Source organism: Phycicoccus sp. 3266, from assembly GCF_031456495.1.
Classification (GTDB): Bacteria; Actinomycetota; Actinomycetes; order Actinomycetales; family Dermatophilaceae; genus Pedococcus.
In genome coordinates this window covers 506,097-732,232 of record NZ_JAVDUW010000002.1, presented here as the reverse complement: position 1 = coordinate 732,232, position 226,136 = coordinate 506,097, and the positions used below count along the sequence as shown (strand labels likewise).

The window sequence follows — 226,136 nt, the reverse complement described above, 5'->3', positions numbered from 1 at the left end:
TCGAAGTTGCGGTTGGAGGTGGAGGCGCTGCGCTCCCCCGGCGCCAGCTGGTCGGGGTTCATGCCCAGGCACATCGAGCAGCCGGGCAGGCGCCACTCGGCGCCGGCCTCGGTGAAGACCTTGTCCAGGCCTTCCGCCTCGGCCTGCAGCCGGACGCGGGCCGAGCCCGGCACCACGAGCATGCGCACGCCGTCGGCGACCCTGCGGCCCTTGACCACCTCGGCGGCGGCGCGCAGGTCCTCGATGCGGCCGTTGGTGCACGACCCGACGAAGACGGTGTCGACCTTGATCTCGCGCAGCGGGGTGCCGGGGGTCAGGCCCATGTACTCCAGCGCGTGCCGGGCCGCGGCCTTGGCGGTGTCGTCACCGAGCGTCTCGGGGTCGGGGACGGCCTCACCGAGCGGGAGGCCCTGGCCGGGGTTGGTGCCCCACGTGACGAACGGCGTCAGGGTCGAGGCGTCGAGGAAGACCTCGGCGTCGAAGACCGCGTCGTCGTCGGTGCGCAGCTGGTCCCAGTCGGCGACCGCGGCGTCCCAGTCGGCCCCGGTGGGCGCGTGCTCGCGGCCCTTGAGGTAGTCGTAGGTCGTCTCGTCGGGGGCGATCATGCCCGCGCGGGCGCCGGCCTCGATCGACATGTTGCAGACCGTCATCCGCGCCTCCATGGAGAGCGAGCGGATGGCGCTGCCGCGGTACTCCAGGACGTAGCCCTGGCCACCGCCGGTGCCGATCTTCGCGATGACGGCGAGCACGATGTCCTTGGCGGTGACGCCGGGCTGCAGCTCGCCCTCGACGGTGACGGCCATGGTGCGGAACGGCTTGAGCGGCAGCGTCTGCGTGGCGAGGACGTGCTCGACCTCGGAGGTGCCGATGCCGAAGGCCAGGGCGCCGAACGCGCCGTGGGTCGAGGTGTGCGAGTCGCCACAGACGATCGTCATGCCCGGCTGGGTCAGGCCCAGCTGGGGGCCGACGACGTGGACGATGCCCTGCTCAGCGTCACCCATGGGGTAGAGCCGTACGCCGAACTCCTCGCAGTTGCGGCGCAGGGTCTCGACCTGCGTGCGGCTCACGGGGTCGGTGATCGGGCCCGGCGTGGTGGGGACGTTGTGGTCCTCGGTGGCCAGGGTGAGCTCGGGTCGACGGACACCGCGGCCGGCGAGGCGGAGCCCGTCGAAGGCCTGCGGCGAGGTCACCTCGTGGACGAGGTGGAGGTCGATGTAGAGGAGGTCCGGCTCGCCCTCGGCTCGACGGACGACGTGGGCGTCCCACACCTTCTCGGCCAGCGTTCCCGACACGTTCCCCACTCCTTCGAACCATGGTCCCGGCGCGCGCCACGCTGCGCCGTCCACCGAGCGTCGCACCTCGGACACGCGGGTGGATTTGCGTCTCAGGCACTGAGACGTCAATATCAGTGCATGGACAACACCAGTGGAGTCGGCGTTCTCGACAAGGCGGCCATCGTCCTGGGCGCCCTCGAGGCCGGGCCGTCGACCCTCGCGCAGCTGGTCACCGCGACCGGACTGGCCCGCCCCACGGCCCACCGGCTGGCCGTCGCCCTCGAGCACCACCGCCTCGTCACGCGCGACATCCAGGGCCGCTTCGTGCTCGGGCCGCGCCTGGCCGAGCTCGCCGCAGCCGCGGGCGAGGACCGGCTGCTCGCCGCCGCCGGCCCCGTCCTCGGGGCGCTGCGCGACCACACCAACGAGAGCGCGCAGCTGTTCCGCCGCCAGGGCGACCACCGCATCTGCGTCTCCGCGGCCGAGCGCCCCGTGGGCCTGCGCGACTCGATCCCCGTCGGCGCGACCCTGTCGATGCTCGCCGGGTCTGCGGCCCAGGTGCTGCTCGCCTGGGAGGAGCCGGACCGCCTGCACCGCGGCCTGCACGGCGCCAAGTTCACCGCGACGACCCTCTCGGGTGTCCGCCGCCGGGGCTGGGCGCAGAGCGTCGGCGAGCGCGAGGCCGGGGTCGCGTCGGTGTCCGCACCGGTCCGCGGCCCGAGCGGCCGGGTGGTCGCTGCGGTCTCGATCTCCGGTCCGATCGAGCGTCTCTCGCGCCAGCCCGGCCGGCTCCACGCGGCGACCGTGATGGCCGGCGCCAACAAGCTGACCGAGGTCCTCGCCCGTCACCACGCCCAGCAGCAGCAGCAGAACAACGCCTGACCGGCCGGACGGCAGGCGGCCAGCCTGCGGGTGACGGGACGTTCGACTCCGCCCACGCCGACGGCGCAGGCCGACGCTGGAGGCATGGGCCAGACACGAACCTCACGCCGACCAGACCCCTCCAGCCGGGCAGCCGTCTCCAGCCGAGCAGGAACCGCGCACCGGGCACAGGCCCCCAGCCGCGCAGGAGCGCGACGCGGCCGAGGCGTGCAGGACGGCCGGCCGCCGACACGCGAGGGGACGCAGACGACGCGGTACCTCGACGCGTGGCCGACGCGCAGGCTGATGGGGCTGCCGCTGTACCTCTGGCGGCTCGGCCTCGGACCCGTTGCCGGTCGCGTCTGGATGGTCGTGACCACCACCGGACGTTCCTCCGGCCTGCCGCGGCACGTCCTCGTCTACCCGCACCGTGTCGGGGACCACACCTACCTGTGGTGCCCGTACGGCGGCCGGTCACAGTGGTTCCGCAACCTCACGGCCGACCCCGTCGCGACGGTGCAGCACCGCGGTGACACCCGGGTCGTGCGCGCCGAGCCGCTCGCAGACGCCGACGAGGCCATGAAGGTGGTCGGCGCGCTGAGGAAGTTCGCCCGCTCCTGGTTCGCCAGCTACCTCGCCTCCCAGGGCCTTCGTGACGACGACGAGGACCTGCGCACCCACTGGCGCCGGCTGCACCTGCGCCGGCTCGACCCGGCCACCGGACCCGGACCGGAGCCGCTCAGGGCCGACCGGGCCTGGCTGTGGGCCCTACCGGCGGCCGCCGCCCTGTCGGGACGCCCCCTGCTGCGCCGGCGGCGCATCGCCGGCCGACCCGCCGCGTAGCTGCGTGACCGCCTGGCCGACTGGCTGCCTAGCCGTGGACGATGCGCTCGCGCGCGGTGTCGCCCCGCCGGCCGACCGGCACGGTCCCGGCGATCGAGGCGAGCCCGAACGGCGCCGGCCCGGCATACACGCTCTCCGCCGCCGACACGGCATACGTCTCGTGCCAGATGGTGACGGCGGTGGGGTCGGTGCGCACGGCGCGGTAGAAGTCCAGCCAGGCCGGCCGGTGCTCGAGCGGCTCGGCGTTCGCGTAGGCGTAGATGTCCTCGACGCTGCGCCACCACTGGATCATCGTCGTGCCGAGGCCGTTCACGGTCGACCGGCTGCCGAGGTAGCCCAGCGACTCCGCCTCGCCGCGCGCGGCCGCCGCCTTGTTGCGCTCGAGCTCGACGACCATGCGGGGCATCGCACGGACAGCGGTGCCGACAACGCCGACGCGCCACGGCTTGTGCACGCGCAGGCCGATGAGGAAGACCGCGAGCGGTCCTTCGTAGGCGTGGGTGACGCGATCGACCATGCCGCACTCCTTGGATAGTGGCGCTGTCCATCAGCGCTCTGCCATATTGGACAGCAGCACTATCCGATGTCAAGACCCGAGGTGCCCATGCGGATCTCCGAGCTCGCCGAGACGACCGGCGTGCCCGTCCACACCCTGAAGTACTACCTGCGCGAAGGGCTCCTCATGCCCGGCGAGGCCACCAGCCGCACCCGCGCCGAGTACGGGCCCGAGCACGTGGAGCGGGTCCGGCTCGTCCGCGCCCTCGTCGAGCACGGCGGCGTGGGGATCGCCGGCATCTCCGCGATCCTGTCGGCCCTGGGCAATCCCCCGGCCTCGCGCCACGACCTGCTCGGCATCGCCCACTACGCGCTGCCCACCCCCGGGGACGACGGCCCCGTCAGCGAGGACGTCTCCGACCTCGTCGCCGAGCTCGGCTGGAGCGTGTCGGCGCAGGCGCCGGCGGCGCGCGCCCTGAGCGTCGCCCTCGCGGCCGCGCGCGACGCCGGGGTGGGCGTGACGGCGGACGCGCTGCGCCGCTACGCGAGGGCCATGGAGCAGGTGGCCGCCGTCGACCTCGACGTCGCACTGGCCGCGGACGACCCGGCGACCGCGATGCACACGGTGGTCGTAGGGACGGTCATGGTCGACCCGGTGCTGGTCGCCCTGCGGCGGATGGCGCAGGAGTCGGTGAGCACCCGCAGGTCGTAGTCCCCCGCGATCCCCACGCCCGCGATCCGCACGTACGACCGGCCGCACCCGCGGACGGTCGTACGCACGAACAGCGGTACCGGCAAACGCGAAGAGCCCCCGTCCTAGTCGGACGGGGGCTCCTGCTCGCGTAGCCCCGACGGGATTCGAACCCGCGCTACCGCCTTGAGAGGGCGGCGTGCTAGGCCGCTACACAACGGGGCCCTAGCTGGTCTGCCGGTGACACCTCGCGGTGTCGGGCAGCGGAGAGAACCATACCGGCAGGTCGTGGATTTCTCCGAATCGGCGGGGTCTCGCGCGGAGCTCCGCCGGAGCTGGGGTACCAGGACTCGAACCTAGACTAACTGAACCAGAATCAGTCGTGCTGCCAATTACACCATACCCCAAGGGGTATCACTCCCAGCGCGCCCGAAGGCCTTCATGGGGTGAACCGAGGAGCGATACTACCGGGCCGTTCCTCGGCTTCCCAAATCGGCCCCACCGGCAGCCGGACCGGGCGCGGATTCCGGCACGCCTCAGGCGCGTTCGACCTCGCTCTGCGACTTCAGGACGCGGCTGCCGTCGTCCTGCTCGATGTCGTATGCCGGCTCGTCCCTGCTGGCGTCGCGGGTCACCGTGGAGCCCTTGATCGTCCGCGTGACGCGCTCGTGGTGGACCTCGGTGACGGTGCCCTCGGCCGTGGAGCTGCCCCACGTCCACCTGACCCTCGAGCCCTTGCGGATGGACATCAGGACCCCTCCCCCGTCGCGGCGTCGACGGACGTCCCGGTGGCCGCGTCGGCCTCGGCCGCGTCGCGCAGCCGCACCAGCGTGGCCCTGATCCCGTCGCGGTTGCGGGCGGGGAAGCGCAGCAGCTCGATGACCAGGCGCGGCCCGGTCCCGTACATCGAGTAGTCGAAGGACTCGGTGACGCGGGTGCGGTCGGCGCCGAGCGGCTCCAGCTCGTAGCGCCACCGGTGGCCACCGAAGTGGCGCCAGGCGATCCGGTGCCCCTCCTCGAACTCCACGACCCGGTTCGAGATGCGGTACGGCAGGCCGAAGAGCCGCATCTGCGCGCCGAACTGCGAGCCGCGCTCGAGCCGCTCAGGCCCCTCCACGATCGCCTGCACCGACCCGGAGCCGTCGATGCGCGCGTGCTGTCGCGGGTCGGCGAGGATCGCGAAGACGGTCTCGGCCGGGGCGGCCACGTCGATGCTCTCGGTCACGATGCGGGTCATGCCCCGACGCTAACCGCAGTGCGGGCCACCCGCACCGCGCCGGGCGCGTGAGCCCCGCCACGCCATCGCGGCGGACGTCGGCGCCGCCCGCGACACGACGGCATCACGTCGTCCGCGTGACGCCCTCGGCGTCACGTCGTCCGCGTCACGTCGTCCGTGTGACGCCGTTCGCGTGACGCCCTCGGCGTCACGCCGTCGGCACCGCGGTCAGGCGAGGTCGTCGCGCAGGCGCTGCAGGCGGGCCAGGGTCGACGTGCGACCGAGGATCTCCATGGACTCGAACAGGGGCGGGCTCACGCGCTGGCCGGACACCGCGGTCCGCAGCGGGCCGAACGCGAACTTCGGCTTGATGCCCAGGCCGTCGACCACGGCCGCGCGCAGGGCCGCCTCGATCGCCGCGGCGTTCCACGTCGACTCCGACCCGAGCACCCCGGACCGCTCGTCGCCGAGGTCCGTCAGGGCGGCGACCGCGGCGTCGAGCACCTGCGGCGCGTCCTCCTTGAGCTGCGCCCGCGCGTCGTCGGCGACCTCGAGCTCCTCGTCGGCGACGAAGAACGGCCGGACCAGGGGCGCGGCCTCGGTGAGCAGCACCATCCGGGTCTGGATGAGCTCGGTGACCGACCGCAGCCGGGCGAGCTCGCCGAGGGTCGGCTCCGCGCCCAGCACGCCCGCCTCGACGAGGTAGGGCAGCAGCCGCGAGGCCAGCTCGCCGACCTCGAGGCCGCGGACGTACACGCCGTTGAGCCAGTCGAGCTTCTTGAGGTCGAAGATCGGGCCGACGGGGTTCACCTTGCGCCAGTCGAAGTCCTTGCTGAACTCCTCGAAGGTGAACACCTCGACGTCCTCGCCCTCGGCGCCCTGTGCCGGCGGGTAGGCGAGCAGCGCGAGGAAGTTGACGAGCGCCTCGGGCAGGTAGCCCTGCTCCCGGAACCAGGTCAGCCGCGCGGCCGGGTTCTTGCGCTTGGAGATCTTGGACTTGTCGGTGTTGCGCAGCAGGGGCATGTGCGCCCACTTCGGCGGCTCGAGCCCGAGCCAGCGGTAGAGCAGGACGTGCTTGGGGGTGCTGGAGATCCACTCCTCACCGCGCACGACGTGGGTGATGCCCATCTCGTGGTCGTCGACGACGACGGCGAGGTGGTAGGTCGGGAACCCGTCGGCCTTGAGGATGACCTGGTCGTCCGGGCGCGGGGCGGAGACGCGACCGCGGATGAGGTCCTCGAAGTGCAGCTCGACGTCCTCCGGGATGAGCATCCGCACCACGGGTGTCTCGGTGAAGCCGGGCAGCGCCGCCCGCTCCTCGCGGGTCTTGCCGTGGCAGAGGCGGTCGTACCCCGTGGGCTGCTTGGTCTTCTGCTGCACCTCGCGCATCTGCGCCAGCCGCTCGGTGGAGCACCAGCAGTGGTACGCCCTGCCCTCGGCCAGGAGCCGCTCGACGTACGGCCGGTACGTGTCGAGCCGCTCGGACTGGCGGTACGGCGCGTACGGGCCGCCCACGTCCGGCCCCTCGTCCCAGTGCAGCCCGAGCCAGTGCAGCATGTCGAACACCTGCTGCTCGCTGTCCTCGCGGAACCGCGCGCGGTCGGTGTCCTCGATCCGCAGGACGAACTTCCCGCCCTGCTGGCGCGCGAACGCGAGGTTGAACAGGGACATGTACGCGGTGCCCACGTGCGGGTCGCCGGTCGGCGACGGGGCGACGCGCAGGCGCGGGGTCTGGGAGGCGGTGTCAGTCATGGTGCCCCGATTCTAGGGACCCCCGAGTGGGGGCCCGTGTGCCGTGGGGGCGGCCCCACGGCACACCTCACGTCAGCGGCGGACGAACGTGTTGGTGAGCGTGCCGATGCCCTCGACCTCGACGTCGACCCGCTGGCCGGGCTCGACCAGGCCGACGCCGGCCGGGGTGCCGGTGAGGATGACGTCGCCGGGCAGCAGGGTGAAGGCCGAGCTCGCGTGCGAGACGAGGGTCTCCACGTCGAAGATCATGTCCGCGGTGGTGCCGTCCTGACGGGTCTCGCCGTCGACCCGGCTGACCACGCGAAGGTCGGACACGTCGAGTTCGGTGTTGATCCACGGCCCGAGCGGCTTGGAGGTGTCGAAGCCCTTGGCACGGCCCCACTGGCCGTCGCCGCGCTGCCAGTCCCGGGCAGTCACGTCGTTGGCGCAGGTGTAGCCGAAGACGACCTCCTTGACGCGCTCGCGCGGCACGTCCTTGGCGATCCGCCCGATGACGACGGCGAGCTCGGCCTCGTAGGAGATCTCCTGCGCACCGGCCGGCATCACGACCGGGTCGCCGGGCCCGACGACCGCGGTGTTCGGGACGAGGAACATGAGCGGCTCCTCAGGGACCTCGCCACCCATCTCCCTCGCGTGGTCGGCGTAGTTCTTGCCGATGCCGATGATCTTGCTGCGCGGAATCACCGGCGAGAGCAGCCGCACCTCCCCCACCGGGTACCGCTCGCCCGTGGGGACGATCGGCGTGTAGAGGGGGTCGCCCTGGACCTGCACGACGAACTCGCGTCCGGGGTCGCCCTCGACCACGCCGAATGCCGGGTCGTCACCTGTCGTGTACCTCGCGATGCGCACGAGCCGACCCTACCCACGCTGCCGCCGGGACGCCTCGGGTGCCCGAGCGGGCGGCGGGGACGCCCGTCAGCGGGCGCAGAACTCGCGCCGGTAGCGCTGCGGGCTGGTGCCGACGACGGACTGGAAGTGGGTCCGCAGCAGGGACGCCGACCCGAACCCGCTGTGCGAGGCCACCGCCTCCACCGGCAGGTCGGTCTCCTCGAGCAGCTCACGGGCCCGCAGCACCCGCTGCTGCACGATCCACTTGTGCGGGGTGGTCCCCGTCTCGGCCACGAACCGGCGCGCGAACGTGCGCTCGGACATCATCGCCAGCCGGGCGAGGTCCGGGACCGTGTGCGGCTCGTCGAGGTGGTCGCTGATGTGGTCGAGCACGGGCTGGATGCTCGCGGCGTCCACCTGCGGCAGCGGGGACTCGACGTACTGCCGCTGTCCGCCGTCGCGCTGCGGCGGCACCACCATGCGGCGCGCGATGCGGGTGGCGACGGCGGACCCGAGCTCGCGGCGCACGAGGTGCAGCACCGCGTCGATCCCGGCGGCGGTTCCGGCGCCGGTGACGATCTGCCCGTGGTCGACGTAGAGGACGTCCATGGACACCTGGGTCCGGGGGAAACGGCGGGCGAACTCCTCGGCATACCGCCAGTGCGTCACGGCGGTGAGCCCGTCGAGCAGACCGGTCTCGCCGAGGATGAAGGCACCGGTGCAGATCGACAGGATCGTGGCGCCGCGCGCGTGGGCGGCGCGGATGACGTCGAGCAGCTCCTGCGGGTAGGAGTCGCGGACGCCGCCGGCCGGCATGACGACGAGGTCGGCGTCGACGGCGTCCTGCCACTGGTGGGTGGGGACGAGCGCTCCCCCACTGGTCGTCGGGACCGGCACGCCCACGGCCTCGCCGCAGGTCATGAACGTGAAGGGAGGCACGCCGTCGTCGGTGCGGTCGAGGCCGAACACCTCGCAGGCGATGGCCGTCTCGAACATGGCGACGGGGTCTGTGACGAGTGCGGCGATCGTGGACAGGGCCATGCAGGCAGTATGGCAGCAATCAGGCCTTGAGCGTCAGTTCTGCCACTCGTGGCAGTATCTGGCCGAGCGCATCATTTCTGTCATGACACTTCTCCTGCTCCTGGCCCTGACCACCGCGCTCGTCGCCGGCATCGAGCGGCACCACCGCCGCACCTGGGGACTGCCCCGGGCGCCCCACGGCGCGGACTCCTCGATCGCGTTCAGCGACCTCGACCACGACCTGGACCGCGTCCTGCACGACGCGCAGGCCGCCGCCTGAGCACCGCCCTCCGGTTCAGAGCTCGGCGATCACCGCACCGGCCATCACGGCATACCCCGTGTCGTTGGCGTGGAAGTCCAGCCGCGGCGGCGCCATCCAGGTCCACATGAGGATGCGCGCCAGGTTGAGCGGCACCGAGCCGATGCCGGGGACCGGCACGAGCGGCGTCCAGCTCGTCGTCGAGAACGCGCCGGCCACGTCGGCGACGTCGGCCCCCTGAGCCGCGGCGTTCGCCGCGATCAGCCCGTCGAAGGTCCCGAGGACGACGAGCGACTTCTGCGCCAGCGGCAGGCCCGACGGCCCCTGCAGCGCGTACACGAGGAACGGGTCGTAGTAGTTGAGGACGACGATGTGCGCCTGCGGGGCCGCGGCGTGCAGCCGCTCCATGATGGTCGGCAGGTTCTGCCGCAGGGTCGCCAGCGCCGGGTCGATGCAGCTGTCCTGCAGGCCCGAGAAGCCGCACTTGGCGATGTCGTTGCCGCCGATGTCGAGCGTCACCAACCGCGTCGTGAGGCGGTGGGCGTGGAGGAACTCGACCGCCTGGTCGAGCTGGCTGCCCTCCTCGTAGGTGCACTTCCCGCCCTCGATCATCGACGTCGTCGTCTCGCCTGAGCAGGCGAGGTTGACGAGCTTGGTCCTGGGTGCCGTCTGCTGCAGGGCCGCGAGCGTCGGGCCGGCGTAGCCCTCGGTCGGGTGGTCGACGCCGAGCTGGTAGCCGGCCGCGAGCGAGTCGCCGAGCGACAGGTACCAGCCAGTGGCCTGCTGCTGCCCGCGGTCCGACGGGGCCGCGGAGGCGGCGGTCGGCGCGACGAGCAGCGCGACGGCTGCGAGGAACGTGACGAGGATGCGACGCTGCATGGAACCCTCCCGGGACGTGGTGGCCCCACGCTGCCACCGCGGGGCCGGCGGCGCCATACGTCTCGTTACGCTTGACAACCGATGACCGGGACCGTGCTGGACGAGCAGGCGTGGCGCGCCCTCGAGGCGGCGCACGCCGACCGGGCCGACGCCGCGACCGCCGCGCACCGCGCCCGGCGCTCGGACGGCCGCCGGCACCCCGTCGAGGACTTCCTCTTCACCTACTACCCGTTCTCCGCCGGGCGGCTGCGGCGCTGGCACCCCGGGACAGGGGTCCGGCTCGAGGGGGCGGCCGGTACCGAGCGGGCCGGGTGGCGGCACCACCGCACCGTCGGCGACGCGGTGGAGCTGGACACCCCGGCATACCTCGCCGACCGAGGGCGCACGGTCGACTTCGTCCGCCGCCTGGTGTCGGCGACGGCCGCACGCCCCGCGCAGCTCGGCTGCTTCGGGTTGCACGAGTGGGCCATGGTGTATCGGCAGCGCGAGGAGGAGGTCAGGCACTCCGGCTGGCCGCTGCGGCTGGGCTCGTCGGGCACCGACGACCTCGTGGAGTCGCTGCGGATCCGCTGCACGCACTTCGACGCGTTCCGCTTCTACACCCCGCCCGCCCGACCGCTGAACGTGCTGCAGCCGACCCGCGAGACGCAGGTGGCGCTGGAGCAGCCCGGCTGCCTGCACGCCGGGATGGACCTCTACAAGTGGTGCATGAAGCTCGGCCCGGCCGTGCCCGGCTACCTCACCCTCGACGCGTTCGACCTCGCGCGCGAGATCCGCGAGCTCGACATGCGGGCCTCGCCGTACGACCTGCGCGAGCTGGGCTACGACCCGGTGCCGATCGAGACGCCCGCCGGGCGCGCGGAGTATGCCGCGGCGCAGCGGGCCTTCGCCGACCGCGGCCAGGCCATCCGGCAGCGACTCCTGCAGGCGCTGGACGGGTTGGTGGCGCCCACCGCGTAGTGCGGGCGGCGGCCGCCGCGCTCGACCGGGCCCCGTCCCCACCCGACCTACGCGGGGCCCTCCGCGAGGACCGCGCGCGAGGGGGCCAGCACGTCCTGGAGCCGGCGCAGGAGCGCCCCGTCGACCGGGCCGGAGGCGCCCGCCTCCCGGAGGGCGTCGACGACCTCCAGGACCTGGGCGTCGACCCAGGGCAGCGGCGGCGCCAGCCCGGCGTCGTCGGCGAAGTACAGCGTGCTCTCCACGCGCGAGAACAGGCCCGTGAAGGAGCGCTCGTTCCCCTGCCCGGCCTCGAGGGCGTAGGCGAGCGCGGCGAGGAAGTCCAGCCGGAAGGCCGCCGGCCCGTCCGGCTCCTCCTCGAGCTGGAGCTCCTCGCTGGAGACCACCTCGTGCAACAGGGAGCCGGACGGGCCGCCCTCGACGTCGGCCTCGACCTCGCGCAGGGCCCGGTCCAGCCACTGCCGGCAGACCTCCGCCCGCGCCCGGCCCTCCTGCGTGTCGTCGTACGCCAGGACCGGGGCGAGGAGCCAGGTGAGCAGGAGGCCCAGGACCGTCCGCTCGCGGGGTCGCAGGTCCGCCGCCTGTCCCTGCAGTCCCGTTCCGTCCACGACCTCCCCCTTCGCACCGGCGCCCGGAACGGCTCAGGATCACCGCGCTGCGCCACCGTGTCAACGGCGTGGGGAGGCCGGCGCCCGCGAGCGGAGGGGACGGGCCGGGCGCTCGCTGGACACCACGACGGCCTCGCTGGACACCACGACGGCCACGACGAGCGGGGCCGTAGGCTGACCTGCTGTGTCCAAGGTTCTGACGTCCCTCCCTGTCGGTGAACGTGTCGGCATCGCCTTCTCCGGTGGTCTCGACACCTCGGTCGCGGTCGCGTGGATGCGTGAGAAGGGGGCGGTCCCCTGCACGTACACCGCGAACCTCGGCCAGTACGACGAGCCCGAGATCGACACCGTCCCGGGCCGCGCCGGCCAGTACGGCGCCGAGCTCGCGCGCCTCGTCGACTGCCGCTCGGCCCTCGTCGAGGAGGGACTGTCGGCCATCGCGTGCGGCGCGTTCCACATCCGCAGCGGCGGTCGCACCTACTTCAACACCACTCCCCTGGGCCGCGCCGTCACCGGCACGCTGCTGGTGCGCGCCATGAAGGAGGACGGCGTCGACATCTGGGGCGACGGCTCGACCTTCAAGGGCAACGACATCGAGCGGTTCTACCGCTACGGCCTGCTGGCCAACCCGTCGCTGCGCATCTACAAGCCGTGGCTCGACGCCGACTTCGTGCACGAGCTCGGCGGGCGGCACGAGATGTCGCAGTGGCTCACCGCCCGCGACCTCCCCTACCGCGCGAGCGCCGAGAAGGCGTACTCCACGGACGCGAACATCTGGGGCGCGACGCACGAGGCCAAGACGCTGGAGTACCTCGACGAGTCCATGGAGGTCGTCGACCCGATCATGGGCGTCGCCTTCTGGGACGAGTCGGTGCACATCGCGGCCGAGGACGTCACCGTCCGGTTCGAGCAGGGCCGCCCCGTCGCGATCAACGGCGAGGACTTCGGTGGCGACGCCGTCGCGCTGGTCGACGAGGCCAACAAGGTCGGTGGCCGCCACGGCCTGGGCATGTCCGACCAGATCGAGAACCGCATCATCGAGGCGAAGTCGCGCGGAATCTACGAGGCCCCGGGCCTCGCGCTGCTGCACATCACCTACGAGCGGCTGCTCAACGCGATCCACAACGAGGACACCATCGCGAGCTACCACGCCGAGGGTCGCCGGCTCGGCCGCCTGCTCTACGAGGGCCGCTGGCTGGACCCGCAGTCGCTGATGCTGCGCGAGTCGCTGCAGCGCTGGGTCGCCTCGGCCGTCACCGGCGAGGTCACCCTGCGGCTGCGGCGCGGCGACGACTACTCGATCATCCGCACCGAGGGCCCGGCGTTCTCGTACCACCCCGAGAAGCTCTCGATGGAGCGCACCGAGGACGCGGCCTTCGGCCCCGTGGACCGGATCGGCCAGCTCACCATGCGCAACCTCGACATCGCGGACAGCCGGGCCAAGCTCGAGCTGTATGCCGCGCAGGGCCAGCTCGTGCGCCGCCACCAGGACCTCGTGGGCGACCTCGAGCCCGGTGGCGCCCGGGCGATCTCGGCGAACCCGAGCGCGGTCGACGTCGACGAGCAGGACGACGCCCTCGACCGCGCGGCGATCGAGTCCGGCACCGACTGACGCACTCCACACGCACAACGGCGGTTGCGCGGCATACCGCGGGTTGTCGTCCCGCGGTATGCCGCGCAACCGCCGTCCTGCCGGGGCCGGCTCAGCCGGGGGGTGAGAGCAGCCCGCGCTGGATCGCGATCGACATCGCCTCGAGCTTGCTGTGCGCGCCGAGCTTCGCCGACAGGTTCGAGACGTGGTTGCGCACGGTGTTGACGCTGACCACGAGCTCGGCCGCGATGGCGGCGTTCGACAGCCCGCGCGCGAGCATGGCCAGCACCTCCTCCTCGCGCCGGGTGAGGGTGGGGCCCGGCGCCGGGCTGCGGGTCAGCTTCGGCAGCAGCCGGGCCAGCATCTCCGGGGAGATCGTCGCCTCCCCCTGCGCCGCTGCCCGGACGGCGCTGGTCACCTCGCCCAGGCTGCGGGTCTTGGACAGGAAGCCGGCCGCGCCCGCCTCGAGCGCGCGCACGAGCACGTCGTCCGAGCTCGAGCCGGTCAGGACGAGCACGTTCATGCTGGGCCGCAGCGCCTTCAGGCCGGCGATCGCCTCGACCCCGTCGCCGTCCGGCAGCCGCCGGTCGAGGATGAGGACGTCGGGCGCGGCCGACTGAACCCTCGCACGGGCCTGGGCGATGCTGCTCGCCAACCCGACGGTCATCACGTCCGGCTCGTCGTCGAGGACACGCGCCAGGCTGGCAGCCACCACCTCGTGGTCGTCCACGATCACGACACGGATCGGCTGTGCCACCCCGGCGTCCTGCGTCACCTCGGCCCCTTCGCTCACGACACCACCTCCGCGCCTAGTATCCATGCACTACCGGCCGGGAAGCGCGCGCACCGGCCTCGGGCCACCTCTCGGCGGCAGAATGAATTGCCACCGAAACCACTCGCTGCGTCAGGAATGTCCGTGCCACCGCTCCGCGTGCTCGTCGCCGACGACCACCCGCAGATGCTCGCCGCGCTCGTGCACGTCATCGAGTCCGACGGCCGGTTCACCGTGGTCGCCCAGGCGTCCAGCGGCGACGACGCCCTGCGGCTCGCGTCCGAGCTGGCCGTCGACCTGGCCCTCCTCGACATCCGTATGCCGGGAGGCGGGGCGGGAGCCGTCGCCGCCGTCGCCGGCCTCCCCGCCGCGCCCGTCGTGGTGGCGGTCTCGGCGGACGTCACCGCCAGCACCGTGCTCGCCGTCGTCCGCGCGGGAGCGGTCGGGTACCTGACCAAGGGCCAGATCGGCGAGGCGCTACCCGACCTGCTGGCCCGGTGCGCGGCCGGCGAGGTGGTCCTGGCGACCGAGACCGCGGCCGGCGCGCTGCGCACCCTGACCCGCCACTGAACTGCGCCCCTGAGGCGCCACCGAGCTGCGCCCCTGAGGCGCCACCGAGCTGGGCCCCTGGGGCGCCACCGACCGGCCACCGGCCCACCTCGCACCGGGTCGGCGCGGACGGCTCGGCCATCCCGTCGCCTGCTCGTCCGTGGCACACGGTTGCCTCCGGGTGCCTACGATGAGGCGGCGAGCACCGCTGGTCGGGACCTGGAGGGGACGGGGATGGCAGAAGCCGCATGGCTGGAGACGCACGAGGGGGCCGATGTCGGCCCCCAGATCATCTTCGGCATGGACGCGACCGGACGGTGCACGCTGTCGGTGGGGCCCGGCCTGGCGGCGCTGGGTTTCGGGCCGAACGAGCTCGTGGGCACGAACCTGCTCGACGTCTACCGGGACGACCCGCTCGGGACGGAGGCCATCACCCGGGCCCTGGCAGGTGAGCGCTTCCACGGCGAACGGGAGTACCTCGGCAGACGCCTCGCCCTGCACTTCGAGCCGCTCCTCGACGACGCCGGCCACGTGACCGGAGCGGCCGGCGTGGCCACGGACGTCACCGACCAGCGGGCGAGTGAGTCTGCCGGAGCCGCGGCCCAGCGGCGCGCGCACGAGCTCGCGTCGGACCTCAGCCGGTTCAAGGCCCTCGTGGAGGCCTCGCCCGACTTCATCGCGATCGCCTCCCTCGACGGCAGGGTCGAGTACCTCAACCCCGGCGGGCGGGCGCTCATCGGCATGCCGGCCGACACCGACGTGCGGCGGACGACGATCACCGACTACCTCACCCCGGAGGGAGTGGCGGCCTCCCTCGAGATCGAGCAGCCGGCGGTGATCCGCGACGGGCACTGGGAGGGTCAGACGACGCTGAAGCGCTGGGCCAGTGACGACTCGATCCCCGTCGTGGTGGCCAGCTTCCTCATGCGTGACATCAGCACGGGCGAGCCGTTCGCGCTCGCCACGGTGCAGCGCGACATCAGCGAGCGCGTCGCTGCCGAGGCATCCCTGCGCGACCTCGTCGAGCAGCGCTCGGCCCTGCTCACCCGCCTCGTGGACGCGCAGGACGCCGAGCGGGCGAGGATCGCCGCCGACGTGCACGACGACCCGGTCCAGGCCTGCGCCGCCGTGGACCTGCGGCTGGGCCTGCTGCGCCGCAGGCTACGCGAGCACGCGCCCGACCTGCTGCCCGAGCTCGACGGCCTGCAGGAGAGCGTGCGTGGCGCGACCGACCGCCTCCGCGCGCTGCTCTTCGACCTCGAGCCCCCGGACCTGCACGAGGGCGTCACCCCCGCACTCGCACGGGCCGTCGAGGAGGTCTTCGAGGGCACCGACGTCATTCGCTCCGTCGACGGCACCGCAGAGCCGCAGATGCCCGAGTCCACGCGTGCCGTCGCCTACCGGATCGCCAAGGAGGCACTCGTCAACGCCTTCAAGCACGCCGGCGCCCGGCACGTCCGGGTGCTCGTGTCAGGCGTTGACGACGGGCTGCAGGTCCTCGTCGAGGACGACGGCGTGGGCCCAGGGGACGGTCTCGAGTCGTCACTGCCCGGGCACCGGGGCGTGTCCGGCATGCGTGACCGGGCCACCCTGGCGGGCGGCCGGTGCTCGGTGGAGGCACGGCCCGAGGGCGGCACCTGCGTCCTGCTGTGGCTGCCCGGTGCGCACTGATCCCCATGCACTAGGCGAATTGCGACGGCGGCACCGGGCGACGGCGCACCCGCGTGAGCGAGGCTTGGGAGTACGCCGACCGGTCCACGTCCCCTGAGGGCCGGTCGGCGCTCCAACCGCCGGGCCTCCCCGCAGACGCCCTGGCGTTCTGAGCACCGGCCGGTCCCGGCATACCCCCCCTGCGCCAGGACCGGCCGGTGCTCGACTTCTCCCCCCGGCTCGTGGGGACCCGACCGTCCCGGCCGGCGGGCTGCAGGCCCCGGCCGCTACCGGACCGGCACCCCGGCGCGGACCAGTCCGTACGTGACGCCGTCCACCAGCGCCTGCCACGACGCCTCGATGATGTTGCCGGCCACGCCGATGGTCTCCCAGGAGGTCGAGCCGTCGGAGGTCTCGATGAGCACGCGCGTGACGGCGTCGGTGCCGTGGGCGGCGTCGAGGATGCGGACGCGGAAGTCGATGAGCTCGAGCTTGTCGAGCTCGGGGTAGGCCGGGACGAGCGCCTGCCGCAGCGCGTGGTCGAGCGCGTTGACGGGGCCGTTCCCCTCGCCGGTCGCGACGACCCGCTGGCCGCCGGCCACCACCTTCACCGTGCCCTCGGAGAGGGCGTCCTCGTCACCGCGGGCGTCGGTGATGACCCGCCACGACTCGACCTCGAAGAAGTCGTGCGTGGCGCCCTCCACCTCGCGGCGCAGCAGCAGCTCGAACGACGCGTCGGCCGCGTCGAAGGTGTATCCGCGCAGCTCGAGCTCCTTGACGGTCGCGAGGACGCGGGCCAGCAGGTCCGGGTCGCCCGACAGGTCGTAGCCGAGCTCGCGCCCCTTGAGCTCGATGGAGGCGCGACCGGCCATGTCCGACACCAGCATCCGCATGTCGTTGCCGACGTGCTGGGGGTCCGTGTGCTGGTACAGGTCGGGGTCCACCTTGATGGCGCTGGCGTGCAGTCCGGCCTTGTGCGCGAACGCGCTGGCGCCGACGTAGGGCTGGCGCGAGTAGGGCGGGACGTTGGTGATCTCGCTGACCGCGTGGGCGATCCGGGTCGCCTCGCGCAGCCGCTCGGGCTGCAGCAGCGGCAGGCCCCGCTTGATCTGCAGGTTGCTCACGACCGTGAGCAGGTCGGCGTTGCCGGTGCGCTCGCCGTACCCGTTGATCGTGCCCTGCACGTGGCTGGCCCCGGCCTCGACGGCGGCCATCGAGTTGGCCACCGCGCACCCGGTGTCGTTGTGGCAGTGGATGCCGACCCGCCCGGCCGTCGCCGCGACGGTGTCCCCCACGACGTCGGTCACCTGCCCGGGCAGCATGCCGCCGTTGGTGTCGCACAGCGCCACGACCTCCGCCCCCGCCTCGAGCGCGGTCCGCACCACCTCGAGGGCGTACGCGCGGTCCGCGGCATACCCGTCGAAGAAGTGCTCGGCGTCGAGGAAGACGCGCCGGCCCTCGCCGGTGAGGAAGGAGACCGTGTCGCGCACCATGGCGAGGTTCTCCTCGAGCGTGGTGCGCAGCGCGGACTCGACGTGGCGCACGTGCGACTTGGCCACGAGGGTGACCACCGGCGCCTCGGAGTCGAGCAGGGCGCGGACCAGCGGGTCGTCGGCAGCGACGCCGCCGGCCCGCCGGGTCGCGCCGAACGCCGCGAGGACGGCGTTGCGCAGCTGCAGCTCGGTGCGGGCCCGGGCGAAGAACTCCGTGTCCTTGGGGTTCGCGCCCGGCCAGCCGCCCTCGATGAAGCCGACGCCCAGCTCGTCGAGGTGCACCGCGATGGCGAGCTTGTCGGCGACCGAGAGGTTGAGCCCCTCCTGCTGCGCGCCGTCGCGCAGGGTCGTGTCGTAGACGTGCAGGTCGCTCATCATCGTTTCCTCGGGGCCGTGTCCGCGGGTGGACCGCCGCGCAGGCGGTCCGGGTCGTCGTCCTGGTGGTCATTCTCCTCGTCGCGCCCGACGCCCGGCATGGGGTGGGTCTGGGCGTCGCCACCGTTCGTGCTGCACGAACAGGCCGTGCTGCACAAACAGAAAGACCCCCCGGGTACGGGAGGTCTGCGCGACGAGAGGGTTCTCGTCGCGCTAGTCGATAATCACCGTGGCGGTGGCCACGTGCCAGGACGTCATGTCCCCATGGTGACAGCCCCGTCCGGACACTGGATGCCGCGTCCGGATGGTGGGCGGCGGCGCTCCACCCAGGGCCCCGCCCGCCGCGCTTCCTAGAAGTGCCCAGACTTCGCGGATGCATGGGACGTTCCCGCTATGGGCGGAGAAGTGCCCTTTCTTCGTATGCCGCGAGGGCGCCCTGGGGAGGCGTGATTGCGAGCGCCCCTATGCGACAGTCCGGGCGCGGGCGCGGTCCTGCGCTGTACGGATGGCTGCGCCCAGTCGCTCGGGCTGTCGCAGGTCCGCCCAGGTCAGCCGGACGACCTCGTACCCAGCCGCTCTCAGCCTGTCCTCCCGACGCTTCTCGCGAGCCAGCGCGTCTCGCCCCCCAGCCCCGGCGTACTTGACCAGCCCGTCGAACTCGACGACGACGCGTTCGTCGACGACGAAGTCGACTCGCCCGATGACGCCGTCGAGGTCCCGCAGGACGACCTGGGACCGCACCGGCAGGCCGAGGCCCTTCAGCACCAGCCGGGCGAGGCTCTCCCCGGGCGACTCGGCACCGGGGTCCACCGCCCCCAGGACCGCAGCAAGGGTGCGACGCTGTCGAGGACCGAACGGCAACTGGTCGGCCCGCATCGCCAACTGCTCCATGGTGGTCTGGCCGGTGTGGACCGAGGCATCCGCCGCGACCAGTCCGGCCTTCAGCGAACGAGCGGCCACCTGGACGACTGCTGTCGTCACGGAGACCGACGGTGTCCCGTTGACGGACGTGCAGGGCTCGTCGTCCGGGAGGGAGCTGACGCGTACGTGCTGGCTGCGGAACGGCGCCACCACGCGCGCGGCGACATCGACGCAACCCATGTCCGCGTCGACCAGCGGGATCCCGAACAGTGCAAGGGCTGCATGGTGCGACGCCCAGGACGGCACCGACCGCGCCAGCACCACGGCACGTACGGTCATGACGTACCTGGCGGTGGCATCCAGGCCGTCAAGGGCTCTGGGCTCGGCATACGCGCCTTGACCGAGGCGCACGACGCGCCCCTTCCTCGCCAGTCGCGACAGGTCCTGGTCCGAGATGCCGTACCCATGCGCCTGTCGCGAGCAGAACACACCGAGCTGCGCCGCAGCGAGGTCGCAGAGGGCGGATGGGAGCGCGCGGTCCATGGCATGAGGGTTTCCTGCGCGGTCGCGGCGCGGACACGTCTCGGCACAGGACTGTGGACAGCCGCAGCAGCACGCGTGCTCCTGTGGACGGAGAAGTGCCCACTCTTCGCGATCAGCCGTGAGGTTCCAGCGTCAGGCGAAGAGTGGGCACTCCTGGCGTCAGAGGCGAGCGGGTGCGGGTCAGACCAGCCGGGTCATCCAGCCGTGGGTGTCCTCGGTGCGGCCGTACTGGATGTCGAGCAGGCGGGTGCGGATGGTCGAGGTGACCTCGCCGATGTCCTCGCCGGCGCGGCGGTGGTCGCACGAGCCGCCGTCCCAGCGCATCTCGCCGACGGGCGTGATGACCGCCGCCGTCCCGCAGGCGAAGATCTCGGCGATCTCGCCCGACGCCGCGCCGTCCTTCCACTCCTGGATGGGCACGCGACGCTCCTCGACCGTCAGCCCGAGCTCCTTGCCGAGCTCGAGCACGGACGAGCGGGTGACGCCCTCGAGGATCGACCCGGTCAGCTCGGGCGTCACCAGCCGGTTGTCCCGGGTGACGAAGAACAGGTTCATCCCGCCGAGCTCCTCGACGTAGGTGTGCGTCGAGGAGTCGAGGAACACCGCCTGGTCGCACCCGTGCTCGATGCCCTCGAGCTGGCCCGCGAGCGAGGAGGCGTAGTTGCCGCCGCACTTGGCCGCTCCGGTGCCGCCCTCCCCCGCCCGGGCGTAGTGCTCCGAGAGCCACAGGGTGACCGGCTTGATGCCGCCGCTGAAGTAGGCGCCGGCAGGCGAGGCGATGACCGAGTAGGTCACCTCCGCGGCGGGCCGGACCCCGAGGAACGCCTCCGAGGCGTACATGAAGGGGCGCAGGTACAGGCTCTTCTCGCCGCCGTCGTACGCCGGCACCCAGGCCTGGTCCACCTCGACGAGGGCGCGCAGCGAGGCGAGGAAGTCGTCCTCGGGCAGCTGCGGCAGCGCCATCCGCGTGGAGCTGCGCAGCATCCGCTGGGCGTTGGCCTCGGGGCGGAACGTCCAGATGGACCCGTCCTCGTGCCGGTAGGCCTTCATGCCCTCGAAGATCTCCTGCGCGTAGTGCAGGACCGCCGCCGACGGCATGAGGGTGATGGGCCCGTATGCCGTGACCTTGCCGTCGTGCCAACCCTCGTCGCGCGTCCACGTGGCCGTGACCATGTGGTCGCTGAAGGTCGTCCCGAACCCCGGGTTCGCCAGTACGGCCTCGCGCTCCGCGTCCGGCCGCGGGTCGGTGCGGCGGGTGACCTCGAAGGTCAGCGGGGCGGCGTTCTGGCTCATGGAGTCCTCCTGCGACGGTGCGGGTTCTCCTGCCGAGGTTACCTGCCTGGCCGGGCGCGTCGGGCAGGAGAGGCGGGCGCCGCCGGGGACCTAGAGCCGGGCGGCGACCGCGTCGCCGACCTCGGTGGTGCTGCGTACCGAGCTGCCCCGCTCGGCGAGGTCCGCCGCCACGGCGGCCTCGACGCGGGCGGCCTCCTCGGGCCGGCCGAGGTGCTCGAGCAGCATCGCGACGGAGAGGATCGTCGCGGTGGGGTCGGCCTTGCCCTGGCCGGCGATGTCCGGGGCCGAGCCGTGGACCGGCTCGAACATGCTCGGCGCCGTCCGGTCGGGGTTGATGTTGCCGCTGGCGGCCAGGCCGATGCCCCCGGCGATGGCGGCGGCGATGTCGGTGATGATGTCGCCGAACAGGTTGTCGGTGACGATCACGTCGAAGCGCCCGGGGTCGGTGGCCAGGAAGATCGTGGCGGCGTCGACGTGCTGGTAGGCCGTCTCGACGTCCGGGAACTCCGCCCCGACCTCCTCGACCGTGCGGCGCCACAGGTGGCCCGCGTGGGTGAGCACGTTGTGCTTGTGGACGAGCGTCAGGTGCTTGCGCGGGCGCGCCTGGGCGCGGGCGAAGGCGTCACGGACGACCCGCTCGACGCCGAAGCGCGTGTTGACGCTGACCTCGGTGGCGATCTCGTTCGGGGTGCCGGTGCGCAGCGAGCCGCCGTTGCCGGTGTACGGGCCCTCGGTGCCCTCGCGCACGACGACGAAGTCGATGCCGTCGGGGGCGACCCGCTCCACGGCCAGCGGGCTCTGGACGCCCGGGTAGAGCTTGGCCGGCCGCAGGTTCACGTAGTGCTCGAGCGCGAACCGCAGCGGCAGCAGGACGCCCCGCTCGAGGACGCCACTGGGGACCGTCGGGTCGCCGATCGCGCCGAGCAGGATGGCGTCGTGGCCGCGGAGCTCCTCGAGGACCGAGTCGGGCAGCGTCTCGCCGGTGGCGTGCCAGCGGCGGGCGCCCAGGTCGTACTCGGTCGTGTGGAACTTGGTGCCGCTGCCGGCGGTGACCGCCTCGAGGACCTTCAGGCCCTCGGCGACGACCTCCGGGCCGATCCCGTCGCCGCCGATGACGGCGAGGGCGACGGTGTCGGTCGAGGGCGTCGTGGCGGAGTCGGACGTCATGGGAGCCAGCCTAGGGATCGTCTTGCCATGCGATATCTCTGTCTCAGATGACGAACGGCCCCGGATCGCGCGGATCGGGGCCGTTCGTCGGGGTTGGCCGGCAGGCCACCCCGGGGAGGGGTGTCAGTCGTCCGAGTGACCCTGCTCGCGCAGGTCCATCGACTCCTGCAGTGCCTGACGTGCCTTCTGGGCTTCTTCGCTCATCACGATCGCTTCCTTCGCGGATCTCCCTGTGCGGACAGGGATTCGGGGTCTTCGGGTTTCGGGGGCCAGCCCTGGGTTCCAGGGGGCCGCTGTCAGCCACGCACGGCGGGATCTCCGCGGCGAGCTGGCTGACTACCGGAACTCGCCGCGGCTGCTAAGAATCACCAGCTGCCGCGCCATGATTCGAGATTACGTGGACGTCCAACTATTCGGAACCGCTTTCCCACTGCGTGAGACGCCGATCGACTCCCGAGATGGCCGGTGCCGACCCCCTGGGACACGTATGCCGTGCGGCCCCGGTGAGGGGCCGCACGGCATACGGGCGTGCTGGGGGCTCGGGCGTCAGTCGAGGTCGACGACGGTGACCTCGGCGCCCACCTCGGAGGCGATGGCGCCCAGGACGTCCGCGGGGACCTTGGTGTCGACGGTGAGGGTGACCAGGGCGGAGCCGCCCTGCTCCTTGCGCGCCACCTGCATGCCCGCGATGTTCACCTGCGCGTCGCCGAGCAGGCGGCCGACCGTGCCGATGACTCCCGGGCGGTCGACGTAGGTGAAGAACGCGAGGTGGTCGGCGAGCGCGACCTCGAGGTCGAAGCCGTTGACGCCCACGATCTTCTCGATGAGGCGCGGGCCCGTGAGGGTGCCGGAGACCGAGACCGTCGAGCCGTCGGCGAGGGTGCCGCGCAGCGTCGTGACGTTGCGGAAGTCGGTGCTCGACGGGTCGGTGAGCAGGCGCACCTCGCAGCCGCGCTGCTCGGCGAGCAGCGGGGCGTTGACATAGGTCACCGGGTCCTCGGTCACGTCGGCGAACAGGCCCTTGAGCGCGGCCAGCTTCCAGATCGACACGTCGTGCTCGGTGATCTCACCCTGCACGTCGACGTCGAGCTGCACCGGGACGGACCCGGCGAGCGCGGTGAAGATGCGGCCGAGCTTCTCGACGAGCGCGATGCCGGGGCGGACCTCCTCGGGGACCGCGCCGCCGTCGACGTTGACCGCGTCGGGCACGAGGTCGCCGCCGAGGGCGAGGCGCACCGACTTGGCCACGGCGACGCCGGCCTTCTCCTGCGCCTCGTCGGTCGAGGCACCGAGGTGCGGGGTCACGACGACCGACTCGAACTCGAACAGCGGGCTCTCGGTGGTCGGCTCGGTCGCGAACACGTCGATGCCGGCGCCGGCGACACGACCCTCGCGCAGGGCCTCGGCGAGGGCCTCCTCGTCGACGATCCCGCCGCGGGCGGCGTTGATGACCCGGACGCTGGGCTTGACCTTGGTGAGCGCCTCCTTGCCGATGAGGCCGAGGGTCTCGGGGCTCTTGGGCAGGTGGACGGTGATGAAGTCGGACTGCTCGAGCAGCTCGTCGAGGCTGACCAGCCGGGCCCCGAGCTGCCCGGCGCGCTGGGCCGAGACGTAGGGGTCGTAGGCGAGGATCTCCATGCCGAAGCCGCGCAGGCGCTCGGCCACGAGCTGGCCGATGCGGCCGAAGCCGACCACGCCGACCTTCTTGTCGAGCAGCTCGACGCCGGAGTACTTGCTGCGCTTCCACGCGCCGCCCTTGAGCGCCTCGTTGGCGGGGGCGATGTTGCGCGCGGTGGCCAGCAGCAGGCCCACGGCTAGCTCGGCGGCGGACGTGATGTTGGAGGTCGGGGCGTTGACCACCATGACGCCGGCCCGGGTGGCGGCGGGGACGTCGACGTTGTCGAGACCCACGCCGGCCCGCGCGATCACCTTGAGGTTCTTGGCCGCGGCGACCGCCTCGGCGTCCATCTTGGTGGCGGAGCGGATGAGGACCGCGTCGGCGTCGGCGAGCGCGGGCAGCAGGGCCTCGCGGGAGGCGCCGTCGACGTGGCGGATCTCGAAGTCGGGCCCGAGGGCGTCGATGGTGGCCGGGGACAGCTCCTCGGCGATGAGGACGATCGGCTTGCTCACGTGGGTTCCTTGGAGGGTTCCGGGGGTGGCTGACGGGGGTCTCGGCACCACGCTGTGCCCGCGGCCAGCATAGGCGCCCTCTCACCATGTGGATGCGGTCGCTCGACATCTGGAACGCACGTCACACCCGGACGCGCCCGGACCCGTGCCTGCGTCCCGGTCACACCGGGGGCGCCAGCCTGCGACGCAACCGGGCGCCGACCATGAGCGACGCGGCGACGAGCAGGGCGGCCGCGACGAGCCCGGCGGCTGCCCACGGCCAGGCGATCCCGCCCAGCCACGCGCGGGCCACGGCGAACCCGACGGTCGTGTAGAGCGCAGCCCAGGCCAGGGAGCCCAGGACGGTCGCCGGCAGGTAGCGCGACAGCGGCATGCGCAGCGACCCGGCGGCCGCGTTGACGGCGGTCTGCAGCCCGACGGTCAGGAACGACAGGGCGACGACGGGCGCACCGAGCCGGCGCACGACGTCCTCGGCACGCTTCACGACCGGACGGTCGAGGTGCCCCGCGAGCCGGCTGCGTCCCCCGCCGTGGCGCAGGCCGCGCCCGGCCCAGTAGGTCAGGTGGGACCGCGCCATGCCGCTGGCGAAGAACAGCGCGAACACCGCGGCATACGGCCATCCGTCGACGAGCTCCCTCACGCGGCCCACCCTAGGGCCGCCCGTCACCGCCCTCGCTCCCCCGCCCCCCGGCACGCGAGACGGCGGGGCCCCCGACCCCGCCAGCCCTACTTGAGGACGACGAGCCCGTCGACGTAGGCGGCCCTGGAGGAGGCAGGACGGACCACCACGGTGCCGGAGCGGGTCCGCGTGAAGGACGGCAACCAGACCTGCTGGCGGTACCTCGTGCTGGAGGCGTAGGTGCTCAGCCTTCCCACCTTCACCCCGCCGACCCACACGTCCAACGGCGCACAGGTGGAGCACCGAGTGACCACGAGTCCGATGCGACGACCCGCGACACCGGTACGGCTGAGGTACTGGCTCGTCCCGGTCACCTTGGTGAAGGTTCCGTCGAAGGCGGCCCGCGTCGTGCCCCGCACCCCGCCCCTGACCGCAAGGGCCCGGTCGTCCAGGGCGACCGACACGCACCGCTCGGCACTGAACGCCCCCACGTTGCCGACGCTGTCGCGGGCCCGTACCGAGAAGCAGTAGCTGACACCGGGGGTGAGGACGACCGGCAGGCCCGCGGTCCTGCGGCCCTGCCAGCCGGCCGGGTACGAGTACGCGGACCAGCCGCCTCCGAGCAGGGCGTACCGACGACGGACGTCGTACGACGCCACCACACCACCGCCGGAGTCCTTGCCCGTCCAGCCAACGGTGAGCCCGGTCCCCAGCAGGACCCCGGGCAGTGACCCCATGGTGACGGCGGGGGCAGCCCGGTCCACCGTCCAGGTCAGGTTCGCGGGCTGGCTGCCCCGGCCGGCCGGGTCCACGCTGACGACGGCCGCAGAGTGCGGCCCGGCTGCGAGCCCCGAAGGGCGCCACGACGTCGAGCAGGCCTGCCAGGCTCCCGAGTCGAGGCTGCACGAGTAGGACAACCCCCCGACTGCGTCGTCGGTGTCACCACCCGTGACCGTGATGGTCGCCGCGCTGCCCGTCACCGGTGGCACGGTGGCGGTCGACGTCGGGGCGGCGTCGGCCGTGGCGACCCACGCCGGCCCCTTGGGGGCTACTGCCGACATGGGCGTCCACGAGGTCGCCGTGCCCGATACCGGCACGTCGAGTGCCACCGTGCCCGACGGCCCAGCGATGCACGCGGCCCCGCTGACCTGGACAGCGAGCTTGCCGGCGGACGGAGACCATGCGGGCTCGCCCAGCCGGCACCCTGTCGGTGCCCAGAGGGTGGTCACGGTGCCTCCTGCCGCTCGTCGCAGGGTGCCGCCCGCACTGTCGGCGTCGACCCACACGACATCTCCGGTGCGGGAGACCGCGACCGAGGTGGACAGCCGCGAGTTCTCGTCCTGCACGGCGCTGCTGCCTGCGACCGGCGTCGACGCCTCCCCGGCGACCTTGGTCCACCGCAGGCCAGTGGCCAACCCACCCGAGGCGGTCATGCCGCCACCGAGCAGGAGTGACGTCCCATCGGGTGACCACCCGTAGGGCACCCCTTGGCTGGCGAGGTGCGTCACGGCGCCTGATGCGATGTCGACCAGGGCCACCGTGAGGCCGAGCGCGCTGCCGTCCGTGTAGGCGATCCGCCCACCGTCCGGCGAGAACCGCGGCCGCCCGTACATTCTCTGGTCGACGGACCTGGCCAGCAGGGTCGGCGAGCCACCCTGTCGATCGGTGAGGAAGAGCCACGCGGTGCCGGTGGCGTCGTCGTAGGTGGCGATGGCGAGGTGGCGACGGTCCGGCGAGACAGCGACACCGGACGTGATGGCGCCGGACGGCCTGGGGAGGGCGACCCATTCGGGATCCTCGTGGTTCCCCGAGCCGATGGCGTCCACGGCCCCGAGTCCGAGCACAGCGTCGGTCGGCATGACCCCGGAGACGCTCCCCGATGGCAGCGAGGACGTGCCGGCAGCATCGACCGTGCGCGCCCGGTAGGCCACCTTCGATCCCACACTCACCGACGTGTCGGTCCAGTCGAACCCGGAGGCGGCCTGGCGGTGGACCTCTGTCCACGGACCCGAGTCGGTCTCCCGCTCGATGACCATCTGCGCCCCGGGGGCCATGTCGGCGGCCCCCGGCACATCGAGCCGCAGGGCGACGGCATCGGTCGTTCGCGCCAACCACTGGATCGACGGGGCGGCGACCTCGCCGTACACGGCGACGCTGCCCGTCGCGACCGCGCCGGGCTGCCCAGCGACCGTGCCTCGGACCTCGAAGCCGTAGCCCGAGGGCCACGGCACGAGATCGGCAGTGGTCGCGATCCGCACGGTGAGGTCACAGCTGCCCCCGGGCGCGAGCGTCACACCGTCACAGACGGGGTCGACCCCGACAGAGAGCCCGGCGTAGCCGCTCAGGGCGTCGAGGGCCCCGACGGTCGCCGCGCTCGACCCGTCGTTGCGCAGGCGCCAACTGTCCGTCGCCGAGTGGCCTCGCACCACTGCTGGCGCCTCCCCCACGTGCTCCAGGACGACGTGCGGCATCGGCGCCGGCGAGAAGTAGCGGATGTGGCGGCGGTGCAGGAGCCCGTCCCCGCAGGCCCAGGCGAAGTCGGCGCCGAACTCGACCGGGACGCCGTCCGCCGCGTAGACGACGTCGTGGACGGTGACCTGACCGGTCGCCGTTCCCTGCGCGCAGTAGTCACGAAAGGCGACCGTCGACGCGTCGGCCGTCGGACCCAGCCGGTAGCTGCCAGGGCCGGGGATGCGCCCGAATGCCCAGTCGTAGGGGTAGGCGAGGCCGGTGAAACCGTCGAACGCACGGCCGAGCGTGACGGAGTCGCTGCGCATCGGCGAGGGCGTCGACCAGGACTCCTGGTCGCCGTCGACCATCCACGTGCTCGCCCCGGCGGGAGCCACCCAGGCCGAGGCCCCTCGTGCAGCGCTGACGGGGAGGGAGGCCGGTCCCGGCGTGCCGCCGTCGAGAGCCGCCACCGTGTAGGTGGCCGCCTGCCCGGGTAGCAGCGCCGTGTCGCTGTACGAGGACGCGGTGCTCACGTCGAGCGTGGTCGAGGCGCCGCCGGTGGACCGCGTGATGCGCCACTGCCTGACGTAGTAGTCCTGCGACGGCCACTCGAGCAGGACACCGTCGGGGGCTCCGTAGGCGACCACCGTCGGCGCGGGCTCGACCGCCGAAGCGGGCAGTCCGCTCAGGGACGACGCGAGGATCGCCAATCCGACCACGGGGACCACCGCATACCAACGCCGAACCACCGCGCACCCCTCCAGGTCTGCTCACCCGCCCGGGGCAGGCTAGTCGACGCGAAGCGGGCGCACCGGGCCTTTGAGGAGAAACGGCCGACACGACCGAGAGACGCGAGACGGCGGTGGAGCGCTGGTGTGGTCGGCCGCCTGTCAGCGGGCCGCGGAACCCTCGACGTAGTCGCTGTCGGTGTCCTTGACCCAGGCCATGAGCTTGCGCAGGTCGCGGCCGGTGGCCTCGATCGGGTGCTGGGCACCCTTCTCGCGCAGGGCCTTGAACTCCGGGGCGCCGGCGTCCTGGTCGTCGATGAACCGCTGGGCGAACGCGCCGCTCTTGATGTCGGCGAGCACCGCCTTCATGTTCTCCTTGACGTGCTCGTCGATGACGCGCGGGCCCGACACGTAGTCGCCGTACTCGGCCGTGTCCGACACCGACCAGCGCTGCTTGGCGATGCCGCCCTCGACCATGAGGTCGACGATGAGCTTGAGCTCGTGCAGGCACTCGAAGTACGCGACCTCGGGCTGGTAGCCCGCCTCGACCAGGGTCTCGAAGCCGTACATGATCAGCTGGCTCGCGCCACCGCAGAGCACGGACTGCTCACCGAACAGGTCGGTCTCGGTCTCCTCGGTGAACGTCGTCCGGATCCCGCCGGCACGCAGGCCGCCGATCGCCTTGGCGTAGGACTTCGCGAGGTCCCAGGCCGTGCCGCTGGCGTCCTGCTCGACCGCGAGCAGCACCGGGACACCGCGGCCGTCGACGTACTCGCGGCGCACGAGGTGGCCCGGGCCCTTGGGGGCGACCATGACGACGTCCGAGCCGGCCTCGGGCTTGATGTAGCCGAACCGGATGTTGAAGCCGTGGCCGAACAGCAGCGCCGCACCCTCCTTGAGGTTGGGCTTGATGTCGTTGGCATACACCGTCCGCTGGACCTGGTCGGGCGTGAGGATGACGACGAGGTCGGCCTCCTTCACGGCGTCGGCGACGGACGTGACGGTGAGGCCCTCGTTCTCGGCCTTCGCCCGGCTCTTGCTGCCCTCGGCGAGGCCGACACGGACGTCGACGCCCGAGTCGCGCAGGTTGAGCGCGTGAGCGTGGCCCTGGCTGCCGTAGCCGATGACGGCCACCTTCTTGCCCTGGACCACACTCAGGTCAGCGTCGTCGTCGTAGAACATCTCGGCCACGGTGGCCAACTCCTTAGGTTGCGGGTTTCGTCCTGCTTGCTGGGACTTCGGTTGGTCTTCGGTATGCCGTGTGCTCACCACGGCGCGGGGGTCAGGCGGAGCGCAGCGCCCGGTCGGTGATCGAGCGCGAGCCGCGCCCGATGGCCACCATCCCGGACTGCACGAGCTCCTTGACCCCGAACGGCTCGAGCACCTCGAGGAAGGCGGCCAGCTTGTCCCGGTTGCCGGTCACCTCGATCGTGAGCGTGTCGCTCGCGACGTCGACGACCTTGGCACGGAACAGCTGCACGGTCTCCAGGACGTGGCTGCGGCTGTTCAGGTCGGTGCGGACCTTGACGAGAAGGATCTCGCGCTGGACCGACGCGTTCGGCTCGAGCTCGACGACCTTGAGCACCTCGACGAGCTTGTTGAGCTGCTTGGTCACCTGCTCCAGCGGCAGGTCCTCCACGTCGACGACCACGGTCATCCGCGAGATCTCGGCGTGCTCGGTCGGGCCCACGGCGAGGGAGTCGATGTTGAAGCCCCGCCGCGAGAACAGCGCCGCGATGCGCGCCAGCACACCGGGCTTGTTCTCGACCAGGACGGACAGCGTGTGCTTGCTCATGCGCGGTTCGCCTCCTGCTGGGCCTGCGACTGCTCCGCCGCGACCTGGTCGGCCACGGCCTCCTCCGCCGTCGTGTCGTCCTCGCGGTCCCACTGCGGCGCGGTGTCCTTGGCGACCTGGATGGCGTCGTTGCTCACGCCCGCCGGGACCATCGGCCAGACCATCGCGTCACGGTGCACGACGAAGTCGACCACGACCGGGACGTCGTTGATCTCCATGGCCTTGGCGATCGTCGCGTCGATGTCCTCGGGCCGCTCGCACCGCAGGCCGACACAGCCGTAGGCCTCGGCGAGCTTGACGAAGTCGGGCACGCGGCGGCCGACCGACGTGTGCAGGTCGGTGTTGGAGTAGCGCTGGTTGTAGAACAGCGACTGCCACTGCCGCACCATGCCCAGGCTGCTGTTGTTGATGACCGCGACCTTGATCGGGATGTTGTTGATGACGCAGGTCGCGAGCTCCTGGTTGGTCATCTGGAAGCAGCCGTCGCCGTCGATCGCCCAGACGGTGCGCTCGGGCTCGGCGACCTTGGCACCCATGGCGGCCGGCACGGCATACCCCATCGTCCCGAGGCCACCACTGTTGAGCCACGCGTTCGGGCGCTCGTACTGCACGAACTGGGCGGCCCACATCTGGTGCTGGCCGACGCCGGCGACGTAGGTCGCCTCGGGCCCGGCGATGGCGCCGATGCGCTCGATGACCTGCTGCGGCGCGACGGTGTCGCCGCCCTCGGGCGTCGTGTAGCCGAGCGGGAAGGTGGCCTTCCAGCCGGCGGTCTGCTCGCGCCAGGCGGTGTAGTCCCCCGCGCGGCCGGCCTCGTGGTCGGCCGTCACGGCGGCAGTGAGCTCGGTGAGGACCTCGCGCACGTCACCGACGATCGGGACGTCGGCGACGCGGTTCTTGGAGATCTCGGCCGGGTCGATGTCGGCGTGGATCACCTTGGCCTCGGGGGCGAACGTCGACAGCAGGCCGGTGACCCGGTCGTCGAACCGTGCGCCCAGGGTGATGAGCAGGTCCGACTTCTGCAGCGCGGTGACGGCCGCGACCGAGCCGTGCATCCCCGGCATGCCGAGGTGCAGGGGGTGGCTGTCGGGCACCGCGCCCCGAGCCATGAGCGTGGTGACGACGGGGATCTGCGTCAGCTCGACGAACGCCCGCAGCTCCTCGGAGGCCTGGCCGCGCACGACCCCGCCGCCGACGTAGAGGACCGGCCGCTTGGCCTCGGCGACGAGCCGGGCCGCCTCGCGGATCTGCTTGTTGTGCGGGCGGGCGACCGGCCGGTACCCCGGCAGGTCGAACTTCGGCGGCCACGAGAAGACCGTCCGGGCCTGGAGGGCGTCCTTGGAGATGTCGACGAGCACCGGCCCGGGGCGGCCGGTCGAGGCGATGTGGAAGGCCTCGGCGACCACGCGCGGGATGTCGGCCGCGTCGGTGACGAGGTAGTTGTGCTTGGTGATCGGCATCGTGATGCCGCGGATGTCAGCCTCCTGGAAGGCGTCCGTGCCGATCGCGCTCGAGCTCACCTGGCCGGTGATCGCCACGATGGGCACCGAGTCCATGTAGGCGTCGGCGATCGCGGTGACCAGGTTCGTCGCGCCGGGGCCGGACGTCGCCATGCAGACACCGACCCTGCCGGTCGCGCTGGCATAGCCCTCGGCCGCGTGGCCGGCGCCCTGCTCGTGGCGCACGAGGACGTGGCGCACCTTCGTGGAGTCCAGCAACGGGTCGTATGCCGGGAGGATCGCGCCGCCCGGGATGCCGAAGACGGTGTCGACGCCCACGGACTCGAGCGAGAGCACGAGGCTCTGGGCACCCGTGACCTGGGTGGGGGTCTTGGCGCGGGCCTGCTGCGCCACCTGGCTCGGGCTGGGTGCCGGCGTCGGGGCCGGTCTCGCGTCGCTCACGTCGGTCTCACTGCTTTCGCTTCTCGCTGGGTCTGGCCACACCGTGTCGATTCACAAAAAATGCCCCCCAGTCCCGTGGCGGGACGACGGAGGGCAGCGCGCGGGCTCTTCGGGGGAAGGGCCTGCGCGCTAGGGAAGTACGAGAATCCGTGCCACACGAGCACTCTCCCGCCGTGCCGGCGGGGTGTCAACGTGCGAGACGACGCGTACCACCATGCGGACGTGTCGTCTCAGTCACAGGACGACACGCCCGCGCCCGGCGGCTCAGCCGCAGACGGCTCCCCCGCTGGCCGAGCCCACGAGCTTGCGGTACTTGGCCAGCACGCCACGGGTGTACTTCGGCTCCGGGTGGGTGACGCCCTCGGCGCGACGGCGGGCGAGCTCGTCCTCGTCGACGAGGAGGTCGAGCGTGGCGTTCGCGACGTCCAGCCGGATCCCGTCACCGTCGCGGACGAACGCGATGGGTCCCTCGTCGACCGCCTCGGGCGCGACGTGGCCGACGCACAGGCCGGTCGTCCCGCCGGAGAACCGCCCGTCGGTGAGGAGCAGCACGTCCTTGCCGAGCCCGGCGCCCTTGATCGCGCCGGTCACGGCGAGCATCTCCCGCATGCCGGGGCCGCCCTTGGGGCCCTCGTAGCGGATCACCACGACGTCCTTGGGCTTCAGCGAGCCCGACTCGACCGCGTCCATCGCGGCGCGCTCGCCGTCGAAGACGCGCGCGGTGCCCTCGAAGACCTCGTCGTCGAAGCCGGCCGTCTTGACGACCGCGCCCTCGGGCGCGAGCGACCCCGTGAGGATCGTGAGGCCACCGGTCTTGTGGATCGGCTGCGCCATGTCGCGGATGACGCGTCCGTCGATGTGCGGCGGGGCGAGGTCCTCGAGGTTCTCCGCCATGGTCCTGCCGGTGACCGTGAGGCAGTCGCCGTGGAGCAGGTCGGCGTCGAGCAGCGTCTTGAGCACCACCGGGATGCCGCCGATGTGGTCGATGTCCTTCATGACGAAGGAGCCGAACGGCTTCACGTCGGCCAGGTGCGGCACCTTGCGCCCGATGCGCTGGAAGTCGCCGATCGTCAGGTCGACCTCGGCCTCGTTCGCGATCGCGAGCAGGTGCAGGACCGCGTTGGTCGAGCCGCCGAAGGCCATGACGACCGCGATGGCGTTCTCGAACGCCTCCTTGGTCATGATGTCGCGCGCGGTGATGCCGCGGCGCAGCAGGTTGACGACGGCCTCGCCGGACTTGCGGGCGTACGCGTCGCGGCGCCGGTCCGTGGCGGGCGGCGCGGCCGAGCCGGGGAGGGACATGCCCATCGCCTCGCCGACCGTGGCCATGGTGTTGGCGGTGTACATGCCGCCGCAGGCGCCCTCGCCGGGACAGATCGCGCGCTCGATGGCGTCGACGTCCTCGCGCGACATCTTGCCGGCGGCGCATGCCCCGACCGCCTCGAACGCGTCGATGATCGTGACCTCCTTCTCGGTGCCGTCCGAGAGCTTGGCCACGCCGGGGAGGATCGACCCGGCATACAGGAACACCGATGCCAGGTCGAGCCGCGCGGCGGCCATGAGCATGCCGGGCAGCGACTTGTCGCAGCCGGCGAGCATGACCGAGCCGTCGAGCCGCTCGGCGTTCATGACGGTCTCGACCGAGTCGGCGATGATCTCGCGGCTGACGAGGGAGAAGTGCATGCCCTCGTGGCCCATCGAGATGCCGTCGGAGACGGAGATGGTGCCGAACTCCAGGGGGTACCCGCCGCCGGCGTGCACGCCGTCCTTGACCGCCTTGGCGAGCCGGTCGAGCGAGAGGTTGCAGGGGGTGATCTCGTTCCACGACGAGGCGACACCGATCTGCGGCTTGGCGAAGTCGTCGTCGCCCATGCCCACCGCCCTGAGCATCCCGCGCGCGGCCGTCTTCTCGAGGCCGTCGGTGACGTCGCGGCTGCGCGGCTTGATGTCGACGCCGTCGGGGATGCTGTGCTCGGGGGTCGTCATAGTCCGCAGTCTAGGACCGCAGTCCAGCACGTGGGACGCGAGTCTCACGCTGCAGACGACGGCGTCCGCTCACCCGCGTGCCGTGTGGCAGCGCTCGAGCCGCGCCGAGCCCGTATCCAGGCGCTCCCACGCCCCGGCGTAACGAAGCACCGCGACCGACGAGGTCGGGAAGCCCGCGGCCAGGCACTCGTGCGCCAGCACCGACCCGTCCCCCTCCGCGAGCGAGCTCGCCAACACCGCCATGCTCGGGTTGTGGCCGACGACGAGCACGACCTGCGCCTCGCCGCCGAGCTCGCGGACGGTCTGGAGCACCCCCTGCGTGCCACCCCCGTAGAGCGTCGAGTCGTACTGGACCGACTCGCCGCACGCGCCGCCGCTGACCGCCCACTCCCAGGTCTGCCGCGTGCGGGTCGCGGTGGAGCACAGCACCAGCTCGGCGCCGAGGCCCTGCTCGTGCAGCCACCGTCCGGCCGCTGCCGCGTCGCGCCGGCCGCGACCGGTCAGCTCGCGCTCGTGGTCGGGCTTGCCGAGGACCTGCTCGGCCTTGGCGTGCCGCAGGAGCAGGAGCACCTTGTCGTCGCCGGCACTGGTCATACCTCGAGGATGGCCCTCTTCCCCGCTCCCTGCCACCGCGCACCGGCCTCCCCGGCAACGCCCCACGGGGGTACCGGCAGCCGGCTCAGATGGCCAGCTCGGGCTTGACCCGCAGGGCCGTCCAGGAGCCCGCGCGGCGTGCGGCGACCGTGGACACGAGGAACCCGCCGACGAGGTATGCCGCGAAGACGCCGAGGTCGACCGCGAGGTGGTCGAGCGACCCGCCGTACATGAGCCGCCGGATGCCGTCGACCGCGTAGGACATGGGCAGCACGTGGTGCAGCGGGTGCAGCGGCCCCGGCAGCGTCTGCCACGGGAACGTGCCGCCGGCGCTCACGAGCTGGAGCACCATGAAGACCAGGCCGAGGAACTTGCCCGGCGCGCCCAACCGCGCGGCGAGCGCGTGGAGCACCATGACGAAGGTCAGCGACACCGCGGCCATGAAGGCGATCAGCAGCAGCGGGTGCTCGGCCCCGATGCCCACGCCCCGCACCACCACGGCATACACGAGCACCGACTGGACCGCGCCGAGGACCGCCGGCGCGAGCCACCCGCCGAGGGCCGTGCGCCAGCTCGGCTGGCCGGCCGCGAGGGCTCGGGCTGACAGCGGCTTGACGAGCAGGAAGAGCACGTAGCCGCCGATCCACAGCGCCAGGCTCAGGAAGAACGGGGCCAAGCCTGCTCCGTAGCTCGACGCGGACGCCAGCGAGCTGCCCTGCACCCCCACGGGGTTGCCCAGGGTCTGGGCGACGGCCTTGCGGGCCTCCGGGCTCGGGTCGGGGATCGACCGCAGGCCCTGCTTCAGCCCGTCGCGGAGCTTGGTGGCGCCCTGCTGGAGCCGGTCGAGTCCGCCCGCGAGGTCGCCGGCGCCGGAGTCGAGCTTCGTCGCGCCGTCGAGCGCGGCCCGTTGGCCGGTGGCCAGGTCCGACGCACCTGAGGCCAGCGCGCGGTTGCCGGCGGCGAGGTCGTCGGCCCCGGAGGCCAGGCGGGCGCTCCCGCTGTCGGCCTGGGCGATGCCCGCGTGGAGCGGTCCTGCCGCAGCGGCGAGCCGGTCGGCGCCCGCGGCCACCTGCGCCGCCCCGGCGGAGAGCTGGTCCAGCTGCGTCGAGGCGGTCTGCACCTGGCCGTTGGCGCTGGTGACCGGGCCGCTCAGCTGCTGCGCCGCGTCGAGGACCTGCTGCACCTGGGTGTCGGTGAACCCCGCGGCACGCAGCCGGTCGGCGAGGTCCCCCTGGTTCGTGGTCACGTCGGCGACGAAGGCGTTGGAGGCAGCGGCGACCTGTGCGCCCGCGGCCGCGACCCTGGCGTTGCCGTCGGCCACCTGGTGCGCGCCGTCCGCGAGGCGCCGCGTGTCGGCGGGGAGGGTCGCCGTGCGCTGGTCGAGCGTCTGCAGGCCCGAGTGCAGGTCGCCCGCGCCGGAGGCGAGCTGGTCGGCGCCCGACGCGGCCTTCGAGGCACCCTGCGCCAGCTGGTCGCTGCCGCTCACGAGCTTCTTCTCCCCCGCGACGAGCGAGTCGGCGCCGTCGGCCAGCCCGTGCGCCCCGGTGTCGGCCTGGGCGAGGCCGTCGGCGAGCGTGCCGGCGCCGTCGGCAGCGTCCTTGACCTTGCCGTGGATCGTCGTGAAGCCGGTGAGGAGCTGGTTGGCGGCCGTGGAGCTGACCTCGGAGGCCACCGACTTCGTCACCTGCGCGACCACCTGGCCCGCGATGGTGCGGGCGAGGTAGCCGTTGGCGTCGTTGGTCTCCAGGCGCAGCTCGGCCTGACGGGGCGTGAACTCCGCGCTCGAGGCCAGCGCGGCCGAGAAGTCGGCGGGGACCACCAGCGCGAAGTCGTAGCGGCCGTCGGACACGCCGTCGTGGGCCTGCTGCCGTCCGACGCGGTGCCAGTCGAAGCTGTGCGACCGCACGAGCTCGTCGGCGACCCGGTCGCCGACCGCGAGGCGCTCACCGTTGGCGAGGGTGGTGCCCGAGTCCTCGACAACCACGGCCGCGGGGACCTGGGCCAAGCCGCCGTAGGGGTCCTTGTTGGCGTAGAGGTAGAGGCCGCCGTAGAGGGTCGGGACCAGGAGCATGGCGACGAGGGCGGCGCGCGGCAGGCGGCCCGCGGTGAGCCGGCGCAGCTCGGTCAGGGCGAGGCGGACGGCGGTCATGCGACCACCTCCGCGACCCCGAGCTCGTGCCGGACCGGCTGGCCCAGGGCCCGGACAGTCGCGTGGTTGCACTGGACGACCACGGTGAGGCCCTCACCGGCATACCGGTGCGCGGCCCCCCACCACTCCTCGGGCCTGCCACCGAGGCGGTCGGGTGCGGTGACGACGAGCACCCGCGTGAGCGCGCGGCGTGCCGCGATGTCCATGAGCAGCCGGGTGCGCGCACCGGGCTCGAGCGCCTCGAACCGCTCCTTGGCCAGGTCCTGCACGCCGTGCGCAGCGAGCAGGGCCCGCGTGGCGGCACGGCTCGACGGCAGCCCGGCGAGGGCCAGCTGCTCGGCGACGGCGGCGCGCACCGTGACGGCGTCCTCGGGGGCGCTCACGTCGGGCACGTCGACGAGTGCGACGTGCCGGCGCAGGGCGGCGGGGTCGGGGTCGCCGTCGAGCGTGACCGCGCCGCCGGCAAGGCGGATGCGGCCCGCGAGGGCGAGCGCGAGGGCCACGTGGCCGGGGCCCGGGTCACCGGCCACCAGCTCGACGCGGCGGGGTGAGGCGTGCAGCGTCGTCGGCAGCAGCAGCGGGCCGTGCAGCCCGGCGACCTCGACGCGGTCGGCGAGGAGCTCCATGTGTGTCCTTCTCCGGCCGCCGGGGGCCCGGCACCCCTGGGGGAAGGGCCCGCACCGGCGGTCTCGAGTGCGATGGTGCTTTGGATACATATCCGTATCCGATACAGGAGTGTATCCTTATAGCATGGCCCCCGCCAACGCAGACCCGGGCAAGCCGCGCTCCCACCGCCGGCAGGCCACCCGCGACCGGCTCCTCGCCGCGGCCGCCGAGGTCTTCGCCGAGCGCGGATTCCACGGCGCGAGCGTCGAGGACATCTGCGAGCGCGCCGGCTTCACGCGGGGGGCGTTCTACTCGAACTTCACCGACAAGGACGAGCTCGTCACCGAGCTGTACGCCCAGCACTCGCGACGGCTGCGCACGGCCGTCACCGAGGTCGCGTCGCGCCCCGGGCTGACCCTGCCCGACCTGCTCGACGCCGTCGTCGACGTGTGGGCGGGCGACCCGGAGGAGCGCCGCCGCTGGCACCTGCTCACGACCGAGTTCGGCCTGCACGCACTGCGCGACGAGCAGGCCCGGCGCGCCTGGGCGGCGATCCAGGCCGACGTGCGGGCCGGCCTCGGCGAGGTCGTCGACGGCATCGTGCGCGACCACGGCCTGCACCCGACGGTGTCGACCGAGCGCTTCGTGCGGCTGGTGACGATGGTGCTGCAGGGCGGGCTGGCGCAGCACCTGCTCGAGCCGGAGCAGGTCGGGCCGGGCGAGCTCGAGCGCGAGTTCCTGCCCCTGGTGACCGCCGCGGCGACCGGTGGCCCGGTGGCCGCGGGAGGCGGGCGCACGGGCCGCTAGCCTTCGGCCATGGCGAAGGCACCCGCACTGCTCGACGTCGTCCCCCGACAGCCGGCCGACCGCGCCTGGCTCGACGAGGCCGTCCGCCGGATCCAGGCGGACGCCAACCGCAGCGCCGACACCCACCTCATCTCGGTGCCGGTCCCGGGCCTGCCCGGCATCGACCTCTACCTCAAGGACGAGTCGACCCACCCCACCGGCAGCCTCAAGCACCGCCTGGCCCGGTCGCTGTTCCTCTACGCCCTGTGCAACGGCGAGCTCCACCGCGGGACCACCGTCATCGAGGCGTCGAGCGGGTCGACCGCGGTGTCGGAGGCGTACTTCGCCCGCATGCTCGACCTGCCGTTCGTGGCGGTCATGGCCCGCACGACCAGCCCGGAGAAGATCGCCCTCATCGAGCGCGAGGGCGGCCGCTGCCACCTCGTCGACGACGCCGGCGAGGTGTACGACGTCGCCCGCCGGCTCGCGGACGAGCTCGGCGGCCACTACCTCGACCAGTTCACCTTCGCGGAGCGGGCCACCGACTGGCGCGGCAACAACAACATCGCCGAGTCGGTGTTCGAGCAGATGACCCGCGAGCGCCACCCGGTTCCGACGTGGGTCGTCGTGGGCGCGGGCACCGGCGGCACGAGCGCGACCATCGGCCGGTTCGTGCGCTACCGCAGCCTGGCCACGCGGGTGTGCGTCGTCGACCCGGAGAACTCCGCCTTCCTCCCGGCCTTCGCCGGCGACCACGAGGGGGTGGGGCGGGCGTGCGGGTCGCGCATCGAGGGCATCGGCCGGCCGCGGGTCGAGCCCAGCTTCGTGCCCGCCGTCGTCGACCGGATGATGCTCGTGCCCGACGTCGCCTCGGTGGCGGCGATGCGCTTCCTGGCCGAGCGCACCGGCCTGCGCGCGGGCTGCTCGACGGGCACCAACCTCTACGGCGCGCTGCGCCTCGCCTGCGAGATGGCCGAGCGGGGCGAGGAGGGCAGCATCGTGTCGCTGCTGTGCGACGGCGCCGACCGGTATGCCGGCACGTACCTGTGCGACGACTGGGTCGCCGAGCGCGGGTGGGACCTCGCCGGACCGACGGCCACCCTGCGTCGCGCCTGGGACGACGGCGTCTGGGACGAGGCCTGACGCTCGCCCGGTCAGCCGCCGGAGACGGCGTTGACGACGTGGACCGTCGCCGAGCCGCCCACGGGCGTGGCGACGCCCTCGAGCCGCTTGGCGTCCTCGCCGTCGACGAACACGTTGACGTGGCGGCGGATCTCGCCCCGCTCGTCGCGGACGCGCCGGCCGAGCACCGGCCACGGCTCGAACGCGCGGTCGAGCACCTCCGACAGTGCCGCGCCGTCCCCCACCTCGACGGGCAGCTCCGCCGCCCCGTCGGCCAGGTCCCGCAGCAGGCCCGGCAGCACCACGCGGACCGTCACGGCAGCGTGACCGCCCGGACCACGAGCACGTCCGGCAGCTGCGTCGCGATCCGCTCGAACGTCTCTCCCTCGTCCGTCGAGGCGTAGACCTCGCCATTGCGGGTACCGACGTACAGGCCCGGCTGGTCTGAGGTGTCGGTGCCGGCGGCGTCGCGCAGGACGTTGGTCCAGCTGTGCGGAAGCCCGGTCGTCAGCTCGCGCCAGGTGGCGCCGGCGTCGTCGGACCGCGCGACCTGCAGCTGCGCACCGGGCGGGATCCGCTCGCCGTCGGACGCGATCGGCACGAGCCAGACCGAGTCGCCGCGCGCCGGGTTGGCCACCGCCGTCATCCCGAAGTTGGTGGGCAGGCCCTCCTCGATCGAGGTCCAGGTGACGCCGTTGTCGTCGGAGCGGTAGACGCCCTTGTGGTTCTGCGCGTAGAGCCGGGTGGGGGTGGCGGAGTCGCGGGCGACCTTGTGCACGCACTGGCCGAACTCGGGCCACTCGTCGTGCGGCATGAAGTACGCGTGGATGCCGGTGTTGCCCGGGCTCCAGGACGCTCCGCCGTCGGTCGTGTTGTAGACGCCGCCGGTGCTCATGGCCACGAGCATCGAGTCGGGGTCGGCCGGGCTGGGCAGGACGGTGTGGATCGCCCCGCCGCCGAAGCCCTCCCCCCACTGCGGCCGGTGCGGGTGGTCCCACAGGCCGCGGTTGAGCTCGAACGTCTCACCCCGGTCCGCGCTGCGCCACAGGCCCTGCGGCTCGGTCCCGGCCCAGACCACGGCCGGGTCGTGCGGGTCGGCGACGAGCTGCCACGTCGCCTTGAGCGCGGTGTCGGTGTCGGCGGGGAACTGGATCGAGCCGTCGGGGTGCTCGACCCACGTCTGCCCCAGGTCGTCGGAGTGCTGCAGCGACGGCCCCCAGTGCGAGGAGCGGAAGCCCACGAGCAGCCGGGTCGGCTCCTGCCGGGTGTCGAAGAGGAGCGAGAGCACCTCGCTCATGAGGAAGTGCGGCCCCTCGAGCCGCCACTCCCGCCTGTCCTCGCTGTGTGCCAGCCACAGCCCCTTGCGCGTCCCGATCCCGACGATGGTCTCGCTCATGGAACCTCAGGATGCCACCGCCCACCGACGGCGTCATCGCCTTTTGGACGCAGGCCTGCGCAGGCGCTAGGGGTGCACGAGGTTGCGCAGCGGCCGCCCCGCGGCATACGCCCCCAGCTGCTCCTGGAGCAGCCGGGTGGCCCGCGGCGTGAACGCGCTCGAGGCGCCCCCGACGTGCGGGGTGACCAGCACCCCGGGCAGGTCCCACAGGGGGTGGTCCTCCGGCAGCGGTTCGGGGTCGGTGACGTCGAGGGCCGCGCGGATCCGACCGGCGCGGGCGTGCCGTACCAGGGCGTCGGTGTCGACCACCCCGCCCCTCGCGACGTTGACGAGCAGCGACCCGTCCGGCATCGCCGAGAGGAACGCGTCGTCGACGAGCCCGGCCGTGACCTCGCTCAGCGGGACGATGAGGATGACAACGTCGTGGTGCGGCAGCAGGTCGGGCAGCTCGTCGACGCCGTGCACCGAGGGCACGAGGTCGTCGCCCGCGCGCGCCCTCGACGCCACGGCCGTGACGGTGACCTCGAACGGCGTGAGGCGCGCGGCGATGGCGCGGCCGATCGAGCCGTACCCGACGACGAGCACGCGCTTGTCGGCCAGGGCCGGGTGCATGGTCGTGGGCAGCCAGCGGTGCTCGCGCTGCGCCACGACGAAGTCCGGGACGTCGCGCAGCGACGCCAGCGCCAAGGCCACCGCCAGCTCGGCCGTCGAGGCGTCGTGGACCCCGGCGGCGTTGGCGAGCCGGGCACCCGGGGGCAGCACGTCGGGCACGCCGTCGTACCCCGCCGTGAGCAGCTGCACGAGGTCGAGGTTGGGCAGGGTCGACAGCACGGGCAGGCGGGGGCCCGCCCCGAGGTACGGCGGCACCACGACGCGCACCTCCTCCGCGCGCGGGTGCGGCTCGGACATGTCCCACACGTCCAGCTCGAGCCCGGGCACGGGCCCCACCGCGTCGACCCACTCCTGCCCCGGCAGCGTCACGAGCACCATGGCCGCCACGCTAGCCCGGGGCCCGCGCGCCCGGTCGAGCGCGTCCACGTCACGCACAATGGGGTATGCCGCCGCACCCCACCGCCCGCGCCCCGAGGGCCCTCGCAGCGGGGTCCGCCGCCGTGGTGGCCCTGCTGGTCGCGACCGGCTGCAGCGGGTCCCCCACCTCCGAGGGGACGGTCACCGCACCCTCGCTCGCGACGACCCCTGCCCGGGACGGCTCGTCCGGCACCACCCCGTCGTCGAGCGGTACCCCGTCGTCGAGGGGCACCGGGGCGTCGGGCGCCGGCCCGTCGACGGGGACGTCGTCCTCGACCGGCGCCACCGCGCCGCGGCCGGCCGTCGTCACCGTGGCACAGGACCTCGACGTCCCCTGGTCGGTCGCGTTCCTGCCGGACGGCTCGGCGCTCGTCACCCTGCGTGACCGGGCGGAGCTGCTGCACGTCCGCGAGGAGTCGGCGCCGGTGGTCCTGGGCACCGTCCCCGGGGTCGCGCCCGCCGGCGAGGGCGGCCTGCTGGGCGTGGCGGTGTCGCCGACCTTCGCCCGCGACCACCGCGTCTTCGTCTACTACACCGGGGAGCGGGACAACCGGGTCGTGCGGCTGACGTTCGCCGACGGGAGGGCGACGTCCTTCACGCCCGTGCTCACCGGCATACCCAAGGCGGGGTTCCACAACGGCGGGCGCCTGGCGTTCGGGCCGGACGGGTACCTCTACGTCACGACCGGCGACGCGGGCAACCGGCCGGCGGCGCAGGACAAGGGCGCGCTCGGCGGCAAGATCCTGCGCGTCACCCAGGACGGTGCCGCCGCACCCGGCAACCCCTTCGGCACGCGGGTGTGGAGCTACGGGCACCGCAACGTCCAGGGCATCGCGTGGGCACCCGACGGCCGGATGTATGCCAGCGAGTTCGGCCAGGACACGTGGGACGAGCTCAACCTCGTCCAGCCCGGGCGCAACTACGGCTGGCCGGTCGTCGAGGGCAAGGCGGGTCGGGCCGGGTACACCGACCCGCTCGTGCAGTGGCCGACCTCCCAGGCCTCGCCGAGCGGCATCGCGGTCGCGGACGGTGCCGTCTGGATGGCGGCGCTGCGCGGTCGTTCGCTGTGGCGGGTCCCGTTGCAGGGCAACGGCGTCGGCCAGCCGCAGCGGCTGCTCGACGGCCGCTACGGGCGGCTGCGCGACGTGGTGTCGGCGGGGGACGGCCGGCTGTGGGTGGTCACGAGCAACACGTTCCGCGGCACCCCGGGCCCGCAGGACGACCGCATCCTCGACCTCGCCGTCTCCTCCCTGCGCTGAGCTCCCCTCCCCACGCAAAACGGCAGTTGCTGACGTGAAACGGGGGTTCAGAACCGCCGTTTCGTGCCAGCAACTGCCGTTTTGCGGGAGGCGCCGTGGAGCCGACCTGCGGGGACCGCGGAGGCCCGGTGGGCGTCAGGTGAGCTTGGCCAGGATGAGCTCGCGGGCCTTGCCGGCGTCGGCCTGGCCCTTCATCTCCTTCATGACCTGGCCGATGAGCGCGCCTGCGGCCTGCACCTTGCCGTCGCGGATCTTCTGCGCGACCTCGGGGTTGCCCTCGATGACCTTGTCGACCGCGGCCTCGAGCGCGCCGTCGTCCTGCACGAGCTCGAGCCCGCGCGCGTCGGCGACCTGGGTCGGCGTGCCCTCGCCGGCGACGACGCCGTCGAGGACCTGCCGGGCCATCGAGTCGTTGAGCCGGCCGTCGCGGACCAGCCCGTCGAGCTCGGCGATGTGCTCGGCCGTGACGCCGAGGTCGGCGACCGCGACACCGTCGGCGTTCGCGCGACGGGCGAGGTCACCGAGCCACCACTTCCGGGCCGCCGCCGGGCTCGCGCCGGCCGCGACGGTCTCCTCGATGAGCTCAACCGCGCCGGCGTTGACGACGTCGCGCATCTCGAGGTCGCTGTAGCCCCAGTCGGACTGCAGCCGCTTGCGGCGCTGTGCCGGCGGCTCGGGCAGCGTGGCACGCAGCTCCTCGACCGTCTCGCGGGTCGGCGCGACGGGCACGAGGTCGGGCTCCGGGAAGTACCGGTAGTCGTCGGCGTCGGACTTGGGGCGCCCCGACGTCGTGACGCCGGTGTCCTCGTGCCAGTGCCGGGTCTCCTGGAAGATCGAGCCGCCGCTGTCGAGGACCGCCGCGTGCCGCGAGATCTCGTACCGGACCGCGCGCTCCACCGAGCGCAGCGAGTTGACGTTCTTGGTCTCGGTGCGGGTGCCGAGCGGCACCGCGGCCTGCTCCTCGCTGGTCGGCTCACCGACCCGCGTGCGCAGCGAGACGTTGGCGTCGCAGCGCAGCGAGCCCTGCTCCATCTTCACGTCGGAGACGCCGAGCGCGCGCAGCAGGTCGCGCAGGGCGCCGACGTACGCGCGGGCCACCTCGGGCGCGCGCGAACCGGCACCGGTGATCGGCTTGGTGACGATCTCGATGAGCGGGATGCCGGCCCGGTTGTAGTCGACGAGGGAGTAGTCGGCGCCGTGGATGCGGCCGGTCGAGCCGCCGATGTGCAGCGACTTGCCGGTGTCCTCCTCCATGTGCGCACGCTCGATCTCGACCCGGAACACCTCGGTGCCGGAGCCGTGCTCGGCCGGGACCTCGACGTCGAGGTAGCCGTTGAACGCGATCGGCTCGTCGTACTGGCTCGTCTGGAAGTTCTTCGGCATGTCCGGGTAGAAGTAGTTCTTCCGGGCGAACCGGCACCACTGCGCGATCTCGCAGTTGAGCGCCAGGCCGATCCGGATCGCCGACTCGACGGCCTTCTCGTTCACGACCGGCAGCGCGCCGGGCAGGCCGAGGCAGACCGGGCAGACCTGGCTGTTCGGCTCCGCGCCGAAGCCGGTCGCGCAACCGCAGAACATCTTGGTCGCGGTGTTGAGCTCGACGTGGACCTCGAGGCCCATGACCGGGTCGTACCGGTCGATCGCCTCGTCGTAGTCGACGACCTCGTCGGTGACGGTGGTGGTCATCGCGGTCACGCTCCCTTCAGGGCGGTCAGGTCAGGGGCCTGGGCCAGCAGCGGCCTCCCCCAGCTCTGGACGAGCATCCGCTCCAGCGCCGCGCCGACGCCGTAGAGCCGCTCGTCCTGGGTGGCGGGCGCGAGGATCTGGATGCCGGTGGGCAGCCCGTCCTCGTCGGCCAGGCCGCTGGGCAGCGACATCCCGGGCACACCGGCGAGGTTCGCCGGGATCGTCGCGACGTCCTGCAGGTACATCGACATCGGGTCGTCGAGCTTGTCGCCGAGCTTGAACGCCGTCGTCGGCGACGTCGGGCTGACGAGCACGTCGACCTTGTCGAAGGCGGCGGCGAAGTCGTTGGAGATGAGCCGCCGGACCTTCTGCGCCTGGCCGTAGTACGCGTCGTAGTAGCCGCTGGACAGTGCGTACGTGCCCAGGATGATGCGTCGCTTGACCTCGTCGCCGAAGCCCGCGTCGCGCGTCGCGGCCATGACCTGCTCGGCGCTCGGTGCGTCGACGCCCTCGGGCAGGACCCGCAGGCCGTACCGCATGGCGTCGAACTTGGCGAGGTTCGAGGACGCCTCGCTGGGGAGGATCAGGTAGTACGCCGCGAGCGCGTAGTCGAAGCTCGGGCACGACACCTCGACGACCTCGGCGCCGGCACCCTCGAGCAGCGCCACCGCCTCGTCGAACCGGGCGCGCACGCCGGCCTGGTACCCCTCGCCGCCGAGCTCCTTGATGACGCCGACCCGCAGCCCGGCGACGTCGGCGCGACGGGCCGACTCGACCACGGGCGGGGCGGGCGCGGCGATCGACGTGGAGTCCATCGGGTCGTGGCCGCCGATGACCGAGTGCAGCAGCGCCGCGTCGAGCACGGTGCGGGTGCACGGACCGGCCTGGTCCAGGCTCGACGCGAGCGCGACGAGGCCGTAGCGGGAGACGCCGCCGTAGGTCGGCTTGACGCCGACGGTGCCCGTGACCGCGGCGGGCTGGCGGATCGAGCCGCCCGTGTCGGTGCCGATGGCCAGCGGTGCCTCGTATGCCGCGACGACGGCGGAGGAGCCGCCGCCCGACCCGCCGGGGATCCGGTCGAGGTCCCACGGGTTGTGGGTGGGCCCGTAGGCCGAGTGCTCCGTGGAGGAGCCCATGGCGAACTCGTCCATGTTGGTCTTGCCGAGGATCGGCAGCCCGGCGGCGCGCAGCCTGGCGACGACGGTGGCGTCGTACGGCGGCACCCAGCCCTCGAGGATGCGCGAGCCGCACGTGGTCGGCATACCGCGCGTGGCCATCACGTCCTTGACGGCGATGGGCACGCCCGCGAGGACGTGGAGGTCCTCGTCGCCGGCGGCGCGGCGGTCGTCGACCTCGCGCGCGCTGGCGAGCGCACCCTCGGCGTCGACGTGGAGGAAGGCGTGCACGGCGCCGTCGACGGCGGCGATGCGGTCGAGCTGGGCCTGGACGAGCTCGACGGAGCTGATCTCCTTGCGGGCGAGGCCGTCGGCGAGCTCCGCGGCGGAGGCGCGGGTGAGGTCGGTGGTCACAGGTGTCCTTGGGTCCGTCGGGTCAGTCTTCGTCGAGGATGCGCGGCACCGCGAAGCGCTGCTGCTCCTGCGCGGGCGCGCCCGAGAGGGCCGCCTCGGCGCCGAGGGAGGGGCGCACCTCGTCCGGGCGGGTCACGTTGGTGATGGGCATGGGGTGCGACATCGGCTCGATGTCCTGCGCCGCCACCTCCTGGACCTTCGCCACGGACTCGAGGATGACGCCGAGCTCCCCGACCATGCGGTCGAGCTCGGCATCGGACAGGTCGATGCGGGCGAGGCCGGCGAGGTGCGCGACGTCGTCCCGGGACAGTGCGGACATGCCCGCCAGTCTAGGGGCGGTGCCGTGCGGCACGGCACCGCGCCCGGCACCGCCTCCGGGGCCGTCCGGCGGGTCACCGGGCGCCCACCCCGGGACCTCCGGGAGTGACGCATCGCTCATGTCGCCGCGCTCGCGCCCGGCCTAGGGTTGGGCCCCATGAGCGACCTGCCCACCGAGCTGTTCACCGCCATCGACCACGTCGGCGTCGCGGTCCGCGACCTGGACGAGGCCATCGCCTTCTACCGCGACACCTTCGGCATGGAGCTGGCGCACGAGGAGGAGAACGAGGAGCAGGGGGTGCGCGAGGCCATGATGGCCGTCGGCGGCAGCGGGTCGCACGTGCAGCTGCTCGCCCCGCTGACCCCTGAGTCGACCATCGCGAAGTTCCTCGACAAGTCCGGGCCCGGGGTGCAGCAGGTGGCGTACCGCGTCGAGGACGTCGATGCGGTCAGCCGGGTCCTGCGCGACCGCGGGCTGCGGCTGCTCTACGACGAGCCCCGCCGGGGCACGTCCAACTCCCGGGTCAACTTCATCCACCCCAAGGACGCCGGCGGCGTGCTGGTCGAGCTGGTCCAGCCCGCGCACGAGACGCACTGACGCAGCCCAGCCCCGGCAGCTGCCCGTCGCCCCGAGGCATCCGACCGTCGGTCGCTGCCTCATCGTCCGAACGGCCCGAATCCGCCCGAACCGGACTCGTCCGGGCGCAAACGCAGTGACACTTGCGGGGACCGTGCGCACCCCGGCGCACCGACCCCGTGGACTGCCCCATGCTCCGACGCCTGCTCGTCCCCGCTCTCGCCGCCCTGGTCGGCGCGGTCGCGGTCGCACCCGCCGCGCTCGCCGCTCCCCCGACGCCCGGTCCCATCAGCGCCGTCAGCGCGGCGCCCGGCCCCGGCGCCGGGCAGGTCACCTTCCGGTGGACCGCGACGGGCAGCAACACGACGAGCTTCACCATCGAGACGGGGCTGACGACCTTCAGCACGACCGACCCGTCGCTTCCCGACCACGGCCGCTCCGCCAAGACCTTCACCGTCTCCGGCACCCGCCGTTCGGTGACGCTGACGGCCTCCCAGCTCGCCTCCGCCGGCGCCTCGCTCGGCTCGGCGAACCACCTCTTCTACCGGTTCCGCGCGGTCAACCACACCTCGGCGGGCACGACGACCCGCGCCTGGCCCTACCTGCAGAGCGTCGGCGTCCGCCCCGTCTCCAGCGGCACCGGCGGCACCGTGCTGCGCGTCGCCAGCTTCAACGTCCACACCGCGACCCCGGTCGCCGGCTTCCCCTCGTGGCAGAGCCGGGTCGGCAAGGTCGCCGACACCATCCTGTCGCGCAACCCCGGCGTCGTCGGCCTGCAGGAGCTCGGCATCACACCGGCCAACGGCTCGACCACCCCGAGCCTGACCGCGCAGACGCAGGCCCAGAGCCTCGTCGCCACGCTGGCCGCCAAGGGGGCAGGCCGCTACAAGCTCGTGCGCACCAACCGCTACGTCGCGCCCGGCACCGCCTCGGCCATCCAGGGCGCCCGCATCCTCTACGACTCCAGCCGCTACCGCCTGGTGAGCTCGTGCCCCGACACCACGAACGGCGCCATCTGGTCCTCCTCGTGCATCGTCCCGCTGCGGCTGCGCTCCGGGGACAGCGAGTGGGTCCGCCGCCACGCGGCATACGCCACGCTCCAGGAGGTCGCGACGGGCCGCCGCTTCCTCGTCGTCTCCGCCCACCTCGACCAGCGGCACTCGAGCACCGCGACCACGGACACGGCGTACGAGACGCTGCGCGCCGGCCAGGTGGCCGACGTCCTCGCCCGGGTGGCCGCGGTCAACACCGCCGGCCTGCCCGTCGTCCTCGCCGGGGACCTCAACACCTACCAGCAGAACGTCGGCGGCTACCTGGCCCACGACGCGCTGGTGCGGGCCGGCTACTACGACACGGCGGCGGCGGTGACGCAGGTGAACCTGCGCTACTCGACGATGAACCACATGGCGTGCACGGTCACGATCCCCCGGGTCGGGTCGTTCGCCGGCTGGGGCTCGCGCCTCGACGTCGTGATGGTCAAGGGTGCGCGGGGCGTCGTCCGCTGGGAGGACGTCGTCGTGCCCAGCCAGTGCGCGCGGGCGTCCGACCACAACATGGTCGTCGCAGACATCCGGCTCCCGTAGGGCCGTCCGGCTCCCTTGGCGGCCTGCCGGGACCTCCGACCCTGACGGCGCCGCGCCGGCGCCCGACAGGCTGGTCGTCCCTGCACGAGCGTCCCGGGAGGCCCCATGTCCAGCCCACAGGTCGCACCCTCCGTGGGAGCGGGCGAGGTCCTCACCGCCGTGACGGCCAGCGCGGCCCGGACCGCCCACCTCCTGGCGACCCGCCGGCTCCGCCAGCCGGACGACCTCGTCGGCACGCGGCTGCCGTTCCGGGACGGCACGCGGTCGATGATCTTCCGCACGACCGAGCGCGACCCGCGGGTCGGGACGGAGCCGTCAGTGCTGCAGGTGCAGTTCCGGCTGCGCTGGATCGGCGAGCGTCCGTCGCTGCACCGGGTCTTCGTGACGACCTGCATCGTGAACACGCCGCTGTTCGCCGGGTTCCCCGGCTTCGTGCGCAAGCTGTGGATGGTCGACCCCCGGACCTTCGTGTACCGCGGCCTCTACGACTGGGACGGCGCGGACCGGGCGCGGTGGTATGCCGACCGGCTCTGGCGCGTGCTCGCCCTCGTCGCCGTGCCCGGCTCGATCGACTACGTGGTGCTGCCCGGGCTGGGCGTCGACGACGTCCTGCGTGACGGCAGCCGGCTGCAGCGGCAGGCACCCGGTGCGCAGGACGACGCCGAGGCCCTGTGGTGGGAGCTGGCCGGGTAGGGCGGTGGCAGTGACACGGCCCGGGTCGGGCGAACCGGATGTCCTCGTGGTGGGCGCGGGACCCACCGGGCTGGCGCTCGCGCTGCAGGCGGCGGCGCACGGCGCCCGGGTCGAGGTGGTCGACCGTCGCGACGGCACGCCGCGGCCGTCGCGCGCCCTGGTCGTGCAGCCGAGGACCCTCGAGGTGCTGGCCCCGCTCGGCGCCACCGGGCGCCTGCTCGAGGTCGGCAGCTCGCACGTGGGCGCGGTGCTGCACGCGCGGGGGCGGGAGGTCCGGGTGGACCTCGGCGACCTGCCGCTGCCCGACACCGCCCACCCGTCGCTGCTCCTCGTGTCGCAGGCCGTCGTGGAGGCGACGCTGCTCGGCCTGCTCGACGAGCGCGGCGTCGCCGTCCGGTGGGGTGCGGAGGTGGACGACGTCCGGGTCGGCGACGGCGACCTGCGGGGCCGGACCGTCGTGCGCGGCCGCGACGGCGCCCTCCTCGGCGCGGCACGGTTCGTGGTCGGCTGCGACGGTGCGGCGAGCCGGGTCCGTGCCGCTGCGGGGATCGCCTTCCCCGGCCGCGCCTACCGCCACCCCGTCGTCATCGCCGACGTCGACGTCGCGCAGCCCGCGGGTCTGTCGGGCGCCCACGTGTTCGCCGCCCGCGACGGCATCCTCTTCCTCTTCCCATTGGGCGAGCGGGCGCCCTGGCGGCTGGTCGTCGCCGGCACCGCCGCCGGGCTGCGTGCCGAGCTCGCCGGCCTCGTGCGCTCCATGACCGACGGAGCCGTCACGCTGGGCGACGTCGCGTGGGCCGAGCAGGTGCCGCTGCGCCACCACCTGGCGCGGGCCTACCGCCGCGGGTCGGTGCTGCTCGCCGGCGACGCCGCGCACGTGCACAGCCCGGCAGGCGCGCAGGGGATGAACACCGGGCTGCAGGACGCGTGCAGCCTCGGCTGGCGGCTGGCGCTGGCCGCGACCTCCCCGCCCGGGGTGAGCACCCTGCTCGACGGCTACGAGCGGGAACGCCGTCCGGTCGCGCGGCTCGGCATCGCCTGGACCTCGCTCGCCTGGTGGGGTGAGTCGTCCGCCGATCCGGCGGCCCGGGCCCTGCGGCGGCTGGTGGTGCCCGCGGTCGCGCCCACCGTCGCCCGCCACCTCGGCGCCGTCGCACCGGGCGTGCGGCTCGTGACCGGGCTGGCGCTGAGCCACCACCGTCCCGTCCTGCCCCTCACGCTCCGGGGATCGCGGCGGCAGGGCGGACGGGTGCTCGTCGGGGACCGCCTCCCCGACCTCCGGCTCCCGCCCGGCTCGCAGGACCGGCGGCACCCGCCCGACCGGCCCGGTCCACAGCACCGGCTCCACGAGCTGCTCGACGGGCCCGGCCACCACCTGCTGCTGCTCGGCGAGGGTGCGGCCGCACCACCGCCAGCGGGCCTGCCCGAGCAGTGGGTCCACGAGGTCCGGCTGGCCGCGGCGCGAGGGGGTGAGGACCTTGCCCGCCGGCTCGGAACCGCCTGTCCCGCTTGGTGCCTCGTCCGGCCCGACCGGTACGTCGCAGCGGTCGGTGACGGGTGAGCCACGTCACCGCGTGACCGGAGTCTCACTCCCTGCCGGATCGGCATACGCACCAGTAGTTTCGCTGCAACCGTGCAGCCTGACGCCGAGGAGAAGTTCCATGCAGGAGATCCGCGACGCCATCCTCTCCGGGGACCGCGCCGAGTCCACGTACGCCGGCCTGGCCATCCCTGAGTCCTACCGCGCCGTGACGGTGCACAAGGACGAGGTGGGCCTGTTCGAGGGCATGGCCACCAAGGAGAAGGACCCCCGCAAGTCGTTGCACCTCGACGAGGTGCCCGTGCCCGAGCTCGCCCCCGGCGAGGCCCTCGTCGCCGTCATGGCCAGTGCCATCAACTACAACACCGTCTGGACCTCGATCTTCGAGCCGGTGTCGACCTTCGGGTTCCTCGAGCGCTACGGCCGCACGTCGGAGTACGCCAAGCGCCACGACCTGCCGTACCACGTCGTCGGCTCCGACCTCGCCGGCGTCGTGCTGCGCACGGCCCCCGGCGTCACCAAGTGGAAGCCGGGCCAGGAGGTCGTTGCCCACTGCCTGTCGGTCGAGCTCGAGGACGCCGACGGCCACAACGACACGATGCTCGACCCGCAGCAGCGGATCTGGGGCTTCGAGACCAACTTCGGCGGCCTCGCCGAGCTCGCGATCGTGAAGTCCAACCAGCTCATGCCCAAGCCCGCCCACCTGTCGTGGGAGGAGGCGGCGTCCCCCGGCCTGGTGAACTCCACGGCATACCGCCAGCTGGTCTCCAAGAACGGCGCCCAGATGAAGCTCGGCGACCGCGTCCTCATCTGGGGCGCCTCCGGCGGCCTCGGCTCCTACGCGACCCAGATGGCGCTGGCCGGCGGCGCGACGCCGGTCTGCGTCGTGTCCTCGCCGGAGAAGGCGCAGATCTGCCGCGACATGGGCGCCGAGCTCATCATCGACCGCAGCGCCGAGGGCTACCGGTTCTGGAACGACGACAACACCGCCCAGAACCCCAAGGAGTGGCAGCGGCTCGGCAAGAAGATCCGCGAGCTCACCGGGGGCTACGACGTCGACATCGTCTTCGAGCACCCGGGCCGCGAGACCTTCGGCGCGAGCGTCTACGTGGCGCGCAAGGGCGGCACGATCGTGACCTGTGCGTCGACGTCGGGCTACCTGCACGAGTACGACAACCGCTACCTGTGGATGAACCTCAAGCGGATCGTAAGCAGCCACTTCGCCAACTACCGCGAGGCGTGGGAGGCCAACGAGCTCATCAGCCGCGGCCTCATCCAGCCCACCCTGTCCAAGACGTACGCCATGGACGAGGTCGGCCAGGCGGCGCTCGACGTCCACCGCAACGCCCACCAGGGCAAGGTCGGCGTCCTCACCCTCTCCCCCGAGGAGGGGCTCGGCGTCACCGACACCGAGAAGCGCGAGGCCCTGTTGCCGCAGATCAACCGCTTCCGGAACACCTGACCGGCGGCTCCGTGGCGGACCCGGCCGACCGCCTCACCGTGCCCTAGGCTCGGCGCCATGTCAGTGCTGGACCGGTGGAGGGAGTTCCGGCGCAGCCAGCGTGCGGCGCTGGAGGCGAGCTACCACTCGCACGTCGAGGAGAGCACCCCGGTCCCGGCCGACCTGCTGACCGACGTGCTCCCCGGCCTCCGGCAGCAGCTGGAGGCCGAGGAGGGCGGCGGCCGGGACTCCGACGTGCCGGGCAACGGCGCGGTCCTCGAGGGGGCCGGCCCGTCCGGCGACGACCTCCCCTCGCCGAACCAGCGCTACGGGCGCGCCGGCCGGCCGCTCAACCGCCAGTCGCCGTTCTACATGGGGTTCGTCGGCGCCATCGGCGTGCTGACCGCGCTGCTGCTCTGGCACACGCTGGGCCGGCTCACCACGGTCCTGACGATCCTGGTCATCTCGTTCTTCCTCACGCTCACCCTCAACCCCGTCGTCGAGACGCTCACGCGGCGCGGGGTGAAGCGGGGCGGGGCCGTCGCCCTGGTGTTCGCCGGCCTCGTGCTCGTGTTCGCCCTTCTGGGCGTCGTCGTCGTGCCGCCGGTCATCACCCAGGGCGGCCAGCTCGTCCAGCAGGCGCCGGACTGGCTCGACCAGATCCTCAAGAGCCGCTGGGTGCAGGACCTCGACAAGCACTACGACCTCGTCGACAAGATCCGCAGCGAGTTCAACAAGAAGATCACCGACAGCGGCTTCCTCAGCTCGGTCTTCGGTGGGGTGCTCGGGGTGGGGGCCGCCGTCGTCACCGGCATCTTCCAGGCCTTCACGGTCCTGGTGCTGACGCTGTTCCTGCTCGCCTCGCTCCCCCGGGTCAAGCACGCGGCCTACGCCGTCGTGCCGGCCTCGCGCCGCGCCCGGGTGATGTCGCTGTCCGAGGAGATCATGCGGCGCACCGGCTCCTACGCCATCGGGCAGATCGCCGTGGCGACCGTGAACGCCGCGTGCTCCTGGATCATGATGACCATCGTCGGGATCCCGTATGCCGCGGTGCTGGCCGTGTCGGTCGGCTTCCTCGGCCTGGTCCCCATGGTGGGGGCGACCCTCGGCGCCTCCGTGGTCTGCCTGGTCGCCGTCTTCGACGAGCCGCGCAAGATGTTCATCGCGCTCGCGTACTACGTCATCTACCAGCAGATCGAGAACTACGTGGTGGCGCCGCGGATCATGCAGCGCACCGTGTCGGTGCCCGGTGCCGTGACGGTGGTCGCGGCCCTCGCGGGCGGCACGCTGCTCGGCGTGCTCGGCGCCCTGCTCGCGATCCCCGTCGCCGCCGGGCTGCTGCTGCTCTACGAAGAGGTCCTCCTCCCCCGCCAGCGCCGCCACTGAACCTCACGGGCCCGGACGCTCGTCTGCGCACAGATGTCCGCACCAGTGGGCAGGGAGCCGATCAGCGCGCAGTGGTACGCGGGGTCTGTGAGCAGACGTCCGGGATCAGGCCGGGCGGGCAGGACGTCGGTGGGCCCGGTGGCCGGTCAGCTCGTGCCAGCGGACGCGGTGGCCCGTGATGACCAGCGCGCGGCGGTAGACGGCCGCTCCGACAGCGACGAGCAGCACCGCCGTCGCCGCGGTCAGCGCCATGGCCGTGACCAGCTCCCAGACGGGCACCTCGCCGCTGGACCAGCGCACCGGCAACGCCAGCGGCGCGCTCAGCGGGAAGAGCGAGATCGCCGTGCTCCAGCCGCTCGTCGGCTGGCCGGTGACCACGATGATGCTGAGCAGGTAGACGAGGACCAGCACCGTCGTCACCGGAGCGACGGCCGCGCTCGCCTCGGTCACCTTGTCGACGAGCGCAGCCGCGGCGGCGAACAGGAAGGCGTAGACGGCGAACCCGAGGGCGAACCACACCAGCGCCAGGGCGAGGTCGCCACTGGCGACGGCTGGCAGCCCCACGTACCCAAGGCGGACCGCGACCGCGAGCGGGACGGCGAGCACGAGCACCTGGGCCAGCGTCGCCGCGCCGACCGCCGACACCGTGCCGACCAGCACCTGGCTGGGGCGCAGGACCGCCAGCAGCACCTCGGAGACGCGCGTCGACTTCTCGACCGCCACGGCGGAGGCGATCGCACCGCCCGCGAAGGTGATCGCGAGGTACAGCGCGATGCCGACGCCGTACCCGACGGCCGCGCGCTCGCCGCTGTCGGTGCGACCCACCGTCACCTGCAGGGGCGGGCGCACCGCGGCGACCGAGGCGATCTGCGCCGGGGTCAGCCCTGCGGCCCGCAGCCGGGCCGTGGTCTCGACCGACACCACGGCCTGGCCCACGAGCGCCGAGAAGGTCTGGTCCACGCCAGTCCCGGTGAACAGGGTGCCGTCCGCGAGCCCCGCCGTCGCGGCGCCGTCGCGCACCGCGGTGCGGACGTCGGCGGCGCTGCCGCGCGCGGCATACTCCACCGAGAAGCCCTGCCGGGCTGCGGACGCGGCGAGGGCGTCGCGCAACGGCGCCGGGGCCGCACCGACCGTCGCGAGGGTGTAGCTCGTGGGGCGGTCGAGGACGAGGTGCGGGACGAGCACAGCGGCGGCCGAGGCCAGCAGGAGCACGGCCGTGATGAGCCGGTAGGCCCGCGAGCGCACCGTCTCCAGCAGGCTGCGCTCGGCCACGAGGGCCGTGCCGCGCCACCAGGTCACCGGCCCACCCCCTCCAGCGCCCGCTCGCCACCCACTGCTGCCAGAAAGAGCTCGGACAGGGTGGGCAGCTCCAGCCCGAAGTCGAGGACCGCCCCGCGCGACCGCGCCGCGTCGAGCAGCCGCAGGGGGTCGACGCCCGTCGGCACCGTGAGGCGCAGGTCGTCGGCCTCGTCGCTGACCACCCGCACGCCGTCGAACGCGCGCAGCCACTCCCGGTCCGCCGACTCGAGCCGCAGCCGCAGCCGGCTCTGTCCCGAGGCTGCGCGCAGGTGCGACACCGACCCGGCCAGGACGGTGCGCCCGTGGTCCACCATGACGATGTCCTCGCAGAGGTCCTGCACGAGGTCGAGCTGGTGGCTGGAGAACAGCACCAGGCACCCGTCCGCCGCACGCCGCCGCAGGAGCGCGGACAGCTGGTCGACCGCCACCGGGTCCAGGCCCGCGAACGGCTCGTCGAGCACGATGACCTCGGGCAGGTGCGCGAGCGCGGTCGCGAGCTGCAGCCGCTGCTGCATGCCGCCGGACAGCCGGTCGGTGCGCTCGTCCCAGCGGTCCCCCAGCTCCAGCTCCCCCAGCAGGTCGCGGGCGCGCTGCGTCGCCTCGGCCCGCGAGAGCCCGTGCAGCCGGGCGAAGTGAACCACCTGCGGGCCGGCCGGCATCGCCGGGTAGAGCCCGCGCTCCTGAGGCATGTAGCCCCAGCCGCCCCGGTCGTGGACGTCCTCGAGGCGTCGCCCGTCCAGCCACACCTGGCCGCCGTCCGGGACGAGCACGCCCAGCAGGATCCGCATGAGGGTCGTCTTGCCCGCGCCGTTCGGGCCGAGCAGCCCGGTCAGGCGTCCCGCGGGCACCTCGCAGCTGACGCCGTCGAGCGCCACCCGCTCACCGAAGGCGTGCACCACCCGGTCGACCTGCAACCCGTCCGACACCCGTCCACCGTCACGCGGACAAGTCACCTGCCACAGGGGCGAACGTCCCACCCGGTGTGAGTCCCGGACGTCTGCGCGCAGACCTGGGTCCCACAGCGCAGGGAGCGGATCCGAGCGCAGTGACACGCCGGTCTGTGCGCAGACCAGCGATCAGGCTCGGGGCCGGGCGTCAGCGGTAGGAGCCGGTGGCGTGCCGCCGGCCACGGGCCTCCCAGCACGTGGTGTGCCAGTGCCGCCGGTCGTCCAGGCCGCCGAGGCCGTCGGCCGGCCAGGCGACGACGTGCGGCGTGCCGGTCGGGATCGTCTGCTGGCACCCCGGACAGAGGTACGCACGCGTCGACCCCTCGCCCGAGACACGGCGCACGAACCACTCGCCCCCGGCATACGACTCGCGGCGCGGGGCACCCCCGACGGCCCGCTGCAGGTTCAGCGGGACGTCGTCGCGGCGACGGCGGTTGGCTCGGGGCACGGTGGCAATTGTCCCAGAGCCGGCCGCGGGAGACGTCGTAGGCGTCGCTCGTGTACCCCGGGCGACAGGGTGTGCCGGGATCAGGCGTAGGTGCGGAAGCCGCGGCCGGTCTTGCGGCCGAGGTAGCCGGCGGTGACGAGGTGCTCCAGCAGCGGGGCCGGCGCGAAGCCGGGCTCGCGGAACTCGAGGTAGAGCTCGCGCTGGATCGCCAGGGACACGTCGAGCCCGACGACGTCGAGCAGCTCGAACGGGCCCATCGGCAGGCCACAGCCGGTCTTCATCGCGGTGTCGATGTCGTCGGCGCTGGCGTAGTTGGCCGACAGCATCTTCACGGCGTCGTTGAGGTACGGGAAGAGCAGCGCGTTGACGATGAAGCCCGAGCGGTCGCCGCAGGAGACGGCGTGCTTCCCGATCTTGGCGCAGAGGTCCTGCACCGTGGCGACGACGTCGGCGTCGGTCGAGACGGTGTGCACGACCTCGACGAGCTTCATCACCTGGGCGGGGTTGAAGAAGTGCATGCCGATGACGTCCTGCGGCCGCTTGGTGGCCGCGGCGAGCTCGACGACCGGGAGGCTCGAGGTGGTCGTCGCGAGGATGGCGCCCGGCCGGGCGATCTCGTCGAGGTTCTCGAACAGCGCCTGCTTGACGGCGAGGTCCTCCACGACCGCCTCGACCACGAGGTCGACTCCGGCGAGCGCGTCGAGCGAGGTCGACCCGGTGAGGCGGCCGAGCGCCTCGTCACGGGCGGACTCCTCGAGCTTGCCGCGCTGGACGGCCTTCTCCAGCGAGCGCGTGACGCCGGCGGTGACGGCGTCGACCTTGGCCTGGCTGCGGGTCACGTAGGTGACGTCGTAGCCCGCCTTCGCGAACACCTCGACGATGCCCGTGGCCATCGTCCCGGACCCGACGACGCCGACCTTGGTGACGGGGCGCAGGGTGGCCCCCGACTCGCCGGCGGGGCGGGGCGTCAGGGCGTCGTCCACGACCGCGGACGAGCCGGGCTCGGCATACGTGTAGAAGCCACGGCCGCTCTTGCGGCCCTTGAGGCCGGCGCTGACCATCTGCTTGATGATCGGGCTCGGGGCGTGCAGGCGGTCGCGGCCCTGCTTGTACATCGTGTCGAGGATCTCGTAGGCCGTGTCGAGGCCGATGAGGTCCATGAGGGCGAGCGGGCCCATCGGGTAGCCGCAGCCGAGGCGCATGGCCGCATCGATGTCCTCGCGGCTGGCGTAGCGCGACTCGTACATCGAGACGGCGTGGTTGAGGTAGCCGAACAGCAGCGCGTTGGCGATGAACCCGGCCTTGTCGCCCACGACGACCGGCTGCTTGCCGAGCCGCTGGGCGAGCGCCTTGACGTCCTCGAAGACCTCGTCCTCGGTGACGACCGTGCGGATGACCTCGACGAACTGCAGCACCGGCGCCGGGTTGAAGAAGTGCATGCCGACGACGCGCTTGGGGTTGCTCGTGGCGACGGCGATCTCGGTGACCGACAGGCTGGAGGTGTTGGTCGCGAGGACGGCGTCCGGGCCGACGATGGCGTCGAGCTTGCCGAACACCTCCTTCTTGAGGTCGAGGTGCTCCGGCACGGCCTCGACGACGAGCTCGCAGTCGGCGAGGTCGTCCATGCTCGAGGTGAAGTGCACGCGCGAGTGGAGCGCGGCCTGGTCCTCGGTCGAGAGCTTGCCGCGGCTGACGGCCCGGCCGGTCGAGTGCTCGAGGACGCCGCGACCCTTCTCGACGGCCGCGTCGTCGACCTCCACCGCGACGACGTCGATGCCGTTGCGCGCGAACACCTCGACGATGCCGGCACCCATGGTGCCGAGACCGATCACTCCGACCTTCGTGAACTTCCGAGCCATGCCGGGGAGTCTCCCAGACGCCGGACGTGCCCGGGACCCCCGGGCGGCGTGACGGTCGACACCCGCCTCGTCACCACTCGTGGCCGGCGCCGATCAGGGCTGACTCCATGTGGAACCGCTGCTCCCGGGACAGGCCGCGGATGGCCGGTGGGACGGGGATGTCGACTGCACGGCAGTAGTCGCGCAGGGCGTGGTCGTAGGCGAGCCGGGCGGCCATGAGACGCTCGGCCTTGTTGGGCAGGTCGGACGACTCGACGTACCGGATGTGGGTGGCGAGGCGGCCCAGCTCGAGGGCCAGCAGGACCGGCGGGATGGGTTCCGGGCGGGGTCGGCGCGCGGCGACGAACGCCTCGGCCCGGTCCACCACCGGGCGGAGGACGCGGGGCGGCCGCCCGGTCGTCACCCACCGCATACCGGCCGCGAGCGAGGCGAAGACCAGGGCGAGCCCGGCGACGTTGCCGACGACACTGCGCATCCTGCTCACCTCTGTGGTTCGAGTGTGCGATACCTGTGGCCGGCACGCAACGGCCTTCCTGCACCTGTGACCAGGACGACGAGCGGCACCCGTAGAGTGCCTCCTCGTGCGGCTCGTCATTGCGAAGTGCTCGGTGGACTACGAGGGCCGGCTCTCGGCCCACCTGCCCCTGGCCACCCGGCTCCTGCTCGTCAAGGTCGACGGGTCGGTGCTCGTCCACAGCGACGGCGGGTCCTACAAGCCGCTCAACTGGATGTCGCCGCCCTGCGCGATGGCCGAGGTCACCCCCGAGGAGCACGAGGCCGCCGACGGCGTCAGCGCGGTGTGGGTCGTGCAGCACGCCAAGTCCGAGGACCGCCTCCGCGTGCTCATCCACGAGGTGCTGCACGACTCCTCGCACGACCTCGGCGTCGACCCCGGCCTCATCAAGGACGGCGTCGAGGCGCACCTGCAGAAGCTCCTCGCCGAGCACATCCACACCCTCGGCGACGGCTGGACGCTGGTCCGGCGCGAGTACATGACCGCGATCGGGCCGGTCGACATCCTGTGCAAGGACGCCGCCGGCGCCTCGGTGGCCGTCGAGATCAAGCGACGCGGCGACATCGACGGCGTCGAGCAGCTGACCCGCTACCTCGAGCTGATGAACCGCGACCCGCACCTCGCGCCGGTCACCGGGGTCTTCGCCGCGCAGGAGATCAAGCCGCAGGCGCGGACCCTGGCCACCGACCGCGGCATCCGCTGCGTGACCCTCGACTACGACGCCCTCAAGGGCATCGACACCAGCGAGCACCGCCTCTTCTAGGCAGCTGGTCCGGGCAGCTCGTCCGGGCAGCTCCTCCAGGCCACGTCTCCAGGCCCCGTCTCCAGGCCGTCGGCTCAGACGACCGAGCGGTCCACCGAGCCGGGCCAGCACCGCACGGCGAAGCCGTCCCCGTCGACGGCCACCTCGGCCACCCCGCAGTTGGGCAGGAAGGCCGCCGCCGCCAGGTCGGCCCGCACCCGCCCGTCGATCCGCGGCAGCACGAACGACATCACTCCCCCGTGGCTGAACACGAGCACCGTCTCGCCGCGGTGCTGGTCGGCGATCGACAGCAGCGCCTCGCGGTACCGCGCCACGACCTCGGCCCCGGTCTCGCCGCCCGGGATGAAGCGCCCGAGGTCGCCGTGCATCCAGGCCGTGAAGACGGACATCAGCTCGGGGTCGTCGTGGGCGCGCCCGGCGAGTGCGCCCACGGAGAACTCCTCGAGACCGGGGACGACGACGGAGTCGACGCCGAGCAGCTCCGCGGCCAGCACCCCGGACTCGACGGCGCGTTGCAGCGGGCTGGTGTGCACGCGTGCCACGTTGCGGCCGCGCAGCGACTCGGCCAGCGTGCGGACCTGCTGCCGCCCGCGCTCGCTGAGCCAGCCACCCTCGTCCGACAGCACCGACGGGTGGCCGTACTCCGCGTCCCCGTGGCGCGCCACGAGCAGCGTCGCCGGGCAGTGGAGGTCGCTCATGCCCCGAGCGTATGCCGCGTGCCCGTCGAGCGGGTTCAGCGCAGGGCGAGGAGGGCGAGCAGCCGGGCGGCCTCCGCCCGGACGGCGTCGCGGGCGGGGGCGAGGTAGCGGCGGGTGTCGACCACGCGCGGGTCGGCGCCGAGCACCTCCCGGACCGCGCCGGTGAAGACACCCTGCAGGTGGGTGGCGATGTTGACCTTCGTCATCCCGGCACGCACCGCTGCGGCGAGGCCATCGTCCGGGACCCCGGACGAGCCGTGCAGGACCAGCGGAACGGGGACCTGCTCGCGGATCGCGGCGATGAGCTCGAGGTCGAGGGCGGCCGTGCGCTCGGTCATCGCGTGCGACGTGCCGACCGCGACGGCGAGCGCGTCCACCCCGGTGTCCTCGACGAACCGCGCGGCGTCGTGCGGGTCGGTGCGGGCGCCCGGCGCGTGCACGCCGTCCTTGCCGCCGATCTCGCCGAGCTCGGCCTCGACCGCGACACCGGCACCGTGGCACTCGCGCACGACCTCCCGGGTCTCGGCTCGGTTGCGGTCGTCCGGCAGCGTCGAGCCGTCGAACATCACGGACGTGAACCCGAGGCCCAGCGCCTCGGTGACCAGCTCGCGGGAGGTGGCGTGGTCGAGGTGCAGGACCACCCGGGCCGGCGACTGCTCGGCCAGCGCCCGGGTCGCGGCGGCGAGCGGCGCGAGCGACCCGTGCCAACGCACGGTGTTCTCGCTGACCTGCAGCACCACCGGCAGCCCCGCGTCCTCCGCGGCACCGACCAGGGCCTCCGCGTGCTCGAGGTGGATGACGTTGAACGCCCCCACGCCGTGCCCGGCCTGCCGGGCCTCCTGCAGCACCTCGTCCAGTCCGACCAGCACCTCAGCGCACCTCCGTGCCCTCGAGCGTGACGAGCCCGCGCAGCCGCGAGACGTCCTCGACCGCCACCTCGCCCGCGACCGGGCGCAGGACGGCCGCCGCCGACCACGCGACCGCGTCGCCCAGGACGTCCGGCCAGGCCGAGCCGCGGGCCAGGCCCGTCGCGACCGCGGCGACGCAGGCGTCGCCGGCGCCGGTGGGGTTGCCCCTCAGTGGCTCGCGCAGCCCGGCCCGCAGCACCGTGCCGTCGGGTTCGACCAGGACCATGCCGTCGGCGCCGAGGGAGACCAGCACATGCCGGGCGCCCTTGCGCTGCAGGGCCTTGGCGCCCTCCACCGGCTCGGCGGTGCCGGTCACGGCATACAGCTCGTCGCGGTTGGGCTTGATGACGTCGGGGCCGCTGGGCAGGGCGTCGACCAGCGCGTCGCGCGAGGTGTCGAGGACGACGCGGGCGCCTGCCGCGTGGCCCGCCGCGACCAGCGCCGCGCACCCCTCGCCGCCGAACCCGGGCGGCACGCTGCCGGAGACCACGAGCACGGCGGGGCGGTGGACCCGCAGCAGTCGCTCCACGTGGACGACGAGCGCGTCGCGCAGCTCGCCCGGCCAGGACGCGCCCGGCTCGTTGAAGGCCGTGGCGTCGCCGTCCTGCGCGGAGACGACGGTGACGGTCCGGCGCGTCGTCAGGTCGCCCGGGAGCAGGTCGTGACGGATCCTCCGGCGGTCGAGGTCCGCGCGCAGCACGTCACCCGAGGGGCCGCCGACGACCCCCGTGGCCAAGACGGGCTCGCCCATCAGGGCGAGGACGGAGGCGACGTTGACCCCCTTGCCGCCCGCGCGCTCGCGGACCTGCCGCACGCGGTGGCTCGTGTGCGGCACGAGCCGGTCGACGTCGTACGTCACGTCGAGGGCGGGGTTGGGCGTGACCGTGAGGATCATGCGACGTCCCACGCCAGGCAGGCAGCGCCCAGGCACCCGGCCCGCTCCCCGAGCCGGGCCCGCTCGATCCGCGGCTCGCGCTGGAAGGTGAGCGAGGCGTGGACGGCCTCGCGCAGGGGCGCGAGCAGGGTCTCCCCGCTCTGCGCCAGCCCTCCCCCGACGAGGATGTGGTCCACCCCGGTGGCGGTCGTCATCATGACCAGGCTGCGGGCCAGGGCGGTCACCGCGTGGTCCCAGACCGCAGCGGCGTCGGCGTCGCCGGCCCGGACGAGCCCCGCGACGGCCTCGGCGTCGAGCGGCGCACCGCCGCGCCCGGCCGTCCGCGCGGCATACGCCCGTGCGACGGCGGCCGCAGAGGCCACGGTCTCGAGGCAGCCGCGCTGGCCGCACGGGCAGGGCAGTCCCTCGGGCTCGACGACGACGTGGCCGATCTCGCCGGCCCAGCCGTCGGCAGCCACGACGTGGCCGTCGAGCATGAGCGCACCGGCGATCCCCGTGCCGAGGGGGATGAAGAGGACGTTGCGCGAGCCGGCCGCGGCGCCCCACGCGACCTCCGCCCGCAGGCCGGCGCGCACGTCGTGGCCCAGTGCCACGGGCATGCCGAGCAGCTCGGACAGGGGTGCGGTGACCGGAAGGTCGCGCCAGCCGAGGTTCGACGCCCAGACCGCGACACCCCGCACGTCGTCGACGATGCCCGGGACGACGACACCGGCCGCGACGACCTCGGGGGTGTCCCCGACGGCGTCCTCGGGCGCGGTGGGGTCCGCGCGCCCGACGGCGTCCTCGGGTCCGACGTGGCCGCTGAGGTCGGCGGCGGCCTCCCGGAGGGCTGCCACGGTCTCGGCCACGGCCCGGACGAGCGCGCCGGGCACGTCGAGAGCGGCAGGCGTCGGCCGCGTGAGGGTCACCACCTCGCGACCCTCCCGGTCCACGAGGGCGGCCTTCATCCGGGTGCCGCCGACGTCGACGGCGGCCACGACGGCGGTCACCGCTCAGACCACCTCCACCGTCACGCCGGCCGCCCGCAGGTCAGCGACGGCGGCAGGGTCGGCGGTGTCGTCGGTGACGACCGTCTCGATGCGCGAGGGCAGGCAGATGCGGGCGAACGCCCGGGCGCCGATCTTGGCCCCCGTCGCAACGACGACGACGCGGTCGGCTCGCTCGACCATGAGCGCGTTGATCCCCGCCTCGCCCTCGTGGTGGCACATCGCCCCCGCCCCGCCGGAGACCGCGTCGACGCCGAGGACGACGGTGTCGAGCCACAGCTCGTTGAGCACCATGGTGGCGAGCGGCCCCGACAGCTCGTAGGACTCGGGCCGGGCGACCCCGCCGAGGGACACGCAGCGCACGAAGGGCCGCAGGACCATCTCGGTGGCGATGTTGAGGGCGTTGGTGACGACGGTGATCGCGGGCCGGTTGGAGGACATCGCGAGGTCGGACCGGGCGGCGAGGCGACGGGCGACGGCACTGGTCGTGGTGCCGCCGTTGAAGCCGACCACGGTGCCGTCCCGCACCAGGTCGGCCGCGTGGGCGGCGATCCGCTCCTTGGCGTCGTCGGCGCCGGCCTGCTTGTAGCGCGCGGGCAGGTCGTAGGCGACGGCCGTGGCGACGATGCCGCCGTGCGTCCGGGTCACGAGCTGCTGGGCGGCGAGGTCGCCGAAGTCGCGCCGGACGGTCGCCTCGGAGACGCCCAGGACGTCGACGACCTCACCGACGCTGAGCCGGCCGCGCTCGGCGAGCAGGCCGAGCAGGGCGCTCCACCGGGCACCCCGGTCGAGGGACTTCGCTGCGCCGTTGGCCACGCCTGCTCCCTTCAGCAGCCCCTGATCGTTTTGTTTCGTTTGTCGGGTACTTCACTCACGAACAGGCGACCCTGTCGCACACCTTGGCGCGCAGGCCTGCTCGGCGTCAAGCGGATCCGCACGCATCCGCGCGCAGCAGGACTGAACGGACCGATCAGGACGACCTGCGCTTGACTGATCGAATCTGATTGCCCGAGACTCTGAGCAGTCTAAATCACTCAGGCCAGGCGAAGGAGCCCCGACCCATGACCGAGCACGCCAGCCACCTCGCCGCCGAGATCGCCAGCCAGCCCGACGACTGGGTGGCCGTCCTGGGCCGGCTCGACGAGGCCCGCGCGGCCCTCCCCGCCCCCGGCGAGCGCGTCGCCGTCGTCGGCTGCGGCACGAGCTACTACATGGCGCAGGCGTATGCCGTCCTGCGTGAGGCCGCGGGGCACGGCCACACCGAGGCCCATGCCGCCAGCGAGTACCCCCACACCCGCACCTTCGACCGGGTCGTCGCGATCTCCCGCTCGGGCACCACGACCGAGGTGGTCGAGCTGGTCGGGCGACTCGCCGAGCAGGGCCGGCGCACCACCGCCATCGTGGCCACCGAGGGCACGCCCATCCCCGACCTCGCGGAGCGCACGCTGCTGCTGCCCGAGGTCGACGAGCAGTCCGTCGTGCAGACCCGCTTCGCCACGACGACGCTCGCCCTGCTGCGCGCGACCCTCGGAGAGGACGTCGCGGCGGTCGCCGAGCAGGCCCGCGCGGTGCTCGCCGAGGACGAGGAGTCGGCGCTGGCCGGCGTGGCCGACGCCGAGCAGCTCACCTTCCTCGGCCGTGGCTGGACCGTCGGCCTGGCCCAGGAGGCGGCGCTCAAGCTGCGCGAGTCGGCGCAGTTCTGGACCGAGGCCTACCCCGCGATGGAGTACCGCCACGGCCCGATCAGCATCGCCACGACCGGCCGCGCGACGTGGGCGTTCGGCGAGGTGCCGAGCGGGCTGGCCGAGGACGTCCGGGCGACCGGGGCGTGGTTCGAGCACCGCGACATCGACCCACTCGCGGACCTCGTGCGGCTGCACCGGCTCTGCCTGGTCAAGGCGCGACGCGCCGGGGTCGACCCGGATCGACCGCGCCACCTGACCCGGTCCATCATCCTGTCGTGACCTCGACGCCTGCCGACACCACAGTCCTGCTGCCCGGACGCACCGTCCTGCCCGACCGCGTGGTGGCGGACGGCGCCGTCGTCGTCGACGGCAGCACCATCGCGTATGCCGGCGAGCGCGACGCGCTGCCGGCGCAGTGGGCGAAGGCATCCACTCCCCCCGGCTGGGAGCCGGGCGCGACGATCCTGCCCGGCCTCGTCGACCTGCACTGCCACGGCGGCGACGGCGGGGAGTTCGGCACCGACGCGGACTCTGCGAACCGGGCCGTGGCACGCCACCACCGGGCCGGCAGCACCTCGGTCGTCGGCTCGCTCGTCTCCGCGCCGCAGGACGTCCTGCTCGCCGGTATCGCGACCCTGGTCCCCCTCGCCGAGTCCGGTGACCTCGCGGGCATCCACCTCGAGGGACCGTTCCTGTCGGTCGACCGCTGCGGTGCGCAGAACCCCGACGCCCTGACCGACCCCGACGCCGCCTTCGTCGAGCGGGTCGCAGCGGCGGCCGGGCCGTGGTTCGCGCACATGACGTACGCCCCGGAGCGCGCCGGCGCCGACGAGCTGCCGGTGCGCCTCGCTGCCGCCGGGGCCCTCGCGGCCGTCGGGCACACCGACGCCCCCTGGGAGGTGGCCGCCGCCGCCCTCGAGCGGGTCCGGTCCGCCGGTGCCCGCGGCGGCCGGCCGCTGGTGACCCACCTGTTCAACGGCATGCCCCCGCTGCACCACCGCACCCCGGGACCGGTCGCGGCGGCTCTCGCCGCCGCCGCCCGGGGCGAGGCCGTCGTCGAGGTCATCGCCGACGGCGTGCACCTCGCGGCCGGCACGGTCCGGATGGTGTTCGACACGGTGGGCGCGGCGAACATCGCCCTCGTCAGCGACTCGATGTCGGCCGGTGGGCTGTCCGACGGCGAGTACACGCTCGGTGGGCAGGCCGTCCGGGTCGTGGGCCGCGAGGCCCGGCTGGTCAAGGACGGCTCGCTGGCCGGTGGCGTCTCCACCCTGCTCGAGCAGGTGCGCTGGTGCGTGCAGGACCTGGGCATCGACCTCCTCGACGCCGTGACGGCGGCGAGCCCCACGCCCGCCGCGGCCCTGTCGCTCGACGGCGTCGGGGGGCTCGCGGCCGGGCAGCACGCCGACCTGCTCGTCGTCGACGATGACCTGTCGCTGCGCCGCGTGCTCCGCCGCGGCTCCTGGCTCGACTGAGACCCGGCCGGACGGCATACGCGCCCACGGGACCGGGGCCCTCGCCAAGCGGCGGGGACCCCGGTCTGGTGTGTCACTGCGCTCAGCGCACGGTGATGGTGACCACCCCGGTGGACGGCGCGTACTTGTACGAGCCGTTGTAGACGGCGGTGACCCGGTGCGACCCCCGCGCCAGCCTCGGCAGCCGGTAGACCGTCTTTCCGCTGCGGACGGCGCCGGTCCAGAGCACCCGGCTGCCGTCCCGGAAGGTCACGGTCCCGGTCGCCCAGGAGGGCGCCACCGTGGCCGTCATGAGCGGCGGCCGGTAACCGTACGCGTACTGGGTGTAGCCCGCCCTGAGCGTCGTGCGGGTCGTGAGGCCCTTGACCGTGACCCTGACCGCGCCGGAGGAGCTGCCCACGGTGATGGCGTCCCCGCCGTACGTCGCCGTCATCGAGTGGGTCCCGCGGGTCTGGCCGGACGCCGTCCACACCGCCTTGCCACTCCTGACCGCGACCGTCCTGACCGCGCGGCCGTTGTCCTTGAACGTCACCGAGCCGGTGGACGTCGCCGGGAAGACCGTCGCGGTGTAGGTCGGCTTGCCGCCGTACGTGTACGAGGTCGTGGAGGCGTACAGCCGCGTGGCCGAGGCGACCTTGACCCCGACGACCTGCGCCCGGTTGCCGTCGGTGTTGGTGTGGTGCACCAGCAGCAGGCCGGCGGGCTTGTCCGAGGCGACGGTGGCCTGGTCACGCCGGACGCGCAGGGACTGGGTGGGCAGGTCGGTGCTCGCCAGGGTGCCCCAGTCGCCATAGGCCGCCAGGGCCGGCGACCCGATGGACAGGGTCATCGGCGCCGAGCTGGTTCCCACCGAGTCGACGGCCCCCGACTCCGCGGAGTACGACTCGACCCAGTAACGCAGCTTGGCCGACGGACCCGTGACGAGGCCGGCACTCTTGAGCGCCGCCACCGACACCGGCAGGGCGAGCGAGTCGCTGTTGAACACGTTGGTGTCGAACGACCCGTCGACGCCGTTGACCAGCTCGTCGTCGAGGACGGTGATCTTCCTGGGGTCGCGCAGGTCGACCAGCTCGGACAGGAAGTAGTCGTAGTCGTCCGTCGTCACGGCCCGGGTGTTGTAGACCACCGCGTCCGGGGTCCCGTCGGCGTTGGTGTCCAGGTACACGTCGAACTCGGTGTACGAGGCGGGCGTGCGCCACGGTCCCCAGCTGCTGATCCCGAACGTGATGAGCCCGGCCTCCATCGCCGTGGTCGCGTCGGGGTAGGTCGGCAGGTCCGAGGCGCTGCCGACGTACCGCAGGTCGGCGGAGCGGTCGTCGGCCAGGGCGACGCACCCGGTGAACAGGCTGCTCGAGCAGGCCGGCAGCTTCGCGCTGCGCCCCTGGAGCTGGAAGGTCGACACGCTCGACAGGTAGCCGGTGCCGTCGCCCGGCCCCTGCTCCACGCCCGTGCCGGTGAGCCGCAGCGACCCGTACTTCAGGCCCGCGGGCCCGGAGACCACGGCCGTGGCGGCCGAGGACATCGCCGAGGCGGGACGGGGGGCAGACCACACCGGCACGCGCAGGACGCCCGGGGTGGTGTCGCCCACCGGCGTCAGGACCATGCGGCCGCTGGCGTCCGCGCGGTAGCTGCGCTCCAGCCCGAGGTCCAGCGGGTCGCTGCTGGTCGTCGGGTCCTCCACGGCCCGCAGCTGCGAGCGCGTGATGGTCGCGGTGACCGTGACGTCGACCGAGCCGCCGGCGGGGACGCTGACCTGGGCCGGGCTGAACGTGTACGTCACGCCCGGCGTCGGGTGCGCCGGCTGGTAGGAGACGGCGTATGCCGCGGTGCCGGCCGATCCCTTGTTCTCGACCCGGACCGTCTTGCGCAGCGTGGTGGTCGGCGCGGTCACCGCGACCGGGCCGAACGAGACACCCACCGCACCGGGGGTGTCCTTGACGTACGCGAGGGTGGTCGTGTCAACCCCTCCCGCGACCTGGACGCGACCCGAGCCGACCCGCTCCGGGCCGTACGAGGCGCCCGTGTGGTTGGGCCCGACGTAGACGTCCTGGGTCGCGCTGTTCATGATCGCGGCCTTGACCTCTTCCACCGACCACGTCGGGTGCGAGGCCCGCACGAGGGCAGCCTCACCGGCGACGTGCGGCGAGGCCATCGAGGTGCCGCTCTCGGCGATGCCCTCGTTGCCCGTGCCGACCGCGACCGAGAAGGTCGTGACGCCGGGCGCCGCGACGTCGGGCTTGACGGTGCCGGCGACGCCGATGCCACGCGAGGAGAAGCCAGCGAGCTGGTCGACCGCGCCCTTGTTCACGACGGTCACGGCGTTGCGCAGCGCGTCGGTCATGGTGACGTCGACCGGCGTCGACGCGTCGAGGGCGGCCTTGATCGCCTTGGTCGCCTGGTTCACCGTGAGCATCGCGGGGATGCGTGCGTCGCCGAGGACCCCGGCAGAGAACGAGTTGACGTCGCTGCCGAAGATGACGCCGGCAGCCCCCGCGGCGACGAGGTTCGCCGAACGCCCGGCCGAGCCGCAGCGACGGCCGGTGCCGTCGTACCACTTGGTGAGGACGACCTTGCCCGCGACCTTCGCGGCATCCGTGGAGGACAGGGCGGTGCAGGCGTCCGAGTTGTTGGCGTCCGACTCCGGCTTGCTCCAGTCCCCGAGGGTGACGACGCCGGTGTCGGTGACGCCGGGGCCCTTCACCCAGTCGTAGCTGGTGGACTTGAGCGCGGCGAAGACGTCGTCCTGCTTCCCGTCGACGGTGTCGGCGGGCTCGATGCCGGCAGGGCTGTCGACCTTGAGGCCGTCGACGACGTCGTTGCCGTCGTCGCTGGCGGCCACGGCGAGCACGCGGGTCGCGTTGCCCGGCGCCCCGCCGACCTCGTAGACGTCGCCGCTGTTGCCCATCGAGGCCACGACGACCGTGCCGAGGGCAGCCAGGGCGTTGGACGCGACGGCGTCCGGGTCATCCGGTGAGCCGTAGCTCGAGCCGAGCGACATGTTGACGACGTCGAGGTGGTCGGAGACGTCGCCGTCCCCGTTGGGGTCGGCCGCCCACTGCAGGGCCTGGCCGACGAGGTTGGTGTCACCGTCGCAGCCGAAGACCTTGAGGGCGTAGAGCTTCGCGCCGGGTGCCACACCGGGCCCGATGCTGACGTCCGCGGGCGCGATGTCCTTGTCGTAGCCACCGGCCCAGGTGTGGCCGTCCTTGGCGACGCCGAGGCCCGCCGTCGTGCCGGCGACGTGGGAGCCGTGACCCTCGCAGTCGAGCGGGTTGGCGTCAGGCACCGGTGAGTCGACGCCCTCGCTGGGGTTGTACGCGTCGCCGGCGAAGTCGTACCCGCCGACGACCTTGGCGGTCGGCGTGAACGTGTTCGTGGCCTTGGCCGCGTCGAAGGCCTCGGTGGTGCCCGGGCCGCCGAAGTCGGCGTGGGTGTAGTCGATGCCGGTGTCGATGATGCCGATCCGGACGCCCTGACCCGTCTGGCCGTTGGCGTGCCAGACCTGCGGTGCCCCGATGAGCGGCACCGACGAGGAGTTGGAGGCCTGCTTGGGCACGAGCCGGTGCACCGCCTTCACGCCGGGCAGGTCCGCGAGGGCGCGCAGCCGGCTCGCGTCCGTACGCACCGCCACGCCGGAGTACAGCGCGTGGCTGCGGTAGAGGACGCTGGCCCGGGTCGCCGAGCGGCCGAAGGCCGACTCCACACCGCGCTGCGCGCGGCGGACGGCGACGGTCTGGGCGCGCGCCGCACCCTTGGCGGCCGTGAGGCCGCGCGGGCGGGCGGACAGGAAGGCCGACGTGGCCGAGCGCGCGTCGAGCTCGATCATGACGTCGACGGCGCCCTTGGCCCCGGCCAGGGACCGGTCGACCTTCTCGCCGGCGCTGCGCTGGGTCCCGAGGCGGAACGACCCCGCGGAGGTCGTCCCGGCCGGCACGGAGGCACGCGTCCTGTGCCCGGGCTGCGAGGCAACCGAAGCGGCCGGCGCCGGGGAGGCGACCGCGGTGGTCGCCCCACCGAGGGCGGCGGCAGCGACCAGGGCGAGGGCGCTGGTTCCGACGGCGGCCACGTGGCCTCGTCGGTGGCGTGCCCGGGACGGCATCGACACGGAGGTCTCCTTGCGCGCGGCAGCCGACCATCCTCCGGCCTGCCCGGGGTCGTGGAGGGCACACGCCTCCACTGGTTCACCACGCCGCGGGCAACCTAGTCCAGCGGCACGCCCCGGGAGGGCGATTTGACCAACTGCTGACCGGATCGTGTCGAGACCTCCACCCGGCCGTCCGGGACGGCGCCGCCTCGGACCGGGACGTCCCGGCCCGTGGGGCTCAGGCCGGCTGGGCGGCCAGGGCCGGCAGCCCCCGCGAGGCGCGGATGACCTGAACGAACCGGCCCATGATCTCGGTCAGCCCGAAGTCCTTCGGGGTGAACACCTCGGCCACCCCGAGCGCCTTGAGGGCCCGGGCGTCAGCCTCGGGGATGATGCCGCCGACGATGACCGGCACGTCACCGGCGCCGGCCCGCTCGAGCCCGTCGAGGATCTCCGGCACGAGCGCCATGTGCGACCCGGACAGGATCGAGATGCCGACGAGGTGGACGTCCTCGGCGACGGCCGCCGCCACGATCTGCTCCGGCGTGAGCCGGATCCCCTGGTACACGACCTCGAACCCGGCATCGCGTGCCCGGACCGCCACCTGCTCGGCCCCGTTGCTGTGACCGTCCAGGCCCGGCTTGGCCACGAGCACCCGCAGCCGCTCGCCCAGCTCCTCGCCGGTCCGGCGCACCTGGTCGCGCACCTCGCGCAGCTCGGCGCTCCCCGCCTCGCCGGTGACGCCGACGGAGCCGGAGACGCCCGTGGGGGCACGGAACTCCCCGAACACGTCGCGGAGCGCCTGGGCCCACTCCCCCGTGGTGACGTCGGCGCGCGCCGCCTCGAGCGAGGCTCCCATGAGGTTGGTGCCCGTACGCGCGTCCTCACGCAGGCGCGCCAGCGCGGCCTCCGCACGTTCCCGGCGCCCCGGGTCGGCGTCGCGCTCCTCGCGCCAGCGGCGGACCGCCTCCGCGGCCTTGACCTCGACGTCGTGGTCGACCGTCTGGATCGCGGCGTCGAGGTCCGCGGTGAGCGGGTTGGGCTCGGTGGTCTCGAACTTGTTGACGCCGACGACGACGTCCTCGCCGGACTCGATCCGGGCCCGGCGCAGCGAGTGCGACGCCACGAGCGCGGACTTCATGTACCCGCTCTCGACCGCGGCGACCGCCCCGCCCATCTCCTGCACTCGGGCGATCTCCGCGCGCGCACCCTGGAGCAGCTCGGCCACCTTGGCCTCGACCACGGCGGACCCGGTGAAGAGGTCGTCGTACTCGAGCAGGTCCGACTCGTACGCGAGGACCTGCTGCATCCGCAGCGACCACTGCTGGTCCCACGGCCGCGGCAGCCCGAGGGCCTCGTTCCACGCCGGCAGCTGCACCGCGCGGGCCCGGGCGTCCTTGCTCAGCGTCACCGCGAGCATCTCCAGCACGATGCGCTGGACGTTGTTCTCCGGCTGGGCCTCCGTGAGCCCGAGGCTGTTGACCTGCACGCCGTACCGGAAGCGCCGCTGCTTGGGGTCCTGCACGCCGTACCGCTCACGGGTGAGCTCGTCCCAGAGCGCGACGAACGCGCGCATCTTGCACATCTCCTCGACGAACCGGACCCCGGCGTTGACGAAGAACGAGATCCGCGCGACCACCTCGCCGAACCGGTCCGGCGGCACCTGGCCCGAGTCGCGCACGGCGTCCAGGACCGCGATGGCGGTGCACATGGAGTAGGCGATCTCCTGCACGGGGGTCGCCCCGGCCTCCTGCAAGTGGTAGCTGCAGATGTTCGTCGGGTTCCACTTGGGGATCTCGGCCACCGTGTAGGCGACCATGTCGGTGATCAGCCGCAGCGAGGGGCCCGGCGCGAAGACGTACGTCCCGCGCGACAGGTACTCCTTGATGATGTCGTTCTGGGTGGTGCCGGCGAGCGCCCGCACGGCCTCGGCGGGGTCCCGGCCCTCGGCGACGGCCTGCTCCTCGGCCACCACCTGGTACATCGCGAGCAGCCACATGGCGGTCGCGTTGATGGTCATCGAGGTGTTCATCCGGTCCAGCGGGATCGAGTCGAACAGCGCCCGCATGTCCCCGACGTGGGAGATCGGCACCCCCACCTTGCCGACCTCGCCGCGGGCGAGCGGGTGGTCCGGGTCGTACCCGGTCTGCGTCGGCAGGTCGAAGGCGACCGAGAGCCCGGTCTGGCCCTTGTCGAGGTTGCGGCGGTAGAGCGCGTTGCTGGCCGCGGCGCTGGAGTGGCCGGCATACGTGCGCATGACCCAGGGTCGGTCGCGCTGCGGACGGGCGGGCGCGGCGGCGTCGGGCACGGGGACGTCGGTGGGCTCGGCCATGGGGCCGAAAGTACCTGCGGGTAGCGCCCGCAGGGAGGGGCTCAGGCGGTGACGGCCACCACAGGCACGGCATCCTCGCCGTCACGGAGCACGAGCGCGCGGTCGAGCCGTGACGCACGCAACAGGCGCCCGGTGCGCTCGGTCATGTCGACGACGGCCAGGCGGCGACCGGCACGGCGGGCCCGGTTGTACGCCTCGACGAGGACCCCCAGACCGGTGGCGTCACCGATCTCGGCACCGGCGAGGCGCATGTGCACGTCCCCGTTCCCCGTGTCGATGATCTCGTGGAGCAGCAGCCGGACGTCGGGCACGGAGTGGACGTCGATGCGCCCCGTGATGGCGACCTCCTGGCCCCCGCCCACCGCGCGGACCGCGACCGGCAGGGCCCCCTCGCTGCTGACCGACATGCGAACCCCCTCGTCCGTTGCAGACATTCACCCACACCGACGGTCGAAGAGGGGTCGACGGTTGTCGCGGGCATGGTCAAGATCCGGTAACGGCCTCCCCGGTCGCCCGGCGAGCGGGTGCCGGTCAGAGGTAGGGGGCGTCGTCCGGCTCGCGGGTCACGTCGGCCCCGAGCCCCTGCATGGCCTCGGCGAAGCCGGCGTACCCGCGGTCGACGTGCTGGGCCCCGCTCACGGTGGTGACGCCGTCGGCCACGAGGCCGGCGATGACGAGCGCGGCCCCGGCCCGGATGTCGCTGGCCTCGACCGGTGCCCCGGAGAGCCGCTCGACGCCGTGGACCATGACGTGGTGCCCGTCGATCCGGGTCTCGGCGCCGAGCCGGTTGAGCTCCTGCACGGTGCGGAACCGCGCCTCGAAGAGGTTCTCGGTGATCATGGCGGACCCGTCGGCGACGGCGTTCGCGGCGAGCGCGAAGGGCTGCAGGTCGGTCGGGAACCCCGGGTACGGGAGCGTCGCCACGTCGAAGGCGGTCGCGCGCCGGCCGCCGGTGTCGACCCGGAACCCGCGCGCCGTCGGCTCGACCGTGGCGCCGCTGGCCCGGACCAGCTCGAGCGCGGCGGTCAGGTGCTCCGGCACGCCGCCCACCACCTCGACCGTGCCGCGGGTCGCGACCGCCGCGAACGCCCACGTGCCGGCGGCGATGCGGTCGGCCACCACGGCGTGCTCGGTCGGGTGCAGGGCGTCGACGCCCTCGATCTCGACGACGGACGTCCCCGCGCCGGTGACCCTGGCCCCCATCGAGTTGAGCATCTCGGCGAGGTCGACGATCTCCGGCTCGCGGGCGGCGTTCTCCAGCCGGGTCGTGCCCTGCGCGAGCACCGAGGCCGTGAGGACGTTCTCGGTGGCCCCGACGCTCGGGAACTCGAGGTGGATCTCGGCGCCGGAGAGGCCGCGCGGCGCCTCGGCGACGAGGAAGCCGTGGGTGACGTGGACGCTCGCACCGAGCGCCTCGAGGCCGGCGGCGTGCAGGTCCAGGCCGCGGGAGCCGATGGCGTCCCCGCCCGGGACGGCGACGTCGGCCGCACCCGTGCGCGCGACCAGCGGCCCGAGGACCGCCGTCGACGCGCGCAGGGCGCGGACGAGGTCGTAGTCGGCGCGGTGGCCGACCTGCTCCGGCACGTCGATCTCGACGACCCCGGTCGGGGCGTCGTAGTCGACCGTGCAGCCCAGGCGTCGCAGCAGCTCGGCCATGATGGTCACGTCGAGGATGGCCGGGACGTTGGTCAGGCGCGTCCGGCCCACCGCCAGCAGGGCGGCCGCCATCAGCTTCAGGGCGCTGTTCTTGGCGCCCCACACGGGCACCTCGCCCTGCAGGCTGGCACCACCCACGACACGGAATCTCTCGGCCACCGGCACACCCTACCGACGGCGCAGCCCCCGGCCCGTGGCGGACGCCCCGCTCCCCCGGCATACGCTCCTCCCATGGTGAACCTGACGCGCATCTACACCCGCACGGGCGACGACGGCCACACCCACCTCGGGGACATGAGCCGCACGAGCAAGACCGACGTGCGGCTGCTCGCGTACGCGGACACCAACGAGGCGAACGCGCAGATCGGCGTCGCCCTGGCTGCCGGGGACCTGCCCGAGGACGTCCGGGCCACGCTGCTGCGGGTGCAGAACGACCTCTTCGACGTGGGGGCCGACCTGTGCACGCCGCTGCAGCCCGAGTACGAGTTCCCGCCGCTGCGCGTGCAGCAGCAGTGGGTCGACGAGCTCGAGGCCGACTGCGACCGATACCTCGAGCGGGTCGAGAAGCTGCGCTCGTTCATCCTGCCGGGCGGGACGCCGGGGTCGGCGCACCTGCACGTCGCGACCACGGTCGTGCGCCGGGCGGAGCGGGCGGCCTGGGCGGCCATCGACGCCTACGGCGACCAGCCGGGTGACGGCACCAAGGGCCACGGCGGCGTCAACGTGCTCACCGCGAAGTACCTCAACCGGCTGTCGGACCTGCTGTTCGTCCTCGCCCGCGTCGCCAACCTCCCGATCGGCGGCGACGTGCTGTGGCAGCCCGGTGGTGGCCGCGCCGAGGACCCCTCCAAGCGCTGATCGCGGCGCCGGCGGGGCTCAGGCGACGTTGACGTTGAAGCCCGGCGGCGAGCTCTCGAGCCAGCTGCGCATGGCGGTGTATGCCGCGGGGGCGAGGGCGACCTCGAAGGTGTCCGCCCGGTAGCGGCACTCGACGGTCACCGCCTCGGGCAGCCCCGCGATGGGGCTGGCCGGCGGCCGGGGCGGGCCGAGCTCGAGCAGCGGCCGCTCCCAGGTGCGCGCGGGCCGCGGCGAGGGGCCCACGAGCGTGAACCACTCGAGCGCGTTGCCCGAGAACCGCAACAGCCCCAGGCGGTACTGGGTACCGCCGTGGGGCCGGAGGGCGCAGAGCATGAGCGGCGCGCCCGAGGAGAGCAGCCGCCGTCGTACGAAGATGTACAGCAGGGCAGCCAGGACGAGCACGATGAGCACGCCGGCAAGGATCTCCCCGGAGACCACGAGCGACATGCGACCCGCCCTTCCTCGGCGCCCCGGGTCAGCCGACCTGCGAGGCGTCGACCGCCTCGGCGACGATGATGACCTTGTCCCGGTCGACCGACAGGAAGCCGCTGTCGATGGTGGCCGTGCTCGTGCCGCCGGCGGACTTGATCCGCACCTCGCCCTCGACGAGGACGCCCAGCAGCGGGGTGTGACCGGGCAGGATGCCCAGCTCGCCGTCGACGGTGCGGGCCTGCACCATGTCCGCCTCGCCCTCCCAGACCTTGCGGTCCGCAGCGACGAGTTCAACCTGCAGGGTGCTCACGGGATCCTCCGTTGGTACGGCACGTGTCGTGCGACGTTCTCACTCTATCGACCCGGCTCCGGGGACCGGCGGCCGGTATGCCGTGGGGCCGGCCGAGCGGCCGGCCCCACGGTGACCCGCTGTGGAGCTGGTCAGAGGTTCTTCTGGATGTCGGCCCACTGGCGCTCGACGTCGTCGAGTCCACCGCACATGAAGAAAGCCTGCTCGGCGACGTGGTCGTACTCGCCATCCGCGATCTTCGTGAAGGCCTCGACGGTGTCGGCCAGCGGAACGGTCGAGCCCTCGATGCCGGTGAACTGCTTGGCGACGTAGGTGTTCTGCGACAGGAACCGCTGGATGCGACGAGCGCGGTTGACGAGGATCTTGTCCTCCTCGGAGAGCTCGTCGATGCCGAGGATCGCGATGATGTCCTGGAGCTCCTTGTTGCGCTGGAGGATCTGCTTGACCCGGACCGCCGTGTTGTAGTGGTCCTCGGCGATGTAGCGCCGGTCGAGGATGCGCGACGTCGAGGTCAGCGGGTCCACGGCCGGGTAGATGCCGAGCGAGGCGATCTCGCGCGAGAGCTCGGTGGTGGCGTCGAGGTGCGCGAACGTCGTCGCCGGCGCCGGGTCGGTGTAGTCGTCGGCCGGCACGTAGATCGCCTGCATCGAGGTGATCGAGTGGCCACGCGTGGAGGTGATGCGCTCCTGGAGCACACCCATCTCGTCGGCGAGGGTGGGCTGGTAGCCCACCGCGGACGGCATGCGGCCGAGGAGGGTGGACACCTCGGAACCGGCCTGGGTGAAACGGAAGATGTTGTCGATGAAGAGCAGCACGTCCTGGTTCTGCACGTCGCGGAAGTACTCCGCCATCGTCAGCGCGGACAGGGCCACGCGCAGGCGGGTGCCCGGCGGCTCGTCCATCTGGCCGAAGACCAGGGCGGTCTGGCCGAGGACGCCGGCCTCCTCCATCTCGACCATGAGGTCGTTGCCCTCACGGGTGCGCTCGCCGACACCGGCGAACACCGACACACCACCGTGGTCGCGGGCCACACGGGCGATCATCTCCTGGATGAGCACCGTCTTGCCCACGCCGGCGCCGCCGAACAGGCCGATCTTGCCACCCTGCACGTAGGGGGTCAGCAGGTCGATGACCTTGATGCCGGTCTCGAACATCTGGGTCTTGGACTCGAGCTGGTCGAACGCCGGGGCGTTGCGGTGGATCCCCCAGCGCTCCTTGACCTCGAAGGTCTCGCCCTCCTCGAGGTTGAGGACGTCGCCGGTCGCGTTGAAGACCTTGCCGAGGGTGGCGTCACCGACGGGCACGGAGATGGGGCCGCCGGTGTCCTTCACCTGCGTGCCGCGGACCAGGCCGTCGGTCGGCTGCAGGGAGATGGCGCGGACCATGTTGTCGCCGATGTGCTGGGCGACCTCGAGGTTGAGGTTGCGCTCCTCGCCCTCGAGCTCGACCGTCGTGGTGAGCAGGTTGTACTGGTCCGGCATCGCGTCGGCGGGGAACTCCACGTCGACGACCGGGCCGATGATGCGGGAGATGCGACCCACGCCGCCGGCCACGGCCGTGTCCGCTGCGTTCTCAGAAACAGTGGCAGTCATTGGTTTCTCTCTACCTTCTCAACTCGCGTCGGCGAGGGCGCTGGCGCCGCCCACGATCTCGCTGATCTCTTGGGTGATCTCGGCCTGGCGGGCCTGGTTGGCCAGCCGGGTGTACTTCTTGATGAGCTCTTCGGCGTTGTCGGTGGCGGACTTCATCGCCTTCTGGCGCGAGGCCAGCTCGGACGCGGCCGCCTGGAGCAGGCAGTTGTAGATGCGCGCGCCGACGTACTTGGGCAGCAGCGCGTCGAGGACCTGCTCGGCACTCGGCTCGAACTCGTAGAGCGGCAGCACGTCGTCGGGGTCCGGGGCCTCCTCGCCCTCGACGACCTCCAGCGGCAGCATGCGGATGACGTCCGGCTCCTGGGTGACCATGTTGACGAAGCGGGTGAACACCACGTGCACCTCGTCGACGCCGCCCTCGTCGTAGGGCTGGTTGAAGGCCGTCACGAGGGCGTCGCCGATCTCCTTGGCCACGTCGAACGTCGGCTGGTCGGTGAAGCCGGTCCACTCCTGGGCGTACTCACGCTTGCGGAACTTGTAGAAGCCGACCGCCTTGCGACCCACGAGGTACGGCACGACCTCCTTGCCGGCCTCGCGGAGCTCGCCCATGAGGCGCTCGCTCTCCTTGATCACCGAGGAGCTGTACGCACCGGCGAGACCACGGTCGGACGTGACGACGAGGACGGCCGCGCGGCGGACGTCGTCGTGCTCGGTCGTCAGCGGGTGGTCGACGTTGGAGTACGTCGCCACCGCGGACACCGCACGGGTCAGCGCCCGGGCGTACGGTGAGGACTCCTTGACCCGCTGCTGGGCCTTCACGACGCGGGAGGCTGCGATGAGCTCCATGGCGCGGGTGATCTTCTTGGTCGCCTGGACGGACCGGATGCGCTGGCGGTAGACCCGCATCTGCGCTCCCATATCTGTGCCGCCTCTCCTTGGTTCTCGTTCGGTGGTGGTGTGCCGGTGGCCGGCGGGGCCGGGTGCGCACGAGGTGCGCACCCGGCATACCGCATCAGCGCTTCTGCTTGACGATCTGCTCCTGCTCGACCTCGTGCTCGAGCTCGCCCGGGTCGGCCTCGTGGCCCACCGGGGTGTTCTCGGAGCCGGAGGCGGCGAACTGCTCCTTGAACGCCTTGACGGCGTCCTCGAGCCCGGAGCGGGTCTCGTCCGCGAACTTCTTGGACTCGCGGATCGCGTCCAGCAGGCCCTTCTTCTCCCGGCGCAGGTAGTCGAGGAACTCGGCCTCGAACCGGCGCACGTCCTCGACGGCCACCGAGTCGAGCTGGCCGGAGGTGCCGGCCCAGATCGAGACGACCTGCTCCTCCACGGGGAACGGCGCGGCCTGGCGCTGCTTGAGCAGCTCCACGAGGCGGGCACCCTTGGCCAGCTGGGCGCGCGACGCCGGGTCGAGGTCGGACGCGAACATCGCGAACGCCTCCATCGCGCGGAACTGCGCGAGGTCGAGCTTGAGGCGGCCCGAGACGTCCTTCATGGCCTTGATCTGCGCGGCACCACCGACGCGGGAGACCGAGACACCCACGTCGATCGCCGGACGGACGTTGGCGTTGAACAGGTCGGCCTGCAGGTAGATCTGGCCGTCGGTGATGGAGATGACGTTGGTCGGGATGTAGGCCGACACGTCACCCGCCTTGGTCTCGATGATCGGCAGGCCGGTCATCGAGCCCGCGCCCAGGTCGTCGGAGAGCTTGGCGCAGCGCTCGAGCAGCCGGCTGTGCAGGTAGAAGACGTCACCGGGGTACGCCTCGCGGCCCGGCGGGCGGCGCAGCAGCAGCGACACGGCGCGGTAGGCCTCGGCCTGCTTGGACAGGTCGTCGAAGACGATGAGGACGTGCTTGCCCTGGTACATCCAGTGCTGGCCGATGGCCGAGCCGGTGTAGGGGGCGAGGTACTTGAAGCCCGCGGAGTCGGAGGCGGGAGCGGCGACGATGGTGGTGTACTCGAGCGCGCCGGCCTCCTCCAGGGTGCCGCGCACGGCCGCGATGGTGGAGCCCTTCTGGCCCATCGCGACGTAGATGCAGCGGACCTGCTGCTGCGGGTCGCCGGAGTCCCAGTTCTGCTTCTGGTTGATGATCGTGTCGACGGCCACCGTGGTCTTGCCGGTCTGGCGGTCGCCGATGATGAGCTGGCGCTGGCCGCGGCCGATCGGCGTCATGGCGTCGACGGCCTTGAGGCCGGTCTGCAGCGGCTCGTGCACCGACTTGCGCTGCACCACGGTCGGGGCCTGGAGCTCGAGCGCGCGGCGCTCGGTGGTCTCGATGGCACCGAGGCCGTCGATCGGCTGGCCGAGCGGGTTGACGACGCGGCCGAGGTAGGCGTCGCCGACGGGGACCGAGAGGACCTCGCCGGTGCGCTTGACCTCCTGGCCCTCCTCGATCTTGGAGAAGTCACCGAGGATGACGACGCCGATCTCGTGGACGTCGAGGTTGAGCGCCAGGCCCAGCGTGCCGTCCTCGAACTCGAGCAGCTCGTTGGTCATGGCCGAGGGCAGGCCCTCGACGTGGGCGATGCCGTCACCGGCGTCGACGACGCGGCCGACCTCTTCGCGGGAGGCCGCGCCGGGCTCGTAGGACTGAACGAAGTTGTCCAGTGCGTCCCGGATCTCCTCCGGACGGATCGAAAGCTCCGTCATCTGACTCTCTTCTCCCTTGGTGGTGCAGCTGCCGGCTCGGGCTGAGCCGACCTCTGTCGTGTGTCCTGCGTTGTCGGTTGGGGGTGCGGGCGGCGCGCGGCCGTCAGCTCCCGGTGATGTGCCGTCGCGCCTCGTCGAGCCGCCGCAGCACGGTGCCGTCGACGACCTCGTCGCCGACCTGCACCCGGATGCCGCCCATGACGTGCGGGTCGAGGACCTGCTGGAGCTGCACCGGCTTGCCGTAGATGTTCTGCAGCGCGGCCGCGAGGCGCTCACGCTGCTGGTCGGTGAGGTCCCGCGCCACCGTCACGACGGCGGTCACCTGCTCGCGCCGCTGGGCGGCGAGGGCGAGGTATCCCTCGAGGGTCCGGTCGAGCTTGCGGCCCCGGGGTGCGAGCACTGCCTGGCGGGCCAGCCGCACGGTCTCGGGGGCGGCCTTGCCCTCGAGCAGCCGCTGCACGAGGCCGGCCCTGGCCTGCGGGTCCCTCTGACGGTTCGTCAGCGCGTCGCGCAGCTCGGGGTTGCCGGCCACGGTCCGCTCGAACCGGAACAGCTCGTCCTCCACACGGTCGATCCGGCCCGACTGCTCGGCGCCCGCGAGGACGGCGGAGATGCCGAGCTCCTCCACGGTGTCGGGCAGGTCGCGCTCGGCGGCCCAGCGCTGGCCGGCGAGGTTCTTCACCACGACGACCGTCTCGGGCGTCACCTTGCCGGTGAGCAGACGCTCGGCCAGGGCCGCCTTGTCAGCGGCCTCGCGCGAGGGGTCGGCGAGCGCACGGCGCAGCGTGGCGGAGCCGTCGATGGTGTCCGCGACCGCGAGCAGCTCGTCACCGAGCTTGCTGCGGTCGACGCCCCCGGCCAGCGCGGCGTCGAGCGCCTTGCTGCCGGCGAGCGCGGCGACACGCGACGAACCACGCATCAGGCGCCCTCCCCGACCTTCTCGGGCTTGACGTCGCCGGCCTCGAGCTCGGCGAGGAAGCGGTCGACGACGCCGCGCTGGCGCGCCTCGTCCTCGAGCGACTCCCCGACGATGCGGCCGGCCAGGTCGGTGGACAGGCGGCCCACCTCGCTGCGCAGCTGGACGATCGCCTGCTGGCGCTCGGCCTCGATCTGCTTGTGCGCAGCCTCGGTGATGCGGGCCGCCTCGGACTGCGCGTGACCGCGCATCTCGGCGACGATCGCCGCACCCTGCTCGCGAGCCTCCTCACGGATGCGCGCGGCCTCCGCCCGGGCCTCGGCGAGCTGGGCCTGGTACTGCTCGAGGGCAGCCTGGGCCTGCTGCTGGGCCTCTTCGGCCTGCTGCATGCCGCCCTCGATCGCGGCGGTGCGCTCGGCGTACATCTCCTCCATGCGCGGCACCACCTTGGTCTTGTACAGCCAGTACAAGATCGCGAAGGCGATGACCCCGACGATCATCTCGGCCGGGTGCGGGAGCAGAGGGAAGCCCGAGGGGAACCCGTTGGATTCCCCGGCGGCGACCACGGATGCGGTACTCACATCGCGTCCTATCTGTTGGAGCTCGGGAGGTGGGGCGTCAGGAGGGGGTCAGCCCTTGAAGACGAACGCGAACACCAGACCGAGGATCGCGAGCGCCTCGGTGATGGCCATGCCGGTGAAGGCGATGGTCTGGAGCATTCCGCGAGCCTCGGGCTGGCGGGCGACACCGTTGATGTAGGCGGCGAAGATCAGGCCGACACCGATGCCGGGGCCGATCGCGGCGAGGCCGTAGCCGAGGAAGGCGATGTTGCCGGTCATTTTCGATCCTTTCGGTGGCACCGGGACGGTTCCCGGTGTCGTGGGTGTGTGTTCAGTTGGTGCTGCGGACGGGACCGGGGCCCCGGGACTGTGGGGTCAGTGGTGCTCGGAGACCGCGTCGGCGATGTACAGCGCGGCCAGCAGGGTGAAGATGAACGCCTGCAGGAACTCGATGAGCAGCTCGAAGAACGTCATGCCGATCGAGAAGCCGAAGGACAGCACGCCGGAGAACTTGAGGAACAGGTTGCCGCCGTGGAGCAGGAGGTACTCACCGCCGAGGATGAACACCAGGAGCATGAGGTGGCCGGCGAGCATGTTGCCCATGAGTCGCAGCGCCAGGGTGAGCGGCCGGATCACGAAGTAGGTGAGGAACTCGAGCACGAACAGGATCGGCTTGAGCCAGCCCGGCAGCCCCGGCGGGACGAGGGACTTGAAGTACGGCAGCACGCCGTGCTTCCGGCGGATCGCGACCGTGTGGTACGTGATGTAGACGATCAGCGTCAGCACCAGCGGGACACCGAGGCGGCTCATCGTCGGGAACTGCACGAAGGGCACGATCCCGAAGACGTTGTTGAGCAGGATCAGCGTGAAGAGCGTGAACAGCAGCGGCAGGAACTGCAGGAAGTCCTTGCTGCCGATGATGTCGCGGCCGATGGTGTTGCGCACGAAGTTGTACGTGCCCTCCACCATGAACTGGCGTCGGCTCGGGACGACGGAGAGCTTGCTGCTCGTGCCGACGAAGAACCACGCGAGGATGCCGACGGAGATGAGCAGCACCAGCGCGGGCCGGGTGAAGGTCCAGGGGCTGTCACCACCGATCAGCGGCCACCAGAAGTTGGCGACGCCCGGCGTCTCGAACTTGCCCTCGCTTCCGCCCGCGGCGGGGACGACGCCGGCAATGTGCAGGGGCACCACGTTCAGGCTCACAGCCTCTCCTCCAGTGAGTTGTCGAGCAGCCGCACCGCCGCTCCGGGTCGGGGGCCAGTGCAGCAGGAACTGCGCGGACGGACGCTGGCCGGAGTCGTGGCGGACGACAGCCCGTACGCTACCCGACCCCAGCGACCACCCGCGACGCGGGCTGCGGCGCTCACGGCCGCACCGTCCCGGCATCCGGCTCGTCGTAGACCGGCACGCGGGCGTGCCGCCACGCGAGCACCTGCGCCGCCTGCCAGACGAGCACGGTGACGAGCATCGCGACCCCGGCCGCGACGCTGTCGAACGAGTCGATCCGACGGACGACGACGAGCACGCCCAGGAGCACCAGCACCTGGGCGAAGTAGACCGCCATGCCGACGGCCATGAAGAGCATCGGCTCGCTGCGGTCACGCACGAACCGGCCGAGCATCACCAGACCGGACGCGAAGAACGCGAGGGCGATGACCACGCCCACGAGGCCGGCCACACCCCCGCCGAGACCGCGGACGACCCCCAGCACGACCGACGTGACGAGGCCGGCGACAGCCGCCGGGACCAGGGCCCGTCGGAGCACCACGTGGAAGAGGTTGTCACCCCTGGGCGTGGTCTGCTGCGACATGGTGTGGCCTGCCTGGTTCGTCGGGGCTGGATGCCTGGCGAAAGAGGGTCGGGACGCCGTCTCCGGCGCTTGTGAAAGCTATCACAAGCTCTCCTCCGGGCCCAAACGCCGCCCATGACCTCCGGTGTCATGCCCCCCGGCTGCCACGCCCAAACCCACCCGAGGCCACGCCCGACCGCGGCCGTTCCACCGGACCGGGACGCCATGGAGCCCCGCCCCCAGGACGTGGGGGCGGGGCTCCATGGTCGGGCGGGCGCCGTCCGGCGCGGGCGTCAGCCGCGCGACCGCACGAGCCGGCGGAGCGTGCCGAAGATCCCCAGCGCGGCGAAGACGACGAACATGACGAGGTCGGACCCGTACGAGCCGAGCACCTTGAGGTCGAAGAGGTTGGCCGCGACCATGTCGAGGGCCGACGGGTAGCCGAGGGCCTGCCCCTCCGGGGTGCCGTGGTAGTCCACGATGTCGGCCGCCACGATGGCCAGGAAGGACAGGACCACGCCGGCGACGATGACGCCGACGAGCGGGAGCAGCCCCCGGCGCGGGACCGCCCGCGCGCCCTTGGAATACAGCCAGGTGGCCAGGCCGGCGATGAGGAAGCTGGAGATCGAGGCGATGTAGCCCAGCTTCCAGATCAGCACCGACGCGAGCATGCCCAGCGGGATCGCGGCGAGCGACCACAGGATGCCCCGCGGGACGATCTCGACCGGCTGCGCCGCGGGCACTGCTGCTCCGGCGGGCAGGGACGTCGCCGTCCCGGACGTCGCCGTCGCGGGTGCGGTCACGAAGGGTGCCGCCGGGGCTGCGGGTGCAGTGGACGCCGGCGCCGGGGCGGCCGGCCCTGCGCTGCGGTCGGGCTGCGGCTGGCCGGGCAGCGTGGGGTCGGTGGCGGCGTGGTCGAACGAGCTCATGGTGTGGGTCCCCCCTCTGGTCCTGATACGGAGCGGGGGCACCGTACGGCCGTCCGGGGTCGCGCGGGGAGCGAATCGGGCGAACTCGCCCCGATCGGCCGATCCCGGCCGCGGGTCAGGCGATGCGGCGGGGGCGGTGGCCGGGCGCGGACCAGCGCGGCAGCCAGACCGTGAGCACCCCGGCGACGACCACCGCCACGAGGACGCCGATCCCGGCGACGAGCGGGTCGGGCACCAGGACGAAGCTGACCGAGCCCAGGGACGTCACCGCCGCCCACAGCCACAGCAGCAGGACGGCCCGGCGGTGGCCGTGCCCGATCTGCAGCATCCGGTGGTGCAGGTGCTGCTTGTCGGGCTGCCAGGGCCGCTCCCCCCGGCGCGTGCGGCGCACGACAGCGAGCAGGATGTCCACGAGCGGCAGCAGGATGATCGCCAGCGGGACCACGAGAGGCAGCAGGGTGGCGGCCACGGGGTTGGTGCTGACCTGGGACGGGGTGACGTTCCCCGTCGTCGAGATGGTCGCCGCGGCCAGCAGGAGCCCGAGGAGCAGCGCCCCCGAGTCCCCCATGAACAGCCGGGCAGGGTGGTAGTTGTGCGGCAGGAAGCCCAGGCAGCAGCCGATGAGCGCGGCCGAGATAAGGGTGGCCGAGGAGAACACGTTCGGTGGGTCGAACGTGCGCGAGATGCCGTAGCTGTAGATGAAGAACGACGTCGCCGCGATGACCACCACACCGGCCGCGAGCCCGTCGAGCCCGTCGATGAAGTTGACGGCGTTGGTGAAGACGACGACGGCGAACACGGTGAGCCCCACCATGATCGGCGTCGGCAGCACCGTCACCCCGCCGATCGGCAGCTGGAAGAGCTGGATCCCGCTGAACGCCATGATCCCGGCGGCGATCATCTGGCCGCCCATCTTGGTCAGCCAGTCCATCTCGCGGATGTCGTCGATCGCGCCGATGAGGCACACGATCGCCGCGCCGTAGAGCACGCCCTTGAGCTCGGGCCCGAGGACGAACACCTGCCCGAGGAACGGCAGGTGGCTCGCCGCGAGCATCGACGCCGCGAACCCCAGGAAGATCGCCACTCCCCCGAGCCGCGGGATCGGGGCGGAGTGCACGTCCCGGTCACGGACCGGCGTGAACGCCCCCAGGCGCACGGCGATGGCACGCAGCAGTGGCGTCGCGGCATACGTCACCACCGCGGCGACCATCAGGACCAGGAGGTACTCGCGCACCCACGTGCCTCTCGGGTGGGATCGGGGACCGGGCGTCCGGGCTCTGCGCCGGCGGTCAGCCCCGAGGGTATGCCGGGAAGCTGGTGACGAGCTCCGTCACGCCCGCGCGGACCTCCTTGGAGACCGCGTGGTCGGGGTCGGCGTCACCCTCGACGACCGCCTTGGCGATGAGGTCGGCGATGGTGCGCATCTGCTCGGTGCCCATGCCCTGGGTCGTCACGCAGGGGGTGCCGACGCGGATGCCGCTGGCGATGTTCGGCTTCTGCGGGTCGAACGGGATGGCGTTCTTGTTGAGCACGATGCCGGCCGCGTCGGCACGGGCCTCGGCGTCGGCACCGGTGACGCCCACGCCCTGGAGGTCGTGCAGCGACAGGTGGGTGTCGGTGCCACCGGTCGTGGGCCGGATCCCCTTCTCCCCCAGCGCGGTTGCGAGGACCGAGGCGTTCTCGATGACCTGCTTGGCGTACGCCTGGTACTCGGGCGTAGCGCACTCCTTGAAGTTGACCGCCTTGGCCGCGATGGTGTGCATCTGCGGGCCGCCCTGCATCATCGGGAACACGGCCTTGTCGAGCTTGGCGGCGTGCTCCTCCTTGCAGACCAGGGCGCCCGAGCGCGGGCCACGCAGCACCTTGTGGGTCGTGAAGGTGACGACGTCGGCGTACGGCACGGGGCTGGGGATCGCCTTGCCGGCGACGAGGCCGATGAAGTGGGCGGCGTCCACCCAGAAGATCGCGCCGACCTCGTCGGCCAGCTTGCGGAAGAACTCGAAGTCGATGAGGCGCGGGATCGCCGAGCCGCCGGCGAGGATCACCTTGGGCCGGTGCTCCTTGGCCAGGCGCTCGACCTCGGCGTAGTCGATGTTCTCCGTCTGGCGGTCGACGCCGTAGTGGACGGCGTTGAACCACTTGCCCGAGAACGAGACCTTGGTGCCGTGGGTGAGGTGGCCGCCCATGGGCAGCGCCATCGCGAGGATGGTGTCGCCGGGCTGCATGAACGCGCCGTAGACGGCCTGGTTCGCGCTCGCGCCGGAGTGCGGCTGGACGTTGGCGTGGTCGGCGTCGAAGAGGGCCTTGCACCGCTCGATGGCGAGGGTCTCGGCCTTGTCGACCTCGGAGCAGCCGCCGTAGTAGCGGCGGCCGGGGTAGCCCTCGGCGTACTTGTTGCTCAGGGTCGAGCCGAGCGCGGTGAGCACCTCGGGGCTGGACATGTTCTCGCTGGCGATGAGCTGCAGGCCGCTGCGGATGCGGTCGAGCTCGGAGACGAGCACACCGGCCACCTCCGGGTCGAAGGCCTCCAGCGCGCCGAAGTCGGAGCCGTAGAAGGTGTCAGCGCTCATGGGTCTCTCCCGGGGTGTCGGCGGCGGGCTCGGAGGTCGGGGGCAACTCTAGGGCGTGCTCGCCGGCGGCCTCCGTGGCGTCCGCGGGCGCCACGGACGCGGCGGGCTCCGTGGCATCCGCAGGCTCCGTGGCATCCGCAGGCTCCGTGGCATCCGCGGGCTCCGCGGACCCGGCGGGCTCAGCGGACCCAGCGGGCTCAGCGGACCCGGCCGCAGCCTCGTCGGCCGGGCGCTCGAGCACGGCGTCGATCTGGTCCTGGGTGATCGCGCCGGCGCGCAGGACCGTCGGGGTCGGACCTGTGCAGTCGACGATCGTGGACACCTCCATGCTCGTCGTGGGGCCACCGTCGAGGTAGACCGAGACGGCGGCGCCGAGCTGGGCGGCCGCGTCGGTGACCGTGGTCGCCGGCGGCTGGCCCGTGAGGTTGGCGCTCGTCACTGCCAGCGGCCCCACCTCGGTGAGCAGCGCGAGCGCGACGTCGTCCTGCGGCATGCGCAGCGCGACCGTGCCGTTGGTGTCGCCGAGGTCCCACATGAGCGAGGCCTGCGCCGTGAGGACCAGCGTCAGCGGCCCGGGCCAGAACTCGGCGATGAGGTCGCGGGCGTACGCCGGGACGTCGGTGGCCAGGCCGTCGACGGTCCGGACGCTGGGGACGAGGACCGGCGGCGGCATCTCGCGCCCGCGGCCCTTGGCCGCCAGCACGGAGGCGACCGCCTCGGCGGAGAACGCGTCGGCGCCGACGCCGTAGACGGTGTCGGTCGGGAGGACCACCACCTCCCCGGCGCGCACGGCCTCGGCGGCCTTGGCGACCCCCTCGGCGCGACCCTCGTCAGTGGTGCAGTCGTAGACCGGGCTCATGCGGCACAGCCTATTCCGGCCGTGTCGTCGCACGACCGGAGCCCCGGGGTCACGCCGAGGGGCCGCCCGCGCTCAGCGCACGACCCGGAAGTTGAACGACGCCGTGCCCAGGGTCTGCATCAGCCGCAGCCAGACCGGCAGCAGCATCTCGGTGCCCCGGGCGCCGGTGATGTCGCCGAGGTCGATGACGTCGGTGTGACCGAAGCTGTGGAGCAGCTCGGTGACCGCGTCCTTGGCCGCCTGGTCGTTGCCGGCGACGAACACCGTCGACTCCTCCCCCAGTGCCTTCGGGTCGACCATCAGGCCGGCGTTGAGGGTGTTGAGCGACTTGACGATGCGTGCCTGCGGGAACGCGCGCTGGAGCTGCTCGCCGAGGGAGTCGGTGTCCTTGACGAACAGGCTGGGCGGGAAGCCCTGGGAGAAGTCGAGCGGGTTGGAGATGTCGAGGACGACCTTGCCGGCGAGGTTGTCGGCCCCGGCCTGCTCGAGGGCGGGCAGCGCGCCGGCACCACTGGTCGCGTTGACGACGAGCTCGGCCCCGGTCACGGCATCGGCCAGGCTCGCGAGGCGGGCCGCCGGGTGGGCCTCGAGCCACGCGCTGAACGGCGGGTTGCCCATCCCGTCGGGCTCGGTCCGGGACAGCGTCACCTCGGGGTCACGCGTGCCGACGACGACGTCGTGGCCGAGCTCGAGGAGGCGGGAGGCGAGGGCCTGTCCGACCACGCCGGTGCCGAGGACTGCGGTCTTCATGGGAACTCCTGGGGGAAGAGGGGGAGAGGGAAAGCGAGGCAGAGGGTAGACAGGTCTGTCTACGCCAACGGTCAGACCGTAACAGACAGACCTGTCTACCTACAAGGTATGCTGGGTCCGTGACGACGACGGCCCCCTCCGGCTCCGCCCGCGAGCGCATCCTCCAGACGGCCACGCGCCTCTTCTACGCCAAGGGGATCCGGGCCGTGGGTGTTGACCTGATCATCGCCGAGTCCGGCGTCGCCAAGGCGACCTTCTACAAGCACTTCCCGTCCAAGGACGACCTCGTCGTGGCCTACCTCGACGGTGTCGACGAGGCGTGGACGGCCCAGCTGCGGGCAGCCGCGGCTGCGGCGGGTGATGACCCCGGCGACCAGATCGTCGGCCTCTTCGGCGCCCTGTCCAGCGCCTGCCTGTCCGACGGCTACCGCGGCTGCGGCTTCCTCAACGCCGCCGCCGAGTCGCTGCCGGGCACCCCGGTCCACGACCGCACGGTCGCCCACAAGACCGCCGTGCTGGAGTGGGTTCGGGACCTCGCCACGGCGGCCGGTGCCACCGACCCCGACGGCCTGGCCCGGTCGATCACCCTGCTGCTCGACGGCGGCCTGGCGAGCGGGTCGCTCGACGCGAACCCGGAGGCACCGACGGCGGCAGCGGCGGCGGCCCGCGCCCTCGTCACGGCGGCGACGACGCAGGCCGCCTGACCCGGGCGCCGGGCCGGCCGACTTCTGGCGCGCCCGGCACCGTGGGAGCCCTCCCAGGGGCCGCGGACGGTGGCCGGCGGGCAAGAAGTCGGGGAAAGGGTCAGGCCCGGGTGGCGACGGACGCCCGCGGGCGACCGGTCAGGTCGGCGTGGTCGACGACGTCGGTCCACTCCCCCGTACGGCGCAGGGCAGAGGGCAGGGTCTCGCCCTGGCTGTCGGCGTGCTCCATCACCAGCGTCCCGCCCGGTCGCAGCAACCCGGCCGCCCGGCGCGCCACCGCGAGCGGGATGGCGAGGCCGTCCTCGCTGCCTCCGTACAGCGCGACCTCGGGGTCGTGGTCGCGGACCTCGGGGTCGAGCGGGACCATCCCGACCGGGATGTAGGGCGGGTTGGAGACGACGACGTCGACCGTGCCGTCGAGGTCGGGGTATGCCGTGGTGGCGTCACCCAGGCGCAGCTCCACCGGCAGCCCGGTCGCCTCGACGTTGCGTGCCGCCCAGGCGTGCGCCTCGACCGACAGCTCGACGGCGTGCACGGTGGCGCCGGGCACCTCGTCGGCCACCGCGAGCGCGATCGCACCCGAGCCCGTGCACAGGTCCACGACCACCGGGGCCACGCCGCTGGCGCGCGCCGCCTCGATGGCGAACCCGGCCACGACCTCGGTCTCCGGGCGGGGGGTGAACACGCCGGGGCCGACGCTCAGGGTGAGGTGCCGGAAGGGCGCGCGTCCGGTCAGGTGCTGCAGCGGCAGCCGGGCCCCGCGCTCGGCGACCAGCCCGGCATACCGGCCCGCGAAGCCCGCGTCGCACTCCTCCAGCAGCACCATCCGGCGCCGGACGTCGGAGACCTCGCAGCCGAGGACGTGCGCCGCCAGTGCGAGCGCGTCGGCCTCGGGAGAGGGCACCCCGGCGTCGGCGAGGGCGCGGGTGGCGGCGACGACCTCCGCCCGGAGGGTGCTCACCGATCCGCGACGGCGGCGAGGCGGGCGGCCTCGTCGGCGTCGACGGCCGACTGCACGACCGGGTCGAGCTCGCCGTCAAGGACGGTGTCGAGGTTGTACGCCTTGAACCCGGTCCGGTGGTCGGAGATGCGGTTCTCGGGGAAGTTGTAGGTGCGGATCCGCTCGCTGCGGTCGACCGTGCGCACCTGGCTCTTGCGGGCCTCGGCGGAGGCGGCCGCGGCCTCGTCCATCGCCATCTGGTGCAGCCGGGCACGCAGCACCCGCATCGCCGACTCCTTGTTCTGGAGCTGGCTCTTCTCGTTCTGGCACGACACGACGAGGCCCGTCGGCAGGTGCGTGATGCGGACCGCGGAGTCGGTCGTGTTGACCGACTGGCCGCCGGGGCCGGACGAGCGGTAGACGTCGATCTTCAGGTCGTTCGGGTCGAGGGCAACCTCGACCTCCTCGGCCTCGGGCATGACCCAGACGCCGGCCGCCGAGGTGTGGATCCGGCCCTGGCTCTCGGTGACGGGCACCCGCTGGACGCGGTGCACCCCGCCCTCGTACTTGAGCCGCGCCCAGGGGGCGTCGCCGGGCTCGGGCGTGCCCTTGGCCTTCACGGCCACCTGGACGTCCTTGTACCCGCCGAGGTCGGACTCGGTCGCGTCGATGACCTCGGTCCTCCAGCCGCGGCGCTCGGCGTAGCGCAGGTACATCCGCAGCAGGTCGCCCGCGAACAGCGCGGACTCCTCGCCGCCCTCCCCCGCCTTGACCTCGAGGATGACGTCGCGGTCGTCGTCGGGGTCGCGCGGGACGAGCAGCCGGCGCAGCCGGTCCTCCGCCGCCACCAGCTGCTCCTGCAGCGCCGGCACCTCCTCGGCGAACGACGCGTCCTCGGTGGCCAGCTCGCGCGCGGCCGCCAGGTCGTCCTGGGCGGCGTGCCACGCGTGGTATGCCGCGACGGTCGGGCCGAGCGCGGCATACCGCTTGTTCACCCTGCGGACCAGGTCGAGGTCGGCGAGCACGGCGGGGTCGGCCAGCTGCGCCTCCAGGGCGGCGTGCTCCTCGACGAGGGCTGCGGCGGACTCCAGCATCGGTGTACTCCGGTCTCGGTGGTCGCCACGCGGTGGCTGCGCGGCGGCGGGTGGGAAACGAAATGCGCCGGCCCCGACCGTGGAGGTCGGGACCGGCGCATCGCGGAAGCTACTTGGCGGCCTTCTTGCCGTAGCGGGCCTCGAAGCGGGCCACGCGGCCACCGGTGTCGAGGATCTTCTGCTTGCCGGTGTAGAACGGGTGGCAGTTCGAGCAGACCTCGGCGTGGATGGCGCCGTTCGCAGCCGTGCTGCGGGTCTCGAACGTGTTGCCACAGGTACAGGTCACCGTGGTGGCGACGTACTCCGGGTGGATGTCCTTCTTCAAAGCGTGCTCCTCGAGTCGGTGTGGCCGGGTCCGCGGGATCTGCCCGTGCTGCGGTGAACCGGTCAGCGGTCAAGTGTGCCAGACGTGGCGCACCTTCTCCTAAACGGCGTCGAGGGGGGCGGCATTCCCCGCCGGGACCCGGCCGACGAGCGGCAGCCGCACCCGGATCGTCGTGCCCAGGCCCTCGACCGACTCGAGCTCGAGGTCCCCGCCGTGCCCGGCGACGATCGACCGCGCGATGGCCAGCCCGAGGCCCGTGCCGGGGATGGCCTGGTGCGTGGCGTTGCTGGCCCGGAAGAACCGCTGGAACAGGTTGGCCTGCTCCGAGGCCGGGATGCCGATGCCCGTGTCCGAGACCGTCACGACGACGCGGTCGCCGTCCGCGCCGGCCGACAGGTCGACCCGCCCACCGGACGGCGTGAACTTCACGGCGTTGGAGCCCAGGTTGATGAAGGTCCGCTCCATGTGCTGCTGGTCCACGCGCACCACCAGGCCCGGGTCGACGGGCGCGAGGCGCAGGTCGACACCGGCCGTTGCGGCGCTGGGGCGCAGCACCTCGACCACGCCTCCGAGCAGGCGGGCGACCGGCACGTCCTGCAGGCTCGGCTGGACGCCCGAGGCCTCGATCCGGTTGAGGACCAGGAGGTCCTCGATCATCCCCCGGAGCCGGACTGCGTTGCGCCGGATCGTCCCGAGGGCGTCGAGCTGGGGGCGGGTGAGGTCGCCGTAGTCGCCGTCCTCGAGCATCTCGAGGTAGCCGGCGATCGAGGTGAGCGGGGTCCGCAGCTCGTGCGACACGGTCGCGAGGAAGTCCGTCTTCTGGTTGTCGAGCTCGGTCAGGCGGGTCACCTGGTCGTCCTGCAGCTCCCGCATCCGCAGCGAGACGATGGACTGCGCGACGTACCCGGCGCACTGCTGGGCCGCCTGGATCTCGTGCCGGCGCCACCGGCGCGGGCCGTCGACCATCATCACGGACAGGATGCCGAGGCCCTGCTGGGCCACCCCGAGGGGAACCATGAGCAGGCTGCGGGCACCCGTGGCCCGGTAGAACCGCCGGGCCCTCTCCTGCTCCTGCACGACGGGCTCGAGGAAGTCCGGCACGGCGAAGAACGTGCCGGCCCTGCGCAGCTCCTCGTTGACGAGGGCGACCTCCTGCCCCAGCGACGGAGGGAGGGGCGGCAGGTCGGGCAGGTCGTACCGCCGCCACTGGGTGCGCTGGTCGATCTGGCCCGCCTCGTCGTGCGTGTAGAGCAGGACGCGGTCGGCCGCGAGGCCCTCCCCGAGCATGGCGCACACGGCATACACGGCCGAGTCGATGTCGGGGGCACCGTGCACCTCGCGCGCGACGTCGAGGGCCAGCTGGTGCAGCAGCAGGACGGAGGCCTGCTGCTCCTGCAGGACGAGGTTGGCACGGGTGAGGCCGTTGAAGTCGGCCGCCAGGCCGCGCACCTCGGCGGCGCCGGTGGTGTCGTCGGCCGCGGCGTCGCGGTCGCCGTCGCGATGGCGCGCGACGACCGCGCGCAGGCGCTCGAGGGGACGCGACACCGAGCGACGCAGGAGCATCCCCCACAGCGCCAGCAGCACGGTCGTGAGCACCACGGCCACGGCGAGCAGGACGGTGGCCGTGCCGGAGGACGACCGGACGTCCCGGCGGGCGTGGTCGCGCTCGGTCTTGAGCTCGGTGGCCAGCGCCCGGTTGCTGTCCCTCACCTCGCGGAAGGCACGGATGGCGTCGGCCTGCGTCGTGCTCGTCACCGACAGGGGCTGGTCGAGGCTGGTCTCGGCCCGTTCCGCCGCCGCGAACCATGCCTGGACCGCCGCCCGCTGCGTCGCGAGCAGGGGTGCGTAGCGGCCGCGGCGGGAGTCGTCGAGGGAGTCCGAGGCGATGGCACCGGCCACGTGGTCGAGGTCCGCGGTGACGATGCCCTCCTTGAGCCGGTAGCGGATCACCGGCACGGCGCCGTTGACCTCCTGGCTCCACCCCGCCTCCGCCTCGGTCATGTCGAGCAGCGCGGTGTTGTTGAACTCGAAGGCCGGGCCGAGCGAGAGCGTGAGGACCGAGGCGGCCTGGTTCTGGTGCACCAGCTGGGCGAAGACCAGTCCGAAGAGCACCGGCAGGACCACGAGCAGGCTCCCCGCGAGGAGGCGGACCTGCACGCCGACCGACCGGCTGGCCAGGCCCGCCCCTGCCCGGCGCCGGCCCGGACCGCCCGTCACGGGGTGTCGCCGCCCTCGAACCCCGTGCGCGTCATGACACCCCACACCTGCTTGCGTCCGCGCAGGCTGGCCCACCAGCCCTCGAGCCGCCACCACACGGTGAGCTGGCGGTACCCGACGTTCTCGAGCACCGAGGAGAGCAGGATCAGGCCCAGGTCGCCCCAGCGCTGGTGCCGGTGGAAGGCCCACTCCTCCACGGCCAGCGCGGCCAGCGTGACGAAGACGGCATACCCGTAGGCGAGCAGGAGGAAGAGGAGGGCGAAGGGCACGTCCACGACGTGCAGCCACAGCGCGAGCGGCAGGATGACGATGCCGTACGCCTCGAGCAGCGGGGCGAGCAGCTCGAACAGCCAGTAGTACGGCAGGGCGACCCAGCCGACGCGGCCGTAGCGCTTGCGCAGGAGCATCCCGCGGTAGGCCCAGAGGGTCTCCCAGAGGCCGCGGTGCCAGCGGCGACGCTGGTTGCGCATGACCCGGAAGGTCGAGGGCGCCTCGGTCCACGACACCGGCTCGGGCACGAACTGCACACGGTAGTCACGGTCCTCGTCGCGCAGGTGCCGGTGGATCCGCATGACGAGCTCGAAGTCCTCGCCGATGCTGGTGTGGTCGAGGCCGCCGACCTCGACGAGGATGTCGCGCCGGAACAGGCCGAACGCGCCGCTGATGAGGATGAGGCCACCGAGCCGCGACCAGCCCGTGCGGCCGAGCAGGAACGCCCGGAAGTACTCGACGACCTGGATCCGCGGCAGCCACGTGCGCGGCAGGGCCACCTTGACCACGCGACCGGACACGACGCGGCAGCCGTTGACGGCGCGGATGGTCCCGCCGGTCGCGACCATCCGCGTGGGGTCGTCGGAGAACGGCTGGGCGACGCGGAGCAGGGCGTCGGGCTCGAGCACCGAGTCGGCGTCGATGACGGCGACGAGCGGCTCGGTGGCCGCGTTGATGCCGGTGTTGACGGCCTCGGTCTTGCCGGAGTTCTCCTTGGTGACGACGAGCAGCCTCGTGCGCCCGTCGCGCGGCACGTAGACGCCGCGCAGGGCCGCCTCGACGTGCACGTCCTGGGGCAGCACGCGCGGGATCTGCACGAGGTCGAACGCCTCGACGAGCCGGGCCAGCGTCTGGTCGGTGCTGCCGTCGTCGACGACGACGACCTCGTGCCGCGGGTGCCGCAGCGACAGCAGCGCCTTGACCGACGTGACGATCCCGGCCTCCTCGTTGTGCGCCGGCACGAGGACGGAGACCCCGGGCGTGAGGGACCGGCCCATCGTCTGGACGCCGGCCTCGTCGCGGCGTCGCTGGGCGCGGATCTCCAGCGCGGCCAGGACGATCGTGACGAGGTAGGAGGAGTTGATGAGGACGAAGTACACGAGCACCGGGATCGTGGTGACCTCCAGCAGCCACACGACACCCGCGCGCAGCGACTCCAGGAAACCGGTCACCGGGCGCTCCCGGGCCCGTCCGTCGAGCCCTCCCCGAGGACCTCGGGCACGCCGTCGCGCAGCGCGGCGACCGTGACGGCGGAGGCGACCGGCAGGCCGCGCCGGGAGTCCCAGAGACCCTGCTGCGCGGTGTGCGCCTCCTCCTCCTCGACGGGGGCGACGGCCGCCCGGCCGCGCGGCCCGAGCTCCAGGAGGCTGCTGGCGGCGATCTCGGCCAGGCGCGGGTCCGGGTCGGAGAGCAGGGCGCTCAGGTGCGGGACCGCGGCGGGGTCTCCCAGGGCACCGAGCGCCTCGGCGCAGATGCGCCGCAGCGGCAGCGGGTGCGCCGCGCCGGTGTGCTCGGCGAGCACCTCGACGTCGTCGGCCGCGCCGATGTTGCCCAGCGCCGTCGCGCTGGTCTCGCGCACGGTGAGGTCGGGGTCGGACCGGACGAGCTCGCGCAGGGCCGGGACGCTGCGGCGGAAGCTGCCCACGCCGCTGACGTATGCCGCGACCGTGCGGGTCGTCGGGCTGTTCGACCCGAGGGCGTCCACGAGGGCCGGCGCGACGCCGACGCCGAGGCTGCTCACCGAGTCGGCACCGATGCCGGCCGGTATGCCGTGCTCGGCGCCCACCGCCGCCAGCAGCGGCGCGGCCGCGGTCGGCTCGCCGAGCTGGCCGAGTGCCTGGGCGGCGGCCACCCGGACCTCGAGCGAGGAGTCCTGCAGCGCGGTGATGAGCAGCGGCAGGGCGCTGCCGACGCGGCACAGGCCGAGCATCTGGGCGGCCCGAGCCCGCTCGCGCTCGCTGCGGCTGCGCAGGTGGTGCGGCGCCCGCTCGAGGGCACCGTGGGTCAGCAGGACCATGGACAGCTCGTCGGTCGGCGCGCCGCGCACCTTCTGCAGGAACTCGACGACCGCGTCGTCGACGACGCCGTGGACGGCGGCCGGCGCCTCCATGAGGGCCTGCAGGTGGCTGCCGTCTTCGTCCTCCCCCGCGGCCAGCGCCACGAGGTGGAGGCGGTACGGGGCGAGGGCGGCCCGGGCCGCCTGCTCACGCCTGGTGCGCAGCACCTTGGTGAGGACCACGACCACCGCCAGTGCCACGACGCCCACGAGGACGACGAGCGTCGCGACGACCAGCGTGTGCCAGCTCATCGGGCCCGGGCGAGGATCCCGTTCACGCGGTGCAGGAGCTCGCGAGGGCTGAACGGCTTGATGACGTAGTCGTCCGCCCCGACCGCGAACCCGGTGTCGACGTCGGTGTCACGCGACTTCGCCGAGAGCAGCAGGACGGGGGTGCTGGGAGTCTCGCTGTCGCGGATCTTGCGCAGGACGTCGATGCCGGACAGGCCGGGCATCATGACGTCGAGGATGACCAGGGCCGGGGCCTCCTGCTGGTAGGCCTCCCACGCGGCGAGGCCGTCGGGGACGGCCTGCACGGCGTAACCGGCCTGGCTCAGCTTGAAGTCGACGAGGTCTCGGATGTCCGGGTCGTCGTCAGCGACGAGCACCCGGGTCCCCTGTGGCGTGGTCAACGTCGGTCCTCTCTGGCTACCCGCGCATGTACGGGCTCAAATGTACGGTGCCGCACGTCACCGCGTCGGTCGGGACATGCAGGGTGGACGCATGCGCGGCGAACGGATGGCCTGCTCTGTCCGTCCGGCCACCGGGCCCCCACCGTTCGCCCGAGGGCCCGGCACCTGTTCGGTACCGGGCCCTCGGGCGGATTGCGCGCGGCCGACTCGCGTCGGCCCGCCGTGGCGCCTCAGTCGTCCTTGTCGTCGTCGATCCTGATCGAGGACGTCTGCTGGACCTGCATGAGGAACTCGATGTTGCTCTTGGTCTTCTTGATCCGGTCGATGAGCAGCTCGATGCCCTGCTGCTGGTCGAGCGCGGCGAGCACCCGGCGCAGCTTCCACATGATCTTCAGCTCCTCGGAGGAGAGCAGGATCTCCTCCTTGCGGGTGCCGGAGTTGTTCACGTCGACCGCCGGGAAGATGCGGCGGTTGGCCAGGCCGCGGTCGAGCTTGAGCTCCATGTTCCCGGTGCCCTTGAACTCCTCGAAGATCACCTCGTCCATCCGCGACCCGGTCTCGACCAGGGCGGTGGCGAGGATGGTGAGCGAGCCACCGTTCTCGATGTTGCGCGCGGCGCCGAAGAACTTCTTCGGCGGGTAGAGCGCCGCCGAGTCGACACCACCGGAGAGGATGCGCCCGCTCGCCGGGGCTGCGAGGTTGTAGGCGCGACCCAGCTTGGTGATCGAGTCGAGGAGCACGACCACGTCGTGGCCCATCTCGACGAGGCGCTTGGCCCGCTCGATCGCCAGCTCGGCGACCGTCGTGTGGTCCTCGGCCGGGCGGTCGAAGGTCGAGGAGATGACCTCGCCCTTCACCGCGCGCTGCATGTCCGTGACCTCCTCGGGACGCTCGTCGACGAGGACGACCATGAGGTGGCACTCGGGGTTGTTCGTCGTGATGGCGTTGGCGATCGCCTGCATGACCATCGTCTTGCCGGCCTTGGCCGGGGCGACGATGAGGCCGCGCTGGCCCTTGCCGATCGGGGCGACGAGGTCGATGACCCGCGTGGTCAGGATGTGCGGCTCGGTCTCGAGGCGCAGGCGCTGCTGCGGGTACAGCGGCGTCAGCTTGCCGAACTCGACCCGCTTGCGGGCGTCGTCGGGGCTCATGCCGTTGACCGTGTCGAGTCGCACGAGCGCGTTGAACTTCTGGCGCTGGCCCTGCTGGTCGTCGTGCTGCGCCTTCACCGCGCCGGTGACGGCGTCGCCCTTGCGCATGCCGTTCTTCTTGACCATGCCGAGCGGCACGTAGACGTCGTTCGCGCCGGGCAGGTAGCCGGAGGTGCGCACGAAGGCGTAGTTGTCGAGCACGTCGAGGATGCCGGCCACGGGCACGAGGACGTCGTCCTCGGTCACCTGCGGCTCGCCCTCGTAGTCACCGAAGTCCCCGCGGCCACCGCGACGCTTGTCCCGGTTGCGGTTCCGGTTGCGGTTGCGGCGACGCCCACGGCCCTCGCCGTCGTCGTCGAAGCCGCCCTGGCCCGCGTTCTGGCCACGGCCCTGCTGCCGGTTGTCGCCGTCGCGGCCGTCCGCGTCGCGGTCGTGGTCCCGACGGTTGTCGCCCTGGCGGTTGTCGGACTGGCGGTTGTCGGACTGGCGGTTGTCGGCCTGGCGGTTGTCGGCCTGGCGGTTGCCACGGGCGTCCGCGTCGCGGTCGTGGTCCCGACGGTTGTCACCCTGGCGGCTGTCGCGCGCGTCCGCGTCGCGGTCGTGGTCGCGCCGGGTGTCACCCTGGCGGCTGTCGCCCTGGCGGCCGTCACGGTTCTCGGTGCCCTCGCGGTTCCCCTGGCGGTCGCCACGCTGGTCCCCGCGCGCCGGGCCCTGGTCGCCGCGACGCTCCTCGCGGCGGTCACCACGGGCGGACTCGTCGCGGGCGGTGCGGCCCGCGCGGGTCTCCTCGCCGCGGTCGCCACGCTCGGCGCGGCGGTCGGCGCGAACTGCCTCGTCGCGGGCGGGCCGCTCGTCGCGGGTCTCGCCACCGCGGTCGGGGCGGACGGCAGCCTCGGTGCGCGCGGCGCCCTCGGCGTGGGCGGCGCCCTCGGTGCCGGGAGCACCCTCGCCGCGGCCGGCACGGCGCGGTGCACGGTCGGCGGCCGGCGTGCTGGCCGGCTCGGGCCGGGTCTCCTGACGGGCCGCGGCGCCGCCCCCGGACTGGCGGTCCTTGATCGCCGTCACGAGGTCGTTCTTGCGCATCTTCGCGGTGCCGGTGATGCCCATGCTCGCCGCGAGCCCCTGGAGCTCGGCCACCTTCATGGTGCTGAGCGCGCCGGAACGTCGCGGCTTCTCGTCCTGCGTGCTCGCAGTGTCGAGAGTGGTGGTGTCTGTCACGAAGGATCCTTCCCCCTCGTATGCGGACCAGTCAGATTCGGTCCGGTGCTTGGGTCAGAGACTGACCAGTGGGTCACATGCGGCACGACAGGGCCACGGCAGCATCGGGGCGGCCGACATGTGGTGGGTGCAGCTCACCGGGGGATGCTTCGCAAAGGGGGCATCTCGGGGAGGTGCGCACTCAATGTAACACCGTTGCCGGGGCCGTCAGTCCCGTGTCTGGGAAATCGGCCCACCGCGTGTCCGGCCCACCACCTGCGCCCCCACGGAAGGGACTCCAGGGCGGCTGACCAGCCAGTCCTCGGGCGCCTGACCCGCGGCCTCGTCGAGGTCCGCCGACCGGCCCAGGACGAGCACCGAGGGCCCGGCCCCGGAGATGACCGCGGCGTGGCCGTTGGCGCGCAGCAGGTCCACGAGCTGCATCGACGCGGCGAAGGACTCGCGGCGCGCCTCTTGGTGCAGCCACTCCCGGGTGGCCGGCAGCAGCAGTCCGGGGTCGGAGGTGAGGGCGTGCACCAGCAGGGCCGCGCGGGCCGAGTTCCGGGCCGCGTCGGCGTGCCGGACGTGCGTCGGCAGGACCGACCTGGCCGTGGCCGTGGAGAGCTGCACGCCGGGGACCAGGACGAGCACGTCGAGGTCGGGGTGCGGGCTCAGCCGCACGGTGCCCGTGTGCCCCTCCCCCTCGGACCACGACAGCGTCAGGCCTCCGAACACCGAGGCCGAGGAGTTGTCGGGATGGCCCTCGAGCCGGGCGGCGAGGTCGTTGGTGAAGGCGAGGTCCGGGTCGGGGCCGGCACCACGGCATACGTCGTGGATCGCTTGTGCGGCAACGATTCCGGTGACGATCGCGGTCGCGGAGGACCCCAGGCCGCGGCCGTGCGGGACGGAGTTGCGGCAGCGCAGGTGCAGCCCGTCCGGCGCGGCGACCCCGAGCTCGCTCCACGCCCGCAGCATGGTGCGGACCACGAGGTGCGAGGCGTCGCGCGGGACCTCGCCGGCACCCTGGCCCTCGACGTCGACCACGACGCCGGGCTCCTCTGTGACGGTCGCCGTGCACGAGTCCCAGATGCCCAGCGCCAGGCCGACGGAGTCGAAGCCCGGGCCGAGGTTGGCGCTGCTCGCCGGGACCCGCACCTCGACCGAGGCCCCCGGGGTCAGGCGGTCTGCCATCAGCCCTCGAAGCCGAGGGCGACCGCGGCCGAGTAGGCGTCGACGGGGATGCGGGTCGGCTGCACCTCCGAGCCGTCCGCCTGGCGCAGGGCCCACTGCGGGTCCTTGAGCCCGTGCCCGGTCACCGTGCACACGATGCGCGCGCCGGACGGGACCTGCCCCGCCGCGTGCACCTGCAGCAGCCCCGCGACCGAGGCGGCCGACGCCGGCTCGACGAAGATGCCCTCCTCCGCCGAGAGGATGCGGTGGGCGGCGAGGATCTGCTCGTCGGTGACCGACTCGATCCGGCCGCCTGACTCGTCACGCGCGGCCTCGGCCTGCCGCCAGGAGGCGGGGTTGCCGATGCGGATCGCGGTGGCGATGGTGTCGGGCTCGTCGACGGGGTGACCGAGGACGATGGGCGCGGCACCGGCCGCCTGGAAGCCCCACATCTGCGGCAGGTGCGTCGCCGGTCCGGGGGTCGGCGAGCCCTGGTGGTACTCGCGGTAGCCCTTCCAGTACGCGGTGATGTTGCCGGCGTTGCCGACGGGCAGGCAGTGGATGTCGGGCGCGTCGCCGAGGGCGTCGACCACCTCGAAGGACGCGGTCTTCTGCCCCTCGATGCGCGCCGGGTTGACCGAGTTGACGAGCTCGACGGGGTAGGACTCCGCGAGCTTGCGCGACACCGTGAGGCAGTCGTCGAAGTTGCCCTCGACCTGCAGCAGCGTGGCGCCGTGCGCGATGGCCTGGCTCAGCTTGCCCATGGCGATCTTGCCGTCGGGCACGAGGACCGCGCACGCCATGCCGGCCTTGACGGCGTAGGCCGCGGCGCTGGCGCTCGTGTTGCCGGTCGAGGCGCAGATGACGGCCTTGGCGCCGTGCTTGGCGGCCATCGAGATCGCCGCGGTCATGCCGCGGTCCTTGAACGAGCCCGTGGGGTTGAGCCCCTCGTACTTGACGAAGACCTCGGCCCCCACGCGCTCGCTGAGGCGCTCGGCCGGGATGAGCGGGGTGCCGCCCTCCTGGAGGGTGACCACCGGCGCGCCCTCGAGCATGGGGAGCCGGTCGGCATACTCGCGCAGGACCCCGCGCCACAGGTGTGCCATCAGGCTCCCTCCACCCGCATGACCGAGGTGACCTCGCGCACCGTCTCGAGCTCGGACAGCGCCTCCACGGTCGCCGCCAGCGCGGCATCGGGGGCGGTGTGGGTGACGACGACGAGCTGCGCCCGGGTGCTCGGCGCACCGTCGTCGCCCTGGTGCTCGACGATCCGCTGGCGGACCGTCTCGATCGACACGTCGTGCGCGGCGAAGGCGGTCGCCACCTGCGCCAGGACACCCGGCCGGTCGGCCACGTCGAGGCTGATGTGGTACCTCGTGAGGGCGCGTCCCATGGGCAGCACGGGCAGGTCCGCGTATGCCGACTCGCCCGGTCCCCGGCCGCCGCCCACGCGGTGGCGGGCCACCGCGACGACGTCGCCGAGGACGGCGCTGGCGGTCGGGTCGCCGCCCGCGCCCTTGCCGTAGAACATGAGCTGGCCGGCCGCGTCGGCCTCGACGAAGACGGCGTTGAAGGCGTCGCGCACCCCGCCGAGCGGGTGGCTGCGCGGGATCATCGCCGGGTGCACCCGGACGCTGACACCGGGGGTCGAGCGACCCTCGTCGTCGACCGTCTCGGTGCGCTCGCAGATCGCGAGCAGCTTGACGACGCAGTCCATCTCGCGAGCCGCCTGGACGTCGGCGGCTGAGACCTCGGTGATCCCCTCACGGTGCACCTGGTCGCTCGACACGCGGGTGTGGAACGCCAGGGACGCGAGGATGGCGGCCTTGGCCGCGGCGTCGAAGCCCTCGACGTCGGCGGTCGGGTCGGCCTCGGCGTAGCCGAGCGCCTGGGCCTGCTCGACGGCCTCGGCGAAGCCCTGGCCGGTCGTGTCCATCTTGTCGAGGACGTAGTTGGTGGTGCCGTTGACGATGCCGAGGACGCGGCGCACGTCGTCACCCGCGAGCGACTCGCGGATGGGGCGCAGGATCGGGATGGCGCCGGCGACGGCGGCCTCGTAGTAGAGGTCGACACCGTGCTCGGCGGCCGCGGCGTAGAGCGCCGGGCCGGCCTCGGCCAGCAGCGCCTTGTTGGCGGAGACGACAGAGGCGCCGTGCTTCATGGCCGACTCGATCAGCGACCGCGCCGGCTCGATGCCACCGATGACCTCGACGACGATGTCGGCGCGGGTGACGAGCCCCTCGGCGTCCGCCGTGAACAGGCTCGGGTCGACGGGCACGTCGGGGCGCTCCCGGCCGGGACGGCGCACGGCGATGCCGACCAGCTCGAGGGGGCGGCCCACCCGGGCCGCGAGGTCGTCGGCGTGCTCGGTGAGCATGCGCGCGACGGACGACCCGACGACACCGCAGCCCAGCAGGGCGACACGCAGCGGCGTCTGCGACTGCTGTGGCTCCTGCCCGTCGCGTCCCGCCTCGCTCACCGACCGCTCCTCGTTCAGCACCGGCTCATCCTCCCGCGGTGTCCATCCTGTGGACCGCACCGGTCCGCGATCCGGACGCCGGTGAGCCCTGTCCCGGACCCTACCGGCCGCGTGGGCCGGTCCGCCCCGGCGTCAGCCGACGTCGAGCGCGAGCAGGTCCTCGACCGTCTCGCGGCGCACCAGCACCCGGGCCACCCCGTCCCGGACGGCGAGGACCGGCGGGCGCGGGGTGTGGTTGTACTGGCTCGCCATGCTGCGGCAGTACGCCCCGGTGCCGGGCACCGCGACGAGGTCACCCGGCGCGATGTCGTCGGGCAGGTACTCGTCCATCACGACGATGTCGCCGGACTCGCAGTGCCTGCCGACGACTCGCGCCAGCCGGGGCGCGGCGTCCGAGCGGCGGCTCGCCAGGGTGCACGAGTAGTCGGCGTCGTAGAGGGCCGTGCGGATGTTGTCGCTCATCCCGCCGTCGACGCTGACGTAGGTGCGCTTCGCTCCCCCACCGAGGTCGACGTCCTTGACCGTGCCGACCTCGTAGAGGGTGAACGTGCTGGGCCCGACGATCGCGCGCCCGGGCTCGATCGAGATCCGCGGAGCGGGGGTGTCGGGGCCGCCGTCGCCGACGGACTTGAGCTCCCGGCGCACGAGGTCGGCCATCTGCTCGCCGAGGGCCGCCGGGGACATCGGGGTGTGCTCGGAGGTGTACGCGATGCCGTAGCCGCCGCCGAGGTCCATCTCGGGCAGGTGCACCCCGTGGACGTGCGCGACCTCGGCGTGCAGCCCGACGAGGCGCCGGGCGGACACCTCGAACCCGGAGGTGTCGAAGATCTGGCTGCCGATGTGGGAGTGCAGCCCCCGCAGGTCCAGGACGTCGGGCCGGGCGAGGATGCGCGCGACGGCCTCCGCCGCCTGGCCGCCCGCGAGCGAGAACCCGAACTTCTGGTCCTCGTGGGCGGTCGCGATGAACTCGTGCGTGTGCGCCTCGACGCCGACGGTCACGCGCACCATGACGGGGGCGCGCACGCCGAGGTCCGTCGCCACCTCGGCGACCCGGTCGATCTCCTCGAAGGAGTCGACGACGATGCGGCCGACGCCGTACTCGAGCGCCTGGCGGATCTCGGCGAGGCTCTTGTTGTTGCCGTGCATGCCGATCCGCTCGGCCGGGAACCCGGCCCGCTGCGCCACCGCGAGCTCACCACCGCTGCAGACGTCGAGCGACAGCCCCTCCTGCGCCACCCAGCGGGCGACCTCCGTGCACAGGAACGCCTTGCCCGCGTAGTAGACGTCGACCCCGCCGAGGTCGTCGAACGGCGCCGCGAACTCGTCGCGGAAGGCCCGCGCCCGGGCGCGGAAGTCCTCCTCGTCGACGACGTACGCCGCGGTGCCGAACTCCCGCGCGATGCTCACGACGTCGAGGCCCCCGACGGTCAGCCGGCCCTGCTCGTCACGGCCGATGGTCTGCGGCCAGAGCTGCGGCAGCAGCTCCATGACGTCGGTCGGCCAGGGCAGCCAGTGGGGCGGCCCGCCGTAGCCCTCGGCGTGGAGTGCCCCTGCCTCGTGTGCACGCATGGGCTACATCCTGTCGGGTGCGGAGACCCCCAGCAGGTCCAGTCCGTTGGCCAAGACCTGCCGGGTGGCGTCGTTGAGCCACAGGCGCGTGCGGTGCACGTCCGTGATCTCCTCGTCGGCGTTCATCGGCCGGACGCGGCAGGTGTCGTACCACTTGTGGAAGCGGCCGGCGAGGTCCTCGAGGTAGCGCGCGACCCGGTGCGGCTCGCGCAGGTGGGCGGCCTGGGCGACGACCCGCGGGAAGTCGCCGAGGATCGCGAGCAGCGCTGCCTCGGTCGGGTCCGACAGCAGGCTCGGGTCGAACCCGTCCTCACGCCGGACGCCGTCCTCGTTCGCGAGCCGCGCCACGTTCGAGGTCCGGGCGTGGGCGTACTGCACGTAGAAGACGGGGTTGTCGTTGGTCTGCTTGCGCAGCTCCTCGCCGTCGAGCGACAGCGGGCTGTCGGAGGGGTACCGCGCCAGCGAGTAGCGGATCGCGTCCGTGCCGATCCAGTCGATGAGGTCGCGCAGCTCGATGATGTTGCCGGCGCGCTTGGAGAGGCGGGCGCCGCCCAGGTTGACCAGCTGGCCGATCTTGACCTCGATGTTGTGCTCCGGGTCGTCGCCCGCGCAGGCCGCGATCGCCTTGAGCCGGTTGATGTAGCCGTGGTGGTCGGCGCCGAGCAGGTAGATCTTCTCGTCGAACCCGCGGTCCTTCTTGGACAGGTAGTACGCGGCGTCGGCGGCGAAGTACGTCGGCTCGCCGTTGGCCCGGATCAGCACCCGGTCCTTGTCGTCGCCGAAGTCGGTGGTCCGCAGCCAGATCGCGTCGTCCTGGTCGAAGACGTGGCCCTGCTCGCGCAGCCGGGCGACCGCCTGCTCGACCGCGCCTTCGTCGTGCAGCGTCTTCTCCGAGAACCAGACGTCGAAGTGCACGCCGAACGCCTCGAGGGTCTCGCGGATGTCCGCCAGCTGCAGCGGGTACGCGAGCTCGCGGGCGACGGCCATGGCCTCGTCCTCGGGCAGCTCGGGCAGGTCCGGGCGCTGCTCGAGCACGGCCGCGGCGAGGGTGTCGATGTACTCGCCGGGGTACCCGCCCTCGGGCGTCGGCTCGCCCTTGGCGCGGGCGACGACACTGCGCGCGAACTTGTCCATCTGCGCGCCCGCGTCGTTGAGGTAGTACTCGGTCGTCAGCGTCGCACCGGACGTCTTGAGCAGGCGGGCCATGGCGTCGCCGAGCGCGGCCCACCGGGTGTGGCCGAGGTGCAGCGGGCCGGTCGGGTTGGCCGAGATGTACTCCAGGTTGATGACGTGGCCGACCTCGGACTCGTTGCGGCCGTAGGCGACACCCGCCTCGACGATGCTGCGCGCGAGCTCGCCGGCGGAGGCGGCGTCGAGCGTGATGTTGAGGAAGCCGGGGCCGGCGACGTCGACGGCCTTGACCCCGTCGACGGCACCCAGACGGGCGGCGAGCTGCGTCGCGAGCTCGCGCGGCGGCACACCGGCACCCTTGGCCAGCTGCATCGCGACGTTGGTGGACCAGTCCCCGTGGTCGCGGTTGCGCGGTCGCTCCACGCGCACCTGCTCCGGCACGTCCACGCGGAGCTCACCGGCGGCAACGGCGTCGGCGAGGGCGGTGCGGATGGCGGTCGAGAGCTCTTCGGGGGTCACCCGCACGATTCTAGGGCGCGGGCGGGGCGTCCCTGCCGCCGGCCACGAAGCCCCTGACCAGCGCGATCAGGTCGTCGGGGTCGAACGGCTTGGCGACGAACGCGTCGAGCCCGGAGCCCGTGGCCTGGGCGCGGTCGTGCTGGTGCACCGAGGCCGTCACCATGATCACCGGGATCGCGGCCAGCCGGGTGTCCTCGCGGATCCGCGCGATGGCCCACCAGCCGTCCCGCGGCAGCATCTGCGCGTCGAGGGTGATGACGTCCGGCAGCTGCTCCACCTCGCGGAGCCGGCCGAGGAGCGCCGCGCCGTCGCCGAGCTCCTCGACCTCGTAGCCCTCGAGCTCGAGGTTGAGCCGGATGAGGCGGCGGATCTGCTCGGTGTCGTCGCAGACCCACACCAGTCCCCCGGTTTCCATGGGAGCCACCCTAGGCTGCTAACCTCTGCGGGCGCCCTGTTGCGGGCGCACGTGTCGCCCCCGTAGCTCAGGGGATAGAGCACCGCCCTCCGGAGGCGGGAGCGCAGGTTCGAATCCTGCCGGGGGCACCACACCGCCGAAGGGCCGGCCGCACCAGCGGCCGGCCCTTCGTCGTCGGTGGCCCGGGGCGGCAGCGCCGCCCCGGCGCGGGTGGGTGCCGGTCCCCCGGCGTCAGTGCCCCATCCCCGACATCGTCATCGTCGTCGAGGACGTCGTCGGCGTGGGCTGCTGGAGGTTGCGGCCGTCCCACGGCGAGGTGGTGGGGTACTTCGTCATGTCGATCGTGATCGGCTCCGGGTCGTAGTCCGGACGGAACAGCGTCGTGCCACTGCGGTTCATGTCGCCGCACTCGTGCGGGTTGTTGAGGCAGGCGGACACGAGCGCGTTCTGCACCTGGTTGTCCCAGTCGGCGAAGAAGTCACCGTGCAGGGAGTAGATGCCGCCGCTGGCCAGGGACCAGTCCGGCCCCCCGTAGACACCCGGGAAGTCGACCTCGAAGGTGACCTCGGGCAGCGACACGGGGTGGTCCGCAGGGCACGCGCCGTTGGCGCCGGCATACGCCATGTGCGACTTGTGGTCCGCGCTGTCGAGGTGCACGCCGTCCCAGCAGCTCGGGAAGACCAGCGACGCGTGGATCTCGTGCGACGGGTCGGCCGGGCACTGGTACATGTGCGGGCTCTCGACGCCGCCGCCACCGCAGTCCCACTGGACGACCGACAGCGACTGGTCCGAGGTGGCCTTGGCGTTGCCGGCGATCATCCGCAGCCCTTTGGGGAAGGGCAGGACCCCCGGCCCGCGACCGCCACCGGCACGGCGGTAGTAGACGACGTTGGTCTGCTCGCCCTGGTACACCGAGGTCGTGCCGTCGGCGTTCTTCTTCATGAGCGAGGGCACCCAGTAGGCCGACAGGTCGCTGGTGCCCATCCCGCGGCCGCAGCTCGACGGCGAGCTGGCGGAGAGGCTGGCGAGGGTGGTGTACGCGTTCGTCGACCGGTTCGCGTAGAAGGTGTGCATGTGCGAGGCGCCCGGCGACCCCGGGAAGACGATCGGGTCGTCCTTGGCGTAGTGGTCCGCCGTGCACAGCACGTTCCACTGGGCGACGTGGTCGGCGTAGACGACGCCCGTCGGCGTGGGCATCGTGCCGCTCGGCGTGGTGGTGGACGACGTCGTCGACGAGGTCGTCGAGGTCTTGCTCGTCGTCGAGGACGTGGACGTCGCCGACGTGGTGCTCGACGACGTGGAGCTGGAGGTCGTCGACGTGGTCGTGCTCGACGTCGACGACGAGGTGGTCGTGGTGTGGTGCCCGCGCGGCGGGGTCCAGGTGCGGCGGGCGTGGGTCGGGGAGGGGTCGATGGGGCGGGCGATTGCCGCCGCGACACCGAGGGTGGGTACGGTCAGCGCCGCTATGACGCCGAGCACGAGGCCGTACCTGGGGACAGAAACAGTTCTCATCGAAGAGCCTCACGATCTCCCTGCGCGTCGGAGGCTAGCCCCTCGACGGGGCCGGCGGGCCGAAGAGCGCGGAGATTCTCCGCCGTTGGGACCGGTTCGTCCCGAGTTGTCCTCCGTCAGGTGACGGTGCCGGCCACGATGCGGACCTGCTAGCAACGGGTGCGGTCAGCGCTGGGAGGCGTCGGCGACCTCGCCGACGAGCTCCTCGATGACGTCCTCGAGGAACACGACGCCCACGTCGGAGCCCTCCGGGTCGACGACCCTGGCGAGGTGCGCCCCGGTGCGCTGCATCGTGCGCAGCACCTCCTCGACCTCGTCGGCCTCCTGCACCGTCGCGAGCTTGCGCACGCGCTTGACCGGCACGGCGATGTCGCGCTCGGACTCGTCGGCGTACAGGACGTCCTTGAGGTGCAGGTAGCCCGCGAGCGCACCGGCCCGGTTGACGAGCGGGTACCGCGAGAAGCCGCGCTTGGCCACGAGCCGCTCGACGTCGTCAGGGGTCGCGGTCAGCGGCAGGGTGACGAGCTCGGAGAGCGGCACCGCCACGTCGACGGCGTCCTTGTCGCTGAACTCCAGCGCCGCGCCGACGAGGAACTGCTGCCCCTCCTCGATCAGCCCCTCGTGGTGGCTCTCGGCAAGGATGCTCTCGACCTCCTCGACCGTGAACGTGGAGGCGATCTCGTCCTTCGGCTCGACCCGGAAGAGCCGCACCAGCGACTTGGCGATCCGCTCCATGACGGTGATGACCGGCCGCAGGACCCGCGTGACCGTCATGAGCACGGGCACGAGCAGGATCGCGGCGCGCTCGGGGCCGGCGATGGCGAGGTTCTTGGGGATCATCTCCCCCACGACGACGTGCAGGTAGACGACGACGAGCAGGGCGAGGGCCAGGGCGAGGCCGTCGGCGACACCGGTGGGCAGGCCGACGAGCTCCACGACCGGCTCCAGGGCGTGGTGCAGCGCCGCCTCGGAGATGGCACCGAGCAGCACCGAGCACACGGTGATGCCCAGCTGGGCGCAGGCGAGCAGCGAGCCCATCTGCTCCAGCGCGTCGAGGCAGGTCTGGGCGCGCCTCGAGCCGGCGGCCGCGAGCGGCTCGAGCTGCGAGCGCCGCGCCGCCATCGCCGCGAACTCGGCGCCCACGAAGAACGCGTTGAGCAGCAGCAGGAGCACCGTGACGACCACGGCCCAGGCGCTCATCGCCCCTCCTCCGCGGTGTCGCGCGCCGCGGCGCGGTGCGGGCCACCGGCCACGCCGTCGCCGGCCGCGCCGTCGGCGGCCGCACCGTCCCCGGTCTGCTCGTCCCCGCCCACGGGCACGAAGCGCAGCCGGTCGGCGCGCATCCCGTCCATCGCCACGACCGAGATGTGCCAGCCGGGGATGGACACGGTGTCGCCCACGACCGGGATGCGTCCGAGCTCCGCCATGACGAAGCCTCCCGTGGTCTCGTATGCCGGCCCGTCCGGCACGTCCGCGCCGAGCCGCTCGCGGACCTCGTCCGGGCGCCACAGGCCGGGGACCGTCCACGAGCCGTCCGTGAGCTCGCGGCCGGTGGTACGGAACACGTCGTGCTCGTCCGACACCTCGCCGACGATCTCCTCCACGACGTCCTCGAGGGTCACGATGCCCGCGGTCCCGCCGTACTCGTCGACGACGATGGCCAGCTGCAGCCCCTGTCCGCGCAGCATGAGCAGCAGCGGGTCCAGGCGGATCGTCTCGGGGACGAGCAGCGGCGGCACCATGAGCGCCGACACGGGCACGTCGGTCCGCCGGTCGTGCGGGACGGCGATGGCCTTCTTCACATGGACCACGCCGTCGATGTCGTCCCAGTCCTCGCCGGTGACGGGGAAGCGCGAGTGACCGGTGCGCCGCGCCAGTCGCACGACGTCCTCGGCGGTGGCGGTGCGCTCGATCGAGGTGGCGCGGGCGCGGGGGCTCATCACGTCGGCAGCGGTCTGCTCGCCGAAGCCGAGCGACTTGGTGACCAGGCGCGCGGTGCCGGCGTCGAGGGTGCCAGCCTCGGCGGAGTGGCGGACGAGGGAGGCGAGCTCCTGCGGGGTGCGCGCGCCGGACAGCTCCTCCTGCGGGGTCACCCCGAGGGAGCGGAGGAACAGGTTCGCCGAGCCGTTGAGCACCGCGATGAGGGGCCGGGCCACGACGGCGAAGACCCGCACCGGACCGGCGACGACCTTGGCGGTGGGCAGCGGCGCCGAGATGCCGAGGAACTGCGGCAGCAGCTCTCCGAACACCATGGAGAACAGGGTGGCGATGGTCAGGGCCAGGACGGCAGCCACCGAGTCGAGGGTGCTGCCCCGCAGTCCCAGCGCCTGCAGCGGCGTCTCGAGGAGCACGCCGATCGACGGGGTGGCGATGAAGCCGAGCACCAGGGTCGTCAGCGTGATCCCCACCTGCGCCGCGGAGAGCTGCGTCGACAGCCGTCGCAGCGACCCCAGGACCATGGTCGCCCGGGCGTCACCCGCGTCCGAGGCCTTCTGCACCGCGGGCCGGTCGAGGGCGACGAGGCTGAACTCGGTGGCCACGAAGATCGCGGTGCCCACGGTCAGCCCGACGCCGGCGAGGACCCCCAACCACTCGGTCATAGTGCGGCCATCCTAGGGTCGCCGGCCGCCGAGGGTCGCGCCGCGCCCCGTGCCACGAGCCGCGCCACGCCGGGCCACAACCCGTTTGACCCTCCCCCTGCGTCAGTTGGGAGGATGCCGGCATGGCATCTGGACCGGGGGACACATGACGACCGCCACGAGCACGACGACCGGGGCACGCATCGACGTGCGCGACCTGACCAAGCGGTTCGGCGACTTCACCGCCGTCGACCACCTCTCCTTCTCCGTGGAGCCCGGGCGGATCACCGGCTTCCTCGGACCGAACGGCGCGGGCAAGACCACGACCCTGCGCATGCTGCTCGGACTGATCCGCCCGTCCGGCGGCTCCGCGACCATCGACGGGCACCGCTACCAGGACATCGAGACGCCGATGTCCGTCGTCGGGTCGGCCCTGGAGGCGACGAACTTCCACCCCGGCCGCACCGGCCGCGACCACCTGCGGGTCCTGGCCGACACCGCCGGTGTCAGCACCGCGCGCGTCGACGAGATGCTGGAGCTGGTCGGCATACCGGCCGCCGCCCGCAAGCGCGCCGGTGGCTACTCGATGGGCATGCGCCAGCGCCTCGGCCTGGCCGCCGCGCTGCTCGGCGACCCGCGGGTGCTCATCCTCGACGAGCCCGCCAACGGCCTCGACCCGGAGGGCATCCGCTGGCTGCGCGGCTTCCTGCGGCACCTCGCCGGGCAGGGCAAGACGATCCTGATCTCCAGCCACATGCTGCAGGAGGTCGAGCAGACGGTCGACGACGTCGTGATCATCAGCAACGGCCGCCTGGTCAAGCAGGGCGCGATGGCCGACCTGCACGGCGACAGCCAGGTCGTCGTGCGCACGTCCGACAACGACGCCCTCGCCGGCGCCCTGCGCGTCGCCGACGTCACGACCCACGTCGAGGACGGCGCGCTCCTGGCGGCCACGGACGACATGCGGCTCATCGGCGACGTCGCCCTGCGCGCGGGCCTGCCGCTGTACGAGCTGCGCCAGGCCCACACCGACCTCGAGGCGCTGTTCTTCCAGCTGACCGAGGGCACGAACCGCAACCTCGGATCGGCGGCCGCTCCCGAGCGGGACGCCGTCGCCGGGCAGGAAGGAGGCAACGAGTGAGCGCCGCCATCCGCTCGGAGTTCCGCAAGTTCTTCACGACCCGCATGTGGTGGGGCATGGCCATCGCCATGTTCGTCGCCGGCGCGGGCCTGGCCGTCGCGTTCGGCTTCCTGCTGACCACCAAGGGCGCGACCGCTGGCGGCCCCGGAGGGGGTGCGCCCACGGGCAACGCGGTGCAGGTCGCCAACAGCGTCTACACCGGCTACCTCAGCATCGGCTACCTGCTCACGCTGGTCATCGGCGTCATGCAGATCGGCTCGGAGTACCGGCACAAGACCATCACGAGCACCTTCCTCGGCACGCCCCGGCGTGGTCGGGTCATGGGCGCCAAGGTCGTCGCGCTCCTGGGCATCGGCGCCCTCTACGGGCTGCTCTCGCTCGTGGGGTCGGTCGTCGCCGGCGCGATCGTGCTCAACGCCCGCGGGGCCGACGCGTTCCCGGGCACCGAGGTCATCCGGTCGCTGGCCCTGAGCCTGCTCGTCCTCGGGCTGTGGGCCCTCATCGGCCTCGGCGCCGGGATCCTCATCCCCAACCAGGTGGCCGCCCTGCTCATCTCGGTGGGCGTGGCGTGGATCCTCGAGCCGATCGCCGGCGTGCTGCTCAGCCTGTGGAGCGTCGGGCGCGAGCACATCGTCCCGTACCTGCCGACCCAGGCGACCAACGCGATCGTCAGCGGAGTCACCCAGACGGGCGGCAACGCGGTCAAGCCCCTGTCGTGGTGGGTGGCCGCGCTCGTCCTCGCCGCGTATGCCGTGGTGCTGGCAGGGTTCGGCTCGTGGCGGACCGCGCGCAGCGACATCAGCTGACCCCAGCGGCACTCCTCCCCCTCCGCACGTCGGGCCACCCGGCCCCGGTCCCAGGCCCCGGGACCGGGTGCCGGGTGGCCCGATGTCGTGGTGGAGCCGGCCCCCGGCATACCCGGACGAACGTGTCCGACGCCGCACGAAACGGGTCCATCCCACCGCAGCGGTGAGCAGGCGGCAGGGCTAGGCTGGGACGTATCCATGTGAGCGTCCGTGCCTACCCGTGAAAGAGGCGTATCCGCCGTGCCCGACCAGTCCCCGACCAACGACCCCCTGGCGGCCTTCGGGCCGAACGAGTGGCTCGTGGACGAGCTGTATGAGCAGTACAAGCAGGACCGCAACCAGGTCGACAAGGCGTGGTGGTCCTTCTTCGAGGGCTACGAGCCGGGTTCGGGCACCAGCGGGAACGGCGCGGGCTCCAACGGGTCCGCCAACGGGCGGTCTGCCGGCACGTCGGCCCCCGCGGCCGCCGCCTCCGCTCCCGCGGCCTCTGCTCCCGCGGCCTCCGCTCCGGCCAGGCCGGCGCCGGCAGCGCAGGCCGCCCCTGCATCCCAGCCGTCCGCTGCCCCCCAGGCCGCACCGGCGACGCAGTCCGCCCCCGCCGCGCAGGCCTCCCAGCCGGCCGCCGCTGGCAGCACCGGTCTGCGCCCGGCCGGCCTCACCCAGCCGTCCGACAAGGCGGCCGGTGACAAGGGGGCCGACGACAAGGGCGCCGACAAGGCTCCGGCCGCCCGCACCGAGGACAAGGGCGAGGCCCCGGTCAAGGAGACCCCGAAGCCGCGCGACCCCGAGCGCCCCAAGGAGACCGGCACCGTCCACCAGGACGAGGTCAAGCCGCTGCGCGGCGCCAGCGCCCGGGTCGTCACCAACATGGAGACCTCGCTGACCGTCCCGACGGCCACGAGCGTGCGCGCCGTCCCGGCCAAGCTGCTCATCGACAACCGGGTCGTCATCAACAACCACCTGGCCCGCTCGCGCGGCGGCAAGGTGTCGTTCACCCACATCATCGGCTACGCCCTGGTCAAGGCGCTGGGCCACATGCCCGAGATGAACAACGGGTTCACCGAGGAGAACGGCAAGCCGGCCCTCGTCGTCCCGGGCCACGTCAACCTCGGCCTCGCGATCGACCTCGCCAAGCCCGACGGCACCCGCCAGTTGCTCGTGCCGAGCATCAAGGCCGCCGAGACGATGGACTTCGCCCACTTCTGGTCGGCCTACGAGGACGTCGTCCGCAAGGCCCGCGGCGGCAAGCTCACGGTCGAGGACTTCCAGGGCACGACCATCTCGCTGACCAACCCCGGCACCATCGGCACCGTCCACTCGGTGCCGCGGCTCATGTCCGGCCAGGGCGCGATCATCGGCGTGGGCGCGCTGGAGTACCCCGCCGAGTGGCAGGGCGCGAGCCAGGAGACGATCAACCGCAACGCCGTCAGCAAGATCCTCACGCTGACGAGCACCTACGACCACCGCATCATCCAGGGCGCGCAGTCCGGTGACTTCCTGCGGATCGTGCACCAGCTGCTGCTCGGCGAGAACGGCTTCTACGACGAGATCTTCGAGTCGCTGCGCCTGCCGTACGAGCCGGTCCGCTGGGTCCAGGACATCTCGGCCCACCACGACGACGACGTCAACAAGACGGCGCGCGTGCAGGAGCTCATCCACGCCTACCGCGTGCGCGGCCACCTCATGGCCGACACCGACCCGCTGGAGTACCGCCAGCGCCGTCACCCCGACCTCGACGTCACCAGCCACGGGCTGACCCTGTGGGACCTCGAGCGCGACTTCGCGACCGGCGGCTTCGGCGGTGCGCCGATGCTGCGGCTGCGCAAGATCCTCGGCATCCTGCGCGACTCGTACTGCCGCACCATCGGCACCGAGTACATGCACATCCAGGACCCGGAGCAGCGCCGCTGGCTCCAGTCGAAGATCGAGGTCGGCTACGCCAAGCCCGGCCCGGACGAGCAGCTGCGCATCCTGCGCCGCCTCAACGCCGCCGAGGCGTTCGAGACCTTCCTGCAGACCAAGTTCGTGGGCCAGAAGCGGTTCAGCCTCGAGGGCGGCGAGTCCGTCATCGCACTGCTCGACCGCATCCTGTGCCGCGCCGCCGCCGACCGCATGGACGAGGTCTGCATCGGCATGCCGCACCGCGGCCGCCTCAACGTGCTGGCCAACATCGCGGGCAAGTCCTACGGCCAGATCTTCCGTGAGTTCGAGGGCCGCCAGGACCCCAAGTCGGTCCAGGGCTCCGGCGACGTGAAGTACCACCTCGGCACCGAGGGCGAGTTCGTCGCGGAGGACGGCAGCAAGACCAAGGTCTACCTCGCCGCGAACCCCTCCCACCTCGAGGCCGTCAACCCGGTGCTCGAGGGCATCGCCCGGGCCAAGCAGGACCGCCTCGACCTCGCGGGCGAGGACTTCACCGTGCTGCCCCTGCTGCTGCACGGTGACGCGGCCTTCGCGGGACAGGGTGTCGTGGCCGAGACCCTGAACCTCAGCCAGCTGCGCGGCTACCGCACCGGCGGGACGATCCACATCGTCATCAACAACCAGGTCGGGTTCACGACCTCGCCGTCGGCCTCGCGGTCCTCGACCTACTCCACCGACGTCGCCCGGATGATCCAGGCGCCGATCTTCCACGTGAACGGCGACGACCCCGAGGCCTGCGTCCGGGTCGCCGAGCTCGCGTACGAGTTCCGGCAGGAGTTCAACAAGGACGTCGTCATCGACATGGTGTGCTACCGCCGCCGTGGCCACAACGAGGGCGACGACCCGTCGATGACCCAGCCGCTCATGTACAACCTCATCGAGGCCAAGCGCTCGGTCCGCAAGCTGTACACCGAGGCCCTCATCGGCCGCGGCGACATCAGCCAGGAGGACGCCGAGGCGGCGCTGCGCGACTACCAGCAGCAGCTGGAGCGCGTGTTCGTCGAGACCAAGGAGGCGCTCAAGGCCCCGGCCGAGCCCGCCCAGGACGCGACGAAGGCCGGCACCGACGCCGAGGGCCACACGGGCCTCGAGCCACCGAGCGCGCAGTCGGCCGACACGACCACCCGGTCCGCCACCGACACCGCCATCCCGGTCGACCAGCTGCAGCACATCGGTGACGCGTTCGTGAACCCGCCGGCCGGCTTCACGATCCACCCGAAGCTGGCCCAGGCCATGGAGAAGCGCGCCGAGTCGGTCCGCAAGGGGGGCATCGACTGGGCGACGGGTGAGCTGCTGGCCTTCGGCTCGCTGCTCATGGAGGGCACCCCGGTCCGCCTCGCCGGCCAGGACAGCCGCCGTGGCACGTTCGTCCAGCGCCACGCCGTGCTCATCGACAAGAACACGGCCGAGGAGTGGACCCCGCTGCTCTACCTCGGCGAGGGCCAGGCCCGGTTCTGGGTCTACGACTCGCTGCTGTCCGAGTTCGCGGCCATGGGCTTCGAGTACGGCTACTCGGTCGAGCGGCCCGACGCGCTCGTGCTGTGGGAGGCGCAGTTCGGTGACTTCTTCAACGGCGCCCAGACGATCGTCGACGAGTTCGTGTCCTCCTCCGAGCAGAAGTGGGGCCAGCGCTCGTCCGTCGTGCTGCTGCTCCCCCACGGCTACGAGGGCCAGGGCCCGGACCACTCCTCCGCGCGCATCGAGCGGTTCCTGCAGATGTTCGCCGAGGACAACATGACGATCGCCTACCCGTCGACCCCGGCGAGCTACTTCCACCTGCTGCGTCGCCAGGCGTACGCCCGTCCGCGCCGCCCGCTCATCGTCTTCACCCCGAAGTCGATGCTGCGGCTCAAGGCCGCCGGCAGCATGCCGGAGGACTTCACGACGGGGACGTTCCGCCCGGTCCTGCCGGACCGCGCGCAGCTCGACGCGTCGGCCGTGACCCGGGTCCTGCTCGCGAGCGGCAAGGTCGTCTACGACCTCGAGGCCGCCCGCGACAAGGCCGGCGACACCACGACCGCGATCGTCCGGGTCGAGCAGCTCGCACCGATCCCGGCCGCCGAGATCGCCGCGGAGCTCGCGAAGTACCCGAACGCCGACGTGGTCTGGGTGCAGGACGAGCCGCGCAACCAGGGTGCGTGGCCGTTCATGGCGCTCAACCTGCCGCAGGCCCTCGCCGAGGTCGGCGAGACCCGCCAGCTCACCGTGGTCTCGCGCAAGGCCTCGGCCTCGCCCGCGACCGGGTCGAGCAAGCGGCACGCCGAGCAGCAGGCCGAGCTCGTGGCGCAGGCCTTCGCCCGCTGACCTGACGGTCCTCACGAGGGAGGCGACCCGGCCGGCCGGAGTCGCCTCTCTCTGCAAAACGGCAGTTGCGTGCGTGAAACGGCAGTTCATCTCCCCCGTTTCACGTCAGCAACTGCCGTTTTGCGTGTCGGGTGGGTGGGCGCGTTGCCTCAGGGACCGTGTCGCGGGCCAGAGCGTGGGCGGTATGCCGCGTGCCTGCCGCAGGTGCGCAGGTCACCTCCCGTAGCCTTGCAGCCGTGTACTTCACCGACCGTGGCATCGAGGAGCTGGCTGCTCGCCGTGGCGAGGAGGAGGTCACCTTCGAGTGGCTCGCCGACCAGCTGCGCACGTTCGTGGACCTCAACCCCGAATTCGAGACCCCCGTCGAGCGGCTGGCCACCTGGCTGGCCCGGCTCGACGACGACGAGGACTGACGCGTGAGCGAACCGACCTTCACCCCGAGCGCCGAGTTCCAGGTGTCCACCGAGGGCCAGCGGGACGTCGCCCTGGTGTTCCTCGGCGCGTCCATGGTGGCGGGGGTCGGCGACCCCAAGGGCCAGGGCTGGGTGACCAGGGTCGTCGGGCGCACGCAGCACCCGGACCTGGCGCTCACGGCATACAACCTCGGGGTCCGGGGCGACACCACGGCGGACCTGCTCGGGCGCTGGAAGTCCGAGTGCGCACCGCGCTGGGCCGGCCGGTCCGAGAAGCGGCTGGTCGTCTCGATCGGCGGCAACGACGCGGCAGCCGGCGTCTCACTCGCCCGGCACCGCCTCAACCTGGCGAACATCCTCGACGACGCGGCGAGCGCGGGCATCGGGACCTTCGTGGTCAGCCCTGCACCAACCGACGACTCGGAGGTCAACGAGAAGCTCGACGTGCTCGTCGAGGCGCAGGGCGACGTGTGCTCGCGGCGTGGGGTGCCGTTCGTCGACTGCTTCAGCCCGCTGCTGGGGCACGAGCAGTGGCAGAGCGACCTCGCGGCCAGCTCCGTGCCGCACCACCCGGGGCAGGCCGGCTACGGCCTCATCGCGTGGCTCGTGCTGCACAACGGCTGGTACGACTGGCTGCAGATCAGCCCGCGCTGAGCCCAGCGCCCTCCCGGGCGCACCGAGGTCCCGGGGTGCGCCCCGGGGGACGTGCTGGTGCGCCTGACGTCAGAGGGCGTCGTCGGCGAGGTCCTTGAGCGCCTTGAGCGTCTCGCGGGTCGTGCGCTGCCCGTCCTCCCACGGCTCGATGATGGCGCGCATCTCGTCGCCGAGGTGGGGGTGCTGGCCGGCGCCGGCCTCGGAGGCCGGCGCCTCCGGCTTGGTCCGCATCAAGCGAGTCCACCGGGGGTCGATCACCTCGTCGGGGGAGTGCGGCTGGTGCGGTTGTTCCGTCATGGTTCCTTGATACGCCTGATTCCTGAAAGGCGCCTGAGCGATTCACGGGCTGACCCCGCGCAGACCGACCCAAACCGTTCCAGCAGCACGAAACCCGCCGGTCACGAGACGGTGAAGACCACCTTCCCGAAGACGTCGCCGCCCGCCATCCGCTCGAACCCGGTGCGCGCGTCGGCGAGCGGCAGGACGCTGTCGACCACCGGCTCGATCCCCCGCTGCACCACGAACCGCGCCAGCCGCTCCAGCTCGAGCCTGGTGCCCATGGTCGAGCCGACGACCCGCAGCTGCTTGAAGAAGATCTTGGTGAGCTCGGCCTTGGCCGGGGCGTCGCCCGAGGTCGCCCCGGAGATGACGATCGTGCCGCCCGGGTTCAGGGAGTTGACCGAGTGCGACCACGTCGCCGCGCCGACGGTCTCCATCACGGCATCCACCCGCTCGGGCAGCCGCTCGCCGTTCGCGAACGCCCGGTCCGCTCCGATCTCGAGTGCGCGCTGCCCCTTGGACTCGTCCCGCGAGGTGACCCACATGCGGTAGCCGGCGGCCGCGCCCAGCTGCACCAGGGCGGTGGAGACGCCGCCGCCTGCACCCTGCACGAGGACGGTGGCGCCCGGCGTGAGCCCCGCGTTGGTGAAGAGCATCCGGTATGCCGTGAGCCACGCCGTGGAGAGGCAGGCCGCGTGCTCCCACGACAGCCCCTCGGGCTTGGGCACCAGGTTGTGCCGCGGCACGGCGACCTTCTCGGCCAGCGTCCCGTCGTGCAGCTCGGACAGCAGCGTGCGCCGCGGGTCGAGGGTCTCGTCGCCCTGCCAGCCGTCGCTGGGCACGACGGCGTGGACGATGACCTCGTTGCCGTCCTCGTCGACCCCCGCACCGTCGCAGCCGAGGACCATCGGCAGCCGGTCGGCGGGCAGCCCGACGCCCTTGAGCGACCAGACGTCGTGGTGGTTCAGGCCCGCGGTCCGCAGCGTGACGGTGGTCCATCCCTCACGCGGCGTCGGGTCGGGGCGCTCCCCCACCTCCAGACCGGACAGCGGGTCGTCGGCGGACTGGGACTTCGCGTAGACGGCGAGCATGGGTCGACCCTAGTGCGACCTGCCGCCGGCGCACCGTGGCCGGTGTCATACTCCGCGGGTGACGCAGGGCGCGCCGCAGCAGACGGAGCTGCAGCAGGACGAGGCGGTGCTGCTCGCGCACGCGCTGGTCGCCCGGGTCACCGAGCGCACCGGCGCACGGGCGCTGTTCGTCAAGGGGCCCACCGCCGTCGCGCTGGGGGTGCGGCCGGCCAGGCCGTCGAGCGACGTGGACGTGCTGGTCGACCCAGCGTCGTTCGACGCCACGTGCGCAGCCATGGAGGCAGCCGGCTGGCAACTGCGCACGCCTCTGGGGTCGCTGCGGTATGCCGGTGAGTTCGCCTTCGACCACTCCGCCCACTACATCCACCCGCACTGGCCGGTCGACGTCGACGTCCACTACAGCTTCCCCGGCTTCCTCGCGGACCCGTCGGCCGCCTTCGACGCCCTGTGGGAGCGCCGCACCGACGTGGAGGTCGCAGGTCGCCCGGCCCCGACGCCGGACCGCCTCGGTCAGGCGCTCGTCGTGGGCCTGCACGCCCTTCGAGACCCGGAGAAGGCACAGTCCCGGCAGGACCTGGCGCACCTGGGCGCGGTACTCGCGAACCTCACCCCCGCCGACCGGGACGCGTTGCGCGGCCTCGCCCGGGACACCGGCGCGTCCGGGACCGGTGCGGAGCTGCTCCGGCTGGCCGGCACCTCTCCCCTGCCCTTGTCGCCGGAGGAGGAGGACCGCCTCGTCGACTGGGAGCTGCGCCGGCAGGGCCACGGGGTGGGGACCGTGTGGCTCGTCGAGCTGACCGAGGCACCGTGGCGCGCGCGGGCCGCGGTCCTGGGGCGGGCGCTGGTGCCGCCGCGCGAGCACTTCGTCGCGTCCACGTCGGCCGCCGACCTCAGCCGGGCGCAGCTCGCCGGGCTCCACCTGCGCCGCTGGGGGCGGGGGCTCACGGGTGCACCGCACGCCCTCACCGTGCTGCTCCGCCGCCGCAGCGCGCGCACTTCGACGGAAACCCGGACGCGCGAGCGCTGACCTGTCACGCTCGACCCCGCGCCGGGCGCCAACCGACTGACCCGCCCGCACGTCGAACAGGGTGAGGCAGTTCCTGCGTGAGGCAGCCACTGCGGGCGGAGGGAGCCGGTCATGAGCCGCACACAGTTCTCGGCAGCGGCAGCGGTGCTCGTGACGGCGGCCGTTGCCCTCCCCACCGGACCGGCCGCGGGCAGCGCGCAGGCAGCCACGACCACGCCGACCGCTGCGCAGCTCGCGCTGGCGCGCATGACACGGGCCCAGCGCATCGGCGAGGTCCTGATGGTGGGGACCCCCGCGACCGGCGTCAGCAGCGCGACCGCCCGCGCGATATCGACGTACCACGTCGGCTCGGTGATCCTCACCGGTCGGAGCACCGCGGGTGTCGTGGCGACGAGCGCCGTGACATCGCGCCTGCAGGCCCGCGCCACCTACGCCGCCACCTCGCGCGTGCGGCTCATGGTCTCGACCGACCAGGAGGGCGGGTACGTCCAGGTCCTCAAGGGCCCGGGCTTCACGAACCTGCCCACAGCACTGCACCAGGGGACGTGGGCCCCCAGCTCGCTGCAGTACTCGGCCCGCCGCTGGGGCGGGCAGCTCAAGGCGGCCGGCGTGAACCTCGACCTCGCGCCGGTCGCCGACACCGTCCCCAGCGCCGCCTTCGCACCCCACAACCCGCCGATCGGTGCCGTGTACCGCGAGTTCGGCTACACGCCGGCCACCGTGTCGTCGCACTCCGTGGCGTTCACCAAGGGCATGCGTGCCGCCGGCGTCATGGTGACCGCCAAGCACTTCCCGGGGTTGGGTCGCGTGACCGCCAACACGGACACCACACGCGGGGTCACGGACCGGACGACGACCCGGACCGACCCGTACCTCGCGCCGTTCCGCGCCTCCACGCAGGCCGGTGCCCGTGTGCTCATGGTCTCCAACGCCATCTACACCCGCATCGACCCGGCCAACCCGGCCGTGTTCTCGCGCACCGTCATCTCCGGCATGGTCCGCCACGACCTGGGCTTCACCGGAGTCGTGGTGTCGGACGACCTCGGCAACGCCAGGGCCGTCACCGCCTGGACGCCAGGTGCCCGGGCGGTCAAGTTCATCTCCGCGGGCGGTGACCTCGTCCTCACCGTCGACCCCACCCAGACGGAGGCCATGTTCAAGGCCCTGGCCGCCAAGTGCTCGGCCGACCCGGCCTTCGCCGCGCAGCTCGACGCGGCCGCGCTCAGGGTGCTCACCGTCAAGCAGGAGATGGGCCTGCTCTAGACCCGTCGGCTCCAGCGGCAGGCCCGGCACGCGCCGCCGGACCGGTTCCCGTCGGCGGACCAGGGCGCCGCCTCCCGGGATGGGCTCAGGCCTCGGGGGCCCCGGGGGCGACCACGTCGGGAAGCGCCGCGGCCAGGCTCTCGCGCCAGTCCGGCAGCAGCGGCAGCCGAGCCATCCGCCACGCGTCGTGGCCGAGGACGCCGTAGATCCGCCGGGGCGCACCTTCCGGAGAACCGTCCGCGCGCACGGCCTCCACCAGGTCGGGGTCGTGGCCCAGCCCTTCGAGCACCGCCCGCGCGAAGCCCACCAGGCTCGTCTCGCCGCGGCTGGTGGCGTGCCACACCCCGAACGGTGCGCCCTCCCCGACCAGCCGCAGGACCGCCTCGGCGACGTCCATGGTCCACGTCGGCTGCCCGTGCTGGTCCTCGGCGACCGGCACCCGCTCCCCCGACGCGGCGAGCCGGGCCCACTCCTTGACGACGTTGGGGGCTCCCCCGCCGTAGAGCCACCCCGTCCGCACGATCCACGCCTGGTGGCAGTGCGCCTCGACCGCCCACTCGCCCGCAGCCTTGGTCCGCCCGTATGCCGAGCGGGGAGCTAGCGGCGCGTCCTCGGCATACGGCTCGTCGGAGTCGCCGGAGAACACGGAGTGGCAGGACACGTGGACCAGGCGCGTGCCGGTCTCGCGGCAGGCTGCGGCGACGTTCGCCGCGCCGACCGCGTTGACGGCGAAGGCTGCCGGCTCGTCGCGCTCGCCTCCCTCTGCCGGGGAGACAGCCGCACAGTTGACGACGACGTCGTGGCCGCGCACCGCCTCCCGGACGGCGTCGCGGTCGGTCACGTCGAGGTCGGCGTGGGTGAGCGCGGTCACCGACTTCTCGTCGACGCCCGAGAGCGCGAGCGCCACCTGCAGGTCGAGCCCCAGCAGGCCCCCGGCGCCGGTGACTGCCCAGCGGGTCATGCCGGCGCCCGGCGACGACGGATCTGGGACCGGGGACTCGTGGGTGCGCCTGCCACGACGCCGAGCGTAGCCCTCGCCGCGGGGTGGGTAGCGTTCGTGCGCATGACGGCAGCATCCCCGGCAGGCGCGTGATGGACGTCCGCCCCCTCGCCATCGCGGACGCCCTGGTGGTCACGCCACCGCAGTTCGCCGACGACCGCGGGCTGTTCACCGCCCCCTTCCAGTCCGAGCCGCTGGCCGCGGCGATCGGCCACCCCCTGCGCGTGCTGCAGACGAACGTCTCGGTCTCGCGCAGGGGCGCCCTCCGGGGGATCCACTACGCCGACGTGGCGCCGTCGCAGGCGAAGTACGTCACCGCCGTGGGGGGCTCGTTCCTCGACTTCGTCGTCGACGTGCGCGTCGGCAGCCCGACGTTCGGGCAGTGGGACTCGGTCGTCCTCGACACCCGCGACCGGCGAGTGGTCTACGTCCCCGAGGGCGTCGGGCACGCCCTGTTCGCTCTCGAGGACACCTCTACCGCGCTCTTCCACTGCTCCACTCCCTTCGTGCCGGGGCGCGAGCGGGCGCTCGACGCCCGGGACCCCGAGCTCGGCCTGGACCTGCCCGGGGGCATCGAGCCGATCGTGTCGGCGGCAGACGCCGCGGCCCCCTCGCTGGCCGAGGCCCGGGAGCGTGGCCTCCTGCCTTCGTATGCCGCGTGCACGGCGTGGTACCGCGAGCTGGCTCAGCAGGTGGACACGCCGGACTGACCGCCGGTTCCCAGCGTTTTCGCAGGTCAGAAGTCGTGCAGGAGGTGAAATCCGGCTGAACGGACCACCCCAGATGCACGGGTTGGGTCCGTTTCACCTGTAAACTTCCGACGGTTTTGCCGGGGAGACAGTGGAAATGGAAGGACGAGCGATGCCGCCGAGCAGACGTCAGCATCGTGAACGCCTGACCCGCTGGAGCTGGGCGGTCATCGACTCCGGCGCCTGGCTGGTCGCGGTCTTTCTTGCGGCGTGGCTGCGCTACGACCTCAACATGACGCTCACGCTCACGTCCACGATGGCGTGGTTCGCCTTGGCCGCCGTCGTGGCCCAGGTCTTCTTCGGCACCGTGTTCGGCCCGTATGCCGTGGGCCACGAGCGCGGCTCGTTCGAGGAGACCTACGACGTCGGCCGCACGGTCGCCCTGACGACGCTGGTGCTCCTTGCCCTCGTCTTCGTCCTGCACCTCGGTCCGATCCCGCGCAGCGTCCCCTTCACCGCACCCGCCTTCGCGATGATCGGCATGTTCGCCGCGCGGTTCATCATCCGCTCGTGGCGCGCGCGTCAGGCTCTGCTCGGCAAGGAGGAGCAGCGGGCCATCATCTTCGGTGCCGGCGAGGCGGGGCGGCGCCTGACCCGCAGCCTCATCCGCGACGAGGGCAGCGGCTACGCGCCCGTGGCCCTGCTGGACGACGACCGCGCCAAGGCGCGCCTCCGGTTCGAGGGCGTCCGCGTCCGCGGCACGCGCAGCGACATGGCCACGGTGGCGGCCAAGTACGACGCGCGGGTGCTCATCATCGCCCTGCCCCTAGCCTCAGCCCCGACGATCCGCGAGCTCACCCAGCTCGGCGAGGACGCCGGACTGCAGGTCCTCACGCTGCCGCCCATCAAGGACATCATCGGGGGCCGGCCCACCGCCGGCGACCTGCGCAACGTCGACGTGGCCGACCTCCTCGGGCGTCGCCCCGTCGACCTGGACACGGCCGTGATCGCCGACCACATCGCCGGCAAGAGCATCCTCGTGACCGGGGCCGGTGGCTCGATCGGCTCCGAGCTGTGCCGGCAGATCGCGCGCTTCGGCCCGGCCAAGCTCTACATGCTCGACCGGGACGAGTCGGGCCTGCAGTCGACCCAGATGAGCCTCGACGGGCACGGCCTGCTCAACACCGAGACCGTCGTCCTCGCCGACATCCGCGACGTCGCCCGCATGCGCGAGGTCTTCACCCAGACCCGTCCCGACATCGTCTTCCACGCGGCCGCGCTCAAGCACCTCCCGCTGCTCGAGGCCAACCCGATGGAGGCGTGGAAGAGCAACGTCATCGGCACCCACAACGTGCTGCAGGCGGCCGCCGAGGTCGGTGTCGGCACCTTCGTCAACATCTCCACCGACAAGGCCGCCAACCCGACGTGCGTCCTCGGGTACAGCAAGCGTGTGGCCGAGCGGCTCACCGCCGACTTCGCCCGCCGCGAGCCCGGTCGCTACGTCTCCGTGCGGTTCGGCAACGTGCTGGGCTCCCGCGGCTCCGTGGTGCACGCCTTCACGGCCCAGATCGAGCGCGGCGGCCCCATCACCGTCACCCACCCCGACGTCGAGCGCTACTTCATGCTCATCCCAGAGGCCTGCCAGCTGGTGCTCGAGGCCGCGTCGATCGGCTCCGACGGCGAGGTCATGGTGCTCGACATGGGCGAGCAGGTGAAGATCGTCGAGGTCGCGCAGACCCTGATCCGGATGAGCGGTCGCCGCGACATCGAGATCACCTACACGGGCCTGCGCCCCGGCGAGAAGCTGGGTGAGGAGCTCTTCTCCCCCAACGAGGAGCGGCGCGGCACCGCCCACCCCCTCGTCAGCAGCGTCGACGTGCCCGCGATCGACGCCGCCCAGGTGGCCCTGACCACCCACGCCGAGCCGGCCCACGCCGCTCAGTGGATGCGCCACCACAGCGGGGCCTCGAGCGTGACGGTGGGCATGTGACCCCTGCCCGCGCCGACGTACTGACCACCTCGACCGGGACCGGGATCCAATGACAAGCATGCAGGGCGCCACCGTCGCCATCACCGGCGGGACCGGCTCCTTCGGCTCCACCATGGCCTCACACCTGCTGGACCAGGGCGTGGAGACGATCCACATCCTCAGCCGGGACGAGGCCAAGCAGGACGAGATGCGCAAGCGCTTCTCGGACTCGAGGCTCCGCTTCTTCCTCGGGGACGTCCGCGACTACGACAGTGTCCGGTCCGCCTTCGTCGACACCGACTTCGTGTTCCACGCTGCGGCCCTCAAGCAGGTGCCGTCCTGTGAGTTCTTCCCCGAGCAGGCGGTGAAGACCAACGTCACGGGCAGCCACAACGTCATCGAGGCGGCGGCTCGCGTCGGCGTCCGCTCGGTTGTGTGCCTCAGCACCGACAAGGCGGTCTACCCGGTCAACGCCATGGGCATGAGCAAGGCGCTCATGGAGAAGACGGCGCAGGCGTTCGCCCGGAACAACCCGCACTCCAAGACCACGGTCTCGGTGACCCGGTACGGCAACGTGATGTACTCCCGCGGCTCGGTCATCCCCCTTTTCGTGCAGCAGATCCAGCAGGGCAAGCCGCTGACGGTGACCGAGCGGAGCATGACCCGCTTCCTCATGTCGCTGCAGGAGTCGGTCGACCTGGTGGAGCACGCGTTCACCCACGCGGAGCCTGGTGACCTGTTCGTCCGCAAGGCCCCCGCGTCGACGGTCGACGTGCTCGCGCGCGCCGTGGCGTCGCTGCTGGGCGTCGACGACCCGGAGATCCGCGTCATCGGCACGCGGCACGGCGAGAAGCTGCACGAGACGCTCCTCAGCCGCGAGGAGATGCTGAAGTCCAGCGACCAGGGCGACTACTACCGCGTCCCGCTGGACGCGCGCTCGCTCGAGTACGAGCTGTACTTCGAGGAGGGCGAGCGCGACGCCGTGGCCGTCGAGGACTACACCTCGGAGAACACCGACCGGATGGACGTCGAGCAGACCAAGCAGCTGCTGCTCAAGCTGCCCGAGATCCAGACCCTGCTCGCCGGGGTCCGCTCGTGAAGGTCCTGGTCACGGGCGCCGGCGGGTTCCTCGGCTGGCACACCCTGGCCCGGCTGCGCGCCCTCACCGACCACGAAATCCTCCCGGTGACGCGGGAGAGCTGGGGCTCGCTGGCGGACCAGGTGCGTTCCGCCGACGCCGTGGTCCACATCGCCGGCGTCAACCGCGCGGACGACCCGGAGCAGGTCCGGCTGGGCAACGTCCGACTCGCCGAGGATCTGGCCACCGCCCTCCGCGGAGCCGGCCGACCCGTGCAGGTCGTCAACGCCAACTCGATCCAGAGCGGCAACGGCACGCCGTACGGCAGCGGCAAGCAGCAGGCAGCCGAGGTCCTGGCCGCGGCCTGTGCCGACACCGGCAGCACGTTCGTCGACGTGATGCTGCCCAACCTCTTCGGCGAGCACGGCCGCCCGTCCTACAACTCGTTCGTCGCGACCTTCGTCCAGGCCGCCATCGACGGCAACGAGCCGTCCATCCAGGACCGGCCGGTCGACCTCCTGCACGCCCAGCGGGCCGCAGAGTCCCTGCTCGAGGGCCTCACCGCGCCCCCTGGCCGGATGCAGCCCCAGGGCACGCCCACCAGCGTCCTCGAGGTCTGGGAGCTGCTGCGCGAGTTCCACGGCCTGTATGCCACCGGTGACATCCCCGCGCTCGACACCGCCCTGCGGGTTGACCTGTTCAACACCTACCGCGCCGCGCTCTTCCCCGGGCACTACCCCATTGCCCTCACGGCGCACTCGGACGACCGAGGACGCCTCGTGGAGACCGTCCGGGCGCACGGCGGGCAGGGGCAGACCTTCGTCTCGACGACGAAGCCCGGCATCACGCGCGGCGAGCATTTCCACCTCGGGAAGGTCGAGCGCTTCGTCGTCCTCAGCGGCCGGGCGCGCATCTCCCTGCGCCGGGTGTGCACGGACGAGGTCGTGTCGTTCGACGTCAGCGGCGACAACCCGGCGGTGGTGGACATGCCGACCATGTGGGTGCACAACATCACCAACACCGGCGGCACCGAGCTGACGACCCTGTTCTGGACCCACTCGCTGTTCGACCCGGAGCACCCCGACACGTTCTGGGAGCCCGTCGGCGCGGTGCCGGCGGAGGCCTAGCCGACGGCGACGGCGCGCGCCGTCCGTCCCAGCACCACGAGGTCGCCGAGGAAGCTCTGCCCACGGACGTACTCGGCATACATGCGGGCCTTCTCCGGCAGCAGGACGGAGACGTAGTAGGCTTCGGGGTCCGCAACGGCGGCGAGCCGCTCGGGCTCGTCGCGGAAGGCGACGCTGGCCGGGTCGGTGATGCCGGGCCGCACCGAGAGGATGACGTCGCGGTACTCGGCCGGCCACAGGGCGGCATACGCGGGGACCTCTGGGCGGGGCCCGACGAGGCTCATCGTCCCCGCGAGCACGTCGAGCAGCTGGGGCAGCTCGTCGAGCTTCGTGCGCCGCAGGACGGCGCCCACCCGCGTGATGCGGGGGTCTCCGGTGGGGCTGATCATCGTCCCCGCGGGGCCGGTCCGCAGCGTGCGGAACTTGTGGATGCGGAACAGCTCGCCGTGCAGGCCCACGCGCTCCTGGCGGAAGAACGCAGGACCGGGGCTCGTGGCACGGATCAGGACGGCGAGGAGCACCATGACCGGCCAGAGCAGCAACAGGACCAGTCCCGCCACCGCGACGTCGAAGGCGCGCTTCACACCAGCACCTTGCGCACGGTCTGCGCGACGCGCTCCACCTGCTCGTCGGTCATGCTCGAGAAGATGGGCAGGCTCACGACGCGGCTGAACGCCTCGGTCGCGACCGGGAACTGCTCCGGACGCAGGTCGTAGCGGTCGCGCCAGTACGGCTGCATGTGCAGCGGGATGAAGTGCACACTGCAGCCGACGCCCTCCTGGGCCATGCGGCTGACGAACTCGTCCCGGTCGACCGGGGCGTCCTGCGTGAGCCGGAGCACGAACAGGTGCCACGCGTGCAGGTCGCCCTCGGACGCCTCGGCGGGCAGCTCCACGGGCAGACCGTCGAAGGCGTCGGCGTAGCGCCCCGCGATGTCGGCGCGGCGCGCCCCCATGGCGTCAGACCGGCCCAGCTGGACGCGGCCCATGGCCGCCGCGGGGTCGGTGAGGTTGTACTTGAAACCGGGGGCGACCACCTCGTAGTGCCACGACGGGAGCGTGCTGCGGTATCGGTCGAAGATGTCGCGGCTGATGCCGTGCAGGCGCATGGTGCGGATGCGCGCGGCGAGGTCCTCGTCCCGGGTGACGACCATGCCGCCCTCCCCGGTCGTCATGGTCTTCGTGGCGTAGAAGCTGAACACCGTCGCCTCGCTGGTCGACGTCCCCACCGTGACGCCCTCGGAGCGTGCGGGCAGGGCGTGGGCCGCGTCCTCCACCACCCGGAGCCCGTGGCGCCGGGCCAGCTCCTGTATCGCCGTGGTCGGGACGGGCAGCCCGGCGAAGTGCACCGGCATGATCGCCCTGGTGCGCGGCGTGACGGCCGCCTCGGCCGCGGCGAGGTCCATGTTCAGGGTCTGCGGGTCGACGTCAACGACGACCGGGTCGGCCCCCAGGTAGCGCACGACCTCCGCGGTCGCGGTGAACGTCCACGTCGGCACCAGCACCTCGTCGCCGGGGCCGATGCCCAGGGCCTCGAGCGCCAGGTGCAGACCCGCGGTCGCGGAGTTGAGGGCGACAGCGGTGACCCCTCCGCCGAGGTAGTCGGCGAACTCACGCTCGAAGGCCGCGGCCCGCGGGCCGGTCGTGAGCCACCCGGAGCGCATCGACTCCACGACCGCGTCGATCTCCGCGTCACCGATGTCGGGAAGGGCGAAGGGGATGAAGTCGTCAGAGGCGGTCACGCGCCCCATTGTGCCCGGTGCGTCGGTGGTCGGGGCGCATACCTGCCCCTTGTAGAGTGTGGGTCGAAACCGGGCAAGTTGCGCCCAGCGTCGAGCGGGTGGTGTGGGAGGAAGTTCGCAGATGCGGATCGGCCTGCTCACCCAGTGGTTCGACCCCGAGCCGGGTCCTGCTGCACTTCCGGGAGTGCTGGCGCGGGGGCTGGTCGCCCGTGGGCACGAGGTCCAGGTCCTCACCGGCTTCCCCAACTACCCCAGCGGCACCATCGCCGACGGCTACCGTGTCCGTCCCCGCACGGACGAGCACCGGGACGGCGTCGACATCCGGCGCACCGCGCTCTATGCCAGCCACGACGCCTCTGCTGTCCGCCGCTTCGCCAACTACGCCTCCTTCGGGCTGAGTGCCGCGACGCTCGGCGTCGGCGCGCTGCGCCAGGTCGACGCGGTCTGGGTGAACTACTCCCCCATCACGACGGCGTGGCCCATGTGGACCAACCAGCTCCTGCACCGCGTCCCCAGCGTCGTCCACGTCCTCGACCTGTGGCCCGACACCGTGCTGGCCGGGGGCTTCGGGCGCGACGACGCCGCCGGTGGGCTGGCCCAGCGAGTCCTGCACGCGTGGTGCAACCGGATGTACCGCACGGCCGCCTCCGTCGCGTACATCTCCCCCGGGGTCGGCTCGGTGCTGCAGGACCGCGGGGTGCCGCGGGACAAGCTCGCCTACGTCCCCATGTGGGCCGACGAGTCGCTCTTCCGCCCGGCACCCGACAGCCTGCGGCCGGAGCTCGGCGTGGATGCGGACCAGGTCGTGCTCCTGTATGCCGGTGCGCTCGGGGAGGCGCAGGGGCTGGAGTCGCTCGTGGAGGCCTGTGCGCTGGTGCGCGACCCCCGGTTCGTGTGCCTCGTCGCCGGGTCGGGCACCGCCGAGGAGTCGCTGCGGCGTCGCGCGGACGAGCTGTCCCTCACCAACCTGCGCTTTCTGGGCCGAGTCCCGTCGGAGCGGATGACGGCCCTGACGGCTGCGGCCGACCTGGCCTACATCGGCCTGCGACCGCACCCCCTCAGCAGCGTGACCATGCCCAGCAAGACCCAGGCCAACCTGGCCGCCGGCAAGCCCCTGCTCGTCGCGGCCACGGGTGACGTCGCCGACGTGGCCCGCGACTCCGGCGCCGCCTTCGTCACGGAGGACCTGGCACCGGCCGCCATCGCCGCCACCATCGAGGCCGCGTGCCGTCCGGGGCGGGACGGCCTGCGGGAGCTCGGCGCCAAGGCCCGCTCCTACTACGAGCACACCTTCTCCGTGGACGAGGGTGTCCGCCGCATCGAGGGGCTGCTCCTGGACGCCGCGGGGTCCCGCCCGTGACCGCTCAGCACACGATCGCCCCGCTGGGGGCCTCCGACGTCGAGGCCATCGCGGCCCTGCACAAGCGCGCCTTCCCCACCTTCTTCCTCAGCAGCCTGGGCGAGCGCTTCCTGGTGCAGTTCTACCGGGGGTTCCTGTCCGACCCGACGGCCGTGACCGTCGTCGCGCGGTCAGCTGACGGTGCGCCTGTCGGAGCGGTCGTCGGCACCACGGAGCCCTCCGGCTTCTTCCTTCGCCTGCTGCGCCGACGGTGGCTCGGGTTCGCCCTGGCCTCCGCCGCTGCCGTGCTCCGCCGGCCGGCCGCCGCTCCCCGGCTGCTCAACGCCGTGCGGTACCGCGGCGAAGCCGGGAGCCGGGTGGAGGGCGCCCTGCTGAGCTCGGTCTGCGTCGACCCGGGGCTCCAGGGACAGGGCGTGGGCCGCGACCTCCTCGCCGCGTGGGAGGCACGCGCCGCGCAACAGGGTGCGAGCGCCGCGTACCTGACCACCGACGCCGACGGCAACGACGCAGTCAACGCGTTCTACCGCGCCCGCGGCTGGCACCTGGCAGACACCTTCGCCACGGCCCAGGGGCGCCGCATGAACCGCTACGAGAAGAGGCTGGACCCAACCCCATGACCAAGGTGATGACCATCGTCGGGACGCGACCGGAGATCATCCGGCTGTCCCGGGTGATGTCCCGTCTCGACGAGACCGTCGACCACGTGCTCGTCCACACCGGGCAGAACTACGACTACGAGCTCAACGGCATCTTCTTCGACGAGCTGGGCATCCGGAAGCCCGACCACTTCCTCGAGGTCGACACGAGCAGCCTCGGCCGCGTCCTGGGCGAGACGCTCATCAAGGCCGAGGAGGTCCTGCTGGCGGAACAGCCGGACGCCGTCCTCGTCCTGGGCGACACGAACAGCTGCATCGCGGCCGTCATGGCCAAGCGGATGCGGATTCCCGTGTACCACATGGAGGCCGGCAACCGCTGCTTCGACGAGAACGTCCCGGAGGAGACGAACCGCCGCCTCGTCGACCACGTGGCCGACTTCAACCTCGTCTACACCGAGCACGCGCGACGCAACCTGCTCGCCGAGGGCCTGCACCCGCGTCGGATCCTGCTGACGGGTTCGCCGATGAAGGAGGTGCTGCTGCACCACCTCGACCAGTTCGCCGCCAGCACGGTGCTCGACACGCTGGGGCTGTCGCCGCAGCAGTACCTGCTCGTGTCGGCACACCGTGAGGAGAACGTCGACCGGCCGGAGCGGCTGTACCAGCTGCTCGACTGCCTGGTCGCGGCCCACGAGCGGTTCGAGGTCCCCGTCCTCGTCTCGACGCACCCGCGCACGCACAAGCGGCTCGAGCAGCTCGGGCGAGAGCTCCCCGAGGGCATCCGCTTCCACAAGCCGCTCGGCTTCATCGACTACGTCCGGCTGCAGCAGGACGCCCTGTGCGTGCTGTCCGACAGCGGCACGATCAGCGAGGAGTCCTCGGTCCTCGGCTTCCCTGCAGTGACCCTGCGCGACTCCATCGAGCGGCCCGAGGCCCTCGACACCGGTTCCATCATCATGACCGGCCTGGACCCGCAGAACGTCGTCGAGGGCATCGAGGTCGTCGTCCGTGACGGCAGTGCCGGCCAGCACGTGCCGACCGACTACGCGATCGACAACTGCTCCGAGCGCGCCGTGCGGTTCATCCTCTCCACGCACCGTCGCCACCACGCCTGGGCAGGGATCCGGCGATGAGCAGGCGGCTCTCCCGGTCCGGGCCCCTCTACCGCGCGCTGCGGCAGGCTCGGAACCGAGGAGTGATCGCGCGCAAGGGGCTGAGCGGCGTCCACCCGACGGCCTCGATCCACCCCACGAGCAACGTCTCCCGCGACCTGGTCGCGCACGAGTACGTCTTCGTCGGCAACGAGTGCTGGATCGGCGCGATGACCGAGATCGGCGCCTACACCATGTTCGCGCCGCGGGTCGCCGTCGTCGGCGACGACCACGTGTCCGACCGTGTGGGCACGCCGATCCAGTTCACCGGCCGGCCCCGCCAGACCCGGACCGTCATCGGCCGGGACGCGTGGCTGGGCTACGGCACCATCGTCATGCGCGGCGTGACCATCGGCGAGGGAGCGATCGTGGCCGCTGGGTCCGTCGTGACCAAGGACATCCCGGAGTACGAGATCTGGGGAGGTGTCCCGGCCCGCAAGATCCGGGACCGCTTCTCCGATGCCGACCGCGAGCAGCACCGGGCGGTCCTCGACCGCGGGGGCATACGCCCCTCCTTCGCCGAGGCGCAGACGGGGAGCGAGTCGTGACCCGACCCAGGGTCGGGGTCCTCGTCGGCTACTTCGACTGGTTCAGCGGCTACCAGGAGACTGCCCTGGTCAAGGCCCTCGAGCCGCTCGCGGAGGTCGAGGTGATCGCCTCGGACCGCGTCAGCCCCATCTTCAGCGACGCGCACCTCGAGCGCCTCGGGGTCGAGCGGACGTACGCGCCGGGCTCGTCCACCGAGCGCGGCGTGACGGTCACCCGCCTGCCGTCGCAGGAGCGGCGGTCGATGGTCTGGTCGCGCGACGTACGGCGGCTGCTGCGCGAGCGCGACTTCGACCTCCTGGTCCAGGTCATGCCGGGCCAGGGCCTGTCTGCGGCCGGGGCCTTCGTGCCCAAGTCCGAGCGGCGCATCGTTCTCTACGGCGACAACAGCGCGATGTGGTCCGGCCTCTCCGGGTGGAAGCAGCGGCTCAAGTGGGTCGTCTTCGCCGTCACCAAGGGTCAGGTGTACCGCCTCGTCAACCGGCGCAGCGACGTGGTGTTCGGGTACACGCCCGAGACCCTGCACCGTCTGGCGCCGTTCCAGAAGGGATGCCAGACGGCCCTCCTGCCGCTCGCGTACGACTCGAACACGTACTTCCAGTCCGAGGAGCTGCGCGAGAGCGGACGCGCCGAGCTCGGCTTCCAGCCGCACGAGCGTGTCGTCATGACCGCGGGCAAGCTGGTTCCCTACAAGCGTCTGGAGCTGCTCGTCGACGCCTTCACCGAGATCGCCGAGCAGCAGCCCGAGGTCCGGCTGCTCGTCGTGGGTGACGACGGCGGTGACTACAGCACGTCACTTCAGCGGCGGGTTCCGGAGGCACTGCGCAGCCGGGCCACGTTCCTCGGCTTCCAGGACGCGGAGGGCCTCAACAGGCTCTTCAACGTGGCCGATGTCGGCGTGTGGCCGGCCCTCCCCGCGGTGACCATCCAGCAGGCCATGGGAACCGGCCTGGCGGTGTGCCTGCCGCAGAACGAGTGGGTCGGGCACCTGATCCGCCCCGGCTCGGGCACCTACTTCGGCCCGGGCACGCCGGTCCCAACCCTTCCGGCGGCGCTGAGAGAGACCCTGACGACCTTCGACTTCGGATCATCGGCCCGTCGCGACAGGCGTGACGCCAACGGATGGCTGGCCGGGGACGGCATCGCCCGAACGGCGCTCAACGGTTTAGCGCGCTACCCCGCCTGAAACGTCCAGAACGGGTCGAATGACGAGAGCTAGCCGTAGGGACGGGTGGAGTCGAGGAGCGGCCCCGACCGCTTCGGTGCGCCCGGCCGGCCCTGCGCGTCCGACTTCCGCAGGCGCTCCGGGATCAGGGCGCCGGGACCTCGTGGTTGGTGGGCTACTGGGCATCTTGGCGGTCGGCAACCTCGTTCATGGCATGTGGCTGCGGGACTTTCCGAAGGCAAACCTGACAGTCATCGCCCTGGTCTGCCTGGTGCTGCTAGCAGTCCTGCGAAAGCGAGTGAAGAAGGATCCACGGGGTGTCGGGGCGCTTGTACTGGTGTGCCTGTCGTTCTGCCCGGGCTTTCTGTTCCCTGCCCTGAACGCGAGCGCGCACGACAAGCGGACAGCCATCGTGGCCGTCGTCCTGGCCAGCCTCGTGATCGCATACTGGTCTGTCGGAGGTCGCAGCATCGGTGTCGGACTGAGCAGCGCGCTCATACTGGGCGCAGTGTTCATCCTGGCCGGTCAGTTGCTACATCCGGCTGCCGACGAGTTGGCGCTGGGACGGCGCACACCGGACGGCGTCAACGCCATTGGCGCTGGTCGGGAGCTGGGGGTGGCTGCCATCTGCACCACCTGGCTGATGCTGAGGGCTTCCAAGTGGACTCTGAGGTTGTCCATGGGCGCCCTCCTGGGCTGCATGGCCGTCGGACTCGTCGCCACCGGGAGCCGAGGTCCTGCCTCCGCAACGGTCGTCGGCTGCATTGTTCTCCTGCTTGCGTCCAGGGATCTTCCGCGTGTGGCTCGCGTAGCCCTCGCCAGTGTGGCCGTCGCCGTCGTCGCCTACTCCTTCATTGAGCTCAGTTCCGCTGGGTCACGCATCACCACCGACTCCGACTCCGGACGCCGAGCCCTGCTCAAGGCCACTCTGGGGGTGGCCTCCCAGCATCCGTGGGGCATCGGTTGGGGGAATCTGTACAACTATCTGCCCAACTACGCGATCGACAGCGAGCAAGGCCTCAAGCAGTACCCGCACAACCTCTTGGCAGAGTCCCTGACCGAGGCCGGGCTTGTCGGCGTTGCCCTACTGGTCGCATCTCTCATCGTTGTCTTCGTGCGCGCTCGTAGGAGCCAGACCTCAGACGCACCGCTGCTCTTGGCCCTACTCACTGCCGCTTTTGCGGGATCCATGTTGTCGAGCGACGTCATCGGGAACCAGCTGATGTGGGTGCTCATCGGCGTGAGCCTTGGGACGACCAGCTGGATACGACATGGGCCCGCAAGACTCGGGTCCCACGTCGTGGAGCGGTCACCCGCGCGCTTCATCCGGCGTTTCGAAGACCGCGAAAGTAGCGCTGCACCACAGCGAAGGAGGCGGGGTCCCCACCCCCGTAGCCGTTGACTGACTTCCCCAAGAGGTTGAGTCGATACGCCACGACTCCATCGATCGCCCCCTCATCGATCAGAGGGCGCACCTGATCGAGGACGCTCGCCACATACTGTGAATCCGCCGCTCCAGCGATCCCCGCCTCGCGACCGAAGGGCGCGCAGTAGACCAAGAAGACGAGGTCTAGCTTGCGCACCAGGGATGCCCGTCCGCCCCCGGAGGCAGACACATCCCAACCATTCGGCTGCAGCGTGGCGCTCGTGCTTCCAGCGCGGAACTCGACGTCGTCTAGGGACAGGCCGAAGCCTCGAGAGCCGACTCTCGCGTCCACTGTCAGACGGAGCTTGGCCGAGCCGCTGGATTGTGCGACCACCTGAGCCGTGTAGTTCGTCCAGCCATCCGCACCCTGCGTCCGCTGCACAGGTGCCTGGTGACCGTCGATTGTGACTGAGAGGGAGTACGAGGCGACGGAAGGACTTGACCTGTCGTCCAGAGCCGAAAATCGCAACACCGAGGTGGTGCCGCGCTCGATGCGCACGCTTCGTTCCAGGCTGACGGCCTGAGGCAGGCGCATGCGGAACCGCGCGTCGGGGAATGCGACTTGCAGACACTCAGCCGACGACTGACATTGGGTGAGCTGGCGCGCCCGACGAGCTTCCCTGAGAGCGCCGGAAGAGTCCGTCGTGTTCTGGACGGCGTGCAGGTACTGCTTCGGGCCCGCAAACGCCAGGATCACGCCGTCGATGACATTCCTGTAGGCGGGGAGTACGGCCGTCGGCGACACCAGGTCTTGGCTGTACATGACGGCATAGAAGCGCAACCACGGCGCATGCGAGCGAGCCGCGCGGACCATGCCGGTCACATCGTCGGGACGGAAAGGCTGGTGATTCGCATCGTGGATCCGAAGAACAGTGTTGGACGCAAAGTCATCAAGGGCGATCGCCTTGATGTTGGGGTGCGCTTGCGCAACTTGTCCAACTGCGCTGAACCACTTCTGGTAGTCCCAGCCGAAGGGGCGGTACGTGGTGGACGATGACTCCGACGGGGGCACCAGGTAGACGGTGATGGAGATACCGGCTTTGGCCGCCCTCTCGGCGAAGGCCGGTAGCTGCGTCCACTCGGTGGAACTGATGTCTTTCGACGGCTGGCTCTCGCCCGGATGGCGCCTGTCCCAGATCAGGTAGTAGTAGTGGTTCGCCCCCACCGCACTGAGCCGCCGAACCGTTTGCTCCACATCTATCGTGCCATCGGGAGCGTGTATGGCCGCGGCGTAGCTCCCAAACCCTTGAGACAAGGCGCCCGCGGCTCGCGGCGGAGCATCCGACGGTGTCGAGAACGGCACACCATGAGACCGAAGCGTTGGGCTGAGCAGAACCAGGGCGCCGCCGGCCGCGACAGCCACCACGACAATGGTGGCTATCCACAAGATGAGCCGTTTGCGAGAGCGACGACGCATGCGCTGAGACTTCATATGCTTCGACGACTCCTCAAGGGCGCGTCCTCCACGGTCCCGTGCACCACCGCTCTCCAGGAAAGCCCCCATAGGAACAGGTACATGATTCCCGTGGCGGCGCCCAACAACCACATTGTCTTCACGTCACCGAGTCCAAGCCTGTATCCCAAGAAGACACTTCCAGAGCAGAGAAGGAGTCGACTCAGGTCCCAGATGGCCTGGTAGTGGTTCCGCCGCATGAGAATGATCGTTTGGGACAACGGTGAGGCGACCATCTGGAACATCAGACCAACAGAGAGGGCCTGTGCGTACACCCCCGACCTGCGCCACTGCGCGCTGAAGAAGACCTCGAACAAGAGCGGAGCCGTCAGAAGCAGCACTGCGGCGCCGAGCACTCCGACCATTCCCAGACGCAACGACGTGCGCACGAAGAGCCTGCGGAGGTCGACCTGCCTACCCCGTTTGGCAGCGCCGAACTCGCCGAGGAACACCTGGGCCAAGGTCAGGCCGAAGAGCGCAACTGGCAGACCGAGCACGCGCTGTGTCATTCCCAGCCAACCAGCCACGCTGGCTCCGAAGAGGGACGACGCCAGGAGCACGGGCGCTTGCAGGCCCAGGCTGTTGATGACACCCGAAGGTGCCAGCAAGAGCGGAAACGAACGGAACCGAGACATGACGGCTCGGCGATCTCGGGCGTTCTGTCGAGTGTCAGGGCTTTGAAGCGATCCCTTGAGGCTGTGCGCCAACGCCAGAACACCAACTGCCTGACCTGCCGCGAGCGCGGCGGCGAGTCCATGTGCCCCGAAACCTACGAGGCCGGCGCCGACTTGAAGCACCACCGTGGCTGCAGCCTGCAGGAGGTTCCGGCGGGCGATGGCGGAGTACTGCCTCTGACGGATGGCGAACTGGTTGAGCGTCGTGAACGCTCCGATCAGTCCAGCGACCAAGGGCACCCACAACAACAGCGTCTCGGCGCCGGACCGCAGCCCCAGCCACGACGCGACGACATGATGCAGAGGAAGCATGATGACGGTACCGAGAATCGCGACCCACGCCGAAACGCGAAGGCCCACCGACGCCAGCAGCCGCGCCTCGCTCTCCTGGTCCGGCACCGGAATCGCCAAGTCGTATCTGAGGGCCGCCATGGGAGCCACGGCGAAGACCAGCGAATTGACGACAGCGAACGGTCCGAAGACTTCCGGTGGGAACAGTCGCCCGATGATCGGGGCGCTCAGGACGCCGATGAGCTGTCCGGCCCCAGTTCCGCCAACGATCGCAAGCAACCCCCTCCGTGAGGGGGAGAGAGCCATTAGCCGCGCCACGCTTGTTGCACGAACTGAACTGAGTTGCCTTCTGTAGACCGGTTGGTGAGGGGGCTGGCGACCCACCCTTCGCCACGATGCTGCATGAGCTCCTACTCGTGTTGTCTGCGGTGCAGAGACCCGTTGGATCCTAATCGCTCGCTGGGCAACAACGCCGACTCGCACCACGAGCGGACTAGCCCTTGGTCCAGATCGACGTCAGGAGTTCAGAGGACCCCAAGGTCAACGCGTTTCATAGGGCTTACGTCGCGCCTAGCGTCTTGTGCGTGGTCCTGCAGCGGCTTCGGCGACGGGTCTCCGCCTCACCCGACGCTCCAGTCGCAACCGACACACGGGCGGTGTTGGTCCTCGGCCTGCCTCCCTACGCCGGCTCCCACAGGGCCGGCAAGGTCGCTCGCAGCTTCGCGGCAGCAGACATGCTCACCACCTATCTCGGATTGTCCGCGGCGGGGCGCAGCACCCCAGCTGGAGAAGTCGGTCGCTGGACGAGTGGTCGGGTGAATGTGGTGCAGGTCCGAATACGCGCCCTTCGCGCTGCGGGGCCGGTCGTGGCTTGGCGCAACCTGGCTTGCTCGTACCTACCTGCCTTGGGGCGGCTCGCGGCAGAGACCATCAGGACTCCCGCCAGCGTCGTGCACGTCAATGGCTTGTCGTTGCTTCCCCTGGGCTTGCTCCACCGAGTTCGCTACGGCTCTCGGGTTCTTCTCGACGTTGACGAGAGACCGGCGAGCGGCCAACTGGCGGGTTCAGTGAATCGCATCCTCCGACCGCTCGAGCTGCCCATCCTTCGCCTGTCTGCCAAGTGGGTGGACACGATCGTCTCTGTCTGCGAAAGCCACCGCACCGTTCTGCGGGGCGCCACCTCACGTCCTCTGCATCTCGTCATCAGAAACGTGCCCGAGGCCTCCACCCGAGGCACCTACCAGCCACCAGCCTCCTGTCGTGGGGGTGAGGTGGAGGTGGTCTTCACCTGTGTCGGCAGCGTGTTCGAAGGGCGTGGGTTCGAAACGCTGATCGAGGCCTGCGCGCTCGTTCAGGACCGCATGACGAACATCAAGGTGGTGGCTGTGGGCTACGGCAGGCCCGAGTACATCCGTTACCTCCGTGAACTCGCGGTGAAGTACGGGGCGGCCACAACGTTTCAGTTGCGCGATCCTGTACCGCGCGGCGCGGTCCACGAGGTGTACGCACGCGCACACGTGGGTCTGGCCCTCTATGACCCCACGCTTGCCCACAACGCCTCGTTGCCGAACAAGGTTCTCGAAGCCGTGTCGATTGGGCGCCCCGTGCTGTCGGCTGGACAGGACGAAACGGCGGCCTTCCTTACCCACACTCGCACAGGATGGTCGACGACGTACTCGCCGCATGACATAGCCGACGCCATGCTGACCATCGAACGGGCCCTCCGGCTCGGCCGCCCTTCCATCGAGGAGTGGAGCCTTCGGTGCCGGGAGCTGGGCGACGCCGAGCTCACCTGGGAGTCCGAGTTCTTGCCCCTCTTGCAGAGGCTGCGCCATGAGTCGACCGCTCGTGATGGCGTGGCCATCGGATGAAGCCGGAGGTGTGAGCTCTCTGGCCTATACTCGACCGCCATGCACGGCAACCCACTCGCGCCGCTGCGTCCCGCCCCACTCATCGCGCTGTATGCCCTGATCCTGCACTGGACCTACCAGCACAAGATCGCCCCCATTTTCGGGTATCTCGGCTCGCGTTACCGAGAGCCGGACACGGCCTCGTACGCCTTGGCTGGGCTCATGGTCCTACTTCTGTCGTTCGCGCTGCCGCGGCACATGCGACGCCCGTCAGACTTCGTCCTGTGGATGCTGTACGTCATGGTCGCCATTCCGGCCATCTTGGTTCCACAGTACGCAGACATCATCTCCAAGGACCGGTCACTAGCCCTCGCGGCCGTTGTGACAGCAGATTTTCTTCTCATCGCCGTTCTGACTCGGATATCCCCGAAGGTGTTCCGCTTCCGCCTTCTGATGCGCCCTAGCCTGCTCTGGGCAATCACGGTAGTGATTTCGATCGGATTCTACAGTTACCTGAGTTTGACTCAGGGGCTCCATTTCAGCTTCGCCCAAGACTTGTCGTCCGTACGCGACACTCGCCTGGACTATCGCCAACAAGTGGCTGAGCAGGGTGCCCTTCTCGGGTACCTCGTACGCATACAAGCCAACGCGATCAACCCGCTCTTCATCATCAAGGGCATGTACAACCGCCGCTGGTCACTGATGGCTGCCGGGACGGTAGGACAGGTCCTCATATACGGCCTCACCGGCTACAAGCTGACGCTTCTGTCCGTGCCAGCACTGTTTGCAGTCGCGGCGATGTTCAGGTACTCACGACAGTTGTCAGGAAGCCTGGTTCTTTGGGGGGTTACCGCAAGTTCAATCCTGGCTCTGGCGATAGACAACGTGCGTGGCGGCGCCATCCTTTTCACTGAACTCTTCATTGACCGCTTGCTCTTGGTGCCGGGAACCCTCACCGCAGCTCATGTGCTCGTCTTTGATGGCGCCCCAAAAATGCAATGGTCCTACAGTTTTATGAGCCCTTTCCTGAGTAATCCCTACGGCACGACGCCCGCCTTCCTTGTCGGCGCTCAGTTTTCGGGAGATGCGCAGGTCACGGCCAACGCGAACTTCTTCGCAGACGGCTTCGCCAATCTCGGCTGGTCGGGCATGACCATCGAGTCGCTCGTCCTCGTTCTCCTTCTCTGGATTGCGGACGGCGCATCCAGACATCTGCCTCTGAAGGTCACAGCCCCCCTCCTGCTCGTCCCGACAATCGCCCTCGTCAACGGCAGTGTCTTTACCTCGATTCTCACGGGGGGCTTGGGACTGGTCATCGCGTTGTGCGCGGCACTTTCCGGCGACGGTTGGGAGCGAGAAACCCGGCGCAGCCGCCGTGTCGGTGGCCCGCAGGAACTGGAATCAGAGCCGGTCGCCGTGGGGGCGACCCGGGCCGAGCCGGGCGCAGAGCTCAGCCCGCGGCCTTGACGGCGGCAGCGACGGCGTCGGCGACTCCCTGCTCGAAGACGCTCGGCACCACCTGGTCCGCCGTCGGCTCGGGCACCAGGTCGGCGATGGCGCGCGCTGCCGCGAGCTTCATCGCCTCGGTCACGCGCGGCGCACCCGAGTCCAGGGCGCCCCGGAAGATGCCCGGGAACGCGAGCACGTTGTTGATCTGGTTCGGGTAGTCCGACCGGCCCGTGGCGACCACGGCGGCATACCGGGCAGCCACCTCCGGGTGCACCTCGGGCGTGGGGTTCGCGAGGGCGAAGATGATGCAGTCGGGTGCCATCCGCGCCACCTCCGCCTCCGGCACCTGGCCACCGGAGACACCGACGTAGACGTCGGCACCGACGAGGGCGTCACCGAGCGAGCCGCTCAGCGCGCGCGGGTTGGTGGTCGCCGCGAGACGTCGCTTGTGCGGCTGCTCGGCGAGGTCCGTGCGCGCCGGCGAGATGATGCCGCGCGAGTCGCAGACGACGATGTCCTGGACACCCGCCCTGGCCAGCAGCCGGGACACGGCAACGCCCGCCGCCCCGGCGCCGGACACGACGACCCGCAGCGACGCCAGCTCGCGTCCGACGACCGTGGCGGCGTTGATCAGGCCGGCAAGGACGACGATCGCGGTGCCGTGCTGGTCGTCGTGGAAGACCGGGATGTCGAGCCGCTCCTGGAGGCGTCGCTCGATCTCGAAGCACCGCGGCGCCGAGATGTCCTCGAGGTTGATGCCGCCGTACGTCGGCGCGATCCGGGCGATGGCGTCGACCAGCTCGTCGACCGTTCCGGTCTCCATGCACACCGGGACGGCGTCGACCCCGCCGAAGTGCTTGAACAGGACAGCCTTGCCCTCCATCACCGGCATCGCCGCGAGCGGACCGATGTCGCCCAGACCGAGGACGGCCGTGCCGTCGGAGACGACCGCGACGGTGTTGGACCGCGAGGTGTACCGCGCGGCGAGCGCCGGGTCGGCCGCGATGGCGCGCGACACGTCGGCCACGCCCGGGGTGTAGAGCAGGGACAAGTCAGCCCGGTCACGCAGCTGCTGCGTGGCGTGTACCCCGAGCTTGCCGCCCTCGTGCGCACGGAAGACCGGTGCGGAGGGGTCGAACAACGGGTACGACGGAGACGCGGACACGGAAGGTCACCTCGGAAAAAGGGGAGGGCGTTGGGGCACACCGCGCACGGATCGAACCGCGCGGTCTCGAGACGGAGCCGGGTGTGGCCACACAGAAACGCGGAGTGCGGGGGTTACCCGCGAGTTCATCGTGGCACAGCCCCCGGGCAGGCCACCAGCCCTTGTGACGAGAGTGTGACCGGCATCGCGTCGCAGGTTCTCGGATGCGAGACGGAAACGATCTGGTCAGGACTGGCGCCGTTCGCAGGAGGTGCTGGCAGGATGCCCTCTATCCCCACATGTGTGGTCGGTTGCACGTCCCGGCCACGCGGCATACCCCGAGGAAGGACCTCCCCAGCATGACCTCACGCCTTCGCCCCGCCGCCGCTCTGGTCGCGGGCCTGGCCACGGCCGGACTCGCCCTGAGCGCGTGCGGCTCCAGCTCCCTCGACACCGGTTCGTCCTCGAGCAGCTCGAGCTCCTCCTCGTCCTCGTCCTCCAGCTCCGGCGGCGTGGACCCGGCCCTCGCCGCCAAGGTCCCGCAGAAGATCAAGGACAAGGGCACCATCGTCGTCGGCTCCGACGCCTCCTACGCCCCCAACGAGTTCCTCGCCGATGACGGCAAGACCGTGCAGGGCATGGACGTCGACCTCTTCAACGCGGTCGCCGCGAAGCTCGGTCTCAAGGCCGAGTTCCGCAACGCCGGGTTCGACACGATCATCCTCGGCGTCACGTCGGGCAAGTTCGACGTCGGCGTCTCGTCGTTCACCATCAACGACGAGCGCAAGAAGCAGGTCAACATGGTGAGCTACTTCAACGCCGGCACGCAGTGGGCGGTCAAGAAGGGCAACCCGAAGAAGGTCGACCCGGCCAACGCCTGCGGCCTGTCCATCGGCGTCCAGAAGGGCACGGTCCAGATCGACGACCTCACCGCACGCTCGAAGAAGTGCACCGACGCGGGCAAGCCGGCCATCAAGCAGGTCATCGACGCCGACCAGAGCAAGGTCACCGCGAGCGTCATCTCCGGCAAGACCGACGCCATGCTCGCGGACTCGCCCGTGGGCCTGTATGCCGTGAAGCAGACGGGCGGGCAGCTCGAGGCCCTGGGCGACATCTACGACGCAGCCCCCTACGGCTTCGTCGTCCCCAAGGACGAGACCGACTTCGCCCAGGCGATCGCGGACGCGCTGAAGGCCATGGCGAGCGACGGCAGCTACAAGGCCGCGCTCGACAAGTGGGGCAACAGCAGCGGCGCCATCACCGACTTCGCCGTCAACCCCTGATCCGCGACGCTCATGTCTGACACCACGTCGGACCGGCCGGGCCCCATCCACGCCCGGCCGGTCCCGCACCCCGGTCGGTGGATCGCGGTCGTGGTCATCCTCGTGCTCGTCGCGATGATGGTCAGCTCGTTCGTGACCAACCCCCGCTGGGACTTCCCGTTCGCCCTCCGGGTGATGAACTACAACCCGATCCTCGAGGGCCTGATCCGGGGCACCCTCGTCGGCACCGCGGGCGCCATGGTCCTCGGTGTCGGCCTGGGCGTCGTCGTGGGCGTGATGCGCCTGTCCACGAACCCCGTCCTGCGCGGGGTGGCGTTCGCCTACACGTGGTTCTTCCGCGCGATCCCCCGCTACGTGCTGCTGACCCTCCTCGGCACCGGCCTGGGCTACCTGTACGGCTCCTTCGACATCGGCGCGCCGTTCGGCCAGCAGATCGCCAAGCTGCTGGGCCTGTCCTCGGACCTGACGTTCTTCACGCTGGACGTCAACCAGTTCAGCAGCACCATCGGGATGGGCATCATCGGCCTCGGGCTCTCCGAGGCCGCCTACATGGCGGAGATCGCCCGCGCCGGCATCCTGTCGGTCGACCGGGGCCAGAGCGAGGCGGCCATGGCGCTCGGCATGTCCTCGGGCAAGACCATGCGCCGTGTGGTGCTCCCCCAGGCCATGCGGGTCATCGTGCCCCCGACCGGCAACGAGACCATCGCGATGGTGAAGGACACCTCGCTGCTGATCGCCCTGCCGGTCACCAACGAGCTCTTCTTCCAGGCCGAGGCCATCGGCAGCCGCACCCTGAAGATCATGCCCACGATCGTGGCCGCCACCGCCTGGTACCTCATCGTCTGCTCCGTCCTCATGGTCGGCCAGTACTTCCTCGAACGGCGGTTCGGGCGCGGCTTCGGCCAGACCTCCCCCGGCAACCGCATGAGGTTCCTCAAGATCGGGGCGGACCACTGATGGCGACCGACACCACCGACAGCCGGCCCGCGCAGTCGAGGACCACGTCGGGCGGGCGGCAGAGCGACCTGCCCCTCGTCCACGCCGTGAACGTCACCAAGGCCTTCCACGGCAACGAGGTGCTCAAGGGCATCGACATGGACGTGCAGGAGCGCGAGGTCGTCTGCCTCCTGGGTCCCTCCGGGTCGGGCAAGACCACGTTCCTGCGCTGCATCAACCAGCTCGAGTCCATCGACGGCGGACGCATCTGGGTCGACGGCCAGCTCATGGGCTACTCCGACCGCGGCGGCACGCTGCACCACCTCACCGACAAGGAGATCGCCGCCCAGCGCCGGGACATCGGCATGGTGTTCCAGCGGTTCAACCTGTTCCCCCACATGACGGCCCTCGAGAACATCATGGAGGCGCCGATCCAGGTCAAGGGCGAGCGGAAGAAGGACGTCCGCGAGCGCGCCGAGGCCCTCCTGGAGCAGGTGGGTCTCGGCGACCGGCACGCGGCATACCCCTCGCAGCTCTCGGGTGGTCAGCAGCAGCGCGTCGCCATCGCGCGGGCCCTCGCGATGCAGCCCAAGCTCATGCTCTTCGACGAGCCGACGTCCGCCCTCGACCCCGAGCTCGTCGGCGACGTGCTCCAGGTCATGCGCCAGCTCGCCCGCGACGGCATGACGATGATCGTCGTGACGCACGAGATGGGTTTCGCGCGCGAGGTCGCCGACCGCGTCGTCTTCATGGACGGCGGTGTCGTGGTCGAGGAGGGCAAGCCGTCCGAGGTCATCAACAACCCCCAGCACGACCGCACCCGGACGTTCCTGCGCCGGATGCACCAAGGGGACGCCGAGTAGTGCTCACCCTCGGGCTCGTCGTCGTCAAGGGCCGCTCGATGGAGCCGACCCTGCACACGGGCGACCGGATGGTGGTGCTGCGCGGTGCTCCCCCGAAGCTGGGGCGGCTCGCCATCGTGCGCCTGCCCCCGGACGAGAACGGCTCGCCCCGCCCGTTGGCGGTCAAGCGGGTCACGATGCGCGACCCGGAGGACCCCGAGCGGTACTGGGTGGAGAGCGACAACCAGACGATGCCCGGCGTCGCCGACTCGTGGACCTACGGTGTGGGGTCGCTGGCGCGCGAGCAGATCCGCGCCCTCGTGCTGTTCCGGATCCCCCACCGCGTCCGCCTGCCGAAGCTGCTCGGTCGCCGGCGACGGCCAGACTAAGCCGGCGACGCGGCATACCCGGCGGTATGCCGTCCACCCCCTGGGGGCCCCGTGCGACCGGTGGGGGCGCGGGGTAGGTTGGACGAGCACGTGATCGTCCGTCTCGCAGAAGGGATTCGCATGCTCTCCCGTTTCTTCCGCACCACTGAGGTCAGCGCCCACTGCGACCTGCCCTGTGGTGTCTACGACCCCGCTCAGGCCCGCATCGAGGCCGAGTCGATCAAGGCGATCATCGCCAAGGTCGCCGACAACGACGACCCCGACTTCCGCACCCGCGCGGTCGTCATCAAGGAGCAGCGCTCCGAGCTGGTCAAGCACCACCTGTGGGTGCTGTGGACCGACTACTTCAAGGCGCCGCACTTCGAGAAGTACCCGCAGCTGCACACCCTCTTCAACGAGGCCACGAAGCTCGCGGGCGCGTCCGGCACCAAGGGCGAGTTCGACGCCGGCAAGGCCGACGAGCTGCTCGCCAAGATCGACGAGATCGACAAGATCTTCAAGGAGACCAAGGCCGCCTGAGGCGTCCCACCTCCCGACCCGAGGGCCGGTCCGCACACCGCGGACCGGCCCTCGGTCGTCTCCCTCCCCTGCCCCTTCTCCCCTGCCGCCCCCTGCCCCATCTCCCCGGCCGCGCCCGGCTCTCCCCGGCCGCCCCCCGCCCCGCTGCCCGCTCGTCTGCTCACAGACCTCGGTACCACTTCGCGCGGATCCGCTCTCTGCTCAGGCACACGGATCTCTGCTCACTGTCCCCAAGCCCTCCGTCCACAGCGGTCGGCGCGGCCCGGCCCCGTCCACAGGGCACGTCCCGCGGCTGTCGCGACGAGCGGGAGCCGGTCGATGGTGGCGCTCATGTCCGAGGTCCTGCTGGCCCGCGCCCGCGCACAGGGCGGCGTGTTCGCCTCCTGTGACGCCACGGAGCAGGGCGTCACCCGCAACGTCGTCAGGGCGATGGTCCGTGACGGAACGGTCACGCGGGTGGCCGCCCGCGCCTACGTGCTCTCCGACATCCTCGAGGCGGCTCGGACACCCGAGGCGGTCCACCGCCTCCGCACCCTGGCCATCCTGAGGTCGTTCGACGGCCGGGTTGCCGCAAGCCACCACTCCGCCCTGGCACTGCACGGATTGCCGTTCTGGCGGGTGGCCGAGGACACCTTCCACGTATGCCGTGTCGCGGGCAGTTCGAGCCGCGTGCGCGGCTCCTTGCACATCCACGAGTCCACGACGGCCGACCCGCTCGTCTCGCTGCGGCTGACGCGCGCGCTCACGGTCACACCGGGCCTGGCCGCAGTCGGGACTGCCATGGTCGACGGGCTGGAGGCGGGCGTGGTCGCGATGGACGCCGCACTGCACGCCGGGCTCGTCACGCGCGTCGACCTGCAGCGCCTCGTGGACGCGCACGCACTCACGCCGGGCGTCTCGCGAGCTCGCGACGCCGTAGCCCTGGCGGACGGTTCTGCCGAGTCCCCAGGTGAGAGCCGCACCCGGATGGTGCTGCGCCACCTACCGGCAGGCATCAACGTCGAGCCGCAAGCGGTCATACGCGACAGGGACCACGGGTTCGTGGGCCGGTGCGACTTCCTGGTGGACGGGCGCGTCGTGGTGGAGTTCGACGGACGCGCCAAGTACGGCCTCGCCGGGTCCCCCACTGAGGACCTCTGGGCCGAGAAGCGACGTGAGGACCGGCTGCGCGCCCTCGGATACGCCGTCGTCCGCCTCACGTGGACTGACCTCGCGAACCCCGACGCCGTGCTCCAGCGCGTGCTCGAGGCACTGCGCATCACGCGCGTCGCCTGACTCGGCGACGAGCCCGCTGGCACCTGAGCATTGTGACGCTGCTCTGCTCACAGACCTCCGCGGTCGCGACACGCTGGTCTGTGCGCAGACGAGCGTGGCGCTGCGCTCGGATCTGCTCTCTGCCCAGTAATACGCGAGTCTGTGCGCAGACGAGCGTGCAGCCGGCAGGCCCTCGGTCGACCCTCCAGGGTCCGGCTCGTCGTCCGCTCGGCGCACGCGCAGAGCCGCTGGTCAGATGGTGTGCGCGGCTTCCCCCCACTGGGGTCCGGCGAGGAATACGGTGCGGGGCGGAGTGCGAACGCAATCCGCCCTTTTCGCATGTGGAGGTACGAAAGGTGAGCACCGACAACGCTGTCGACCACGACACCGTTCCCCCCGCCAACAAGGGGATGCTGGCTGCGGCCGGGGTCCTGTTGGCGATCCCCATCATCGCCCTGTTGTGGGTGAGCAGCTACGCCAAGGTGGAGCCCAAGCTCGGCGGGTTCCCGTTCTTCATCTGGTACCAGTTCCTGTGGGTGTTCCTCTGCTCGGGAATGACCTACACGGCATACCGGCTCGTCCTCAAGGCGCGCCCGCACCGGCCGATGACCGGTCACACGACCGGCACCCGCGCAGAGCGCACCGACCGGCTCGACCGCGGCGACGACGTGGAGGGTGACCGATGAGCACGATGGTCCCCGCCGCCGCTCACACCGGCGTCAACACCACGGCCCTGGTGGTGCTCATCCTGCTGTTCCTGCTCGTCACCGGCATGGGCTTCTGGGCCACCCGCTGGCGCAAGGCCGACAGCATGGAGTCCCTCGACGAGTGGGGCCTGGGCGGTCGCCGGTTCGGCACCTGGGTGACCTGGTTCCTCCTCGGTGGCGACCTCTACACGGCATACACCTTCGTGGCGGTGCCGGCGGCGATGTTCGCCCTCGGTGCGGTCAGCGGCTTCTTCGCCGTTCCCTACACGATCGTGCTCTACCCGATCATCTTCGTGTTCATGTCGCGCCTGTGGTCGGTGAGCCACCGGCACGGGTACGTCACGCCGGCCGACTTCGTGAAGGGCCGCTACGGCTCCCGCGGGCTGGCGCTCGCGATCTCGCTGACGGGCATCCTGGCGACGATGCCGTACATCGCGCTGCAGCTCGTCGGCATCCAGGCGGTGCTCGAGGTCGCCGGTCTCGGCGGCAGCAACGCCCTCGCCAAGGACCTGCCGCTGTTCATCGCGTTCGCGCTGCTGGCGGCGTACACCTACTCCAGCGGCCTGCGGGCGCCGGCCGTCATCGCGTTCGTCAAGGACGCGCTGATCTACCTCGTCATCATCGTCGCGGTCATCTACCTGCCGTCGAAGGTCGGCGGCTGGGATGCCGTGTTCGGTGCGGCCGAGGCGAAGATGGCCAAGCCCAACCCGGTGACGAACAAGCCCACGGGTGCGTTCATCCCGAACAGCCAGCAGTACTGGGCCTACGCATCGCTGGCGCTCGGCTCCGCCATGGCGCTGTTCATGTACCCGCACTCGATCACGGCGACGCTCTCGAGCCAGAACCGCAACACCATCCGCCGCAACGCCTCGATCCTGCCGGCCTACAGCTTCGTGCTCGGCCTGCTGGCGCTGCTCGGCTGGGTCGCGATCAAGGCCGGCACCAAGCCGATCGGCCTCGACGGCAAGCCCAACGCGCAGCTGGTCATCCCCCAGCTGTTCGAGGACATGTTCCCGAGCTGGTTCGCCGGCGTGGCCTTCGCAGCCGTCGCCATCGGAGCGCTCGTGCCGGCGGCGATCATGTCGATCGCGGCCGCGAACACCTTCACCCGCAACATCTACCGCGACTGGCTCAAGCCCAACGCGACGCACGCCCAGGAGGCCAAGGTCTCCAAGCTCGTCTCGCTGCTGGTCAAGGCGTTCGCGCTGGTGTTCGTCCTCACCCTCGACAAGCAGAACGCCATCAACTTCCAGCTCCTCGGTGGCATCTGGATCCTGCAGACGTTCCCCGCGATCGTCTTCGGGCTCTACACCCGCTGGTTCCACCGGTGGGCGCTGCTCGTCGGCTGGGCCGTGGGCATGGTCTACGGCACCATCACCGCCTACAACGTGATCAACCCCGCGACCAAGGGCCATTTCGGCGGCTCGCTGGCGATGATCCCGAGCATCGGCAAGATGGGCTACATCGCGATGACGGCCTTCGTGCTCAACCTGGTCGTCGCCGCGGTCCTGACCCTGGTGCTCAACGCGCTCAGGGTCGACCGGGGCCACGACGAGACGATCAAGGGCGACTACTTCGCCGACGCGGGCGACCCCCGCGTCGAGAAGCACCTCGAGACCGACGTCCACCTCACCACCGGCTCCCCGTGACGCCTGCGGTGGGCTGACAAGGGGTGGTGCCGGACGCGGTCCGGCACCACCCCTTCGTCGTGCGCCCATGCATACGTGGCGTATGCCGTGCGCCCACCACCGACGCGTGGCGCTTCCGGTCGGGGCGGCGCGTATGCCGTGGGCGCGCCGTGCTCAGGCGCCGGCGCGCTGCCGGCGGCGGGTGAGCACCCGCGAGAGCGAGTCGACGACGCGGGGGTCGTACTCGTAGCCGAGGCCGAGGTGGATGCGCTCCATCGCGTGCTCGTCCTGCACCTCGTCGGGGCCGGCGAGGTCGACGTAGGCGTTGGCCACCTTGATGATGCGGCTCGACAGCGGCAGGTCCTGGCCGAACTCGCGCACCTGGCGGTACGGCGTGGTCTGCGCCTGCAGGATGCCCGCCACCTGGTCCAGCACACCCGTGGACCGGACGATCTCGGCCCCGTCCGAGGCGATCCGTTGCTGGTCGACGGGCGCCGCCATCACCGTCGCCCCGCGCGGGATGGGCTCGCGCAGGGCCACCTGGCCGAGGTCGTGGAGCAGCGCGGCGTACTCGAGGTCGGTGAGCTCGCGGTGGCTCATGCCCAGGTCACGGCCGACGGCGACCGCGAGGTCGGAGACGTGCTGGCCGTGGCCGGTGCCCGTGTACCCGGCGAGGTCGGTGAGCGAGGACAGGGCACCGATGGTCTGCCGGTAGGTGGTGCGGATGGAGGCGTAGCGCTGCACCGCGAAGTACGTGAGGACCAGCGGGAAGAGGAAGAGCGGGACGGACGCGACGCCGATGGCGATCTCCGCCAAAGCGATGAGTGCACCCGAGGTGACGAGCGCGGTGGCGAGCGCCCCCACCGACCGGTACTCGTCCAGCACCGCGGGGAGCAGCGGCGACTCCTGCAGGTCCGCGCGGATGCACGCCTCCAGCGTGAGGTCGACGACCATGGCCGCGGCACCCACCAGGAGCATCATGACCGCCACGAGCCAGCGCCGGTCCTTCCATTGGTCCTGGTCCTCCCAGTCCAGCAGCGTGCGGCCGCCGAAGTGGACCTGCCGGAAGAGCACGGGAGCCACGGCCGCGCCGATCAGGCGCGCCGCCGTGTCACCCCACTGCGGCACCGAGCCGGTGACCCGGCGCAGCACCTGCCCCAGGAGCATGCCCGCGCTGATGACGGCGATGACGACGTCGGCGCCGATCGCAGGCCTGCCTCCGTCAGCGATGGTCGAGAAGGCGAGACCCAGGGCGGCGGCCGTCGACATGGGGGCGGTCTCGCGCCCGGTCAGGATCGTCAGGCGGGCGGTCTCCCCCAGGGCGATGGCTACGAGGAAGAGGACCAGACGGCCCCACTCGTCGCTGACGAGCGACCCGAGCGACGGGGCGGCGGACAGCCACGCCGCGAGCACCACGACGACCGCGAGGACGGCGATCGGTGCACCGAGGCGGACGGTGCGCCAGCTGGCGTTCACGAGGTCACCTGAGCCGGTCGGGGCACGTCCGGGACGCCGTGGATGCGCTCGCGCAGGTCCTGCCGCAGCGCGAGCCGGTCCGAGACCTCGGGCTCGTCGTGGTCGAGGGCGAGGACGAGGGCCGAGGAGCCGTCGGGTCGAGGTGTCGGCTGCCACGGGTGCCGGACGAGCACCTTGCCGAGCGCGTCGACGACGACGGGGTCGAGGTGGGTGCCGGCGCGGTCACGCATGACTTGCAGCGCCTCCTCGACGCCCAGCGCCGGGCGGTACGACCGCTCGGTCGTGAGCGCGTCGAAGACGTCGGCGACGGCGACGATGCGGGCCACCAGCGGGATCTGCTCGCCGGCCAGGCCTGCGGGGTACCCCAGGCCGTCGTAGCGCTCGTGGTGGTGGGCGATGCCGTCGAGCGAGCCGGACAGGAACTCGATGCCACGGACGAGCTCCACGCCCGCCGCGGCGTGCTCGGCGATGACGACGAAGTCCTCGTCCTCGAGCGGCCGTCGCGCGCGGATGTACCGGGCGGGGACGCCGACCTTGCCGATGTCGTGGAGCATCCCCGCGGTGCGGACGTCCTGGATCTCCTTGTGTCCCAGGCCCAGTGCCTCGGCGAGCCACTCGCTGAGCTGAGCCACCTTCTGGCTGTGGCCCGCGTTGGTGGGGTCCTTCTTCTCCTCCGCCGTGACGAGGGCGCGCAGCGTGCGGTCGTGGGCGCGCAGCTCCTCGCCGTACTGGCCGAAGGCCCACTGGGCGACGGCGAGCGGGGCCAGGACGAGGATGGCGCTGAACCAGCCGACACCGGCGGGGATCCACAGCACCACGAAGAGGAAGCCGATGACGCCGTACCCGATGTAGGCGAGGCCGGACGTGCTGAGCAGCTTGAGGATCTGGGTCCGGACGCGGGTGCCCGAGGCGACCCGCAGGACGCCGGCGATGAGGATCGCGTTGAGCAGGCACTGGGTGACGTCGGCGACGATCAGCGGGATGCCAACGGAGGCCAGGATGGTGACCGCCGACTCCGAACCGCCGAACGCCTGGATCCCGCCCGTCTGGGCGTAGACCAGGCCACCGAGTGACCCCATCGCCGAGAACAGCGAGATGTTGAAGACCCGGACGATGAACTGCTGCCGGTCGAACTGCAGGACAGTGCCCACGGCTCCGACGATGGCCGCCCCCACCGGGCCGACGATGACCGCCGCGGCGAGGAGGACGATGCTGATGAACGAGAGCTGGACGCGGGACCCGACATCGGTCTCCCGGAGCACCCAGCTGGTGATGCCGAGACTTGCCAGCACCGCTACGGCGAGCCAGTCGCGAGGCGGCCCGTCGAGCTCGTACCCGACGAGGGCCAGGACCAGCGCGAAGACGCCGACACCGGCGACGAAGCTGATCGTGGCTCCGCTGCCCAGCCGTGACCTGGCTGGTTGCGCGGGCTCGGTGGTCACGACATCAATCTACGACGCGGCCCTACCGGGCCGCAGCAGACTCAGATCGAGTCCGCGCCGCCCCAGCCCCAGCCACGTGCAGCGGCGTCCACGCCACCCCAGCCCCAGCCGCGCGAGAACTGCGTCGGGCCCTCGGCGGGGGACCACACGATGGCCTCCTCGTTGGTGAGGATGGACTCGAAGAGGGTGGTGATAGCCTTCATGGCTGCTGCTCCTTCTGCCCGAGTACGGACTCATCCGTTTGGTTGGTTCGGGCCGGTACTTGTCGCCAACCGTCAGGGGTTCGCTTGGCCGACGGGTCTATGATGCCCGCCAACCAGTGGTTTTTGCCTGCCATAGACCCCTTCTTTGCCAAGTCTTGAACGTCGGACTCCGCCATTCGGCGGAGACTCGGCCCCAGAACAGGCCTGAACTCACGAGTAGGGCCGGACCACGCAGCGGCGTGTGAGAGACTGGTCGGTGGCCCGGGTGTCTCCACGGCACCACCACCCCCCGACGGAAGCGATTTCCCATGAGCAAGCGCGCCCGCAAGCGCCGCTCGCGCAAGGGCAACGCGGCCAACCACGGTCGCAAGCCCAACGCCTGAGCACGCGCCCAGACGCAGCACGAAGCGGGCGGTTCGACCTCGTCGAACCGCCTGCTTCGTGTGTCCGGGAGAGGCGCCCGGCCGCGACTGCTGCTACTCGCTGATCTGGTACCTCAGCGTCGTGATGCGCGCGACGATCTGGGAGCGGAGCTCGACCGGCGCCTCCTCGCACTCGCACGAGCGCTTCACCAGGGCCTTGAGCGCCTGGTCCAGGTCGTACTCCTTCAGGCACGGGCCGCACTCGTCGAGGTGCTGCTTGATCTTCTCCGTGTCGTCGACCGTCATCTCGCCGTCGAGGTACTCGTAGACGCGGTGCAGCACCTCCGAGCAGTCGGTGCCCGACGCGGGGTCCTGGCCGCCCGTGCGGCCGCAGTCGCCGGCGCTCATCGGTCCGCGCCCTGGGCCGCGAAGCCGCGCTCGGCGGCATACTCTGTGAGCAGCTCACGCAGCTGGCGCCGGCCACGGTGCAGGCGTGACATGACGGTGCCGATCGGGGTGTCCATCATCTCCGCGATCTCCTTGTAGGCGAAGCCCTCGACGTCCGCGAGGTACACGGCCATCCGGAAGTCCTCGGGCAGCTCCTGCAGCGCGCGCTTGACCTGCGTGTCGGGGAGGTGGTCGAGGGCCTCGACCTCCGCCGAGCGCAGTCCGGTGGACGTGTGCGACTCGGCGCGGGCGAGCTGGTAGTCCTCGATCTCCGCGGCGTCGGACTGCTGGGGCTCCCGCTGCTTCTTGCGGTAGCTGTTGATGTAGGTGTTGGTGAGGATGCGGTACATCCACGCCTTGAAGTTCGTGCCGGGCTTGTACTGGTGGAACGCCGCGAACGCCTTGGTGTAGGTCTCCTGGACCAGGTCCTCGGCGTCGGCGGGGTTGCGGGTGGTGCGCAGGGCCGCGGAGTACAACTGGTCGAGCAGGGGCATCGCCTCGCGCTCGAAACGGGCCTGCCGCTCAGCCGGTGACTCGGTGGCCACGTCGACCGTGGTGTCGGGTGTCTCGCTCATTGCCCTCCAGCCTAGCCCGTGTGCGTCACGGACAGGCTCGGCGATGGGGGCGGAGAGGCCCAGCGCTCCCGTCGGCGTCAGGTCGACGCGTCGACGGCTCGGACGATCGGTCACAGTGGGCACAGGCACTCTCCGCAGGGGTTGGGGAACACCGTTGTCAACGACGCCCCGCAGCGCCTCATTCCCTGTGGTGCACCGCGGCCGGGGTCCGGAGCGACCAGGCCTCAGACCAGCCCCGACAGGAACCCCCGGGCCGCCTCGACGACGTCGGCCGGGTTCCTCGGGAACGCGTGCCCGCCGGTCGCCTCGCTGACCAGGCCCGGGTCCGGCAGCTCGGCCCGCACCTCCGCCGGCGTGCCGAAGGGGTCGGTGCGCCCCTGGACCACGTGCAGCGGTATGCCGTGGGCCAGCGGGGTGCGCAGCTCCTCCGCCCGCGACACCTCGGGCCGCCCCGGCGGGTGGAGCGGGAAGGACAGGCACAGGACGCCGTCGGCCCCGGACACGTGGGCGGTGCGGCAGGCGACCCGTGCGCCGTTGCTCTTGCCGCCCACGACCAGGGGCCCGCCCAGCCGGCGGCGCCCGGAGCGCAGCCACTCCACGACCGGGAGCCACGCGGGGTCCTGGGTCGGCGCCTGCGGCGGCATCTTCCGGCCGGCGAGGACCCACGCCTGCTCGACGAGCGCCACGGCCCAGCCGTCAGCGACGAGCCTCTCCCCCAGCGGCGCGAACTCGGGGGCCCGGAGGCTTCCACCCGCACCGTGCGTCAGGACCAGCACCCCGCGCACCTCGCCGGGCCGGGTCAGGTGGACCCGCGCGGGCCCCATGGGGGTCTCGACCTCGGTGCGCGTCGTGCGGCCGGTCATGCCGGGTTCCGGCCGCCGTCGCCGGGCGCCCCACGGCCGCCCGTGCCGATGATCTCGCCCGTCATGGGGTCGACGACGCCGTCGAGCTCGTCGAGGCTCGCGGGCTCGATGAGCGAGGGCCCGTTGCTGCGGTTGGACGACACCGCCGCGCCGACCGGGTACGCCTCGAACCTGCCCGGACGCTCGAACGCCAGGAGCCGGCCGACCTCCGCCGGGTCGGTCATCGTCGGGTCGAGCCAGGTGGCCCAGTCCTCGCGCTCGAGCACCAGCGGCTGCCGGTCGTGGATGCGGTCGAGCCCCGGCTCGGCGTCGGTCGTGAGGATCGTGAACGTCGTCAGCCACGCGTCCGGGTCGTCCTTGTCGGCGACGTCCTTGTCGCGCCAGAACTCGTAGAGCCCGGCGAAGGCGACCACGTCGCCGTCGGCGCGGCGGGTGAAGAAGGGCTGCTTGCGCGGCTTGCCCTTGGCGTCGGTGGCCACCGGCGACTTCTGCCACTCGTACCAGCCCTGGGCCGGCACCAAGCAGCGCCTCGAGGCGGCTGCCCGCGCGAAGGACGGCTTCTCCAGCACCGTGTCGGCCCGGGCGTTGATCATCCGCATGCCGATCTTGGGGTCCTTGGCCCAGCTCGGCACGAGCCCCCACGTCAGCAGGCGGAGCTGGCGGACGGGCGCCGGCTCCCCGGCATACCCCTCCTCCTTCTGCTCGCGCGGCACCCGGGTCAGGACGACCGGAGCCTGCTTGCTCGGTGCCATGTTCCAGTCGGGCGTGCCCGGCGGTGGGTTCTGCGGGTCCTTCAGGATGCTGCGGACCGGCTCGAGCGAGCGGTCCTCCTCGACCTCGAACTCCTCGACGAGCTCGTCCGGGTTCGCCGTCGCCGCGTATCGCCCGCACATGCTGGACAGGGTACGCAGGGCCGGTGACGGGTCCATACGGTAGGAAGGGAGACGACGTTCCCCTTCCCGACCGGCACCACAGGAGTGATCATGACGCTCGTCCGCCGCGTGGCCCGACCCATGCTCGCCGCGATCTTCGTCGCGCAGGGCCTCGAGCAGCTGCGGCACCCCGCGGCCCTGCGCGAGAAGGTCGCACCCTTCGCGCAGAGGGTGGCCCCGCTGGGCCTGCCCGACGACCCGGAGCTGCTCGTCCGGGCCAACGGCGCCACGATGGTCGGCGGCGGCGCACTGCTCGCCACGGGCCGTGTGCCGCGCGTCGCCGCGCTCGCGCTCGCCGGCTCGCTTGCCCCCACCACCTACGTCGGCCACCCGTTCTGGGCCGAGAAGGACCAGGCCACCCGGCGCACCCAGCGCATCCAGTTCCTCAAGAACGTCGGCCTCCTCGGCGGCCTGCTCCTCGCCGCGGTCGACACCGAGGGCCGCCCCGGGCTCGCCTACCGCGCCGGCCTCGCGAGCGACTCCGCCCGCCGCTCGGCGAAGCGCGCCAAGCGTGAGGCGAAGCACGCCGCCCACGCCGCCCGTCGCGAGGCCAAGCTCGCCGCGAGCCAGGCGCACGATGCCCTCACCTGACCCTGCGCCGGCGGCCGGGCTCGACTGGGCCGCCCCCACGCCTCCCGGCGAGGTCACCGGCACCGCGCTCCTCCCCGGCAGCAAGTCGCTCACCAACCGCTACCTCGTGCTCGCCGCCCTGGCGAGCACGCCCTCGCTCCTGCGGGCGCCGCTGCGCTCGCGCGACACCCTGCTCATGGCACAGGCGCTGCGCTCGCTGGGTGCCACGGTCGAGGACCTCCCCGACGGCTCAGGCTCGCTGGACTGGCACGTCACGCCGTCGGCCGTCCGCGGCGGCAGTGCCGTCGACTGCGGGCTCGCCGGCACCGTGATGCGGTTCGTGCCCCCGGTCGCGGCCCTCGCCGACGGGCCGGTCACCTTCGACGGCGACGCCCAGGCGCACGTGCGCCCGATGGGCCCGGTCCTCGGCGCGCTGCGCGCCCTCGGCGCGACCATCGACGACGGCGGGCGCGGCACCCTCCCCTTCACCGTCCTGGGATCGGGGCGTATGCCGGGTGGGCCGGTCACGCTGGACGCCTCCGCGTCCTCGCAGTTCATCTCCGCACTGCTGCTGGCGGGCGCCCGCTACGACGACGGGGTGACCGTCCACCACGCCGGTGAGCCGGTGCCGTCCGAGCCGCACATCGAGATGACGGTCGAGACCCTGCGCGACGCGGGCGCCATCGTCGACGACACCGAGCCGAACACCTGGCGGGTCGAGCCGTCCGAGCTCGCCGGCCTCGACGTCCAGGTCGAGCCCGACCTGTCCAACGCCGCCCCCTTCCTCGCCGCCGCGCTGGTGTGCGGCGGCCGAGTGACCGTGCCGGGCTGGCCCCAGCACACGACCCAGGCCGGGGACGCCATCCGCGACATCCTCGATGCCATGGGCGCCGACGTGTCGATCACCCGTGAGGGGCTCACCGTCACCGGCACCGGCGAGGTCTCCGGCGTCGACCTCGACCTCCACGACGCCTCCGAGCTCACGCCGGTCGTCGCTGCGCTGGCCGCCCTCGCGGACTCGCCCTCGCAGATCCGCGGGGTGGGCCACATCCGCGGCCACGAGACCGACCGGCTGGCCGCGCTGGCCCGTGAGCTCCAGGCGCTGGGCGGCCGGGTGGCGGAGACCGAGGACGGCCTGCGCATCATGCCGGCACCGCTGTCCGGTGGCCTCTTCCGCACGTACGCCGACCACCGCATGGTCATGGCCGGCGCCGTGCTCGGGCTGCGGGTCCCGGGCGTCACCGTCGAGGACGTCGCGACCGTGGGCAAGACCCTGCCGGAGTTCACGTCCCTGTGGGAGGACCTGGTCGGCGCCAGCCGGGGCGCGGTCAGCGCATGAGCCGTCGCGCCTCCGACTACGACGAGAGCGACGTCAGGATCCGGCCGAGCCGCCGTGGCTCGCGCCCACGCTCGAAGGACCGTCCCGCCCACGAGGACGCCCTCCCCGGCTTCGTCACCGCCGTCGACCGTGGCCGCTACACGGTGCTGGTGGGTCGCGGGGTGGGCGGAAAGCGGATGCCGGAACGCGTCGTGACCGCGATGAAGGCGCGTGAGCTCGGCCGCAAGGGCATCGTCGTCGGCGACAACGTCGACCTCGTCGGGGAGACGGGCGGCGGCCGCGACGCCCTGGCGCGGATCGTGCGTGTCACCCCCCGCGAGTCGGTGCTGCGCCGTACGGCCGACGACACCGACCCGTTCGAGCGGGTCATCGTGGCGAATGCCGACCAGCTCGTGATCGTCTCCGCCCTGGCCAACCCCGAGCCCCGCCCCCGGCTCATCGACCGTTGCCTCGTCGCCGCGTACGACGCACACCTCGACCCGCTCCTCGTCCTGACCAAGGCCGACCTGGCCGACCCGGCCGACTTCCTGCAGCACTACGCACCCCTCGACGTCGAGCACGTGGTCACGTCCACGGGAGAGAGCGGTTTCGACGGCCTCGAGGCGCTGCACGAGCGCCTGTCCGGGCGGGTCAGCGTCCTCGTCGGGCACTCCGGCGTCGGCAAGTCGACGATCGTCAACGCCCTCGTCCCCGACGCGCGGCGGGCGACCGGTGTCGTCAACGACGTCACCGGCCGTGGCCGCCACACCTCGACGTCCGCGGTGGCCCTGCGGCTGCCCGGGGAGGACGGCTGGGTCATCGACACCCCCGGCATCCGCTCGTTCGGTCTGGCGCACGTCGACCTCGGCCGGATCATCGAGAACTTCCCCGACCTCGAGCCCGGGACGGCCGGCTGCCCCCGCGGGTGCACCCACGACGAGGAGGAGTGCGCCCTGGACGAGTGGGTCGCCTCCGGTCAGGCCGGACCCGCCGGCGCCGCGAGGCTGGACTCGCTGCGCCGGCTGCTGCGCGCGAGGTCCGGCGAGGCGGACTGAGCCAGGCGTCGACGGCTGCGCGCGGTGACGAAGAGCTCACGGGCCATCCAGGCCTGCGCCAGCCCCAGCAGGGGCATGCCGACCAGCATCGCGACCTGCGCCCGGGTCGAGGCCGGCAGCATGGTGACCTCGTCCAGCCGCAGGTCCCGCCAGAGCAGCACGGGGACGACCAGCACCCCGAGGACCGCGACGACCCGTCCCGCTCGAGACCGTCGCGACAGGCCCGCTGCCGCGACCACCGTCCCGGGGAGGAACGCCGCGCCCTGGCCGGCGAAGATCAGCAGTCCCGGCACCGCGAGCAGCCGCCACCAGCCACGGCGCCACTGACGCAGCGCGGTGGCCGCCGCGGTCGTGCACGCACCGAAGAATGCCGCCAGCACCACGATGAACAGCGTGCCCGTCCAGCTGAACTGCGGGTCGTCGGTGATGAGCCGCATCCAGACGCGGGCCGCCACTCCCCACGCACCTCCGACCAGCGCGCCGACGCCTGCACTTCTCACGATGCCGTCCATGGTTCCTCCGGGTGTGTCCCCAACTGCTGCTGACACCCCACCGACGGTCGGGACGGGCACCTCGGGTGACCTGCACAGATCGGCAGAACTCCGCAACAATCCGTGTCACCCGCGACCGGTCGAGAATCGTCTGTCGAGGTGATGGAGGCGGTGGGAGCACTGCAGGAGGGCGGGGTCGCGGCGGTCCCGGGGGTGGCCGCCGACGACCTCGTCGTCGTGCTCTTCCGGGACGAGGCGGCCCGGCTCGTCTCGCTCGCCCGGTTCTTCGTCGACGACCGCACGGCCGCCGAGGACCTCGTGCAGGAGGCCTTCATCCGGCTGTCGCGCAGCACCTCGCGCATCCGCGACCGGGACCGCGCCGCGGCATACCTGCGCTCGATCGTCATCAACCTCGCCCGCGACCACAACCGGCGCGGCCTGGTCTCCCTGCGGCACCGCCCACCGGCCCAGCCCGACGAGCCCTCCGCCGAGGACACCGTGGCAGGCGAGCACGCGCGGCAGGAGGTCGTCGCCGCGGTGCGTGCCCTGCCACGCAGGCAGCGAGACTGCGTGGCCCTGCGCTACTACCTCGAGCTGCCGGTGGAGGAGATAGCCCGCACGCTGGGCCTGTCCCCGAACTCGGTCAAGACCCACCTGCGCCGCGGCCTGCGCGCACTCGCCACGACCCTCGAGGAGGAGCGATGAGCGCCCTGGAGGACCGGCTGCACGACGCCCTCACCGGGGTCGGCGACAGCCGCGCACCGGCCCCCGACCTGTTCGCCCGGGTCGTCGACGGCATCGAGCACGACCGGCACCGGCGCCGCCGGGTGCGGCTGCTCGGCGCCTCCTGGGTCGTCGGCCTGGCGCTCGCGACGACCCTCGTGCTGACCCTGACACCCCGTGGAGAGAGAGGACTGGAGATGCCCTGGTGGGTCCTGGAGGTGGCGACGAACCTCGTCCTGCTCGGCATCGCGCTGTGGCTGGGCCCGTTCATCAAGCGGTTCGGGAGGGCGTACGCAGCCGACGTCTTCCACGACAACCCGTTGACGGGCAAGAGCTACATCGTGCTGACCGACATCGTGTACTACCTGATCTTCGCCGCCTACATCCTGTTCAGCCTGCACGTGGCGCCGCAGGGTGAGTGGAAGAACGACATCACCGAGCGCGTGACGGCCGAGCAGGTGACGTTCGAGCTGTCGCGCCTCGGCGGCATCCTGCTCGTCATCGGCATCCTGCACGGGGTCAACATCGTGCTCATGCCTGTGCTCGGACGGCTCTTCTCGCTCAACCGCAGGCTCCCCGAGCGCTCCCACTGAACGCGACCGCGCCGCCCCCCGGACGGGGACGGCGCGGTCGGTGTGCGCTGGGACGCGCGGCCGGGACCAGCCTCGGTCAGGAGTCCTGCGTCCCGTCGCCGACACGCTCGTACGGCTCCTCGAACGACGCCTGGTCGCGGACCTCGGCGCGGAACACCGGCTCCTGGCCCGAGACGTCGACGGTCGGGATGATCACGCGCGGTGCCGCGAAGTGGCAGGCGGAGAGGTGCTGGCCCACACCGTCGGGACGCAGCTCGAGCACGGGCTCGTCGGTGCTGCACTTGTCCTGCGCCTTGAAGCAGCGCGTGTGGAACCGGCAGCCGCTGGGCGGGTTCGCCGGCGACGGCACGTCGCCCTTGAGGACGATCTGCTCCTTCTTGTCGCGCAGGGTGGGGTCCGGCACGGGGACCGCGGACAGCAGGGCCTGCGTGTAGGGGTGCGTCGGACGACCGTAGATGTCGTCCTCCTCGCCCAGCTCGGCCATCTTGCCCAGGTACATGACGCCGACGCGGTCAGAGATGTGCCGGACGACCGACAGGTCGTGCGCGATGAAGATGTAGGACAGGCCGAGCTCGTCCTGCAGCTTCTCCATCAGGTTGACGACCTGCGCCTGCACCGACACGTCCAGCGCCGAGACCGGCTCGTCGCAGATGAGGACCTTCGGGTTGAGCGCGATGCCGCGGGCGATGCCGATGCGCTGGCGCTGGCCACCCGAGAACTGGTGCGGGTACCGGTTGATGTGCTCGGGGTTGAGGCCGACCAGGTCGAGCAGGTCCTGCACCGCCTTGCGGCGGCCCTTCTTCGGCACGGCGTCCGGGTGGATCTCGAACGGCTCACCGATGATGTCGCCGACCGTCTTGCGCGGGTTGAGCGAGGTGTACGGGTCCTGGAACACGATCTGGATGTCGCGACGCAGGCGGCGCATGGCGCGGCCCTTCTGGGCGTACATGTCCACGCCGTCGAACATCACCGTGCCGGACGTCGGCTCCTCCAGGCGCATCAGCAGCCGGCCGAGCGTGGACTTGCCACAGCCGGACTCGCCCACGATGCCGAGGGTCTCGCCCTTGAGCAGCTCGAAGCTGACGCCGTCGACGGCCTTGACCTGGCCGACGGTGCGCCGCAGCACGCCGCCCTTGATCGGGTAGTACTTGACCAGGTCGGTCGCGGTCAGGATCGGCTCAGCCATGGAGGACCTCCTCGGCGAAGTGGCAGGCGCTCTCGCGGCCCGGTGCCACGGTCAGCAGCTGGGGACGGTCCTCACGGCAGACGTCCTGGGCGTAGCGGCAGCGCGGGTTGAACGCGCAGCCCGGCGGGATCCGCATGAGGTTCGGCGGCAGGCCACCGATGGCGGCGAGCTGCTGGCCCTTCTGGTCCAGGCGCGGGATCGACTCCAGCAGGCCCTTGGTGTAGGGGTGGGCCGGCTGCCGGTACAGGTCGTACACGTCCGCGCGCTCGACGATCCGGCCGGCATACATGACCGCGATCTTGTCGGCGACGTCGGCGACGACACCCAGGTCGTGCGTGATGAGGATGAGCCCCATGCGGCGCTCCTCCTGCAGCTCCTGCAGCAGGGCCATGATCTGGGCCTGGACGGTCACGTCCAGGGCGGTGGTCGGCTCGTCGGCGATGAGGACCGCCGGGTCGAGCGCGATCGCCATCGCGATCATGATGCGCTGGCGCATGCCGCCGGAGAACTGGTGCGGGTAGGCCTTCACCCGCTCCTTGGCAGCCGGGATCTGCACGCGCTGCATCAGCTTGATCGCCCGCTCCAGGGAGTCGGACTTGTTCATGCCGCGGTGCTTGCGGAACATCTCCGCGATCTGCCAACCCACCGGGAAGACCGGGTTGAGCGAGGACAGCGCGTCCTGGAAGACCATCGAGACCTCGGGGCCGCGGGTCCGGCGACGCTGCTCGTCCGGCATGGTGAGCAGGTCCTGCCCGCAGTACCGGATCTGGCCCTTCGGGATCCTCGCCGGCGGCATGTCGAGGATGCCCATGATCGCCTGTGCGGTCACGGACTTGCCCGACCCCGACTCGCCGAGGATGGCGAGCGTCTCGCCCTCGTGCAGGTCGAAGTCCACGCCGTTGATGGCCTTGGCCACACCGTCGGGGGTGTGGAACTCGACGTGGAGGTCTTCCACCTCGAGCAGCAGGCCGTCCTGCGGGGTGTACACGGGCCCGTCGGTCTTGTGAGACCGGTGGGGCTTGGTGTCAGTGGTCGTCATGTGGAGTTCGTCTTTCCCGCTCAGCGCGACTTCGGGTCGAAGGCATCGCGCACCGCGTCGCCGAGCATGATGAAGGCCAGCACAGCCAGGGAGAGGAACAGGCTGGGGAAGAACAGGATGTGCGGGGTGGTCCGCAGCGCGATCAGCGCGTCGGAGATCGACACACCCCAGGACACGGCCGGAGGCGTGAGGCCGATGCCGAGGAAGCTCAGCGCGGCCTCTGCGGCGATGAACACACCCAGGTTGATCGTGGCGATGACGATGACGGGAGCCAGCGCGTTGGGCAGCACGTGCGAGCGGATGATCCGCCACGGGCTCGCACCCAGGGCACGGGCCGCCTGCACGTAGTCGTTCGGCTTGACCTGCATGACGCTGGAGCGCATGAGCCGCGCGATGGTCGGCCAGCCGAACACCGCGAGCACGAGCACGACCTTGCCCACCACGACGAAGTACGGGGTGTTGGCGTCGTTCGCGAAGACCGACATGAACAGGATGCCGCCAAGCAGCAGCGGGATCGCGAAGAAGATGTCCGTGACACGCGACAGGACCGCGTCGAGCCAGCCGCCGTAGAAGCCCGCCGCCACACCGAGCACCCCACCGATGATCACGGTGGCGATGGTCGTGAACACGCCGACGAGGATCGAGGCGCGGGCGCCGTAGATGGTGCGCGAGTAGATGTCGTAGCCCTGGATGTCGCGCCCGAACCACGGGCCGTCGAGGCTCGGGGGGACGCGGGCGTCCTTGAGGACCGCGGCGTTGGGGTCGACGTTGGTGAACAGCGAGGGCCACGCGGCCATGAGGACGAAGAGGGCGATCAGGACTACGGACACCCAGAAGATCGGGTTCTTCTTGAGGGACCGCCAGGCGTCCGAGGCCAGTGAGCGCGGAGCGTCCCCTGCCTCGCCGGTGGGCGCAGCACCCGTCTCCGCGGAGACGGCGATGGTCGAAGCCTCAGTCATGGCTGATCCTCGGGTCGAGCACGCCGTAGAGCAGGTCCACGACGAGGTTGGCGAGCAGGAACACGAGCACCAGGACCGTCACCGTGCCGACGACGACGACACCGTCACGGTTGTGGATGCCGGTGAACAGGTAGCCGCCGACGCCCTGGATGTTGAAGATGCGCTCGGTGATGATCGCGCCCGCGAGCAGGCCACCGAAGTCGGCACCGATGAAGGTCACGACCGGGATGAGGGAGTTCCGCAGCGCGTGCACCCCGACGGCGCGGCGCTTGGTCAGTCCCTTGGCGATCGCGGTGCGCAGGTAGTCCGCCCGCAGGTTCTCGACGAGGTTGGTGCGGGTCAGGCGCGCGACGTACGCGATCGAGGAGCTGCCGAGGACGAAGGCCGGCAGCAGCAGCTCGTAGAAGGTCGCCGAGGAGGACACCGTGACCGGGAACAGGCCCAGCTTCACGCCCAGGTAGTACTGGAGGGTGGCGCCGATGACGAACACCGGCACCGAGATCACGAAGAGGGTGCTCACCAGGACGAGGTTGTCGATGAACTTGCCTTTTCGGATGCCCGCGAGGACGCCGGCCAGGATTCCGATGAGGGTCTCGAAGAGGATGGCCATCGCGGCGAGCCGCACGGTGGTGGGGTACCGCTGCTTGAGCTCGTCCGACACCTTGATGTCGCGGAAGTTGGTGCCGAGGTCACCCTGCGCGACGTTGACCATGTACTTGCCGTACTGGACCAACAGTGGGTCGTTGAGGTTGTGCTCCTGGCGGAACTTGGCGACGAAGGCCGGCGGGCAGCCTCGCTCGCCGCACATGCCGGCGGTGGGGTCACCGGGCAGGGCGAAGACCATGGCGAAAATGATGAACGTGGACCCAAGCAGCACCGGGATCATCTGGAGCAGTCGCCGAAGGATGTACTTGTACACGTCACCTCCTTTTGATTGACGCCCGCGGGGAGGGGTGGTCCCGGTGGCGTGGCCGGTCGAGCGGAGCGGAGTTGGCGCCCGGTCGAGCCGAGCGGGTCAGGTCCCGCTGCTCCTCGACACAACATAGTCGTATGGACGGTACATGGGGCAGGCCCCGGGGGTGTCCCGGGGCCCTCCCCGGACAGGCCGTCGGCCTGCCGGCTCGGGGCCGGCAGGCCGACGGTCGCTGTTCGGTCGGCGCCCCCGCTGGGAGCGCCATCCGGGGGTGACTTACTTCAGCGAGAGGCTGGCGAAGTCGATGGTGCCGAAGGCGGTGATCTTCACACCGGTGACCTTGTCGGACCAGCCGAAGGTGGCGGTGGAGTACCACATCGGGATGGCCGGCATGTCGTTGGCGAGGAGCTTCTCCGCCTCCTGGTACTTGGCGTTCGCCGCAGCCGCGTCGGTCTGGGCAGCAGCCTCGTTGAGGAGCTTGTCGAACTCGGGGTTGCTGTAGTCACCGTCGTTCGAGGAAGCGCCGGTCTTGTAGATGGGGGCGAGGAAGTTCTCGATGGACGGGTAGTCCATCTGCCAACCGGTGCGGAACATGCCCTTCATCTTCTTGGCCGCGATCTGCGCGCGGAAGGTCGCGAAGTCCACGACCGGGGTGGCGACACAGTCGACACCGAGAGCGCCCTTGATCGAGTTGCAGGTGGCCTCGACCCACGCCTTGTGCGAAGCGTCGGCGTTGTAGGAGATGGTCATCTTGCCGCCCTTGAAGCCACCGGCCTCGTCGAGCTTGGCCTTCGCCTTGGCAGCGTCGAAGGTGCAGTACTCACCGCACTGGCCGGCCTTGTAGCCGTCGACGACCGGGGACACCCAGCCGGTGGCCGGCTGACGGGTGTTGTTGAAGATCTGCTTGATGATCGTCGGGCGGTCGATCGCCATCGAGATCGCCTGGCGGATCTTCGGGTCGGCGTAGTTCGGGTCGACCTTGGCCGGCGCGAAGGTGATGGTCTGGATGACGCCGACGGCCTTCTGGGCGTTGCGGTCCGGGAGGTCCGTCTTGTACTTGTCGTCGATCATCGCCGAGGACGGGACCTCGTCGGTCACGTCGAGCTGGTTGGCGATCACGTCGTTGTAGGCAGCGTCGCTGTCCTGGTAGATCTTGAACGTGATGCCGTCGAGCTTGCCACCGAACTTGCCCGAGTAGTCAGCGAACTTGCTGAGCTTGATCTCGGTGTTCTTGGTCCAGGAGTCGAGCTTGAAGGGGCCCGCGCCGACCGGCTTCTCGCCGTAGGCCTTCGGGTCCTTGAAGAACGAGTCCGGGAGCGGCGCGAAGGCGGAGTAGCCCAGGCGCACCGGCATGTTCGAGACCTTCTCGGTGGTCTTGATGGTGAAGGTGTAGTCGTCCTTCACCGCAAGGCCGGTCATCTTGTCGGTCTTCGGCTTGGTCTTGCAGTCGGCGTCGGCGCACTGCGTGGCGTCGAAGCCCTCGATGGGCTCCATGAAGTAGCCGGAGGACTGTGCGTTCGGACCGTAGGCGGCGTAGTTCCAGGCGTCCACGAAGTTGTGGGCCTTGACCTCGGTGCCGTCCTGGAACTTGTAACCCTTCTTGATGGTCACGGTGAAGTTCTGGTTGTCCGAGGTGTCGATCTTGTCGGCGATGTCGTTCTCGGGAGCACCGGTCTCGGCGTTGTAGTGAACGAGCTTGGCCGTGATCGCGTCGAGCACGTTGCCACCGCAGGTCTCGGTGGTGTTGCTCGGGATCAGCGGGTTCTGGGGGTTGCACCCGCGGACCGTGACGGTGCCACCGGTCTTGCCGCCGGCAGTCGACTTGGTGTTGTCGTTGCTGCTGCCGCCACCACACGCTGCAGCAAGCAGCGTGACAGCGGAGACACCGGCAACAACAGCCACCGTGCGAGCAGTTCCTCGCATGGATGTCCTCCTACATAGGGATTCCCGACCGGTGTGGACGGGGTGGTCCGGGCGACGCACCGGTCGGCGCGCAGCCCTCCAACGCACAGTGCGTCGTCGTGTGGCACCCATGAAAGAGCAAGGAGACGGTAAAGGCGACGGTCTGGCACAACCCGAGACAAAAACGTGATCGTCCTGCAGCCGAGTTGAGAGCAGATCTTGCGGTGGGGCTCCGATCCGGCCCGTCGCGGGGCATTCCGGCACATACCGGGGCCCGGCGTGTCGTGGTCGGTCCCGGGGGCCGGAGCCCCCCTGGTCTAGCGTGACGGCGTGGCCTACGACGACGACCTGCGGCTCGCCCACGTCCTGGCAGACGCCGTGGAGCGGATCACGATGGCTCGGTTCCGCGCCGAGGACCTCGTGGTGGAGTCCAAGCCCGACCTCACCCTCGTGAGCGACGCCGACCGTGATGCCGAGGAGCTCATCCGGGCCCAGCTCAAGCGCACCCGCCCCCGGGACGCCGTGGAGGGCGAGGAGTTCGAGACGACGGGGCACGGGCCACGCCGCTGGGTCATCGACCCGATCGACGGCACCCACAACTTCGTTCGCGGGGTGCCCGTGTGGGCCACCCTCATCTCCCTCGTCGACAACGAGATGCCCGTCCTCGGGCTCGTCGCGGCCCCCGCCCTCGGCCGGCGCTGGTGGGCCGCCAACGGCTCGGGCGCGTGGTCGGGGCGCAGCCTCGCCGCGGCGAAGCGCATCTCGGTCTCACGTGTCTCGCGGCTGGAGGACGCCTCACTCTCCTACTCCAGCCTCAAGGGGTGGCGCGCCGTCGACCGGTACGACGAGCTGCTCGACCTCACCGACACCTGCTGGCGGACCCGCGCGTACGGCGACTTCTGGTCGTACATGCTGGTCGCCGAGGGCGCGGCGGACATCGCCGCCGAGCCCGAGCTCGCCGTGTACGACATGGCCGCCCTCGTGCCCATCGTCACCGAGGCGGGCGGCCGCTTCACCTCCCTCGCCGGCAAGGACGGCCCGTGGGGCGGCAACGCCGTGGCGACCAACGGGCTGCTCCACGACGAGGTCCTCGAGCGGATCGGCACCGACGCCCGGGCCTGACCAGGCCCTCGCCCGCGTCCGGCCGGCGGTCGCTTCCCCCCGTCAGGCCGGGACGACGACCACCTCGCCGAGGCCCAGCCCACGGAGCCCGTCGGCCCAGCGCGCCGCGTCGCCGACGACGACGACGGTCCACTCCCCCGTCACCCACTGCCGCCAGGCGGCGAGCAGCGCGTCCGGGTCCAGCGAGCGCATCCGCTCGAGGTTGTCGGTGGTGAACTGCGTGGTCAGGCCCTCGAGCGAGAGTGCCGCCGCCTCGTCGGCCACCGCGTCGGCGGTGGCGAAGCGACCCGGTGCGGTCTTGCTGATGAAGTCCACCCCGGCACGCACCTCCTCCTCGGCCAGTCCGTCACCGACGCGGCCGAGGATGTCGAGCAGCAGCTGGACGGACTCGACGGTGGCATCCGCCCGGACGGACCCCGACGTGAGGAAGAGCCCACCGCGCCGCCGCGGCCGGAAGGCCGAGCGGATGCCGTAGGTGAAGCCCTTCTCCTCGCGCAGGACGGCGTCGACCCGGGCGTTGGGCGAGCCCCCGACGACGAACCCCAGGACGGGGTATGCCGCCCAGCCGCCCTCCGCGCGGCGGTCCGGTCCGGGGCACCCCACGAGGATCTCGGACTGGACCGCGCCGGGCCGGTCGACGAGGACGACGCGCGCCCGGTCGCCGGCGAACGCGGGCGCCACCGGGTCGGGCAGCTCGCGCTGGTCCGGGTTGGACCAGCCGCCGAGGCCGGCGGCCGCGATGGCGGGCACGTCGAGGTCGGAGAGGTCGCCCGCGACGACGACGGTGGCGCCCCGCGGACCCACCTGGCCGCGGTGGAACTCGGCGACGGCCTCGCGCGTGATCGCGCGGACGGTCGACGGGGAACCCCCGGTCGGGCGGGAGGCGCGATCGCTCGGGTCGAAGATCGTGGCCACGAACTGCCGCGCTGCCCGCTGCGGCCCGAGGGCCCGCTCCTGCTCGATCTCGGCCAGTCGCGTCCTGAGGTGCCGGTCCAGCTCGGGCTGCGGGAACACCGGGTCGGCGAGCAGCCGGCGCAGCAGGTCGAGCGCGTCCGGGAGGCGCCCCTTGGGCACGTCGAGGTCGACCGACAGGCCGGCATCGGTCACGCCGGCCCCGATGGCGATCCCCTTGCGCTCGAGCAGCTCGGCGAACTCCTCGGCACTGTGCTCGGCCGTCCCCTCGTCGAGCATCCGCGCCATGATCGTCGCGACGCCCTCCACCTCGGCCGGCTCGGCCGACAGCGGGAACGGGACGGCCGTGCGGACCGAGACGACGTACTGCCCCGGGATGTCGTAGAGAACGAGCTCGACACCGTTGGGCAGCGTCGCCCGGCTGGGCACCGGGAACTGCCACGGCTCGGGCGGCAGGACGGGCGGCCGGGCCGCGGCGCCGGCCGCACCTGCGGCGTCGTGCTCGAGGGGGGTGTCCTTCTCGGTGCTGCTCGGGGTGCTCACGCGGCGTCCTCCTGGGCCTGGACGAGGTGTCGGACCACCGCGCGGTGCTCCGGGCGCAGCCAGGCGTCCGCCGCGGCGCGCACCTCCTCGGCGGTCACGGTGGCGAGTCGGTCGAGGAAGGTGTTCACGAACTGCGGGTCGCCGTGGAGCAGGGCGTGCTGGCTGATGAGGTCGGCCCGCTCCTCCTGGCCGGCCAGCGCCGACAGCCACGCGCGCTCGGACTGCGCCAGGGCGGACTCGAGCTCGACGTCGGTCGGCCCTTCCACCGCGAAGCGCTCGAGCTCCTCGGCCACCGCGGCCTCGATCTCCTCGGGGTCGTGCCCCTCGGCGACGTCGACGACCAGGAAGCCCAGCGAGGCACCGTCGACGAACCCCATGGTGTGGGCCTGGACCGAGTTCGCGGCCTGCTCGCGCCGGACCAGTCGCTGCACCAGCCGCGAGGTCGTCAGGCCGCCGAGGGCGTCGACCGCGAGCGCCGCCGCGAAGAACTCGTGGGTGTTGTCGACGGGCAGCCGGAAGGCGACGTGCAGCCGGTCGTTCGGGACGGCGCCCGGGCGGTCGACCCGCACCGGGGCGTCGAGGGGCTGGAGCTGCGGGAGGTTGTCCCGCGGCGGGGAGGCCGACGCCGGCAGCGGGCCGAAGTAGCGCTCGGCCGCGGCGAACCCCTCCTCCGGGGTGAGGTCGCCGACGAGGGTGAGCACGGTGTTGTTGGGGCCGTAGTAGTGCCGGAAGAAGTCGTGCACGTCCTGCAGGCTCGCGGCGTCGAGGTCCTCCATCGACCCGATCGTCGGGTGGTGGTACGGGTGGCCGGCGGGGAACGTCGCGGCGTACACCTCGATGAGGGCGTTGCCGTAGGGGACGTTGTCGTACCGCTGGCGCTTCTCCTCCTTGACCACGTCGCGCTGGTTGTCGAGGTTCTCCTGGGTCACGGCGTCCAGGAGGTAGCCGTGCCGGTCCGCCTCCATCCACAGGGCCAGCTCGTAGGCGCCCTTCGGCACGGTCTCGAAGTAGTTGGTGCGGTCGAACCAGGTGGTGGCGTTCAGCCGGCCGCCCTCGGCCATGAGCCGGGCGAAGTGCTCGCCGCTGGCGACGTTGCGCGAGCCCTGGAACATCAGGTGCTCGAAGAGGTGCGCCAGGCCGGTGCGGCCGGCCACCTCGTGGCGTGACCCGACGTCGACCCAGAGGTTGACGGTCACCATGGGCACGCTGCTGTCGGGCGAGACGACGACGCGCAGCCCGTTGTCCAGGGTGCGTTCGTGGATGGGGTACTCCAGCGGCATGCCAGCACCCTACGTGCCGGGTCCGGCCCGCGAAGGCCGGTCCGGCGGTTGCCGCGCCGCGTCAGAGGGTGCGGCTGGCCTCGTCGCGCGCCTGGGCCACGGACTGCACCGGGGGCCGCTTGTCGGCGGGGACCCGGGGCAGCGAGGGGGCGTACGCCGCGCCCAGCTGCTCGATCGCGGTCCGGGCGAACACCTGCTGCTCGGTGACGGTGCGCTCGGAGCGGCCACGGCCGAGGAAGCTGACCGCCCAGTGCAGCAGCGTGGTCAGCCGGTGCTTGAAGCCGATGATGTAGACGAGGTGGACCGCCAGCCACAGCACCCACGCGACGAAGCCGCCGAAGTGCAGCTTGCCGATCGAGGCGACCGCGCTGAAGCGCGAGATCGTCGCCATCGACCCCTTGTCCTTGTACTGGAAGGGGCCCTGCGCGGGACGTCCCGCGAGGCGGCGCTTGATCGACTCCGCGGCATACCGCGCACCCTGGATGGCCACCTGCGCCACGCCCGGGTAGCCCTTGAGCGAAGCCATGTCGCCGACGACGTAGACCTCCGGGTGCCCCGGGAGGGTCAGGTCGTCGTTGACCTCGACGCGGCCCGCGCGGTCGAGGGCGGCGCCGGACTGCTCGGCCAGCTGCGCGCCGAGCTCGGAGGCCTGCACCCCGGCGGCCCACACCTTGGTGATGGACTCGATCCGCCGGGTGGTGCCGTCCTTGTCCTTGACCTCGATGCCCGTGGCGTCGACGTTCGTGACCATGGCGCCCAGCTGGACCTCGACGCCGATCTCCGCGAGCCGCTTCTGCGCCTTGGTGCCGAGCTGGTCACCGAAGGCGGGCAGCACCTGCGGCGCGGCGTCGAGCAGGATGATGCGCGCGGAGGCCGTGTCGATCCGGCGGAAGTCGTGGCGCAGGGTGCGTCGCGACAGCTCGGCGATCTGCCCGGCCATCTCCACCCCCGTCGGCCCGGCACCCACGACCACGAAGGTCATGAGGCGCTCGATCTCCTTGGGGGTGCTGGCCAGCTCGGCGTACTCGAACGCGCCGAAGATCCGGCCGCGCAGCTCGAGCGCGTCGTCGATCGACTTCATGCCCGGCGCGTAGGTCGCGAACTGGTCGTTGCCGAAGTAGGACTGGCCGGCACCGGCCGCGACGATGAGCGAGTCGTACGGCGTCACGGTGTCGCGGTCGAGGACGCGCGAGGTCACCGTGCGCGCCTCGAGGTCGATGTTGGTGACGGTGCCCAGCACGACGCGGGCGTTGGCCTGGTGGGCGAGCACCTCGCGGGTCGACGGGGCGATCTCGCCCTCGGACAGGATGCCGGTGGCCACCTGGTAGAGCAGGGGCTGGAAGAGGTGGTGCGTGGTCTTGGCGACCAGCGTGATGTCCACGTCCGCACGCTTGAGGGCCTGGGTGCCGAACAGGCCACCGAAGCCGGACCCGATGACGACGACCCGATGGCGCGTGGCCGGGGTCCCATCCTGCTGCGACGACATACCAACACTCTCCTGTCAAACACGAAGGACGGCCACCCGGGCTCCCGCCCCGGCGCCGTCCGCGATGACGTCGTGCACTCGAGGCAACCACGGTAGCGGCCTGCGTATGCCCGCGGGGCCGCCCGCGTGCACCCGGTGCGACGGGGATCACGTCCGGCGTCCCAGCCGTCTCGCGGGCTGGTCAGAACAGCCGCTGGGCGCGGGTCTCCTCGGACTCCTCGAGCGCCAGGAGGAACCGCTTGCGGTCCAGTCCCCCGGCGTAGCCGACCAGGCTGCCGTCAGCGCCGATCACCCGGTGGCAGGGCACGACGATCGCGATGGGGTTGCGACCGTTGGCGAAGCCGACCGCCTGGCTGAGGTTGACGTCGCCCAGGGCGCGCGCGAGGTCGCCGTAGGAGCGGGTCTCGCCGTAGGGGATCTCGCGCAGCAGGGCCCAGACGCGCTGCTTGAACTCGTCGCCCCGCGGGGCCAGCGGCAGGTCGAAGGCGGTGCGTTCGCGGGCGAAGTACTCGGTGAGCTGGCGGACGGCCTCGGCCCCGGCGTGGTCGTCCCGCTCCCCGAGCTCGGAGGGGTCGGGGGCGTGCTTCTGGCTGTACGTCATGACGCGGGTGACCGCGCCGTCCTCGGACACGATCGTCACGTCGCCGATCGGCGACGGCATGACGGTGTGGGTGGGCACGACCCGATTGTGCCTCGCCGGACCGACAGCCCGGCGCCGGCAGCCCGGGCCTACCCGGCCGGCGCCTCGATCGCGGCGGCCAGCCGCGCGGCATACTCCTGCGCCTCCTCGTCGGAGTCGTAGCGGGTGCGCGGCCAGAAGAAGCCTCGCAGGCCGTCCCCCTTGGTCCGGGGCACGACGTGCCAGTGCAGGTGCGGGACCGACTGGGAGACGACGTTGTTGGCGGCCACGAACGACCCCTGCGAGCCGAGGCCGGCCGGCATGGCCGCAGCCGTTCGCTGCACGGCACCCATCAGCGTCGGGAGCAGCTCGCGCGGCAGGTCGGGCAGGGTGCCGACGTGGATGCGGGGCACGAGCAGGACGTGGCCCTTGAACAGGGGACGGGTGTCGAGGAAGCCCAGCACCAGCGGCTCGTCGAGCACCGTGAAGGACGGCACCGCGCCGTCGACGATCCGGCAGAAGAGGCAGTCGTCGGGCACGCGAGCGACCCTATCCCCGCCCGGCCCCCGTGGCCCGGCGCGGCGGGCGGGGCAGGAAGTAGCTCGTGCGCTGCTGGTACTCGCGGTAGCCGGGGCGCTCGGCCATGTGCCGCTCGAGCAGCTTGGCCCCGGTGCCGTAGACGAGGAAGTACGTCATGACGACCGGCGACAGCACGGTCAGCACCCCCGGCCACGCGCTCGCGGCGACGAGGAACAGGCCCCACCAGACGCTGGAGTCGCCGAAGTAGTTCGGGTGGCGGGTCCAGGACCACAGGCCGCGGTCCATCACCTTGCCCTTGTTCGCGGGGTCGGCCTTGAAGCGGGCGAGCTGGGCGTCGCCGACCGCCTCGAAGCTGACGCCGAGCAGCCAGAGCAGGACCCCGACGACCGCGACCCAGGCGACCCCGCCGCCGGCGGCGGCGCTGACCTGCAGCGGCAGGGAGACGAACCACAGTGCGGCGCCCTGCACCGCGTAGACCTTGCGGATCGCGACGAGGGTCGGGTTGCCGCCCTCCTTCTCGAGCATCTCGGTGTAGCGCGGGTCCTCGCCCTTGCCGGCGTTCCTACGGGTGACGTGCCAGGCGAGCCGCAGCCCCCACACCGCCACCAGCACGAGCAGCAGCACCCGGCGCCACCCCGCGCCGTCGCCGACGAGCGCCGCGACCAGGGCGACCAGGACGAAGCCCAGCCCCCACGTGGTGTCGACGACGCTCACCCGGCCCTGCCGGTGCCCGACGACCGCGGTGACGGCCATGAGCAGGACGAGGGCCAGCAGCGACGAGCCGGTGACCGCCCAGAAGCTGCCGAGGTCGAAGCCCATCGTGCTCACGACCACCCGCCGGGGCGGACCGGCTCGACGTCGGACCGGCCGGAAGGGCCGGGGCGCACGGCGAGGATCTGGTCGACCCCCATCCGGCCGTCCCGGAAGGCCATCGAGCCGCCCACGAGGTAGAGCCGCCAGACGCGGGCGATCTCCTCACCGACGAGGTCCACGGCGCGGTCCCAGTTGGCCTCGAACGTGTCGTGCCAGGCGTCGACCGTGCGGACGTAGTGCTCGCGCAGCGCGTGCACGTCGCGCACCTCGAGTCCGGACTCCTCGATCAGGGCGACGGTGTCGCCCACCGGCCGCATGTGCATGTCGGGGGCGATGAACTGCTCGATGAACGGCCCGCCGCCCGGGTGCCGGCCGCGGCGCGACATCTGCTGGACGAGCACCCGGCCGCCGGGGCGGACGGCGTCGTGCAGGACCTTGGCGTAGGTCGGGTAGTTGCGCTGCCCGACGTGCTCGCCCATCTCGAGCGAGACGACCGCGTCGAAGCCGGTGTCCGGGACGTCGCGGTAGTCCTGCAGCCGGATCTCGACCCGGTCCTGCAGGCCACGCTCGCGGATGCGCGCGTCGATGAACCGCTTCTGCTCGGCGGCGATGGTCACCCCGGTGACCTGCGCGCCGAAGTGCTCCGCGGCATACAGGCTCATCGAGCCCCAGCCGCACCCGACGTCGAGCAGCCGCGATCCCTCGCGCAGGCCGAGCTTGCGGCCCACGAGCTCGAACTTGTCGCGCTGAGCGTCCTCGACCGTGTAGTCGGGGTCGTCGGAGCGCCAGTAGCCGCACGAGTACGCCAGGTGGGGGTCGAGGATCAGCTGGTAGAAGTCGTTGGACAGGTCGTAGTGGTGGGAGATCGCGGCCCGGTCACGGCGCAGGCTGTGCAGACGGCCGCGGACGACCGCCTGGCTGGCGGGCGGCGGCAGCGGGCGACCGAGCACCCCGGCGCTGCGCGCGAGGCGCACCACCCCCGCGACCACCGCCGGCGTCGGCCGTATGCCGCCGAGCCCGCGTTCCTGCGCCACCGACCACACGTGCGTGAGGGCGTCGTCGAGGTCCCCCTCGACGTCGAGCTCCCCCGTGACGTACGCCTGCGCGGCCCCCAGCTCACCGGGGTGGCGCAGCAGCCGGCGCAGCGCCCGCGGCGAGCGGACGACGACCCGGGGCGCGTCCGCCGGGCCGGCGCTGCTGCCGTCCCAGAGGGTGAGGTGCACGGGGAGCTCGCCGCCCACGACGGGGGCGAGCGCCTCCGCGAACTGGGTCGCGAGCCCGGAACGCGTTGCGGCAGAAGCGGACTGGGGCGCGCGCGGGGAGTCGAGCGTCGTCACGCGGTCACCTCCCGGCGGAAGACGAGCTGCTGCACGTCGAGGTAGCCGGACCGGAACCCGGCCTCGGAGTACTGCAGGTAGAAGTGCCACATCCGGTCGAACACCTCGTCGAACCCGAGCCGGTGGACGTGGTCGAGCGCGCCGAGGTAGCGCTCGTCCCACAGCCGCAGCGTCTCGGCGTAGTGGCGGCCGAAGGACAGCCGCTCGGTGAGCCGGAGCCTGGTGTGCTCGCGGGTCACGTCGGCGAGCGCCTCGGTCGAGGGCAGGAAGCCGCCCGGGAAGATGTACTTGTTGATCCACGTGTAGGTGTTGCGGGTCACCAGCATCCGGTCGTGTGGCATGGTGATCGCCTGGATCGCGACCGACCCACCGGGCGCGAGGACGCGGTCGATGGTGCGGAAGTAGTCCTTCCAGTACTGGTGCCCGACGGCCTCGATCATCTCGACCGAGACGACGGCGTCGAACTCGCCCTGCACGGCGCGGTAGTCGAGCAGCTCGACGTCGACGCGGTCGGAGTACCCGGCCGCCGCGACCCGCTCGCGGGCCAGCTCCTGCTGCTCGCTGGACAGCGTCACGGTCAGGACGCTGGCGCCGCGCGACGCCGCCCGGATGGCGAGCTCGCCCCAGCCCGAGCCGATCTCGAGCACCCGCGTGCCGTCGCCGACCCGCGCCGCGTCGAGGATGCGGTCGATCTTGCGCTCCTGCGCCGCGCGCAGGTCGGCCCACGTGGGAGCAGCGGGTGCGGGGCTGACGAGCGCGGTCTCCCCCGTCACCGAGGCCACCCGCTGCGCCGGCGCCTCGAACAGCGCCGAGGAGTACGACAGCGTGTCGTCGAGGAACGAGGCGAACAGGTCGTTGGACAGGTCGTAGTGCCGGGCGATGTTGCTGCGGGTGTTGCGGGTCGTGTTGCGCTCGGTCGAGGGGTGCCGCGCGACGTAGAAGGCACGCAGGCGCTGCAGCGGCGCCGGGATGAGGGTCGCCATCTGCGCCGCGAACACCTCGAGCAGGCCGGCGAGGTCGGGCGAGTCCCAGTCCCCGGCCATGTAGGACTCGCCGAAGCCGATGAGCGCCTTGGAGCCGACCGCGGCGTAGAAGGCCTCGGGGCGGACGAGCCGCATGACGGGGGCCGACGGGTCGTTCGCCCCACCGCCGAGGACCTCGCCCTCGGCCTCGACGCGGACGGCGAGCCGCCGGACGGCGGAGCGGAACAGCTGCCGCGCGACCGCCGACTCGACGCCCCGGCGCACCTTGGCGCGTGAGGCGGCAAGGTCGGGCCAGCGGACCGGGTCGATGGTGGGGCGGGACGCGAGGACGGGGTCTGCGGTGGTCACTGGACGGCCTCCTGGTGGTGCGGGGGTCGGGGTTGGACGGGGAGCCGGCGCAGCCAGAGCCGGATGCCGTGCAGGCGGATCCGGGCCATGACGGCCAGCGGTTCGAGCGGTTGGGTCAGGGCGAGGCGGAGCACCGACCGGGTGGTCACGGGCACCGCGACACCGGTCATGCCGGCGACGAACGGGTCGTGACCCTGCCGGTGCAGAACGACCTGGACGTGCAGCCGGTCGTCGGGCTCGGGGACGGTCAGGGAGTAGCGCCCGGACACGTCGTTGAAGGGCGAGACGTACAGCGCCTTGTCGACCTCGGCTCGGCCGCGCTCGTCGGCGCGGACGAGGTAGGCGTGCCGGTCGCCGTACGTGTTGTGCACCTCCACCACAGTGGCGACGAGCTGGTCGTCGCGGTCGTGGCACCAGTGGATGCTGATGGGGTTGAAGACGGTGCCGAGCACCCTCGGCATGGCGAGCATCCGGATCCGCCCGCCCCGCAGGTCGATCCCCTGCGTCGCGAGGAACGCGTCGAGGTTCTGGCGCAGGCTCTGGTCGGGGTCGCCGAGGTGGTCGCGCGCCTCGAAGCGCGCGAGGGGCGCAAGGACCCCGAGCCGCGGCAGGTCGTCCAGGTCCACGAGCCACGTGTGGCTGCGGTGGGCGAACCGGTGCCGCAGCGGCGAGGTGCGGGCGTGGCGGATGCTGGTGCGGTAGATCCGGGTGCCCCTACCCGGCCTCACGAACCCACCGCCGCCGGCACGGCGTCGCCGTCCGGGTCGGCGTGCCGCCCGCGGCTGGTGCGAGGCGTGGCGGACCACTCGGCGCCGAGCACGCGGGCAGCCTCGACCCCCGAACGCGCCCCGTCCTCGTGGAAGCCCCACCCGTGGTAGGCCCCGGCGAACGCGATGCGCGACGAGTTGATCAGGGGAAGCTTGCGTTGCGCTGCAACGGATTCCGGCGTGTAGAGGGGGTGCCCGTAGTGCATGGTGTCGATGACGAGGTCGGGGTCGACACAGTCCACGCCGTTCAGTGTGACCAGGAAGCGCGGCCCGGGCACGTCGATGCGCTGGAGCCGGGTGAGGTCGTAGGTCACCAGGACCCCCGCACCGTCCCGCCCGGGGCGTCGCCAGTAGTTCCACGAGGCACGGGCGCCGGCGCTGCGCGGCAGCACCGACTCGTCGGTGTGCAGCTGGGCGACGTTGGAGGAGTAAGGAATTGCGCCCAGCACCTCGCGCTGGAGGTCGGTCGGCTCGCCGAGAAGCGACAACGCCTGGTGCGGGTGGGCCGCGACGACGACGCGGTCGTAGACCTCGCGCCCACCCGTGGCGTCGTCGACCACCACACCGTCCTCGCGCTCCACGACCGAGGTCACCGGCGTCCCGAGGCGCACGTCGTCGAGGCGGGCTGCGAGGGCCTGCACGTAGCGGGCCGACCCGCCGACGACCGTCCTCCAGGTCGGGGACCCGAAGACGGTCAGCATCCCGTGGTGGTCGAGGAACTCGAACAGGTACCGGGCCGGGTAGCGCAGCGACACGGTGGGGTCGCAGGACCACACCGCGGCGACGACCGGCTCCAGGAAGTGCCGGGCGAAGTAGTCGCTGAACCGCACACGGGCGACGAACTCGCCCAGCGTCTCGTCGCGCGCGGCGTCGTCGTCGCCCCGCGCCAGGACGGCCCGGGCGGCGCGGTGGAACCGCTTCACCTCGACGAGCATGCGCAGGTATGCCGGGTCGGTGGCGTTGCGCGCCGTGGGGAACAGGCCCCGGGCACCCTTGGCACCGGCATACTCCAGCCGCGCGGCGTCGTCGCGGATCGACATGCTCATGTCGGAGTCCTGCGTCTGGACGCCGAGCTCGGCGAACAGCCGCAGGAGCGTCGGGTACGTGCGGTCGTTGTGGACGATGAAGCCGGTGTCCACGCCGACGACCCGGTCGCGGACCGTGACGTCGTGGGTGTCCGCGTGGCCACCGAGGCGGGAGTCGGCCTCGTACAGGGTCACCGGCCCGTCCTGGGCGAGGACGTGCGCGGCGGCGAGGCCGGCGATGCCGCTGCCGACCACCGCGCTGCGTGCTCCGGACATCAGAGGGCCTTTCGTAGGGGGCGTCGCCGGGAGTTCGGCGTGCGCGCGGCGCCGGATTGGGTCCGCAGCGCGGGCGCGGACGGCGGCACCCTCTCGCCGTCGGGCGCGGCGGCGCCGGGCGTGCGGCCGGGACACCGCCGGGACCGAACCACGTCGGCGGCGCGTCGCTGACCCGTCATCGGGCGGACGGGCGCGGCCATGGGCGCCATCCTGTCAGCCATGGGCGCCACCGGCAGGGCGGCGCCGCCGTCTGCCCCCTCCGCGCGCAGACGGCCGGCGACGCCGTGCGCCCCGTCGCCTGCGGCCCGGCCCCGGGGTCCCGTTGAGGGATGGACGGGACGGGACCCCGGAGCCGGACACGACCTTCGGTGGAGCGCGAACCCCGGTGTACAACCCCTGTCCAGGGTTCGCCCTTGAAGCATGCGCTTCCTTCCCCATGTTGTCCAGACTTTGTCCAATCCTGAGGGGTAACCTCCGATCGTGCACACCATCGGCCACACGGCCTCGCTCACCGGGGTCCCGGTCGCCACGCTGCGCGCGTGGGAGCGGCGCTACGCCGTGGTGTCCCCCACGCGAACCGCGGCCGGGTACCGGCTGTACGACGACCTCGCCGTGCGGACGCTGACCGCGATGGCAGCCCTGGTGGCGGCCGGCTGGGCTCCACGGGACGCGGCTGCGCACCTCGCGGCCGGGGAGGCCGAGACCCGACCGGCGGACACGGAAGGGGGGCGCGCGAGAGGCGCGAGCGCGGCGGCGGGGGGCGCTCCTGACGAGAGCGGGCAGGCTGCCGACCGACCCGGCCCAGCCGTCGCGATCGCAGGGGCGGACACCACCGTCCTGTCGAGGGCCGCCGCGGCGCTGGACCCACGGCTGGCCGAGTCGGCGCTCGAGGAGGCGTTCGCCGTCGCGGGCCCGGAGCAGGCGGTCGACGGCTGGCTGCTCCCCGCCCTGCGCGTCCTCGGTGAGGACTGGAGGGCCGGCCGCGTGGACGTGGCCGGCGAGCACCTCGTGACCGCTGCGGTCCAGCGCCGGCTCGGGGCGGCCCTGGACGCCGCCGGCCCGCAGCTCGGCAACCCGAAGGTGGCGGTCGGGCTGCCCCGCGGCGCGCGCCACGAGCTGGGCGTCACGGCATTCACCCTGCTCCTGCGCCGGTCCGGCCTGCAGGTGGCGTACCTCGGCCCCGACGTGCCGCCGGAGTCGTGGGCAGTGGTGCTGCGGCACCACGCCCCCGCCGCGGTGGTGCTGGGCGTCCCGTCGGCGGACGACGTCGCGGCGGCCCGGGAGGCAGCGGCCGTCCTGGGCGCAGCCGACCCCCGGCCCACCGTGTACGTGGGCGGGTCCGCGCAGGCCGCCGTGGGCGCCGGGACCGTGCCGCTCGGGCACCACGTGCGGTCCGCGGTCGCGCGCCTGGTCCGGGAGCTCCGGGCGCAGGGCGTCGCCTGACCCGGGCCCCGCCGGGCCAGCTCCCCTCCCCTCCCCGCTCGTCTGCGCGCACGCCTGCGCACCACTGCGCGCGGATCCGGTCCATGCGCACTGACACGCTCGTCTGCGGGCAGACGAGCGTGTCAGTGGGCTGGTCGCCCTCCGGGAGGAGGACGGGTCAGGCGGCCGGCTCCAGCACCGCCTCGGCCTGCGTCGGGGCCCCGGACGTGGTCGCCTCGGACCTCGGGGTCCGCCGCCGCGCCGAGAGGCTGACGAGGAGGGCCACCGCGACCGCGATGAGCCCTGCCGCGACACCGAACCCGCGGTCGGCGCCCAGCACGAAGAGCTCCTTGGCGGCAGCACTCGCCCCCGGCCCGGACGCGGCGCCGGGACCGGCGGTCGCGAACACGGTCACGAGCACCGCCAGGCCGACCGCACCGCCGAGCTGCTGGGTGACGTTGACCAGGCCCGAGGCCACGCCGGCCTCGTGCGGGGCGACCCGCACCATGCCGGCCTCGGTGAGCGGCACGAACGCCGTGCCGTTGCCGAGCGCGAACACCACCATCGAGACGACGAGCTGCGCATAGGTCGTGCCCACCCCGACGCCGGTGAGCAGGACGAGTCCCACGAGGGACATCGTCATGCCGACCAGCATGACGGCGCGGCCGCCGAAGCGGGGCACGAGGACCCGCGTGGCCAGCTGGGAGCTGATGAAGACCGACACCGGGAAGGGAACGAACGCCATCCCCGTGCGCACCGGCGACCAGCCGAGGACCAGCTGGAAGTACTGGCTCAGGAAGAAGAACGCGCCCATGCTCCCGGCCACGAGCAGCAGCCGCGAGGTGTAGGCGACGACCCGCTCGCGGTCCGCGAAGAGGTGCAGCGGTACGACGGGCTGGGCGACCCGGCGCTCGACCACCACGAAGGCGGCCAGGAGCACGGCCGAGGCGACGAACGAGCCGACCGCGGAACCGCTCCCCCACCCGTGCGCCGCGGCGGAGATGAAGCCGTAGACGAGCGCCGTCATGCCCGCCGTCGACAGCAGGCTGCCCACGACGTCGATGCGGCCGTGCTGGGAACGGCTCGCCGGCAGCGCCGCGCGGGACAGCCCGAGGACCACCAGGCCGATCGGGACGTTGACGAACATGACCCAGCGCCACGAGGCGTACGAGGTGAGGAGCCCACCGGCGATGAGCCCGATCGCCGCACCGCTCGCGGACACGATCGTGTAGTAGCCGATCGCCCGGGTGCGGTCACGCGGCTGCGGGTACAGGCCCATGAGGATGGCCAGGGCGGACGGGGCCACCAGGGCGGCGCCGACCCCCTGCGCGGCACGGGCGAGGAAGAGGTGGCTGCCGGCGTCGGCGAAGCCGCCGAGCAGCGACGCCACGGTGAAGAGCGTCATGCCGACGGCGAAGACGGTCCGCCGGCCGAAGAGGTCACCCGCGCGGGCGCCGAGCAGCAGCAGCCCGCCGAAGGCGAGGGTGTAGGCGTTGACGACCCACGAGAGGTCGGCGGGCGCGATGTGCAGCGCCTGCTGCATGTCGGGCAGCGCGATGTTCACGATGGCCGAGTCCAGCACGATCATCATCTGCGTGATGAGGACGACGGCGAGGGGTAGCCAGGTCCGGGTGGGCGTGGCCGGGGTGGTGGTGGAGCTCATGGGTGGGGAGGTCCTTCCCGACAGGGCGTATCATCGAGGTGAAGCGGAGGCCTCCTCCGCGTCGTTGCGAAGCGAGACGGCGGTCGAGTGACCGCGGAAGCGGAGAGAGCCTCCGCTTTCAGGTACTATACGGAGAGAGCCTCCGTTTACGCAAGGTGGAATGCCATATGGGTGCCGACGACGCCAAGCCGCTGCGCGCGGACGCCGCCCGCAACCGCGCCCGCCTGCTCGAGTGCGCCACCGTCCTGTTCGCCGAACGTGGCGTCGAGACCTCGCTCGACGACGTCGCCAAGGCTGCCGGTGTCGGCATCGGCACCCTCTACCGCCACTTCCCCACCCGCGACGACCTCGTGCTCGCGGTCTACGGCGCCCAGATCGACGCGCTCGACCAGCGCTCGCGCGAGCTCTCCACCAGCGAGGACCCGGGCGCCGCGCTGCGTGAGTGGATGCGGGGCTTCGTCGCCTTCTACGCGGTGAAGCAGGGCATGGTGACGCTCCTGCGCGCGATGATGAACGGCAGCCGGTCCGAGCACTTCCAGCACACCCGCGAGACCCTGCGGCTGGCCGCCGAGCGCATGCTCGCCCCCGCGATCGAGGCCGGCGTCATCCGCGACGACGTCGCCGCCCCGGAGCTGCTGCGGGCACTGGGCGGCATCTGCCTGACGAGCGAGCCCCGGACCGTGAGCCCGGAGTCCACGCTCGCCCTCGTCGACCTGGTCTACGACGGCCTGAGGTTCGGCGCGAAGGCCCCCGCCACCGCCTGAGCGACCACCGCACCGCCGCACCAGCGCGAACGCCAGGCGTCCGGATCCGGCTGGGCCACCGCGCCGGTACCGCACGGAGGGCTCGCCCTCGGGTCACCCCTTTGGCGGTGTCCACCAACGCGTCCCGGTGGCACGCTCGGCAGCACACGAGAACCGGGTCGGCGCCTGCTGGAGGCCCGGGAAACGCCTCCCCCGGGCCTGGGGCCGACGTGGTCGCACCGGTGCACACGGCCGGGAACACCCGTGCCGTTGCCACCCTCCACCGCACACGAGCACCGCACACCGGGAGGGCACATGACCGACAAGCAGAACATCGAGACGCCGCACGAGCGCCGCCCCTTCAAGGACCACGGCCACATGGACGTCGTCACCCTGGGGGACTTCACCCTGGGCCGCGGCGTCTTCGAGCCGGGCTGGCGCTGGTCGCAGGACGTCCAGCCGATCGCCGGGACCGACTCCTGCCAGACCCACCACACCGGCATCTGCCTGTCCGGGCGGATGACGGTGCGGTTCGAGGACGGCGGCGAGCTCGCCGTCGCCCCGGGTGACGTCGTGGACATCTCCCCCGGCCACGACGCCTGGACCGAGGGGGACGAGGCCTGCGTCCTGCTCGACACCGGCATCGCGGCATACGCCCGGCCCAGCTGACCGGCAAATCTGACCGGCTCACGCACGACGAAGGCCCGGACCGTGTGGTCCGGGCCTTCGTGTCGCCGATGCGATTGGTAGCGGGGGCAGGATTTGAACCTGCGACCTCCGGGTTATGAGCCCGGCGAGCTACCGAGCTGCTCCACCCCGCGTCGGTAGTCCCAACTCTACGGGACTCCCTGCGGTTGGGCCAAATCGGGCGCCCACGCTGCTGTCCGTCGCCTGTCCCGGGCTCTCCTACTTCGTCGTCGTGGCGCTCGGCGACGGCGTGGTCGCCGTGCCCGACGGGGTCGGCGTCACCGTGGCGCTGCCGCCCTTGGGGGCGGCGGCCACCGCGCGCTTGATGGCGTCGTCGAGCTTCTTCTGCGCCTCGCCGTATGCCGCGAAGTCGCCCGCCTTGAGCGCCTTCTGGCCGTCGTCGTACGCCGACTGGATGTCGGCGAGCGCCTGGGCCAGCGCCGCGTTGCCGGTGGACGGCGTCGTCGGGGTGGTGGGCGTCGTCGGCGTCGAGCCCGTGCCCGAGCCCGTCCCCGAGTCGCCCGCCGTGGCACCGGACCGGCCACCGAACAGCCCGTCGAGCGCGCCGTCGAGGGTGTCGGACCACGCCAGCTTGTTGCCGAACGCCACCACGGTCGCCCGCGACAGCGGGAACGACGAGGTGCTGTTGGCGCTGACGTAGATCGGCTGGACGTAGAGCAGACCGCCCCCGACGGGCAGCGTCAGCAGGTTGCCGAGGGTGACCCGGGAGCCCTGCTGGCGCGCGTTGTTGAGGAACTGGCTCAGCGTCAGGCTGAACGCCGCTGAGGTCTGGTTCGAGGAGTTGATGTCGTTCTGGACCTGGCCCGGGCCACGCACCTGGCTGTCCTTGGGCAGCTCGAGCAGGCGCAGCTTGCCGTAGTCGGCGCTGGGCTGGCCCGCGGTGGAGCCGGCGTCGGCGTCGACCGCGAGGAAGCCCGACAGGACCTGCCGGTCGCCGACCGGCTTGAACGTCGTCGTGAGCGAGAACTTGGCGCTGTCCTGGTCGGGCATCTTCAGCGTCAGGTAGTACGGCGGCTGGTCGACGTTGCGGGCCTCCTGCGCCGGGTCCTCGGGGACCTCCCAGTAGTCCTGGCCGCCGTAGAACGACGCAGCGTCGGTGACGTGGTACTGGGTCAGCACCTGCCGCTGCACCTTGAACAGGTCCTCGGGGTAGCGCAGGTGCGCCATGAGGTCGCCGCTGATCTGCGACATCGGCAGCACCGTGTTGCCGAACGCGTTGCTCCACGCCTTGAGCAGCGGGTCCTTCTCGTCCCACGTGTAGAGCTTGACCGCGCCGCTCTCGGCGTCGACGGTCGCCTTGACCGAGTTGCGGATGTAGTTGACCTGCCCGCTGCCGATGGGCCGCACCGCCGAGGAGGTGGCGGTCGTGGAGTCGGACGTGGCGTTGTCGATCTCCTTGAGCCGCGAGTACGGGTAGTCCGCCGTGGTCGTGTAGCCGTCGACGATCCACTGCACCCGTCCGTCGACGACGGCGGGGTACGGGTTGCCGTCGAGGGTCAGCCACGGGGCGACGCGCTCGACCCGCTCCAGCGGCTTGCGGTGGTCGAGGATGCGGCTCTGGTCGGTCACCGCGTCCGAGAGCAGGAAGTTGAGCTCGCGGTACTTCAGGGCGTAGGCCGCCTGCCGGAAGATCGAGCTCAGCCTGACGCCGCCGCCACCGGAGTAGGTCGTGTTCTTCTGCCCCGCGGTGCTGTTGTCCGGGTAGTCGAACTCGCGCGGCGCCGCACCCGGCGCGCCACCGACGATCGAGTAGTCGGGCGACTTCTCACCGAAGTAGATCCGTGGCTGGAAGTCGCCGAGCGGCCCCGTCTGCGGGATGTTCTGCTCGTAGAAGACCGGCTCGCCGTCCGCCGTGCGCTGGTTGCCGTATGCCGCGACGACCCCGAAGCCGTGGGTGTAGACGGTGTGGTCGTTGAGCCAGTTCCGCTGGTTCTGCGGCACGCCGTCGAGGTCGAGCTCCCGGACGGCGACGACGGTGTCGCGCACCTTGCCGTCGATGGCGTAGCGGTCGACGTCCAGGGCGTCCGGGAACGCGTAGTACGACTTGACCGACTGCAGCTGCTTGAACGTCGGGGACACCACGATGGGGTCGACCAGGCGGATGCCGGGGATCGTCTCGGCGTCGTCGCGCAGCTGGTCGGGCTTGGCCTCCGTCGTCGCCGTGTACGGGGTGCTGCTCAGCCCGTCGATGCCGTATGCCGCGCGCGTGGCGTCGATGCTGCGCTGGATGTACTTCTGCTCCAGGGACTTCTCCGACGGTCGGACCTGGAACCGCTGCACGAGGGCGGGGTAGATGCTGCCGACGACGACCGAGGTGACGACGAGCAGTCCCACGCCGACGGCCGGCAGCCGCCAGGACCGGGTCCAGATCGAGGCGATGAACAGCGCCGCCGTCATCACGGCGGCCACGGCCAGGATCACCTTGGTGGGCAGCACTGCGTTGGCGTCGGTGTACCCGATGCCGGTCAGCAGCCGGTTGTCCTTCGTGGCCAGGCTGTACCGGTCGAACCAGTAGCTCGCGGCCCGGACCAGCACGATGGCGGCCAGCAGGATCGCGAGGTGCGTGCGAGCCGCCCGCGTCGTGCGCTCGCCACGGCCCTGCACCTGCAGGCCGCCGTAGACGTAGTGGGTGAAGGCAGCCGCCACGAGCGCCATGACGAGCGCCATCGTCAGGAAGCCGAGCAGGAACCGGATCCAGGGCAGGGTGAAGACGAAGAACGACAGGTCGAGGTTGAACTGCGCGTCCCTCCGGCCGAAGGGGACGCCGTTGCGCCACAGCAGGTACGTCTTCCACTGACCTGCCGCACCCGTGCCGGCGAGCAGGCCGAGGACACCCGGGATGACGACCATGGCGACCTTGCGCAGCGGCTCGATGGCCTCGCGGTACTGGTCGAGGTTCTGCTGCTGCGGCGTCACCGGCGCGTAGATCGGCCGGGTGCGCCAGCCGACGACGAGGCTGGACGCGACGAGCGCCGCGGTGATGACGAAGCCGAGGACGAAGAGCACGGCCTTGGTGAGCAGCTCGGTGCGGAACACCTCCTCGTACCCGACGGACTGGTACCAGAGCACCTCGGTCCACACGGATGCCGCGACGGAGACCACGATGCCCAGCGCCACCACGATGGCGATCGTCGGGCCGAGCGGACCACGCCGCCGGCGGAAGGCCATGGTCGGGGGCCGCCTGCCGCCGGGCCCGCCCGGGCCGCCACCGGGCCGGCCGCCTCCCGAGGACTCGCCCGGCCCGAACCACTCCGAAGAACTCACACCACGCCCGATCTGCCGCGCGAGCAGCCACCCCGGCCACCTGCTGGTAGTGGGACCAACTTACCGATGACGGCTGGGGTTCCCGGGAGGTTGGCGCCGTCCCCCGTCCCCGCCACCCCACCGACCGCTGACCCGGCGCCCTCTGCCTCGGCGCCTCCGGCCGATGCGGCACCATGAGCGGGTGAGCCAGACCAGCCGTCCCGTCGCGGACCCGTTGTCCATCGCCGCCCTCGACACCGAGCGCCACGTCGCCGCGTCCGGGTGGGACCAGAACCCGCGGCTGTTCGCCCTCGTCCCCACCGCCGACCTGCTCGAGCGTGAGCCGCACCTGCGCGCGGGCATGCACGGGTCGGACCTCGCCGAGGGGGCCCTGAGCGCGATCGAGCAGGAGAACCTGCCCCCCACCTCGAACATCGAGTCGCTGCTCGGCGGCATCGCCTGGCCGGAGTCCGTCGTCGGCGCAGCCCTGGCCGTCGAGCGGATCGTCGTCCCGCCGGAGGCCGAGCGCGACCTGCCCGTCCACGCCCAGTCCGCGGTCGACGCCCTGGCCTCGCACCCCGCCCGGCAGGACGTGCGGCTGCTCGTCGCCGTCACCCGCGACGGCCAGAGCCGCTGCCTGCTGCGCCAGCGCGCGCACGACAGCGACGACCAGGTCGCCCTCGGCGACGACATCGCCCCGGGCCTGGTGCACGCCCTCAGGGCGACGCTGCAGGACTGACGCGGCTGCGCGGCATACCCGCCTGCCCGCTCACGCGGGCGGGCGGGGCCTCACTTCGTGCAGGTGGGCAGCGAGCCGCCGCGGTGGGCGGCGATGGCCTCGACGGAGGACCGGGCCTGGTCGAAGGTCGCGATCCGGACCACACGCAGGCCGTCCGGCACGTGGCCGACGACCTCGTTGCAGTTGTCGGCGGGCGCGAGGAACCACTGCGCACCGCCGTCGCGGGCGCCGACGAGCTTCTGCCGGATGCCGCCGATCGGGCCGACGGCGCCGGTGCTGTCGATCGTGCCCGTGCCGGCGACCTTCGCGCCGCCGGTCAGCGCCCCGGGCGTGAGCGTGTCGTAGAGACCGAGCGCGAACATGGTGCCGGCCGAGGGTCCGCCGACGTTGCCGGCATCGATCTTGACGGTGAACGGGAAGTCGAACCGGACCCCGAGGAAGACGCCGATCGTCGTCCGGCCGCCGGCGTCGCGGGTGGTCGCGGTGACGTCGACCGGCTTGCCACCACGGACCAGCCCGAGCTTCACCGTCTGGCCGGCCGTGTGCTTGCCGATGGCCGTCCGGATGGAGGCGCTGTCGACGACGGCCGTCCCGTCGACGCTGACGATCTCGTCACCCGGGCGAAGGACGGACCGGTTCGGGCTGTCCTGCGTGACCTGGGCGATGACGACGTGCTGCACGACCTTCTGGCCGACCGCGCGGAGGGCGACCGCGATCGCCTCCTGCTGCGAGTCGGCCATCTCCGCAGCGCCCTCCTCCTGCACCTGCTTGTCGGTGATGCCCTTGGGGAAGTACGCCTCCTCCGGCTCGATCTCCTCGCTGCGGTTCAGGGCAGCCCCCAGCAGGTCCCACACGGTGACCCGGAAGCCGGGTCCGCCGGCGACCCGGACGGTGGTGAAGTCGAGGGCGCCCTCGGTCGGGTAGGTCTTCGCGCCGGAGACGGTGATCAGTGGCGTCTTGCCGGACGCGATGATGTTGGTGACGGGTCCGGGCTTCAGGACGACGTAGGGCAGGCCCACCATCGTCGAGAGCGCGGCCAGGGCGATGAGCAGGAAGCCGCCGACGAGGACGGCGACCGACCGGCGGCCGAGGCGGTAGTCGTCCCGCCCGTCCCCGTCCTGGGGGCCGAGGGGTCCCTGGGGGCCCTCGGGCCCGGCGGGGGGAGGCGACGACGTGGACGACAGGGTCACGGCAGCCCCACCCACTCGTCGGTGCCGTCGGCGAACTGCTGGTGCTTCCAGATCGGCACGGTCGACTTGAGCGTGTCGATGAGGTCGCGGCAGGCCTCCATCGCCTCACCGCGGTGCGGGGCGGAGACGCCCACGACCACGGCGAGGTCGCCGACCTCGAGGTGTCCGGAGCGGTGCACGGCGGCGAGCCGTGCAACCGAGTGCCGCGATGCGACGTCCCTGCAGACGCGGGCCAGCTCGTCCGCGGCGCTGGGGTGGCTGGAGTAGTCGAGGGCGCTCACGGGCTCACCGTGGTCGTGGTCGCGCACCACCCCGACGAACAGCGACACGGCTCCGCAGCGCGGGTGCCGCACGGCGTCGAGGACCTCGTCGACCCCCAGCGGCTCGTCCCGGACGACGGCGAGGACGACCTCGGCCTCCCCCATCGGCTCGCTGGTGGTCCCGGTGGTGCGGTCGGTCATGACCCACCCTTCCTGCGGCGACGCCGCATGATGGCCGCGGTGCCCACGAGGGCGACCGCGGCGCTGGCCGCCCCGAGGGCGGCGTCCTTGCGGTCGAGGCGTCGCGCCGCGACCGCGTGCGAACCCCGGATGGTGTCGAGCAGCACGCCGAGGCAGGTCTCGTTGTCGTGGACCGGCTCCCACCCGTCGTCGAGCAGTCGGCCCGCCGACACCGCCCAGGGGAAGGCGACGAAGGCGAGGTCGCTGGCGGGTGCCGGCAAGACCCCAACGCGGTGGAGCCGGTCCGCGGTTCCCATGGCCGCACCGAGGCTCAGCTCCACCGGTCGCATACCGGTCAGGCGCTCGAGGTCACGCTGGGTGAGGTGCCCCGGGGCGCCCACCGACACCGCACCGTCGATGCCCCGCGCCACGACGAGGGCCACGGCGGAGCCGAGGTCGTCGACGTGGCAGAACTGCCACGCCGGGTCCGAGCCGCGGACGGTCAGCAGCCGAGGGGCCTCGAAGTGCCGGGTGAGCACCGTGTCGACGCCGTCGCCGACCAGGGCAGCCGGTCGGACGGCGGTGATCCGCAGCCCGGGGTGCACGTCGCGGGCGACGCCCACGAGCTGCTCGACGTCCATGAGGTCACCGACCTGGCCCTCGTCGCTCGGTGCGCGCAAGGGGGCGTCGTCGGGCAGCGGGACCGGGTTGTCGGGGTGGGCGCCGTAGACCTGCGCCCCCGTGACCACCACGAGGTGACGGACCCCGGCGGCCGCGGCGGCGGTGATGACCGTCTGTGCGCGGCGCAGGTTGCGCTCGCGCCGCACCCGCGCCCCGAGCGCCAGGTCGGAGTCGAGGTCCGTGCTCGTCGCGACGTATGCCGCGGCGTGCACGCCGCGCAGCGCCTCCACCAGCGTGGGGTGGGCCGGGTCGCACTGGCGGTACTCGACACCGCCCACCGGCGGCCGCTCGACGTCGACGGCCAGGACGGTCCCGATCCGCGACTGCGGCCCGCGTGCGGTGGCGCCGGCGGTCCCCCGGGCAGCGGTCGTCACCAGCGCGCGCAGGACGGCCTGGCTCGCCGCGCCGGCGGTGCCGACGACCGCGACGTCGACGGCGCTACGCCGCGAGCGAACTGCACCCCCCTGGGCGCCCGCTGGGGAACTCACCGTGGCCTCCACGTGGTTGTCTTGGACGAAGCCATCCTCTCAGGACTCCCGAGGAGCCGTTGTGCCCGACCACCCCGACCTGCCCGACCTGCCCGGCGACGACGCCGGTTCGGGGCTGCCTCCCGAGCTGGAGCAGGTGCTGCGCCGGCTCACCGGCGGCGCCGGGCTCGACCCCCAGATGGTGCAGGCGCTCAAGGACATGGGCGTCGACCGGGTCGACCCCGCGATGCTCGAGATGATGGCCGGCCAGGTGCAGGCCATGTTCACCGGCGCGGCCGGCGACACCGGCGAGCCGTTCAACGCCACGCTCGCCACCGACACCGCGCGCAAGGTGGTCGCCGCCGAGGGCGACACGCTCGTCCCGGACGCCGCGCGCCGCCAGGTCGACCAGGCCGTCCAGGTCGCCGAGCTGTGGCTCGACCAGGTGACGGCGTTCGAGGCGCCGGGCATCAGCACGCACGCCTGGAGCCGGGCCGAGTGGGTCGAGGCCACGATGCCCACGTGGCGGGACCTCGTGGGCCCCGTCGCCGAGGGCGTCGGGCGCGCGGTCGGCGACGCCATGCGCGCGCAGATCGCCGAGCTGGGCGAGGGCGGGATCCCGGAGGGGATGCTGCCCGAGGGCCTGCTGCCCCCCGGTGTCGACCCCGCCGCGATGCTCGGCCAGATGGAGCCGGTCATGGCCCGGATGAGCGGCTCGATGTTCGGGCTGCAGGTCGGCCAGGCGGTCGGCGCCCTGGCGTCCGAGACCGTCAGCGGCACCGAGGTCGGGCTGCCGCTCGTGGCCGACCGGTCGGTCGCGCTGCTGCCGGCGAACGTGGAGGCCTTCGCCGAGGGGCTCGGGGTCGACCTCGACCAGGTGCGCCTCTACCTCGCCGTGCGCGAGGCCGCCCGCGTGCGGCTCTTCGCGCATGTGCCGTGGATCGGGCCGCAGCTGCTGACGGCGGTCCGCGACTACGCGCGCGACATCACGATCGACACCGACCGCATCGAGTCGGCCCTGCAGTCGGTTGACCCCAGCGACGCCACCGCGCTCCAGTCGGCCCTGCAGGACCAGCTCTTCCGACCCGAGCCGAGCCCCTCGCAGCGCGCCGCCCTCAGCCGCCTGGAGACCTACCTCGCCCTGGTCGAGGGCTGGGTCGACGTGGTGGCCGAGCGCGCCACCCGCGACCACCTCCCGCAGGCCGCCTCCCTCGCCGAGGCCATCCGGCGCCGCCGCGCGACCGGCGGCCCGGCCGAGAAGGTGTTCTCGGGCCTCGTGGGCCTGGAGCTGCGGCCGCGCCGGCTGCGCGACGCGGCGAACCTCTGGGCCGCGCTGGAGGCCGCGCGCGGGCAGGAAGGGCGTGACGCCGCCTGGGGGCACCCGGACGTCGCCCCCACCGCCGCCGACCTCGACGACCCCTTGGGCTACGTCGAGCGGGTGGGCACCTCCGAGGACAGCGCCCTCGACTCGGCCCTCGACCAGATCCTGCGCGAGGGTGAGCAGTGACCGGACGCGACACGGGCACCGCCACCGGCGTGCCCGCGGCATACCTCGCGCTGCGCGACGACGCGGTCGCGGCACTCGAGGCGTGGCAGGCACCCGACGCCGGGCAGGAGCAGTGGCGCCGCGAGTTCCTCGAGCTGTGCGCGGCCCACCCCGACGCACTGTGGAAGCAGGGGCCGCCGCAGCACCTGACGACCGGCGCGATCGTGCTCAACCCCTCGCTCGACCGCGTGCTGCTCACCCACCACCGCAAGGCCGGGATGTGGCTGCAGTTCGGCGGCCACTTCGAGCCGCAGGACGCCTCCGTGCACGCGGCCGCCACCCGCGAGGCGCGTGAGGAGAGCGGGTTGCCCGACCTCGTTCTCGACCCGCGGATCGTCGAGCTGCACCGGCACGAGCTGGTCGCCGCGGCGTTCGGCCGGTGCGCCGAGCACCTCGACATCCGGTATGCCGGCGTGGTGCCGGACGACGCCGGGTACGCCGTCAGCGAGGAGTCCCTCGACGTGCGCTGGTGGCCGGCCGACGACCTGCCCGCCGACAGCGCGCACGAGATCGGCCCCATGGTGCTGGCCGCGCGCCGGATGCTCGGCCGGTCCTCGCGCCCGTCGCTCGGCTAGTCCTCGGTGGGGCCGAACTCCAGGGCGGCCTGCCCCGGGGCCCCGTCGGGCTCGTCGACGTCGTCGAGCTCGTCGACGAGCGGCTCGGCGGGTGAGTCACCGTCGGACAGCTCCAGGCCGGCAGCGGCAGCGACGCCCTCGAGGTAGCCCCGCGCGCGCTCGAGCCTGGGGTAGCCGGACAGCAGGGCCCAGAACTCGGGACCGTGGCCGGGGGCCAGCAGGTGCGCGAGCTCGTGCAGCACGACGTAGTCGAGGACGTACCCGGGCATGCCCTTGACCCGCGAGGAGATGCGGATCGTGCCGTCGGAGGGGGTGCACGACCCCCACCGGGACTGCTGGTTGGAGACCCAGCGGATCGAGGTGGGCTTGGCCAGGCCGCCGAGGTAGCGGCCGGAGAGCTCCGCAGCCCGCGAGCGCAGCTGGGCGTCACTGGGCCGGCGCCGGCGGTCCCCCCGCTCAAGCCGCTCGACCATGGTGGCCACCCACTGGCGCTCCTCGGCCTTGGTGAAGCGGGCCGGGATGAGCACGATCGTGCGCCCGCCCTCGCGGTAGGCGCTGACGGTGCGGCGCCGCCGGCGGCTGCGCCTGACCTCGATGTCGGTGCTCACGCTCCCACGATAGGCGAGGGATCGGACATTTCCCGTGCTCCGGCGCGCCCGGGACGTCGCGGGGACACGCCCGGGGTCCCGTGGGACGCGCCTCGGCGCGTCGCGGGGCCGGGGCGTCCGGGGGCGTCAGCGGCCGCGGAACTCCGGTCGGCGCCGGGCCGCCGCGGCGGCGATCCCCTCGTGCACGTCCTCGGTGGAGAGGGTGGTTGCCTGGGCGAGGGCCTCCCACTGCAGGGCGGTCTCCACCGTGTCGTGTCCTCCCCCGCGCAGGGCCTGCAGGGTGAGCCGGGTGGCGACCGGCGCGGCGGCCGCGACGCGGTCGGCGGCGGCGAGCGCCTCGTCCAGCACGGCCTCTGCCGCGAGAGCCCCCGAGACCAGTCCCAGGCCGACGGCCTCCGCTCCGGTGACGACCCGGCCCGTGAGCAGCAGGTCCCGGGCGACGGCCATCCCGGCGACGTCCGGCAGCGACCACGTCGTTGCCATCCCCGGGTGCAGCCCGAGCGAGGTGAACGGCACCCCGAGCCTGGCGTCCTGTGCGGCATACCGGATGTCGCAGGCCAGGGCGAGCGCGAACCCGGCACCGATCGCGGCCCCGTTCACCGCCGCGATCGTCGGCACCGGCAGGTCCCGCACGGACAGCCACGACCGGTAGAACGCCAGCATCCGCTCCCGCAGCCGTGGGACGGAGGCGTCCGGCTCGGCCACGATCCACGACAGGTCGCCACCGGCGCAGAACGCCGGCGGCGCACCCGTGACGACGACGGCCGCGAGGTCCTCGTCCTCCCCCAGCCGTCCCATCAGCCGCACCCACGACCGGGTCATCGCCTCGGACATCGAGTTGCGTCGCTCGGGCAGGTCGAGGGTCACGACCGCCACCCGACGGCCCGAGGCCTCGCGCAGGGCGACCGACAGGTCCTCGAACGGGGTCTCCCACCAGGTCAGGGCGCTCATGGGGGCGAAGACTAGGGGGTCCGCTGAGCACGACGCATCCGCCCCCCTTGCGGGAATTTGTGCTCAGGATGGTCTAGGTTGGCCGAAGTCCGACACCGCACCGTGCGGTGTGATCGACAAGGAGACATCGCGATGGCAGACGAGACCTACAAGGGCGAGTTCTACTGCGTCAAGTGCAAGGAGAAGCGCGAGGCCGAGGGCAAGGTCGTCGAGACGAACGGCCGCCGCATGGCCAAGGGTGTGTGCCCGGTCTGCGGCACCAACCTCAACCGCATCCTCGGCAAGGCCTGACACAGGACTTCCCATCGCAAGGGGCGGACCCGACCAGCTGGTCGGGTCCGCCCCTTGCTGCGTCCCGGTCGGCGGTGGCGGCCAGCCGTGCCGGGCCCGACCTCACCGGGGCTGTGGACGACCGGGGCCGGCCGTTGCCGCTGTGCCAGATTGGCTGGCATGACCCACCGCCCGCTCCCCAAGCTGCTCGGACCGCTGCTGCGCCGGGGTCCGGGCCAGGTGCAGGTCGGTGTCGAACCCGGACGGTCCGTCGTCCTCGACGGGCTCGCTGAGGACGAGGTGGGCGCCCTCGAGGCGCTCGACGGCACGCGGCCGGTCCCGGCCGCCCTCACCACCCCGGCCGGCGCCAGGGTGCTGCGGCTGCTCGCGGACCGGGAACTGCTGGCGGTGGCGACCGGGTCACCCGGCCTGCCGCCGGGGCAGAGGGCCCTGCTCAGCGACGACGTCCAGGCCCTGCTGCGCCTCACCAGCCCACCCGAGGGCGCGTATGCCGTGGCCGGCGCCAGGCGCGCGGCCCACGTGCTCGTGGCGGGTCGGGGCTCGGTGCCCGACGCCGTCGCGGGCACCCTGCGCCGGGCCGGCGTGGGCCGGGTGGAGGTCGGGCCCGCCGCCGACGCGTGGGAGATGACGGAGCTGGAGCACGGTGTCGTCGTCCACGACGACGCGGCGCCGTCGACGGCCTCGCGCCGCGGCCCGTCGCTGGTGGTGCTCCCCGCCAGGCACGCCCTGGACCCGCGGACCGCCCTGCCGTGGGTGCGACGGGCGGTCCCCGTGCTCCCCGTCCTCGTCGGCGCGACCGAGGCGGTGGTGGGACCCGTCGTCGACCCGGCGGGCTCGCCGTCCGGGCCGTGCCTCGCCTGCCTCGACCTGGCCCGCACCGACCTCGACCCCGCCTGGCCCCGCCTGCTCGAGCAGCTCACCCGTCCCAGCGTCGGGGCAGGCGCCGAGGTCGGCGGCGAGGCGAGTCTCGTGGCCATGGCTGCCGCGATGACCGCCATGGTCGGCCTGGGCGTGCTCGACGGGCGGCGGCTGCCCTCCGGGCGCTCGCTCGAGGTGGGTCTGCCGTGGCCCGGGGTGCGCCAGCGGTACTGGACGGCGCACCCGCGGTGCACCGCGGAGCACACGGGAGCGCCCCTCGGCGGCACGGGAATGCCGCTCGGCGTCACCGCCGAGGGGCCCGTCGGCGACGTGGGGGGAGGCCGCGCCGACGACACGACCGCGCGCCCGGTCGGCGGACCGGAGCCTCCTCAGGTGAGAATGGCCGGGTGAACGAGCTCCCCCGCCGTGCGGTCAGCCGCACCGCCCGACTGGCCAGCCTGCCCCTGGGCTTCGCAGGACGCACCGCCGTGGGCCTGGGCAAGCGGGTGGGTGGCAAGCCCGCCGAGCTCGTCGCGGCCGAGCTCCAGGCCCGGACGGCGGAGCAGCTGTTCCGCGTCCTCGGCGAGCTCAAGGGTGGCGCACTCAAGTTCGGTCAGGCGATGTCCGTCATGGAGGCGGCGATGCCCGAGGAGCTGGCGGGCCCGTACCGCAGCACGCTCACCAAGCTGCAGGAGGCCGCTCCCCCGCTGCCGGCCGCGACGGTCCACAGGGTCCTGGCCGAGGAGCTCGGGCCCCGCTGGCGCACGTCCAAGTTCCAGTCCTTCGACGACGTCCCGGCCGCGGCCGCCTCGATCGGGCAGGTGCACCGGGCGGTCTGGCGCGACGGGCGCCCCGTCGCCGTCAAGATCCAGTACCCGGGGGCCGGCGCCGCCCTGCTGTCCGACCTCAACCAGCTCGCCCGGGTGGCGCGCCTCGCCGGTGGCTGGATCCCCGGCATGGACATCAAGCCGATCACCGACGAGCTCAAGTCCCGGATGACCGAGGAGCTCGACTACAACCTCGAGGCCGGCAACCAGCGCAAGTTCGCCCGCACGTTCCGCGACGACCCGCACTTCGCCGTGCCCGACGTCCTCGTCAACAGCGAGCACGTCATCGTCTCGGAGTGGATGGACGGCACCCCCCTGTCCCGGATCGTCGAGTCCGGCACGAAGGAGGAGCGCGACGCGGCGAGCGCCCGCTACATGGAGTTCCTGCTGGTCGGACCGGCCCGGGCCGGCCTGCTGCACGCCGACCCGCACCCGGGCAACTTCCGCCTGCTCCCGGACGGCCGGCTGGGGGTCATCGACTACGGCGCGGTCAACCGGCTCCCGAACGGCCTGCCGCAGGAGATGGGGCGGCTGGTGTCGGCGGCGCTGTCGGGGCAGGCGGACGAGCTCGAGGCCGGGCTGCGCTCCGAGGGCTTCATCAAGCCGTCGATGAACATCGACGCCGAGGCCCTGCTGGAGTACCTCGGGCCGTTCATCGAGCCCCTCGAGCACGAGTCCTTCACCTTCAGCCGGCCCTGGCTGCGCTCCGTGGCGGCCCACGTCAACGACGTGCGCCGACCGGAGTTCCTCGTCGGCATGAAGCTGAACCTGCCGCCGTCCTACCTGCTCATCCACCGGGTCTGGCTCGGCGGCATCGGGGTGCTCTGCCAGCTCAACGGCACCGTGCCGGCCCGAGAGATCGTCATCGACCACATGCCGGGGATGCGGCTGCGACACCTGCCGCCGCCGGTCGACTGAGCGCAGACCGGGTCACCGCGCATCGTCGACCCCGCGGACGGGTGCCGGTCCGCCGGTGGGGCTCCGTCACCACCGGGCCCGGAGTCCGTCACCACCAGGCGGAGTCGAGCTTGCCCTCGATGCTGCGCAGGTGGCGCCGGCTGCACCGGTCGCAGGTCCAGACGTCCCGGCCGTTCTCCGACCCGCGCGACCACGTCAGCCGGGCCAGGGCCTCGTCCTGCGGTGTGGCGCCGCAGGTGGCGCACGCGACGGGTCCCGGGGCCGTCGTCTCGCTCACGAGCCCGCCGCCTTGGCGGCGGCCTTGGCCTGTGCCTTGGCCGCCTGCTTGAACTCGCGCACCTTCTGCAGCGAGTCCGCGTCGACGACGTCGGCCACCGAGCGGTAGGAGCCGTCCTCGGCATACGGCCCGATCGCCTCCTGCCAGCCGGCCGGGCGCACGTCGAGCTGCTTGCCGACCAGGGCCGCGAAGATCCGCGCCTTCTGGTCGCCGAAGCCGGGCAGCGCCCGGAGCCGCGCGAGCAGGTCCTGCGCGTCGGACGCCCCCGTCCAGATGCGCCGGGCATCCCCGCCGTACTCGTCCCGGACGACCGCGGCGAGCTGCTGCACCCGGCCTGCCATCGACCGGCCGTACCGGTGGATGGCAGGAGGCGTGGAGCACAGGTCGGCGAACGCCTCCGGCTCGGCCTCGGCGATCGCCGCGGGGTCCAGCGTGCCGAAGCGGCTGCGGATCTTCCACGGACCGCGGAACGCGTGCTCCATGGGGTACTGCTGGTCCAGCAGCATGCCGACGAGAAGGGCGAACGGGTCCTCGCTCAGCACCTCGTCGGCGGCGTCGTCCTGTGCGATGCGGATCTGGGGAGCCATGGACGCAGCCTAGGCCGCCGCTGGGTCCCGGTCACTCGGCCCCGAACCCTCCGTCCGGGAGGGTCACGGCTCCAGCACCAGGACCACGCGACGGGCCCGCTTCCGGCGCAGCAGCCGCTCCACGACCCCGACGACACGGTGCTCGAGCCCGTACTTCGTCCGCAGCGCGTCCTCGACCCTCGCCACGAACGCCCGGTCCTCGTGCACCGACACCCGGACGTCGAGCCGTGGGGCGTCGGTCGCGACGTGGCCCCGACGGGAGCAGGGGCGCACCTCGGCCCGAGGATCCCGACGCACCCTGCGCACCTTGCCGCTGTCCGCCTGGGTCCAGACACACAGCCGGTCATCCACCCGGCAGATCCAGACCGGAGTGTGCACCAGCTCCCCTGACGGCCGACGGGTCCCCAGGCTCACGAAGTCGACCTCGGCGACCCACGCGCCACTGATGGCCACGTCGCGACCCCCGATCGTCCGGCCCGCGCACTGCGCGCGGGCCCATCACAGAAGGTAGACGAACCCGGGACCCTCGTCGCGGTAGGGGATGCCGAGCGCGTCGAGCGCGGGGCGCCACGAGCCGGTCACCGACGGGTCCGACCCCTCGAAGCCGTGGTCGGCGGTCAGCAGGAAGGTGACCTCGTCGAGCACCCCCAGCCCCTCCAGGTGGTCCAGGAACGTCACGAGCCGGGCGTCGGACTGCTCCAGCGCGTGCCGCGCCATGTCCGAGCGCGGCCCGCCACCGTGGTGGCCGGCGTCGGTGACGGTGTTGGCCCACCAGGTGAGCGTCGGGGCGCTGTCGGCGTCCCCCCAGAGCTCGAGCACCTGCTGCAGACCCAGGTCGTCGACCTGCACCGCCCAGCGGAAGTAGTCGTCGGTGAGGTGCGAGGCGTCCCGCAGGTATGCCGACTCCGCCGGCTCGGGCAGCACGCCCTCGCTGGCCTTCGTGGCGGCCTCGAACCCGCCGACGGCGCGCAGCAGGGCCATGGTGCCGTAGTCCGCCCCGCGGTCGATCGCCTCGTCCACGCTCGCCGTGCGTGGTGAGTCTCCTTGCGGCACATGGTCGTTCACCATCTCGAACACCGTGCGCACCCCCGGCCGCAGCCACTCTGCCGACCGGTGCCAGGTCTCGGCGTCGTTGGGCACGACCTGCTGGCCGGTCGCGCGGTCGTAGTAGACGTTGCCGAGCACACCGTGCCGCCCGGGGCCGACCCCGGTGAGGATCGAGGTGTGGTTGGTCAGGGTCACGCTGGGGAACTCGGCCACGGCGCCGCCGCGCAGCGCCAGCCCGCGCTCGACCAGGCGCGCAATCCCGGGGAGCCGCCCTGCCTCGGCCATCGCCAGGAGCTCGCCGCAGTGCGCGCCGTCCCAGAGGATGCCGACCACGCGGCGCCGTCCGCCGGGCCGTGCGTTGTCGCCCGGGCCGTCGGCATCGCCGACCGCCACCGCGAGGTCGAGGTGCTCGAGCATCGGGCGGCCGTCGAGCGGTAGCCCCGCGCCGTCGCGCAGGTCCGCCTCGGGCACGCCGGCGAGCACGGCCAGGGTGGGCCCCACGTCGACGAGCCGCGCGTGCTCGGCCACGTAGCCACGCCTGCGGACACCGGCACCCGACAGCAGCAGCGGCGCCCGGGACTGCACCACGTCGAGCGACCCGTGCTCGCCGACGTGGCCGCCCTCGTCCGGGAAGTAGTGCCGGGGCGTGTGCACGACAGCCACGTCGGGAGAGCGCTCGGCGTCGGCGAACAGCGACAGGATGCGCTGCGCGGCATACGGGTAGGCGTTGTCGGTCGACACGGCCGGGCTCGGGCAGCGCAGCTCGTGCTCGTACGGCAGGAACGCCATGGGGTCCTCGCTCGCGACGGGGTCCGTCCCCCGCAGCACCTCGTGGTGCCCGCCCTCGTGCAGGCGCACGGCGCCGAGCGCGTTGGCCGCGTGCGCCACGCCGTCCTCGACCCACAGGACGAGGTCGACCACCGCGGCGAGGTCGGGGGCGCACAGGGCTTCGACGACGGCGTCACGCGACATGACGCGACCCTAGGCCAGGCGGGTGGTCGCGACCCGCGAAGACCCGCCCGGATGTACGACAGCCCCGGAGGACTGGTCCTCCGGGGCTGTCGGTCGGGCGGGTCACCGGGCCAGCATGCGAGGCAGCGCGTGCAGCATCTCCTGCTGCGCGCGGGCCTCGAGCCGGCGCTGGTACTCCCGCTCACGCCGCGAGCGATGCGCTCGGGCGAGGTCGGCGTACAAGGCCTGGAACATGGCTGTTCTCCTGGTTTCGAGAAGCTGGGTGTGGGTGTGCGGGGAGCCGGACGGCTGCCACGCGGGGTCGGTGCTCCCCGGCACCGACCCCGCGGGCGCCCCCTCGGGCACCCCCGCGTGCGGGGTTCCGTCGACGGACGGACCGTGGTCGGGCGTGCGGACGAGGATCATGCGGCGACCGGGTTCTTCCTCGGGCGACCGCGCGGACGCTTGCGGGCGACGATGGCTCCCTGGACGAAGAGCTCACCGCCCCACACGCCCCACGGCTCGGACCGGTCGAGCGCGCCGGCGAGGCATGCGGTGACGGCCGGGCACGTACGGCACAGCGACTTGGCGAACTCGACGTCGGCCGGGCTCTCGGCGAACCACATCTCGGCGTCGTTCTCTCGACACGGGATGCCTTCGCCGGTCGTCGCGGCCTGCTCGTTCAGGTCGTGAAGTGCGCTCAACTGCATCGGGTGTCACCTCCCCTTCTCGTCCCCGCCACGGTGGTGGCGGCATCTTCGGTGTTCGTCCCGGTCGGCTGGTCCCCGGTGGAGGGCCGACCCCTTCGGTTCGGAGTCATGGTCTTCGGTGTCGTGCTGATCAACTGGTGGTACTTCTTCCTGACTGGTCGAGCGGAAGAAATCTGTCGGGCAAACAGAAAGGCCGCGGATCCCGGTATCGGGTTCCGCGGCCTTGGAGAGACCTGCTGGCGAGTTGCCTAGACAGGTGGCTCTCCGAAGGGGCGGAACACGAAGTCGTTGCGGGCGATGCCGGCGCCGAGACCGTCGACGTAGAACGTCGGGGCCGGGGCATCCGTGATCACGACGGACGCGGACACAGCAGTCCCCTGGACCCAGCCCTGGGCGCCTGCGAGGACGACTCGGCCGGCCTCGGGGCACACGGAACGGACGCGGGACATGTGCATCGCGTCGATCGTCATCGTGGTCTTCTCCATGGGGCCAGCCTCCTTCGTCTGTTCCGTCGGTCCCCAGCACGTCGCGCGCGACGGCTGGGCTGTGCGTCCCTCAAGAGTAGGGGACCGCTCCGGAGGGCGGCAACGCATTTTCCGGGATTTCCGGAACTTTCCTGCAAGTTTTCCGTCTGTTAGTCGGATTCCGTTGCGGCAGAACGCATTTCGAGCACCGTATCGACTTCGGCACCACCCATGAGGGCGAGGACCTGCTCGCCGTACATGCCGAGCTTGCGCACCCCGACGCCGGAGATCTGCGCCAGCTCCCCCTCGGTGCCGGGCTCGCGCTCGGCGATCGCCGTCAGCGTCGCGTCCGTGAACACGACGTATGCCGGCACGCTGGCCTCCTTGGCGACCGCCAGCCGCCAGGCGCGCAGCTTCTCGAACGTGCCCTCGGCATACGTCGGCGGGCAGTCGTCGCAGCGACCGGTGGTCCGCTGCCCCGCGGTGGTGAGCTCGGTGCCGCACGAGCGGCAGTGCACCGGCAGCGCCGGGCGCGACGGCTTGCCGGACCGGCGGCCGCCGGCGGAGGCCTTCGACTTCGGCTGCGAGCGCGCGCCCTCGCCGAGGACTGCCGCGGCCCCGTCGAGGAACCGCGACGGGCGACGGCTGGCGCGGGCACCCGGGGTGCGGGCGCCCGACCAGGAGATGCGCAGCTCGCGCCGGGCACGGGTGACCCCGACGTACAGCAGCCGGCGCTCCTCCTCGATGGCCTCCGGCGTCTCCGCCATGGTGATCGGCAGGTAGCCGTCCGAGCACCCGACGAGGAAGACGACGTCCCACTCCAGGCCCTTGGCGGCGTGCAGCGACGCGAGGGTCACTCCCTGCACCGCCGGCGCGTGCTGGGCGGCGGCCCGCTCGTCGAGCTCGCGGACGAAGTCGGGGAGCCGGGCGTCCGGGGTCGTGGCGACGAGGTCGTCGGCGAGCGTCGCCAGCGCCGCCAGGGACTCCCACCGCTCCCGCTGGGCCCCGCCGGCCGTGGGCGCCTCCCGGCTCCACCCGGCGCCGACGAGCACGTCGCGGACGAGGTCGGGCAGCGGGGTCGACCCGTCGTCGGAGCGTGCGGCCCCGCGCATGAGCAGGACCGCGTCGCGGACCTCGCGGCGGGCGAAGAAGCGTTCGCCGCCGCGCACGAGGTACGGGACGTCCTGCTCCGCCAGGGCGGACTCGAACGCCTCGGACTGGCCGTTGGTGCGGAACAGCACCGCGATCTGCGACGCGGGCACCCCCGCCGCGATCCGCTGGGCGATCTCGGCGGCGACGGCGGCGGCCTCGGCCGGGTCGTCGGGGTGCGCGGTCAGCGCGGGCGGGGGCCCGGCGGGCGACTGCGCCTGCAGGGTCACGGCGTTGCTGCGCATGGCACCGGAGGGGCCGCGCACGACCAGGTTCGCGAGCTCGACGACCTGCGGGGTCGAGCGGTAGTTGCGCACGAGCCGGACCACCCGGGCCTCCGGGCGGGTCACCGGGAAACCGAGCAGGTGCCGAGGACTCGCCCCGGTGAAGGAGTAGATCGTCTGGGCCGGGTCGCCGACCACGCACAGGTCGGTACGCTCCCCCACCCACAGGTCGAGCAGGCGCTGCTGGAGCGCGTTGACGTCCTGGTACTCGTCCACGACGAAGTGGCGGTACTGCTGACGCACCGTGCGGGCGATGTCGTCCCGCTCGTCGAGGATGCCCACCGTGAGGAGCAGGACGTCCTCGAAGTCGATGACCCCGCGCGCGGTCTTGACCTGCTCGTACGCCTCCAGCACGCGCGCCATCGCCGTGGCGTCCAGGCCCGGGGGCTCCCGGCGCGCGGCACCGGCGCCGGCGGCATACGTCTCGGGCGTCAGCATGGAGACCTTGGCCCACTCGATCTCTGCGGCGAGGTCGCGGACGGCGGTGCGGTCGCGGGCGAGGTCGAGCCGCAGCGACGCGGCGGCCTGCGCGACGGCGGCGGCCTTCTGGCTCATGACCTCGGGCGCGGCGCCCCCGATGGCCTGCGGCCAGAAGTAGTGCAGCTGGCGCAGGGCTGCGGCGTGGAAGGTCCGGGCCTGGACTCCGCCCACACCGAGGTCCCGCAGGCGGGTGCGCATCTCCCCCGCGGCCCGGGCAGTGAAGGTGACGGCCAGGACGCGCTGCGGCTGGTAGGCGCCGGAGTGGGCGCCGTAGGCGATGCGGTGGGTGATGGCGCGGGTCTTGCCGGTGCCGGCGCCGGCCAGGACGCACATCGGGCCCAGCGGGTTGGCGGCCACCTCGCGCTGCTCGGGGTCGAGGGCTGCGAGCACCTCGTCGGGGGTGGGGGGCGTGGGCTGGCTGGGCATCGTCCCGATCCTAGGGGCGGCCCCCGACGAGCCAACGGGGCCGTCCCCAGCCGTGCTGTCCGGTGAAGGGAGGGTCGCCGGGGTCACAGCGCGTGACGGAACAACCGGCCGCCTCGTTGGGTTGGCAGACCTGAAGGCCCCCGGCACCACGAAGGAAACGACACCACATGAGCACTCCCAAGGCCCCGGCCCCCGGTTCCGTGACGATGTTCAGCACCTCCTGGTGCGGCTACTGCAACCGCCTCAAGGCGCAGATGGGCCGCGAGGGCATCCCGTTCACCGAGGTGAACATCGAGGAGGAGCCCGAGGCCGTCGCCTTCGTCATGGACGTCAACGACGGCAACCAGACCGTCCCGACGCTGCTCTTCCCGGACGGCTCGGCGGCGACCAACCCGAGCATCAACGAGGTCAAGAAGCGCCTGGCCTCCTGACGGAGGCGCGGCGCCGCGGTCGGCCGGTCCCTGGTGGGGCCGGCCGTTCGCGCGCCCGGCACCCCGCCGTCGGTCGCCTCGTGCGCCGGGACGGTCAGCGGACCCCGGTGATCTCGTGGCCGAGCCAGTGCTCGACCAGCCGGCGCGAGATCGACAGGCGGGACGAGACGGCCAGCGAGCCGTCGGCTACCCCCGCGCGGACCTCGTCGCGGGTGAACCAGCGGGCGTCGGCGATCTCGCTCTCCTGCAGGCGCAGCGCACCGCTGTCGGCCCGCGCGGTGAAGCCCACCATCAGCGAGGTGGGGAACGGCCACGGCTGGTCACCGAGGTACTGCACGTCGAAGACCTCGAGCCCGACCTCCTCGCGCACCTCCCGGGCCACCGCCTGCGCCAGGCTCTCGCCCGGCTCGAGGAAGCCTGCCAGCACCGAGTAGCGGCCGGTCCCCCAGCCCGCCCCCTGGGCCATCAGCAGCCGGTCCTGCTCGTCGACGACGGACATGATGACGGCGACGTCGGTGCGCGGGTAGTGCTCGCTGCCCTCGTTGGTGCACCGCCGCACCCAGCCGGACTGCTGGGGCTGGGTCGCGGCCCCACACCGCGCGCAGTGGCCGTGGGACCGGTGCCAGTTGGCCAGGGCGAGCAGGGTGGCGAACATGCCCGCCTCGAGGTCGTCGAGGTCGGCCGCCACGTGGCGCAGCGTCACCAGCCCGTCCCCCTCACCGCCCGTCGCCGGACCCGAGCCGCCGGCCCCGTCCTCGTGCGGGAGAGGGTCGCCCACGACGCCGACGTACATGACGTCACGGGCGTCGGCACCGAGGAACACCGCCAACCTCCCGCCGTCGGAGGCCTCCGGCGGCCGGAGGCGCAGGCGTGCACCGTCCGGCCCCTCGTCGGCGGCGACCCGGTCTCCCCGGAGCTCGAGCACCCGGGTGTCCGGGACGGCGAGCAGGCGTCCCAGCAGGTGGCGGTCGGTGCGCAGCTCCGCCCGACGGTCGAGGCCGGACCCGGCCAGGGTGACATTGGCAAGAGTTTCAGCAGGTCGGCCCACGCCTCCACCCTAGGCGTGCCACCACGGCATACGGTGACGGTGTGGACCGCAGCCCCCTGTTCCTCGCTGCGCTCGCCAGCGCGGCCGTACCCGGCCTCGACCCCGCCAGCGTCGAGGCCGTGCCCGGCGTGCCCGACCAGCACTACGACGTGGCGTTCGTGCAGGACACGCAACACCGCCGGTGGGTGGTGCGGGTGCCGCGGAGCCAGGCGGCCGCCGCGCAGATGGAGGCCACGTTCGGCCTGCTCGCCCTGCTGGCCCGTCGCCTCCCGTTCGGGGTGCCGACCCCCAAGGGCTTCGCCGCTCTCAAGGAGGGCGGCCGCGCTGCGATCTACCCGTACCTGCCGGGGCGCCCCATCGACTTCTCCCAGCTCCCCGCCGGGCCCGGCCTCACCGCCGAGCTGGGCCGGGCCATCGCGGCGCTGCACAACGCCGACCACCAGCTGTTCGACGAGGCCGGGCTGCCGGCGTACGACGCCGACACCTACCGGACGCGCCGGCTGAGCGAGCTCGACCGCGCAGCCACCACCGGCCACGTCCCCACCGCGCTGCTGTCCCGCTGGGAGCGCCAGCTCGAGGACGTCGCGCTGTGGCGGTTCGCGCCGACCCCCACGCACGGCGACCTCACCGGGGACCAGGTGCTCGTGGTCTTCGACGACGAGCAGGACGCCAGCACGGGCCGGGTCAAGGCCTTCACCGGCTGGGAGGACGCGAAGGTCGCGGACCCCGCCGACGACTTCGCGGCCCTCGTCACGGCCGCCAGCCCGGCCGCCGTCGACTCCCTGCTCGAGGCCTACGCGCACGCGCGGGTCGAGCGGCCGGACCCGCACCTGCTCCAGCGCGCCCGGCTGTCCGGGGAGATGCGAGTGCTCGGCGACCTCATGGGGGCCGTCGCCGCCGGGGACCGCCTCGTGATGGAGCGCTGCGCCGCCTCGCTGCGGCGGCTCGAGAACCGGCTGCACGCGGAGGAGGAGTCGGCCAACGACTACCGCCGCACGGGCCTGCGTCCCGCGCACACCACCCGCCCGGTGCTCGTGCCGCCGGAGCTGTCCGACGAGGACGACGACCTCGAGGACGACGTGGAGACGATGTTCGGCGACCCTGAGCTCGACGAGGACGTCGAGACCGCGGCACCCGGCCGGGTCGAGCCCGAGGCCGCTGCCCGCGAGCTGGACGAGGACGTCGAGACGATGTTCGGCGACCGCACCCCTGCCGGCGGCGACACCGCCGCGGTCGAGCGGGAGCAGGACGACGACGTGGAGACGATGTTCGGCGACCGCGTAGTCCCGGGCGAGGACGTCGAGGCAGATGCGGAAACCGACAGGGTCGCGGCCGGCGAGCGGGCGCAGGACGACGCCATGTTCGGCGACCGGACGGAGGATGCGACCTCGACCCCCAACGAGTTCGGGATCGAGGACGAGCCCGAACCCGAACCGGCGGGCTCGGAGGTGCCGCCCGCGAGCTCCGGAGGGGCCGAGGAGACGGCCGAGATCGACGTCAGCCCGCTGCGCCGCCCGCGGCCCGTCGAGGGCGACGATCCGGGCCCGGACTTCGAGCCGGGCTACGACCCACGGGCCTGAGCGCCGGGCAGCACGCTCCTTCGGGGCGCAGGCTGCCCCGTCGCTCAGCGCCGCCGCGGCAGGGCGTCGGGTGACTCGATCCGGGTCGCCAGGCGCTCGAACCCGCGGCGGATCATCACGCCGTAGGGGTCCTCGCCGAGCGCCCCGAGCGTCCGGGTCCCGGCGTCGAGGTGCCGGCGCGCCAGGTCGACGTCCCCGCGGCGCAGGTAGCCGTCGCCGAGGTTGAGGTGCAGTGACGGCGCGAACCCCGCCGCCGACGCGATGCCCAGCCCGGCCACGTCCTCGTCGCGCACGTGCGGCAGGGACTCCAGCGCCCGCTCGTCCCACGCGATCTCGGCGTCCAGGTCGTCCTGCAGGTCGGCGAGGTAGTGCGCAACCACGCACCGCACCGCGTGCTCCTCCGGCGCCGACTCCTGCCAGCGACGCTCCAGCGTCGCCCGGGCGGACGCCGCGTCACCCCGCTGCGCCGCCTCGACCGCCTCGACGACCGGCCCCCACTCCACCCGCGTCACGCCCGCCACGTCCTTCCTCCTGCCGTCCGGTGCCGCCCCGGTCCGGCGGCGGCACCGCAGCATCCCGCACTCACTCGGGAACCGAGCGGAGCAACGCCACGAGCTCGTCCTCGTCGGGCAGCTCCGGCCACACGGTCTCGCCCGTCCCCGCGTAGTAGAAGGCCGCGTCGACGTCCTCCACGTCCAGCCCGCGCAACCGGGCATAGGCCACCCGGTATGCCGCGAGCTGCAGCGCGCGGGTGCGCGCCACCTCCCCCGTGGGCTTGCGGCCGGTCTTCCAGTCCACGACCGTGAACCCGCCCCCGGCACGCGGGAAGACGGCGTCGATGCGCCCGCGGACCGCGATGCCGTCGAGCACCGTCTCGACCGCGATCTCGATCTCGACCGGAGACCGCTCGGCCCACTCGCTGGCGAGGAACCGCTCCTTCATGCTCGGCAGCTCGGCGTCGTCGGCGGGGTCCTCGTCGGCGCTGCCGGGCAGCTCGAGCAGGTCGACCATCGCGGCCCGGGCGTAGTGCTGCTCGATCCAGGCGTGGAACGCCGTGCCGCGCCGCGCGGCCAGCGCGGGGGCCTCGGGCATCGGGCGGCGCAGCGAGGTGGCGAACCGGTCCGGATCGGTGGCGAGCGCCACGACCGCGGAGGCGGACAGGTGCCGGGGCAGCAGGACCGTGATGTCGCCCCGCTCCGCCAGCCGACGCCGCTCGGCGAGCAGCAGCTCCACCTCCTCGAGCACCGGGACGCCCTCCCCCGGCAGGGGCAGGACGCCCTGCGATGGCGCCTGCGGCTCCGGTGGCCCGCTCGCGGCATACGCCTCGATCGCCTCGCGGACGGCGCCGGCGGCGCGCTCCACCGCAGCCCGGCGCTCGGCGAGCGGGTCCGCGGGCCACTGCACCACCCGCTGCTCGGCCTCGAGCGGGTTGGTCACCGCCCTGGGGTCGTCGGTGGGGGGCATGTCCACCCAGGCGAGGGGGCGGACGCCGGGAACAGCCGGGTCCTCCCCGCCCTCGCGCCCGACCACGTCGAGCAGGAAGCGGGAGGTCACGCGGGGCGACTTCGCGTCCCCCCAGACGTGTGCGCTCAGCAGCATCGCCCGCTTCGCCCGGGTGAACGCGACGTAGGCGAGCCGGCGCTCCTCGCCCATGGCGTGCTCGCCCCCGCGCAGCGCGAAGTCCTGGAGCCTGGCCTCCAGGTCCTTGGTGTCGGTGGCGCCCTCCCAGTCGAGCACCGGCAGGCCACCGCTGTCGCCACGCAGCGCGTAGGGGATGCCACCGCCGGACAGGCCGCCGGTCCAGCCCTTGTCCTTGGGGGTGCTGCAGGACCACTCGCCGTTCCGGACCGTGCTGACGGTGTACGGGAGGTCGGGGAACGTGCCCTCGACGAGGCCCGGCACGGCGACGGCGTCCCACTCCAGGCCCTTGGCCGCGTGGACGGTGAGCACCTGGACCGCGCCCTCCTTCGGCTCGACGTAGCCCTTGTCGAGCCCGCGCTCCTCGTCGAGGGCCGCCTTGAGCCACGCGAGGAAGCCGCCGAGGTTGGGCCGGTCGGCGCTGATGGAGAAGGTGGCGGCGACGTCGGCGAAGGCGTCGAGGTGGGCGCGGGCGACGCTGGGGGTGTACCCGGGCCGGGCGAGCACCTCGATGTCGAGCCCGAGGGCACGCTCGGCCTCGCCGACGAGGTCGGCCAGCGGCAGGGCCGTGAGCCCGCGCAGCCGGCGGATGGTCTGCTGGAGCCCGTGCAGCCGCTGGAGGGCGGTGTCGCCGATCCGCCGGCCGTCCCAGCTCCGCCAGCCGGGCCGGGGAAGGTCGTCGACGGCTTCGACGATGCTCGCCGTGTCGGAGCTGTCGGGCGACTGGTCGCGCACTCCGCTCTCGCCGACCGCCTCGGCGTCGCCGTCACCGAGCTCGGGCGCCTCGCCGTCGGCGGCGTCCGCGTCGGCGGCCTCCTGCTCGGGCCGTCCGTGGCCGAGGCGCACCTCCTGCTGGTGCCGGGCCCAGGCCATGAGCCCGTCGAGGTCGGCCGCGCCGAGGCGGCACAGCGGCCCGGTGAGCAGGCGCATGAGCTGGTCGCCGCGGGTGGGGTCGTGCACGACGTGCAGCAGCGCGGTGATGTCCTCGACCTCGGGCGTGAGCAGCAGGCCGCCGAGGCCCACGACCTCGTACGGCAGCTCGGCGCGCTCCAGCGCGTCGATGACCGGCGCGAACAGCGACCGCTTGCGGCACAGGACCGCGAACGAGCGCGAGCCTGTGCGCCGCTGCTCGCCGAGCCACCGGGCGACGAGGTCGGCCTCCTCGCGGACCGTCGCCACGCGGGCGACATCGACCCGGCCGGGTCCTGCGTCGGCCCGCGCGTCGAGCGGCTCGACCTGCACGCTGGAGGTGTCGCGCAGCGGGGCGGCGACCCGGTTGGCCACGTCGAGCACGAGCCGGTCGTTGCGCCAGCTCGTGGTGAGCGGGACCCTCGGCACGGGGTCGGGACCGGTGCGGAACGCCTGGCGGAAGGCCGACAGCGTGGTCGCGCTCGCGCCGCGCCAGCCGTAGATCGACTGGTTGGGGTCGCCGACGGCCGTCACGCGCACCGGCTCGCCGGGCGCCGCGAAGAGCGCGCGCAGCAGCTGCAGCTGGGCGTCCGAGGTGTCCTGGAACTCGTCGAGCAGCACCACGCGGTAGCGCTGCCGCTCGATCGCGCCGATGTCGTCGAAGGTCCGGGCCAGGGTCGCCGCGAGCGCCATCTGGTCGGAGAAGTCCATGGCGTCGCGCGACTTCTTCAGCGCGAGGTAGCGCTCGACGATGGGCAGCACGCCGGCACGCGCCCGCAGGTTGGCCAGCAGGTCGCGGCCACCCTTGAGCAGTCCCGCCGCCCGGGTGGACCCCGAGGGCAGCGCGCCGAGCGCCTGCTCCACCCGGGCGATGTATGCCGAGACCTCGGCCGGGGTGCGCAGGTGCTCGGCGAGCTCGCCCGCCAGGTCGACGACGGCGTTCACGACCGTGGCCTCGGCACCGCTGACGTCGTCCATGGGGCCGTCGTAGGCGGCGACCACCTCGGCGGCGTACTGCCAGGCAGCGGCCTCGGACAGCAGCCGGGACTCGCTCTCGTACCCAAGCCGCAGCGCGTGCTCGCGCACGAGCCGGCCCGCGTAGGAGTGGTATGTCGAGACGGTGGGGGTGCCCCCCAGCACCTCGGCCCCGGTCTCGTCGTCGGTGTCGGCCGGGGTCCACACGCCCTTGGCCTGCAGCTGGCGCAGCCGCAGGCCGATCCGCTCGGCCAGCTCGGTCGCGGCCTTGCGGGTGAAGGTCAGGCCGAGGACCTGGTCGGGGTCGACGTACCCGTTGGCGACGAGGTAGACGACCCGGCTGGTCATCGTCTCGGTCTTGCCCGAGCCGGCTCCGGCGACCACGAGCAGCGGCTGGTCCGGCGGGGCCTCGATCACCGCCGCCTGCTGGCTCGTCGGCCGCGGCAGGCCGAGCGCGTCGGCGAGCGACACCGCGGTGTGCGACGGTCCCGGTCCCCCGGCGGAGGGCTCCGCCTCGCGGCTCGCGACGCGTCCGGACCCGGCGAGCAGGTCCGTCGTGCTGCCCCGGCCGCTCACAGCACCCTTCCCTCGGGCTGCGCCGGGCACGACGCCTTGACGGCGCAGAGCTTGCACTGCTCGCCGACCTGCGCGAGGAACGTGCCGGCGGCCATGCCCTCGGCGGTCTCCGCGACGAGCCGGCCTGCCCACTGCGGGTCCTCTGCCCGCGAGAGGGCGCCCTGCGGCTGCTCCTGGTAGCTCTTGCCGGCGGCCTTGCCGATCTGCAGCAGGGCAGCGCCGGCTGACTGCTCCCCGTCACCGAACGCGCCGCTCTCCACGGCCAGCTGGTAGACGCCCAGCTGCGGGTGGGTCGCGAGGTCGTCCGCCTTGGGCTTGCTGCTGCCGGTCTTGTAGTCGACCACGCGCAAGCCGTCGGGGCCGCGCTCGAGCCGGTCCACGCGACCGCTCACGACGGCCCGGCCCAGCGTCACCTTCATCGCCATCTCCGCGCCGACCTTGGTCCAGCCCTTGCCCTGCGCCTCGGCGAAGTAGCCGGCCAGCCGGGCGACCATCTCGTGCGCCTCGCTGCGCTTGCGGTCCGAGACCCAGCCCCGCGGCATACCCAGCCGGGCCCACCGGGCGTCGACCTCGGCCGCGAGGGTGGCGGCGTCGACGTCGCCGAGGTCGGCCGCGATGTCGTGCACGAGGGTGCCGATGTCGGCGGCGCCCACGCGCGGGCCGTCGCCGCCCACCGAGCTGAGCAGCCAGCGCAGGCCGCACTGGCCGAACGACTCGACCTTGCTCGGCGACACCCGGACCTCCTGCTCCGCCTCCCGCAGCGGCCGGTCGTCGCTGAGCGAGCGCAGGACCCACCACTGGGACGGGTCGGCACCCGGCACGCGCGCGTCGGCGAGCCGGGCGAGCGCCGCGACGGCCGTGCGCCGGTCACGGGGCTGCCCGTCGACGAGCTGGCGGCGCAGCTCACCGACCAGGGTGGGCAGGGTCATCGTGCGCGTCACGTCGGTGAAGGGGCGGTCGCCGAGCCGCTCGACGGTGTCGGGGTCGACGACGTCGAGGTAGACCGACGGCTGCTCGTCCTCGCTGCGGACGGCGGTCACGACGACTCGCTCGGTTGCACGGGTGAGGGCCACGAGGAAGAGGCGGGTCTCGTCGTAGCGGACTGCCGCCTGGGCCGCGCGGAAGCCGGGGTCGCGGCCGGAGACGACGTCGACCAGCTGCTCGGAGCCGAGCAGCGAGCCGCGCAGCCGCAGGTCGGGCCACACGCCCTCCTGGACGCCGGCCACGACCACGAGGCGCCAAGCGCTGCCCGCGGCTGCCTGCGGGGTCGTCACGACGACGGCCTCGTCCGACGGCGACCGCGCGACGAGGGTGTCGCCGGGGATGTCCTGGCTCTCGATGTGGGTGAGGAACTCCGCCGGCCCGGCCAGCGGCAGCCGGTCGGTGAAGCGCGCCGCGGCGTCGAACAGCCCGACGACGGCGTCGAGGTCGCGGTCGGCACGGGCGGCGCCCGGCCCGTTGCCGAGGGCGGCCGCCCGCCATTCCTGGCCGAGGCGCACCGAGGACCACATCGCCCACAGCACGGTCTCGGCGGTGACCCCGTGCTCCCAGCGACGCCCGGGCTCGGTGCCCGGCCGGGCCGCGTCGAGCCCGGCACGCAGCATGGTCGCCACCCGGCGGGCGGGGTTGGCCTCGACCCCGAGCTCCTGCAGGGCGCCCGGGGACACCAGCGCCTCGGCCAGCAGCTCGTCGCTCGTGCGGCCGCCACCGGCCGCCAGCTCCTCGCGCCGCAGTGCCCGGCGCAGCCGCCGCAGGCTCACGGCGTCGGCACCGCCGAGCGGCGACGTGAGCAGGTCGACGGCCACCTGCGGTGGCACGACGTCGGCCTCCCCCTGCGCGAGGTCCAGCACGACGCGCAGCAGCATCACGAGCGGGCGCACGGCCACCTCGTCGCGCACGGGCAGGTCGGTCGCGCTGCCGGCCACCGGGACGCCGGCCGCCATGAGCACCCGCCGCAGCGTCGCGGTGCGGCCCTGCCCGCGGACGACGACCGCCATCTGCGACCACGGGACACCGTCACGCAGGTGGGCCTCGCGGAGCTCGCCCGCGACCAGGCTCGCCTCCTGGCTGACGGCCCGCAGGAGCCGGACGTCCACGGTCCCGCCCGGTCGGCCGGGAGTCGCCTGGCGCTGCGCCCCGCCCCCGAGCGCCCCGATCTTGGGCGCGACGCGGGCCGCGGCGGCGTGGACCGCCGCGGTGAGGCGGTGCGCGGTCGGCAGCACGAGGGTGGGCCCGTCGCCGAGGCTGCGCCACCGGTCGGCGAGGAAGCGCGGGTCCGCACCACGGAAGGTCTGCACGGCGGTGTCGGGATCGCCGAGCAGCACGAGGTCGATGCCCGGGGCCAGGACCGTGTGCAGCAGCCGCACGGCCGCGGCCGTGAGCTCCTGGGCGTCGTCGACCACGACGAGCCGCAGCCCGTCGCGGACCCGCGCCATCGCCTCCGGCTCCTCCTCGAGCAGGTCGGCGGCCGACCCGAGGATCCACGCCGGGTCGTACGCACCGGGCGCCGACAAGGCCGTCACCTCGTCGTACTCCTCGAGCACGTCCGCCGCGGCGACCCACTCGGGTCGGTCGTGCTGCGCCCCCAGCCTGCGCAGGTCGGGCGCCTCGAGGTCGTGCTCGACGGCGCGCATGAGCAGGTCGCGCAGCTCGGCGCGGAAACCCTTGGTGGGCAACGCCTCCCGCACCCGCTCCGGCCACTGCGGCCCGGGGGTCTCGCCGGACGCGTGACCGGCGAGGAGCTCGCGCAGGATGACGTCCTGCTCGGGGCCGCTGAGCAGCCGCGGCGCCGGGTCACCGCGCAGGGCCGCGGCCTGGCGCAGGATGCCGAACCCGAAGGCCTGGTGCGTCCGGGCCAGCGGCTCCGTCGACGTCCGCCCCAGGCGTGCCGTGACGCGCTGGCGCAGCTCGCCGGCCGCCACGCGCGAGGAGGTCAGCAGCAGGCACTGGTCGGGGGCGAGGCCGTCACGCTCCACCCGGCCGACGACGACCTCGACCGCGGTGGTCGTCTTGCCGGTGCCGGGACCGCCGAGCACGCGCAGCACGCTGCCGCGGTGGTCGACCACTGCCTGCTGCACCTCGTCGAGGGCGGGCGGGTCGACCACGAGGCCCGGGGCGCGTCGCAGCTTCAGCACGCCCTCATCCCATCACCGACGGCAGACACCCCGAATCCGACACGCCCCGCCCCCGCGACGCTCGTCTGCGCGCAGACGCGCGTCCCGCTGCGCACGGATCTGCTCCGCGCGTCGTGGGACACAGGTGTGTGAGCAGACGTGCATGCCGCAGGGCGGGAACGCGCACCACTCACGAACCCGGGCCCTCCCAGCGGCCGCGCGCCATGTCCACCCGCCGGCCGAGGGCCCCGCCGACCAGCGGGGTCGACTCCTCCCGCCACCGGGCGACCGCCTCGTCCTCGAGCCCCTGCGGTGGGTACCCGCCGGACCGGATCACCCGCCACCACGGGACGTCCGAGCCGTACCGCGCCATCACCGACCCGACGCCGCGAGCGCCCCCGCGCCCGAGGATCTCGGCCAGGTCGCCGTACGTCGCCACCTTGCCCTCGGGGATCTGGTCCACCAGGTCGAGCACGTCGTCGGCGAACTCGCTCGGCAGTCCGAAGTCCTCCTCCTGCGTCACCACGGCCGTCAGTAGACCGGCAGGCTCGGGTCGACGTCACGCACCCACGCCAGGACACCGCCCTTGAGGTTGGCGACGTCGGCGCGCCCCGACGCGGCGAGCAGGCCAGCGGCCTCGGCCGAGCGCACGCCCGACTTGCACACCAGCACCACCGGCACGCCCTCGGGCAGCTCGCCGGCCGCAACGCCGTCGCGGAACCGGTCGAGGTGCAGCGCCCGCGCGCCGGGGATCGACACGACCTCCCGCTCGCCGGGCTCGCGCACGTCGACGAGCTCGAACTCCCGGTCGCCCCGGTCCCGCTCCGCCAGCATCCGGGCCAGCTCGGTCGCCGAGACCTCCCCGTATGCCGCCGGCCCGCCGCCCGCGCCCGCGCCGCCACCGGGACCTGCGTCCGCGGCATACGCCCCCGACGGAGCCGGCACCGCGCAGAACTGCTCGTAGTCCACGAGCCCGGTCACGCTCGGGTCCTCGCCGCAGACCGGGCAGGAGGGGTCGGCGCGCACGGTGAGGGTGTCCCAGGTCTGGCGCAGGGAGTCGTGCACGAGCAGGCGCCCGACGAGGGGCTCCCCCTCGCCGGTGATGAGCTTGACCGCCTCGGCCACCTGGACCGACCCGATCGACGCGCACAGCACGCCGAGCACGCCACCCGTGGCGCACGAGGGCACCGCGTCGGGCGGCGGCGGGTCCGGGAAGACACAGCGGTAACAGGGACCGACGCCGGCGAACCACACCGAGACCTGCCCGTCGAACCGGTAGATCGAGCCCCACACGTGCGGCAGGCCGAGCAGGACGCAGGCGTCGTTGACGAGGTAGCGGGTCGGGAAGTTGTCGGCGCCGTCGAGCACGACGTCGTAGTCGGCCAGGATCTCCAGCGCGTTGGAGGAGTCGAGCCGGACGTCGTGACGCACGACCTGCACGAGCGGGTTCACCGCCGCCACGGTCTCCGCCGCGGACTCGGTCTTGGGGCGCCCGACGTCGGCCACGCCGTGCACGACCTGGCGCTGGAGGTTCGAGGCGTCCACGACGTCGTCGTCGACCACACCGATGGTCCCCGCCCCCGCCGCGGCGAGGTAGAGCAGCGCCGGTGAGCCGAGGCCGCCGGCGCCGACGACGAGCACGCGGGCGTTGGCGAGCCGGCGCTGTCCCTCGAGGCCGATCTGGGGCAGCAGGATGTGCCGCGCGTAGCGGGCCTTCTGCTCGGCCGTCAGCTCCGGACCGGGCGACACCAGTGGGGGGATGCCCATGTCCCGACAGTACCCGTGACCGGCGACGCCGTTCCCCTGCCCGGACGTCGCCCGCCGGTCGCCGGGGTGCCGCGTCCCGGCGGCGCCGATGCCGCCGCTCCCGGCGATGCCGCTGCTCCCGGCGACGCCGCTGTTACCCGTGCGTACGATGTGCACGACCCCGCAGCCCGACTGCGACACCTCGACCTGAGAGGCCCGAATGTCGCTTAGCGCAGACCAGCGCACCGGCACCCGACAGCCCGGACAGCGCCTGCCCCGTTCCGCCCGCCGCGCCCAGCTGCTCGAGGCGGCGCAGGCGGCCTTCGTCGAGTCCGGCTACCACGCTGCCGCGATGGACGACATCGCCGACCGGGCCGGCGTCTCCAAGCCGGTGCTCTACCAGCACTTCCCCGGCAAGCTCGAGCTCTACCTCGCGCTGCTGGACAAGCACTCCGAGGCCCTCGAGCAGCTCGTCCGCCAGGCGCTCGCGTCGACGCACGACAACAAGGAGCGCGTCTACGCCTCGATCGCGGCCTACTTCGACTTCGTGTCGCGCGACGGCGCGGCCTTCCGGCTGATCTTCGAGTCCGACCTCACCAACGAGTCCGCGGTCCGCAACCGGCTCGACGCCGTCGGCCTGGTCTGCGCCGAGGCCGTCGCCGAGGTGATCGCCGAGGACACCGGCCTCAACGAGGAGGACGCCTCCCTGCTCGGCATGGCCCTCACCGGACTGGCCCAGGTGTCCGCCCGCCACTGGCTCGCCCAGGGCAGCGACGTCCCCAAGGACGAGGCCGCCCGGCTCGTCGGGTCGCTCGCCTGGCGGGGACTCGGCTCCTTCCCCAAGGTCGACGCCGAGACGCCCTGAGCGAACACGCCTCCCGGGCCGCCGTGCCGGGGAAGGTTCCGCCCGCGACGGCCGTTAGGTTGGGCAGCAGCACCGATGCGCCCGTATGCCGGGTGCCCACCGTTTCGAGAGAGAGGACCTCACGTGGAGGTCAAGATCGGCGTCCAGAACGTCGCCCGCGAGATCACCTTCGAGACCGACGCGAGCGCGGACGAGGTCGTCAAGGCCGTCACCGCCGCCATCCAGGACGGCAGCCCGCTCACCCTGACCGGTGAGAAGGGCCGGCAGGTCCTCGTGCCCGCGGGTGTCCTCGGCTACGTCCAGATCGGCGAGTCCGAGCGCCGCGGCGTCGGCTTCGGCAACATCTGACGCCGGCCTCGCGGTAGGTCCGTCGCACCGTCCTGACCTGCGGGTTTCGGGGCGGGCCGACCGTGTCGCGGAGGGCCTGCCCCGCCCCGGGTTGACGTGCGAGGTCGGCCCATCCGTGGTCGAGTTGTCCTGCACGGGCCTCACCGGGCCCTGGAGGAAGGAACAGTGGGATGGAGATCATCGGTCTGATCATCGCGGGGGCCATCATCGGCGCCCTCGCACGGCTGTTCATGCCGGGACGCCAGCCGGTCGGCGTGCTCATCACGATCATCCTCGGCATCGTCGGGGTGCTCATCGGCTACTGGCTCGCCGGGCTGCTCGGCGTCGAGGCTACGAGTGGCATCGACTGGATCCGCTGGATCATCAGCATCGTCGTCGCGGCCGTGCTCATCGGCGTCTACATCGCCATGACGGGGCGGCGCAGGACGGTCTGACCCGCACCCGCACGAAGGGCCCGGTCCTCACGGACCGGGCCCTTCGTCGTGTCCGGGGTGCGGGGGCGCGCTGGCCGACGTCGCGGCGTCAGGCGGCGAGTCCGAGGCGGCCCATCCGCCGGGTGTGCTCGTCGGTGAGCCGGGCGAACATCCGGCCCAACTCCGCGAGGTCGGCGCTGGGGCGGCCGGTGCCGACCCCACCGACGAGCAGGGACGCGAGCGCGTCGCGCTCCACCGCCACCTGCTGGGCCTGCGACAGCGCCTCGCCCACGAGCCGCCGCCCCCACAGGGCGAGCCGGCCGGCGACCTTCGGGTCGTCCTTGATGGCCTCGCGCACGACCTTGACGACGAAGTCCGCCTGCCCGACGTCGGCCATGGCGGAGTGGACCAGCTCCTGCGTCGACGGGTCGACGTAGGCCGCGATCTCCCGGTAGAAGTCGGTGGCGATGCCGTCGCCGACGTAGGCCTTGACCAGGCCCTCGAGCCAGGTGCTCGGGCGCGTGCGCTCGTGGAAGGCGTCGATGGGCGCGATGAACGGCGCCATCGCCTGCTCGGGGTCGATGCCCATGTCGGCCATCCGCGACACGAGCATCTCGTAGTGCCGGAACTCGGCCACGGCCAGCGAGGCCACCGAGGCCTTCAGGGGCTGCGTCGGGGACATCTCGGCGTCGCCCGCGAGGCGGACGAACGCCGTCAGCTCGCCGTACGCCAGGACCCCCAGCAGGTCGGCCACGGCGTCGCGGTAGAGCGGGTCGGCGAGCCAGTCCTGCTGCGTCATGCCGGTCACCCTACAAGCGCGCGGGCCGGCTGCCGGGGCGCCACGGCCACCCTGGGAGCTCTCGGCGGCTGGCAGCAGACGACCCGGCGACGGCCCGGCGACGGCCCGGCGACGGCCCGGCGATTGGGGTCGGGACCCCGGCCCCCGGTAGAGTGGGAGGGTCACACGGTGCCCGGTCGGCACGAATCTGCCGCGGACCGACGTCCGCGCCCCCACTGAAGACCTCCGATCGGCCCACAGCGCGCGCCGCGACCCGCAGGCGCCCCGATCGAGAGAACTCCATGACCGACACCTCCACGAGCACCCCCGTGCCCGCCGACGACACCCCGACGAGCACCCCCGTGCCCGCCGACGTCACCTTCGCCGACTTCGACGTCCACCCCGACATCGTCGCCTCGCTGGCCGACGCGGGCATCACCTCCCCCTTCCCCATCCAGGCCATGACGCTGCCGGTGGCCCTGTCGGGCCACGACATCATCGGCCAGGCCAAGACGGGTACCGGCAAGACGCTGGGCTTCGGCGTCCCGATGCTCAACCGCACCATCGCCCGCGGCGACGCCGGCTGGGACGACTACGCGTATGCCGGCAAGCCGCAGGCCCTGGCCGTGGCCCCGACGCGTGAGCTCGCCGTCCAGGTGGCCGGCGACCTCGAGAAGGCCGGCAAGCGCCGCGGCATCCGCGTCCTGACCGTCTACGGCGGTCGCGCCTACGAGCCGCAGATCGACGCGCTGGCCAAGGGCGTCGAGGTCGTCGTCGGCACCCCCGGCCGGCTCATCGACCTGGCCAAGCAGGGCCACCTCGACCTGTCGCACGTGAAGTCGGTCGTGCTCGACGAGGCCGACGAGATGCTCGACCTCGGGTTCCTCCCCGACGTCGAGAAGCTGCTCGCGCTGACCCCCGGGTCGCGCCAGACCATGCTCTTCTCGGCCACCATGCCCGGCGCCGTCGTCGCGCTCGCCCGCCGGTACATGAGCCAGCCGACCCACATCCGCGCCATGGGCGACGACCAGGAGAACGCCCACACGGTGAAGGCCGTCGAGCAGTTCGTCTACCGCGCCCACGCGATGGACAAGGTCGAGATGCTCGCCCGCATGCTCCAGGCCGAGGGCCGGGGGCTGACGATCGTCTTCAGCCGCACCAAGCGCACCGCCGCGAAGGTCGCCGACGAGCTGGTCGACCGCGGGTTCGCCGCCGCCGCCATCCACGGCGACCTGGGCCAGGGCGCCCGTGAGCAGGCGCTGCGCGCCTTCCGCAACGGCAAGGTCGACATCCTCGTCGCCACCGACGTGGCGGCCCGTGGCATCGACGTCGACAACGTCACCCACGTCGTCAACTACCAGTGCCCCGAGGACGAGAAGACCTACCTGCACCGCATCGGCCGCACCGCGCGTGCCGGCAACACGGGCATCGCCGTCACCTTCGTCGACTGGGACGACATGCCGCGCTGGGGCCTGATCAACAAGACCCTCGACCTCGGCATCCCCGAGCCGGAGGAGACCTACTCCTCCTCCGACCACCTGTTCGAGCAGCTCAACATCCCGCGGGAGGCCAAGGGCCGCCTGCCCAGGGCCCAGCAGACCCGCGCCGGCCTGGCGGCCGAGGAGCTCGAGGACCTCGGCGAGACCGGCAAGTCCGGCGGTCGTCGGCCGCAGGGCGGCACCGGCGGCGGCCGCGGTGGCCGTGGCCAGGGCGGCACCGGCGGCGGTCGCGACGGCGCCCGCTCCCAGGGCGGCGGCCGGGACGGCGCCCGCGGTGGCGCCGAGCAGCGCGGCGAGGACGGCGACGCCCCGGCGCGCCCGCGTCGCAGCCGCAACCGGCGGCGTACGCGTGGTGGCGAGCCCGCGGGCGAGGCCACCCAGGGCTGACCCAGCCCCTGCAGGCCGGTGCACGACCCTCTGCTAGCAGACCGTCGTGCACCCAGCACAGGTTCCAACCTCTGCTGAGCCGACCAACCTCTGCTAGCAGAGGTTGGTCGCGAGCGGTCCGACCACGACGACGAAGGGCCCAGCCTCCGTGGAGGCTGGGCCCTTCGGTCGTCCGCTGTCGCGGCGCCGGGTCAGGCGCCGATGGTCGCGGTGTCGATGACGAACCGGTACCGCACGTCGGACTTCACGACGCGGTCGTAGGCCTCGTCGACCTTGTCCGCGGAGATCGTCTCGATCTCGGCGGTGATGCCGTGCTCCGCGCAGAAGTCGAGCATCTCCTGGGTGAGGGCGATGCCGCCGATGTTGGAGCCGGCGACGGTCTTGTCACCGTTGATGAGCGCACCGAAGGGCAGCTGCTGCGGGCTCGGCGGCAGGCCCACGGTGACGAAGGTGCCGAACGGCTTGAGCAGCGAGAGGTACTGCGGCAGGTCGAGGTCGGCGCTGATCGTCGAGATGATCACGTCGAAGGTCCCTGCGAGGTCCTCGAAGGTCTTGGCGTCGCTCGTCGCGCGGTAGTCACGGGCGCCGAAGCGGCGGCCGTCCTCCTCCTTCGACAGGCCCTGGCTGAGCACGGTGACGTCCGCGCCCATCGCCGCGGCGATCTTGACACCCATGTGGCCCAGGCCGCCCATGCCGACGATCGCGACCTTGGCGTTGGGGCCGGCGTGGTCGAGCCAGCGCTTGAGCGGCGTGTAGAGGGTGATGCCGGCGCACAGCAACGGCGCGGCCTTGTCCAGGTCGAGCCCGTCGGGGATCCGGACGACGAAGCGATCGGTCACGACGACCTGCTGGCTGTAGCCGCCCTGGGTCGTGGTGCCGTCGACGTCGGTGTCGCCGTAGGTGAAGACGGTCTTCTTCTCGCAGAAGTTCTCGTGGCCGGCCTTGCACTGGGCGCACTCGCCGCACGAGTCGACCATGCAGCCGACGCCGACGCGGTCGCCGACCTTGAACTTCGTGACCTCGGGGCCGACCTCGCTCACGACACCGGCGATCTCGTGGCCCGGCGTCAGCGGGTAGCTGGTGTCGCCCCACTCGCCGCGGACGGTGTGGATGTCGCTGTGGCAGATGCCCGCGAACTTGATGTCGATGCGCACGTCGTCCGCACGCAGGTCACGCCGCTCCACCGTCGTCGTCTCGAACCGGCCGTCGGCGGACGGCATGGCCAGGGCAGGGGTGGTGGTCGTCATGTCACTCCTTGGATCGGGTAGGTGCTCGGTCGGGGGGGAATGGGCACCATCTGGTGACAAGTACGCGACCGCCGCGGGTATTCCGCAACCGCGATCTCAGAGCTGCTTCGCGAGCGCCTTCGCCACGTCTCGGTACGCCTTGGCGCCCTTGGAGGTGCGGGACGTCGCCAGGATCGAGCGCCCGACGGCGGGCGCCTCGGCGAACCGCACGGTCTTCGGGATCGGCGGGTCGAGCACCGGCAGGCCGTAGCGCTCCCCCACGTCGGCCAGGACCTCCCGGGCGTGGTTGCTGCGCCCGTCGAAGAGGGTCGGGAGGATCCCCATCACGCGCAGGTCCTTGTTGAGGATCTTCTGCACGTCCGCCACGGTGTCGAGCAGCTGGCCGACCCCGCGGTGGCTGAGCATCTCGCACGGCATCGGGATCACGAGGCCCTGCGAGGCCGTGAGCGCGTTGAGGGTGAGCACGCCGAGGCTGGGCGAGCAGTCGAGCAGGATGACGTCGTACTCCGACCGGACCTCCTCGAGCACGCCGCGCAGGATGTACTCGCGCCCCGGCCGCGGCAGCAGCTGGGCCTCGGCGCCGGCGAGGTCGATGACGCTCGGCACCAGGTCGACGCCGTCCTCGCAGGCGATCCGGACGTCGGCGACCTGCGCCTTGCCGAGCAGGACCTCGTTGACCGACCCCTCGACCTCGTCGGGGTCGACCCCGAGGCTGAAGGTGAGGCAGGCCTGCGCGTCGAGGTCGACGAGCAGCACCCGCTTGCCCTGTTCGGCGAAGGCCGCCCCCAGCGACGCCACGGAGGTCGTCTTGGCGACCCCGCCCTTCTGGTTGGCCACGGACACGACCGTGGCCGGCCTGGTGCGCTTCCTCGCCACGTGCTGACCTTTCGTGCGGGTCGGTCGGTATGCCGGCTCGCGGCCCAGTCTGTCAGGTCGCCGGGACCGGATCCTCCAGGGCCGCCCAGTCGGACTTCTCCGGGCCGAACGCCTGCCCCGCCGGGCAGTGCCGGCGGAAGTCGCACCACTGGCACAGCGGCCCGACCTGCGCGGGGAACCGGCCGGAGTCGACGCCGAACTGGGCGTAGTCGTCCTCGGCGCGGCGGGCGTCGGCGGCGATCGACTCGGCCTCGGCGAGCTTGCGCTGCAGGGACTCGGGCGTGTGCTCGTGGGCCGCGACCGTGCCCGACGGCAGGTGGTGCAGCTCGACCCGGACGCAGCGGCGGCGGAACATCTTCCACGCGGCGGCGGCGTAGAGCGCCAGCGGCAGCGAGGTGCGGGCGTCGTCGTCGGTCGGGACGGTCCGGCTCGTCTTGTAGTCGACGACGGCCAGGCCGTCGCCGCGGTCGTCGAGCCGGTCGATCCGCCCGGACAGCGCGAGCGTGCCGGTCTTCAGCGACACGGTCCGCTCGATCCCGAGGGGCTGGACGCTCGGGTCGACGTCGGACAGGTAGGTCGTCACGTGCTCCTGCGAGCGCTCACGCCAGGTCCGGGAGTGGTCGGGGTCGCGGAAGCCGGACTCGATCCACGACGTGCGCACCAGCTCCGCCCCCGAGGCCGGGGTCCGGTGCTCGCCCGGCAGGTCCCACCAGTCGCGCAGCGCGTTGTGGACGGCCACGCCGAGGGAGGTGTGCGCGCGCTGCGGCCGGGTCGGCGGCGTGGGCCGGTCGAGGTACTGCATGCGGTAGCGGCGCGGGCAGTCCACCCACGCCAGCAGCTTGCTCGGGCTCGCGCGGAACAGGCGGCGCGGCATACCCACCAGCTCGCCCTGCTCGAACCCCCCGGTCCCTGCTCCCACGGCGCCCACGCTAGGACGTCCCGCTGACAAAGGCCCGGACGCTGTCGGCGACCATCTGCACCGCGATGGCGGACAGCAGCAGTCCGGCGATGCGGGTCAGGAGCACGGTGCCGCTGTCCTTGAGCACGCGGTGGATCTGGCCGGCGAACCGCAGGAACAGCCACACGACCAGGAGCACGGCGACCAGCGCCGCCCCGACGGCGATGTACTCGCCCGGGCGGGTGGAGTTCTGCACGGCCAGCATCGTCGCGACGATCGCACCGGGGCCGGCGAGCAGCGGCGTGCCGAGCGGGACGAGGGCGACGTTCACGCCGGCGTCGGCGTGCTGCTCCTGCTCCGACCCGGTGAGCAGCTGCAGGGCGACGAGCAGCAGCAGGAGGCCGCCGGCACCCTGCAGGGCCGGCAGCGAGATGTGCAGGTAGTTGAGGATCTGCTGGCCGAACACCGCGAACGCCGCGATGACGCCGAGCGCGACGAGGCTGGCGCGGCGGGCGGCGGCGAGCTTCTGCTTCTGCGTGAGCGAGCCGGTCAGCGCGAGGAAGATCGGCAGCGCACCGGGCGGGTCCATGATGACGAGCAGCGTCACGAAGACCGAGCCGAACACCTGCGGGTCGAGCACGCTGCTCACGGCCGCACCACCTCCACGCCGCTCGTGGCCTGCCGCTCGATCTCGGCGAGCACCTCCGGGGACGTCGTGTTCTCGCCGAGGCGGTTGGGCTTGCCCGCGCCGTGGTAGTCGCTCGCCCCGGTGGTGAACAGGCCCAGCTGCGCGGCGAGCGCACGGGCGTGGTCGCGCTGGTCGTCGGTGTGGTCGCGGTGCTCGGCCTCGAGCCCGGCCAGCCCCGCCTGGGCCATCGCGGCGATGACGTCGTCGTCGACGGTCCGGCCCCGCGAGGAGGCGAACGGGTGCGCCATCACGGGCACCCCGCCGGCCGCCCGGACCAGCTGGACGGCCCGCACGGGGCTGGGGGCGTAGTGCGAGACGTAGTAGGGGCTGCCGTTGCGCAGCACGTCGGTGAACGCCGCGTCCCGGGAGGGGACGTACCCGGCGGCCACGAGCGCGTCGGCGATGTGCGGGCGCCCGAGCGTGGTGTCCTCCCCAGCCTGCGCGCGGACCGCCTCCATGCTGACGGGTATGCCGTCGGCGGCCATCCGGTCGACCATCCGCTCGACGCGGCTGACGCGGGACTGCCGGGCCTTCTCGAGCTCCTCCACGAGGGGCGCGAACCCCGGGTCGACGAGGTAGCCGAGCAGGTGGACGCTGACGCCGCGGTGGGAGCAGGACACCTCCACGCCGGGGACGAACCCGACCCCGAGCTCGCGCGCGGCGGCCTGCGCCGCCGGCCACCCGGCATACGTGTCGTGGTCGGTGAGGGCCACCACGTCGAGGCCGGCGCGGGCTGCCTGTGCGACGACGACCTCCGCCGGCTCGGTGCCGTCACTCGCCGAGGAGTGGGTGTGGAGGTCGATGCGCACGGGCCAAGCGTAGGGGTGGCGCGGGGCGCCTCCCGGGTGCCCCACCGGTGGACCGATGGGGCACCCGGGCGGTCAGGCGAAGAGGGGCCGCAGCTCGACCGTCTCGCCCGGGCCGGAGAACTTCGCGGTGACCTCCTCCGCCCGCTCCTGGCTCTCCACGTCGATCAGGAAGAAGCCGGCAAAGTGCTCGGCGGTCTCGGCGTACGGGCCCTCGGTGACCTTGCGACGCCCGCCCTCCCACCGGAACAGCCGTGCGTCCCGCGGGTCGCCTAGCGCCTGGCCCCCGACCAGCTCACCGCGCTCGGACAGCTCCTTCAGGACCTCGTCGAACTCGGCGCCGCGCCGCTCCCGCTCCTCCGGCGGCAGGGCCTGGTGCTCGGCGAGGAAGTCGCTGGTCGGGTGGCCCCAGGGCTGGGGGTTGGAGTGCATGAGGATGACGTACTTCACGGTGGTGCTCCTGTCCGGGAGTGGCTGCAGGCCCGAGGGCCCTGACAGCCGTGTGACGACCGCCGCCGGCCGCTCTCGACAAACTCCGCCGCAGTGTTCCGGAGGTTGTGAGCGAACGCACGCGCCGCACCGGTGTCCCCGGACGGCCACCGTCGGCAGGATGGGCCGCATGCAGTTCGGACGCAGCTACGAGGAGTTCGAGGTCGGCGCTGTCTACAAGCACTGGCCCGGCAAGACGGTGACCGAGTACGACGACCACCTGTTCTGCCTGCTCACCATGAACCACCACCCGCTCCACCTCGACGCCAACTACGCGGAGAACACCACGCAGTTCGGCCGCAACGTCGTGGTCGGCAACTACGTGTACTCGCTGCTGCTCGGCATGTCGGTGCCGGACGTCTCGGGCAAGGCCATCGCCAACCTCGAGATCGAGAGCCTGCGCCACGTCGCGCCGACGTTCCACGGCGACACGATCTACGGCCAGACCGAGGTCCTCGACAAGTGGGAGTCGACGAGCAAGGACGACCGCGGCGTCGTCCACGTCGAGACCAAGGGCTACAAGCAGGACGGCACCCTGGTCTGCATCTTCCGGCGCAAGGTCATGGTGCCCAAGCAGAGCTACCTCGACGCCCGCGGCGGCGAGCAGCCCGCGCGGCCCGAGCTGGTCGAGCCCGCCCCCAAGGCCTGACGCCGCGGCGTCCCGGGACGACCGTTCGTGGCCGTGAGGCCACGAACGCTCGTCCCGTGCCGCCGGCCGCGACCGTTCGTGGCTCACGAGCCCCAAGTCGTCGTGCCCGCCGCCACGTGCGGTATGCCGCGCAGCCCGATTCCGGTGCGTCGCACCAAGGCGTGTCGGCTCCGTGTCCAGATGACGAAGGCGGGCCTGTCTGCCGGGAGCGCCACCTGAGTAGGGTCGCGCCATGGCCGAATTCGTTGGCGCGGTGGACCAGGGCACGACGAGCACGCGGTTCATGGTCTTCGACCACGACGGCAACGAGGTCGGCAGCCGACAGCTCGAGCACGAGCAGATCCTCCCCCGCGCCGGCTGGGTCGAGCACAGCCCGCTGGAGATCTGGGAGCGCACCCAGACGGTGATCGCCTCCGCCCTGGCCCGCCTCGACCTCCAACCGGGCGACCTGGCCGCGATCGGCATCACCAACCAGCGCGAGACCACCGTCGTGTGGAACCGGCACACGGGTCGCCCGGTGCACAACGCGATCGTCTGGCAGGACACCCGCACCGACCGGATCGCCCGGGCCCTCGACCAGGACGGACGCGGCGACGTCATCCGCGAGCGGGCCGGCATACCGCCTGCCGCGTACTTCGCCGCCGGCAAGGTGCAGTGGATCCTCGAGAACGTCGACGGGGCCCGCGCGGCGGCCGAGGCCGGCGACCTGGTCTTCGGCACCATCGACACCTGGCTGCTGTGGAACCTCACCGGCGGCACCGACGGGGGCGTGCACGTCACCGACGTCACCAACGCCAGCCGCACCATGCTCATGGACCTGCGCACCCTCGACTGGGACGAGGAGCTGCTCGGCTTCTTCGGGATCCCGCGCTCGATGCTGCCGCAGATCCGGCCGAGCTCCGACCCCGCCCTCTACGGCACGACCCGCACCGGCGGCCCCCTCGGCGGCGAGGTCCCGCTCGCCGGTGCGCTCGGTGACCAGCACGCGGCCACCGTCGGACAGGTGTGCTTCCGGCCAGGCGAGGCCAAGAACACCTACGGCACCGGCAACTTCATGCTGCTCAACACGGGCGAGGAGATCGTCCGCAGCGAGTCCGGGCTGCTCACGACCGTGGCCTACCAGCTCGGCGACGCGAAGCCCGTCTACGCCCTCGAGGGGTCGATCGCCGTCACGGGGTCGGCGGTCCAGTGGCTGCGCGACCAGCTCGGGATCATCTCGGGCGCCGGTGACGTCGAGCGGCTGGCCAGCCAGGTGCAGGACACCGGCGGCCTGTACTTCGTCCCCGCGTTCTCCGGCCTCTTCGCGCCGTACTGGCGACCGGACGCGCGCGGCGCGATCGTCGGCATGAGCCGCTTCAACACCAACGCCCACCTGGCCCGCGCCACCCTCGAGGCCATCTGCTACCAGACGCGCGACGTGGCCGACGCGATGACCGCCGACACCGGCGCCGCGGGCGTCCCGATGGAGCTGTCGGTCCTCAAGGTCGACGGCGGCGTCACCGCGAACGAGCTCTGCATGCAGCTGCAGGCGGACATTCTGGGCGTGCCCGTCTCACGCCCGGTGGTCGCCGAGACCACGGCCCTCGGCGCGGCCTACGCTGCTGGTCTGGCCACCGGCTTCTGGAAGGACACCGAGGAGCTGCGGGCCAACTGGCA

At 72.3% G+C, this 226,136-nt stretch carries 210 protein-coding genes, 4 tRNA genes and 1 pseudogene (2 of these 215 cut by a window edge); 75 read left to right on the top strand and 140 right to left on the bottom strand.

What is annotated here, in order from left to right; translation table 11 throughout:
- Nucleotides 1-1,292 carry the 5' portion of a 3-isopropylmalate dehydratase large subunit gene (leuC, locus tag J2X64_RS13305; protein ID WP_310155227.1) on the bottom strand. 133 nt of this gene lie to the left of the window's left edge, so 1,292 of the gene's 1,425 nt are visible here — the first part of the coding sequence; the start codon lies at nucleotides 1,290-1,292; the stop codon falls past the left edge of the window.
- Nucleotides 1,293-1,412: 120 nt separating this feature from the next.
- Here leuC and J2X64_RS13300 point away from each other — a divergent pair, with 120 nt between their 5' ends.
- A complete protein-coding gene (locus J2X64_RS13300; protein ID WP_310155224.1) occupies nucleotides 1,413-2,156 on the top strand; it encodes an IclR family transcriptional regulator in 744 nt (247 codons plus the stop codon).
- Between the two features lie 207 nt (nucleotides 2,157-2,363).
- Nucleotides 2,364-2,978, top strand: a complete 615-nt coding sequence (locus tag J2X64_RS13295; RefSeq protein WP_310155222.1) for a nitroreductase family deazaflavin-dependent oxidoreductase — start codon at nucleotides 2,364-2,366, stop codon at nucleotides 2,976-2,978.
- A 28-nt stretch (nucleotides 2,979-3,006) separates the two neighbouring features.
- Here the strand turns inward: J2X64_RS13295 and J2X64_RS13290 are convergent, their stop codons facing one another.
- Nucleotides 3,007-3,495 (bottom strand): monooxygenase family protein, encoded by a 489-nt coding sequence (locus J2X64_RS13290; RefSeq protein ID WP_310155217.1) that lies wholly within the window; start codon nucleotides 3,493-3,495, stop codon nucleotides 3,007-3,009.
- Between the two features lie 66 nt (nucleotides 3,496-3,561).
- Here J2X64_RS13290 and J2X64_RS13285 point away from each other — a divergent pair, with 66 nt between their 5' ends.
- Nucleotides 3,562-4,185, top strand: coding sequence for a MerR family transcriptional regulator (locus J2X64_RS13285; protein ID WP_310155214.1), 624 nt, complete (start codon nucleotides 3,562-3,564; stop codon nucleotides 4,183-4,185).
- Between the two features lie 131 nt (nucleotides 4,186-4,316).
- Here J2X64_RS13285 and J2X64_RS13280 read toward each other — a convergent pair.
- The 7 genes from J2X64_RS13280 to J2X64_RS13250 all read right to left on the bottom strand — a co-directional run bounded on the left by J2X64_RS13280 (nucleotide 4,317) and on the right by J2X64_RS13250 (nucleotide 9,001).
- Nucleotides 4,317-4,389 (bottom strand) — tRNA-Glu (locus J2X64_RS13280).
- A 110-nt stretch (nucleotides 4,390-4,499) separates the two neighbouring features.
- A tRNA-Gln gene (locus tag J2X64_RS13275) sits at nucleotides 4,500-4,571 on the bottom strand.
- 129 nt (nucleotides 4,572-4,700) lie between these two features.
- Nucleotides 4,701-4,913: a DUF2945 domain-containing protein gene (locus tag J2X64_RS13270; RefSeq protein ID WP_310155211.1), complete on the bottom strand. Its 213-nt coding sequence runs from the start codon at nucleotides 4,911-4,913 to the stop codon at nucleotides 4,701-4,703.
- A complete protein-coding gene (locus J2X64_RS13265) occupies nucleotides 4,913-5,401 on the bottom strand; it encodes an SRPBCC family protein (protein WP_310155208.1) in 489 nt (162 codons plus the stop codon). The genes J2X64_RS13270 and J2X64_RS13265 overlap by 1 nt, the downstream gene beginning before the upstream one ends.
- A gap of 207 nt (nucleotides 5,402-5,608) precedes the next feature.
- Complete coding sequence (gene gltX / locus J2X64_RS13260) at nucleotides 5,609-7,132, bottom strand: glutamate--tRNA ligase (RefSeq protein WP_310155206.1); 1,524 nt, start codon at nucleotides 7,130-7,132, stop codon at nucleotides 5,609-5,611.
- 72 nt (nucleotides 7,133-7,204) lie between these two features.
- A complete protein-coding gene (locus J2X64_RS13255) occupies nucleotides 7,205-7,981 on the bottom strand; it encodes a fumarylacetoacetate hydrolase family protein (protein ID WP_310155203.1) in 777 nt (258 codons plus the stop codon).
- A 66-nt stretch (nucleotides 7,982-8,047) separates the two neighbouring features.
- A complete protein-coding gene (locus J2X64_RS13250; protein ID WP_310155201.1) occupies nucleotides 8,048-9,001 on the bottom strand; it encodes a helix-turn-helix domain-containing protein in 954 nt (317 codons plus the stop codon).
- Nucleotides 9,002-9,083: 82 nt separating this feature from the next.
- On the opposite strand from J2X64_RS13250, the gene J2X64_RS13245 reads away from it, so the two are divergent.
- Nucleotides 9,084-9,260, top strand: coding sequence for a hypothetical protein (locus tag J2X64_RS13245; RefSeq protein WP_310155198.1), 177 nt, complete (start codon nucleotides 9,084-9,086; stop codon nucleotides 9,258-9,260).
- 15 nt (nucleotides 9,261-9,275) lie between these two features.
- Here J2X64_RS13245 and J2X64_RS13240 read toward each other — a convergent pair whose 3' ends face one another.
- On the bottom strand, nucleotides 9,276-10,118 hold the full coding sequence (locus tag J2X64_RS13240) for a GDSL-type esterase/lipase family protein (RefSeq protein WP_310155195.1): 843 nt from the start codon (nucleotides 10,116-10,118) through the stop codon (nucleotides 9,276-9,278).
- An 81-nt stretch (nucleotides 10,119-10,199) separates the two neighbouring features.
- On the opposite strand from J2X64_RS13240, the gene J2X64_RS13235 reads away from it, so the two are divergent.
- Nucleotides 10,200-11,078 (top strand): 3-methyladenine DNA glycosylase, encoded by an 879-nt coding sequence (locus J2X64_RS13235; protein ID WP_310155192.1) that lies wholly within the window; start codon nucleotides 10,200-10,202, stop codon nucleotides 11,076-11,078.
- A 47-nt stretch (nucleotides 11,079-11,125) separates the two neighbouring features.
- On the opposite strand, the gene J2X64_RS13230 is transcribed toward J2X64_RS13235, so the two are convergent.
- Nucleotides 11,126-11,683, bottom strand: coding sequence for a hypothetical protein (locus J2X64_RS13230; protein ID WP_310155187.1), 558 nt, complete (start codon nucleotides 11,681-11,683; stop codon nucleotides 11,126-11,128).
- A 184-nt stretch (nucleotides 11,684-11,867) separates the two neighbouring features.
- On the opposite strand from J2X64_RS13230, the gene argG reads away from it, so the two are divergent.
- A complete protein-coding gene (gene argG, locus J2X64_RS13225; protein ID WP_310155184.1) occupies nucleotides 11,868-13,295 on the top strand; it encodes an argininosuccinate synthase in 1,428 nt (475 codons plus the stop codon).
- Between the two features lie 91 nt (nucleotides 13,296-13,386).
- On the opposite strand, the gene J2X64_RS13220 is transcribed toward argG, so the two are convergent.
- Nucleotides 13,387-14,067, bottom strand: coding sequence for a response regulator transcription factor (locus J2X64_RS13220; RefSeq protein ID WP_310155181.1), 681 nt, complete (start codon nucleotides 14,065-14,067; stop codon nucleotides 13,387-13,389).
- 123 nt (nucleotides 14,068-14,190) lie between these two features.
- Here J2X64_RS13220 and J2X64_RS13215 point away from each other — a divergent pair, with 123 nt between their 5' ends.
- Together J2X64_RS13215 and J2X64_RS13210 are read left to right on the top strand one after the other, a co-directional pair.
- The gene (locus J2X64_RS13215; RefSeq protein WP_310155178.1) at nucleotides 14,191-14,616 is read left to right on the top strand and encodes a response regulator; all 426 of its coding nucleotides are present in this window, start codon (nucleotides 14,191-14,193) and stop codon (nucleotides 14,614-14,616) included.
- A gap of 213 nt (nucleotides 14,617-14,829) precedes the next feature.
- Nucleotides 14,830-16,266: a PAS domain-containing protein gene (locus J2X64_RS13210; protein WP_310155174.1), complete on the top strand. Its 1,437-nt coding sequence runs from the start codon at nucleotides 14,830-14,832 to the stop codon at nucleotides 16,264-16,266.
- Between the two features lie 266 nt (nucleotides 16,267-16,532).
- Here the strand turns inward: J2X64_RS13210 and cimA are convergent, their stop codons facing one another.
- The 15 genes and pseudogenes from cimA to J2X64_RS13140 form a co-directional block, all read right to left on the bottom strand.
- On the bottom strand, nucleotides 16,533-18,113 hold the full coding sequence (gene cimA, locus J2X64_RS13205) for a citramalate synthase (RefSeq protein ID WP_310155171.1): 1,581 nt from the start codon (nucleotides 18,111-18,113) through the stop codon (nucleotides 16,533-16,535).
- 462 nt (nucleotides 18,114-18,575) lie between these two features.
- Nucleotides 18,576-19,313, bottom strand: a complete 738-nt coding sequence (locus J2X64_RS13200; protein ID WP_310155168.1) for a hypothetical protein — start codon at nucleotides 19,311-19,313, stop codon at nucleotides 18,576-18,578.
- 51 nt (nucleotides 19,314-19,364) lie between these two features.
- Nucleotides 19,365-19,517, bottom strand: a pseudogene (locus J2X64_RS19175) (type IV toxin-antitoxin system AbiEi family antitoxin domain-containing protein); the annotation flags it as partial.
- Nucleotides 19,518-19,697: 180 nt separating this feature from the next.
- The gene (locus J2X64_RS13195; protein WP_310155165.1) at nucleotides 19,698-20,810 is read right to left on the bottom strand and encodes a branched-chain amino acid aminotransferase; all 1,113 of its coding nucleotides are present in this window, start codon (nucleotides 20,808-20,810) and stop codon (nucleotides 19,698-19,700) included.
- A 90-nt stretch (nucleotides 20,811-20,900) separates the two neighbouring features.
- Nucleotides 20,901-21,977 carry a 3-isopropylmalate dehydrogenase gene (locus J2X64_RS13190; protein ID WP_310155162.1) on the bottom strand — a complete coding sequence of 359 codons (1,077 nt, stop codon included), beginning with the start codon at nucleotides 21,975-21,977 and terminating at the stop codon, nucleotides 20,901-20,903.
- Nucleotides 21,978-22,523: 546 nt separating this feature from the next.
- On the bottom strand, nucleotides 22,524-24,107 hold the full coding sequence (serA, locus tag J2X64_RS13185; protein WP_310155157.1) for a phosphoglycerate dehydrogenase: 1,584 nt from the start codon (nucleotides 24,105-24,107) through the stop codon (nucleotides 22,524-22,526).
- A gap of 160 nt (nucleotides 24,108-24,267) precedes the next feature.
- Nucleotides 24,268-24,747, bottom strand: coding sequence for a VTT domain-containing protein (locus tag J2X64_RS13180; RefSeq protein WP_310155156.1), 480 nt, complete (start codon nucleotides 24,745-24,747; stop codon nucleotides 24,268-24,270).
- A gap of 86 nt (nucleotides 24,748-24,833) precedes the next feature.
- Nucleotides 24,834-27,896 carry a hypothetical protein gene (locus tag J2X64_RS13175; protein WP_310155152.1) on the bottom strand — a complete coding sequence of 1,021 codons (3,063 nt, stop codon included), beginning with the start codon at nucleotides 27,894-27,896 and terminating at the stop codon, nucleotides 24,834-24,836.
- 171 nt (nucleotides 27,897-28,067) lie between these two features.
- Entirely contained in the window at nucleotides 28,068-29,096 is a 1,029-nt protein-coding gene (ilvC, locus tag J2X64_RS13170; protein WP_310155149.1) for a ketol-acid reductoisomerase, read from the bottom strand.
- 91 nt (nucleotides 29,097-29,187) lie between these two features.
- Nucleotides 29,188-29,700, bottom strand: a complete 513-nt coding sequence (gene ilvN / locus J2X64_RS13165; RefSeq protein WP_310155145.1) for an acetolactate synthase small subunit — start codon at nucleotides 29,698-29,700, stop codon at nucleotides 29,188-29,190.
- The gene (locus J2X64_RS13160; protein WP_310155142.1) at nucleotides 29,697-31,601 is read right to left on the bottom strand and encodes an acetolactate synthase large subunit; all 1,905 of its coding nucleotides are present in this window, start codon (nucleotides 31,599-31,601) and stop codon (nucleotides 29,697-29,699) included. Before J2X64_RS13160 ends, ilvN begins: the two co-directional genes overlap by 4 nt.
- A 264-nt stretch (nucleotides 31,602-31,865) precedes the next feature.
- A complete protein-coding gene (gene ilvD, locus J2X64_RS13155; protein WP_310155139.1) occupies nucleotides 31,866-33,587 on the bottom strand; it encodes a dihydroxy-acid dehydratase in 1,722 nt (573 codons plus the stop codon).
- Between the two features lie 69 nt (nucleotides 33,588-33,656).
- Nucleotides 33,657-34,181, bottom strand: a complete 525-nt coding sequence (locus tag J2X64_RS13150; RefSeq protein ID WP_310155137.1) for a histidine phosphatase family protein — start codon at nucleotides 34,179-34,181, stop codon at nucleotides 33,657-33,659.
- Nucleotides 34,182-34,266: 85 nt separating this feature from the next.
- A complete protein-coding gene (locus J2X64_RS13145) occupies nucleotides 34,267-36,330 on the bottom strand; it encodes a YhgE/Pip domain-containing protein (RefSeq protein ID WP_310155133.1) in 2,064 nt (687 codons plus the stop codon).
- Complete coding sequence (locus J2X64_RS13140; RefSeq protein ID WP_310155130.1) at nucleotides 36,327-36,956, bottom strand: hypothetical protein; 630 nt, start codon at nucleotides 36,954-36,956, stop codon at nucleotides 36,327-36,329. The genes J2X64_RS13145 and J2X64_RS13140 overlap by 4 nt, the downstream gene beginning before the upstream one ends.
- Nucleotides 36,957-37,080: 124 nt before the next feature.
- On the opposite strand from J2X64_RS13140, the gene J2X64_RS13135 reads away from it, so the two are divergent.
- A complete protein-coding gene (locus tag J2X64_RS13135; RefSeq protein WP_310155129.1) occupies nucleotides 37,081-37,743 on the top strand; it encodes a TetR/AcrR family transcriptional regulator in 663 nt (220 codons plus the stop codon).
- Between the two features lie 9 nt (nucleotides 37,744-37,752).
- Nucleotides 37,753-38,865 carry a PLP-dependent cysteine synthase family protein gene (locus tag J2X64_RS13130; RefSeq protein ID WP_310155127.1) on the top strand — a complete coding sequence of 371 codons (1,113 nt, stop codon included), beginning with the start codon at nucleotides 37,753-37,755 and terminating at the stop codon, nucleotides 38,863-38,865.
- A gap of 11 nt (nucleotides 38,866-38,876) precedes the next feature.
- On the opposite strand, the gene J2X64_RS13125 is transcribed toward J2X64_RS13130, so the two are convergent.
- The 4 genes from J2X64_RS13125 to J2X64_RS13110 form a co-directional block, all read right to left on the bottom strand.
- Nucleotides 38,877-39,161: a MoaD/ThiS family protein gene (locus tag J2X64_RS13125; RefSeq protein WP_310155125.1), complete on the bottom strand. Its 285-nt coding sequence runs from the start codon at nucleotides 39,159-39,161 to the stop codon at nucleotides 38,877-38,879.
- On the bottom strand, nucleotides 39,158-40,240 hold the full coding sequence (locus J2X64_RS13120; RefSeq protein ID WP_310155123.1) for a sialidase family protein: 1,083 nt from the start codon (nucleotides 40,238-40,240) through the stop codon (nucleotides 39,158-39,160). Before J2X64_RS13120 ends, J2X64_RS13125 begins: the two co-directional genes overlap by 4 nt.
- A 66-nt stretch (nucleotides 40,241-40,306) precedes the next feature.
- Complete coding sequence (locus J2X64_RS13115) at nucleotides 40,307-41,230, bottom strand: 2-hydroxyacid dehydrogenase (RefSeq protein ID WP_310155120.1); 924 nt, start codon at nucleotides 41,228-41,230, stop codon at nucleotides 40,307-40,309.
- Nucleotides 41,231-41,279: 49 nt separating this feature from the next.
- A complete protein-coding gene (locus tag J2X64_RS13110; protein WP_310155115.1) occupies nucleotides 41,280-41,579 on the bottom strand; it encodes a hypothetical protein in 300 nt (99 codons plus the stop codon).
- Nucleotide 41,580: 1 nt separating this feature from the next.
- On the opposite strand from J2X64_RS13110, the gene J2X64_RS13105 reads away from it, so the two are divergent.
- Nucleotides 41,581-42,528 (top strand): PQQ-dependent sugar dehydrogenase, encoded by a 948-nt coding sequence (locus J2X64_RS13105; RefSeq protein ID WP_310155111.1) that lies wholly within the window; start codon nucleotides 41,581-41,583, stop codon nucleotides 42,526-42,528.
- A gap of 135 nt (nucleotides 42,529-42,663) precedes the next feature.
- On the opposite strand, the gene gatB is transcribed toward J2X64_RS13105, so the two are convergent.
- From gatB to gatC, 3 genes are read right to left on the bottom strand one after another with little or no spacing between them, the layout of a single operon-like run.
- The gene (gatB, locus tag J2X64_RS13100; RefSeq protein ID WP_310155108.1) at nucleotides 42,664-44,214 is read right to left on the bottom strand and encodes an Asp-tRNA(Asn)/Glu-tRNA(Gln) amidotransferase subunit GatB; all 1,551 of its coding nucleotides are present in this window, start codon (nucleotides 44,212-44,214) and stop codon (nucleotides 42,664-42,666) included.
- A 5-nt stretch (nucleotides 44,215-44,219) separates the two neighbouring features.
- Nucleotides 44,220-45,743, bottom strand: a complete 1,524-nt coding sequence (gene gatA / locus J2X64_RS13095; protein WP_310155105.1) for an Asp-tRNA(Asn)/Glu-tRNA(Gln) amidotransferase subunit GatA — start codon at nucleotides 45,741-45,743, stop codon at nucleotides 44,220-44,222.
- Nucleotides 45,744-45,765: 22 nt separating this feature from the next.
- Entirely contained in the window at nucleotides 45,766-46,062 is a 297-nt protein-coding gene (gatC, locus tag J2X64_RS13090) for an Asp-tRNA(Asn)/Glu-tRNA(Gln) amidotransferase subunit GatC (RefSeq protein WP_310155103.1), read from the bottom strand.
- 156 nt (nucleotides 46,063-46,218) lie between these two features.
- On the opposite strand from gatC, the gene mce reads away from it, so the two are divergent.
- The 6 genes from mce to J2X64_RS13060 all read left to right on the top strand — a co-directional run bounded on the left by mce (nucleotide 46,219) and on the right by J2X64_RS13060 (nucleotide 53,281).
- A complete protein-coding gene (gene mce / locus J2X64_RS13085; protein ID WP_310155100.1) occupies nucleotides 46,219-46,659 on the top strand; it encodes a methylmalonyl-CoA epimerase in 441 nt (146 codons plus the stop codon).
- A 170-nt stretch (nucleotides 46,660-46,829) separates the two neighbouring features.
- The gene (locus J2X64_RS13080; protein ID WP_310155097.1) at nucleotides 46,830-48,221 is read left to right on the top strand and encodes an endonuclease/exonuclease/phosphatase family protein; all 1,392 of its coding nucleotides are present in this window, start codon (nucleotides 46,830-46,832) and stop codon (nucleotides 48,219-48,221) included.
- A gap of 105 nt (nucleotides 48,222-48,326) precedes the next feature.
- A complete protein-coding gene (locus tag J2X64_RS13075; protein WP_310155094.1) occupies nucleotides 48,327-48,914 on the top strand; it encodes a hypothetical protein in 588 nt (195 codons plus the stop codon).
- A 10-nt stretch (nucleotides 48,915-48,924) separates the two neighbouring features.
- Nucleotides 48,925-50,475 (top strand): FAD-dependent monooxygenase, encoded by a 1,551-nt coding sequence (locus J2X64_RS13070; protein ID WP_310155091.1) that lies wholly within the window; start codon nucleotides 48,925-48,927, stop codon nucleotides 50,473-50,475.
- Between the two features lie 100 nt (nucleotides 50,476-50,575).
- Nucleotides 50,576-51,916 carry a crotonyl-CoA carboxylase/reductase gene (ccrA, locus tag J2X64_RS13065; protein ID WP_310155089.1) on the top strand — a complete coding sequence of 447 codons (1,341 nt, stop codon included), beginning with the start codon at nucleotides 50,576-50,578 and terminating at the stop codon, nucleotides 51,914-51,916.
- Nucleotides 51,917-51,973: 57 nt separating this feature from the next.
- The gene (locus J2X64_RS13060; RefSeq protein WP_310155086.1) at nucleotides 51,974-53,281 is read left to right on the top strand and encodes an AI-2E family transporter; all 1,308 of its coding nucleotides are present in this window, start codon (nucleotides 51,974-51,976) and stop codon (nucleotides 53,279-53,281) included.
- A gap of 105 nt (nucleotides 53,282-53,386) precedes the next feature.
- Here J2X64_RS13060 and J2X64_RS13055 read toward each other — a convergent pair whose 3' ends face one another.
- The 5 genes from J2X64_RS13055 to J2X64_RS13035 all read right to left on the bottom strand — a co-directional run bounded on the left by J2X64_RS13055 (nucleotide 53,387) and on the right by J2X64_RS13035 (nucleotide 58,309).
- Nucleotides 53,387-54,580: an ABC transporter permease gene (locus J2X64_RS13055; RefSeq protein ID WP_310155083.1), complete on the bottom strand. Its 1,194-nt coding sequence runs from the start codon at nucleotides 54,578-54,580 to the stop codon at nucleotides 53,387-53,389.
- A complete protein-coding gene (locus J2X64_RS13050; protein ID WP_310155081.1) occupies nucleotides 54,577-55,506 on the bottom strand; it encodes an ATP-binding cassette domain-containing protein in 930 nt (309 codons plus the stop codon). The genes J2X64_RS13055 and J2X64_RS13050 overlap by 4 nt, the downstream gene beginning before the upstream one ends.
- A 169-nt stretch (nucleotides 55,507-55,675) precedes the next feature.
- Nucleotides 55,676-55,975, bottom strand: coding sequence for a hypothetical protein (locus J2X64_RS13045; protein ID WP_310155079.1), 300 nt, complete (start codon nucleotides 55,973-55,975; stop codon nucleotides 55,676-55,678).
- A gap of 80 nt (nucleotides 55,976-56,055) precedes the next feature.
- A complete protein-coding gene (locus J2X64_RS13040) occupies nucleotides 56,056-57,834 on the bottom strand; it encodes a 3-hydroxybutyryl-CoA dehydrogenase (protein WP_310155076.1) in 1,779 nt (592 codons plus the stop codon).
- 70 nt (nucleotides 57,835-57,904) lie between these two features.
- Complete coding sequence (locus tag J2X64_RS13035) at nucleotides 57,905-58,309, bottom strand: hypothetical protein (RefSeq protein WP_310155073.1); 405 nt, start codon at nucleotides 58,307-58,309, stop codon at nucleotides 57,905-57,907.
- A 106-nt stretch (nucleotides 58,310-58,415) separates the two neighbouring features.
- Between J2X64_RS13035 and nucS the strand changes: the two genes are divergently transcribed.
- Nucleotides 58,416-59,111, top strand: coding sequence for an endonuclease NucS (gene nucS / locus J2X64_RS13030; protein ID WP_310155070.1), 696 nt, complete (start codon nucleotides 58,416-58,418; stop codon nucleotides 59,109-59,111).
- A gap of 74 nt (nucleotides 59,112-59,185) precedes the next feature.
- On the opposite strand, the gene J2X64_RS13025 is transcribed toward nucS, so the two are convergent.
- From J2X64_RS13025 to J2X64_RS13005, 5 genes are read right to left on the bottom strand one after another with little or no spacing between them, the layout of a single operon-like run.
- Nucleotides 59,186-59,809: a histidine phosphatase family protein gene (locus J2X64_RS13025; RefSeq protein WP_310155067.1), complete on the bottom strand. Its 624-nt coding sequence runs from the start codon at nucleotides 59,807-59,809 to the stop codon at nucleotides 59,186-59,188.
- 35 nt (nucleotides 59,810-59,844) lie between these two features.
- The gene (locus J2X64_RS13020; RefSeq protein ID WP_310155064.1) at nucleotides 59,845-60,678 is read right to left on the bottom strand and encodes a class II fructose-bisphosphate aldolase; all 834 of its coding nucleotides are present in this window, start codon (nucleotides 60,676-60,678) and stop codon (nucleotides 59,845-59,847) included.
- Nucleotide 60,679: 1 nt separating this feature from the next.
- The gene (locus J2X64_RS13015) at nucleotides 60,680-61,612 is read right to left on the bottom strand and encodes a hexose kinase (RefSeq protein WP_310155061.1); all 933 of its coding nucleotides are present in this window, start codon (nucleotides 61,610-61,612) and stop codon (nucleotides 60,680-60,682) included.
- Nucleotides 61,609-62,601 (bottom strand): ROK family protein, encoded by a 993-nt coding sequence (locus J2X64_RS13010; protein ID WP_310155057.1) that lies wholly within the window; start codon nucleotides 62,599-62,601, stop codon nucleotides 61,609-61,611. Before J2X64_RS13010 ends, J2X64_RS13015 begins: the two co-directional genes overlap by 4 nt.
- 3 nt (nucleotides 62,602-62,604) lie before the next feature.
- Nucleotides 62,605-63,414: a DeoR/GlpR family DNA-binding transcription regulator gene (locus J2X64_RS13005; protein WP_310155054.1), complete on the bottom strand. Its 810-nt coding sequence runs from the start codon at nucleotides 63,412-63,414 to the stop codon at nucleotides 62,605-62,607.
- Nucleotides 63,415-63,659: 245 nt separating this feature from the next.
- Here J2X64_RS13005 and J2X64_RS13000 point away from each other — a divergent pair, with 245 nt between their 5' ends.
- Nucleotides 63,660-64,562, top strand: coding sequence for an SIS domain-containing protein (locus J2X64_RS13000; protein WP_310155051.1), 903 nt, complete (start codon nucleotides 63,660-63,662; stop codon nucleotides 64,560-64,562).
- A complete protein-coding gene (locus J2X64_RS12995) occupies nucleotides 64,559-65,758 on the top strand; it encodes an amidohydrolase family protein (RefSeq protein ID WP_310155048.1) in 1,200 nt (399 codons plus the stop codon). Before J2X64_RS13000 ends, J2X64_RS12995 begins: the two co-directional genes overlap by 4 nt.
- A gap of 82 nt (nucleotides 65,759-65,840) precedes the next feature.
- Here J2X64_RS12995 and J2X64_RS12990 read toward each other — a convergent pair whose 3' ends face one another.
- The 4 genes from J2X64_RS12990 to murA all read right to left on the bottom strand — a co-directional run bounded on the left by J2X64_RS12990 (nucleotide 65,841) and on the right by murA (nucleotide 73,989).
- Complete coding sequence (locus J2X64_RS12990) at nucleotides 65,841-69,824, bottom strand: S8 family serine peptidase (RefSeq protein ID WP_310155045.1); 3,984 nt, start codon at nucleotides 69,822-69,824, stop codon at nucleotides 65,841-65,843.
- Nucleotides 69,825-70,080: 256 nt separating this feature from the next.
- Complete coding sequence (locus J2X64_RS12985; protein ID WP_310155875.1) at nucleotides 70,081-72,099, bottom strand: protein meaA; 2,019 nt, start codon at nucleotides 72,097-72,099, stop codon at nucleotides 70,081-70,083.
- A gap of 116 nt (nucleotides 72,100-72,215) precedes the next feature.
- Nucleotides 72,216-72,581 carry an STAS domain-containing protein gene (locus J2X64_RS12980; protein ID WP_310155042.1) on the bottom strand — a complete coding sequence of 122 codons (366 nt, stop codon included), beginning with the start codon at nucleotides 72,579-72,581 and terminating at the stop codon, nucleotides 72,216-72,218.
- Between the two features lie 124 nt (nucleotides 72,582-72,705).
- Nucleotides 72,706-73,989 (bottom strand): UDP-N-acetylglucosamine 1-carboxyvinyltransferase, encoded by a 1,284-nt coding sequence (murA, locus tag J2X64_RS12975; protein ID WP_310155039.1) that lies wholly within the window; start codon nucleotides 73,987-73,989, stop codon nucleotides 72,706-72,708.
- Between the two features lie 72 nt (nucleotides 73,990-74,061).
- On the opposite strand from murA, the gene J2X64_RS12970 reads away from it, so the two are divergent.
- Complete coding sequence (locus J2X64_RS12970) at nucleotides 74,062-74,688, top strand: cob(I)yrinic acid a,c-diamide adenosyltransferase (protein WP_310155036.1); 627 nt, start codon at nucleotides 74,062-74,064, stop codon at nucleotides 74,686-74,688.
- Between the two features lie 18 nt (nucleotides 74,689-74,706).
- Here the strand turns inward: J2X64_RS12970 and J2X64_RS12965 are convergent, their stop codons facing one another.
- The 15 genes from J2X64_RS12965 to J2X64_RS12895 form a co-directional block, all read right to left on the bottom strand.
- Nucleotides 74,707-75,135: a DUF2550 domain-containing protein gene (locus J2X64_RS12965; RefSeq protein ID WP_310155033.1), complete on the bottom strand. Its 429-nt coding sequence runs from the start codon at nucleotides 75,133-75,135 to the stop codon at nucleotides 74,707-74,709.
- 28 nt (nucleotides 75,136-75,163) lie between these two features.
- Complete coding sequence (locus J2X64_RS12960) at nucleotides 75,164-75,430, bottom strand: F0F1 ATP synthase subunit epsilon (protein ID WP_310155030.1); 267 nt, start codon at nucleotides 75,428-75,430, stop codon at nucleotides 75,164-75,166.
- A 131-nt stretch (nucleotides 75,431-75,561) separates the two neighbouring features.
- Nucleotides 75,562-77,022: a F0F1 ATP synthase subunit beta gene (gene atpD / locus J2X64_RS12955; protein ID WP_310155027.1), complete on the bottom strand. Its 1,461-nt coding sequence runs from the start codon at nucleotides 77,020-77,022 to the stop codon at nucleotides 75,562-75,564.
- An 18-nt stretch (nucleotides 77,023-77,040) separates the two neighbouring features.
- Nucleotides 77,041-77,940 carry a F0F1 ATP synthase subunit gamma gene (locus J2X64_RS12950; RefSeq protein WP_310155024.1) on the bottom strand — a complete coding sequence of 300 codons (900 nt, stop codon included), beginning with the start codon at nucleotides 77,938-77,940 and terminating at the stop codon, nucleotides 77,041-77,043.
- A gap of 94 nt (nucleotides 77,941-78,034) precedes the next feature.
- Nucleotides 78,035-79,672 (bottom strand): F0F1 ATP synthase subunit alpha, encoded by a 1,638-nt coding sequence (gene atpA / locus J2X64_RS12945; protein WP_310155021.1) that lies wholly within the window; start codon nucleotides 79,670-79,672, stop codon nucleotides 78,035-78,037.
- Nucleotides 79,673-79,775: 103 nt separating this feature from the next.
- The gene (locus tag J2X64_RS12940) at nucleotides 79,776-80,591 is read right to left on the bottom strand and encodes a F0F1 ATP synthase subunit delta (protein WP_310155019.1); all 816 of its coding nucleotides are present in this window, start codon (nucleotides 80,589-80,591) and stop codon (nucleotides 79,776-79,778) included.
- A complete protein-coding gene (locus J2X64_RS12935; protein WP_310155016.1) occupies nucleotides 80,591-81,169 on the bottom strand; it encodes a F0F1 ATP synthase subunit B in 579 nt (192 codons plus the stop codon). Before J2X64_RS12935 ends, J2X64_RS12940 begins: the two co-directional genes overlap by 1 nt.
- Before the next feature lie 48 nt (nucleotides 81,170-81,217).
- Nucleotides 81,218-81,427: an ATP synthase F0 subunit C gene (gene atpE / locus J2X64_RS12930; protein ID WP_310155013.1), complete on the bottom strand. Its 210-nt coding sequence runs from the start codon at nucleotides 81,425-81,427 to the stop codon at nucleotides 81,218-81,220.
- A gap of 96 nt (nucleotides 81,428-81,523) precedes the next feature.
- On the bottom strand, nucleotides 81,524-82,354 hold the full coding sequence (atpB, locus tag J2X64_RS12925; protein ID WP_310155010.1) for a F0F1 ATP synthase subunit A: 831 nt from the start codon (nucleotides 82,352-82,354) through the stop codon (nucleotides 81,524-81,526).
- Nucleotides 82,355-82,514: 160 nt separating this feature from the next.
- The gene (locus J2X64_RS12920) at nucleotides 82,515-82,961 is read right to left on the bottom strand and encodes a hypothetical protein (RefSeq protein WP_310155008.1); all 447 of its coding nucleotides are present in this window, start codon (nucleotides 82,959-82,961) and stop codon (nucleotides 82,515-82,517) included.
- Nucleotides 82,962-83,233: 272 nt separating this feature from the next.
- Nucleotides 83,234-83,869: a hypothetical protein gene (locus J2X64_RS12915; RefSeq protein WP_310155005.1), complete on the bottom strand. Its 636-nt coding sequence runs from the start codon at nucleotides 83,867-83,869 to the stop codon at nucleotides 83,234-83,236.
- Nucleotides 83,870-83,984: 115 nt separating this feature from the next.
- Entirely contained in the window at nucleotides 83,985-85,103 is a 1,119-nt protein-coding gene (locus J2X64_RS12910; RefSeq protein WP_310155002.1) for an MraY family glycosyltransferase, read from the bottom strand.
- A gap of 55 nt (nucleotides 85,104-85,158) precedes the next feature.
- Nucleotides 85,159-86,439, bottom strand: coding sequence for a serine hydroxymethyltransferase (gene glyA, locus J2X64_RS12905; protein ID WP_310155000.1), 1,281 nt, complete (start codon nucleotides 86,437-86,439; stop codon nucleotides 85,159-85,161).
- A complete protein-coding gene (locus tag J2X64_RS12900; RefSeq protein WP_310154996.1) occupies nucleotides 86,429-87,298 on the bottom strand; it encodes an L-threonylcarbamoyladenylate synthase in 870 nt (289 codons plus the stop codon). The genes glyA and J2X64_RS12900 overlap by 11 nt, the downstream gene beginning before the upstream one ends.
- A 72-nt stretch (nucleotides 87,299-87,370) precedes the next feature.
- Nucleotides 87,371-88,048 carry an NAD(P)-binding domain-containing protein gene (locus J2X64_RS12895; protein ID WP_310154991.1) on the bottom strand — a complete coding sequence of 226 codons (678 nt, stop codon included), beginning with the start codon at nucleotides 88,046-88,048 and terminating at the stop codon, nucleotides 87,371-87,373.
- A gap of 119 nt (nucleotides 88,049-88,167) precedes the next feature.
- Here J2X64_RS12895 and J2X64_RS12890 point away from each other — a divergent pair, with 119 nt between their 5' ends.
- On the top strand, nucleotides 88,168-88,752 hold the full coding sequence (locus tag J2X64_RS12890) for a TetR/AcrR family transcriptional regulator (protein WP_310154988.1): 585 nt from the start codon (nucleotides 88,168-88,170) through the stop codon (nucleotides 88,750-88,752).
- 100 nt (nucleotides 88,753-88,852) lie between these two features.
- Here the strand turns inward: J2X64_RS12890 and prmC are convergent, their stop codons facing one another.
- The 14 genes from prmC to J2X64_RS12820 form a co-directional block, all read right to left on the bottom strand.
- Complete coding sequence (gene prmC, locus J2X64_RS12885; RefSeq protein ID WP_310154985.1) at nucleotides 88,853-89,713, bottom strand: peptide chain release factor N(5)-glutamine methyltransferase; 861 nt, start codon at nucleotides 89,711-89,713, stop codon at nucleotides 88,853-88,855.
- Nucleotides 89,710-90,786 carry a peptide chain release factor 1 gene (gene prfA / locus J2X64_RS12880; protein WP_310154983.1) on the bottom strand — a complete coding sequence of 359 codons (1,077 nt, stop codon included), beginning with the start codon at nucleotides 90,784-90,786 and terminating at the stop codon, nucleotides 89,710-89,712. The genes prmC and prfA overlap by 4 nt, the downstream gene beginning before the upstream one ends.
- Before the next feature lie 109 nt (nucleotides 90,787-90,895).
- On the bottom strand, nucleotides 90,896-91,111 hold the full coding sequence (rpmE, locus tag J2X64_RS12875; protein WP_310154980.1) for a 50S ribosomal protein L31: 216 nt from the start codon (nucleotides 91,109-91,111) through the stop codon (nucleotides 90,896-90,898).
- A gap of 99 nt (nucleotides 91,112-91,210) precedes the next feature.
- Nucleotides 91,211-93,328, bottom strand: coding sequence for an ATP-binding protein (locus tag J2X64_RS12870; RefSeq protein WP_310154977.1), 2,118 nt, complete (start codon nucleotides 93,326-93,328; stop codon nucleotides 91,211-91,213).
- Nucleotides 93,325-94,770, bottom strand: a complete 1,446-nt coding sequence (locus tag J2X64_RS12865) for a glycosyltransferase (protein ID WP_310154975.1) — start codon at nucleotides 94,768-94,770, stop codon at nucleotides 93,325-93,327. The genes J2X64_RS12870 and J2X64_RS12865 overlap by 4 nt, the downstream gene beginning before the upstream one ends.
- Complete coding sequence (locus J2X64_RS12860) at nucleotides 94,767-95,906, bottom strand: HEAT repeat domain-containing protein (protein WP_310154972.1); 1,140 nt, start codon at nucleotides 95,904-95,906, stop codon at nucleotides 94,767-94,769. The genes J2X64_RS12865 and J2X64_RS12860 overlap by 4 nt, the downstream gene beginning before the upstream one ends.
- Nucleotides 95,903-96,286, bottom strand: coding sequence for a response regulator transcription factor (locus tag J2X64_RS12855; protein WP_310154970.1), 384 nt, complete (start codon nucleotides 96,284-96,286; stop codon nucleotides 95,903-95,905). The genes J2X64_RS12860 and J2X64_RS12855 overlap by 4 nt, the downstream gene beginning before the upstream one ends.
- Before the next feature lie 230 nt (nucleotides 96,287-96,516).
- Nucleotides 96,517-98,655, bottom strand: a complete 2,139-nt coding sequence (rho, locus tag J2X64_RS12850) for a transcription termination factor Rho (RefSeq protein WP_310154967.1) — start codon at nucleotides 98,653-98,655, stop codon at nucleotides 96,517-96,519.
- Between the two features lie 207 nt (nucleotides 98,656-98,862).
- Nucleotides 98,863-99,825 (bottom strand): homoserine kinase, encoded by a 963-nt coding sequence (gene thrB / locus J2X64_RS12845; protein WP_310154964.1) that lies wholly within the window; start codon nucleotides 99,823-99,825, stop codon nucleotides 98,863-98,865.
- The gene (gene thrC / locus J2X64_RS12840; protein WP_310154961.1) at nucleotides 99,825-100,910 is read right to left on the bottom strand and encodes a threonine synthase; all 1,086 of its coding nucleotides are present in this window, start codon (nucleotides 100,908-100,910) and stop codon (nucleotides 99,825-99,827) included. Before thrC ends, thrB begins: the two co-directional genes overlap by 1 nt.
- On the bottom strand, nucleotides 100,910-102,283 hold the full coding sequence (locus J2X64_RS12835; protein WP_310155872.1) for a homoserine dehydrogenase: 1,374 nt from the start codon (nucleotides 102,281-102,283) through the stop codon (nucleotides 100,910-100,912). The genes thrC and J2X64_RS12835 overlap by 1 nt, the downstream gene beginning before the upstream one ends.
- A 132-nt stretch (nucleotides 102,284-102,415) precedes the next feature.
- Complete coding sequence (gene lysA, locus J2X64_RS12830) at nucleotides 102,416-103,852, bottom strand: diaminopimelate decarboxylase (protein WP_310154958.1); 1,437 nt, start codon at nucleotides 103,850-103,852, stop codon at nucleotides 102,416-102,418.
- Between the two features lie 3 nt (nucleotides 103,853-103,855).
- Entirely contained in the window at nucleotides 103,856-105,502 is a 1,647-nt protein-coding gene (gene argS / locus J2X64_RS12825; RefSeq protein WP_310154956.1) for an arginine--tRNA ligase, read from the bottom strand.
- 10 nt (nucleotides 105,503-105,512) lie between these two features.
- Nucleotides 105,513-105,917, bottom strand: coding sequence for a response regulator (locus J2X64_RS12820; protein WP_310154951.1), 405 nt, complete (start codon nucleotides 105,915-105,917; stop codon nucleotides 105,513-105,515).
- A gap of 56 nt (nucleotides 105,918-105,973) precedes the next feature.
- On the opposite strand from J2X64_RS12820, the gene J2X64_RS12815 reads away from it, so the two are divergent.
- Nucleotides 105,974-106,048 (top strand) — tRNA-Arg (locus J2X64_RS12815).
- Nucleotides 106,049-106,148: 100 nt separating this feature from the next.
- On the opposite strand, the gene J2X64_RS12810 is transcribed toward J2X64_RS12815, so the two are convergent.
- Nucleotides 106,149-107,114 (bottom strand): DUF1996 domain-containing protein, encoded by a 966-nt coding sequence (locus tag J2X64_RS12810; RefSeq protein WP_310154949.1) that lies wholly within the window; start codon nucleotides 107,112-107,114, stop codon nucleotides 106,149-106,151.
- Between J2X64_RS12810 and J2X64_RS12805 the strand changes: the two genes are divergently transcribed.
- Nucleotides 107,107-107,553 carry a hypothetical protein gene (locus tag J2X64_RS12805; RefSeq protein WP_310154944.1) on the top strand — a complete coding sequence of 149 codons (447 nt, stop codon included), beginning with the start codon at nucleotides 107,107-107,109 and terminating at the stop codon, nucleotides 107,551-107,553. The genes J2X64_RS12810 and J2X64_RS12805 overlap by 8 nt on opposite strands.
- 41 nt (nucleotides 107,554-107,594) lie before the next feature.
- On the opposite strand, the gene J2X64_RS12800 is transcribed toward J2X64_RS12805, so the two are convergent.
- Both J2X64_RS12800 and J2X64_RS12795 read right to left on the bottom strand, forming a co-directional pair.
- Complete coding sequence (locus tag J2X64_RS12800) at nucleotides 107,595-108,629, bottom strand: hemolysin family protein (protein ID WP_310154941.1); 1,035 nt, start codon at nucleotides 108,627-108,629, stop codon at nucleotides 107,595-107,597.
- Complete coding sequence (locus tag J2X64_RS12795; RefSeq protein WP_310154938.1) at nucleotides 108,626-110,029, bottom strand: hemolysin family protein; 1,404 nt, start codon at nucleotides 110,027-110,029, stop codon at nucleotides 108,626-108,628. The genes J2X64_RS12800 and J2X64_RS12795 overlap by 4 nt, the downstream gene beginning before the upstream one ends.
- 145 nt (nucleotides 110,030-110,174) lie before the next feature.
- On the opposite strand from J2X64_RS12795, the gene J2X64_RS12790 reads away from it, so the two are divergent.
- From J2X64_RS12790 to J2X64_RS12770, 5 genes are all read left to right on the top strand, one after another.
- Nucleotides 110,175-111,149: an ABC transporter ATP-binding protein gene (locus J2X64_RS12790; RefSeq protein ID WP_310154936.1), complete on the top strand. Its 975-nt coding sequence runs from the start codon at nucleotides 110,175-110,177 to the stop codon at nucleotides 111,147-111,149.
- Entirely contained in the window at nucleotides 111,146-111,955 is an 810-nt protein-coding gene (locus J2X64_RS12785; RefSeq protein ID WP_310154934.1) for an ABC transporter permease, read from the top strand. The genes J2X64_RS12790 and J2X64_RS12785 overlap by 4 nt, the downstream gene beginning before the upstream one ends.
- A 240-nt stretch (nucleotides 111,956-112,195) precedes the next feature.
- Nucleotides 112,196-116,182: a multifunctional oxoglutarate decarboxylase/oxoglutarate dehydrogenase thiamine pyrophosphate-binding subunit/dihydrolipoyllysine-residue succinyltransferase subunit gene (locus J2X64_RS12780; RefSeq protein WP_310154931.1), complete on the top strand. Its 3,987-nt coding sequence runs from the start codon at nucleotides 112,196-112,198 to the stop codon at nucleotides 116,180-116,182.
- Between the two features lie 236 nt (nucleotides 116,183-116,418).
- On the top strand, nucleotides 116,419-116,595 hold the full coding sequence (locus J2X64_RS12775; RefSeq protein ID WP_310154928.1) for a DUF6104 family protein: 177 nt from the start codon (nucleotides 116,419-116,421) through the stop codon (nucleotides 116,593-116,595).
- 3 nt (nucleotides 116,596-116,598) lie between these two features.
- Nucleotides 116,599-117,249 carry a GDSL-type esterase/lipase family protein gene (locus J2X64_RS12770; RefSeq protein ID WP_310154925.1) on the top strand — a complete coding sequence of 217 codons (651 nt, stop codon included), beginning with the start codon at nucleotides 116,599-116,601 and terminating at the stop codon, nucleotides 117,247-117,249.
- A gap of 69 nt (nucleotides 117,250-117,318) precedes the next feature.
- Here the strand turns inward: J2X64_RS12770 and J2X64_RS12765 are convergent, their stop codons facing one another.
- On the bottom strand, nucleotides 117,319-117,480 hold the full coding sequence (locus J2X64_RS12765; protein WP_310154922.1) for a hypothetical protein: 162 nt from the start codon (nucleotides 117,478-117,480) through the stop codon (nucleotides 117,319-117,321).
- 167 nt (nucleotides 117,481-117,647) lie between these two features.
- Nucleotides 117,648-118,619, bottom strand: coding sequence for a zinc-binding dehydrogenase (locus J2X64_RS12760; RefSeq protein WP_310154919.1), 972 nt, complete (start codon nucleotides 118,617-118,619; stop codon nucleotides 117,648-117,650).
- A gap of 58 nt (nucleotides 118,620-118,677) precedes the next feature.
- On the opposite strand from J2X64_RS12760, the gene J2X64_RS12755 reads away from it, so the two are divergent.
- Together J2X64_RS12755 and J2X64_RS12750 are read left to right on the top strand one after the other, a co-directional pair.
- On the top strand, nucleotides 118,678-119,646 hold the full coding sequence (locus J2X64_RS12755) for a nucleotidyltransferase family protein (protein WP_310154916.1): 969 nt from the start codon (nucleotides 118,678-118,680) through the stop codon (nucleotides 119,644-119,646).
- A gap of 111 nt (nucleotides 119,647-119,757) precedes the next feature.
- Nucleotides 119,758-120,909 (top strand): glycoside hydrolase family 3 N-terminal domain-containing protein, encoded by a 1,152-nt coding sequence (locus tag J2X64_RS12750; RefSeq protein WP_310154913.1) that lies wholly within the window; start codon nucleotides 119,758-119,760, stop codon nucleotides 120,907-120,909.
- Nucleotides 120,910-120,994: 85 nt separating this feature from the next.
- Here J2X64_RS12750 and J2X64_RS12745 read toward each other — a convergent pair whose 3' ends face one another.
- On the bottom strand, nucleotides 120,995-121,870 hold the full coding sequence (locus tag J2X64_RS12745) for an NAD(P)-dependent oxidoreductase (protein WP_310154910.1): 876 nt from the start codon (nucleotides 121,868-121,870) through the stop codon (nucleotides 120,995-120,997).
- Between the two features lie 131 nt (nucleotides 121,871-122,001).
- On the opposite strand from J2X64_RS12745, the gene J2X64_RS12740 reads away from it, so the two are divergent.
- From J2X64_RS12740 to J2X64_RS12725, 4 genes are all read left to right on the top strand, one after another.
- On the top strand, nucleotides 122,002-122,619 hold the full coding sequence (locus J2X64_RS12740; RefSeq protein WP_310154907.1) for a dTDP-4-dehydrorhamnose 3,5-epimerase family protein: 618 nt from the start codon (nucleotides 122,002-122,004) through the stop codon (nucleotides 122,617-122,619).
- Nucleotides 122,620-122,770: 151 nt separating this feature from the next.
- Complete coding sequence (locus J2X64_RS12735; RefSeq protein WP_310154904.1) at nucleotides 122,771-124,588, top strand: nucleoside-diphosphate sugar epimerase/dehydratase; 1,818 nt, start codon at nucleotides 122,771-122,773, stop codon at nucleotides 124,586-124,588.
- 49 nt (nucleotides 124,589-124,637) lie between these two features.
- On the top strand, nucleotides 124,638-125,666 hold the full coding sequence (locus J2X64_RS12730) for a polysaccharide biosynthesis protein (RefSeq protein ID WP_310154902.1): 1,029 nt from the start codon (nucleotides 124,638-124,640) through the stop codon (nucleotides 125,664-125,666).
- Nucleotides 125,663-126,772, top strand: a complete 1,110-nt coding sequence (locus J2X64_RS12725; protein WP_310154899.1) for an NAD-dependent epimerase/dehydratase family protein — start codon at nucleotides 125,663-125,665, stop codon at nucleotides 126,770-126,772. The genes J2X64_RS12730 and J2X64_RS12725 overlap by 4 nt, the downstream gene beginning before the upstream one ends.
- On the opposite strand, the gene J2X64_RS12720 is transcribed toward J2X64_RS12725, so the two are convergent.
- Nucleotides 126,769-127,356 carry a sugar transferase gene (locus J2X64_RS12720; protein ID WP_310154897.1) on the bottom strand — a complete coding sequence of 196 codons (588 nt, stop codon included), beginning with the start codon at nucleotides 127,354-127,356 and terminating at the stop codon, nucleotides 126,769-126,771. The two genes, J2X64_RS12725 and J2X64_RS12720, sit on opposite strands and share 4 nt — an antisense overlap.
- Nucleotides 127,353-128,513: a DegT/DnrJ/EryC1/StrS family aminotransferase gene (locus tag J2X64_RS12715; RefSeq protein WP_310154894.1), complete on the bottom strand. Its 1,161-nt coding sequence runs from the start codon at nucleotides 128,511-128,513 to the stop codon at nucleotides 127,353-127,355. The genes J2X64_RS12720 and J2X64_RS12715 overlap by 4 nt, the downstream gene beginning before the upstream one ends.
- Nucleotides 128,514-128,634: 121 nt before the next feature.
- Here J2X64_RS12715 and J2X64_RS12710 point away from each other — a divergent pair, with 121 nt between their 5' ends.
- The 6 genes from J2X64_RS12710 (at nucleotide 128,635) to J2X64_RS12685 (ending at nucleotide 134,733) form a co-directional block, all read left to right on the top strand.
- Nucleotides 128,635-129,873 (top strand): glycosyltransferase family 4 protein, encoded by a 1,239-nt coding sequence (locus J2X64_RS12710; RefSeq protein WP_310154891.1) that lies wholly within the window; start codon nucleotides 128,635-128,637, stop codon nucleotides 129,871-129,873.
- Complete coding sequence (locus J2X64_RS12705; protein ID WP_310154888.1) at nucleotides 129,870-130,490, top strand: GNAT family N-acetyltransferase; 621 nt, start codon at nucleotides 129,870-129,872, stop codon at nucleotides 130,488-130,490. Before J2X64_RS12710 ends, J2X64_RS12705 begins: the two co-directional genes overlap by 4 nt.
- On the top strand, nucleotides 130,487-131,602 hold the full coding sequence (gene wecB, locus J2X64_RS12700; RefSeq protein WP_310154884.1) for a non-hydrolyzing UDP-N-acetylglucosamine 2-epimerase: 1,116 nt from the start codon (nucleotides 130,487-130,489) through the stop codon (nucleotides 131,600-131,602). Before J2X64_RS12705 ends, wecB begins: the two co-directional genes overlap by 4 nt.
- Nucleotides 131,599-132,168 carry a CatB-related O-acetyltransferase gene (locus J2X64_RS12695; protein ID WP_310154881.1) on the top strand — a complete coding sequence of 190 codons (570 nt, stop codon included), beginning with the start codon at nucleotides 131,599-131,601 and terminating at the stop codon, nucleotides 132,166-132,168. The genes wecB and J2X64_RS12695 overlap by 4 nt, the downstream gene beginning before the upstream one ends.
- Nucleotides 132,165-133,352, top strand: coding sequence for a glycosyltransferase (locus J2X64_RS12690; RefSeq protein ID WP_310154878.1), 1,188 nt, complete (start codon nucleotides 132,165-132,167; stop codon nucleotides 133,350-133,352). The genes J2X64_RS12695 and J2X64_RS12690 overlap by 4 nt, the downstream gene beginning before the upstream one ends.
- 166 nt (nucleotides 133,353-133,518) lie before the next feature.
- Nucleotides 133,519-134,733, top strand: a complete 1,215-nt coding sequence (locus J2X64_RS12685; RefSeq protein WP_310154876.1) for an O-antigen ligase family protein — start codon at nucleotides 133,519-133,521, stop codon at nucleotides 134,731-134,733.
- Here the strand turns inward: J2X64_RS12685 and J2X64_RS12680 are convergent.
- Nucleotides 134,654-136,120 carry a hypothetical protein gene (locus J2X64_RS12680; RefSeq protein WP_310154873.1) on the bottom strand — a complete coding sequence of 489 codons (1,467 nt, stop codon included), beginning with the start codon at nucleotides 136,118-136,120 and terminating at the stop codon, nucleotides 134,654-134,656. The genes J2X64_RS12685 and J2X64_RS12680 overlap by 80 nt on opposite strands.
- A 65-nt stretch (nucleotides 136,121-136,185) precedes the next feature.
- Entirely contained in the window at nucleotides 136,186-137,481 is a 1,296-nt protein-coding gene (locus J2X64_RS12675; RefSeq protein ID WP_310154870.1) for a lipopolysaccharide biosynthesis protein, read from the bottom strand.
- 278 nt (nucleotides 137,482-137,759) lie between these two features.
- Here J2X64_RS12675 and J2X64_RS12670 point away from each other — a divergent pair, with 278 nt between their 5' ends.
- Together J2X64_RS12670 and J2X64_RS12665 are read left to right on the top strand one after the other, a co-directional pair.
- Nucleotides 137,760-139,046: a glycosyltransferase gene (locus J2X64_RS12670; RefSeq protein ID WP_310154868.1), complete on the top strand. Its 1,287-nt coding sequence runs from the start codon at nucleotides 137,760-137,762 to the stop codon at nucleotides 139,044-139,046.
- 39 nt (nucleotides 139,047-139,085) lie between these two features.
- Nucleotides 139,086-140,492 carry a hypothetical protein gene (locus J2X64_RS12665; protein ID WP_310154866.1) on the top strand — a complete coding sequence of 469 codons (1,407 nt, stop codon included), beginning with the start codon at nucleotides 139,086-139,088 and terminating at the stop codon, nucleotides 140,490-140,492.
- Here J2X64_RS12665 and J2X64_RS12660 read toward each other — a convergent pair.
- Complete coding sequence (locus tag J2X64_RS12660; RefSeq protein ID WP_310154864.1) at nucleotides 140,476-141,639, bottom strand: NADP-dependent malic enzyme; 1,164 nt, start codon at nucleotides 141,637-141,639, stop codon at nucleotides 140,476-140,478. The two genes, J2X64_RS12665 and J2X64_RS12660, sit on opposite strands and share 17 nt — an antisense overlap.
- Nucleotides 141,640-141,977: 338 nt before the next feature.
- Between J2X64_RS12660 and J2X64_RS12655 the strand changes: the two genes are divergently transcribed.
- From J2X64_RS12655 to mctP, 8 genes are all read left to right on the top strand, one after another.
- Complete coding sequence (locus J2X64_RS12655) at nucleotides 141,978-142,901, top strand: ABC transporter substrate-binding protein (RefSeq protein ID WP_310154862.1); 924 nt, start codon at nucleotides 141,978-141,980, stop codon at nucleotides 142,899-142,901.
- Between the two features lie 12 nt (nucleotides 142,902-142,913).
- Nucleotides 142,914-143,858 (top strand): amino acid ABC transporter permease, encoded by a 945-nt coding sequence (locus J2X64_RS12650; protein WP_310154861.1) that lies wholly within the window; start codon nucleotides 142,914-142,916, stop codon nucleotides 143,856-143,858.
- Nucleotides 143,858-144,700, top strand: a complete 843-nt coding sequence (locus J2X64_RS12645; RefSeq protein ID WP_310154859.1) for an amino acid ABC transporter ATP-binding protein — start codon at nucleotides 143,858-143,860, stop codon at nucleotides 144,698-144,700. Before J2X64_RS12650 ends, J2X64_RS12645 begins: the two co-directional genes overlap by 1 nt.
- Entirely contained in the window at nucleotides 144,700-145,068 is a 369-nt protein-coding gene (locus J2X64_RS12640; protein ID WP_310154857.1) for a S24/S26 family peptidase, read from the top strand. Before J2X64_RS12645 ends, J2X64_RS12640 begins: the two co-directional genes overlap by 1 nt.
- A gap of 120 nt (nucleotides 145,069-145,188) precedes the next feature.
- Entirely contained in the window at nucleotides 145,189-145,587 is a 399-nt protein-coding gene (gene sodN, locus J2X64_RS12635) for a superoxide dismutase, Ni (protein ID WP_310154854.1), read from the top strand.
- A 330-nt stretch (nucleotides 145,588-145,917) separates the two neighbouring features.
- Entirely contained in the window at nucleotides 145,918-146,862 is a 945-nt protein-coding gene (locus tag J2X64_RS12630; RefSeq protein WP_310154852.1) for a hypothetical protein, read from the top strand.
- A 335-nt stretch (nucleotides 146,863-147,197) separates the two neighbouring features.
- Nucleotides 147,198-147,527 carry a DUF3311 domain-containing protein gene (locus tag J2X64_RS12625; RefSeq protein WP_310154850.1) on the top strand — a complete coding sequence of 110 codons (330 nt, stop codon included), beginning with the start codon at nucleotides 147,198-147,200 and terminating at the stop codon, nucleotides 147,525-147,527.
- Nucleotides 147,524-149,197, top strand: coding sequence for a monocarboxylate uptake permease MctP (gene mctP / locus J2X64_RS12620; protein WP_310154847.1), 1,674 nt, complete (start codon nucleotides 147,524-147,526; stop codon nucleotides 149,195-149,197). Before J2X64_RS12625 ends, mctP begins: the two co-directional genes overlap by 4 nt.
- Before the next feature lie 153 nt (nucleotides 149,198-149,350).
- Here mctP and J2X64_RS12615 read toward each other — a convergent pair whose 3' ends face one another.
- From J2X64_RS12615 to J2X64_RS12605, 3 genes are read right to left on the bottom strand one after another with little or no spacing between them, the layout of a single operon-like run.
- Nucleotides 149,351-150,652, bottom strand: a complete 1,302-nt coding sequence (locus J2X64_RS12615; protein ID WP_310154845.1) for an HD domain-containing phosphohydrolase — start codon at nucleotides 150,650-150,652, stop codon at nucleotides 149,351-149,353.
- Nucleotides 150,649-152,094: an HD-GYP domain-containing protein gene (locus tag J2X64_RS12610; RefSeq protein ID WP_310154842.1), complete on the bottom strand. Its 1,446-nt coding sequence runs from the start codon at nucleotides 152,092-152,094 to the stop codon at nucleotides 150,649-150,651. The genes J2X64_RS12615 and J2X64_RS12610 overlap by 4 nt, the downstream gene beginning before the upstream one ends.
- 41 nt (nucleotides 152,095-152,135) lie before the next feature.
- On the bottom strand, nucleotides 152,136-152,297 hold the full coding sequence (locus tag J2X64_RS12605; protein WP_310154840.1) for a hypothetical protein: 162 nt from the start codon (nucleotides 152,295-152,297) through the stop codon (nucleotides 152,136-152,138).
- Between the two features lie 308 nt (nucleotides 152,298-152,605).
- Between J2X64_RS12605 and J2X64_RS19170 the strand changes: the two genes are divergently transcribed.
- Nucleotides 152,606-152,680 (top strand): 50S ribosomal protein bL37, encoded by a 75-nt coding sequence (locus J2X64_RS19170; RefSeq protein WP_369791897.1) that lies wholly within the window; start codon nucleotides 152,606-152,608, stop codon nucleotides 152,678-152,680.
- A 93-nt stretch (nucleotides 152,681-152,773) separates the two neighbouring features.
- Here the strand turns inward: J2X64_RS19170 and rsrA are convergent, their stop codons facing one another.
- From rsrA to J2X64_RS12585, 4 genes are all read right to left on the bottom strand, one after another.
- A complete protein-coding gene (gene rsrA / locus J2X64_RS12600) occupies nucleotides 152,774-153,067 on the bottom strand; it encodes a mycothiol system anti-sigma-R factor (protein WP_310154837.1) in 294 nt (97 codons plus the stop codon).
- The gene (locus J2X64_RS12595; RefSeq protein WP_316008039.1) at nucleotides 153,064-153,681 is read right to left on the bottom strand and encodes a sigma-70 family RNA polymerase sigma factor; all 618 of its coding nucleotides are present in this window, start codon (nucleotides 153,679-153,681) and stop codon (nucleotides 153,064-153,066) included. Before J2X64_RS12595 ends, rsrA begins: the two co-directional genes overlap by 4 nt.
- A gap of 224 nt (nucleotides 153,682-153,905) precedes the next feature.
- Nucleotides 153,906-154,544 (bottom strand): alpha/beta family hydrolase, encoded by a 639-nt coding sequence (locus J2X64_RS12590; protein ID WP_310154834.1) that lies wholly within the window; start codon nucleotides 154,542-154,544, stop codon nucleotides 153,906-153,908.
- Complete coding sequence (locus J2X64_RS12585; protein ID WP_310154831.1) at nucleotides 154,541-155,437, bottom strand: SOS response-associated peptidase; 897 nt, start codon at nucleotides 155,435-155,437, stop codon at nucleotides 154,541-154,543. Before J2X64_RS12585 ends, J2X64_RS12590 begins: the two co-directional genes overlap by 4 nt.
- 90 nt (nucleotides 155,438-155,527) lie before the next feature.
- Here J2X64_RS12585 and J2X64_RS12580 point away from each other — a divergent pair, with 90 nt between their 5' ends.
- Genes J2X64_RS12580 through rsgA form a run of 3 tightly spaced genes read left to right on the top strand, consistent with a single transcriptional unit; the run spans nucleotide 155,528 to nucleotide 158,419 of the window.
- A complete protein-coding gene (locus tag J2X64_RS12580; RefSeq protein WP_310154828.1) occupies nucleotides 155,528-156,067 on the top strand; it encodes a DoxX family protein in 540 nt (179 codons plus the stop codon).
- Nucleotides 156,054-157,385: a 3-phosphoshikimate 1-carboxyvinyltransferase gene (gene aroA, locus J2X64_RS12575; RefSeq protein ID WP_310154826.1), complete on the top strand. Its 1,332-nt coding sequence runs from the start codon at nucleotides 156,054-156,056 to the stop codon at nucleotides 157,383-157,385. The genes J2X64_RS12580 and aroA overlap by 14 nt, the downstream gene beginning before the upstream one ends.
- Nucleotides 157,382-158,419, top strand: a complete 1,038-nt coding sequence (gene rsgA / locus J2X64_RS12570; protein ID WP_310154823.1) for a ribosome small subunit-dependent GTPase A — start codon at nucleotides 157,382-157,384, stop codon at nucleotides 158,417-158,419. Before aroA ends, rsgA begins: the two co-directional genes overlap by 4 nt.
- On the opposite strand, the gene J2X64_RS12565 is transcribed toward rsgA, so the two are convergent.
- Nucleotides 158,341-158,931 (bottom strand): hypothetical protein, encoded by a 591-nt coding sequence (locus tag J2X64_RS12565; protein ID WP_310154820.1) that lies wholly within the window; start codon nucleotides 158,929-158,931, stop codon nucleotides 158,341-158,343. The two genes, rsgA and J2X64_RS12565, sit on opposite strands and share 79 nt — an antisense overlap.
- Before the next feature lie 150 nt (nucleotides 158,932-159,081).
- Here J2X64_RS12565 and J2X64_RS12560 point away from each other — a divergent pair, with 150 nt between their 5' ends.
- Both J2X64_RS12560 and J2X64_RS12555 read left to right on the top strand, forming a co-directional pair.
- Nucleotides 159,082-159,615 (top strand): sigma-70 family RNA polymerase sigma factor, encoded by a 534-nt coding sequence (locus J2X64_RS12560; RefSeq protein ID WP_310154818.1) that lies wholly within the window; start codon nucleotides 159,082-159,084, stop codon nucleotides 159,613-159,615.
- The gene (locus J2X64_RS12555) at nucleotides 159,612-160,226 is read left to right on the top strand and encodes a hypothetical protein (RefSeq protein WP_310154816.1); all 615 of its coding nucleotides are present in this window, start codon (nucleotides 159,612-159,614) and stop codon (nucleotides 160,224-160,226) included. Before J2X64_RS12560 ends, J2X64_RS12555 begins: the two co-directional genes overlap by 4 nt.
- 76 nt (nucleotides 160,227-160,302) lie before the next feature.
- Here the strand turns inward: J2X64_RS12555 and J2X64_RS12550 are convergent, their stop codons facing one another.
- From J2X64_RS12550 to J2X64_RS12530, 5 genes are all read right to left on the bottom strand, one after another.
- The gene (locus J2X64_RS12550; protein WP_310154814.1) at nucleotides 160,303-161,412 is read right to left on the bottom strand and encodes a dipeptide ABC transporter ATP-binding protein; all 1,110 of its coding nucleotides are present in this window, start codon (nucleotides 161,410-161,412) and stop codon (nucleotides 160,303-160,305) included.
- Nucleotides 161,405-162,451: an ABC transporter ATP-binding protein gene (locus tag J2X64_RS12545; RefSeq protein WP_310154812.1), complete on the bottom strand. Its 1,047-nt coding sequence runs from the start codon at nucleotides 162,449-162,451 to the stop codon at nucleotides 161,405-161,407. The genes J2X64_RS12550 and J2X64_RS12545 overlap by 8 nt, the downstream gene beginning before the upstream one ends.
- A gap of 20 nt (nucleotides 162,452-162,471) precedes the next feature.
- Nucleotides 162,472-163,410 (bottom strand): ABC transporter permease, encoded by a 939-nt coding sequence (locus J2X64_RS12540; protein ID WP_310154810.1) that lies wholly within the window; start codon nucleotides 163,408-163,410, stop codon nucleotides 162,472-162,474.
- Nucleotides 163,403-164,329: an ABC transporter permease gene (locus tag J2X64_RS12535; protein ID WP_310154807.1), complete on the bottom strand. Its 927-nt coding sequence runs from the start codon at nucleotides 164,327-164,329 to the stop codon at nucleotides 163,403-163,405. The genes J2X64_RS12540 and J2X64_RS12535 overlap by 8 nt, the downstream gene beginning before the upstream one ends.
- 270 nt (nucleotides 164,330-164,599) lie before the next feature.
- Complete coding sequence (locus J2X64_RS12530) at nucleotides 164,600-166,246, bottom strand: ABC transporter substrate-binding protein (RefSeq protein WP_310154805.1); 1,647 nt, start codon at nucleotides 166,244-166,246, stop codon at nucleotides 164,600-164,602.
- A 309-nt stretch (nucleotides 166,247-166,555) separates the two neighbouring features.
- On the opposite strand from J2X64_RS12530, the gene hisN reads away from it, so the two are divergent.
- The gene (gene hisN, locus J2X64_RS12525; RefSeq protein WP_310154802.1) at nucleotides 166,556-167,347 is read left to right on the top strand and encodes a histidinol-phosphatase; all 792 of its coding nucleotides are present in this window, start codon (nucleotides 166,556-166,558) and stop codon (nucleotides 167,345-167,347) included.
- Between the two features lie 42 nt (nucleotides 167,348-167,389).
- On the opposite strand, the gene J2X64_RS12520 is transcribed toward hisN, so the two are convergent.
- From J2X64_RS12520 to J2X64_RS12475, 10 genes are all read right to left on the bottom strand, one after another.
- Nucleotides 167,390-168,802 carry a pitrilysin family protein gene (locus J2X64_RS12520; protein ID WP_310154798.1) on the bottom strand — a complete coding sequence of 471 codons (1,413 nt, stop codon included), beginning with the start codon at nucleotides 168,800-168,802 and terminating at the stop codon, nucleotides 167,390-167,392.
- Nucleotides 168,799-170,082: a pitrilysin family protein gene (locus tag J2X64_RS12515; RefSeq protein WP_310154797.1), complete on the bottom strand. Its 1,284-nt coding sequence runs from the start codon at nucleotides 170,080-170,082 to the stop codon at nucleotides 168,799-168,801. The genes J2X64_RS12520 and J2X64_RS12515 overlap by 4 nt, the downstream gene beginning before the upstream one ends.
- A gap of 61 nt (nucleotides 170,083-170,143) precedes the next feature.
- Nucleotides 170,144-171,568, bottom strand: a complete 1,425-nt coding sequence (locus J2X64_RS12510; protein ID WP_310154795.1) for an NAD(P)/FAD-dependent oxidoreductase — start codon at nucleotides 171,566-171,568, stop codon at nucleotides 170,144-170,146.
- 181 nt (nucleotides 171,569-171,749) lie between these two features.
- Nucleotides 171,750-172,229: a methylated-DNA--[protein]-cysteine S-methyltransferase gene (locus tag J2X64_RS12505; protein WP_397444064.1), complete on the bottom strand. Its 480-nt coding sequence runs from the start codon at nucleotides 172,227-172,229 to the stop codon at nucleotides 171,750-171,752.
- Between the two features lie 68 nt (nucleotides 172,230-172,297).
- Nucleotides 172,298-172,726, bottom strand: coding sequence for an HIT family protein (locus J2X64_RS12500; protein ID WP_310154789.1), 429 nt, complete (start codon nucleotides 172,724-172,726; stop codon nucleotides 172,298-172,300).
- A gap of 10 nt (nucleotides 172,727-172,736) precedes the next feature.
- Entirely contained in the window at nucleotides 172,737-173,546 is an 810-nt protein-coding gene (locus J2X64_RS12495; protein ID WP_310155868.1) for a DUF1295 domain-containing protein, read from the bottom strand.
- Nucleotides 173,547-173,551: 5 nt separating this feature from the next.
- A complete protein-coding gene (locus J2X64_RS12490; protein WP_310154786.1) occupies nucleotides 173,552-174,877 on the bottom strand; it encodes a cyclopropane-fatty-acyl-phospholipid synthase family protein in 1,326 nt (441 codons plus the stop codon).
- Nucleotides 174,874-176,208 carry a cyclopropane-fatty-acyl-phospholipid synthase family protein gene (locus J2X64_RS12485; RefSeq protein ID WP_310154783.1) on the bottom strand — a complete coding sequence of 445 codons (1,335 nt, stop codon included), beginning with the start codon at nucleotides 176,206-176,208 and terminating at the stop codon, nucleotides 174,874-174,876. The genes J2X64_RS12490 and J2X64_RS12485 overlap by 4 nt, the downstream gene beginning before the upstream one ends.
- On the bottom strand, nucleotides 176,205-176,936 hold the full coding sequence (locus J2X64_RS12480; RefSeq protein WP_310154780.1) for a DUF1365 domain-containing protein: 732 nt from the start codon (nucleotides 176,934-176,936) through the stop codon (nucleotides 176,205-176,207). Before J2X64_RS12480 ends, J2X64_RS12485 begins: the two co-directional genes overlap by 4 nt.
- Complete coding sequence (locus J2X64_RS12475; RefSeq protein ID WP_310154777.1) at nucleotides 176,933-178,276, bottom strand: FAD-dependent oxidoreductase; 1,344 nt, start codon at nucleotides 178,274-178,276, stop codon at nucleotides 176,933-176,935. The genes J2X64_RS12480 and J2X64_RS12475 overlap by 4 nt, the downstream gene beginning before the upstream one ends.
- Before the next feature lie 480 nt (nucleotides 178,277-178,756).
- Between J2X64_RS12475 and J2X64_RS12470 the strand changes: the two genes are divergently transcribed.
- On the top strand, nucleotides 178,757-179,719 hold the full coding sequence (locus J2X64_RS12470) for a MerR family transcriptional regulator (RefSeq protein WP_310154775.1): 963 nt from the start codon (nucleotides 178,757-178,759) through the stop codon (nucleotides 179,717-179,719).
- A gap of 157 nt (nucleotides 179,720-179,876) precedes the next feature.
- On the opposite strand, the gene J2X64_RS12465 is transcribed toward J2X64_RS12470, so the two are convergent.
- Nucleotides 179,877-181,361: an MFS transporter gene (locus J2X64_RS12465; protein WP_310154772.1), complete on the bottom strand. Its 1,485-nt coding sequence runs from the start codon at nucleotides 181,359-181,361 to the stop codon at nucleotides 179,877-179,879.
- 167 nt (nucleotides 181,362-181,528) lie between these two features.
- On the opposite strand from J2X64_RS12465, the gene J2X64_RS12460 reads away from it, so the two are divergent.
- Both J2X64_RS12460 and J2X64_RS12455 read left to right on the top strand, forming a co-directional pair.
- A complete protein-coding gene (locus J2X64_RS12460; protein WP_310154770.1) occupies nucleotides 181,529-182,125 on the top strand; it encodes a TetR/AcrR family transcriptional regulator in 597 nt (198 codons plus the stop codon).
- A 294-nt stretch (nucleotides 182,126-182,419) separates the two neighbouring features.
- Complete coding sequence (locus tag J2X64_RS12455) at nucleotides 182,420-182,773, top strand: cupin domain-containing protein (RefSeq protein WP_310154766.1); 354 nt, start codon at nucleotides 182,420-182,422, stop codon at nucleotides 182,771-182,773.
- Between the two features lie 75 nt (nucleotides 182,774-182,848).
- Here J2X64_RS12455 and J2X64_RS12450 read toward each other — a convergent pair.
- Together J2X64_RS12450 and J2X64_RS12445 are read right to left on the bottom strand one after the other, a co-directional pair.
- Nucleotides 182,849-182,925: transfer RNA gene (locus tag J2X64_RS12450), tRNA-Met, on the bottom strand.
- A gap of 85 nt (nucleotides 182,926-183,010) precedes the next feature.
- The gene (locus J2X64_RS12445; RefSeq protein ID WP_310154763.1) at nucleotides 183,011-185,980 is read right to left on the bottom strand and encodes a UPF0182 family protein; all 2,970 of its coding nucleotides are present in this window, start codon (nucleotides 185,978-185,980) and stop codon (nucleotides 183,011-183,013) included.
- A gap of 259 nt (nucleotides 185,981-186,239) precedes the next feature.
- Here J2X64_RS12445 and J2X64_RS12440 point away from each other — a divergent pair, with 259 nt between their 5' ends.
- Complete coding sequence (locus tag J2X64_RS12440; RefSeq protein ID WP_310154762.1) at nucleotides 186,240-186,794, top strand: PPA1309 family protein; 555 nt, start codon at nucleotides 186,240-186,242, stop codon at nucleotides 186,792-186,794.
- A gap of 50 nt (nucleotides 186,795-186,844) precedes the next feature.
- Here the strand turns inward: J2X64_RS12440 and J2X64_RS12435 are convergent, their stop codons facing one another.
- From J2X64_RS12435 to J2X64_RS12425, 3 genes are read right to left on the bottom strand one after another with little or no spacing between them, the layout of a single operon-like run.
- Nucleotides 186,845-187,984, bottom strand: coding sequence for a PDZ domain-containing protein (locus tag J2X64_RS12435; protein ID WP_310154759.1), 1,140 nt, complete (start codon nucleotides 187,982-187,984; stop codon nucleotides 186,845-186,847).
- On the bottom strand, nucleotides 187,981-188,445 hold the full coding sequence (locus tag J2X64_RS12430; protein ID WP_310154756.1) for a molybdenum cofactor biosynthesis protein MoaE: 465 nt from the start codon (nucleotides 188,443-188,445) through the stop codon (nucleotides 187,981-187,983). The genes J2X64_RS12435 and J2X64_RS12430 overlap by 4 nt, the downstream gene beginning before the upstream one ends.
- Complete coding sequence (locus J2X64_RS12425; protein WP_310154753.1) at nucleotides 188,442-189,593, bottom strand: NAD-dependent epimerase/dehydratase family protein; 1,152 nt, start codon at nucleotides 189,591-189,593, stop codon at nucleotides 188,442-188,444. Before J2X64_RS12425 ends, J2X64_RS12430 begins: the two co-directional genes overlap by 4 nt.
- Nucleotides 189,594-189,654: 61 nt before the next feature.
- On the opposite strand from J2X64_RS12425, the gene J2X64_RS12420 reads away from it, so the two are divergent.
- Nucleotides 189,655-191,079, top strand: a complete 1,425-nt coding sequence (locus J2X64_RS12420) for a zinc-dependent metalloprotease (protein ID WP_310154750.1) — start codon at nucleotides 189,655-189,657, stop codon at nucleotides 191,077-191,079.
- Nucleotides 191,076-191,693: an NUDIX domain-containing protein gene (locus J2X64_RS12415; protein WP_310154747.1), complete on the top strand. Its 618-nt coding sequence runs from the start codon at nucleotides 191,076-191,078 to the stop codon at nucleotides 191,691-191,693. The genes J2X64_RS12420 and J2X64_RS12415 overlap by 4 nt, the downstream gene beginning before the upstream one ends.
- Here the strand turns inward: J2X64_RS12415 and J2X64_RS12410 are convergent.
- Both J2X64_RS12410 and J2X64_RS12405 read right to left on the bottom strand, forming a co-directional pair.
- Nucleotides 191,690-192,301 carry a M48 family metallopeptidase gene (locus J2X64_RS12410; RefSeq protein ID WP_310154744.1) on the bottom strand — a complete coding sequence of 204 codons (612 nt, stop codon included), beginning with the start codon at nucleotides 192,299-192,301 and terminating at the stop codon, nucleotides 191,690-191,692. The genes J2X64_RS12415 and J2X64_RS12410 overlap by 4 nt on opposite strands.
- 126 nt (nucleotides 192,302-192,427) lie before the next feature.
- On the bottom strand, nucleotides 192,428-193,252 hold the full coding sequence (locus J2X64_RS12405) for an enoyl-CoA hydratase/isomerase family protein (protein WP_310154741.1): 825 nt from the start codon (nucleotides 193,250-193,252) through the stop codon (nucleotides 192,428-192,430).
- 132 nt (nucleotides 193,253-193,384) lie between these two features.
- Between J2X64_RS12405 and J2X64_RS12400 the strand changes: the two genes are divergently transcribed.
- The 3 genes from J2X64_RS12400 to J2X64_RS12390 all read left to right on the top strand — a co-directional run bounded on the left by J2X64_RS12400 (nucleotide 193,385) and on the right by J2X64_RS12390 (nucleotide 196,146).
- The gene (locus J2X64_RS12400) at nucleotides 193,385-193,543 is read left to right on the top strand and encodes a DUF5679 domain-containing protein (protein WP_091756008.1); all 159 of its coding nucleotides are present in this window, start codon (nucleotides 193,385-193,387) and stop codon (nucleotides 193,541-193,543) included.
- Between the two features lie 159 nt (nucleotides 193,544-193,702).
- Nucleotides 193,703-194,812 carry a hypothetical protein gene (locus tag J2X64_RS12395; RefSeq protein WP_310154736.1) on the top strand — a complete coding sequence of 370 codons (1,110 nt, stop codon included), beginning with the start codon at nucleotides 193,703-193,705 and terminating at the stop codon, nucleotides 194,810-194,812.
- Nucleotides 194,809-196,146 carry an AarF/ABC1/UbiB kinase family protein gene (locus J2X64_RS12390; RefSeq protein ID WP_310154733.1) on the top strand — a complete coding sequence of 446 codons (1,338 nt, stop codon included), beginning with the start codon at nucleotides 194,809-194,811 and terminating at the stop codon, nucleotides 196,144-196,146. The genes J2X64_RS12395 and J2X64_RS12390 overlap by 4 nt, the downstream gene beginning before the upstream one ends.
- Nucleotides 196,147-196,234: 88 nt before the next feature.
- Here J2X64_RS12390 and J2X64_RS12385 read toward each other — a convergent pair whose 3' ends face one another.
- The 8 genes from J2X64_RS12385 to J2X64_RS12350 form a co-directional block, all read right to left on the bottom strand.
- On the bottom strand, nucleotides 196,235-196,423 hold the full coding sequence (locus tag J2X64_RS12385; RefSeq protein ID WP_310154730.1) for a hypothetical protein: 189 nt from the start codon (nucleotides 196,421-196,423) through the stop codon (nucleotides 196,235-196,237).
- A complete protein-coding gene (locus tag J2X64_RS12380) occupies nucleotides 196,420-197,010 on the bottom strand; it encodes an HhH-GPD-type base excision DNA repair protein (protein ID WP_310154727.1) in 591 nt (196 codons plus the stop codon). Before J2X64_RS12380 ends, J2X64_RS12385 begins: the two co-directional genes overlap by 4 nt.
- 63 nt (nucleotides 197,011-197,073) lie before the next feature.
- Nucleotides 197,074-197,463: a PPOX class F420-dependent oxidoreductase gene (locus tag J2X64_RS12375; RefSeq protein ID WP_310154722.1), complete on the bottom strand. Its 390-nt coding sequence runs from the start codon at nucleotides 197,461-197,463 to the stop codon at nucleotides 197,074-197,076.
- Nucleotides 197,464-197,508: 45 nt separating this feature from the next.
- Entirely contained in the window at nucleotides 197,509-199,029 is a 1,521-nt protein-coding gene (locus tag J2X64_RS12370) for an alkaline phosphatase family protein (RefSeq protein WP_310154719.1), read from the bottom strand.
- Nucleotides 199,030-199,131: 102 nt separating this feature from the next.
- On the bottom strand, nucleotides 199,132-199,263 hold the full coding sequence (locus J2X64_RS12365; protein ID WP_310154716.1) for a hypothetical protein: 132 nt from the start codon (nucleotides 199,261-199,263) through the stop codon (nucleotides 199,132-199,134).
- Nucleotides 199,264-199,430: 167 nt separating this feature from the next.
- The gene (locus J2X64_RS12360; RefSeq protein WP_310154713.1) at nucleotides 199,431-199,718 is read right to left on the bottom strand and encodes a WhiB family transcriptional regulator; all 288 of its coding nucleotides are present in this window, start codon (nucleotides 199,716-199,718) and stop codon (nucleotides 199,431-199,433) included.
- Between the two features lie 248 nt (nucleotides 199,719-199,966).
- Entirely contained in the window at nucleotides 199,967-200,203 is a 237-nt protein-coding gene (locus J2X64_RS12355; protein ID WP_310154710.1) for a hypothetical protein, read from the bottom strand.
- A 149-nt stretch (nucleotides 200,204-200,352) separates the two neighbouring features.
- Nucleotides 200,353-202,521, bottom strand: a complete 2,169-nt coding sequence (locus J2X64_RS12350; RefSeq protein ID WP_310154707.1) for an ATP-dependent DNA helicase UvrD2 — start codon at nucleotides 202,519-202,521, stop codon at nucleotides 200,353-200,355.
- Between the two features lie 167 nt (nucleotides 202,522-202,688).
- On the opposite strand from J2X64_RS12350, the gene J2X64_RS12345 reads away from it, so the two are divergent.
- Entirely contained in the window at nucleotides 202,689-202,952 is a 264-nt protein-coding gene (locus J2X64_RS12345; protein ID WP_310154704.1) for a mycoredoxin, read from the top strand.
- A 94-nt stretch (nucleotides 202,953-203,046) separates the two neighbouring features.
- On the opposite strand, the gene nudC is transcribed toward J2X64_RS12345, so the two are convergent.
- Nucleotides 203,047-204,000, bottom strand: coding sequence for an NAD(+) diphosphatase (nudC, locus tag J2X64_RS12340; protein WP_310154701.1), 954 nt, complete (start codon nucleotides 203,998-204,000; stop codon nucleotides 203,047-203,049).
- A gap of 41 nt (nucleotides 204,001-204,041) precedes the next feature.
- Here nudC and J2X64_RS12335 point away from each other — a divergent pair, with 41 nt between their 5' ends.
- On the top strand, nucleotides 204,042-205,580 hold the full coding sequence (locus J2X64_RS12335) for a phosphotransferase (RefSeq protein WP_310154699.1): 1,539 nt from the start codon (nucleotides 204,042-204,044) through the stop codon (nucleotides 205,578-205,580).
- 44 nt (nucleotides 205,581-205,624) lie between these two features.
- Here the strand turns inward: J2X64_RS12335 and J2X64_RS12330 are convergent, their stop codons facing one another.
- From J2X64_RS12330 to moeB, 5 genes are all read right to left on the bottom strand, one after another.
- Nucleotides 205,625-206,101 (bottom strand): hypothetical protein, encoded by a 477-nt coding sequence (locus tag J2X64_RS12330; protein ID WP_310154696.1) that lies wholly within the window; start codon nucleotides 206,099-206,101, stop codon nucleotides 205,625-205,627.
- A gap of 61 nt (nucleotides 206,102-206,162) precedes the next feature.
- Complete coding sequence (locus tag J2X64_RS12325) at nucleotides 206,163-209,678, bottom strand: UvrD-helicase domain-containing protein (RefSeq protein ID WP_310154692.1); 3,516 nt, start codon at nucleotides 209,676-209,678, stop codon at nucleotides 206,163-206,165.
- The gene (locus J2X64_RS12320) at nucleotides 209,675-212,812 is read right to left on the bottom strand and encodes an ATP-dependent DNA helicase (RefSeq protein WP_310154690.1); all 3,138 of its coding nucleotides are present in this window, start codon (nucleotides 212,810-212,812) and stop codon (nucleotides 209,675-209,677) included. The genes J2X64_RS12325 and J2X64_RS12320 overlap by 4 nt, the downstream gene beginning before the upstream one ends.
- A gap of 169 nt (nucleotides 212,813-212,981) precedes the next feature.
- Nucleotides 212,982-213,317, bottom strand: coding sequence for an MGMT family protein (locus J2X64_RS12315; protein ID WP_310154687.1), 336 nt, complete (start codon nucleotides 213,315-213,317; stop codon nucleotides 212,982-212,984).
- 5 nt (nucleotides 213,318-213,322) lie between these two features.
- Complete coding sequence (moeB, locus tag J2X64_RS12310; RefSeq protein WP_310154684.1) at nucleotides 213,323-214,558, bottom strand: molybdopterin-synthase adenylyltransferase MoeB; 1,236 nt, start codon at nucleotides 214,556-214,558, stop codon at nucleotides 213,323-213,325.
- Between the two features lie 199 nt (nucleotides 214,559-214,757).
- On the opposite strand from moeB, the gene J2X64_RS12305 reads away from it, so the two are divergent.
- From J2X64_RS12305 to J2X64_RS12295, 3 genes are all read left to right on the top strand, one after another.
- Nucleotides 214,758-215,402, top strand: coding sequence for a TetR/AcrR family transcriptional regulator (locus J2X64_RS12305; protein WP_310154681.1), 645 nt, complete (start codon nucleotides 214,758-214,760; stop codon nucleotides 215,400-215,402).
- Between the two features lie 123 nt (nucleotides 215,403-215,525).
- Nucleotides 215,526-215,750, top strand: a complete 225-nt coding sequence (locus tag J2X64_RS12300) for a DUF3107 domain-containing protein (RefSeq protein WP_310154678.1) — start codon at nucleotides 215,526-215,528, stop codon at nucleotides 215,748-215,750.
- A 170-nt stretch (nucleotides 215,751-215,920) separates the two neighbouring features.
- A complete protein-coding gene (locus J2X64_RS12295; RefSeq protein WP_310154675.1) occupies nucleotides 215,921-216,184 on the top strand; it encodes a GlsB/YeaQ/YmgE family stress response membrane protein in 264 nt (87 codons plus the stop codon).
- A gap of 88 nt (nucleotides 216,185-216,272) precedes the next feature.
- Here J2X64_RS12295 and J2X64_RS12290 read toward each other — a convergent pair whose 3' ends face one another.
- The gene (locus J2X64_RS12290; protein ID WP_310154672.1) at nucleotides 216,273-216,962 is read right to left on the bottom strand and encodes a ferritin-like fold-containing protein; all 690 of its coding nucleotides are present in this window, start codon (nucleotides 216,960-216,962) and stop codon (nucleotides 216,273-216,275) included.
- Between the two features lie 281 nt (nucleotides 216,963-217,243).
- Between J2X64_RS12290 and J2X64_RS12285 the strand changes: the two genes are divergently transcribed.
- Nucleotides 217,244-218,827, top strand: coding sequence for a DEAD/DEAH box helicase (locus J2X64_RS12285; RefSeq protein WP_310154671.1), 1,584 nt, complete (start codon nucleotides 217,244-217,246; stop codon nucleotides 218,825-218,827).
- A 191-nt stretch (nucleotides 218,828-219,018) separates the two neighbouring features.
- Here J2X64_RS12285 and J2X64_RS12280 read toward each other — a convergent pair whose 3' ends face one another.
- The 6 genes from J2X64_RS12280 to J2X64_RS12255 all read right to left on the bottom strand — a co-directional run bounded on the left by J2X64_RS12280 (nucleotide 219,019) and on the right by J2X64_RS12255 (nucleotide 223,792).
- Nucleotides 219,019-220,074, bottom strand: a complete 1,056-nt coding sequence (locus tag J2X64_RS12280) for an NAD(P)-dependent alcohol dehydrogenase (RefSeq protein WP_310154668.1) — start codon at nucleotides 220,072-220,074, stop codon at nucleotides 219,019-219,021.
- Nucleotides 220,075-220,170: 96 nt separating this feature from the next.
- Nucleotides 220,171-220,911, bottom strand: a complete 741-nt coding sequence (locus J2X64_RS12275; RefSeq protein WP_310154666.1) for a ParA family protein — start codon at nucleotides 220,909-220,911, stop codon at nucleotides 220,171-220,173.
- 91 nt (nucleotides 220,912-221,002) lie between these two features.
- Nucleotides 221,003-221,869, bottom strand: coding sequence for a PD-(D/E)XK nuclease family protein (locus J2X64_RS12270; RefSeq protein WP_310154662.1), 867 nt, complete (start codon nucleotides 221,867-221,869; stop codon nucleotides 221,003-221,005).
- Between the two features lie 10 nt (nucleotides 221,870-221,879).
- A complete protein-coding gene (locus J2X64_RS12265) occupies nucleotides 221,880-222,497 on the bottom strand; it encodes a MarC family protein (RefSeq protein ID WP_310154660.1) in 618 nt (205 codons plus the stop codon).
- Entirely contained in the window at nucleotides 222,494-223,345 is an 852-nt protein-coding gene (locus J2X64_RS12260) for a PHP domain-containing protein (RefSeq protein ID WP_310154657.1), read from the bottom strand. The genes J2X64_RS12265 and J2X64_RS12260 overlap by 4 nt, the downstream gene beginning before the upstream one ends.
- A gap of 72 nt (nucleotides 223,346-223,417) precedes the next feature.
- On the bottom strand, nucleotides 223,418-223,792 hold the full coding sequence (locus J2X64_RS12255) for a YciI family protein (protein ID WP_310154655.1): 375 nt from the start codon (nucleotides 223,790-223,792) through the stop codon (nucleotides 223,418-223,420).
- Between the two features lie 169 nt (nucleotides 223,793-223,961).
- Between J2X64_RS12255 and J2X64_RS12250 the strand changes: the two genes are divergently transcribed.
- Nucleotides 223,962-224,480 (top strand): MaoC family dehydratase, encoded by a 519-nt coding sequence (locus J2X64_RS12250; RefSeq protein ID WP_310154652.1) that lies wholly within the window; start codon nucleotides 223,962-223,964, stop codon nucleotides 224,478-224,480.
- A 232-nt stretch (nucleotides 224,481-224,712) separates the two neighbouring features.
- Nucleotides 224,713-226,136: the 5' portion of a glycerol kinase GlpK gene (gene glpK / locus J2X64_RS12245; RefSeq protein ID WP_310154649.1), read on the top strand. It continues 115 nt past the right edge of the window; 1,424 of the gene's 1,539 nt are visible here — the first part of the coding sequence; its start codon is at nucleotides 224,713-224,715; the stop codon falls past the right edge of the window.

What these genes read in the sequence shown, in the direction of transcription:
- J2X64_RS12650 (WP_310154861.1), top strand. Translation starts at nt 142,914, where the DNA reads ATGTCTGACACCACGTCGGACCGGCCGGGCCCCATCCACGCCCGGCCG.
- rsgA (WP_310154823.1), top strand. Translation starts at nt 157,382, where the DNA reads ATGAGCCGTCGCGCCTCCGACTACGACGAGAGCGACGTCAGGATCCGG.
- J2X64_RS12505 (WP_397444064.1), bottom strand. Translation starts at nt 172,229, where the DNA reads ATGCCGTCGCCGATCGGCGACGTGACGATCGTGTCCGAGGACGGCGCG.
- J2X64_RS13240 (WP_310155195.1), bottom strand. Translation starts at nt 10,118, where the DNA reads ATGCAGCGTCGCATCCTCGTCACGTTCCTCGCAGCCGTCGCGCTGCTC.
- J2X64_RS13210 (WP_310155174.1), top strand. Translation starts at nt 14,830, where the DNA reads ATGGCAGAAGCCGCATGGCTGGAGACGCACGAGGGGGCCGATGTCGGC.
- J2X64_RS12290 (WP_310154672.1), bottom strand. Translation starts at nt 216,962, where the DNA reads ATGACGCAGCAGGACTGGCTCGCCGACCCGCTCTACCGCGACGCCGTG.
- J2X64_RS12285 (WP_310154671.1), top strand. Translation starts at nt 217,244, where the DNA reads ATGACCGACACCTCCACGAGCACCCCCGTGCCCGCCGACGACACCCCG.
- J2X64_RS12445 (WP_310154763.1), bottom strand. Translation starts at nt 185,980, where the DNA reads ATGGCCTTCCGCCGGCGGCGTGGTCCGCTCGGCCCGACGATCGCCATC.
- J2X64_RS12970 (WP_310155036.1), top strand. Translation starts at nt 74,062, where the DNA reads ATGGTGAACCTGACGCGCATCTACACCCGCACGGGCGACGACGGCCAC.
- J2X64_RS12915 (WP_310155005.1), bottom strand. Translation starts at nt 83,869, where the DNA reads ATGAGCTCGTTCGACCACGCCGCCACCGACCCCACGCTGCCCGGCCAG.
- J2X64_RS12800 (WP_310154941.1), bottom strand. Translation starts at nt 108,629, where the DNA reads ATGAGCGCCTGGGCCGTGGTCGTCACGGTGCTCCTGCTGCTGCTCAAC.
- J2X64_RS13290 (WP_310155217.1), bottom strand. Translation starts at nt 3,495, where the DNA reads ATGGTCGATCGCGTCACCCACGCCTACGAAGGACCGCTCGCGGTCTTC.
- J2X64_RS13265 (WP_310155208.1), bottom strand. Translation starts at nt 5,401, where the DNA reads ATGACCCGCATCGTGACCGAGAGCATCGACGTGGCCGCCCCGGCCGAG.
- J2X64_RS12430 (WP_310154756.1), bottom strand. Translation starts at nt 188,445, where the DNA reads ATGACCGACCGCACCACCGGGACCACCAGCGAGCCGATGGGGGAGGCC.
- J2X64_RS12355 (WP_310154710.1), bottom strand. Translation starts at nt 200,203, where the DNA reads ATGGAGAAGACCACGATGACGATCGACGCGATGCACATGTCCCGCGTC.
- J2X64_RS12985 (WP_310155875.1), bottom strand. Translation starts at nt 72,099, where the DNA reads ATGCGCACGTATGCCGGCCACTCCAGCGCCGCGGCCAGCAACGCGCTC.
- J2X64_RS12795 (WP_310154938.1), bottom strand. Translation starts at nt 110,029, where the DNA reads ATGACCGAGTGGTTGGGGGTCCTCGCCGGCGTCGGGCTGACCGTGGGC.
- gatC (WP_310155103.1), bottom strand. Translation starts at nt 46,062, where the DNA reads ATGTCCGCACTGTCCCGGGACGACGTCGCGCACCTCGCCGGCCTCGCC.
- J2X64_RS12810 (WP_310154949.1), bottom strand. Translation starts at nt 107,114, where the DNA reads ATGCCCACGCCGACGGGCGTCGTCTACGCCGACCACGTCGCCCAGTGG.
- J2X64_RS12250 (WP_310154652.1), top strand. Translation starts at nt 223,962, where the DNA reads ATGCAGTTCGGACGCAGCTACGAGGAGTTCGAGGTCGGCGCTGTCTAC.
- J2X64_RS12295 (WP_310154675.1), top strand. Translation starts at nt 215,921, where the DNA reads ATGGAGATCATCGGTCTGATCATCGCGGGGGCCATCATCGGCGCCCTC.
- J2X64_RS13060 (WP_310155086.1), top strand. Translation starts at nt 51,974, where the DNA reads ATGTCAGTGCTGGACCGGTGGAGGGAGTTCCGGCGCAGCCAGCGTGCG.
- J2X64_RS12305 (WP_310154681.1), top strand. Translation starts at nt 214,758, where the DNA reads ATGTCGCTTAGCGCAGACCAGCGCACCGGCACCCGACAGCCCGGACAG.
- J2X64_RS12460 (WP_310154770.1), top strand. Translation starts at nt 181,529, where the DNA reads ATGGGTGCCGACGACGCCAAGCCGCTGCGCGCGGACGCCGCCCGCAAC.
- J2X64_RS13145 (WP_310155133.1), bottom strand. Translation starts at nt 36,330, where the DNA reads ATGACCGCCGTCCGCCTCGCCCTGACCGAGCTGCGCCGGCTCACCGCG.
- J2X64_RS13270 (WP_310155211.1), bottom strand. Translation starts at nt 4,913, where the DNA reads ATGTCCATCCGCAAGGGCTCGAGGGTCAGGTGGACGTGGGGCAGCTCC.
- J2X64_RS12940 (WP_310155019.1), bottom strand. Translation starts at nt 80,591, where the DNA reads ATGCGTGGTTCGTCGCGTGTCGCCGCGCTCGCCGGCAGCAAGGCGCTC.
- J2X64_RS12465 (WP_310154772.1), bottom strand. Translation starts at nt 181,361, where the DNA reads ATGAGCTCCACCACCACCCCGGCCACGCCCACCCGGACCTGGCTACCC.
- J2X64_RS13080 (WP_310155097.1), top strand. Translation starts at nt 46,830, where the DNA reads ATGCTCCGACGCCTGCTCGTCCCCGCTCTCGCCGCCCTGGTCGGCGCG.
- J2X64_RS13075 (WP_310155094.1), top strand. Translation starts at nt 48,327, where the DNA reads ATGTCCAGCCCACAGGTCGCACCCTCCGTGGGAGCGGGCGAGGTCCTC.
- J2X64_RS13250 (WP_310155201.1), bottom strand. Translation starts at nt 9,001, where the DNA reads ATGGCCCTGTCCACGATCGCCGCACTCGTCACAGACCCCGTCGCCATG.
- thrB (WP_310154964.1), bottom strand. Translation starts at nt 99,825, where the DNA reads ATGGCAGACCGCCTGACCCCGGGGGCCTCGGTCGAGGTGCGGGTCCCG.
- J2X64_RS12350 (WP_310154707.1), bottom strand. Translation starts at nt 202,521, where the DNA reads ATGCCCAGCCAGCCCACGCCCCCCACCCCCGACGAGGTGCTCGCAGCC.
- mctP (WP_310154847.1), top strand. Translation starts at nt 147,524, where the DNA reads ATGAGCACGATGGTCCCCGCCGCCGCTCACACCGGCGTCAACACCACG.
- J2X64_RS13245 (WP_310155198.1), top strand. Translation starts at nt 9,084, where the DNA reads ATGACACTTCTCCTGCTCCTGGCCCTGACCACCGCGCTCGTCGCCGGC.
- J2X64_RS12540 (WP_310154810.1), bottom strand. Translation starts at nt 163,410, where the DNA reads ATGACTGAGGCTTCGACCATCGCCGTCTCCGCGGAGACGGGTGCTGCG.
- J2X64_RS13025 (WP_310155067.1), bottom strand. Translation starts at nt 59,809, where the DNA reads ATGAGCGACCTCCACTGCCCGGCGACGCTGCTCGTGGCGCGCCACGGG.
- J2X64_RS12550 (WP_310154814.1), bottom strand. Translation starts at nt 161,412, where the DNA reads ATGGCTGAGCCGATCCTGACCGCGACCGACCTGGTCAAGTACTACCCG.
- J2X64_RS12710 (WP_310154891.1), top strand. Translation starts at nt 128,635, where the DNA reads ATGCGGATCGGCCTGCTCACCCAGTGGTTCGACCCCGAGCCGGGTCCT.
- J2X64_RS13195 (WP_310155165.1), bottom strand. Translation starts at nt 20,810, where the DNA reads ATGAGCCAGAACGCCGCCCCGCTGACCTTCGAGGTCACCCGCCGCACC.
- ccrA (WP_310155089.1), top strand. Translation starts at nt 50,576, where the DNA reads ATGCAGGAGATCCGCGACGCCATCCTCTCCGGGGACCGCGCCGAGTCC.
- J2X64_RS12395 (WP_310154736.1), top strand. Translation starts at nt 193,703, where the DNA reads ATGACCCACCGCCCGCTCCCCAAGCTGCTCGGACCGCTGCTGCGCCGG.
- atpA (WP_310155021.1), bottom strand. Translation starts at nt 79,672, where the DNA reads ATGACGGAGCTTTCGATCCGTCCGGAGGAGATCCGGGACGCACTGGAC.
- J2X64_RS12585 (WP_310154831.1), bottom strand. Translation starts at nt 155,437, where the DNA reads ATGTGCGGGCGATACGCGGCGACGGCGAACCCGGACGAGCTCGTCGAG.
- J2X64_RS12515 (WP_310154797.1), bottom strand. Translation starts at nt 170,082, where the DNA reads ATGCCGCTGGAGTACCCCATCCACGAACGCACCCTGGACAACGGGCTG.
- J2X64_RS12645 (WP_310154859.1), top strand. Translation starts at nt 143,858, where the DNA reads ATGGCGACCGACACCACCGACAGCCGGCCCGCGCAGTCGAGGACCACG.
- mce (WP_310155100.1), top strand. Translation starts at nt 46,219, where the DNA reads ATGAGCGACCTGCCCACCGAGCTGTTCACCGCCATCGACCACGTCGGC.
- J2X64_RS12360 (WP_310154713.1), bottom strand. Translation starts at nt 199,718, where the DNA reads ATGCAGTTGAGCGCACTTCACGACCTGAACGAGCAGGCCGCGACGACC.
- J2X64_RS12730 (WP_310154902.1), top strand. Translation starts at nt 124,638, where the DNA reads ATGACAAGCATGCAGGGCGCCACCGTCGCCATCACCGGCGGGACCGGC.
- J2X64_RS12740 (WP_310154907.1), top strand. Translation starts at nt 122,002, where the DNA reads ATGGACGTCCGCCCCCTCGCCATCGCGGACGCCCTGGTGGTCACGCCA.
- J2X64_RS12400 (WP_091756008.1), top strand. Translation starts at nt 193,385, where the DNA reads ATGGCAGACGAGACCTACAAGGGCGAGTTCTACTGCGTCAAGTGCAAG.
- J2X64_RS12790 (WP_310154936.1), top strand. Translation starts at nt 110,175, where the DNA reads ATGACGACCGCCACGAGCACGACGACCGGGGCACGCATCGACGTGCGC.
- J2X64_RS12965 (WP_310155033.1), bottom strand. Translation starts at nt 75,135, where the DNA reads ATGTCGCTCGTGGTCTCCGGGGAGATCCTTGCCGGCGTGCTCATCGTG.
- J2X64_RS12980 (WP_310155042.1), bottom strand. Translation starts at nt 72,581, where the DNA reads ATGTCGGTCAGCAGCGAGGGGGCCCTGCCGGTCGCGGTCCGCGCGGTG.
- J2X64_RS12555 (WP_310154816.1), top strand. Translation starts at nt 159,612, where the DNA reads ATGAGCGCCCTGGAGGACCGGCTGCACGACGCCCTCACCGGGGTCGGC.
- J2X64_RS12580 (WP_310154828.1), top strand. Translation starts at nt 155,528, where the DNA reads ATGACGCTCGTCCGCCGCGTGGCCCGACCCATGCTCGCCGCGATCTTC.
- J2X64_RS12655 (WP_310154862.1), top strand. Translation starts at nt 141,978, where the DNA reads ATGACCTCACGCCTTCGCCCCGCCGCCGCTCTGGTCGCGGGCCTGGCC.
- J2X64_RS12630 (WP_310154852.1), top strand. Translation starts at nt 145,918, where the DNA reads ATGTCCGAGGTCCTGCTGGCCCGCGCCCGCGCACAGGGCGGCGTGTTC.
- ilvD (WP_310155139.1), bottom strand. Translation starts at nt 33,587, where the DNA reads ATGACGACCCCCGAGCACAGCATCCCCGACGGCGTCGACATCAAGCCG.
- rsrA (WP_310154837.1), bottom strand. Translation starts at nt 153,067, where the DNA reads ATGAGCGCCGGCGACTGCGGCCGCACGGGCGGCCAGGACCCCGCGTCG.
- J2X64_RS13200 (WP_310155168.1), bottom strand. Translation starts at nt 19,313, where the DNA reads ATGACCGTACGTGCCGTGGTGCTGGCGCGGTCGGTGCCGTCCTGGGCG.
- J2X64_RS12900 (WP_310154996.1), bottom strand. Translation starts at nt 87,298, where the DNA reads ATGAGCCCGGTCTACGACTGCACCACTGACGAGGGTCGCGCCGAGGGG.
- J2X64_RS12510 (WP_310154795.1), bottom strand. Translation starts at nt 171,568, where the DNA reads ATGTCGTCGCAGCAGGATGGGACCCCGGCCACGCGCCATCGGGTCGTC.
- J2X64_RS12475 (WP_310154777.1), bottom strand. Translation starts at nt 178,276, where the DNA reads ATGTCCGGAGCACGCAGCGCGGTGGTCGGCAGCGGCATCGCCGGCCTC.
- J2X64_RS13150 (WP_310155137.1), bottom strand. Translation starts at nt 34,181, where the DNA reads ATGACCAGTGCCGGCGACGACAAGGTGCTCCTGCTCCTGCGGCACGCC.
- atpD (WP_310155027.1), bottom strand. Translation starts at nt 77,022, where the DNA reads ATGACTGCCACTGTTTCTGAGAACGCAGCGGACACGGCCGTGGCCGGC.
- J2X64_RS13115 (WP_310155120.1), bottom strand. Translation starts at nt 41,230, where the DNA reads ATGGTGCTCGTGACGCTGCCGGGGCAGGAGTGGGTCGACGCGGTGGGG.
- J2X64_RS12860 (WP_310154972.1), bottom strand. Translation starts at nt 95,906, where the DNA reads ATGAGCTGGCACACGCTGGTCGTCGCGACGCTCGTCGTCCTCGTGGGC.
- J2X64_RS13285 (WP_310155214.1), top strand. Translation starts at nt 3,562, where the DNA reads ATGTCAAGACCCGAGGTGCCCATGCGGATCTCCGAGCTCGCCGAGACG.
- J2X64_RS12895 (WP_310154991.1), bottom strand. Translation starts at nt 88,048, where the DNA reads ATGAAGACCGCAGTCCTCGGCACCGGCGTGGTCGGACAGGCCCTCGCC.
- J2X64_RS12365 (WP_310154716.1), bottom strand. Translation starts at nt 199,263, where the DNA reads ATGTTCCAGGCCTTGTACGCCGACCTCGCCCGAGCGCATCGCTCGCGG.
- cimA (WP_310155171.1), bottom strand. Translation starts at nt 18,113, where the DNA reads ATGAGCGACCTGCACGTCTACGACACGACCCTGCGCGACGGCGCGCAG.
- J2X64_RS13300 (WP_310155224.1), top strand. Translation starts at nt 1,413, where the DNA reads ATGGACAACACCAGTGGAGTCGGCGTTCTCGACAAGGCGGCCATCGTC.
- J2X64_RS12665 (WP_310154866.1), top strand. Translation starts at nt 139,086, where the DNA reads ATGCACGGCAACCCACTCGCGCCGCTGCGTCCCGCCCCACTCATCGCG.
- lysA (WP_310154958.1), bottom strand. Translation starts at nt 103,852, where the DNA reads ATGCGTGCACACGAGGCAGGGGCACTCCACGCCGAGGGCTACGGCGGG.
- J2X64_RS13120 (WP_310155123.1), bottom strand. Translation starts at nt 40,240, where the DNA reads ATGAGCGAGACCATCGTCGGGATCGGGACGCGCAAGGGGCTGTGGCTG.
- thrC (WP_310154961.1), bottom strand. Translation starts at nt 100,910, where the DNA reads ATGGCACACCTGTGGCGCGGGGTCCTGCGCGAGTATGCCGACCGGCTC.
- J2X64_RS12590 (WP_310154834.1), bottom strand. Translation starts at nt 154,544, where the DNA reads ATGACCGGCCGCACGACGCGCACCGAGGTCGAGACCCCCATGGGGCCC.
- J2X64_RS12750 (WP_310154913.1), top strand. Translation starts at nt 119,758, where the DNA reads ATGAGCCGCACACAGTTCTCGGCAGCGGCAGCGGTGCTCGTGACGGCG.
- J2X64_RS12345 (WP_310154704.1), top strand. Translation starts at nt 202,689, where the DNA reads ATGAGCACTCCCAAGGCCCCGGCCCCCGGTTCCGTGACGATGTTCAGC.
- J2X64_RS13235 (WP_310155192.1), top strand. Translation starts at nt 10,200, where the DNA reads ATGACCGGGACCGTGCTGGACGAGCAGGCGTGGCGCGCCCTCGAGGCG.
- glyA (WP_310155000.1), bottom strand. Translation starts at nt 86,439, where the DNA reads ATGAGCGCTGACACCTTCTACGGCTCCGACTTCGGCGCGCTGGAGGCC.
- J2X64_RS12950 (WP_310155024.1), bottom strand. Translation starts at nt 77,940, where the DNA reads ATGGGAGCGCAGATGCGGGTCTACCGCCAGCGCATCCGGTCCGTCCAG.
- moeB (WP_310154684.1), bottom strand. Translation starts at nt 214,558, where the DNA reads ATGGGCATCCCCCCACTGGTGTCGCCCGGTCCGGAGCTGACGGCCGAG.
- J2X64_RS13000 (WP_310155051.1), top strand. Translation starts at nt 63,660, where the DNA reads ATGACCGAGCACGCCAGCCACCTCGCCGCCGAGATCGCCAGCCAGCCC.
- J2X64_RS12675 (WP_310154870.1), bottom strand. Translation starts at nt 137,481, where the DNA reads ATGGCTCTCTCCCCCTCACGGAGGGGGTTGCTTGCGATCGTTGGCGGA.
- J2X64_RS12455 (WP_310154766.1), top strand. Translation starts at nt 182,420, where the DNA reads ATGACCGACAAGCAGAACATCGAGACGCCGCACGAGCGCCGCCCCTTC.
- gatB (WP_310155108.1), bottom strand. Translation starts at nt 44,214, where the DNA reads ATGACCACCACCGTCACCGACGAGGTCGTCGACTACGACGAGGCGATC.
- wecB (WP_310154884.1), top strand. Translation starts at nt 130,487, where the DNA reads ATGACCAAGGTGATGACCATCGTCGGGACGCGACCGGAGATCATCCGG.
- J2X64_RS12405 (WP_310154741.1), bottom strand. Translation starts at nt 193,252, where the DNA reads ATGAGCGCCCTGACCTGGTGGGAGACCCCGTTCGAGGACCTGTCGGTC.
- J2X64_RS12765 (WP_310154922.1), bottom strand. Translation starts at nt 117,480, where the DNA reads ATGCGGACCAAGCCGGAGGCGCCGGCCTCCGAGGCCGGCGCCGGCCAG.
- J2X64_RS12440 (WP_310154762.1), top strand. Translation starts at nt 186,240, where the DNA reads ATGCGGCACCATGAGCGGGTGAGCCAGACCAGCCGTCCCGTCGCGGAC.
- J2X64_RS12280 (WP_310154668.1), bottom strand. Translation starts at nt 220,074, where the DNA reads ATGACGACCACCACCCCTGCCCTGGCCATGCCGTCCGCCGACGGCCGG.
- gltX (WP_310155206.1), bottom strand. Translation starts at nt 7,132, where the DNA reads ATGACTGACACCGCCTCCCAGACCCCGCGCCTGCGCGTCGCCCCGTCG.
- J2X64_RS12820 (WP_310154951.1), bottom strand. Translation starts at nt 105,917, where the DNA reads ATGGAAACCGGGGGACTGGTGTGGGTCTGCGACGACACCGAGCAGATC.
- aroA (WP_310154826.1), top strand. Translation starts at nt 156,054, where the DNA reads ATGCCCTCACCTGACCCTGCGCCGGCGGCCGGGCTCGACTGGGCCGCC.
- J2X64_RS13135 (WP_310155129.1), top strand. Translation starts at nt 37,081, where the DNA reads ATGGCCCCCGCCAACGCAGACCCGGGCAAGCCGCGCTCCCACCGCCGG.
- J2X64_RS13015 (WP_310155061.1), bottom strand. Translation starts at nt 61,612, where the DNA reads ATGATCCTCACGGTCACGCCCAACCCCGCCCTCGACGTGACGTACGAC.
- J2X64_RS12745 (WP_310154910.1), bottom strand. Translation starts at nt 121,870, where the DNA reads ATGACCCGCTGGGCAGTCACCGGCGCCGGGGGCCTGCTGGGGCTCGAC.
- J2X64_RS12370 (WP_310154719.1), bottom strand. Translation starts at nt 199,029, where the DNA reads ATGTCGCGTGACGCCGTCGTCGAAGCCCTGTGCGCCCCCGACCTCGCC.
- J2X64_RS13140 (WP_310155130.1), bottom strand. Translation starts at nt 36,956, where the DNA reads ATGGAGCTCCTCGCCGACCGCGTCGAGGTCGCCGGGCTGCACGGCCCG.
- J2X64_RS12495 (WP_310155868.1), bottom strand. Translation starts at nt 173,546, where the DNA reads ATGGGCTTCGACCTCGGCAGCTTCTGGGCGGTCACCGGCTCGTCGCTG.
- J2X64_RS12565 (WP_310154820.1), bottom strand. Translation starts at nt 158,931, where the DNA reads ATGGACGGCATCGTGAGAAGTGCAGGCGTCGGCGCGCTGGTCGGAGGT.
- prfA (WP_310154983.1), bottom strand. Translation starts at nt 90,786, where the DNA reads ATGCTGGAGTCCGCCGCAGCCCTCGTCGAGGAGCACGCCGCCCTGGAG.
- J2X64_RS13190 (WP_310155162.1), bottom strand. Translation starts at nt 21,977, where the DNA reads ATGACGTCCGACTCCGCCACGACGCCCTCGACCGACACCGTCGCCCTC.
- J2X64_RS12545 (WP_310154812.1), bottom strand. Translation starts at nt 162,451, where the DNA reads ATGACGACCACTGACACCAAGCCCCACCGGTCTCACAAGACCGACGGG.
- J2X64_RS12530 (WP_310154805.1), bottom strand. Translation starts at nt 166,246, where the DNA reads ATGCGAGGAACTGCTCGCACGGTGGCTGTTGTTGCCGGTGTCTCCGCT.
- J2X64_RS12380 (WP_310154727.1), bottom strand. Translation starts at nt 197,010, where the DNA reads ATGGCTCCCCAGATCCGCATCGCACAGGACGACGCCGCCGACGAGGTG.
- sodN (WP_310154854.1), top strand. Translation starts at nt 145,189, where the DNA reads ATGCTCTCCCGTTTCTTCCGCACCACTGAGGTCAGCGCCCACTGCGAC.
- J2X64_RS12595 (WP_316008039.1), bottom strand. Translation starts at nt 153,681, where the DNA reads ATGAGCGAGACACCCGACACCACGGTCGACGTGGCCACCGAGTCACCG.
- atpE (WP_310155013.1), bottom strand. Translation starts at nt 81,427, where the DNA reads ATGACCGGCAACATCGCCTTCCTCGGCTACGGCCTCGCCGCGATCGGC.
- J2X64_RS13040 (WP_310155076.1), bottom strand. Translation starts at nt 57,834, where the DNA reads ATGGCTCGGAAGTTCACGAAGGTCGGAGTGATCGGTCTCGGCACCATG.
- J2X64_RS12695 (WP_310154881.1), top strand. Translation starts at nt 131,599, where the DNA reads ATGAGCAGGCGGCTCTCCCGGTCCGGGCCCCTCTACCGCGCGCTGCGG.
- J2X64_RS12920 (WP_310155008.1), bottom strand. Translation starts at nt 82,961, where the DNA reads ATGTCGCAGCAGACCACGCCCAGGGGTGACAACCTCTTCCACGTGGTG.
- J2X64_RS12760 (WP_310154919.1), bottom strand. Translation starts at nt 118,619, where the DNA reads ATGCTCGCCGTCTACGCGAAGTCCCAGTCCGCCGACGACCCGCTGTCC.
- ilvN (WP_310155145.1), bottom strand. Translation starts at nt 29,700, where the DNA reads ATGAGCAAGCACACGCTGTCCGTCCTGGTCGAGAACAAGCCCGGTGTG.
- J2X64_RS12735 (WP_310154904.1), top strand. Translation starts at nt 122,771, where the DNA reads ATGCCGCCGAGCAGACGTCAGCATCGTGAACGCCTGACCCGCTGGAGC.
- J2X64_RS12605 (WP_310154840.1), bottom strand. Translation starts at nt 152,297, where the DNA reads ATGAAGGCTATCACCACCCTCTTCGAGTCCATCCTCACCAACGAGGAG.
- J2X64_RS13035 (WP_310155073.1), bottom strand. Translation starts at nt 58,309, where the DNA reads ATGCGCAGTGTCGTCGGCAACGTCGCCGGGCTCGCCCTGGTCTTCGCC.
- J2X64_RS13130 (WP_310155127.1), top strand. Translation starts at nt 37,753, where the DNA reads ATGGCGAAGGCACCCGCACTGCTCGACGTCGTCCCCCGACAGCCGGCC.